Source organism: Cupriavidus sp. OV096 (assembly GCF_900115455.1).
Classification (GTDB): Bacteria; Pseudomonadota; Gammaproteobacteria; order Burkholderiales; family Burkholderiaceae; genus Cupriavidus.
Genome location: NZ_FOWM01000002.1, coordinates 509,205 through 689,373, shown reverse-complemented (window position 1 = coordinate 689,373; position 180,169 = coordinate 509,205). Strand labels below are relative to the sequence as shown.

The 180,169-nt window shown below is 67.6% G+C and carries 169 protein-coding genes, 1 tRNA gene, 1 other RNA gene and 1 pseudogene (1 of these 172 running past the window's edge); 79 read left to right on the top strand and 93 right to left on the bottom strand.

Features of this window, described 5'->3' with window-relative positions:
• Positions 1-27: 27 nt before the first annotated feature.
• From BM115_RS07220 to BM115_RS07190, 7 genes are all read right to left on the bottom strand, one after another.
• Positions 28-1,017 (bottom strand): L-threonylcarbamoyladenylate synthase, encoded by a 990-nt coding sequence (locus BM115_RS07220; RefSeq protein ID WP_092292057.1) that lies wholly within the window; start codon positions 1,015-1,017, stop codon positions 28-30.
• A 9-nt stretch (positions 1,018-1,026) separates the two neighbouring features.
• Positions 1,027-2,271, bottom strand: a complete 1,245-nt coding sequence (locus tag BM115_RS07215; RefSeq protein ID WP_092292055.1) for a 5-(carboxyamino)imidazole ribonucleotide synthase — start codon at positions 2,269-2,271, stop codon at positions 1,027-1,029.
• 49 nt (positions 2,272-2,320) lie between these two features.
• A complete protein-coding gene (purE, locus tag BM115_RS07210; protein WP_092292053.1) occupies positions 2,321-2,818 on the bottom strand; it encodes a 5-(carboxyamino)imidazole ribonucleotide mutase in 498 nt (165 codons plus the stop codon).
• Positions 2,819-2,839: 21 nt separating this feature from the next.
• Complete coding sequence (locus tag BM115_RS07205) at positions 2,840-3,748, bottom strand: phosphoribosylaminoimidazolesuccinocarboxamide synthase (protein ID WP_092292051.1); 909 nt, start codon at positions 3,746-3,748, stop codon at positions 2,840-2,842.
• 79 nt (positions 3,749-3,827) lie between these two features.
• Positions 3,828-4,892 (bottom strand): class II fructose-bisphosphate aldolase, encoded by a 1,065-nt coding sequence (gene fba, locus BM115_RS07200; RefSeq protein ID WP_092292049.1) that lies wholly within the window; start codon positions 4,890-4,892, stop codon positions 3,828-3,830.
• 123 nt (positions 4,893-5,015) lie between these two features.
• Entirely contained in the window at positions 5,016-6,452 is a 1,437-nt protein-coding gene (gene pyk, locus BM115_RS07195; RefSeq protein WP_092292047.1) for a pyruvate kinase, read from the bottom strand.
• Positions 6,453-6,531: 79 nt separating this feature from the next.
• On the bottom strand, positions 6,532-7,728 hold the full coding sequence (locus tag BM115_RS07190) for a phosphoglycerate kinase (RefSeq protein WP_092292045.1): 1,197 nt from the start codon (positions 7,726-7,728) through the stop codon (positions 6,532-6,534).
• A 437-nt stretch (positions 7,729-8,165) separates the two neighbouring features.
• Here BM115_RS07190 and BM115_RS07185 point away from each other — a divergent pair, with 437 nt between their 5' ends.
• Positions 8,166-9,272, top strand: coding sequence for a helix-turn-helix transcriptional regulator (locus BM115_RS07185; protein ID WP_092292043.1), 1,107 nt, complete (start codon positions 8,166-8,168; stop codon positions 9,270-9,272).
• Positions 9,273-9,394: 122 nt separating this feature from the next.
• Positions 9,395-10,540: a helix-turn-helix transcriptional regulator gene (locus tag BM115_RS07180; RefSeq protein ID WP_092292041.1), complete on the top strand. Its 1,146-nt coding sequence runs from the start codon at positions 9,395-9,397 to the stop codon at positions 10,538-10,540.
• A gap of 22 nt (positions 10,541-10,562) precedes the next feature.
• Here BM115_RS07180 and BM115_RS07175 read toward each other — a convergent pair whose 3' ends face one another.
• The 5 genes from BM115_RS07175 to BM115_RS07155 form a co-directional block, all read right to left on the bottom strand.
• On the bottom strand, positions 10,563-10,886 hold the full coding sequence (locus BM115_RS07175) for an AzlD domain-containing protein (RefSeq protein ID WP_092292039.1): 324 nt from the start codon (positions 10,884-10,886) through the stop codon (positions 10,563-10,565).
• Positions 10,883-11,722 carry an AzlC family ABC transporter permease gene (locus BM115_RS07170; protein ID WP_092292037.1) on the bottom strand — a complete coding sequence of 280 codons (840 nt, stop codon included), beginning with the start codon at positions 11,720-11,722 and terminating at the stop codon, positions 10,883-10,885. The genes BM115_RS07175 and BM115_RS07170 overlap by 4 nt, the downstream gene beginning before the upstream one ends.
• 193 nt (positions 11,723-11,915) lie before the next feature.
• The gene (locus BM115_RS07165; protein WP_092292035.1) at positions 11,916-13,253 is read right to left on the bottom strand and encodes an MFS transporter; all 1,338 of its coding nucleotides are present in this window, start codon (positions 13,251-13,253) and stop codon (positions 11,916-11,918) included.
• Positions 13,254-13,279: 26 nt separating this feature from the next.
• Entirely contained in the window at positions 13,280-14,785 is a 1,506-nt protein-coding gene (locus BM115_RS07160) for an amidase (protein ID WP_092292033.1), read from the bottom strand.
• Positions 14,786-15,037: 252 nt separating this feature from the next.
• The gene (locus tag BM115_RS07155; RefSeq protein ID WP_255370719.1) at positions 15,038-17,965 is read right to left on the bottom strand and encodes a DEAD/DEAH box helicase; all 2,928 of its coding nucleotides are present in this window, start codon (positions 17,963-17,965) and stop codon (positions 15,038-15,040) included.
• A gap of 137 nt (positions 17,966-18,102) precedes the next feature.
• On the opposite strand from BM115_RS07155, the gene BM115_RS07150 reads away from it, so the two are divergent.
• The 6 genes from BM115_RS07150 (at position 18,103) to BM115_RS07125 (ending at position 22,550) form a co-directional block, all read left to right on the top strand.
• Positions 18,103-19,023 carry a branched-chain amino acid transaminase gene (locus BM115_RS07150; RefSeq protein ID WP_092292029.1) on the top strand — a complete coding sequence of 307 codons (921 nt, stop codon included), beginning with the start codon at positions 18,103-18,105 and terminating at the stop codon, positions 19,021-19,023.
• Between the two features lie 62 nt (positions 19,024-19,085).
• Positions 19,086-19,280, top strand: a complete 195-nt coding sequence (locus BM115_RS07145; protein WP_092292027.1) for a zinc-finger domain-containing protein — start codon at positions 19,086-19,088, stop codon at positions 19,278-19,280.
• Between the two features lie 112 nt (positions 19,281-19,392).
• On the top strand, positions 19,393-20,415 hold the full coding sequence (waaF, locus tag BM115_RS07140; protein ID WP_092292025.1) for a lipopolysaccharide heptosyltransferase II: 1,023 nt from the start codon (positions 19,393-19,395) through the stop codon (positions 20,413-20,415).
• Between the two features lie 10 nt (positions 20,416-20,425).
• Positions 20,426-20,866 carry a YybH family protein gene (locus BM115_RS07135; RefSeq protein ID WP_092292023.1) on the top strand — a complete coding sequence of 147 codons (441 nt, stop codon included), beginning with the start codon at positions 20,426-20,428 and terminating at the stop codon, positions 20,864-20,866.
• Positions 20,867-20,879: 13 nt separating this feature from the next.
• Entirely contained in the window at positions 20,880-21,932 is a 1,053-nt protein-coding gene (locus BM115_RS07130; RefSeq protein ID WP_092292021.1) for a YheT family hydrolase, read from the top strand.
• 9 nt (positions 21,933-21,941) lie between these two features.
• Positions 21,942-22,550: a DUF2946 family protein gene (locus tag BM115_RS07125; protein WP_092292019.1), complete on the top strand. Its 609-nt coding sequence runs from the start codon at positions 21,942-21,944 to the stop codon at positions 22,548-22,550.
• Positions 22,551-22,559: 9 nt separating this feature from the next.
• Here BM115_RS07125 and BM115_RS07120 read toward each other — a convergent pair whose 3' ends face one another.
• A complete protein-coding gene (locus BM115_RS07120; protein ID WP_092292017.1) occupies positions 22,560-24,344 on the bottom strand; it encodes a beta-barrel assembly-enhancing protease in 1,785 nt (594 codons plus the stop codon).
• Between the two features lie 111 nt (positions 24,345-24,455).
• Here BM115_RS07120 and moaC point away from each other — a divergent pair, with 111 nt between their 5' ends.
• The 3 genes from moaC to BM115_RS07105 all read left to right on the top strand — a co-directional run bounded on the left by moaC (position 24,456) and on the right by BM115_RS07105 (position 26,190).
• Positions 24,456-24,932 carry a cyclic pyranopterin monophosphate synthase MoaC gene (gene moaC, locus BM115_RS07115; protein ID WP_092292015.1) on the top strand — a complete coding sequence of 159 codons (477 nt, stop codon included), beginning with the start codon at positions 24,456-24,458 and terminating at the stop codon, positions 24,930-24,932.
• Positions 24,933-25,183: 251 nt separating this feature from the next.
• Positions 25,184-25,669 carry a hypothetical protein gene (locus BM115_RS07110; protein ID WP_092292013.1) on the top strand — a complete coding sequence of 162 codons (486 nt, stop codon included), beginning with the start codon at positions 25,184-25,186 and terminating at the stop codon, positions 25,667-25,669.
• On the top strand, positions 25,666-26,190 hold the full coding sequence (locus BM115_RS07105) for a hypothetical protein (RefSeq protein ID WP_092292011.1): 525 nt from the start codon (positions 25,666-25,668) through the stop codon (positions 26,188-26,190). Before BM115_RS07110 ends, BM115_RS07105 begins: the two co-directional genes overlap by 4 nt.
• Positions 26,191-26,217: 27 nt before the next feature.
• Here BM115_RS07105 and BM115_RS07100 read toward each other — a convergent pair whose 3' ends face one another.
• From BM115_RS07100 to recA, 11 genes are all read right to left on the bottom strand, one after another.
• Positions 26,218-28,002, bottom strand: coding sequence for a Wzy polymerase domain-containing protein (locus BM115_RS07100; protein WP_092292009.1), 1,785 nt, complete (start codon positions 28,000-28,002; stop codon positions 26,218-26,220).
• A 132-nt stretch (positions 28,003-28,134) separates the two neighbouring features.
• Positions 28,135-28,629, bottom strand: coding sequence for a pilin (locus BM115_RS07095; RefSeq protein ID WP_218158022.1), 495 nt, complete (start codon positions 28,627-28,629; stop codon positions 28,135-28,137).
• Between the two features lie 232 nt (positions 28,630-28,861).
• Positions 28,862-29,386, bottom strand: coding sequence for a pilin (locus tag BM115_RS07090; protein ID WP_092292007.1), 525 nt, complete (start codon positions 29,384-29,386; stop codon positions 28,862-28,864).
• 11 nt (positions 29,387-29,397) lie between these two features.
• The gene (locus tag BM115_RS07085; protein ID WP_092292005.1) at positions 29,398-29,925 is read right to left on the bottom strand and encodes a pilin; all 528 of its coding nucleotides are present in this window, start codon (positions 29,923-29,925) and stop codon (positions 29,398-29,400) included.
• A 210-nt stretch (positions 29,926-30,135) separates the two neighbouring features.
• On the bottom strand, positions 30,136-30,633 hold the full coding sequence (locus BM115_RS07080) for a pilin (RefSeq protein WP_255370718.1): 498 nt from the start codon (positions 30,631-30,633) through the stop codon (positions 30,136-30,138).
• A gap of 260 nt (positions 30,634-30,893) precedes the next feature.
• Positions 30,894-31,589, bottom strand: coding sequence for a TerC family protein (locus tag BM115_RS07075; protein ID WP_092292001.1), 696 nt, complete (start codon positions 31,587-31,589; stop codon positions 30,894-30,896).
• 279 nt (positions 31,590-31,868) lie between these two features.
• Positions 31,869-32,750 carry a succinate--CoA ligase subunit alpha gene (gene sucD / locus BM115_RS07070; RefSeq protein ID WP_092291999.1) on the bottom strand — a complete coding sequence of 294 codons (882 nt, stop codon included), beginning with the start codon at positions 32,748-32,750 and terminating at the stop codon, positions 31,869-31,871.
• Positions 32,751-32,834: 84 nt separating this feature from the next.
• Positions 32,835-34,001, bottom strand: coding sequence for an ADP-forming succinate--CoA ligase subunit beta (gene sucC / locus BM115_RS07065; protein ID WP_092291997.1), 1,167 nt, complete (start codon positions 33,999-34,001; stop codon positions 32,835-32,837).
• A gap of 89 nt (positions 34,002-34,090) precedes the next feature.
• Positions 34,091-34,765, bottom strand: a complete 675-nt coding sequence (locus tag BM115_RS07060) for a DUF2889 domain-containing protein (RefSeq protein ID WP_092291995.1) — start codon at positions 34,763-34,765, stop codon at positions 34,091-34,093.
• A 347-nt stretch (positions 34,766-35,112) separates the two neighbouring features.
• A complete protein-coding gene (gene recX, locus BM115_RS07055; RefSeq protein WP_092291993.1) occupies positions 35,113-35,571 on the bottom strand; it encodes a recombination regulator RecX in 459 nt (152 codons plus the stop codon).
• 85 nt (positions 35,572-35,656) lie between these two features.
• On the bottom strand, positions 35,657-36,721 hold the full coding sequence (gene recA / locus BM115_RS07050) for a recombinase RecA (RefSeq protein ID WP_092291991.1): 1,065 nt from the start codon (positions 36,719-36,721) through the stop codon (positions 35,657-35,659).
• A 235-nt stretch (positions 36,722-36,956) separates the two neighbouring features.
• On the opposite strand from recA, the gene BM115_RS07045 reads away from it, so the two are divergent.
• The 13 genes and pseudogenes from BM115_RS07045 to creC all read left to right on the top strand — a co-directional run bounded on the left by BM115_RS07045 (position 36,957) and on the right by creC (position 49,949).
• Complete coding sequence (locus BM115_RS07045; RefSeq protein ID WP_092291989.1) at positions 36,957-37,646, top strand: response regulator; 690 nt, start codon at positions 36,957-36,959, stop codon at positions 37,644-37,646.
• Positions 37,647-37,658: 12 nt separating this feature from the next.
• Positions 37,659-39,239, top strand: coding sequence for a sensor histidine kinase (locus BM115_RS07040; protein ID WP_092291987.1), 1,581 nt, complete (start codon positions 37,659-37,661; stop codon positions 39,237-39,239).
• Positions 39,236-39,589, top strand: a complete 354-nt coding sequence (locus BM115_RS07035; RefSeq protein ID WP_092291985.1) for a DUF4212 domain-containing protein — start codon at positions 39,236-39,238, stop codon at positions 39,587-39,589. The genes BM115_RS07040 and BM115_RS07035 overlap by 4 nt, the downstream gene beginning before the upstream one ends.
• 251 nt (positions 39,590-39,840) lie before the next feature.
• The gene (locus tag BM115_RS07030) at positions 39,841-41,535 is read left to right on the top strand and encodes an MFS transporter (protein ID WP_092291983.1); all 1,695 of its coding nucleotides are present in this window, start codon (positions 39,841-39,843) and stop codon (positions 41,533-41,535) included.
• A 200-nt stretch (positions 41,536-41,735) separates the two neighbouring features.
• Positions 41,736-41,812 (top strand) — tRNA-Met (locus BM115_RS07025).
• Between the two features lie 180 nt (positions 41,813-41,992).
• The gene (locus BM115_RS07020) at positions 41,993-42,982 is read left to right on the top strand and encodes an MBL fold metallo-hydrolase (protein ID WP_092291981.1); all 990 of its coding nucleotides are present in this window, start codon (positions 41,993-41,995) and stop codon (positions 42,980-42,982) included.
• A gap of 62 nt (positions 42,983-43,044) precedes the next feature.
• On the top strand, positions 43,045-44,055 hold the full coding sequence (locus tag BM115_RS07015) for a LysR family transcriptional regulator (protein WP_092292159.1): 1,011 nt from the start codon (positions 43,045-43,047) through the stop codon (positions 44,053-44,055).
• A 152-nt stretch (positions 44,056-44,207) separates the two neighbouring features.
• Positions 44,208-45,176 carry an isopenicillin N synthase family dioxygenase gene (locus BM115_RS07010; RefSeq protein ID WP_092292157.1) on the top strand — a complete coding sequence of 323 codons (969 nt, stop codon included), beginning with the start codon at positions 44,208-44,210 and terminating at the stop codon, positions 45,174-45,176.
• 7 nt (positions 45,177-45,183) lie between these two features.
• A pseudogene (locus tag BM115_RS07005) lies at positions 45,184-45,900 on the top strand (alpha/beta fold hydrolase); the annotation flags it as partial.
• Between the two features lie 66 nt (positions 45,901-45,966).
• Entirely contained in the window at positions 45,967-46,494 is a 528-nt protein-coding gene (locus tag BM115_RS07000; protein ID WP_092292155.1) for a nucleoside deaminase, read from the top strand.
• 125 nt (positions 46,495-46,619) lie between these two features.
• On the top strand, positions 46,620-47,726 hold the full coding sequence (locus BM115_RS06995) for an NAD(P)/FAD-dependent oxidoreductase (protein ID WP_092291980.1): 1,107 nt from the start codon (positions 46,620-46,622) through the stop codon (positions 47,724-47,726).
• Between the two features lie 50 nt (positions 47,727-47,776).
• A complete protein-coding gene (creB, locus tag BM115_RS06990) occupies positions 47,777-48,463 on the top strand; it encodes a two-component system response regulator CreB (RefSeq protein WP_092291979.1) in 687 nt (228 codons plus the stop codon).
• 13 nt (positions 48,464-48,476) lie between these two features.
• On the top strand, positions 48,477-49,949 hold the full coding sequence (gene creC / locus BM115_RS06985) for a two-component system sensor histidine kinase CreC (RefSeq protein WP_092291978.1): 1,473 nt from the start codon (positions 48,477-48,479) through the stop codon (positions 49,947-49,949).
• Between the two features lie 13 nt (positions 49,950-49,962).
• On the opposite strand, the gene BM115_RS06980 is transcribed toward creC, so the two are convergent.
• From BM115_RS06980 to BM115_RS06960, 5 genes are all read right to left on the bottom strand, one after another.
• Positions 49,963-50,946, bottom strand: a complete 984-nt coding sequence (locus tag BM115_RS06980; RefSeq protein ID WP_092291977.1) for a Csu type fimbrial protein — start codon at positions 50,944-50,946, stop codon at positions 49,963-49,965.
• Positions 50,943-53,429, bottom strand: coding sequence for a fimbria/pilus outer membrane usher protein (locus BM115_RS06975; RefSeq protein WP_143093863.1), 2,487 nt, complete (start codon positions 53,427-53,429; stop codon positions 50,943-50,945). The genes BM115_RS06980 and BM115_RS06975 overlap by 4 nt, the downstream gene beginning before the upstream one ends.
• Positions 53,430-53,447: 18 nt before the next feature.
• A complete protein-coding gene (locus BM115_RS06970) occupies positions 53,448-54,155 on the bottom strand; it encodes a fimbrial biogenesis chaperone (RefSeq protein WP_092291975.1) in 708 nt (235 codons plus the stop codon).
• A gap of 61 nt (positions 54,156-54,216) precedes the next feature.
• Positions 54,217-54,714: a Csu type fimbrial protein gene (locus tag BM115_RS06965; RefSeq protein WP_092291973.1), complete on the bottom strand. Its 498-nt coding sequence runs from the start codon at positions 54,712-54,714 to the stop codon at positions 54,217-54,219.
• A 249-nt stretch (positions 54,715-54,963) separates the two neighbouring features.
• The gene (locus BM115_RS06960; RefSeq protein ID WP_092291971.1) at positions 54,964-55,581 is read right to left on the bottom strand and encodes a response regulator transcription factor; all 618 of its coding nucleotides are present in this window, start codon (positions 55,579-55,581) and stop codon (positions 54,964-54,966) included.
• Positions 55,582-55,890: 309 nt separating this feature from the next.
• Between BM115_RS06960 and BM115_RS06955 the strand changes: the two genes are divergently transcribed.
• Positions 55,891-56,331: a universal stress protein gene (locus tag BM115_RS06955; RefSeq protein ID WP_092291969.1), complete on the top strand. Its 441-nt coding sequence runs from the start codon at positions 55,891-55,893 to the stop codon at positions 56,329-56,331.
• Positions 56,332-56,340: 9 nt separating this feature from the next.
• Here the strand turns inward: BM115_RS06955 and BM115_RS06950 are convergent, their stop codons facing one another.
• Positions 56,341-57,375 carry a serine/threonine protein kinase gene (locus tag BM115_RS06950; RefSeq protein ID WP_092291967.1) on the bottom strand — a complete coding sequence of 345 codons (1,035 nt, stop codon included), beginning with the start codon at positions 57,373-57,375 and terminating at the stop codon, positions 56,341-56,343.
• Between the two features lie 14 nt (positions 57,376-57,389).
• Entirely contained in the window at positions 57,390-58,997 is a 1,608-nt protein-coding gene (locus tag BM115_RS06945; RefSeq protein WP_092292153.1) for a DEAD/DEAH box helicase, read from the bottom strand.
• 391 nt (positions 58,998-59,388) lie between these two features.
• On the opposite strand from BM115_RS06945, the gene BM115_RS06940 reads away from it, so the two are divergent.
• The 14 genes from BM115_RS06940 (at position 59,389) to BM115_RS06875 (ending at position 73,547) form a co-directional block, all read left to right on the top strand.
• On the top strand, positions 59,389-59,775 hold the full coding sequence (locus BM115_RS06940) for a hypothetical protein (RefSeq protein WP_092291965.1): 387 nt from the start codon (positions 59,389-59,391) through the stop codon (positions 59,773-59,775).
• A 99-nt stretch (positions 59,776-59,874) separates the two neighbouring features.
• Positions 59,875-61,227, top strand: coding sequence for a tRNA (N6-isopentenyl adenosine(37)-C2)-methylthiotransferase MiaB (gene miaB, locus BM115_RS06935; protein ID WP_092291963.1), 1,353 nt, complete (start codon positions 59,875-59,877; stop codon positions 61,225-61,227).
• An 8-nt stretch (positions 61,228-61,235) separates the two neighbouring features.
• Complete coding sequence (locus BM115_RS06930) at positions 61,236-62,249, top strand: PhoH family protein (protein WP_092291961.1); 1,014 nt, start codon at positions 61,236-61,238, stop codon at positions 62,247-62,249.
• Positions 62,250-62,251: 2 nt separating this feature from the next.
• A complete protein-coding gene (ybeY, locus tag BM115_RS06925; protein WP_092291959.1) occupies positions 62,252-62,992 on the top strand; it encodes an rRNA maturation RNase YbeY in 741 nt (246 codons plus the stop codon).
• A 120-nt stretch (positions 62,993-63,112) separates the two neighbouring features.
• Positions 63,113-63,997 carry an HlyC/CorC family transporter gene (locus tag BM115_RS06920; protein WP_092291957.1) on the top strand — a complete coding sequence of 295 codons (885 nt, stop codon included), beginning with the start codon at positions 63,113-63,115 and terminating at the stop codon, positions 63,995-63,997.
• Positions 63,994-65,601, top strand: coding sequence for an apolipoprotein N-acyltransferase (gene lnt / locus BM115_RS06915; protein ID WP_092291955.1), 1,608 nt, complete (start codon positions 63,994-63,996; stop codon positions 65,599-65,601). The genes BM115_RS06920 and lnt overlap by 4 nt, the downstream gene beginning before the upstream one ends.
• Before the next feature lie 500 nt (positions 65,602-66,101).
• Positions 66,102-67,067 carry a glycine--tRNA ligase subunit alpha gene (glyQ, locus tag BM115_RS06910; RefSeq protein WP_092291953.1) on the top strand — a complete coding sequence of 322 codons (966 nt, stop codon included), beginning with the start codon at positions 66,102-66,104 and terminating at the stop codon, positions 67,065-67,067.
• Positions 67,064-67,714, top strand: coding sequence for a hypothetical protein (locus BM115_RS06905; RefSeq protein WP_255370717.1), 651 nt, complete (start codon positions 67,064-67,066; stop codon positions 67,712-67,714). Before glyQ ends, BM115_RS06905 begins: the two co-directional genes overlap by 4 nt.
• A gap of 35 nt (positions 67,715-67,749) precedes the next feature.
• Positions 67,750-69,873 (top strand): glycine--tRNA ligase subunit beta, encoded by a 2,124-nt coding sequence (gene glyS, locus BM115_RS06900; RefSeq protein WP_092291951.1) that lies wholly within the window; start codon positions 67,750-67,752, stop codon positions 69,871-69,873.
• A 13-nt stretch (positions 69,874-69,886) separates the two neighbouring features.
• Positions 69,887-70,483: a D-glycero-beta-D-manno-heptose 1,7-bisphosphate 7-phosphatase gene (gene gmhB, locus BM115_RS06895; protein ID WP_092291949.1), complete on the top strand. Its 597-nt coding sequence runs from the start codon at positions 69,887-69,889 to the stop codon at positions 70,481-70,483.
• A gap of 15 nt (positions 70,484-70,498) precedes the next feature.
• Entirely contained in the window at positions 70,499-71,260 is a 762-nt protein-coding gene (locus tag BM115_RS06890; RefSeq protein ID WP_092291947.1) for a lysophospholipid acyltransferase family protein, read from the top strand.
• A complete protein-coding gene (locus BM115_RS06885; RefSeq protein WP_092291945.1) occupies positions 71,257-72,132 on the top strand; it encodes a M48 family metallopeptidase in 876 nt (291 codons plus the stop codon). The genes BM115_RS06890 and BM115_RS06885 overlap by 4 nt, the downstream gene beginning before the upstream one ends.
• 92 nt (positions 72,133-72,224) lie before the next feature.
• A complete protein-coding gene (gloA, locus tag BM115_RS06880; RefSeq protein ID WP_092291943.1) occupies positions 72,225-72,632 on the top strand; it encodes a lactoylglutathione lyase in 408 nt (135 codons plus the stop codon).
• A 9-nt stretch (positions 72,633-72,641) separates the two neighbouring features.
• Positions 72,642-73,547 carry a DMT family transporter gene (locus BM115_RS06875; RefSeq protein ID WP_092291941.1) on the top strand — a complete coding sequence of 302 codons (906 nt, stop codon included), beginning with the start codon at positions 72,642-72,644 and terminating at the stop codon, positions 73,545-73,547.
• A 46-nt stretch (positions 73,548-73,593) separates the two neighbouring features.
• Here BM115_RS06875 and trpS read toward each other — a convergent pair whose 3' ends face one another.
• The 5 genes from trpS to BM115_RS06850 all read right to left on the bottom strand — a co-directional run bounded on the left by trpS (position 73,594) and on the right by BM115_RS06850 (position 80,641).
• Entirely contained in the window at positions 73,594-74,631 is a 1,038-nt protein-coding gene (gene trpS, locus BM115_RS06870; protein ID WP_092291939.1) for a tryptophan--tRNA ligase, read from the bottom strand.
• A 61-nt stretch (positions 74,632-74,692) separates the two neighbouring features.
• Positions 74,693-75,538, bottom strand: a complete 846-nt coding sequence (gene rsmA, locus BM115_RS06865; protein WP_092291937.1) for a 16S rRNA (adenine(1518)-N(6)/adenine(1519)-N(6))-dimethyltransferase RsmA — start codon at positions 75,536-75,538, stop codon at positions 74,693-74,695.
• Positions 75,539-75,556: 18 nt separating this feature from the next.
• Positions 75,557-76,612 carry a 4-hydroxythreonine-4-phosphate dehydrogenase PdxA gene (gene pdxA / locus BM115_RS06860; RefSeq protein ID WP_092291935.1) on the bottom strand — a complete coding sequence of 352 codons (1,056 nt, stop codon included), beginning with the start codon at positions 76,610-76,612 and terminating at the stop codon, positions 75,557-75,559.
• Between the two features lie 30 nt (positions 76,613-76,642).
• Positions 76,643-78,154 (bottom strand): peptidylprolyl isomerase, encoded by a 1,512-nt coding sequence (locus BM115_RS06855; protein WP_092291933.1) that lies wholly within the window; start codon positions 78,152-78,154, stop codon positions 76,643-76,645.
• A gap of 9 nt (positions 78,155-78,163) precedes the next feature.
• Positions 78,164-80,641 carry an LPS-assembly protein LptD gene (locus tag BM115_RS06850; RefSeq protein ID WP_092291931.1) on the bottom strand — a complete coding sequence of 826 codons (2,478 nt, stop codon included), beginning with the start codon at positions 80,639-80,641 and terminating at the stop codon, positions 78,164-78,166.
• A gap of 178 nt (positions 80,642-80,819) precedes the next feature.
• Here BM115_RS06850 and BM115_RS06845 point away from each other — a divergent pair, with 178 nt between their 5' ends.
• The 17 genes from BM115_RS06845 to BM115_RS06765 all read left to right on the top strand — a co-directional run bounded on the left by BM115_RS06845 (position 80,820) and on the right by BM115_RS06765 (position 96,143).
• Complete coding sequence (locus BM115_RS06845) at positions 80,820-81,866, top strand: aminoglycoside phosphotransferase family protein (protein ID WP_092291929.1); 1,047 nt, start codon at positions 80,820-80,822, stop codon at positions 81,864-81,866.
• Between the two features lie 89 nt (positions 81,867-81,955).
• The gene (locus tag BM115_RS06840) at positions 81,956-82,633 is read left to right on the top strand and encodes an AzlC family ABC transporter permease (RefSeq protein WP_255370732.1); all 678 of its coding nucleotides are present in this window, start codon (positions 81,956-81,958) and stop codon (positions 82,631-82,633) included.
• Positions 82,630-82,953, top strand: a complete 324-nt coding sequence (locus tag BM115_RS06835; protein WP_092291925.1) for an AzlD domain-containing protein — start codon at positions 82,630-82,632, stop codon at positions 82,951-82,953. Before BM115_RS06840 ends, BM115_RS06835 begins: the two co-directional genes overlap by 4 nt.
• Before the next feature lie 5 nt (positions 82,954-82,958).
• A complete protein-coding gene (gene murU / locus BM115_RS06830) occupies positions 82,959-83,708 on the top strand; it encodes an N-acetylmuramate alpha-1-phosphate uridylyltransferase MurU (protein ID WP_092292149.1) in 750 nt (249 codons plus the stop codon).
• Positions 83,709-83,808: 100 nt separating this feature from the next.
• Complete coding sequence (locus BM115_RS06825; protein ID WP_092291923.1) at positions 83,809-85,215, top strand: aminopeptidase P N-terminal domain-containing protein; 1,407 nt, start codon at positions 83,809-83,811, stop codon at positions 85,213-85,215.
• On the top strand, positions 85,212-85,751 hold the full coding sequence (locus BM115_RS06820) for a hypothetical protein (RefSeq protein WP_255370716.1): 540 nt from the start codon (positions 85,212-85,214) through the stop codon (positions 85,749-85,751). Before BM115_RS06825 ends, BM115_RS06820 begins: the two co-directional genes overlap by 4 nt.
• Positions 85,687-86,970 carry a UbiH/UbiF/VisC/COQ6 family ubiquinone biosynthesis hydroxylase gene (locus tag BM115_RS06815; RefSeq protein ID WP_092291921.1) on the top strand — a complete coding sequence of 428 codons (1,284 nt, stop codon included), beginning with the start codon at positions 85,687-85,689 and terminating at the stop codon, positions 86,968-86,970. Before BM115_RS06820 ends, BM115_RS06815 begins: the two co-directional genes overlap by 65 nt.
• A 196-nt stretch (positions 86,971-87,166) precedes the next feature.
• Complete coding sequence (gene dusB, locus BM115_RS06810; protein ID WP_092291919.1) at positions 87,167-88,243, top strand: tRNA dihydrouridine synthase DusB; 1,077 nt, start codon at positions 87,167-87,169, stop codon at positions 88,241-88,243.
• Positions 88,240-88,473, top strand: a complete 234-nt coding sequence (locus tag BM115_RS06805) for a Fis family transcriptional regulator (protein WP_092291917.1) — start codon at positions 88,240-88,242, stop codon at positions 88,471-88,473. Before dusB ends, BM115_RS06805 begins: the two co-directional genes overlap by 4 nt.
• Positions 88,474-88,489: 16 nt before the next feature.
• Positions 88,490-90,064, top strand: a complete 1,575-nt coding sequence (gene purH / locus BM115_RS06800) for a bifunctional phosphoribosylaminoimidazolecarboxamide formyltransferase/IMP cyclohydrolase (RefSeq protein ID WP_092291915.1) — start codon at positions 88,490-88,492, stop codon at positions 90,062-90,064.
• 108 nt (positions 90,065-90,172) lie between these two features.
• Positions 90,173-90,718, top strand: a complete 546-nt coding sequence (gene ruvC / locus BM115_RS06795; protein WP_092291913.1) for a crossover junction endodeoxyribonuclease RuvC — start codon at positions 90,173-90,175, stop codon at positions 90,716-90,718.
• A 75-nt stretch (positions 90,719-90,793) separates the two neighbouring features.
• Positions 90,794-91,963: a glycerophosphodiester phosphodiesterase gene (locus tag BM115_RS06790; RefSeq protein ID WP_092291911.1), complete on the top strand. Its 1,170-nt coding sequence runs from the start codon at positions 90,794-90,796 to the stop codon at positions 91,961-91,963.
• A gap of 77 nt (positions 91,964-92,040) precedes the next feature.
• Positions 92,041-92,622, top strand: a complete 582-nt coding sequence (ruvA, locus tag BM115_RS06785; RefSeq protein WP_092291909.1) for a Holliday junction branch migration protein RuvA — start codon at positions 92,041-92,043, stop codon at positions 92,620-92,622.
• A 60-nt stretch (positions 92,623-92,682) separates the two neighbouring features.
• On the top strand, positions 92,683-93,753 hold the full coding sequence (gene ruvB / locus BM115_RS06780; RefSeq protein ID WP_092292147.1) for a Holliday junction branch migration DNA helicase RuvB: 1,071 nt from the start codon (positions 92,683-92,685) through the stop codon (positions 93,751-93,753).
• Between the two features lie 248 nt (positions 93,754-94,001).
• A complete protein-coding gene (locus BM115_RS06775; RefSeq protein ID WP_092291907.1) occupies positions 94,002-94,583 on the top strand; it encodes a hypothetical protein in 582 nt (193 codons plus the stop codon).
• A gap of 62 nt (positions 94,584-94,645) precedes the next feature.
• Positions 94,646-95,230 carry a BPSL1445 family SYLF domain-containing lipoprotein gene (locus tag BM115_RS06770; protein ID WP_092291905.1) on the top strand — a complete coding sequence of 195 codons (585 nt, stop codon included), beginning with the start codon at positions 94,646-94,648 and terminating at the stop codon, positions 95,228-95,230.
• 250 nt (positions 95,231-95,480) lie between these two features.
• Entirely contained in the window at positions 95,481-96,143 is a 663-nt protein-coding gene (locus tag BM115_RS06765; RefSeq protein ID WP_255370731.1) for a queuosine precursor transporter, read from the top strand.
• A 30-nt stretch (positions 96,144-96,173) separates the two neighbouring features.
• Here the strand turns inward: BM115_RS06765 and BM115_RS06760 are convergent, their stop codons facing one another.
• The 4 genes from BM115_RS06760 to tyrS are packed head-to-tail and all read right to left on the bottom strand — an operon-like array spanning position 96,174 to position 99,290.
• Positions 96,174-96,848: a histidine phosphatase family protein gene (locus BM115_RS06760; protein ID WP_092291903.1), complete on the bottom strand. Its 675-nt coding sequence runs from the start codon at positions 96,846-96,848 to the stop codon at positions 96,174-96,176.
• Positions 96,849-96,904: 56 nt separating this feature from the next.
• A complete protein-coding gene (locus BM115_RS06755) occupies positions 96,905-97,552 on the bottom strand; it encodes a YbhB/YbcL family Raf kinase inhibitor-like protein (RefSeq protein ID WP_092291901.1) in 648 nt (215 codons plus the stop codon).
• A 19-nt stretch (positions 97,553-97,571) separates the two neighbouring features.
• The gene (dtd, locus tag BM115_RS06750) at positions 97,572-98,042 is read right to left on the bottom strand and encodes a D-aminoacyl-tRNA deacylase (protein ID WP_092291899.1); all 471 of its coding nucleotides are present in this window, start codon (positions 98,040-98,042) and stop codon (positions 97,572-97,574) included.
• A 6-nt stretch (positions 98,043-98,048) separates the two neighbouring features.
• A complete protein-coding gene (gene tyrS / locus BM115_RS06745) occupies positions 98,049-99,290 on the bottom strand; it encodes a tyrosine--tRNA ligase (RefSeq protein ID WP_092291897.1) in 1,242 nt (413 codons plus the stop codon).
• Between the two features lie 215 nt (positions 99,291-99,505).
• Between tyrS and BM115_RS06740 the strand changes: the two genes are divergently transcribed.
• Both BM115_RS06740 and BM115_RS06735 read left to right on the top strand, forming a co-directional pair.
• Positions 99,506-100,900, top strand: a complete 1,395-nt coding sequence (locus tag BM115_RS06740) for a M23 family metallopeptidase (RefSeq protein WP_092291895.1) — start codon at positions 99,506-99,508, stop codon at positions 100,898-100,900.
• A 2-nt stretch (positions 100,901-100,902) separates the two neighbouring features.
• A complete protein-coding gene (locus tag BM115_RS06735; protein ID WP_092291893.1) occupies positions 100,903-102,045 on the top strand; it encodes an anhydro-N-acetylmuramic acid kinase in 1,143 nt (380 codons plus the stop codon).
• An 80-nt stretch (positions 102,046-102,125) separates the two neighbouring features.
• On the opposite strand, the gene erpA is transcribed toward BM115_RS06735, so the two are convergent.
• The 5 genes from erpA to rplM all read right to left on the bottom strand — a co-directional run bounded on the left by erpA (position 102,126) and on the right by rplM (position 104,915).
• On the bottom strand, positions 102,126-102,494 hold the full coding sequence (gene erpA / locus BM115_RS06730; RefSeq protein WP_092291891.1) for an iron-sulfur cluster insertion protein ErpA: 369 nt from the start codon (positions 102,492-102,494) through the stop codon (positions 102,126-102,128).
• Positions 102,495-102,606: 112 nt separating this feature from the next.
• Positions 102,607-103,101, bottom strand: coding sequence for a bactofilin family protein (locus tag BM115_RS06725; protein WP_092291889.1), 495 nt, complete (start codon positions 103,099-103,101; stop codon positions 102,607-102,609).
• A 22-nt stretch (positions 103,102-103,123) separates the two neighbouring features.
• Positions 103,124-103,879: a DUF6776 family protein gene (locus tag BM115_RS06720; RefSeq protein ID WP_092291887.1), complete on the bottom strand. Its 756-nt coding sequence runs from the start codon at positions 103,877-103,879 to the stop codon at positions 103,124-103,126.
• Between the two features lie 202 nt (positions 103,880-104,081).
• Positions 104,082-104,474, bottom strand: a complete 393-nt coding sequence (gene rpsI, locus BM115_RS06715; protein WP_092291885.1) for a 30S ribosomal protein S9 — start codon at positions 104,472-104,474, stop codon at positions 104,082-104,084.
• Between the two features lie 12 nt (positions 104,475-104,486).
• Positions 104,487-104,915 carry a 50S ribosomal protein L13 gene (gene rplM, locus BM115_RS06710; RefSeq protein ID WP_092291883.1) on the bottom strand — a complete coding sequence of 143 codons (429 nt, stop codon included), beginning with the start codon at positions 104,913-104,915 and terminating at the stop codon, positions 104,487-104,489.
• A 701-nt stretch (positions 104,916-105,616) separates the two neighbouring features.
• Between rplM and BM115_RS06705 the strand changes: the two genes are divergently transcribed.
• Positions 105,617-106,039 (top strand): OsmC family protein, encoded by a 423-nt coding sequence (locus tag BM115_RS06705; protein WP_092291881.1) that lies wholly within the window; start codon positions 105,617-105,619, stop codon positions 106,037-106,039.
• Between the two features lie 22 nt (positions 106,040-106,061).
• On the opposite strand, the gene rnpB is transcribed toward BM115_RS06705, so the two are convergent.
• The 5 genes from rnpB to BM115_RS06680 all read right to left on the bottom strand — a co-directional run bounded on the left by rnpB (position 106,062) and on the right by BM115_RS06680 (position 110,640).
• Positions 106,062-106,402: RNase P RNA component class A (rnpB, locus tag BM115_RS06700), an RNA gene on the bottom strand.
• Between the two features lie 24 nt (positions 106,403-106,426).
• A complete protein-coding gene (locus BM115_RS06695) occupies positions 106,427-107,212 on the bottom strand; it encodes a DUF3025 domain-containing protein (RefSeq protein ID WP_255370715.1) in 786 nt (261 codons plus the stop codon).
• A 5-nt stretch (positions 107,213-107,217) separates the two neighbouring features.
• On the bottom strand, positions 107,218-108,252 hold the full coding sequence (pyrC, locus tag BM115_RS06690; protein WP_092291877.1) for a dihydroorotase: 1,035 nt from the start codon (positions 108,250-108,252) through the stop codon (positions 107,218-107,220).
• A 10-nt stretch (positions 108,253-108,262) separates the two neighbouring features.
• Entirely contained in the window at positions 108,263-109,570 is a 1,308-nt protein-coding gene (locus tag BM115_RS06685) for a glycerate kinase type-2 family protein (protein ID WP_092291875.1), read from the bottom strand.
• The gene (locus tag BM115_RS06680) at positions 109,567-110,640 is read right to left on the bottom strand and encodes a tartrate dehydrogenase (protein WP_092291873.1); all 1,074 of its coding nucleotides are present in this window, start codon (positions 110,638-110,640) and stop codon (positions 109,567-109,569) included. The genes BM115_RS06685 and BM115_RS06680 overlap by 4 nt, the downstream gene beginning before the upstream one ends.
• A 130-nt stretch (positions 110,641-110,770) precedes the next feature.
• On the opposite strand from BM115_RS06680, the gene BM115_RS06675 reads away from it, so the two are divergent.
• Positions 110,771-111,601: a class II glutamine amidotransferase gene (locus BM115_RS06675; RefSeq protein WP_092291871.1), complete on the top strand. Its 831-nt coding sequence runs from the start codon at positions 110,771-110,773 to the stop codon at positions 111,599-111,601.
• A gap of 88 nt (positions 111,602-111,689) precedes the next feature.
• Here the strand turns inward: BM115_RS06675 and BM115_RS06670 are convergent, their stop codons facing one another.
• The 6 genes from BM115_RS06670 to BM115_RS06645 all read right to left on the bottom strand — a co-directional run bounded on the left by BM115_RS06670 (position 111,690) and on the right by BM115_RS06645 (position 117,478).
• Positions 111,690-112,424, bottom strand: coding sequence for an amino acid ABC transporter ATP-binding protein (locus BM115_RS06670; RefSeq protein ID WP_092291869.1), 735 nt, complete (start codon positions 112,422-112,424; stop codon positions 111,690-111,692).
• A complete protein-coding gene (gene gltK, locus BM115_RS06665) occupies positions 112,421-113,104 on the bottom strand; it encodes a glutamate/aspartate ABC transporter permease GltK (protein WP_092291867.1) in 684 nt (227 codons plus the stop codon). Before gltK ends, BM115_RS06670 begins: the two co-directional genes overlap by 4 nt.
• Positions 113,105-113,114: 10 nt before the next feature.
• Positions 113,115-113,843 carry an amino acid ABC transporter permease gene (locus BM115_RS06660; protein WP_092291865.1) on the bottom strand — a complete coding sequence of 243 codons (729 nt, stop codon included), beginning with the start codon at positions 113,841-113,843 and terminating at the stop codon, positions 113,115-113,117.
• Positions 113,844-113,909: 66 nt separating this feature from the next.
• A complete protein-coding gene (locus BM115_RS06655) occupies positions 113,910-114,809 on the bottom strand; it encodes a glutamate/aspartate ABC transporter substrate-binding protein (RefSeq protein ID WP_092291863.1) in 900 nt (299 codons plus the stop codon).
• Positions 114,810-115,097: 288 nt separating this feature from the next.
• Positions 115,098-116,405: a Glu/Leu/Phe/Val family dehydrogenase gene (locus BM115_RS06650; protein WP_092291861.1), complete on the bottom strand. Its 1,308-nt coding sequence runs from the start codon at positions 116,403-116,405 to the stop codon at positions 115,098-115,100.
• 122 nt (positions 116,406-116,527) lie between these two features.
• The gene (locus BM115_RS06645; RefSeq protein ID WP_092292143.1) at positions 116,528-117,478 is read right to left on the bottom strand and encodes a LysR family transcriptional regulator; all 951 of its coding nucleotides are present in this window, start codon (positions 117,476-117,478) and stop codon (positions 116,528-116,530) included.
• Positions 117,479-117,655: 177 nt separating this feature from the next.
• On the opposite strand from BM115_RS06645, the gene BM115_RS06640 reads away from it, so the two are divergent.
• Both BM115_RS06640 and BM115_RS06635 read left to right on the top strand, forming a co-directional pair.
• A complete protein-coding gene (locus tag BM115_RS06640) occupies positions 117,656-118,186 on the top strand; it encodes a cysteine dioxygenase family protein (protein WP_255370714.1) in 531 nt (176 codons plus the stop codon).
• Positions 118,187-118,192: 6 nt separating this feature from the next.
• Positions 118,193-118,651: an Lrp/AsnC family transcriptional regulator gene (locus BM115_RS06635; protein ID WP_092291859.1), complete on the top strand. Its 459-nt coding sequence runs from the start codon at positions 118,193-118,195 to the stop codon at positions 118,649-118,651.
• Between the two features lie 19 nt (positions 118,652-118,670).
• On the opposite strand, the gene BM115_RS06630 is transcribed toward BM115_RS06635, so the two are convergent.
• From BM115_RS06630 to BM115_RS06615, 4 genes are all read right to left on the bottom strand, one after another.
• Positions 118,671-119,444: an ABC transporter permease gene (locus tag BM115_RS06630; RefSeq protein WP_092291857.1), complete on the bottom strand. Its 774-nt coding sequence runs from the start codon at positions 119,442-119,444 to the stop codon at positions 118,671-118,673.
• Between the two features lie 15 nt (positions 119,445-119,459).
• Positions 119,460-120,329 (bottom strand): ABC transporter ATP-binding protein, encoded by an 870-nt coding sequence (locus tag BM115_RS06625; RefSeq protein WP_092291855.1) that lies wholly within the window; start codon positions 120,327-120,329, stop codon positions 119,460-119,462.
• Positions 120,329-121,387, bottom strand: a complete 1,059-nt coding sequence (locus BM115_RS06620; protein WP_092291853.1) for an ABC transporter substrate-binding protein — start codon at positions 121,385-121,387, stop codon at positions 120,329-120,331. The genes BM115_RS06625 and BM115_RS06620 overlap by 1 nt, the downstream gene beginning before the upstream one ends.
• Before the next feature lie 182 nt (positions 121,388-121,569).
• On the bottom strand, positions 121,570-123,471 hold the full coding sequence (locus BM115_RS06615) for an ABCB family ABC transporter ATP-binding protein/permease (protein ID WP_092291851.1): 1,902 nt from the start codon (positions 123,469-123,471) through the stop codon (positions 121,570-121,572).
• Positions 123,472-123,568: 97 nt separating this feature from the next.
• On the opposite strand from BM115_RS06615, the gene BM115_RS06610 reads away from it, so the two are divergent.
• Complete coding sequence (locus tag BM115_RS06610) at positions 123,569-123,973, top strand: acyl-CoA thioesterase (RefSeq protein WP_092291849.1); 405 nt, start codon at positions 123,569-123,571, stop codon at positions 123,971-123,973.
• Between the two features lie 18 nt (positions 123,974-123,991).
• On the opposite strand, the gene BM115_RS06605 is transcribed toward BM115_RS06610, so the two are convergent.
• From BM115_RS06605 to clsB, 7 genes are all read right to left on the bottom strand, one after another.
• Positions 123,992-124,768 (bottom strand): enoyl-CoA hydratase, encoded by a 777-nt coding sequence (locus tag BM115_RS06605; RefSeq protein WP_092291847.1) that lies wholly within the window; start codon positions 124,766-124,768, stop codon positions 123,992-123,994.
• Between the two features lie 41 nt (positions 124,769-124,809).
• Positions 124,810-125,766 (bottom strand): DegV family protein, encoded by a 957-nt coding sequence (locus tag BM115_RS06600; RefSeq protein ID WP_092291845.1) that lies wholly within the window; start codon positions 125,764-125,766, stop codon positions 124,810-124,812.
• Between the two features lie 136 nt (positions 125,767-125,902).
• Positions 125,903-127,102 carry an acetyl-CoA C-acyltransferase gene (locus BM115_RS06595; protein WP_092291843.1) on the bottom strand — a complete coding sequence of 400 codons (1,200 nt, stop codon included), beginning with the start codon at positions 127,100-127,102 and terminating at the stop codon, positions 125,903-125,905.
• Positions 127,103-127,123: 21 nt separating this feature from the next.
• Entirely contained in the window at positions 127,124-129,550 is a 2,427-nt protein-coding gene (locus BM115_RS06590; protein ID WP_092291841.1) for a 3-hydroxyacyl-CoA dehydrogenase/enoyl-CoA hydratase family protein, read from the bottom strand.
• An 85-nt stretch (positions 129,551-129,635) separates the two neighbouring features.
• Positions 129,636-131,423, bottom strand: coding sequence for an acyl-CoA dehydrogenase C-terminal domain-containing protein (locus BM115_RS06585; protein ID WP_092291839.1), 1,788 nt, complete (start codon positions 131,421-131,423; stop codon positions 129,636-129,638).
• An 88-nt stretch (positions 131,424-131,511) separates the two neighbouring features.
• Positions 131,512-132,102: a TetR/AcrR family transcriptional regulator gene (locus BM115_RS06580; RefSeq protein WP_092291837.1), complete on the bottom strand. Its 591-nt coding sequence runs from the start codon at positions 132,100-132,102 to the stop codon at positions 131,512-131,514.
• Between the two features lie 379 nt (positions 132,103-132,481).
• On the bottom strand, positions 132,482-133,810 hold the full coding sequence (gene clsB / locus BM115_RS06575) for a cardiolipin synthase ClsB (RefSeq protein WP_255370713.1): 1,329 nt from the start codon (positions 133,808-133,810) through the stop codon (positions 132,482-132,484).
• A 93-nt stretch (positions 133,811-133,903) separates the two neighbouring features.
• Here clsB and mobB point away from each other — a divergent pair, with 93 nt between their 5' ends.
• Complete coding sequence (gene mobB / locus BM115_RS06570) at positions 133,904-134,416, top strand: molybdopterin-guanine dinucleotide biosynthesis protein B (protein ID WP_092291833.1); 513 nt, start codon at positions 133,904-133,906, stop codon at positions 134,414-134,416.
• Positions 134,417-134,426: 10 nt separating this feature from the next.
• Here mobB and BM115_RS06565 read toward each other — a convergent pair whose 3' ends face one another.
• The 17 genes from BM115_RS06565 to BM115_RS06485 form a co-directional block, all read right to left on the bottom strand.
• Complete coding sequence (locus BM115_RS06565) at positions 134,427-135,185, bottom strand: endonuclease/exonuclease/phosphatase family protein (RefSeq protein WP_177219860.1); 759 nt, start codon at positions 135,183-135,185, stop codon at positions 134,427-134,429.
• Complete coding sequence (gene nudB / locus BM115_RS06560; protein WP_092291829.1) at positions 135,182-135,655, bottom strand: dihydroneopterin triphosphate diphosphatase; 474 nt, start codon at positions 135,653-135,655, stop codon at positions 135,182-135,184. Before nudB ends, BM115_RS06565 begins: the two co-directional genes overlap by 4 nt.
• A 47-nt stretch (positions 135,656-135,702) precedes the next feature.
• On the bottom strand, positions 135,703-136,620 hold the full coding sequence (locus BM115_RS06555) for a hypothetical protein (RefSeq protein ID WP_092291827.1): 918 nt from the start codon (positions 136,618-136,620) through the stop codon (positions 135,703-135,705).
• 252 nt (positions 136,621-136,872) lie between these two features.
• Entirely contained in the window at positions 136,873-138,681 is a 1,809-nt protein-coding gene (gene aspS / locus BM115_RS06550) for an aspartate--tRNA ligase (protein WP_092291825.1), read from the bottom strand.
• Positions 138,682-138,729: 48 nt separating this feature from the next.
• Entirely contained in the window at positions 138,730-139,446 is a 717-nt protein-coding gene (locus tag BM115_RS06545) for a DUF502 domain-containing protein (RefSeq protein ID WP_092292141.1), read from the bottom strand.
• Positions 139,447-139,463: 17 nt separating this feature from the next.
• A complete protein-coding gene (locus BM115_RS06540) occupies positions 139,464-139,826 on the bottom strand; it encodes an FmdB family zinc ribbon protein (protein ID WP_092291823.1) in 363 nt (120 codons plus the stop codon).
• 243 nt (positions 139,827-140,069) lie between these two features.
• Positions 140,070-141,506 carry a high affinity choline transporter 1 gene (locus BM115_RS06535; RefSeq protein ID WP_092291821.1) on the bottom strand — a complete coding sequence of 479 codons (1,437 nt, stop codon included), beginning with the start codon at positions 141,504-141,506 and terminating at the stop codon, positions 140,070-140,072.
• Positions 141,507-141,688: 182 nt separating this feature from the next.
• A complete protein-coding gene (locus BM115_RS06530) occupies positions 141,689-142,303 on the bottom strand; it encodes a methyltransferase domain-containing protein (RefSeq protein WP_092291819.1) in 615 nt (204 codons plus the stop codon).
• 16 nt (positions 142,304-142,319) lie between these two features.
• Entirely contained in the window at positions 142,320-143,897 is a 1,578-nt protein-coding gene (gene ubiB / locus BM115_RS06525; RefSeq protein WP_092291817.1) for a ubiquinone biosynthesis regulatory protein kinase UbiB, read from the bottom strand.
• An 82-nt stretch (positions 143,898-143,979) separates the two neighbouring features.
• The gene (locus BM115_RS06520; RefSeq protein ID WP_092291815.1) at positions 143,980-144,645 is read right to left on the bottom strand and encodes a ubiquinone biosynthesis accessory factor UbiJ; all 666 of its coding nucleotides are present in this window, start codon (positions 144,643-144,645) and stop codon (positions 143,980-143,982) included.
• A 108-nt stretch (positions 144,646-144,753) separates the two neighbouring features.
• On the bottom strand, positions 144,754-145,764 hold the full coding sequence (locus BM115_RS06515) for a Tim44 domain-containing protein (RefSeq protein WP_092291813.1): 1,011 nt from the start codon (positions 145,762-145,764) through the stop codon (positions 144,754-144,756).
• A gap of 50 nt (positions 145,765-145,814) precedes the next feature.
• Positions 145,815-146,546, bottom strand: a complete 732-nt coding sequence (ubiE, locus tag BM115_RS06510) for a bifunctional demethylmenaquinone methyltransferase/2-methoxy-6-polyprenyl-1,4-benzoquinol methylase UbiE (RefSeq protein ID WP_092291810.1) — start codon at positions 146,544-146,546, stop codon at positions 145,815-145,817.
• A 37-nt stretch (positions 146,547-146,583) separates the two neighbouring features.
• A complete protein-coding gene (locus BM115_RS06505; protein WP_092291808.1) occupies positions 146,584-147,000 on the bottom strand; it encodes a gamma-butyrobetaine hydroxylase family protein in 417 nt (138 codons plus the stop codon).
• Positions 147,001-147,007: 7 nt separating this feature from the next.
• The gene (locus BM115_RS06500) at positions 147,008-148,942 is read right to left on the bottom strand and encodes an ABC transporter ATP-binding protein/permease (RefSeq protein WP_092291806.1); all 1,935 of its coding nucleotides are present in this window, start codon (positions 148,940-148,942) and stop codon (positions 147,008-147,010) included.
• Between the two features lie 142 nt (positions 148,943-149,084).
• Positions 149,085-149,519: an HIT family protein gene (locus BM115_RS06495; protein ID WP_092291804.1), complete on the bottom strand. Its 435-nt coding sequence runs from the start codon at positions 149,517-149,519 to the stop codon at positions 149,085-149,087.
• A gap of 27 nt (positions 149,520-149,546) precedes the next feature.
• On the bottom strand, positions 149,547-153,527 hold the full coding sequence (locus tag BM115_RS06490) for a DUF3683 domain-containing protein (protein ID WP_092291802.1): 3,981 nt from the start codon (positions 153,525-153,527) through the stop codon (positions 149,547-149,549).
• Between the two features lie 117 nt (positions 153,528-153,644).
• Positions 153,645-154,223: a YqaA family protein gene (locus BM115_RS06485; protein WP_092291800.1), complete on the bottom strand. Its 579-nt coding sequence runs from the start codon at positions 154,221-154,223 to the stop codon at positions 153,645-153,647.
• 294 nt (positions 154,224-154,517) lie between these two features.
• On the opposite strand from BM115_RS06485, the gene BM115_RS06480 reads away from it, so the two are divergent.
• From BM115_RS06480 to BM115_RS06470, 3 genes are read left to right on the top strand one after another with little or no spacing between them, the layout of a single operon-like run.
• The gene (locus BM115_RS06480) at positions 154,518-155,012 is read left to right on the top strand and encodes a (2Fe-2S)-binding protein (RefSeq protein ID WP_092291798.1); all 495 of its coding nucleotides are present in this window, start codon (positions 154,518-154,520) and stop codon (positions 155,010-155,012) included.
• A 9-nt stretch (positions 155,013-155,021) separates the two neighbouring features.
• Complete coding sequence (locus tag BM115_RS06475; RefSeq protein ID WP_092291796.1) at positions 155,022-157,400, top strand: xanthine dehydrogenase family protein molybdopterin-binding subunit; 2,379 nt, start codon at positions 155,022-155,024, stop codon at positions 157,398-157,400.
• A 17-nt stretch (positions 157,401-157,417) separates the two neighbouring features.
• Entirely contained in the window at positions 157,418-158,209 is a 792-nt protein-coding gene (locus BM115_RS06470; protein WP_092291794.1) for an FAD binding domain-containing protein, read from the top strand.
• Positions 158,210-158,277: 68 nt separating this feature from the next.
• On the opposite strand, the gene BM115_RS06465 is transcribed toward BM115_RS06470, so the two are convergent.
• Together BM115_RS06465 and BM115_RS06460 are read right to left on the bottom strand one after the other, a co-directional pair.
• Positions 158,278-158,781 (bottom strand): type VI secretion system amidase effector protein Tae4, encoded by a 504-nt coding sequence (locus tag BM115_RS06465; RefSeq protein WP_255370712.1) that lies wholly within the window; start codon positions 158,779-158,781, stop codon positions 158,278-158,280.
• Entirely contained in the window at positions 158,778-159,212 is a 435-nt protein-coding gene (locus BM115_RS06460; RefSeq protein ID WP_218158019.1) for a T6SS amidase immunity protein Tai4 family protein, read from the bottom strand. Before BM115_RS06460 ends, BM115_RS06465 begins: the two co-directional genes overlap by 4 nt.
• Before the next feature lie 105 nt (positions 159,213-159,317).
• On the opposite strand from BM115_RS06460, the gene BM115_RS06455 reads away from it, so the two are divergent.
• Genes BM115_RS06455 through BM115_RS06435 form a run of 5 tightly spaced genes read left to right on the top strand, consistent with a single transcriptional unit; the run spans position 159,318 to position 163,644 of the window.
• A complete protein-coding gene (locus tag BM115_RS06455; protein WP_092291789.1) occupies positions 159,318-160,214 on the top strand; it encodes an AAA family ATPase in 897 nt (298 codons plus the stop codon).
• A gap of 4 nt (positions 160,215-160,218) precedes the next feature.
• On the top strand, positions 160,219-161,448 hold the full coding sequence (locus tag BM115_RS06450; protein WP_092291787.1) for a vWA domain-containing protein: 1,230 nt from the start codon (positions 160,219-160,221) through the stop codon (positions 161,446-161,448).
• Positions 161,439-162,002 (top strand): CoxG family protein, encoded by a 564-nt coding sequence (locus BM115_RS06445; protein WP_092291785.1) that lies wholly within the window; start codon positions 161,439-161,441, stop codon positions 162,000-162,002. The genes BM115_RS06450 and BM115_RS06445 overlap by 10 nt, the downstream gene beginning before the upstream one ends.
• A complete protein-coding gene (locus BM115_RS06440) occupies positions 161,975-163,030 on the top strand; it encodes an XdhC family protein (protein ID WP_092291783.1) in 1,056 nt (351 codons plus the stop codon). Before BM115_RS06445 ends, BM115_RS06440 begins: the two co-directional genes overlap by 28 nt.
• Positions 163,027-163,644, top strand: coding sequence for a nucleotidyltransferase family protein (locus BM115_RS06435; protein WP_092291781.1), 618 nt, complete (start codon positions 163,027-163,029; stop codon positions 163,642-163,644). Before BM115_RS06440 ends, BM115_RS06435 begins: the two co-directional genes overlap by 4 nt.
• Positions 163,645-163,776: 132 nt before the next feature.
• On the opposite strand, the gene BM115_RS06430 is transcribed toward BM115_RS06435, so the two are convergent.
• The 3 genes from BM115_RS06430 to otsB all read right to left on the bottom strand — a co-directional run bounded on the left by BM115_RS06430 (position 163,777) and on the right by otsB (position 167,901).
• Positions 163,777-165,171 carry an alpha,alpha-trehalose-phosphate synthase (UDP-forming) gene (locus tag BM115_RS06430; protein WP_092291779.1) on the bottom strand — a complete coding sequence of 465 codons (1,395 nt, stop codon included), beginning with the start codon at positions 165,169-165,171 and terminating at the stop codon, positions 163,777-163,779.
• A 31-nt stretch (positions 165,172-165,202) separates the two neighbouring features.
• A complete protein-coding gene (locus tag BM115_RS06425; RefSeq protein WP_092292137.1) occupies positions 165,203-166,960 on the bottom strand; it encodes a glycoside hydrolase family 15 protein in 1,758 nt (585 codons plus the stop codon).
• A 128-nt stretch (positions 166,961-167,088) separates the two neighbouring features.
• On the bottom strand, positions 167,089-167,901 hold the full coding sequence (gene otsB / locus BM115_RS06420; protein ID WP_092291777.1) for a trehalose-phosphatase: 813 nt from the start codon (positions 167,899-167,901) through the stop codon (positions 167,089-167,091).
• A 251-nt stretch (positions 167,902-168,152) separates the two neighbouring features.
• Between otsB and ilvA the strand changes: the two genes are divergently transcribed.
• Both ilvA and queF read left to right on the top strand, forming a co-directional pair.
• Positions 168,153-169,742: a threonine ammonia-lyase, biosynthetic gene (ilvA, locus tag BM115_RS06415; RefSeq protein WP_092291775.1), complete on the top strand. Its 1,590-nt coding sequence runs from the start codon at positions 168,153-168,155 to the stop codon at positions 169,740-169,742.
• A 10-nt stretch (positions 169,743-169,752) separates the two neighbouring features.
• On the top strand, positions 169,753-170,586 hold the full coding sequence (gene queF / locus BM115_RS06410; RefSeq protein WP_092291773.1) for an NADPH-dependent 7-cyano-7-deazaguanine reductase QueF: 834 nt from the start codon (positions 169,753-169,755) through the stop codon (positions 170,584-170,586).
• A 13-nt stretch (positions 170,587-170,599) separates the two neighbouring features.
• Here queF and BM115_RS06405 read toward each other — a convergent pair whose 3' ends face one another.
• Positions 170,600-171,943 carry a carbohydrate porin gene (locus BM115_RS06405; protein ID WP_255370711.1) on the bottom strand — a complete coding sequence of 448 codons (1,344 nt, stop codon included), beginning with the start codon at positions 171,941-171,943 and terminating at the stop codon, positions 170,600-170,602.
• 200 nt (positions 171,944-172,143) lie between these two features.
• Here BM115_RS06405 and BM115_RS06400 point away from each other — a divergent pair, with 200 nt between their 5' ends.
• The 5 genes from BM115_RS06400 to BM115_RS06380 are packed head-to-tail and all read left to right on the top strand — an operon-like array spanning position 172,144 to position 177,392.
• The gene (locus BM115_RS06400) at positions 172,144-172,848 is read left to right on the top strand and encodes a TetR/AcrR family transcriptional regulator (protein ID WP_092291771.1); all 705 of its coding nucleotides are present in this window, start codon (positions 172,144-172,146) and stop codon (positions 172,846-172,848) included.
• Positions 172,849-172,864: 16 nt separating this feature from the next.
• Entirely contained in the window at positions 172,865-173,836 is a 972-nt protein-coding gene (locus BM115_RS06395; protein WP_255370710.1) for an HlyD family secretion protein, read from the top strand.
• Positions 173,833-174,819 (top strand): ABC transporter ATP-binding protein, encoded by a 987-nt coding sequence (locus tag BM115_RS06390; protein WP_092291767.1) that lies wholly within the window; start codon positions 173,833-173,835, stop codon positions 174,817-174,819. The genes BM115_RS06395 and BM115_RS06390 overlap by 4 nt, the downstream gene beginning before the upstream one ends.
• A complete protein-coding gene (locus tag BM115_RS06385; protein WP_255370709.1) occupies positions 174,816-175,958 on the top strand; it encodes an ABC transporter permease in 1,143 nt (380 codons plus the stop codon). The genes BM115_RS06390 and BM115_RS06385 overlap by 4 nt, the downstream gene beginning before the upstream one ends.
• Positions 175,959-175,967: 9 nt before the next feature.
• A complete protein-coding gene (locus BM115_RS06380; protein ID WP_092291763.1) occupies positions 175,968-177,392 on the top strand; it encodes an efflux transporter outer membrane subunit in 1,425 nt (474 codons plus the stop codon).
• A 132-nt stretch (positions 177,393-177,524) separates the two neighbouring features.
• Here the strand turns inward: BM115_RS06380 and BM115_RS06375 are convergent, their stop codons facing one another.
• The 3 genes in view from BM115_RS06375 to BM115_RS06365 are tightly spaced (at most 59 nt apart) and all read right to left on the bottom strand, a layout consistent with a single transcriptional unit that may run on beyond the window.
• Entirely contained in the window at positions 177,525-178,721 is a 1,197-nt protein-coding gene (locus tag BM115_RS06375; protein WP_092291761.1) for a pyridoxal phosphate-dependent aminotransferase, read from the bottom strand.
• Between the two features lie 59 nt (positions 178,722-178,780).
• Complete coding sequence (locus BM115_RS06370) at positions 178,781-179,629, bottom strand: beta-keto acid cleavage family enzyme (protein WP_218158018.1); 849 nt, start codon at positions 179,627-179,629, stop codon at positions 178,781-178,783.
• Positions 179,630-179,644: 15 nt separating this feature from the next.
• Positions 179,645-180,169, bottom strand: the 3' portion of a protein-coding gene (locus tag BM115_RS06365) for an aspartate aminotransferase family protein (protein WP_092291759.1). 801 nt of this gene lie beyond the right edge of the window; 525 of the gene's 1,326 nt are visible here — the last part of the coding sequence; its start codon lies off the right edge, out of view; it ends in the stop codon at positions 179,645-179,647.

Sequence of the window (180,169 nt, the reverse complement as noted above, 5' to 3'; positions counted from 1 at the left end):
GGGGCCGGGGGAGAGGGTAGGCGCTGGCTATGCCTCGAACGCCGCCGCGGCCCGCCCGAGGCGGTCGCGTACCCCGTCCCAGTCGTGGGCGTCGGGGACTGGCTCGAACACGAGCCGGCTGAAACCTTCCTTGTCGAGCTTGCGCAGCAGGCCGTAGAGCGCCTGGGCATAGGCGTCCGGCGTGGCGGGTGCTGGCACGAACACGCAGCGCGGGTCGTTGCTGACCTGCGTGGCGCCGACCCAGGCGAGCCGGCCATCGCCCGGCAGCGCCGCCAGGTAGCGCGGCAGTTGATCGGGCGAAGCCAGCGTCAGCGGCGTGCGCGGTGCATAGTGAGCCTTGAGCGTGCCCGAGGCGCGCGGCGCGGCGGCGTCGGGGGCCAGCGGCATCGTGCCGAGCACGTCGGCCATCATCGCCGCCGTGATCGCGCCGGGGCGCAGCAGCACCGGCCCGACCTCGTCGATGCGCGACAGATCGACGATCGACGATTCAATGCCGATATCCACCCCATCGCCCTCCAGCACGTAGACCGTGCCTTCGAACTCGTCCCGCACATGCTCGGCTGTGGTCGGGCTGACCTGCCCGAACTTGTTGGCCGAAGGCGCCGCAATGCCGCCCCGGCCGCGCCGGAAGCGCGACAGCAGCGCCTGCGCCACCGGGTGCGAGGGGCAGCGCAGCCCGAGGCTGTCCTGCCCGCCCGCCACCGCCGCCGGAATATGGGCGGCGCGCTTGAGAATGATCGTCAGCGGACCGGGCCAGAAGGCGTCGATCAGCTTTTGTGCCGCTTCCGGCACCTCCGCAGCCCAGTAGCCCACATCGGCGCCATCCACCACGTGGACGATCACCGGATGGTTCGACGGCCGGCCCTTGGCGGCGAAGATGCGCGCCACGGCTTCGGGGTTCTCGGCATCGGCGCCCAGCCCATAGACGGTTTCCGTCGGAAAGGCGACGAGCTGGCCGGCCTCGAGCAGGCGGACGGCCTCATCCAGTTCGGCCGCCGTGGGCATGCGTGAAGACATCGGCAACCCTCAGACCGGGATATGGAGCGCCTGCGCGGCGGCGTTGAACGCCGCCTCGGCGGCAGCGGCCTGCTCGCCCACGCAGTTCACATGGCCCATCTTGCGCGACGGCCGCGCGTCGTTCTTGCCGTACAGGTGCAGCTTGGCGCCCGGCTGGCCGACGACCTCGTCCCAGGCCGGCGTGCGCTCCAGGCCGAACTCGAACCAGACATCGCCCAGCAGATTCAGCATCTTGCCGGCCGAATGCTGGCGCGTGCTGCCCAGCGGCAGGCGGGCCATGGCGCGCACCTGCTGCTCGAACTGGCTGGTCTCGCAGGCGTCCATGGTGATGTGGCCCGAGTTGTGCGGGCGCGGCGCCATCTCGTTGGCGACCAGCGTGCCATCGGTCAGCACGAAGAATTCGATGCAGAGCACGCCGACGTAGCCCATCTCCGTCGTCACGGTGGCGGCGGCGGCGCGGGCGCGGTTGGCGATGTCGTCGGACACGCTCGACGAAGGCATGGTGGTCGAGAACAGGATGCCGTCCCGATGGACGTTCTCGGCCAGCGGCCAGGTGGCGGTGCTGCCGTCGGCGGCGCGGGCGGCCAGCACGGACACCTCGTAGGCCAGCGGCAGCATCTGCTCCAGCACGCACGGCACGTGCTGCATGGCGCGCCACGCGGCGCGCACGTCCTCGCGCGTCTTCACGCGGGCCTGGCCCTTGCCGTCGTAGCCCATGCGCGCGGTCTTGAGGATGCCCGGCAGCACGTTGTCCGGAATCTGGTCGACATCGGCATCGTGCTGGATCACCCAGTGCGGGGCCGGCGGCACGCCGGTGCGCTCGGCGCACGAGGCAAAGAACTTCTTCTCGCCGATGCGGTTCTGGGCAATCGACACGCAATAGCCGCGCGGCGCCACGAACGCGCCCAGTTGCTCCAGGCGGTCCAGCGACAGCGACGGCACGTTCTCGAACTCGGTACTCACGGCCTCGCAGAGCTGGCCCATCTCGGCCAGGGCCGCTTCATCGGTATAGACCGCGCAGATATGCCGGTCCGCCACGGCACCGGCCGGGCTGTCCTGGTCCGGGTCCAGCACGCAGACGCGGTAGCCCATGGACTGCGCCGCATGGGTGAACATGCGGCCGAGCTGGCCGCCGCCGAGCATGCCGAGCCAGGCGCCGGGCAGGATCGGCGCGGTCGGGTTGTCCACGCCGAACTCGGCGCGCGACTCCGGCGTGTGGGCTTCGGACAGGTAGGGATGGATATCGGTCGGCATGCGGATCGGTTCCGGCGGCTTACTTATAGATAGAGAGAGGGACTGGGGCTCAGGCCGGCAGCGTCATGGCGCGCGCGGCCTCGGTCTGCTTCGCGCGGAACGCCTCGAGCGCGCTGGCCAGCGCGTCGTCGGTGGTGGCCAGCGTGGCGATGGCGTGCAGCGCCGCGTTGGCCGCGCCGGCTTCGCCAATGGCGAAGGTGGCCACCGGCACGCCCTTGGGCATCTGCACGATGGAGAGCAGCGAGTCCTCGCCGCGCAGGTACTTCGACGGCACGGGCACGCCGAACACCGGGACGATGGTCTTGGCGGCGATCATGCCCGGCAGGTGGGCGGCACCGCCGGCGCCGGCGATGATCGCCCGGATGCCCCGGCCGCGCGCCGACTCGGCGTAGCGGAACATGTCGTCGGCCATGCGGTGGGCGGAGACCACTTGCGCCTCGAACGCCACGCCGAAATCCTTGAGCATGGCCACCGCGTGCTGCATCACGTCCCAGTCGGAACTGCTGCCCATCACCACGCCGACCACCGGCTTTGCTGCGTTGCTCACGATCTGTCCTTCCTAATGCGGTTAGGCGAGTTCTTCGCCGGTCAGGCGGGTCAACGCCTCACGGTACTTGTCGGCGGTCTTCTGCACCACGTCCTCGGGCAGCTTCGGCGCCGGGGCGGTCTTGGGCCACGGCTTGCCGTCGATGCGCACGGCTTCGAGCCAGTCGCGCACGAACTGCTTGTCGAACGACGGCGGGTTGGTGCCCACCTGGTACGAATCGGCCGGCCAGAAGCGCGACGAATCGGCGGTCAGCACCTCGTCCATCAGGGTCAGCGTGCCGTTGTCGTCCAGGCCGAACTCGAACTTGGTATCGGCGATGATGATGCCGCGCGTGGCGGCGAAGTCGGCCGCTTCCTTGTACAGGCGGATCGAGATGTCGCGCATCTGGGCAGCCAGATCCTTGCCGATCCGCTCCTCGACCTCGGCGAACGAGATGTTCTCGTCGTGCTCGCCCATCTCGGCCTTGGCGGCCGGCGTGAAGATCGGCTCGGGCAGCTTCTGCGCGTTCTGCAGGCCGGCCGGCAGCTCGATGCCGCACACCTTGCCCGTCGCCTGGTAGTCCTTCCAGCCGCTGCCGGCCAGGTAGCCGCGCACCACGGCTTCCACCAGGATCGGCTTCAGCCGCTTGACCACCACGGCCCGGCCCTGCACCTGCGCCACTTCCTCGGGCGCCACCACGCTCTCGGCGCTGATGCCGGTCTCGTGGTTCGGCACGATGTGCGCCAGCTTGCGGAACCAGAAATTGGCCATCTGGTTCAGCACGCGGCCCTTGGCGGGAATCGGCTCGCCCAGGATGACGTCGAACGCCGAGAGGCGGTCGGTCGTGACGATCAGCAGCTTGTCGTCGCCAACGGCGTAGTTGTCACGGACCTTGCCATGGCCGAGCAGCGGCAGGGACTGGATGGAGGACTGATAGAGAGCTTGGGACATGGTGGGTCTGGGCCGGCGGGAGAGCCAAACAAAAAAAGCGTCGCCCCCGTTTGCGGGGGACGACGCCGTTACGACAGGATTACTGCACAACCTGGGCGAGCTTGCCCGTCTTGTACGCCGAGGCGATGTCGATCAGGCCGACCGGCTTGATCTTGCTGGCCTGGCCTTCGCAGCCAAACGCCACGTAGCGGTCCTTGCAGACCAGCTTGGCGGCTTCGCGGGCCGGCTTCAGGTACTCGCGCGGGTCGAACTTGGTCGGGTTCTCGGCAAAGAAGCGACGGATTGCGCCGGTCATGGCCAGGCGGATGTCGGTGTCGATGTTGATCTTGCGCACGCCGAACTTGATCGCTTCCTGGATTTCCTCGACGGGCACGCCGTAGGTTTCCTTCATGTCGCCGCCGAACTTGCGGATCTCTTCCAGCAGTTCCTGGGGTACCGACGACGAACCGTGCATCACCAGGTGGGTGTTGGGGATGCGCGCGTGGATTTCCTTGATGCGGCTGATCGCCAGGATGTCGCCCGTGGGCTTGCGCGTGAACTTGTAGGCGCCGTGCGAGGTGCCGATGGCGATGGCCAGCGCGTCGAGCTGGGTCGCCTTGACGAAGTCGGCCGCCTGCTCGGGGTCCGTCAGCAGCATCGAGTGGTCGAGCACGCCTTCGGCGCCAATGCCGTCTTCCTCGCCCGCTTCGCCGGTTTCCAGCGAGCCCAGGCAGCCCAGTTCGCCTTCCACGGTCACGCCCACGGCGTGGGCCAGCGCCACCACCTTGCGGGTCACGTCGACGTTGTACTCGTACTCGGCGGGGGTCTTGCCGTCTTCACGCAGCGAGCCGTCCATCATCACCGACGAGAACCCGAGGTCGATGGCGCCCTGGCAGATCGCCGGCGACTGGCCGTGATCCTGGTGCATCACCACGGGGATGTGCGGGTAGGCTTCCACGGCCGCTTCGATCAGGTGGCGCAGGAAGTGCTCGCCGGCGTATTTACGCGCGCCGGCCGATGCCTGCATGATCACCGGGGCGTTGACCTCGTCGGCGGCCTGCATGATGGCCTGTACCTGTTCGAGGTTGTTCACGTTGAAGGCCGGCAGGCCGTAGCTGTTCTCGGCGGCGTGGTCCAGCAGCTGGCGCATGGAAACGAGTGGCATGTCTAACTCCTGAATGAAAAATTTTGGGGGGTTCTTATCGGGGATGTCCGGGCCGGCAGGTTCGCACCGCCAGGGTGCCGCGTCTGTCCGGCGCGCCACATCGCGCGCGCTTGTTCCTAAACCTTAACTGCCCACCCTCACGATCTTGAGGGTATTCGTGCCGCCCGGCTGCCCCATGGGCTCGCCGATGGTCAGCACGATGAAATCGCCCCGCTGCACCACGCCCTGGGCCAGCAGCAGCTCCTCGGCCTGCTCCAGCGCCTCGTCGCGGTCCGTGCTCGACTGGAGCGGCAGCGGCACCACGTTGCGGTAGAGCTGCATCTTGCGCTGGGAGGCCAGGTTCGGCGTCATGGCGTAGATCGGCACGTGAATCCGGTGGCGGCTCATCCACAGCGCGGTGGCGCCGGAATCGGTCAGCGCCGCGATGGCCTTCACTCCCAAATGATAGGCGGTGAACAGCGCACCCATGGCAATCGACTGGTCGATGCGCGAGAAGGTCTGGTTCAGGAAGTCGGTATCGAGCTGCACCACTTCGGACTTCTCGGCCTCCAGGCAGATGGCGGCCATGGCCTCGACGGTCTCCACCGGGAAGCGCCCGGCGGCGGTTTCGGCCGACGTCATCACCGCGTCGGTACCGTCCAGCACCGCGTTGGCCACGTCGGACACCTCGGCGCGGGTCGGCACCGGGTTCACGATCATGCTTTCCATCATCTGCGTGGCGGTGATGGTCAGCTTGTTGGCCTCCCGCGCGAGGCGGATCATGCGCTTCTGGAGCGCCGGCACCGCCGCGTTGCCCACTTCCACGGCCAGGTCGCCCCGGGCCACCATGATGCCGTCGGACGCCTGGAGGATTTCCTCCAGCACGCCCGGGCGAATGGCCTCGGCCCGCTCGATCTTGGCGATCATGCGCGCCTTGTGGCCATGCGGCTGGCCGGCCACGGCGGCCAGCTGGCGCGCCATTTCCATGTCGGTGGCGTTCTTGGGGAAGCTCACGGCCACGTAGTCCGCGCCGAGGGCCATGGCGGTCTTGATGTCCTCCATGTCCTTGGCGGTCAGCGCCGGCGCCGAGAGCCCGCCGCCCTGGCGGTTGATGCCCTTGTTGTTCGAGAGATCGCCGCCCACGCGCACCGTGGTGAAGATCTCGCTGCCGATGACGCGGTCCACCACCAGCACGATCAGGCCGTCGTTGAGCAGCAGCACGTCGCCGGGGCCCACGTCGCGCGGCAGGTCCTGGTAGTCCAGCCCCACGCGCTCCTGGTTGCCGAGCGGGCAGGTGGCGTCCAGCACGAACGGATCGCCCGGCTTCAGCGTGACCTTGCCGTTCTCGAACTTGCCCACGCGGATCTTGGGGCCCTGCAGGTCGGCCATGATGGCCACCTCGCGGTGGCAGGCCGCCGCCGCCTCGCGCACCAGCGCGGCGCGGTCGATATGGTCCTGCGCGGTGCCGTGGGAGAAGTTCAGGCGCACCACGTCGACACCGGCGGCAATCATGCGGGTCAGCATGTCCAGCGTGCTGGACGCCGGGCCGATGGTGGCGACGATCTTGGTGGAACGAGTCATGCGGGCGGTTTCCTCAAAGGCTACTGGTACGGACAGGGGCGGCTCGGGAACGATCGGGCAAAAACAGGTGACAGGTAAATCAGGCCGCAGCGCGCTGCTGGAGCACTTCCAGCGCGGGCAGCGTCTTGCCTTCCAGGAACTCCAGGAAGGCGCCGCCGCCGGTGGAGATATAGCCCACGCGGTCGGAGATGTGGTACTTGGCGATGGCGGCCAGCGTGTCACCGCCGCCCGCGATCGAGAAACCCTTGGAATTGGCGATGGCCTCGGCCAGCACCTTGGTGCCGTTGCCGAACTGGTCGAACTCGAACACGCCCACCGGGCCGTTCCAGACGATGGTGCCGGCGGCCTGGAGCTGGTCCGCCAGCTGGGCGGCGGTCTTGGGGCCGATGTCGAGGATCATGTCGTCGTCGGTCACGTCCTTGACGTCCTTGACCGTGGCGGCGGCCGTGGCGCTGAATTCCTTGGCGCAGACCACGTCCACCGGAATCGGCACCGAGGCGCCACGGCGGGCCATGATGTCGATGATGGCCTGGGCGTCGCCAACCAGGTCGTGCTCGGCCAGCGACTTGCCGATCTTCAGGCCGGCGGCCAGCATGAAGGTGTTGGCGATGCCGCCGCCGACGATCAGCTGGTCCACCTTGTCCGCCAGGGACTTGAGGATGGTCAGCTTGGTGGAAACCTTGGAGCCGGCCACGATGGCGACCAGCGGGCGGGCCGGCTGGCCCAGCGCGCGGCCCAGCGCGTCGATCTCGGCCGCCAGCAGCGGGCCGGCGCAGGCCACGGGTGCGTACTTGGCGATGCCGTGCGTGGTGGCCTCGGCGCGGTGCGCGGTGCCGAAGGCGTCGTTGACGTAGACGTCGCACAGCTTGGCCATCTTCTGGGCCAGTTCGTCGCTGTTCTTCTTCTCGCCCTTGTTCACGCGGCAGTTCTCGAGCAGCACCACCTGGCCGGGCGCCACGTCCACGCCATCGACCCAGTTCTGCACCAGCCGCACGGGCTTGCCGAGCAGTTCGGACAGGCGTTCGGCGATCGGGGCCAGCGAGTCCTCGGGCTTGAATTCACCCTCGGTCGGGCGGCCCAGGTGGGACGTCACCATCACGGCCGCGCCGGCCTTCAGGCAGGCCTCGATGGCCGGCACCGACGCACGGATGCGGGTGTCTTCCGTGATCTTGCCGGCATCGTCCTGTGGCACGTTCAGATCGGCGCGGATAAACACGCGCTTGCCGGAGAGATTGCCTTGGGAGATGAGATCGGTGAGACGCAGGACAGAGGTCATGGCGAGTAGAAACGGGACTGGGCGGTACGCCAACAGCACGCGGCCGCGTTGGAAATCGGGGAAACCGGCATTTTACCTGATCGCCGTCACGGTTTTATGCGATTGGCCCTCGAAATGACGCCAACATCACTAATACCCACCCCGTGGGCGAAAGTGCCAGGAGCGCATCGGACTTCACTGCAAACCCCCTCGAAAGAAGGGTACAGGTATCTCTGGCGGGCTGCCCCGGTTGGGGTAATGTACGCCCTAATGTACTAAACGTATGCACCGCCAGACACGCATCGCAAAAGTCGCATATTTGGTACATCGCATCATCAGTTGCAGCCAGCGAGCCGGCATCGACCGGCAATAACAAAAAGCCATCCCACCCGACCCGCCCCGTTTCGAGGGCACCGGCGGCCGGATGGTCCATTGTCGTGAATGCAGGGGTAGATCCGATGGACCAAGCAAGCATGCACGGGGCAATCCGTGGGCTTTACGAAGGCATTCTGGACCCCGGCGCGTGGCACAAGAGCCTGTGCGCGCTGACCGATATGGCGGGTAGCGCACATGCGTCGATGATGGTGTGGGACACCGTGCGCGACCAGGTCACCGTGAACGAGATCGTCAATCCGGTGCCGGAACTGTTCACTGCGTACGAGAACGAGTACCAGGCCATCGATCCAGCCAAGATCTTCGCCCCCCGGCTGGTGCCCGGCGCCTGGTATATCGATGCACGCGACCTCGGCCCGCAGGCCATGGCGCGGCATCCGTTCTACTGCGACTTCTTCAACCGTTTCGACCTGCGCTCCTACGTGGCCTGCCTGGTGGAACGACAGCCCCACTACGAAGTGTATTTCTCGATGCAGCGCGCGTTGAGCCAGGACGCCTTCTCGGGCGAGGACACCCGCGCGCTCGACTGGGTGGTGCCGCATATGCGCAGCGCCATCGCCCTGCGCGAACGCACCATGGGGCTGTCCACGCTGGCGTCGGTGTCCGCGCGGCTGCTGGAGCGGCTCGCCTTCGCCGTGGCCGTCTACACGCCGGACCGCCACCTGCTGCTGGCCAATACCGCCGGCGAGCGCTGGGCGCGCCGGCTCGACCCCACTGGCAAGACCGGCGACTGGCGCCTCTCGCGCGGTTTTGCCGAGATGGTCCAGGCCGCCTGCCATCCCCACCAGCCGCAAGCCGCGCAGGCCGCGCGCGCCACCGACAAGACCGGCGCCATGGCCGAGGTGCTGGTCCTGCCCCTGCCGCCCTCCCACATCCTCGCCGCCTCCTGGCAGCAACCCGCCGCGCTGGTGGTGGTGCACGAGGCCGGCGCCCCATCCGTGCTGCTCGATACCGTGCTGCGCGACCTGTACGCGCTCACGCCGGCCGAGACGCGGCTGGCCACGCGGCTGGCCTGCGGCGAAGGACTACCCGAGGCGAGCCGACAGATGCGCATCCGCCACGAGACCGCGCGCACACAGCTCAAGTCCATCTTCCTGAAGACGGGCTGCGGCAGCCAGGCCCGCCTCACGCAGATGCTGACCCGGCTCGCCACCACGCTCGAGGGCGGCTAGCGCCCTCCCCTGCATCGCCCCTTGCCCCTGTCGCGCCCCCGCGGCAGGCATGCGAAGTCTTGACGCGCGCCCGCCTCACCGGAACCGGGCATACCTTCGCGCGCCACGCCGGACCCCAAGGCATGAACGACGGACAAATGCACGAGACCATTCGAAGTCTCTACCAAGGTGTTTTCGAAACGGGCGCCTGGCAGCGGAGCCTGGTCGCCCTGTGCGGCGCGAGCGGCAGTTCGCAGGCGTCGCTGATCGTACGCAACCGGGCGCTGGACCGCGTGGTGGTGACCCACGCCGTCGACTACAAGCCGGACGCCATGGAGGCCTACACCTCCCACTACTACCAGTTCGACCCGAGCCGGCCGTTCGCCGAGCGCCTTGGCGTGGGCGACCGGTATATCGACCATCGCGACGTGGGCGAGCAGGTCATGCGTGCCAGCCCGTTCTATGGCGAGTTCCTGCGCGACCTCAATATCGCGTCGGTCATGTCGTGCCTCATCGAGCGGCATCCCACCTACGAGATCTACCTGTCGCTGCAACGGCCGCTCGACGCCAATGTCTACGCGGAAGCGGATGCCCTGGCGCTGGACTGGGTGATTCCGCACCTGCGCGATGCCCTCGGCCTGCGCGAGCGCATGCAGGAGCTGGCCACACGGGGGCGATTGTCGGAAGACATGCTGAACCGGCTGCCCTTCGGGGTGGTGGTGTTCGATCTGGCCGGCAAGCCGCTGTTCGCCAACCAGTCCGGCGAGCCGTGGGTGCGGCGCCTGATGCCGGCCGCCTTCTTCGGGCCGCGCGCCAGCGCGCCGACGGACAGCGCCTTCTGGCAGTTCTCGCGCCCGTTTCCCGAGGTGCTTCGCGCCGTGGCCGCGCCGGACACCCTGCAGGCCGCGCAGGCCATCCAGGCCGCCGGGCCGGATGGCCGCACCGCGCAGATCGTGACGCTGGCGCTGGCGCCGATGGCGCAGAGCCTGCCGGGCATGGAGACCCATACCGTGCTGGCCGCCATCCACGAACGCTATGGCACGCCGCGCGCCATGCCGGCCATCCTGCGCGACCTCTTCGGCCTCACGCCGGCGGAAACGCGGCTGGCCGCGCTGCTGACGCAGGGCGTTGGCCTGCCGGACGCGTGCGCGCAGCTCGGCATCAAGCGCGAAACCAGCCGCACGCAGGTCAAGTCGATCTTCAACAAGACCCGCACCAGCACGCAGGCGCAGCTGGCGCATCTGCTGACCCGGCTCAGCACGATGCTGACCGAGCCATCGCGCTATTAGTTAACAGTGGGGATCAGAAGGCTCAGGTGAGCAGCCGCAGCGCGGTGTACACCGCCATGCCGACCACGATCATCCCGACCATGCGGCGCGTGAACAGGTAGAACACCGTGGCGGCGATGCCGGCCATCAGCTTGGCGTTCATCGGCGAGATGGTGAAATGGCCCTGCCAGGTCATGAATTCCGGCACGATGATGGCCGCCAGCGCCGCCGCCGGGGCGTAGCGCAGCGCGCGCTGGAGCCGGTCCGGCACGCTCACGCGCTCGCCGGCCATCAGGAACAGCGCCCGCGTGAGCACCGTCACCACGGCCATGCCGACGATGGCGATCCAGGTTTCGACGTGGCTCATGCCCGGTCTCCGGTCTGGGGTTCCGGCTGCGACTCGGATATCGCACGGGCCTCGGCCTTGGCCTTGTCCTTCCGCGCGCGAATGCCGCGCAGCGTGGCGCGCGCGGCCAGTTCGTCGCTGGCCATGCCGGCCGCCAGCGCGCCCACCACGGCCACCACCAGCGCCAGCCGGTACGGCAGGTCGAAGCACAGCAGCGCCAGCACGGCGGACACCACCACGGCCATCAGCGTGGAGCGCGAGTTGATCGTGGCGATCATCACCGGAATCAGCGCCATCACGCCGGCCAGCCCGAGGCCCCAGGCGTCCGGGAACACGCTGGCCAGCAGGATGCCGAGCAGCGACGAGACCTGCCAGGTGGCGCAGTTGACCAGCGCCATCCCCCAGAAATAGCCCTCCTTGCCCGGCGCGTAGCCCGGCTCGACGTACTTCTGCATGAAATAGACGAAGTGGAGGTCGCCGTTGAAGAAGCCCAGCACGGTGCGCCGGCCCAGCGGCAGGTAGCTGAAGTGCGGCTGGAGCGCCGCGCTGAAAATGACGAAGCGCAGGTTGACCACGGCGGCGGTCAGCCAGATGGTCCAGATCGGCAGGCCGGCCGCGAACAGCGGCAGTACGGCCAGCTGGGCGGAGCCGGCGTAGACCAGCAGCGACATGCCGATGGCCTCGGGCACGGTCAGCGCCGACTTGCTCATGGCCACCCCGGTGACCAGCCCCCACGAGAACACCGCGGGCAGGGAAGGCGCGAAATAGCGTGCGCCGTCGAGAAAACCGTTGCGCTCCACCTCGGCAAATCGATGCCAGAGGCGCAACCACACCGGGGACGACTGTCGGGGTGTCATAGCAGAGGACGAGAAGGGTACGGCCAGCGCGGGGAGCGGGGCCGTCGGGGGCACCGCCGGCATCGCGCCGGCGGCAAAGCAGACATTATAGGCGCGTGCCCGCCGCTGGTAAGCGGCGGCTTAAAAGTGCACGCACCGAGTGTTGTTTCGGGGAGAATCGGGGCCCCGGCGCCCCTCCTTCCTCACCCAGCCGCTATGCCGGGCGGCTCGTGGGCGCCAGCGGCGCGGCTTCGGCGGCAGGCGCGTTGGTCGGATCCATAGCCGGGTCCGTCTCGTCATCCCCGCCGCCGGCCTGTCCCAGATCGATGCCTGACGTCTCCGGCAGCAACGCCGCCGAGACCATCACCACCGCGTAGCCCACCCCGGCCACCATGGCGATGGCCAGCGCCAGCGAGGTCCGCCCGCTGTTGAGCCAGCCCACGGCGAGCGGAAAGAACGAGCCGATCACCCGGCCGAGGTTGTACGACACGCCATACCCCGTGGCGCGCACGGCACTTGGGTACGACTCCGAGATCGTCGCGCCAATCCCCGAGAACACGCCCTGCATCAGCACCCCGAGCGGGAAGCCGAGGAACAGCATCGACGTATTGCTGACCGGAATCACCATATAGATCATCGCCATGACGAAAGCGCCGGCGGCGAACGCCATATAGGTCACGCGGCGGCCCCAGCGGTCCGTGGCGTAGGCGCCGGCCACGTAGCCGACCAGCGAACCGAGGATGGTGACCGCCAGGTAGGAGCTGGTGCCGAACACGGACAGCCCCCGCTCGGTCTTCAGGAAGGTGGGCAGCCAGGTGGCGATGGCGTAGTAGGCGCCCAGCATGCCGCCCGACAGCAGGCTGCACAGCACGGTCTTGCGCAGCAGCGGCGCGCGGAACACGCGCGCGAGATCGGCCCCCGGCGAGACCTTGCCGCGTGCGGCCCGGCTCTTGAGGAAGACTTCCGGCTCCTGCAGGTTGCGGCGCAGGTAGATCACCACCAGCGCCGGCAGGATGCCGAGGAAGAAGCAGACGCGCCACGCCGTTTCCGGCTCGAACAGGTTGAACGTGATGGCGTAGGCGATGGCCGCCCCGCCCCAGCCGAACGAATAGCTGCTGGCGGTGAAGCCCGAGTACTTGCCGCGATGGGCCGGATTGCGGATCAGCTCGGTCACCAGCACCATGCACAGCGACGATTCGCCGCCGAAGCCCAGCCCCTGGAGCATGCGGAACACCAGCAACTGCTCGGGCGAATTCGCCATGCCGCAGAGGAAGCACGACACCGCGAACACGATGATGGTCCAGCGCAGCACGCGCACGCGGCCGAAGCGGTCCGCCAGCAGCCCGGCGCCCACCGCGCCAACCAGCGACGAGACCAGCGTCCAGGTGACGATGGCGCCCGCCATCGACTTGCTCATGCCCCACTGCGCCAGCAGCGTGGAGATGAGGAAGGAATAGATCATGAAGTCGAACACATCGACCGCATGACCGAGAAACGCGCCGTAGAACCCCTTGCGCTCGGCGCGCGACAGCTCCTTGAACCAGTCCATCATGATGGTTTCCTCCCAGTCTTCCGTTGTTATCGATCGATGCCGGCCGATGCCAGCCCGCGCGGCGGTTGGTAGCCGTAGCCGGCGGCCTCCAGCAATTGGGCGAAGCGCAGCGAGGTGAGATCGCCCCAGCGCCGCGCCACGATCTGCACGCCGCACGGCAGGCCGTCCCGCGCCGGGCCGATCGGCGCCACCGTGGACGGCAACCCGCACAGCCCCGAATGGCCGGCCCAGAACAGTTGCGTGGTCAGCGGCATCGGCTGGCCGTTCACCGGCAGCGTGCGCTGCCACGGCTCGCCGGCTTCGTCGAGCGGGAACGCGGTGGTGGCGGCGGCCGGACACAGCAGCACGTCGTAGTCGGCGAAGAAGCGGCGCCAGCTCTCGGCAAAGCGGTCGCGGGCGGCTTGCAGGCGCAGCCAGTCGCGGTGCGTCAGCGTGGCGCCAGCGAATTGCAGCGTGGCGTAATCGTCACCCGAATCCGGGCGGGTGCGCGCCAGCGCGTCGGCGAAGGCGGCGTCATCCGTATAGACGGAGGTGGTGGCGCGCAGCAGCAGCACGTAGCTGCGCCACAGCGCGGCGGCGTCGAAGTCCGGGCGCACGTGCCAGTCCACCTTGGCGCCCTGCCCGGCCAGCCAGTGGCCGAGCGCCTCGATGGGCTGGCTGACGGTGGCATCGACATCGGCCAGCGGATGCGTCGGCAGCACCGCCACGCGGAAGTCGGCCAGACGCTGGTGCGGGCAGACCGGCAGGTCCAGCCGCCAGGCGGGCGCGAGGTCCACGTCCGGGCCGGCGATGGCGCGCAGCACCAGTTCGAGGTCGCGCGCGCTGCGGGCGACCGGGCCGGCCACGTTGATGTCCTGCTCGGCAAACCCGGCCGGCGCGTTGCCGTGGCCGCGCAGCGGCACCAGCCCGTGACTGCTCTTGTGCGAGAACACGCCGCAGTAGTGCGCCGGGTTGCGCAACGACGAGCCGATATCGGAGCCCACATCGAAAAAGCTCATGCCGGCGCAGACCGCCGCCGCGCTGCCGCCCGAGGAACCGCCGGGCGTGCGCGTCGGATCGTGCGGATTGCGCGTGGTGCCGTAGATCGCGTTGTAGCTCTGCCAGTCGCGCAGGCCCAGCGGCACATTGGTCTTGCCGAGCAGGATCGCGCCCTGCGCGCGCAGGCGCTGCACCACCACGGCGTCGCGCTCGGCACGATGATCGGCGCGCGCCGGGCTGCCGCAGGTGGTGGGCCAGCCGGCCACGTCGAACGATTCCTTGATCGAGAACGGCACGCCGTCCAGCGGCCCGAGCGCCGCGCCGGCCTGCCGGCGGCGGTCGCTCTCACGGGCTGCGGTGTGCGCGGCATCGAAGTCGGGCAGGACAAGGGCGTTGATCGTCGCATGATGGGCGACCCACGCGGCGTGGCAGGACGCGACCAGCGCCTGCGCGGTGGTCTCGCCACGGGCAAGCCGGTCGGCGGCTACCCATATCGGCAAAAAGCAGTCGTCCAGCCGGCCAGGGTCGGCCGGTGGCAGGTCAGGCAGGGTCACGTGCGCTCCGTGTGTTGTCTTGGGCCGGCGCGTGGGCGCGGCGGCCTGAGGGGGCTTATCGATACGGCGGCGGATACAGCAATCGGTATACTATATTCACAAATCCAAAATTCACAAGGCAGTATTTGTGCCAAGGTGATTTGCACCGCAACAAGGCAGGATGCGGCTTTTCGGGGGATGGGCGCATGCGGGCGCGTGTGCGCTGCACCATCATCGGGAGCGCTTTGGTATACCGTTTGGTGCGAGAGGAGATTAGCGCCGCAGCAGGCCGACCAGTTCGTCGATGTCGGGCAAGGCGGCGGCGCGGCCCGTGGCTTCGCCTTCGGTGGCGTCGAGCACGCCGTCCGCCAGGGCGCGCTTGCCTTGGTGGAGGTCCACGATCCGTTCCTCGATGGTCCCGGCGGTAATCAGCCGGTAGACCGTGACCGGCCGCTGCTGGCCGATGCGGTGCGCGCGGCCCATCGCCTGATCCTCGGCGGCGGGATTCCACCAGGGGTCGGCAATCACGATGTAGTCGGCCGCCGTCAGGTTCAGGCCGAAGCCGCCGGCCTTCAGGCTGATCAGGAAGACATCGCCCGCCCCACCCTGGAACGCGGCCACGCGGCGCGTGCGTTCGCCGGCCGGCGTGGCGCCGTCCAGGTACTGGTAGGCCAGTCCCGCCTCATCCAGCGCGCGCCGCATCAACTGGAGGAAATCGACGAACTGGCTGAACACCAGCGTCTTGTGGCCGTTGGCGGCCAGCGTGGCGGCCAGTTCGGCGAAGGCGCGCACCTTGGCGCCCGGCGCGGCCACCTCGGGCGTGGCCAGACGCGGGTCGCACGCGGCGCGGCGCATGCGCATCAGTTGGGCCAGCACGTGGATGCGGGCGTCGGGTTCGGCCGGCGCTGCCGGCTGTGCCTTGCGGCCCTTCCTGGCGGGCGGCCGTAGCAGCGCGCGCTCGGCCTCGGACAGCGCCTGACGGCGCAGGGCCTCGTAGTGGGCGGCCTCAGCCGGCTCGGGCTCCACGCGGATCACGAGTTCGGTGCGCGGCGGCAGTTCGTCCAGCACCTGCGCCTTGGTCCGCCGCAGCACGAACGGCGCGATCATGCGCCGCAGCCGCACGCGCGGCTCCCGCGCGCCATTGCGCTCGATCGGGTTGGCAAAGTGTTCGTTGAAGCGGACCAGCGACCCGAGCAGCCCCGGGTTGCAGAACCGCATCACGGCCCAGAGTTCGGACAGCCGGTTCTCGATCGGCGTGCCGGAAAGCGCCACGCGGCAGTCGGCGGCCAGCGCAAACATGGCCTGCGCGCGGCGCGAGGACGGATTCTTGATCGATTGCGCCTCGTCGGCGATCACCGTGTGCCAGCGCCGCGCGCCGAAATCCTTGCGCGCCTGCTGGAGCAGTTGGTACGAGACGATCACGAGGTCATGGGCGCCGGCCTGCTCGACGATGGCCACGCGGTCCCCCTCGGCATAGAGATGGACGTTGAGCGTGGGGGCGAAGCGGCGCGCCTCGGCGGCCCAGTTGCCGCACACCGAGGTCGGCGCCACGACCAGCGCCGCGCCGTCGGCAGCACGCGCCAGCAGCAGCGCGAGCGACTGGAGCGTCTTGCCCAGCCCCATGTCATCGGCCAGACAGGCGCCGAAACCGGCCTCGGCCAGCGCCATCATCCAGCGGTAGCCTTCTTCCTGATAAGGACGCAGTTCGGTCGCCAGCGTGGCGGGCACGGCGGCGTCCGCCTCCCGCGCGGCCCGCAGCCGGCGCACGCGGGTGCGGAAGTGCGCATCCGGGTCCACGCCGGCGCCGGCCAGCACGTCGTCCAGCCACGGCGCGGCCACCAGCGGCACGCGGATGCCATCGCGCATGGCATCCCCCACCCCGGCGAGGTCGCGCAGGCGGGCGCGCAACTGCCCGGTCAGCGCCACGTAGACGCCCTGCCCCATTGGCATGAACCGCCCGGCGTGGCCGTGCGCCCAGGCCACCAGCTTCTCGAGCGACATCACCAGCCCCTCGGCCACGCGCAGATGGCCGACGAGCTTGAACCACTCGCTGCCGGTTTCCACGCTGACGGCCAGTTGCGGGAGGTCGGCCGGCAGCAGGCGGATCTCGCGGCCACGCGGCCATTCGAGGTCGATCACGCCGGCAAGGCCGGGCAGCATCTCCACGGCGGTCAGGGCGTCTTCGGGATCGTCCAGCGTCCAGGTGTATTCGCCGCCGGGCGGCGAGGATTCGACCAGGAACGGCAGCGCGGCGAAGACTTCGGCCACGTGGGCCAGCTCGGCGTCCAGGTCGCGCTCGGTGGCCATCGCTTCGCCGGCGACGGTCGCCATCAGCTGCGCGCGGCCCGCGCCGGGCGCCAGCCGGGGCCCCATCGGGCCCAGCGGCGTGACCACCAGCCGCAGGCCGATGCCGCGCCCCACCGGCGCCACTTCGGCGCGCAGGCGGGTTTCCGGCTCGCGCAGGCGGGCTTCGCCCGAACTGTCGGCATGGATCTGGAAATGGCCGGCCAGCGCGCGCAGCGTGGTGTCCAGCCGGGCGTGGGCGTCGGCGGGCACGGCCAGCCCATCGGCAATCAGGCGGGCGGCCTGCTGCTGCGCGGCGGAGAAACGGATCACGCGGAGGCGACGCGGGCCGTCCTGGAGCACCGTGATCTGGCGCAGCGCCTCGGCTTCCTCGCGCGCGGCGGGGGGCAGCAGGTCTTCCATGGCGGGCGCGGGGCGCAGCGGGGGGGCGATGCGGAGCACGTAGCGGTCGCCACCGTTGCCAACCTCCCGGACCGCTTCCAGCGTGGGCGCGGCCTCGGTGACCTCCATCGGCACGGTCGGCGCGTGGGACAGCACCACCCCGGGGTGCCCCACCAGCGCCATCACGGCGGCGGCGCGGTCCAGCACATGGCGGCGGTTGCGCGAGCGGTCGCGGCGGATGGCCCGGGCCACGCGGGCGTCCCACGGCGCCAGGGTGTCGTCCTCGGCTACCCGGGCCAGCGGGATCGGCCGGGGCTTGCCCCAGCCGCGCGGGCCGTAGGCCTGCTCCAGCGGCTCCACCAGTCCCGGCACCCCATCGGCATCGATGGTCAGCGCCCACAACAGGCGGCGCCGGCCGCCCTCGACAGGGGCTTCCGCGCCGGCCAGCGCGGCCAGTTCGCCCAGCGCTTCCTGCCAGCGGTGATCGTCGTCGGGGGTGGTGGGGAGCGCGGACAAGGGCAAAAGGGGTAAAAAGAGAGGCCGGGAGGATCGGAACGGCGATTGTAGTCCCCCCGCCCGGCCGCGTTGGCACATCAGGGCGCGCGGCTTACAATGGCGGCCTTGTGACATTTCTGGTGCAAAGGGAGACAACCATGTCGATGGCGGATCGCGACGGCAAGATCTGGATGGACGGCAAGCTGATTGAGTGGCGCGATGCCAAGATTCACGTCCTGACGCACACCCTGCACTACGGCATGGGCGTATTCGAGGGCGTGCGCGCCTACAAGACGCCGGCCGGCACCGCGATTTTCCGCCTCAAGGAGCACACGCGCCGCCTGTTCAACTCGGCCAAGATCTTCCAGATGGCCATGCCGTTCGACGAAGCGACGCTCGAGGCCGCCCAGCGCGAGGTGGTGCGGGCCAACAATCTCGAGTCGTGCTACATCCGCCCGCTGGTCTGGATCGGCTCCGAGAAGCTCGGCGTGTCCGCCAAGGGCAACACCATCCACGTGGCCATCGCCGCCTGGCCGTGGGGCGCCTATCTGGGCGAAGAGGGGCTGGAGCGCGGCATCCGCGTCAAGACCTCGTCGTTCACGCGCCACCATGTGAATGTGTCGCTGGTGCGCGCCAAGGCGAGCGGCTACTACATCAACTCGATCCTGGCCAACCAGGAGGCCACCGGCCTCGGCTACGACGAGGCGCTGCTGCTCGACACCGACGGCTACGTGAGCGAGGGCTCGGGCGAGAACGTGTTCATCGTGCGCAATGGCGTGATCTACACCCCGGACCTGGCCTCGTGCCTGGACGGCATCACCCGTGACGCCACGCTGACCATTGCCCGCGACCTCGGCATCGAGGTGCGCGAAAAGCGCATCACGCGCGACGAAATGTACTGCGCCGACGAAGCGTTCTTCACCGGCACCGCCGCCGAAGTCACGCCGATCCGCGAACTGGACGACCGCGTCATCGGCGAAGGCCGTCGCGGCCCGGTTACCCAGCGCATCCAGGAAGCGTTCTTTGCCGCCGTGGGCGGCACGGACGAGAAGTACAAGAAGTGGCTGACGCTGGTCTGAGCACCGGCGCCATCCCGATCATTTAAAACAAGCCAGTCACCCTGCAAGCCAAACGCAACACCATGACGCAAACCGCATCCGTCGTCGAAATCGGCGCTGAAGACATGCCCCTCCACTGCCCCACGGGGAACACCCCGACGTGGAACTACCATCCCCGCGTGTTCCTGGACGTGGCCGACACCGGCGAGGTGAAATGCCCGTACTGCGGCACCGTGTACAAGCTCAAGCCGGGCACCGTGCTGAAGGGCCACCACTGAGATCGCGTCCGAGGCACGCGGCCCACGCCGCGCGCCGCCGCACCCCCCTCCCGCCCCGGGCCGCGTTGCGCCCCGGGGCGTTGGCATGTCCGGGCCACGCATCACCCACAATATGAAAAAAGCCCTCGTCATCGCCCCGAACTGGATCGGCGACGCGCTGATGGCGCAGCCGCTGTTCGCGCTGCTCAAGGCGCGCCATCCCCGCATGGTCATCGACGCCCTCGCCCCGAAATGGGTGGCGCCGGTGCTCGCACGCATGCCCGAGATCGGCACCGTGTTCCCGAGCGATCTCGCGCACGGCAAGCTGCAGCTCTCGGCCCGGCTGATGTTCGCGCAGCAGCTCAAGCATGAGGGCTACGACGTGGCCTATGTGCTGCCGAATTCACTCAAATCGTCGCTGATTCCGTTCCTGGCCGGCATTCCGCTGCGCATCGGCTATCGCGGCGAGGCGCGCTTCGGCATGCTCAACGTGCGCCACGCCAATCCGCCGCGCGACAAGCGCCCGCCGATGGTAGAGCACTACGCACGGCTGGCCCTCAAGCCCGGCGGGCGCCTGCCCGAGCACATTCCCGATCCGCAGCTGCGCGTGAAGCCCGAGCGCATGGCCGCCACGGCCGAGCGCTTCGGCATCGCGCCGCAGACCCGGGTGATCGCCTTCTGCCCCGGCGCGGAGTTCGGCCCGGCCAAGCGCTGGCCGGCCGCGCACTTCGCCGAACTGGCGCAGATGCTGCGCCGCTCGTTCCCGTACGCGCAGATCATCACGCTCGGCTCGGCCAAGGATGCCGAGATCGCGGCGGAGATCGTCGCCGGAGCGCCGTTCGTGCGCAACCTGTGCGGCCAGACCTCGCTGGACGACGCGGTGGACCTGCTCGCCCTGTCCGAAGCCGCCGTCTGCAACGACTCCGGCCTGATGCACGTGACCGCCGCACTGAACCGGCCCCAGGTGGCCGTTTTCGGCTCCAGCGACCCGCGCCACACGCCCCCGCTGTCACAGGCTGCGAGTATCATGTGGCTGCAACTCGAGTGCAGCCCCTGCTTCAAACGCGAGTGCCCGCTGGGCCACCTGCGCTGCCTGAAGGACATCGAACCCGAAATGGTGTTCGTCGAGTTGCGCAAGCTCCTGCATCGACCCTGACCACGCCAACATGCCCCGTTTCGCCCGACTGTTCGATTCCGCCGAAGACATCGTCGATGCCTTCCGCGAAGCCATGAAACTGCGCGATGCCGATGGCGCGCTGCGCCTCTGGCTGGACGAGGATTCGGTCACGTGCGTGATGCCCGACGGCCAGCGCCTGATCGGGCACGACCATCTGCGCCAGGCCTTCATGCTGCTGCTGGAGGAACAGCCGGTGCTGATCGACGCCATCGAGACCAGCAGCCATGCCTCGCTCGGCGTGTCGATCTTCGACGTGACCGAGGCGCTGCGCTTTGGCGCGGACCGCGTGGAAGCGGACCTCTACGTGCACACCACCTACGTGCTGATGCAGAACCACGAGGGCTGGCGCCTGGCCCACATCCACTGCAGCCCGGCCAACGCGGTGCAGGTAGCCGCCGTGGCCGCCGCCCCGGGCCAGGCGCTGCACTGACCACTTCGACGTGATGGGCCTGAAGCTGGGCGCCCCCTTCGGCGAGACCTTCCACACGCCGTGGTGGCTGCGCGGCGGCCATGCCCAGACCATCCTCGCGGCCCGCTTCACGCGGCACCGGCGCGTCACGTTCCGGCGCGAACGCTGGGACACCCCCGATGGCGACTTCATCGACGTCGACTGGACCACGCACCCGGTAGCGCCGGGCGCCCCGCTGGTGGTGATGTTCCACGGCCTCGAGGGCGACTCGAACAGCCACTACGCCCAAACCCTGATGGACGCGCTGCGCGCACGCGGCTGGCAGGGCGCCATTCCACATTTCCGGGGCTGTTCGGGCGAGCTGAACCGCGCGCCGCGCTTTTATCATTCGGGCGATTCCGCCGAGATCCGCTGGGTGCTGGAGCGGCTGCGCCAACGGGTGCAGCCCGGACGGGCGGAAGGACAGCGCATGCTGGCAGTCGGCATCTCGCTCGGCGGCAATGCCCTGCTGCGCTACCTGGGCGAGGAAGGCCACGGCGCGCGCTTCCTCTCGGCGGCGGCGGCCATCTCGGCCCCGCTCGACCTCGCGGCGGGCGGCGCGGCGCTCTCCCAGGGCTTCAACCTGATCTATACCCGGATGTTCCTGCAGACGCTGAAGCGCAAGTCGCTGGCCAAGCTCGACCAGTTTCCGGGCCTCTTCGACCGCGCGACGATGCTGGCGAGCCGCGACCTCTACGCCTTCGACAACGTGGTCACCGCGCCGCTGCACGGCTTCCGCGATACCGACGACTACTGGATGCGCGCCGCCAGCAAGCCGGTGCTGGGCGAGATCCGCATTCCCACGCTGGTGCTGAACGCGCGCAACGACCCCTTCCTGCCCGGCCAGCACCTGCCGAGCCAGGCCGAGGTCAGCCCCGACGTGCTGCTGGAGCAGCCCGCGCACGGCGGCCACGTCGGCTTCATGACGCCCCGCGCCGGCGTGCTGGGCCACCTGCCGCTGTTCCCGGTGGCGGGCCATATCGAATGGCTGCCCACGCGCATCCTCGACTACTTCGACAGCGTGGGTGGAACGCGCCAGACGGCGTAGGAGACAACCATGGATGACATCGTCAAGCAGGCGATGGCCCGCTGGCCCAACGTGCCGAACGCGTACGGATGGCTGGCGCTGGACCGCCGCGGGCAATGGCGCCTGCGCAACGAGTTCGCGCAGGAGCACGGGCTGTCCGGCGACCCGATCCGCCACGAGGCGCTGATCCACTTCATCGAACGCAACTACACCCACGACGCGCGCGGCGCCTGGTTCTTCCAGAACGGACCGCAGCGGGTGTTCGTCTCGCTCGGCTACGCGCCGTGGATCGTGCGGATGCACGACGGCGCGCTGGCCACCACCACCGGGCGGCCGTTCAGTGTGGCGGCCTGCCATGCCGACGAGCACGGCAACGTGGTGCTGGCGGGGACGGTGGAAGGTCTGGGGGATGGGGACGGAGATGGCGCGCCGGTGCAGGCCGCGCTGCTGCACGACCATGACCTCGATGCCTTCAGCAGCGCCTGCACCTGGCATGGCGAGGGGTGCGGTGCGGCGCTGGGGGTGTTCCATCACGCCGGGCGCGATTTCGACATCGAACCGATTGCCGAGGACGAGGTGCCGACGCGCTTCGGCTTCGTGCGAACACCTGCACCCGCACCGGAAGCCGAAGCTGGCTGAGGCCCAGCCTCAGTTCGGCATGCCCTTGTTGTCCTGCTTTTCCTCGCGGAACTGCAGCTGGAGCTGGTGCAGCCGCGCATCGACCTCGGACAGCGAGTAGAAATCGCCATCATTGGCCTTGCGGGCGATCTGCAATTGCTCGATGGCCGCCTGGTAGGACCCGTCCATCGCGTACTTCTCGGCCAGCGCCTGATGCTGCTGCAGCCGCTTGCCCTGCGCCGCGTAGGCGCGCGCGAGCAGCTCCCACCATTCGGCACGCGCCTTTTCCTCGCGCGTGCGGGCGCGCAGGAAGGTCACGGCGTCGCCCAGCTTGCCGGCGGCGACCAGCGAATCGGCATACGTCAGCGCCACGGCATGAGAGAGCGGGAACGCGCGCATCGAGGCGTTGGCCTGCGTCAGCGCTTCCTGCGGACGGCCCTCGGCGCGCGCCAGCTCGATCGCCATGACGTCCAGCATCGGACTGCCCGAGGTGGCGGACGGAATCGTGCCATAGAGCCGGCGCGCCTCGGCCAGCGCCCGTTCGGCATCCGCGTAGCGGCCCAGCCGCTGGTTGGCGAAGGCGATGCCGTAATAGATCGCCGGCTGCCGCACCGGCGAGGCGTTCGCCACTTGCGACTGGAACGTCTCCAGCACGTTGCGCTGGTCGTTGGGGGTGGTGGCCTGGATGACGCGCGCCCGCGCGCGCGCGAACTCGTATTCGGGCGTGTTGCCGACCTTGCGGGCGGTCACGTGGCGCACGCGGTCCTGCATGTCGGCGATCCGCTCGGAGGTCAGCGGGTGGGTGCGCACATAGGCCGGGATCGAGTTGTCCGAGATGCCGGTCACGCGCTGCAGCCGCGAGAAGAAATCGGGCATGCCCTGCGGGTCGAAGCCGGCAGCGGTCATGATCTGGAAGCCGACGCGGTCAGCCTCGCGCTCGGCCCCGCGCGAGAAGGACAGCTGGTTGGCCACGGCCGCGCCCTGCCCGCCCATCGCCAGCGCCGCCGCTGCATCGCCGCTCTTGGTGGCCGCCAGCCCGGCCAGCACCATCGACGCCAGCGCGATCCACATCGACTCATCCTGCTTGGTGATGCCGCGCGCGATATGGCGCTGCATCACGTGGCCGATTTCATGGCCGAGCACGGAGGCAAGTTCCGATTCGGTCTCGGACTGGACCAGCAGCCCGGTATGCACGCCGATATAGCCGCCCGGCAGCGCGAAGGCGTTGATCGAGCGGTCCCGCACGCCAAACAGTTCGAAGCCGGTGGCGAAGGTGCCCGCGCCATTCGAACCGGCCACGTTCTGGCGGCGCGCGGCCTGCACCAGCCGGTAGCCGAGCGCGTTCAGGTAATCGTTGAGCAGCGCGTCCGAGACATAGTCGGTATCGCGGCGGATATCCCGCATGATCCGGTCGCCCAGCCGCCGCTCCATGTCCGGCGACAGCGATGCCGTGGACGGGTCGCCGAGGTCCGGGAGCTGCAGGCTGCCGCCCTCCACCACCGGGTTATTGGTCCGCAATCCGAATTCGGATTTCTGACCCGCCCTGACACTGCGGTTGAGATTGTCGTAGACCTGATCGCTGGCGTCGGGCACCAGCTCCGTAGTGGGCGCCGGCTGCTGCGAGGACGGCGCCAGCCGCGCGGCGGGCACGGTCAAGCCCTGCGGCCAGGCCGGCGCGGCCATGGTCAGCACGAGGGCGGCGGCCACGGCACGGGCAAGTGACGCGCGCATGGCGGGGGCGGCCAAAGCAGCGGGAGCGGTGTCGGCGGCGCGCGCCGGAGCGGGCAGGCGGCGGCGCCAGGAGGTCTTGGGCATATTGCTATGATAGCGGCCTCCGCCGCGCGTTCCCAATCCGGCAGACCCCTTGCCCCGCGTTGTTTCTCCGGATTGCGACGGGCGCTATTTCATCCCTCGAATTCTGACGCCATGAGCCAACTCACCCACTTCGACGCCGCCGGACAAGCCCATATGGTCGATGTCGGCAACAAGGCCAGCACCCATCGCGTGGCGGTGGCCACCGGCACCATCACCATGCAGCCGGATACCCTCGCGCTGGTGCGCGACGGCACCGCCAAGAAGGGCGATGTGCTCGGCATCGCCCGGGTGGCCGCGATCATGGCGACCAAGCGCACCTCCGACCTGATCCCCCTCTGCCATCCCATCGGCCTGACCAAGGTGGCGGTAGATTTCGCGCTGGACGAACCGAGTTCCACCATCGCCTGCGTGGTACGCACCGAAACCCACGGCCAGACCGGGGTGGAGATGGAGGCGCTGACCGGCGTGCAGGTGGCCCTGCTCACCATCTACGACATGTGCAAGGCGGTGGACCGGGGGATGGTGATGGGCAACGTGAAGCTGCTGGAAAAGCATGGCGGGAAGTCGGGGGATTGGGTGGCGGGCTGATTTGTCGCCCCGTGTCTCCCGTTGTCCCCCGTTGTCCCGCCCGTAATAAAGGTAACGCCGCATTTCCAAGCCCCCCGCGCCGGCGCCACTTCCGGAAAATTGGTATTGAATTACCAGCAAGGCCCGGCGCCGCCCGTCCACGGATCGGGCGGGTCGAGCGTTGAGGGTTAGGTAACAGGTCACAACGCCGGAAACGCCGCTTTCGGGATGTCGCCGGCACGCATGCAGCACATTGGGTAGGGGTACACATCATGAACGGGCGCAAGCTTTGCCAGATCGCCCTGGCTTTCGCGGCGGTGGCCTCGGCCGCTGTCAGCACGTCGGCCATGGCCGGCGGCCACTACCACGGGGGGCGCGCGCGCGTCGGCGTGGGCGTCTACGTGGGACCGGGCTGGGGAGGATGGGGACCCGGCTGGGGTCCAGGCTGGGGGCCCGGTTGGGGACCCTATGCCTATGGCCCCTACTACGGGCCCGGCTACTATCCGCCCGCCGTCGTCGCGGTGCCGGCGCCGAATCCGCCGCAGTACATCGAACAGGGCGCGGATGGCAATCCAGTGCCCGCGCCATCGGCCAGCGGCGCGCCGAATGACTCGCCCAACGCCTGGTGGTACCACTGCGATTCGCCCGAGGGCTTCTACCCGTACGTCCGCGAGTGTCCCACCGGCTGGCAGCGGGTGCCGCCGACGCCGTCTTCGTCCACCACGCCGCAGGGCCGTGTTCCGGGAGCGACGTCATGAATCCGCGCATCCTTCCCCTGTTGCTGGCGGGCACGCTGGGCCTTGGCGCCTGCGCGGTCATGCCGTCCGGCCCGAGCGTGATGGCGCTGCCGGGCACCGGCAAGACCTTCGACCAATTCCGTGGGGATGACTACAACTGCCGCCAGTTCGCATTCGGTCAGGTGGGCGGCGTAAGCGCCCAGCAGGCATCGAACACGGCCGCCGTGGGCAGCGCGGCCATCGGCACGGCACTCGGCGCAGCGGCCGGGGCGGCCTTCGACGGCGGTTCGGGCGCGGCCATCGGCGCCGGCGTGGGCCTGCTCACTGGCGCCGCCGTGGGGGCCGGGAACTCGTATAACGCGGGATATGGCTCGCAGCGGCAGTACGACGCCGCCTACGTCCAGTGCATGTACGCCAGCGGCAACCGCGTGCCGGTCTACGGGCAGATGGTGTCCACGCCGCGCGCCACCAGCTACGCGGCGCCGCCGTCGAACTACCAGCCCTACTATCCTCCGCCCCCGCCGCCCGGTTACGTGCGCTGACGGCTTCGGCCCTGGCTGGGTTTCGGCTCAGCCGTGGCCCTGCCGGGCGCGTACGCGAACCCAGGCGCAGAAGTCGCGCGGACGGTGCGCGTCGTCCATTTCCTCGCAAGCCTTGTCCAGCGTGTTGAACTGTGCGGCTTCGTCGCCCTGATAGTAATAGCGCAGGCGATCCATCCACAGCCGCGCGCGCTCTGGCTGGCCGGTCAGCGCCAGTAGCCACGCGGTGCGGCCGATCAGGTTCGGGGTGGGCAGCAGGTGCAGCGCGTCGAGGTGCCCGGGTAGCAATTCGGCGGCATTCTGGGCCGTGATGACGGTCCGCTCGATGGCCTCCGACGCGGCGTGCTGGCGGAACCAGTGGCGCGGCATCGGCAGGCCATCGCGCCGTTCATCGCTCGCATACTCGCGCGCTTCCACGCGACGGTAGTCCTGCCAGAGCGTGGTCAGGATGATGGCCGAGAGCACGACGAAGGCGATGCCGATGACCATCGCCGCCGGCTTGGGGACGCGCAGTTTGCCGAAGCCGGACGGCTCCAGCCATCCCAGCAGGAAGCAGAACGGCAGGAAGAAGTAGAGGTAATGGAGCGGGTATTCGAGCATCGAATGCGCGCCGACCATCGCCAGCCAGAGCAGGATCACCACGGTCTGCGGGCGCTCCGTCGACGTCGCGCGCCACAGGCGGCTACGCACCACGCGCCACAGCCACGCCACCAGCAACACCCCCACGCCCGCCGTGCCCATCAAACCGGTCTTCGCCAGCAAATCCAGCACGGCGTTGTGGGCATGCAGGGACATCTCGGCCGTCACGCGCACCTGCGCCATCTGCTGGAACTGCGCCCAGCCGAACTCCCCGTAACCCACGCCGAGCAGTGGATGCAACCGGAACATCGCGACGGCATGCGCCCAGAGCGCGCCGCGCGCCGAGACCTGATCGCCGGCCTTGAGTTGCGCGACGGTATCGAATAATCGCCAGTCAAACGCCTGCCCGGCGCTCTTGATGACCGGCTGCAGCACCACGATGCCGACGACCAACAGCACGGCGGCGAGCACGAGGCCGGGCGGGCGCGCCATCGGATTCGGACCGCGCCGCTCGCCGCGCGCCATCGCGGCGGCGATCAGGGCATAGATGGCGGCCAGCCCAACGTGGACAAGGCCGGTGCGCGAGCCGGTCAGCGCGATGCCCGACTCGAGCAGCAGCACGGCGGCCAGCCAAGCCGCAAACCCGAGCCGCGCCCGCCGCGCCAGCCAGATGGCGGCGACGAGGCCAAAGCCGTGGATCGTCGCCTGATGGTTGGGCTGGTTCAGGTTGCCCCACAGCCGGCGGTTGGTGTCGTAGAAATATTCCGAAACGAGGCCGAACATCTGGTCTTCCATATGGAAGACCTGGATCCACTGGGCCAACGTGCCGAGCAGCCCGGCGACGAGGAAGGTAATGGCGAGGGCATCGACAATCTCGGCCCGTTCCTCGGTGGAAAACCCCTGCCCGAGACGCCACGCGGCGACCATCATGGCCGCGCCGAGGGCGAGGACGATCTGGGTGGTGAAGCGGCTGCCCGTGATATCGGCCATGCCGGCGGCAGACTGGACGAGCGTCGTGAGGATCAGCCAGAGCGGCAGCAGGACGATCCAGGGGACTTGGGGGGTGTCTGGCGAACGCCGAAAGGCCAGCAGGCAGACCAGCGCGACACCGAGCACGCCGGCCATCCATTCGCCGTAGAAGGTGGCGAGCGGAAGCGTGTGCTTCGAAACCAGCAGCGGGAGGGTAAAGGCGGCGATGATCGCCGACCCCGGAAGCAAAGCCCTGGATGGCGGCATGCGGGCGCGAGGGGAAGGAAAGGCGCCATGATAGCTTGGCGGCTTGGGGAAGCAGGAAAAGAAAAAGCGCCCGAAGGCGCTTTTTCAAGCTTCAGACATCAGGCGAGGGAAAGGCTCGCTGATGGCTTGATATTAAATCGCCTGGCCAATCGGGCAACCCGAAGGAGCGTAGCTGGGTTTCCAACCAGCGTTGTTGCTAGCTGTAACGAAGCAGCGCCACGTACCGGTATCTTGGCGCTGCCAGTTGATGGTGGCACCTGCCACGGAAGGGCTAGCATTCTTGTTGGTGCCTGCGTCCGTGGTCAGCGTCGACGACCAGACAAATGCGCCGGTGTTCACGTTAGCGGGCACATTCGGATCGGCATACAGATTCGACTGAACAAAGCCAATATCGGCCAAGGCGGCAACCGCGGCGCCGTTGCTCAGACGATCTTCAAATGCCGTCTTGTACGCGCCCATTTCGCTGACTGCACGTGCCACCTGCGTACGCGCCGTGTAATCCTGATACTGCGGAATCGCGATAGCAGCCAGGATACCGATGATCGCAACCACGATCATCAGTTCGATCAGCGTGAAACCCTTTTGGGCTTGGCGACCCAGTTTTTTGATTTGTTGTACCCGTTGCATAAGGATTGACCCCTCGATGAGATTTTCGTTACAGAAAGAAACATCTGCTTGCATGTGATGCATTACCCCTAAAGCAGGGAGCGTGCCAGGCCAGCAAATGCCGATAATCTCATGCGGGAGTGACAAAATTTGGCCGATCTACGATTCCAAGGGACGGCCAATCAACAAAATTTGTCACATTTTGTGTCTGCGGGACTGCCAAAGTTTTGCACTTTGAGGCGGGCGGGACGGGCTATGCCTCTGGGGTGTACCCCCACCGATACCGACATGCCTTTGGACGCACATTTTCACGGGTATTCGAATAACAGTCCCAGGACGCCGCGCCGCCGCCAGCGTAGCCTTCAGACGGTTTGCCGGTCCCACTCAACTCAAGCTCCACGAACTTGCCCCGGAGCAGCGGCGACGCGTCCTCGCGGAAGTACGCCCGGAGAAAGCACCCGCCGCCGTCTGAGACCTGGCCCATGCGCTGGGCCACCACGCGCTCCACGTACTTTCCGTTTATGGTTTCAGCGGGCGGCAAAGCGGTATCGTTCTCCCCGGTGTTGTCAGGACATTGAGAGGACAAGACATAGGTCTCCAGCACCGAGACCTTCAACCCACCCAGCAAGTACAGTCCCTCGGCAAACTGGGCCCGCGCCACGTACGCGCGGTACTGCGGCAGGGCGAGGCTGGCCAGGATGCCGATGATCGCCACCACGATCATCAGCTCGATCAGCGAAAAGCCCGCCCGCCGTGGAAGGCGCTTGCGGCGATCCATGGCGCACCGCCTCAGGCCGAGGTGGAACTCGATCCCCGCACGCTGCAGGACTTCGGCATCAGCTTGTGGTCCACGTTGGAGAAGCAATCCCAGGTGAACGAGCCCTCGGAGCCCTTCAGTTCCAACTCCACATGCTTGCCGGCCAGCGCCTGCGAGACGTCACTCCGGAACCGGGCCGTGATCACGCAACCGCCGGAGTCGCCCACCACGCCATTGGCCTTGGTTTCCACCGATGCCACATACCGGCCATTGATCGTCGAACTCAGCGGCAGGCCGGAGTTATTGGCCGTCTTGTTGTCCGGGCACGACCCGGAGCTGACGTACGCCTCCACCAGCGACGTCTTCAGGCCCGACGCCAGCGTCAGCGCCTCGGCAAACTGGGCCCGCGCCACGTAGTCGCGGTACTGCGGAATGGCAAGGCTGGCCAGGATGCCGATGATCGCCACCACGATCATCAGTTCGATCAGCGTGAAGCCGGCGCGCGTGGCCCGGCGAACAAGACGGCCAAGCCGCCGTGGATAAGTGTTGGTGTGTTGCATAGGACCCCCTTTCTGGTTGTCGTCATCGACGCGATGACTGGGGTCGTATGCTGTGGCGGGCTGCGCGCTACAAATTTGATCGCGCGCAAGCCGCCGGACGTTGATTCACTCTGATGGAAATGCACCATAAATGGCGCATTTCGGCCCGATTTTTTCGTTGCTGACCGAGGCTGGGAGCGGTCCCACCCCCGGTCAGCCGCCGTCATCAGATCAGGCCGGCGCCGCAGCCGCCGCCACGTGGCTGCACGCCTTGGGCAGGTACTTCCGTTCAGCGCCCGATTCGCACTGCCACGCCACGGCACCCTGGTCCGCGCCGGTCATGCGCAGCGTCAGGGACTTGCCGACCAGCCCCTTGGCGATGCCAGCGTCCTTGAAGTTGGCGACGATGGTGCAGCCGCCCGCTGCCGTGGGCGTGCCGCCCGTGACCACGCTCTTGATGTACGTCCCGGCAATGCTGGTCGCCAGCGGAATCCCGTCCGCCGCCCCGCTGGCATTGCTGGGGCAGGTGCCGCCGTACGAGAACGTTTCGATCACCGCCGGCTTCTGCCCCGACGCCAGGCTCAGTCCCTCGGCGAACTGCGAGCGCGCCACGTAGTCCTGATACTGTGGAATGGCGACCCCGGCGAGGATGCCGATGATCGCCACCACGATCATCAGTTCGATCAGCGTGAAGCCGCGATGGCGGCGTGCGGAAGGCTTGCGTTGCATATTGACCCTTTTCATGGTGATGGTTGATGTCCGTGCCGCGCGGCATTGCGCACCGGCACGGCACCCATGATCGGGAGGTCAGCCCCCTACTCCGATTGATCTCCGACAATTCCCACAGGCTTGTGGGAATTGCTTGGAAATCCACAGGAATTCGTGGCGCGGGCGCCCACAGCGCCCTGTTGTAGCGGCGCCACCAAAGAAAAACGGGCGGCCAGATCGGCCGCCCGTTTCAGGCATGACGAGACTGCAATGCAGAGGCGTCAGGCCACCTGCGCGCTCCGGCGCTTGAGCAGCTTGCCCACCAGCACCACCAGCACGGCCCCGACCAAGCCAAACACCAGATGGGCGTGCGGCACATGCACCTGGAACCACTCTGCATCCACGGGGTCGCTCACCAGCATCTCGCCGGCCAGGTAGCCCAGCAGCGCGGCGCCCAGCACGATGATGAGCGGGAAGCGCTCCATCACCTTCAGCAGGATGGTGCTGCCGAACACAATCAGCGGAATCGACAGGCCCAGGCCCAGCACCAGCAGCATCAGCTGGCTGCCTTCGGGGCCCTTCTGGGCGGCGGCGGCCACGGCCACCACGTTGTCCAGCGACATCACCAGGTCGGCAATCAGGATCGTGCGGATGGCTTGCCAGATGTTGTCCTTGGCGTCGTGGCCTTCCTCGCCGTCATCACCGGTCAGCAGTTGCACGCCGATGTAGACCAGCAGGATGGCGCCGACGATCTTCAGGTACGGCAGCGTCAGCAGCTTCACGGCGGCCACGGTCAGCACCACGCGCATGATGATGGCGGCGGCGCTGCCCCAGAAAATGGCTTTCTTCTGCTGGGCCGGCGGCAGATTGCGCGAGGCGAGCGCGATCACCACGGCGTTGTCGCCGGACAGCACGATATTGGTCAGGATGATGGATCCCAGCGCAATCCAGAATGCGCTGCTCGACAACAATTCCACGGCAAGACTCCTCGAGTTTCTAGGTTTATTCCACGTTCGCCGACCGCCCGGCAGGCGGCGCCACTGCGAACTTTTGGATGTCTGAACTTACAGACATGGAGATGTATCGCACGAACCTTACGATTCGGTTTCAACCTTCCGGCAGGCGGCTCGGGAAATACCCTAGGTCAGCGTCTCGCCAGAATGACATTGCCCCCGGCGGGCGGGGGCAATGCGATGCAATCACCACACGCCAGGCGCCCGGATCGGCACGCCATGGCGCGGGAAGTGACGCATGATTTACAGCATCGCCTTCAGCAGGCGGGCCATCTCCGACGGGTTCTTGGTCACCGTGATACCGCAGGCTTCCATGATTTCCAGCTTGGCCTGGGCGGTGTCCGCACCACCCGAGATCAGCGCGCCGGCGTGGCCCATGCGCTTGCCCGGGGGCGCCGTCACACCGGCGATGAAGCCAACCACCGGCTTCTTCATGTTGTCCTTGATCCAGTGCGCGGCGTTGGCCTCGTCCGGGCCGCCGATCTCACCGATCATGACCACGGCGTCCGTGTCGGGATCGTCGTTGAACATCTTCATCACGTCGATGTGCTTCAGGCCGTTGATGGGGTCGCCACCAATGCCCACGGCCGACGACTGGCCCAGGCCCAGCGCGGTCAGCTGGCCCACGGCTTCGTACGTCAGCGTGCCCGAGCGCGACACCACGCCGATGCGGCCCTTGCGGTGGATGTGACCCGGCATGATGCCGATCTTGATCTCGTCCGGCGTGATCAGGCCCGGGCAGTTCGGACCCAGCAGCAGGGTCTTCTTGTTCTGCTTACGCATCTTGTCCTTGACTTCCATCATGTCGCGGACGGGAATGCCTTCGGTGATGCAGACCACGAGGTCCAGATCGGCGTCAACGGCTTCCCAGATGGCGGCGGCAGCGCCGGCGGGCGGCACGTAGATCACCGACACGGTCGCGCCGGTCGCCTGCTTGGCGTCCTTCACGCTCGCGTAGATGGGAATGCCCTCGAAGTCCTCACCGGCCTTCTTCGGGTTCACGCCCGCCACATAGGCGTTCTTGCCGTTCGCGTAGTCGCGGCAGCCACGGGTGTGGAACTGGCCGGTCTTGCCGGTAATCCCCTGGGTGATGACCTTGGTATCTTTGTTAATCAGAATCGACATGCTGTAATCCTTTGCTTGGCGTCGCGCGGCGCGGGCAGGGCCTGCGCACCGCGCGCTTGCATTTGTTGGCGTATCGGCTTCGGCTTACTTGCCAGCGGCAGCGGCCACAACCTTCTGGGCGGCTTCTTCCATCGTGTCCGCCGAGATGATCGGCAGGCCCGACTCGGCCAGCATCTTCTTGCCCAGGTCTTCGTTGGTGCCCTTCATGCGGACGACCAGCGGCACGCCCAGCTGCACAGCCTTCGAAGCCGAGATCACGCCTTCGGCGATCACGTCGCAGCGCATGATGCCGCCGAAGATGTTGACCAGGATGGCCTCCACGTTCGGGTTGCTCAGCATCAGCTTGAAGGCTTCGGTCACCTTCTCGGTGGTGGCACCGCCGCCCACGTCCAGGAAGTTGGCCGGCTCGCCGCCGAACAGCTTGATGGTGTCCATGGTGGCCATGGCCAGGCCGGCGCCGTTCACCAGGCAGCCGATGTTGCCGTCCAGCGAGATGTAGGCCAGGTCGAACTTCGAGGCCTCGATTTCGTTGGCGTCTTCTTCGTCCAGGTCACGGTAGGCCACGATTTCCGGGTGACGGAACATCGCGTTGGAGTCGAAGTTGAACTTCGCATCCAGGGCGATCACCTTGCCGTCGCCGGTCAGGATCAGCGGGTTGATTTCGGCCAGCGAAGCGTCGGTTTCCCAGAACGCCTTGTACAGGCCTTGCAGTGCCTGGCGCGCTTGCGGCACGCTGGCGTCCGGCACGCCGATCTTGCGGGCGATGTCGTCGGCTTCGGCGTCCTGCAGGCCCACGGCCGGGTCCACGATCAGCGTGTGGATCTTTTCCGGGCTGTGCGCGGCCACTTCCTCGATGTCCATGCCGCCTTCGCTGGAGGCCATCAGGGCCACCTTTTGCGAGACACGGTCCACCACCAGCGACACGTACAGTTCCTTCTTGATGTCAGCGCCTTCTTCGACCAGCAGGCGGTTGACCTTCTTGCCTTCCGGACCGGTCTGGTGCGTCACCAGTTGCATGCCCAGGATGTTGGTGGCGTAGGTCTTGACGTCCTCGATGCTCTTGGCCACCTTCACGCCGCCGCCCTTGCCGCGGCCGCCTGCGTGGATCTGTGCCTTGACGACCCACACCGGACCGCCGAGCTGCTCAGCCGCCTTCAGGGCTTCTTCAACCGAGAAAGCCGGGATGCCGCGCGGAACCGGCACATTGTATTTGCGCAGGATTTCCTTGCCTTGATACTCATGGATATTCATGCGTGTTTCCTTTCGGGTAGGCGTAAAGGGATGGGAAAAATGGGGGAGACGATTCGTCTCTCGCTGTTCCTGTGGGCGGACCGTGACGGTCAGCCCGAGGTTCCGTTGGGCCGGTGGGCCAGGGTGTCGTCGCCCGATGCCGGAGCATCGACGCGTGACGCGGTCTGGGACGATGACGCCGCAGCGCCGGCCTTCGGTGCCGGCTGGTAGCCATACCAGCGCGGGTAAAACTGGCGAACCACCTCGCCCTCGAAATGGAGCGCGTGGCATCCATGGAGCTGGTAAGGCGGTTCGGGATTCGGATCGTTGACGGTGGCGCCGTCGCGCACATTGAAGACATCGCCGGCAAACGCCTGGATGGCGGCGGTCGGCAGCACGCCGGCCAGCTCCGTCAGGTGGGTGCAGCCGGACACGCCGGACAGCCGCTCGCGCACCGCCTTGCGGAAGCCCTTTGTCAGGTTCAGGCCGATCAGCTTCCGGTAGGCCGGGCCGATCGTGTCGCAATGCGTCGGATACGGCACCCAGTCTGAGCAGGCTTCAGCATCCACCACGTTCATGCGGAGGTCGATCGTCACGCGCAGCCAGAGGTCGTGCAGCGGCTGGCCGATGGGGCGAATGCCGCCGCCGGCGAGTTCGATGTCACGTGGCTTGGTGTCGGTAAGGCGGGCCTCGATGTCCCACAGACCGTCTTCCCGCGCATACGCTTCCGCCGTGATGGCACGGCGATGACGCAAGGTGCGGTTGGCAGGCGGGGAAAGTGGCATGACAGCTGGGGCTGACGCGGGATGTTGAGGTGTGACCGGGGGCAAACGTCACGGCCGGGGCGGGACGGCCGACAGCCGCACGGCCGCCAAGGCCGGAAAACCGGGAGAGTTTAACATGCCGCGCCGCTTTGACCGGGAACATCCTGCGATACGGAATGTCGGGGGCGAATTGTTGCGCCGGTGACAACGCCGAACCACGGCGCGACAAGGGCTGGCGGGCGGCCATCGTATCCGGCGGCACGGTCGGTGGTGCGGCGCCGCAACATTAGGCGCCGGATCACAAAATCCCTGTTGCGCACGCAGGTATACAGTGGTCTACGTGGCGTAATCGACACGTTGTTGCCATCTCACTCGTCATCTTCCGCGCGGCGGATGATCTTGCCGACCACGGCGCGCGAGAAGCCGCGCGCGACCATGAAGCGGATCTGCTTGGCCTTGGCCTCCGGAGAATCCGGGGCGGTGCCGAAGCGCTTGCGCCAGACTTCCCGGGCCCGCTCGACCTCGGTTTCCCGCAGGCGGTCCTGGAGGTCATGCAGTTGTTCATTGCCGAGCTGATGGGTCTTGGCCTCCTGCATCACCCGGGCGGCGCCATAGCGGCTGGCGCGGCGATGGACCAGGCTATCGACGAAGCGGTCGTTGGAGAGCCAGTTCTCGCGCTCGAGCGCGTCGAGCAGGGTATCCACCTCCTCGGGCGTCTCGGCGTGCGGCGCCAGCTTGCGCCGCAGTTCGGCGCGGCTGTGCTCGCGGCGCGACAGGTAGCCAACGGCGCGGGCCTTCAGCGAGAGCGGGGGGCGGGAGCCAGCCATCAGGGGGTCATCGACAGTGCAGTACCAATAAAAAAAGCCGCCGCACGATCTGCGACGGCTTCCGAGGGGCGGAGAAAGCTCCGCCTCAGCCTTCGATTTCGGCCGGCGCGCTGACGACAGCGGCGTTCATCGCCACCACGCCCAGCGCCGCACGGACCTTGTTCTCGATCTCAGCGGCGATGTCAGGGTTCTCGCGCAGGTATTCGCGCGCGTTGTCCTTGCCCTGGCCGATCTTTTCGCCGTTGTAGCTGTACCACGCGCCCGACTTCTCGACGATCTTGGCATCCACGCCGAGGTCAATGATCTCGCCCTGACGGGAAATGCCCTGGCCGTAGAGGATGTCGAAGAATGCCTCGCGGAACGGCGGCGACACCTTGTTCTTCACCACCTTGACCTTGGTCTCGTTGCCGATGACGTCGTCGCCCTTCTTGATCGAGCCGATGCGGCGGATGTCCAGGCGCACCGAGGCGTAGAACTTCAGCGCATTGCCGCCGGTGGTCGTTTCAGGTGAACCAAACATCACACCGATCTTCATACGAATCTGGTTGATGAAGATCACCAGGCAGTTGGTGCGCTTGATCGTACCGGTCAGCTTGCGCAGCGCCTGGCTCATCAGGCGGGCCTGCAGGCCGGGCAGCGAATCGCCCATTTCGCCCTCGATTTCGGCCTTCGGCACCAATGCGGCCACCGAGTCGATCACGATCAGGTCGATCGAGCCCGAGCGCACCAGGGCGTCGGTAATTTCCAGGGCCTGCTCGCCGGTGTCCGGCTGGGAGATCAGCAGTTCACCCACGTTCACGCCCAGCTTGCCGGCGTAGTTCACGTCCAGCGCGTGTTCCGCGTCGATAAAGGCGCAGGTGCCGCCCAGCTTCTGCATCTCGGCCACCACCTGCAGCGTCAGCGTGGTCTTGCCCGACGATTCCGGACCATAGATCTCCACCACGCGGCCGCGCGGCAAGCCGCCGACGCCCAGCGCGATATCGAGCCCCAGCGAGCCGGTCGACACCACTTCGATGTCCTTTTCGATCTCGCCATCGCCCAGACGCATGATCGAGCCCTTGCCGAACTGCTTCTCGATCTGGGAGAGCGCGGCGGCAAGCGCCTTCTGCTTCTCAGCGCTCACGCCGGCGCCGGCCTTCTTGTCGTCCATGGTCGTCCTTCAGTCAATGGTGTATAAATAGGCCGCATGCGGCGCGACGCCTGATTTTTAAGCGATTTCCGACGGAAATCGGCCTGAAAAGTGATCTGGCGTGCGACCCGACCCGGCTGCCCACAAGGCAGCCTGCGGAATGTCGGGTACTGTATAAAAAAACAGTATGCTTGGCAAGCCCCACCGGTTCCGCAACCGCGTGGCGTGCGATGCTGGCAACAGGGTGGAGACAACCATGCGCATTCTGATTGCGGAAGATGACGACGTGCTGGCAGACGGGCTCACGCGCTCGCTGCGGCATTCCGGCTACGCCGTCGACCACGTCGCCAACGGCGTGGAAGCCGATTCGGCCCTGTCGACCCAGCATTTCGACCTGCTGATCCTGGACCTCGGCCTGCCCCGCATGCCCGGCCTGGAGGTGCTCAAGCGCCTGCGCACGCGCGGCGCGATGCTGCCGGTGCTGATCCTGACCGCCGCCGATGGCGTGGACGAGCGGGTCAAGGGCCTGGACCTGGGCGCCGACGACTACATGGCCAAGCCCTTCGCGCTGTCCGAGCTGGAGGCGCGCGTGCGCGCGCTGGTCCGGCGCGGCGCGGGCGGCGGCGCCACGCTGATGCGCCACGGGCCGCTGGCCTTCGACCAGGTCGGCCGCATCGCCTATCTGAACGAGCAGATGCTGGACCTGTCCGCACGCGAGATCGGCCTGCTGGAGATCCTGCTCACGCGCAGCGGGCGGCTGGTTTCCAAGGAACAACTGGTGGACCACCTCTGCGAGTGGGGCGAGGAAGTCAGCAACAACGCCATCGAGGTCTATGTGCACCGGCTGCGCAAGAAGATCGAAGTGGGTGGCATCCGCATCGCCACGGTGCGCGGCCTGGGTTACTGCCTGGAGAAGTTCCAGCCGGTGATGGCGGCGCATGGCTGATCCGGGGGCGGCATGCGCCTGCTGAGACTGCGCTGGGGCCGCCCGCCGGCCCTGCCCCCCCTGCCCAACTCGCCGCCGCCCCTGCCGACCCTGGCCGACGCCGCGGCGGAGGACGCCGCGCTGGCCGACGCCCTGCCGCACCTGGAAGAATCGTCCGCCCATCCCTCCCCGCGCTCGCTGTTCGGCGAGATCCTCGACTGGATGCTCGCCCCGCTGCTGCTGCTCTGGCCGATGAGCATTGCGGTCACCTACCTCGTCGCCAAATCCATCGCCAACGGTCCGTTCGACCGCGCGCTGGAGGCCAGCGCCATCGTGCTGTCCCAGCAGGTGCGCGAGGTGAACGGCCGCGTGACGCTGCAGCTGCCGCTCTCCGCGCGCGAGATCCTGCGGGCCGACGAAACCGACAATATCTATTACCAGGTGGTGGGCAAGCGCGGCGAGTACGTGGCCGGCGACCACGATCTGCCGCTGCCGTCCGAGGAGGACCAGGGCCATGCCGGGCTGGTGTCCCTGCGCGACGACCGCGTGGCCGGCAACGACGTACGCGTGGCCTATACCTATGTCGACCTGAAAAGCGCCGGCTCCCAGCCGGTGCTGGTGCAGGTGGCCGAGACGCTCGACAAGCGCGCGCGGCTGGCCAACGAAATCATCAAGGGCGTGATCCTGCCGCAGTTCGTGATCCTGCCGCTGGCCGTGGTGCTGGTCTGGTTCGGCCTCACGCGCGGGCTGGCGCCGCTGACCGCGATCCAGCAGCGCATCCGGGCGCGCAACCCCGGCGATACGAGCCCCATCGACGAGACCGCCGCGCCGCAGGAGATCACGCCGCTGGTGGCATCGTTCAATGACCTGCTGGCGCGACTGGACCAGTCCGTGCAGACGCAGAAGCGCTTTATCGCCGATGCCGCGCATCAGATGAAGACGCCGCTGGCCGGGCTGCGCATGCAGGCCGAGCTGGCGCAGCGCGAGCAGTCGCCCGAGGAATTGCGCCGCTCGCTGGCGCAGATCGCCGGCAGTTCCGAACGCACCGCGCACCTGGTGACGCAGCTGCTTTCGCTGGCGCGCATGGAGAACCTGGCCGGCGCGGGCGGCATGGCGCCGCTGGACCTCACCGCGCTGGCGCGTGAGGTGGTCAAGGACTGGCTGCCGCAGGCGTGGGCGCGCCGCATCGACCTGGGGCTGGAAGCCGACGACCACCCGGTGACCATCACCGGCAACCGCCTGATGCTGACCGAGATGCTCAACAACCTGCTGGACAACGCGATCCGCTACACGCCGTCCGGCGGCCATGCCACCGTGCGCGTGGCCGCCGACCCGTTCGAGCCGTTCGCCTATCTCGATGTGGAGGACACCGGGCCGGGTATCGCCCCGTCCGAGCGCGAACGGGTGATGGAGCGCTTCTACCGCGTGCTCGGCACCAATACCGAGGGCAGCGGGCTGGGCCTCGCCATCGTGCGCGAGATCGTGCAGCAGCATGGCGGCGAGGTGGCCATCGACGATCACGTTTACCAGCCGTCGCCCCGGCTGGCCGGCACGCGGCTGCGCGTGACGCTGCGCCGCGCCCAGAGCGGCACCGGCACCGGGGAGCCGGCATGAGAAAGCCCCCGCGCGACCGCATGTCGCCGCAGGAGCGCCGCGCGTGGCGCCACAACCGGCGCTGGATCGGCGCGCTGCTGGTAGTGTGGTTCGTGGTGTCGTTCGTGGTGAGCTGGTACGCGCGAGAGCTGCGCTTCGACTTCTTCGGCTGGCCCTTCTCGTTCTGGGTGGGCGCCCAGGGGGCGCTGATCGTCTACGTGGCGATGGCCGCGCTCTACGCCTGGCGCATGAACCGCGCCGACCACGAGTTCGAACCTGACGGCCACCCTGCCCCGCCGGCCGGGGCCGAAGCCGTCCCGCACGTCGCCCCACCTCCCCCGCAAGCCCCTGCCGGGGCCGATGCTGCATAGCAAGATTCCCGCCCCGCCGTACCGCGTGGCCCGCCCGGTGCCGCGCCCAACCGCAGCGCAGCAACCCGGGCGCCTCGGGGGAAGTTCCGCCCGCTAGCGTATACCCCGACGATTTAGGCGCCATTCCCGTCATTTCTGTCAGAACGCAGTAAGTTTCACCTCCCACAATCCTCTTCAACTTCGATGCAGCGGTCCGCACACGCGTGGCCGCTGACAACGGGGAACCTTTCGATGAGACGGAGGAGACAATAATGGCAAACGCGCAAAACGTGGCAGTGCCGGGGGGCGGTGCACAAAACACGCCGATGACGCGCGAAGAGAGGAAGGTCATCCTGGCCTCTTCGCTCGGCACGGTATTCGAGTGGTATGACTTCTACCTGTACGGTTCGCTGGCGGCGGTCATCGCCAAGCAGTTCTTCGCGGGCCTGGACCCGACCTCGGCGTTCATCTTCGCGCTGCTGGCCTTCGCGGCGGGCTTCCTGGTGCGCCCGTTCGGCGCGCTGGTGTTCGGCCGCCTGGGCGACATGATCGGCCGCAAGTACACGTTCCTGGTCACCATCCTGATCATGGGCCTGTCCACCTTCCTGGTGGGCCTGCTGCCCGGCTACGCCACCATCGGCTGGGCGGCCCCGATCATCCTGATCGCGCTGCGCATGCTGCAGGGCCTGGCGCTCGGCGGCGAGTACGGCGGCGCGGCTACGTACGTGGCGGAGCACGCCCCGCACGGCAAGCGCGGCGCGTACACGGCCTGGATCCAGACCACCGCGACGATGGGCCTGTTCCTGTCGCTGATCGTGATCCTGCTGACGCGCGAGCTGACCGGCCCGAACTTCGACGTCTGGGGCTGGCGTATCCCGTTCCTGCTCTCGATCCTGCTGCTCGGCATGTCGGTCTACATCCGCCTGTCGATGAGCGAATCGCCGGCGTTCCAGAAGATGAAGGCCGAGGGCAAGACCTCCAAGGCTCCGCTGACCGAGGCATTCGGCCAGTGGCGCAACATGAAGATCGTGATCCTGGCGCTGCTGGGGCTGACCGCCGGCCAGGCCGTGGTCTGGTACACGGGCCAGTTCTACTCGCTGTTCTTCCTGACGCAGGTGCTGAAGGTTGACGCCAAGACGGCCAATCTGCTGATCGCCGGCGCACTGGTGATCGGTACGCCGTTCTTCATCTTCTTCGGCTCGCTGTCTGACAAGATCGGCCGCAAGTGGATCATCATGATCGGCTGCGCCATCGCCGTGCTGACCTACTTCCCGCTGTTCAAGGCGCTCACGCACTACGCCAACCCGGCGCTGGAGCGTGCCCAGCAGACCGCGCAGATCGTGGTCACGGCCGACCCGAAGACCTGCTCGTTCCAGGGCAGCCCGATCGCCCGCGAAATCGACTTCCGCAGCTCGTGCGACATCGTCAAGCGCACGCTGGCCCAGGCATCGGCCAGCTATGAAGTGATCGACGCCCCGGCCGGCACGCCTGCCTCGGTGAAGATCGGCGACAAGGAGATCAAGGCGTTCGACGCCACCGTCGTGAAGGGCGCGTTCGACGACGAGAGCAAGGGGAGGATCGCCGCGTTCAAGAAGGAAGTGTCCGGCTCGATGGCCTCCCACGGCTACCCGACCAAGGCTGACCCGGCCCAGATGAACACGATCATGGTGCTGGTGATCCTGGTCATCCTGGTGATCTACGTGACGATGGTGTACGGCCCGATCGCTGCGATGCTGGTGGAGATGTTCCCGACGCGGATCCGCTACTCGTCGATGTCGCTGCCGTATCACATCGGCAACGGCTGGTTCGGCGGCCTGCTGCCCACCATCTCGTTCGCGCTGGTGGCCCAGAACGGCAATATCTACTACGGCCTCTGGTACCCGATCATCATCGCCGCCATGACCTTCGTGATCGGCGCGCTGTTCGTCCGCGAAACCAAGGACGTGGATATCTACGCCAACGACTGAGCCAGATTCAGATTCAGGCCAGCGCTGCGCAACCGCGCTCAGGATAGACCGGCACCGCAAAGCTAGTACACGGCCGGTCGCTCCTTCTCAGGCAGATCTTCGGATCTGCCATTTTTTTGGGCAGCTTGCGGAAGCTTGCATAAAACTGTCACGAGGGTGTTGACAGGCTCCAATCCGTGGGTATAATTGCGGTCTTCGTTGGCGAATTAGCTCAGTCGGTTAGAGCGACGGAATCATAATCCGCAGGTCCGGGGTTCGAATCCCTGATTCGCCACCATCTATTAGAAAAGCCGCAGTCCTTCACGGGATTGCGGCTTTTTGCTTTGGGGCCGCCTTCCGGCCACCCCCCTCCTGCGTGACCCTCAGCGCGCATTTTCCGACAGATCATTAGAATGGGCCTCCGGCAACTTGCCTGTCCTATTCGCTTCCACTCCCATCCAGGAAGGATCTGTCCCCGATGAAATCCCTCGCCTTTGCCCCCAAGGCCGCCCGCCGGCTGGTTCGCGCCGCGCTGGCCGGCCTGATGTTTGCCAGTCTTGCCGCCACGGCCGCGCCCGCGCAGGTCAAGGAGCAGGTGCCCGGCTTCTATCGCCAGCAGGTTGGCGACGTGGTCGTCACCGCCCTCTATGACGGTTATGTCGATCTCGGCAGCAAGCTCCTCAAGGGCATGCAGGCCAAGGATCTCCAGTCGCTGATGGCGCGCATGTTCGTGGTCGACAAGAACGGCGTGCAGACTGCCGTCAACGGCTTCCTGGTGCATACGCAGGACAAGCTCGTGCTGGTCGATGCCGGCGCGGCGCAGTGTTTCGGCCCGACCATGGGTGGGCTGGTGAACAACATCCGCGCCGCCGGCTACAAGCCGGAGGACGTGGACGCGGTGCTCCTGACCCACCTGCACCCCGACCACGCTTGCGGCCTGACCCAGGGCACCACGGCGGTCTTCCCCAATGCCACGGTCTGGGCCTCGCAGAAGGATGCCGATTACTGGCTCAGCGACGCCGCCGCGCAGCAGGCCCCCGAGGACAAGAAGCCGTTCTTCAAGATGGCCCAGGACGCCGTGGCGCCCTACAAGGCCAAGGGCGCGCTCCACACCTACGCCGACGGGGCGCAGCCGCTGCCCGGCTTCAGCGTGCTCGGCACGCCGGGCCACACGCCGGGGCACAGTTCCTATCTGGTGACGTCGAAGGGCCAGACGCTGCTGTTGTGGGGCGATATCGTCCACAGCCATTCGGTGCAGATGGCCCACCCCGAGGTGTCGATCGAGTTCGATTCGGACCAGCAGCAGGCCATCAAGACGCGCAAGGCCGTCTTCGCGCAGGCCGCCGCCAAGGGCTGGCTGATTGCCGGCGCGCACATGCCGTTCCCGGGCCTGGGCCACATCCGCAAGGATGCGCGCGGCTACAGCTGGGTGCCGGTGGAGTACGGTCCGGTCCGCGCCGACCGCTGATCGGCAAGGGGGCGAACCGGGTGCCGCCCCCCGCGCTGGCACGGTGCATGCTCGATCCGGGCATGCACATCCACGCCCGCGCCATCAAGTATTTCGACATGATCCGCCGCTGCGGCTCCATCCGCGAAGCCGCGCGGCGGCTGCATGTGGCCTCGTCGGCCATCAACCGCCAGCTGTTGCAGCTCGAGGAAGAGATCGGCAGCCCGCTGTTCGAGCGCCTGGCCACCGGCCTGCGCCTGACCCCGGCCGGCGAGGTGTTCTCGCGCCACGTGATCACCGTGCTGCAGGACGAGCAGCGCCTGGCCACCGAGCTGGAACTGCTGCGCGGCGTGCGACGCGGATCGCTCAGCGTGGCGGCCGTGGAGGGGCTGAATGCCGACCTGATGCCCGCCATGCTGACGCAGATGCACCGGCGCTACCCCACTATCCAGATCGACGTGCGCATCTGCGGCTCCGAACAGGCCGCCCAGGCCGTGATCGATGGCGAGGCGGACCTTGGCATCGGCTTCTCCATCCGCCGCCACGACGGCCTGCGCCAGTGCATGGTGTCGCGTTTCGCGCTCGGCGCCATCGTGCCGCCCGGCCATCCACTGGCCAGCCTGCCGCACGTGGCCTTTGCCGAATGCGCGGCCTACCCGCTGATCCTGCCCCGGCCGGAACTGTCGATGCATGAACTGCTCCAGCCCGTGCTCGCCCATCACAAGCGCGCCTTGCAGGTGCTGCTGGAAACTTCGTCGATCGAACTGGCGAAGGGCCTCGTGGAGCGCGGCGTGGGCATCTTCTTCCAGAGCCGGCTGGGCCTCGAGCGCGAACTGCGCGACGGGCGGCTGGTGCACGTGCCGCTGGACACCCCCGCGCCGATCTGTTCGGAACTCGGCGTCTATGTGCGCGCCGGCCGCACGCCGCCGCCGGCGCTGGACGCCTTCATCCGGATTGCCGCGGAGGCCATCGAGGCGCGCGAGCGCGACGAAGCCCTCGCGCTGCGCAAGCCCACCGCGCCGCACCGCGACCGTGCCCCGGCGCGCCAAAGCGAGGCATCGACGGAGCCACTCGCGCACGCCTTGAGTGCATGAGCCGATAGCCGCCCCGGCAGTGCGCCGGGCGGCCCGCCGGGGTGCTCGCATTTCGGCATCACCCCGCGCAAAAATCGGCGCTATCCAGCGCAGTGGCCCCTCCCTAGACTGGATTGCATCCGTCGCCCAGCCTTCAAGGCCCGCCGCTCACCGTGACTGCCACCGCCCCCGCCTCCCTCAGCCTGCCCCTGATCGACATCGCCGGACTGCGCAGCGCCGACCCCGCAGCGCGCCGCGCCGTGGCCACGCCGCTGCACGATGCCTGCGCGCATCGCGGCTTCTTCTACCTGACGAACCACGGCATCGACCCGGCGCTGATCCGCGATGTGTTCGCGGCCAGCCAGCGCTTCTTCGACCTGAGCATGGCCGACAAGCTCGCCGTGGACAAGCGCCTCTCGCCCTGCAACCGGGGCTATGAGCCGCTGCGCGCCCAGACGCTGGAAGCCGGCGCGCCGCCGGACCTGAAGGAGAGCTTCTATATTGGTGCCGAGATTGCCGCCGATGACCCGCGCGTGCTGGCCGGCCGCTTCAACACCGGCCCGAACCAGTGGCCCGCCACCCTGCCGGCCTTCCGCGACGTGATGGAGGCGTACTACCAGCAGGCGTACGCGCTGGGCGCCACGGTCGTGCGCGGGCTGGCGCTGGCGCTGGACCTCCCCGAGGACCATTTCGATGGCTACCTGCACGACGCCTCCGCCACCCTGCGGCTGCTGCACTACCCGCCCCAACCCGCGCAGCCCCAGCCCGGTGAGAAGGGTTGCGGCGAACATACCGACTTCGGCGGCGTGACCCTGCTGCTCCAGGACGAGACCGGCGGCCTCCAGGTCTGGGACGCCCTCCAGGCCAGCTGGATCGATGCCCCGCCCGTGCCCGGCGCTTTCGTCGTCAATATCGGCGACCTGTTCGCGCGCTGGACCAATGGCCGCTACGTCTCCACGCTGCACCGCGTGATCAACCGTTCGGGCCGCGAGCGCTATTCGGTGCCGTTCTTCTTCACCGGCAACCCGCTGCACGAGGTGGCGTGCCTGCCGACCTGCCGTGCCGAAGGCGAGGCCGCCAAGTACCCGCCCGTGACCGTCGAGCAGCACCTGATGGACTGCTACCGGCGCACCTACGGCTGACCCGATCATGTCGATGCAACGCCCCCACATCGTGCTGATCCATGGCGCCTGGCAAGGCAGCTGGGCCTTCGCCGCCTGGCAGCCGATGCTCGAAGCCGCCGGCTGGCAGGTACACGCCGTGGACCTGCCCGGCAACGACCGCAGCCCCGAAAGGAAAGCCGACGCCACCCTCGCCGGCTACACCGCCCACGTGTGCGCACTGCTGGCCGCGCTGGACGCGCCCGCAGTCGTCCTCGGCCACAGCGGCGGCGGCCTGACCGCCTCGCAGGTGGCCGAAACCCTGCCAGACCGCGTACGCGCGCTGGTCTACCTCGCCGGCATGATGCTGCCCACCGGGGTCAGCTTCGGCGACGTGATCGCCCAATGCCGCGCCGCCGATGCCGATTTCCACTACGCCGGCATCGTGCCGCACCTCGCATGGGATGCCGATGGCACCACCAGCCGCGTGCCGCCCGCCGCCGCGCGCGAGATCTTCCTGCACGACTGCCCGCCCGAGGCCGCGCAGACCGCCGCCGCGCGGCTCTGCCCCCAACCAGACACAGGCCGCGACATGCGCAACACGCTCAGCCCCGCGCGCTTCGGCCGCGTGCCGCGTGTCTATGTCGAATGCCTGCAGGACCGCTCCGTCACGCTGCCGCTCCAGCGGCGCATGCAGGCGCTCACGCCGGGCGCCCACCGGATTTCGCTCGACTGCGGCCACGTGCCGCAACTGGCCTGCCCGCAGGCCCTGACCGACGCCTTGCTGCCCCTCCGAGCCATGCCCTCACGAAGACCTGCGGAGACCATGACCATGTCTATGACCACGCCCGAACCCACTACCCTGCCCGCCCAGGGCCTGCCGCCCACGCCGGAACAGATCCGCCGCCACCTGCGCCGCGCCCAGCAGGTGGCCGAGCGCGCCGTGACGCTGGGCCACCACCCGTTCGGCGCCATCCTGGTCGGTCCGGACCAGGAAACCGTGCTGCTGGAGCAGTGCAACATCGACACGGTGAACCACGCCGAATCCACGCTCGCACGCGTGGCCGCCACCAACTTCCCGGCCGACTACCTGTGGGGCTGCACGCTCTACACCACCGTGGAGCCGTGCTGCATGTGCGCCGGCACGGCCTACTGGGCCAATATCGGCCGGGTGGTGTTCGGCATGACCGAGCATGCGCTGCTGCAGTACACGGGCAGCCACGCGGAGAACCCGACCATGAGCGTGCCGTCGCGCTATGTGTTCGATCATTGCCAGAAGGCCGTGGAGCTGATCGGCCCGGTGCCGGAGATGGAGGCCGAGATCGCCGCGGCGCAGCGTCGCTTCTGGGCCGGCCGGTAGCAAGGCCGTGGCGCCTGCCGGCGCGACGGCCATCGCGGTGGCGCTGCACCACGCCACACATTCGCCTCATACCGGCTTCACCGTCGCTGGCGACACTCGCTCCGTCCAACTTCAGGAGCAGTGACATGACGGCAGCCGGTGCGAATTTCGATGCGGACGTGGTGATCGTGGGGGCCAGCTTCGCGGGCGCGGCCTGTGCGCTGGCGGCGGCGCGGGCCGGCCTGCGCGTGGTGGTGCTGGAGCGCAAGGTCGATCCGGGCGAAAAACTCCACACCACCGGCATCATCGTCAAGGAGGCCGCCGAGCAGACCTGGCTGCGCCACGCGCCGGCAGACTGCCTGCACCGCGTGGAACAGGTGCGGCTCTACGCGCCCAGCCTGCGCAACCTGGCGCTGCGCGCCCCCGGCTACTACTTCCTGACGACCGATACCCCGCGCCTGATGCGCTGGCTGGCCGCTGAACTGGTGAGCCATGGCGTGGACCTGCGCCTCGGCACCGCGTTCACGGGCGCCCAGCCCTGCGAGGGCGGCTGGCGCGTGCCCGGGGTGGGCCGCACGCGCTACCTAGTCGGCGCGGACGGGGTGCGCTCGCGCGTGGCGATCACGGCCGGGCTGGGGCGCGTGCACGACTTCCTCTATGGCGTCGAGTACGAGTTTCCCGGCATGACGCTGCCCGAGCCGGGCGCCCTCCACTGCTTCGTCAGCAAGCGCTTTGCGCCGGGCTATATCGGCTGGGTGACGCAGAACCCGACCGGCGTGCAAGCCGGGCTGGCCCTGCGCCAGACGCCGCGCCGCCCGCGTGCGCCTGACATCGACGGCTTTCTGCAGCGCGTGCGCCATCTGCTGCAAATTCCGGACGACGCCATGCCCGGCGCCACGCGGGCTGGGCTGATTCCGTGCGGCGGGCCGGTCGCGCCCATCGCCGGACCCGGGGTAATGCTGACCGGGGATGCAGCCGGGGTGGTCTCGCCGGTGACGGCAGGCGGAATCCATTCGGCATGGCGCCACGGCGAGACCATCGGCGAGGCCATGGCCGCCCACCTGCTCCACGGCGGGCCGGCGCCGGAGCGGGTGGCGGCGGCCAGCGCGCCACGCTTCCTGACCAAGCGCGCGCTGCGCTGGGTGTTCGACCGCCTGCAATTCGACTGGCCGTTCGAGGTGCTGCTCCATTCCGCGCCGCTGCGGCTGGCCGCCGAGCGGGTCTACTTCCATCGGCGTGGGGTGCACGCCTGATAAGATCGCGCCAATCCCTGCATTCCAGCATCCCAGAGCCCCCGGAACCAATGAACCCGCCGACCGTCGTCGTGGTGGAAGACGAAGCCGCCATCGCCGACACCATCCTCTATGCACTGCGCACCGACGGCATGCAGGCCGAGCACCTCGTGCTGGGCGGCGATGCCCTCCAGCGGCTGCGCGCGGCACCGGCCGACCTTGTGATCCTGGACGTGGGCTTGCCGGACATGAGCGGCTTCGAGGTCTGCCGGACGCTGCGCACGTTCTCTGACGTGCCAGTGATCTTTCTGACGGCGCGGCACGAGGAGATCGACCGCATCGTCGGGCTGGAGATTGGCGCGGACGACTACGTGGTCAAGCCCTTCTCGCCGCGCGAACTGGCGGCCCGGGTGCGGGTGATCCTGCGCCGTGCCGGCGGTCGCGCCGGAGCACCCCCCACGGCGCCCGAACCCGCCCGGTTCACCCACGATGCCGCCGGCGCGCGCATCGCCTTCCACGGCCAGTGGCTGGCCCTCACGCGCTACGAGTACCGGCTGCTGGCGCTGCTGGTGGCGCAGCCGGGGCGCATCTACTCGCGCGCCCAGCTGATGGACATGGTCTGGCACGACGCCGCCGACACCATCGACCGCACCGTCGACACCCATATCAAGACCGTGCGCGCCAAGCTGCGCGCGGTGGATGCCACGTTCGACGCCATCCGCACCCATCGCGGCATGGGCTACTCGCTCGATCCCTGAGCGCCCGGCCGGCATGCATATCGGACTCCGCATCTTCTTCGGCTTCTTCCTGATCGTCGGGCTGGCCGCGTTCCTCACGCTGCGGGTGTTCGTGCAGGAGGTGAAGCCGGGCGCGCGCCAGGCGATGGAGGACACGCTGGCCGACACCGCCCAGGTGCTGGCCCTGTTGGCCGCCGACGACATGCAGCAGGGCCACATCGGCGATGGCGCGTTCGCGCGGCGCGTGGCCACGCTGGCCAGCGTGCCGGTAGACGCGACGATCTGGGGCGTGCACAAGGACACCATCCACTATCGGGTGACCATCACCGACAGCCGGGGCATCGTGCGCTTCGACTCCGCCGGCACCGCCGCGGGCGCCGACCACTCCCGCTGGAACGATGTGGCGCGCACCCTGCAGGGCAAGTACGGCGCCCGCAGCACGCGCACCGACCCGGACGACGAGGACAGTACCGTGATGCACGTCGCGGCGCCGATCCGGGCCGATGACGCGGGCGGTACGCCCCATGGCGGTCCGATCATCGGCGTGCTGACCGTCTCCAAGCCGAATCGCGTGATGGCGCCGTTCATCGACCGCAGCCGACAGAAAATCCTGCTCCACGGGTTGCTGCTGATGGGCTGCGCCTTCGTGATCGGGCTGGCGTGCACGCTGTGGCTGGTGCACGGGCTGCGCCGGCTGCAACGCTACGCCCGCGCGGTGGCCGCCGGCGAGCGCGCGGAGATGCCGCTGCGCGGCGCCGGCGAACTGGCGGAGCTGGGCCGCGCCGTGGAGACGATGCGGCTGCGGCTGGAGGACAAGCAGTACGTCGAGCACTACATCCACACGCTGACCCACGAGATGAAAAGCCCGCTGGCGGCCATCGGCGGGGCGGCGGAACTGTTGCAGGAGGAGATGCCTGCTGACGACCGGCGCCGCTTCGCCGCCAATATCCAGGGCCAGACCCGGCGGCTCGAACTGATGATCGGCAAGCTGCTGATGCTGGCGGCGGTGGAGCAGAAGCAGCAGCTCGATGCCAGCGAGCCGGTGGCGCTGCTGCCGCTGCTGGAGGCGATCGTGGAGGCGTGCGAGCCGCGTGCGCGCCAGCGCGGCGTCACGCTGCACCGCCAGCCGCGGCCGGAAGGATTCGGGGCGCCCGTGGTCAGCGGCGACCCGTTCCTGCTGCATCAGGCGCTGGCCAACCTGCTCGACAATGCGCTCGACTTCTCGCCGGCGCACGGCACGGTGGACATCGCCGTCCTGCCCGGCGCGGCCGGGATGATCGACATCCGCATTACCGACGATGGCCCGGGCATCCCCGCCTATGCGCAGGGGCGGCTGTTCGAGCGCTTCTATTCGCTGCCGCGCCCCAATGGGCGGGACAAGAGCACCGGCCTCGGGCTGTGCCTCGTGCGCGAGGTGGCGGCGCTGCACCATGGCCACATCGCCGTGGAGAACCGCCCCGGCGGTGGCGCCGTCGCGACGCTGTCGCTGCCCGCCTCTGGCATGTGAGCGAGTACGTGAACTAGTACGTAATCGTGACGATGATCGTGTCGCGATAGAGGCCCGGCGCTGCTCCGGCCTGCGGTGGCACCTGGCCGTAGACCGTGTTTTGGTTGGTCAAGCCATTGCCCGTACCCATCAGGACGGTCGCACCACCGGTACCATCTCCCCATGCGATGTTGTGCGTGGCATCGACATACAAGCCATACGTCAGGGTCTCCGTGCCGCCATCGCGTGTCATCTTGCGCGCGGTTGGGGTGGCCCCTGCGCCCGTGCCGTTGTTGAGCGTGAGCGAATAGGCCGTGCCCGCCGTGCACGTCACGCTGATGTTGCCGTTGGCCGACACGGGCCCGCTGATCAGGCCGATCTGCCCAAAATCGATATTGGTCGCCGTGATGTTGCAGTCCGACACCACCGTCGCGCGGACGGTGAAAGTCCAGGACGTGCCTTGCGGCATGCTCGTCGAGCAGGCCGGTGGCGTGGACACATAGCCTTGCACGTTCATGTTCGTGTCCGCGGTGGTGTAGATCGCGGTATAGCTGCCGGCCGGCACCGTCGCCTGCGGCAGCAGCATGTAGCCGTAGTACATCACCGTGGCGGTGGCCATGCCGAATGAATCGGCCTGCAGCGTCACCGACCGGGACTGCGGCGGCGTGAAGTACACGGAGCCCCACGGGGTGGTGTGCGACGCGTTCTGGTAGAGGTTGTACGCCAGCGGCGTCGAGGTCGCGCCGGTCATGGTCCGATTCGCCACCGTACCGCCGCCCGGCGAGCCGAAACTCAGGCAGACACGGGCGAACTTGGTCGTCATGTCGGTGCATTCGACTTTCACCTCGCCGTTGACACTGACCGGCGTGGTGGTCAGCACGTTGACATCGCCAAACTCGATATCGCTCATCGTGACGGTGCAGTCGATGGCGTACGCGCTGCCCGCCCACCCCAGCCAGATGAACAGCCCGCAGGCCAGCAGGTGGCGGACCAGACGGCGAACCAGGCCGGTGTTCATGGGCGCTCCCGGAGGACGCAGGGGAAGGGGCCGATGGTGGTCATCACATCGCGCGGGGCATAGGGCACCTGCGCCGTGCAGGTCCTGTCGCCAAAGGTCACTGTCACCCGGTTGTCCGGCTGCAGCGCGGGGAGGAACACGGCGCCGTCGTAGCCGACCACGGCCGTGGCATCGCTCCCTTCCAGCACGACATGCGCCCCCACCGGCAGCGGCTGGCCCTGACCATCGACCAGCAGCACGGTAGCGCCCTCGTAGCGCGTGACCGGGAAGCGCACTGTCACGCCGGCACGCGTGGGCGGCACCACGACCTGGCGGTCCGTCGTCACGCTGGCCTCGGCCGGCAGTCCAAGGGTGCTGATGGCGATCCGGTTGCCGTCGTACGGCAGCAGGTCGGGCACGAGCAGGCGGCCGCCGGCATTGGTCTTGCCGACCAGCCGGTTCTCGCGCAGGACCGGCACATCGGGCAGGCCGTCGGTCGACACCACGGCGAAGGCGTCGTAGATCGACCGTCCGGCCAGCAGCGCGCCATCCGCCACCACCAGCGACCCCGCCCCGTAGAGCGAGACATGGTTCGACTCGATGCTGCCCGAGTTGATGTGCTCGGCCTGCGCCGTCACGTCGCCATAGCGGCCGCGATAGTCCACCCGGCCCAGGCCACGGCGATAGCTTTCGCTGCCGGCGTCGGCCTGCACGTTCCAGCCGAAACCGCCCTTGTCGTAGTCGACGGGCCGGTTGGCCGACACCGAGACACTCTTGCGGCCATCGTACGAACTGGCATTCGTGCCGACACTCACGCTGTTGCCGAGTGAAATGGTCACGCCGATGAAGGCGCCGACGGTCTGCTGCTGGTCGTAGTCCTTGAACACGTTGGCGAAGATGTTGAAACGCGAGCCGATGGCCGCCGTATAGCCGACCGACACGATGCGCGAGCCGCCGAGGAACGACGCGTCCTGGCGCGAGTAGCTGACCGACAGCGTCTGGCGCGCCGTCAGCGGCACGCTGAGCGTGATGTACAGCTGATTCTCCGGCACGGGCACGCCCTCGAGCGTGCCGAGATCGCGATACTGGTTCGCCGCGTGGATGCCCTGCACCGTGAAGCTGAACGCGCGCGAGATGTACTGGTAGCCGCCGCTGAACTGCATGCCGCTGGCATCGCCTGTACTGCCGGAGATGGCCGCGTTCGCCACACCGAAGTACCCGAGCTGCACCAGCCCGCCGATGCCGGCGTTGCGCAGGCCGCTGGCGGCCTCCGCATGCGCTTCCACGGTCACGGCGTCGGTCACGCCATAGCGTCCCGAGGCCGTGGCGGTGGGCGAGCCGGCGTAGTCGAAGGACAAGCTGCCATAGTTGCGCCGCGCGTAGCCGGCCTGCACCGCGTACTCCGACAACCCCTTCGCGAGCAGCCGCGAATCGACATACAGCGGCCGGTTGACGATCACCTCGCGCCCCAGCTGGTCGCGGTAGACCAGCGTGGCGGTGCCCGCGCCAGTCAGGGCCGGCGGCGTGGCGATCACGAAGGGGCCGCCCGACGACTGCGCCGAGAACTGGCGCAAGCCGTTGAGATAGAGGTCCACCGTGGTCGGGACCACCGCGCTGCCGCCCAGCGACGGCACCGGGTAGGTCACGAGGTCCGGGCGGGTGTTGAAGTTGTGCGCCACGCTGATCCCGCCCATGCGCACCGACCGCGACCACGGCAAGGCGGCGGAGACGAAATCGCCAATCGTGTAGCTCATCAGCCGGCGGGGGTCCTCGTAGGTCCAGTAGGTGTCCTGGCGCAGGTACTCGGTCTGGCCCTCGTGCAGCGTGGTGACGCCCGAGTTCTGGAACACGCCGAACGGCGCGTAGAAGCGCAGCTCGCTCGACAGGGACAAGGTCCGGTTCAGGCGGTCGTAGCTGTCGGCGAAGGCCTGCTCCCCGAGCAGCGGCTGCGGGCCGTGCGTGCCCGAGCCCTGCAGCGGGCTGGGCTTGCGCTGCGCCGCGCGCTGCTCGTCCAGCGAGAGCCGTGTGGTCTGGAGATTGAACGCGTAGTTCACCACCAGGCCGGTGCCGGACTGCACCGGCGGCAGCACGGGCGGCTCGGCGCCGAGCCGCTGGGCCCTGAGCAGCCCCTCGGGCACGCGCAGCGCGATGCGCTGGGCGGCGGCGTCGTAGTCGTAGCCGAGGCCAGGCACGGCGTCCAGGGCGATCTGCTGGTCTGGGCCGAACGGCAGGTCGTCGACGCGGACGCCGAGTTCCTCCAACTCGCCGGCGGCCATGTACAGCACACCGGCCCGCCGGTCGACGCGAACGATCAGCTCCTTTTCGACACCGTTGACAGCCGCCTGCAGGTAGAAGGCGGTGGAGGCACCGTCATCGGCCTCCGGCACCGGTTGCGACCACGCATGCGCGCCGGCCATCAGGTCCATCGCAACGCCGCAGAGCAGCGCGAGCGCCAGCTTGCGGGGTGCGCGGGCGGCGGCACCTCCACGGGGCGGTTTTGACATGGGCGGGCACGGTCGGCATCAGAGGTCGACCAGCATCTCGCGGCCGTTGATCATCATCTTGACGCGCGTGGGCCGGCCCTTGGCCGCGGCATCGGCGGGCAGTGGCAGCCTCCATTCGATCGACTTGCCTGGCAGCACGTAGCCGAGCAGGCCGGGCACCACGGGGCTGGTGCCGCCGCCACGGTATACCAACGAGACGTCGGTGGCCTGCGCGTGGCTTTCGCCACGGTTCACGGCGCCGAGCTTCACCAGATTGCCGTCGGCGGAGGCCGTCACCGTGACCTGCGCGGGCTTGAGCTTCTCGCGCGGCAGCACGAACACCGGCAGCGAGTAGCGCATCTGCAGCGTCACGCCGGTCGGCCGGGGCTGGCTGCTGTCCAGGACCTCGTCCACCAGCACTCGGTACGCCTCGACCTGCGTGGCCGGCGACTTCTCCGTGCGCACGAGCCGGATCGATTGCGTCTGGCGCGGCGCCAGCGTCAGCATCGGCGGGCTGGCGACGAGCCGGTTGGTGGGCGACAGCGCGTCCTCGCCCCCCACCTGGTCCCAGCCGAACAATCGCACCTGCGCGTTGAGCGGCGTATCGCCCTGATTGGTCAGCGTGATGACGGCGGCGGACTGGCCGGGTGGAATCAGCGTCATGGTCGGCTTGACGTGAATCGTCGCCGCGTTCGCAAAGGGCATCGCCAGCAGGAGCGCAAAAGTCGCCAGGAGTGTTCTTGTCATGTTGTGTCTCCGACAGGGGGTCGGGTGGAGATGGCGCGGCAGGTGCCGTTAGGCGCGCGGCTCAATACTGGACAGTGACGGTCACCAGCGACTGGTAGGTGCCCGCCGCCGGCATGGTCTGGGGTGGCATGCGGCCGTAGATCGTCCGCTCCTGGTCATTGCCGTTGCCGGTGGCGCCGACGGTGTCCGTGCCGACCGTCTGGCCCCAGACCGCCGTGCGGGCGGTGTCGCTGTACAACTGGTATTTCAGCGAATTCGTGCCGTTGCTCATGCGCCGGTCCGGCACCGTGGAACCGGTGCCGTCACCGGCGTTCAGCGCGATCGTGTAGGCGGTGCCGGTCGTGCACGCCACGATGATGACGGTGGTCACATCCACCGGCTGGCTGATCGCGCCCACTTCGCCAAAGGCGAGGTTCGGCGTGCTACGGATGTCGCAATCGCTGACCACCACGGCGCTCACGAGGAACGTGCCGGTCTTGGTGGCCGCCCCTGCCAGCTGTGGCACCGGCAGTGACAGCACGGCCGCGATGGCCATGACACGTGAAAGACGAGCAGGCATGACATCTCCTTGTCCGGATCTATCGGGTTCGCATTGCAGGTCGTTGAATTGCGCGGGAATCTCGCCGGATTTACTTGGAAATCGCTGAATCGGCATTCACTGATAAATCGGTTTCCAACGCTCGCGGTGAGAAACAGCAAAAAGATATTTCCGCGCACTGCTGATATAGATGCCGGATAAATCGAAGTCAATCGTGCGTCGCGAGACTCAAGAAAGATTCATCACGGAGCGCCCCCATCACGTCGGGACTTACAGCAAGTGATGTCGTCGCGCAAACTCTGCCAGTTCAATCAGCGATTTGAATTTCAATTTGCTCATGATATTTGCCTTGTGCGAGCTGACGGTTTTATTGCTGATTTCCAGTAATTCGGATATCGCCTTATTGGTATGGCCCGAGGCCAGCATGCGCAATACCGTCAGTTCGCGCCGGCTCAAAATGCGCGCGGGGTCGCCGGCCACGGCCGAGAGGCGCCGCAGCGTGGGCAGCAGGTGCGTGGGAAACACCGCGAAGCCCTGCATGACGGCGCGCAGGGCCGGCGTGAGTGCGTGCAGGCCGTCGCCCTTGTCGACATAGCCATGGGCGCCGCCATGGATGGCGCGCTCGCCGGCGCCGGTCATCGCGGACAGCACCAGCACCCGGGTGGCGGGATGGCGCGACACGAGTTCGGCCAGCAGGGCCTCGCCCGGCACGCCGGGCAGGCTCAGGTCCACGACGATCAGGTCGGCGATGGCGTCGCGCAGCACGCGCAGCGCGTCCGCGCCGTTGGTGACTTCCGTCACGGTGTCGAAATCGAGGTCCTCGGTGAGGCGGCTTCTGACGGCAAGCCGGATCGCGGGGTGATCATCCACGACAAGGGCGGTGGGCATGGGCTCGGGCTCCTACAGTTGAGTGATGCCCGAGCATAGGCCGTCCGTTTCCGTGCAGGATGCGGAAACGTCGGCAATGACACTGCGAAACTTCCGTGTATCGATGCGGAAATTTCAGCTCCTGCGGATTTGTGTCCGCCCGGGGCGCGCGGATGACATCGGCAAATCACATCGCGACGGACATGACAATCGTGAAATCCTGAAAATTTCGTCTGAATTTGACCTAAGTTGAAAGGCGAGCCCCGCACATCTGCCAATCTGATGAGGATGCGTGACACCTGTGTCATGCCACAACCGGAGATCGCCGCCATGCCCCAAATCATCCTTGCCACCGATGGATCGAACTTCAGCGATGCCGCCGCGCACTTCCTGGCCACCGGACGGCTGCTGCAACCGGGCTATACCGTGCACGTGGTGCACGTCTCGCCCGAAGTCACGGGTCAGGTGCGCGCGTTCGTCAACAAGGACACCATCGACGCCTGGCACCACGATGAAAGCGAGAAGGCCATGGCCTCCGTCTGCAAGATCCTTGGCGATGCCGGCGTGCCGTTCGAGCGCCACCCGCTGCGCGGCTTCGCGCCGGACAAGATCCTGGCGCACGCCAGGGCGGTCCATGCCGATGCCATCGTCATGGGCACCCATGGCCGGGGGTCGTTCTTCGATGCGGTGATTGGTTCCGTGGCGGGCCGCGTGCTGGCGCAGGCCGACTGCCCGGTGATGATGGTCAAGGGCGATCGTCGCCCCGCCTGATCGGCTGGCCTACCCCCAGAGCGGGGGTTCGTCCATCAGCGCGATCTGCTCGCGCAATTCGAGGATGCGGTCCTGCCAGTAGCGCGCCGTGCCGAACCACGGGAACGCGGCCGGGAAAGCGGGATCGCGCCAGCGCGCGGCCAGCCAGGCGCTGTAGTGCAGCAGGCGCAGCGTGCGCAGCGCCTCCACCAGCCATAGCTCGCGCGTCTCGAATTCAGCAAAATCCTCGTAGCCGGCCACGATGTCGGCCAGCTGGCCCTGCATCGCCGCGCGGTCGCCTTCGAGCAGCATCCACAGGTCCTGCACCGCCGGCCCCATGCGGCTGTCGTCGAAATCGACGAAATGCGGGCCCGGCGCGCCGCGTCCGCGGGCGTCTTCCGGATCGATCCACAACACATTGCCACGATGGCAGTCGCCATGCAGCCGCAGCAGGCGGATATCGCCGGCGCGGTCGTAGCAGCGACGCACGGCGTCCAGGGCCAGGTCCACGGCGGCGCGCCACGGCGCGAGCAGGTCGGCGGGAATGCAGTCGTGGGCGAGCAGGTAGTCGCGCGGGACCACGCCGAAGGTCTCCACGTCGAGCGTGGGACGGGCCTGGTACGGCGCCGACGCGCCCACCGCGTGGATGCGCCCGATAAAGCGGCCCAGCCACGTGAGCGTCTCGGCGCGATCGAGCGCCGGCTCGCGGCCGCCGCAGCGCGGGAAAACGGAAAATCGGAAATCGTCGTGTACGAGCAGCGTGGCGGGCGGCTGTCCGCCGAGCGAGGCAGACAGCGCCGGCACCGCCGGGATCTCGGCATCGGCCAGTTGCTGGACGAACGCGTGTTCCTCGAGGATGGCGGCGTCAGTCCAGCGGCCCGGCCGGTAGAACTTGGCGATGACCGGCGCGGCATCCTCGATGCCGATCTGCCAGACGCGGTTCTCGTAGCTGTTGAGCGCCAGCAGGCGCCCGTCCGGCTGGAAGCCGGCGGCTTCCAGGGCGTCGAGGATGCACTCCGGCGTCAGGCCGGCATAGGGCACATCCTCGTCGACGGGCGCTGTCATGGGGCGCGTGCCGCTCAGGGCTTGCGGCCGCCGAGCAGCGCTGCCTGCGACGCCGGACGACGGTTGCGCGCGGGCGGCGCGCCGGCAGCGTCCTGCGCCGGGCGCGGGGCGTTGTTGCCGTTGCCGCCGCGGCCATTGCCGCCGCCGTTACCACCGTTACCACCGTTGCCACCACCGTTGCCGGCAGCCTGTCGGCCACCGCGGTTGCCGCCGTTGGCACCGTTGCCGTTGCCATTGCCGTTCCCGTTGGCGCCGCGCGCCGGCTGGGCCGGGCGGTTGCGCGGTGCGTCCTGGCGCTGGCCTTCCGGGCGCGGTGCGGCGGGCTTCGGGGCGCGTTCCTGACGGCGGTCGCCGCCCTCGCCCCGGGGCTTGGCCTGTGCCGGCGGGCGCTGGCCACGGCCTGCGCCCTGGCCACCACCACCGCCGCCACGTTGCTGGCGGCCCTTCTGGATCGGCTCGGCCACGATGCTCGGGTCCACTTCGAAACCCGGCAGGACGGTCTGTTCGATCTGGCGCTTGATCAATCGTTCGATATCGCGCAGCAGGCCGTGCTCATCCACGCAGACCAGGGAGATCGCCTCGCCCTCGGCGCCGGCGCGGCCCGTACGGCCGATACGGTGCACATAGTCCTCGGGCACGTTCGGCAGGTCGAAGTTGACCACGTGGGGCAACTGGTCGATGTCGATGCCACGCGCCGCGATGTCAGTCGCCACCAGCAGCCGCAGCGTGCCGGCCTTGAACTCGGACAGCGCGCGCGTACGCGCCGACTGGCTCTTGTTGCCGTGGATCGCCAGCGCGGACAGGCCGTCCTTGGTCAGCTGCTCGGCCAGCCGGTTGGCGCCGTGCTTGGTACGCGTGAAGACCAGCACCTGGTGCCAGTCCTCCTCGCGCACCAGGTGGGCCAGCAGTTCGCGCTTGCGTTCGCGGTCCACCGGGTAGGCGCGCTGCGCCACGGTTTCAGCCGTGGTGTTGCGGCGAGCCACTTCGATCGAGGCGGGGTTGTTCAGCAGGCGGTCGGCCAGCGCGCGGATATCGTCCGAGAACGTGGCCGAGAACAGCAGGTTCTGGCGCTTGGCCGGCAGGATATTCAGGATCTTGCGAATATCGTGGATGAAGCCCATGTCGAGCATGCGGTCGGCTTCGTCCAGCACCAGCAGTTCTACCTGGGAGAGGTCGATGGTCCGCTGCGACACGTGGTCGAGCAGCCGGCCCGGCGTGGCCACGACGATATCGACGCCGCGCTTGAGGGCCTCGATCTGCGGGTTGATGCCCACGCCGCCGAACATCACCATCGAGCGCAGCTTCAGGTATTTGCCATAGTTGCGGACGCTCTCCTCCACCTGGGCGGCAAGCTCACGCGTGGGGGTCAGCACCAGTGCGCGCACTGGCTGGCGTGCCCCGCGCGGGGCCGGATTGTGGGCGGCGGATTCGCCCAGCAGCTGCAGCATGGGCAGCGTGAAGCCCGCGGTCTTGCCGGTGCCGGTCTGGGCGCCGGCGAGCAGGTCGCCACCTTTGAGAATGGCAGGGATAGCCTGCGCCTGAATCGGGGTCGGCGTGGTGTAGCCCTGTTCGGCCACGGCACGCACCAGCTTGTCGGACAAGCCTAGATCGGAAAAAGACATGAAATGACGCTTCAGCCGCCCGTCACGCAAGGGATTGCGCCAATCGCAGGGCGGCATGGGTAGGAAACCGAACCTGAAGCACCCCGAAGGGGGTCAGGTCCCGGTGGGACGGGCCGATTGCCCCCGCCTCCGGTGGGGAGAAGGGCCGTAGTGTACCAGCCCGGCGCCCTCCCCATACCCTGCCGGCGATGGGGTGGCGCCGGCTCCACCCCCGCCGCCCCCCGCCCCGGGCCGCCGGGGGTGTCCGGATCTCGCCACATCAGGCGCCCGGCACCCTCCCAACGGGGGTACAAGGCGGGCGATGCGGGTAGAATGCCGGGTTGCCCGGCCCGTGCGCATGTCGCGCGGACGGCGCCATTCCCCTCACCAGTCACCCGAAGCCGGAGTCATCATGTCCTTGCGGTTCTCCCTGACGCGTCAGTCCGTGTTCCTGGCGGTGGTTGCCGCCGCCCTGGCCTTGCCCGGCGCGGCCGCGCTGGCCCAGGACGTGCCCGTGGCCGGCACCCCGGTCCGCGTGATTCCGGCCGATGCGCCGATGGCGCGCATGGTGATGGCGATGCCCACGGCCTCCACGCCGCTGACCGCCAAGCTCGACAGCAAGACGGTGGCCACGGCGCCCGGCCTGCGGGTCTTCAGCACGGAAACGCAGCTGCTGAACCCGGTGGTCATCGCCGGCAAGAAGCTCCCGGTGCGCTACAAGCTGGACCTCTACGGCCAGCTCCAGACCGCCTGGGTGCTGACCGATGCCGAGGTGAAGGAATGGAAGGCCTCGCATTAAGTTGAAAAACACGTAGCAGGCGGCCCGCCCCCGGCCGCGTTGTCCCCAGAAGCAGAAGCAAACCCTGATGCCCCCAGGTAAACCACTGAGACCGGCACCATGAAAAAAGTATTCGTGAAGACGTACGGCTGCCAGATGAACGAGTATGACTCGGACAAGATGGTGGACGTACTCAACGCCACGCAGGGCATGGAGCCCTGCGACAACGTCGAAGACGCCGACGTCATCCTCTTCAACACCTGCTCCGTGCGCGAGAAGGCCCAGGAGAAGGTGTTCTCCGAGCTGGGCCGCATGAAGGCGCTCAAGGCCGCCAAGCCGGACCTCGTGATCGGCGTGGGTGGCTGCGTGGCCAGCCAGGAAGGCGCCAGCATCGTCTCCCGCGCGCCCTACGTGGACGTCGTGTTTGGCCCGCAGACGCTGCACCGCCTGCCGGACCTGATCGATCGCCGCCGCCGCACCGGCCAGTCCCAGGTCGACATTTCCTTCCCCGAGATCGAGAAGTTCGACCACCTGCCGCCCGCCAAGGTGGACGGCCCGAGCGCGTTCGTCTCGATCATGGAAGGCTGCTCGAAGTATTGCAGCTACTGCGTGGTGCCCTACACGCGCGGCGAGGAAGTCTCGCGCCCGTTCGAGGACGTGCTGGCCGAAGTGGCCGGCCTGGCCGACCAGGGCGTGCGCGAAGTCACGCTGCTGGGCCAGAACGTCAACGCCTATCGCGGCGCGATGGGCGGTACGACGGAAATCGCCGATTTCGCCCTGCTGATCGAATACGTGGCCGAGATCCCCGGCATCGAGCGCATCCGCTACACCACCAGCCATCCGAAGGAGTTCACCTCGCGGCTGGTGGAGCTGTACGAGCGCTGCGACAAGCTGGTGAACCATCTCCACCTGCCTGTGCAGCACGCCTCGGACCGCATCCTGATGGCGATGAAGCGCGGCTACAGCGCGCTCGAGTACAAGAGCATTATTCGCCGCTTGCGGGCGATCCGGCCGACCATGTCGATGTCGTCCGACTTCATCATCGGCTTCCCCGGCGAGACCGATGCCGACTTCGGGAAGCTGATGTCGATGATCGAGGAAGTCGGCTATGACACCTCGTTCTCGTTCATCTTCAGCCCGCGCCCCGGCACGCCGGCGGCCAACCTGCACGACGACACCCCGCATGACGTGAAGCTGCGCCGCCTCCAGCGGCTGCAGGCCACCATCGAGGAAAACGTGCAGCGCATCAGCCAGGGCATGGTCGGCACGGTCCAGCGCATCCTCGTGGAAGGCCCGGCCCGCAAGGACCCCACCGAGCTGCACGGCCGCACCGAGAACAACCGCGTGGTCAACTTCGCGCTGCCCGGCGTACCGCAGGCGCGGCGCGACCAGATGATCGGCCAGATGGTCGATGTCAGCATCACGCAGGCATTCCCGCACTCGCTGCGCGGCGAGATCGTGGTGCGCCAGTAAGGACCTCCATGAAAATCCAGACGGCGGAATTCGTCGCACCCAAGGACGACAACGCGCGGCTCCAGAACCTGTGCGGGCCGCTCGACGAGAACCTGCGCCAGATCGAGCAGGCGCTCGACGTGACGATCCAGCGCCGCGGCCACCGCATGACGGTGCGCGGCGCGCGCGCCCAGGACGCCGCGCTGGCGCTGGAGCGCTTCTATAACGATTCGCGCGTGTCGCTGTCGATCGACGACATCCAGCTTGGGCTGGTGGAATCGCGCCAGATCTCCGCGCACGGCGCCTACCTGCCCGAGACCACGGCCAGCGGCTACGCCAATGGCGAGGAAGACCCGCGCGGGCTGGATGAATCCCCGGTGCTGCACACGCGCCGCATCGGGCTGCAGGGCCGCACCGCCACGCAGCGCGAGTACCTGCGCCACATCCTCGCGCACGACCTGACGCTGGGCATCGGCCCGGCCGGCACGGGCAAGACCTACCTGGCCGTGGCCTGCGCCGTGGACGCGCTCGAGCGCGATGCCGTCAAGCGCATCGTGCTGACCCGCCCGGCCGTGGAGGCCGGCGAGCGGCTCGGCTTCCTGCCGGGCGACCTCGCCCAGAAGGTGGACCCCTACCTGCGCCCGCTCTACGACGCCCTGTACGACCTGCTCGGTTTCGATCGCACGCAGAAAATGTTCGAGCGCCAGATGATCGAAGTCGCGCCGCTGGCCTACATGCGCGGCCGCACGCTGAACCACGCGTTCATCATCCTCGACGAAGCCCAGAACACCACGCCGGAACAGATGAAGATGTTCCTGACGCGGATCGGCTTCGGCGCCAAGGCCGTGATTACCGGCGACACCACCCAGATCGACCTGCCGCGCGGGCAGAAAAGCGGCCTGGTGGAAGCCCAGCACGTGCTGCGCGATGTACGCGGCGTCGCGTTCACGCGCTTTACCAGCACCGACGTCGTGCGCCATCCCCTGGTGGCGCGCATCGTCGATGCGTATGACGAATTCCACGCCCAGCACAAGGACGCCTGATCTTGACCAAGAAGTCTCCCGCCGCCAGCCTCATCCTGTTCGATGCCGACGGCCGCGCGCGCAAGAGCGCCGCAAACGCGCTGCGCGTGCAACTGCCCGATGGGCGCAGCCTGACCGTGGACCTGTCCCAGGCCGCCGACGGCGTGGTGGCCCTGCTGGCCGAACACACCGATACCCGCCAGCAGGCCGGCCTGCTGGTGCGGCCGGACAACCACGACGCCGTGTCGGTCGCCGTGACGGCTACGCCACTTGTGACCACCACCGGCACCCCGGCCACGCCGCCTGAGGTCGAACTCGACGTCCAGTATGGCGATGGCGTGCGCAAGCGCACCGGCCTGCCCTCCGCCAAGCAGATCGGCAAATGGGTGCGCTCGGCGCTGTTCGCCGATGCCACGCTGACCATCCGTTTCGTCGACGAGGAAGAAGGCCGCACGCTGAACCGCACCTATCGCGGCAAGGACTACGCGACCAATGTGCTGACCTTCGCCTACGCGGAGCACGCCGACGACCCGGTGACCGGCGACATCGTGCTGTGCTGCCCAGTGGTGGAGGCCGAGGCCAAGGCGCAGAAGAAGCCGCTCGACGCCCACTACGCGCACCTGATCGTCCATGGCGCGCTGCACGCCCAGGGCTACGAGCACGAGCATGACGGCGAGGCCGAGGAAATGGAGGCGATCGAGACCGAGACGCTCCAGGCGCTCGGCTACGCCGACCCGTACCTGCCGGTGCGCGAGGATCGCTGAAGCGAAGGATTGTGAAGTGCCGTGTGCGCCACCTGCGTGCGCCACGGCACCCCCTGTCACGGGGCTGGAATCCTTTTAGTGTATGCTTCAGACGATCTCCACCACGCGCTAAGCCGCGACATGAACGACCCCTATCCCAGTTCGAAACCTGCCAATCACAAGCAGGCGGATCGCCCAAGGTCCCTTCTCGAACGCCTCACCGATTTCATTTCCCCTGAGCCGGACACGCGCGCCGAACTACTGGAAGTGCTGCAGGAAGCGCATGAGCGCAACCTGATCGACGCCGATTCGCTCTCGATGATCGAGGGTGTATTCCAGGTCTCCGAGTTGACCGCCCGCGACATCATGGTGCCCCGCGCCCAGATGGACGCCGTCAACATCGCCGACGCGCCCGAGACGTTTATCCCCTATATGCAGCAGACGGCGCACTCGCGCTTTCCGGTCTACGAAGGCAGCCGCGACAACATCATCGGCATCCTCCTGGCCAAGGACCTGCTGCGCTATTACACCGACGACACGTTCGACCTGCGCGAAACGCTGCGCCCGGCCGTGTTCATCCCCGAGTCCAAGCGGCTCAACATCCTGCTGCGCGAGTTCCGGATCAACCGCAACCACATCGCCATCGTCGTGGACGAATACGGCGGCGTGGCGGGGCTGGTGACAATCGAGGACGTGCTCGAACAGATCGTGGGTGACATCGAGGACGAATTCGACCTCGACGAGGACCACGACAACATCCTGCCGACCGCCGATGGCGCCTGGCGCGTGCACGGGTTGACCGAGATCGAGCAGTTCAACGAGGCCTTCGGCACCGCCTTCCCCGATGACGACGTGGACACCGTGGGTGGCCTGCTGACCAATCATCTGGGGCACGTGCCCCATCGTGGCGAAATCATCACTTTGCCGCCGCTCCGCTTCGAAGTGCTGCGCGCCGACGCACGGCAGGTGCACCTGCTCCAGGTGCGCCGCGAGGCGACCGACCACCTGGCCGTGGCCGACGCATGACGCGCGAAGTCCAGGCCGGCGCCGCCAGCACGGCGAGCGCCCGGCAAACCGGCCAGCGCGCCGGGTCCGCTACCGCTGTGTTCCGGCTGCTCATGGCGGCGACGCTCGGCGTCGCCCATACGCAGGCGTTCGCGCCCCATGACTGGTGGTGGCTGCAGATCCTGTCGATGGCCGGGCTGGTCGCCCTGCTCGCCGATGCCCCGCGCCCGCGCGCGGCGGCCGCCACGGGCTACGCGTTCGGGCTGGGCTGGTTCCTGTCCGGCATCTGGTGGCTTTATATCAGCATGCATGTCTACGGCGAGATGCCGGCCTGGATGGCCGGGCTGGCCGTGGTGCTGTTTGCCGGCTATCTGTCGATCTGGCCCGCGCTGGCGGGCGGCGTCTGGCACTGGCTGACCCAGCGCGGACGCCACGGCGTGCTGCCGGCGCTGGCGTTCGGCGCCACCTGGGCGCTGGGCGAATGGCTGCGCGGCGTGGTCTTCACGGGCTTCCCGTGGCTGGGCAGCGGCTATCCCCATACCGACGGGCCACTCGCCGGCTTCGCCCCGCTGATCGGCGTGTACGGCATTACCGCGCTGGCTGCGGTTGTAGCCGCGCTATTGGTGACGGCGGTACGCGCCGCCCTGCGCCGCTCGGCTACGCAGGACACCGCGTCGCGCCGTGGCCTCGTCACCGCGCTGGCCCTCGTCATCGGCCTGCCCGCGCTGGGCTTCGCGCTGACGCCCATCGCCTGGACCACGCCGGTGGGCGAGCCAATCTCGGTGCGGCTGCTGCAGGGCAACGTCGCGCAGGACATCAAGTTCGAGCCGGTGGGCATCCAGCGTTCGCTGGAGCTGTACCGCGACCTGATTACGGCGGAGCCGGCGGACCTCGTGGTCACGCCCGAAACCGCGTTCCCGGTGATCCTCCAGGAACTGCCGGTCGATATCGCCCAGGCAGTGCGCCGGCATATGGAATCCACTGGCACCACGGTGCTGTTCGGCGCGGCCGGGGCCGATTCGCCGGTGGACTTCACCAACAGCGTGTTCGCCATCGGCCCGGAGCAGCCCACGCTCTACCGCTATAACAAGCACCATCTGGTGCCGTTCGGCGAGTTCATCCCGTTCGGGTTCCACTGGTTCGTGGACATGATGAAGATGCCGCTCGGCGACTTCCGGCGCGGCGGGCTGGACCAGCCGGCGGTGCCGGTGCGCGGCATCCATGTCGCGCCCAACATCTGCTACGAGGATCTGTTCGGCGAGGAAATCGCCGCCACCCTGCGCCAGCAGCCGTCACCGGCCAATATGCTGGCAAATGTGACGAATCTGGCATGGTTCGGCGACACCATCGCCCTGGACCAGCATCTCCAGATCTCGCGGATGCGCGCCCTGGAGACGCGCCGCCCGATGCTGCGCGCGACCAATACCGGCATGACGGCGGTGGTGAAGCCAGATGGCACGGTGCAGGCGCGGCTGCCGACCTTCCAGCTCGGCACGCTCGCGGCCACGGTGCAGGGTACGCAGGGGCTCACCCCCTTTGTGCGATGGGGCAATGTGCCGGCGCTGGCGGCCTGCCTGATCGTGCTCGCGCTGGCGTTCGGCGCGCGGCGGCGGGCACGCCCGTAGCGGCGTGACGCTTCGCCAATGAAAAAAACGGGCCTGAGGGCCCGTTTTCTTTACGGCCCGGAGCGGTTAGCCCAGGACCGAGGTCGCCACCGATACCGCGGCTGCGGCGGCCATCACGGCCAGGGCGACAAGATATGGTTTGCGAGAAAGTAGCGTCATGACCAATCCCCAAAAGTTATTGTTGCCCGGACACCTTTTATGAGCGGTTGTCCCCCTGAGGAGGCTGCCCGGGAGCAGCGCGCTGTGAAGCGGCTGCGTAGTTCCACTGTATACAAAAATAGTATCGGCACCTATCGGCGGGTTCTGAATGGCGTGTCAGGATTTACCCGACCCGTTGCGAAAGCCCGACACCGCCGCCGGGGCCCGTTTCGTGACACAACGTACGGGATTGCCCCCTGTTCCGGTCGGCTTGTGGCCAAAACCCGATAGAATTCAGGGTTTGGCAATCCTGGCACGAGACCGCTCGTGCACTTGCCGGCGGCTTTCTTTTTCGTCTTCCTATGCTGACCTTCCAACAAATGATTCTTACCCTGCAGGCCTACTGGGACCGGCAGGGTTGCGCGTTGCTGCAACCGATCGATCTGGAGGTCGGCGCAGGGACGTCGCATGTGCACACGTTCCTGCGCGCGATCGGCCCCGAGCCCTGGCGCGCGGCCTACGTGCAGCCGTCGCGGCGCCCCAAGGATGGCCGCTATGGCGAGAACCCGAACCGCCTGCAGCACTACTACCAGTACCAGGTGGTACTCAAGCCCGCGCCCGAGAACATCCTCGACCTGTACCTGGGCTCGCTGGAAGCGCTGGGGCTGGACCTCAAGCAGAACGACATCCGCTTCGTCGAGGACGACTGGGAGAATCCCACGCTCGGCGCCTGGGGCCTGGGCTGGGAAGTCTGGCTCAACGGCATGGAAGTGACCCAGTTCACCTACTTCCAGCAAGTCGGCGGCATCGACTGCAAGCCGATCACGGGCGAGATCACCTACGGCATCGAACGTCTGGCGATGTATCTCCAGCAGGTGGAGAACGTCTATGACCTGGTCTGGACCGAGTGGGTCGAGAACGGCGAGACGCGCCGCCTGACCTATGGCGACGTCTACCACCAGAACGAGGTGGAGCAGTCCACCTACAACTTCGAACACAGCAACACCGAGATCCTGTTCCGCCATTTCTCCGAGCACGAGGGCGAGGCCCGCCGGCTGATGGGCGAGGTGGGTGACAGTCGCGGCGAGACCACCGAAGACGGCCAGAAGAAGGATTCCGGCGTGCGTCTGGCGCTGCCGGCCTACGAACAAGTGCTCAAGGCGGCACACACGTTCAACCTGCTCGATGCCCGGGGCGCGATCTCCGTGACCGAGCGCGCGGCCTACATCGGCCGTATCCGCAATCTGTCGCGCCAGGTGGCGCAGGCCTACTACGACTCGCGCGAAGCGCTCGGCTTCCCGATGTGCGGCAACGGGGCCCGCGCATGACCTCGCGCGTGCGCGGCGCACGCATGCCGAGGCGCCTGACAGCGCTGGCGACCGTGGTGTCGCTGGCAACGCTGGGCGGCCTGCTGGCGGCGCCCGGCGCGGCGCAGGCGGCTGCCCGCGCGGCCACCACCCCGGTGCCGCAGGCGCTGTACCTGCCGGCCGACCTCGCCAATATCTGCGAGGCCGACCCGCAGGCGCTCCAGCAGGCCATCGCCCGGCACTGGAAGCCGTCGCTGGCCAGCATCGACCAGTGGACGCAGCTGGTGCGCTCGTTCTCGTGCGACCTGTCCGGCTCGCGCGACCTCGGCTGGCACCGCGTGCCGCTGCGCACCTACGAGAGCGCCATCCGCTACCCGCTGCAGTGGGCCACGTGGGAAGAGCGCAACGGCCGCTCGCGCCGCACCGTCCGCAACTATTATTCAGCGGCGCAGTTGCCGCAGAAGATCGATTTCTGGGTGGGCGGACGGATCGACGAGATCCGCTATGACCGCCGCCAGCAGCGCATCGACGCCCGCTTCCCGGCCGCCGGCGCCCGTGGCGCCTCCGGCGTGGTGGCGCAGTGCGCCTACACCACGCTGCAATTCCGCCAGCAGAACGGCCTGTGGCTGCTGTCTGGCGTAGAACCCAATCTCGCGCCGCGCTGCTGACAGCGCGCGCCTTTCATACCCGTTGGATACGATTCATGTCGCAACCCATGACCGATTCGCTGCTGATCGAACTGTTCACCGAAGAGCTGCCGCCCAAGGCGCTCGCCCGCCTGGGCGATGCCTTCGCGCAAGGCCTGACTGACGGCCTGCGCGCGCGCGACCTGCTTGAGGCCGGCGCCAGCGTGACCCCGTTCGCCACGCCGCGCCGCCTGGCCGCACTGGTGACCGGCGTGCGCCGCAGCGCCCCCGACCGCGAGCAGCGCGAGAAGGTCCTGCCCGTCTCCGTGGCGCTGGACGCCAACGGCGCCCCCACCGCCCCGCTCGGCAAGAAACTGGCCGCGCTGGCCAAGTCCGTCGGCGTGGCCGAGATCGACTGGCAGACGCTGGAGCGTGCCTCCGACGGCAAGGCCGAGGCGCTGTTCCATCGCTACACCGCCAAGGGGGCTACGCTGGCCGACGGCCTCCAGGCCGCGCTGGACGAGGCAATCGGCAAGCTGCCGATTCCGAAGCTGATGAGCTACCAGCGCCCGGACGGCACCACGGTGCACTTCGTACGCCCCGCGCACAGCCTGATTGCGCTGTTCGGCGCCGAGATCGTGCCGGTGTCCGTGCTCGGCCTGCCGGCCAGCAATGTCACGCTGGGCCATCGCTTCCTGTCCGAAGGCACCCTCGAGATCCCGCACGCGGCGGAATACGCCACGCTGCTGGAGAACAAGGGCCGCGTGGTGGCGAGCTATGCCGACCGCCGTGAGCGCATCCGCACCGCCCTGCTCAAGGAAGCCGGCGCCGACCAGGTGGTCATGCCGGACGCGCTGCTGGACGAAGTGAACTCGCTGGTCGAGTGGCCGGTGGTCTATCCCTGCCACTTCGAGGAAGTCTTCCTGGCCGTGCCGCAGGAATGCCTGATCCTGACCATGCAGACCAACCAGAAGTATTTCGCGCTGACCGACGCCGCCGGCCACCTGCGCAACCGCTTCCTGATCGTGTCGAACCTGGCCACCGAGACGCCCGAGTCCATCGTCACCGGCAACGAGCGCGTGGTGCGCCCGCGCCTGGCCGACGCCAAGTTCTTCTTCGACCAGGATCGCAAGAAGACGCTGGCCTCGCGCGTGCCGCAGCTCGGCAACGTGGTCTATCACAACAAGATCGGCAGCCAGCTGGACCGTGTGCAGCGCCTGCAGCAGATTGCCGGCCACATCGCCGACGCGATGAATGCCCACGGCGTGACCGTCGACAAGGCCGCCGCCATGCGCGGCGCCGAACTGGCCAAGGCCGACCTGCTGACCGACATGGTCGGCGAGTTTCCCGAACTCCAGGGCACGATGGGCACCTACTACGCGCGCCATGACGGCGAAGCCGACGAGGTGGCGCTGGCGTGCTCGGAACACTATCGCCCGCGCTTTGCCGGCGACGCGCTGCCCGAGGGTGCCGTCAGCACCGCCGTGGCGCTGGCCGACAAGCTCGAGACACTGGTCGGCATCTGGGGTATCGGCCTCCAGCCCACCGGCGAGAAGGATCCGTTCGCGCTGCGCCGCCACGCGCTGGGCATCCTGCGCATGCTGATCGAGCGCCCGCTGGCGGTGCCGCTGGACACCCTGCTGGCGCTGACCGAGCAGGCGTTCGCGGGGATCGTCGCCGTCAAGCCGTCGCGCGAGGCCATCACCGATTTCCTGTTCGACCGCGTGCGCGGCTACCTCAAGGACAAGGGCTACACCACCAACGAGGTGGAAGCCGTGGTGAGCCTGCGCCCGCAGCAACTGCATGACGTGCTGGGCCGCATGGAGGCCGTGCGCACCTTCGCCGCGCTGCCCGAGGCCGAGGCACTGGCCGCCGCCAACAAGCGCATCACGAACATCCTGCGCAAGACCGACGAAGCCATCGGCACGGTCGACACGGCGCTGTTCCAGGAAGACGCCGAGGGCGCGCTGCATGCCGCCATCGAACGCGTGCGTCCGGGTGTGGAAGCGGCCTTCGCCAGCGGCGACTTCACCGGCGCCCTGCGCGACCTGGCCCAGCTCCGCGACGCCGTGGACCGCTTCTTCAACGACGTGATGGTGATGGCCGAGGACGCGCGCCTGCGCGCGAACCGGCTTGCGCTGCTGGCCACGCTGCACACGCTGGCCAACCGCGTGGCGGACATCTCCAAGCTGGCCGCCTGACCGGAGCCCTGCGATGCCACAGTCCCAGCCCCGCTTTGTGATCCTCGACCGCGACGGCGTGGTCAACCTCGACAGCGACCACTTCATCAAGACGCCCGATGAATGGGTGCCGATCGCCGGCAGCCTCGAGGCCATCGCCACGCTGAACCAGGCCGGCTACCGCGTGGTGATCGCGAGCAACCAGTCCGGCATCGGGCGCGGCCTGTTCGAGATGAGCGCGCTGAATGCGATGCACGAGAAGATGTACAAGGGGCTGGCCAACCTCGGCGGGCGCGTGGAGGCGGTGTTCTTCTGCCCGCACACGGCCGCCGACAACTGCGACTGCCGCAAGCCCAAGTCGGGCCTGTTCGAGCAGATCGGCGAGCGCTTCGGCCTGGAGCTGCGCGGCGTGCCCGTGGTGGGCGACTCCCTGCGCGACCTCGAAGCCGGCGTGGCGGTTGGCTGCATCCCCCATCTGGTCCTGACCGGCAAGGGCGTGAAGACGCGTGACAAGGGCACCCTGCCCGCCGGCACGCGCATCCACGACGACCTGGCCGCGTTCGCCCGCTGGCTGATTGCCGGCGATGCCGCCCACAAGGCGTCTTCGTCACCCGCGCCCAGCGCCCCCTGAATTCCGGCCACACTGATGACCTTTATCCGTTCCCTGCTGTTCGCGCTGTACCTGATCGTGCTCACGCCGCCCTACGCGTGCGCCTGCTTCATCGCCTTCCCGTTCATGAACGCCGACCGGCGCTTCCGCTTCGTGCGTGGCTGGCCCCTGCTCGTGATCTGGGCTGGCCGCCTGATCTGCGGCATGCGCTACCGCATCGAAAACGGCGAGCGCATGGACGCGATGCTCGACAAGCCCGTGGTGCTGCTCTCCAAGCACCAGTCCGCCTGGGAAACCGTGGCCTACGTGGCGCTGATGCCCAAGCCGCTGTGCTTCGTGTTCAAGCGCGAGCTGCTGTTCGTGCCGTTCTTCGGCTGGGCGCTGGGCATGCTCAAGATGGTCCATATCAACCGCAAGGAAGGCACGCGCGCGTTCGCCTCGGCCGCGCGCCAGGGCCGCGACCGGCTCGCCGAGGGCGCCTGGATCATCATGTTCCCCGAAGGCACGCGCACGCGCGCCGGCCAGGAGAACCCCCGCTACAAGAGCGGCGGCGCCCGGCTGGCCGTGGAAACCGGCGCCTGGGTGATCCCGATGGCGGTCAACTCCGGACGCGTCTGGCCGCGCAACTCCTTCCTGAAATACCCCGGCCTGATCACGATCTCGATCGGCATGCCGATTTCGTCGGCCAACAAGACCGCCGACGTGCTGAACCAGGAAGTGGAAGCGTGGATCGAGGCCGAGATGCGCCGGATCGATCCCGAAAGCTATCGCCGCAACCCCAGCGAAGCCGCCGCATGAAGCTGCTGCGTCCCACTCCCGACAACCCCGGCGCGCAGCTCGAACTGCCGCTCGCGGAGGCTGCGCCCAGCGCTGCCTCCGCCGCGGATGCCGCGCTGCTGGCGCCCTCGCTGGACACGCCCCCGGCCGACACCTGGCCACCCGCCCTGCCCAACGGCCGCACGCTGCACGTGGGCGAGCGCATGCTCCACTACGCGCTCAAGCGCTCGTCGCGACGCACCATCGGCTTTACGGTGGATGACCGCGGGCTGTCGATCACGGCGCCACGCTGGGTTACGCTGACCGATATCGAGTCGGCCATCCTGGAAAAGCAGCGCTGGATCTTCAACAAGCTGGGCGAGTGGCGCCACCGCGAGGCTCGCCGCATACTGCCGACGGTGCAATGGCGCGAGGGCGCGAGCCTGCCGTTCCTGGGCAAGCCGATCACGCTCCAGCTCGATTCGCCGGCCGGCGCGCTGCTGTTCGACGCCGACACGCGCGTGCTGCACCTGGCGCTGCCGACGCACGCCGACGAGCAGCAGATCAAGGACCGCGTGCAGGGCTGGCTCCAGCACCAGGCGCGCCGCCTGCTGGTGGAGCGGCTCGATATCTACGCCGACAAGCTCGGCGTGCGCCACACCGGCTTCGCGCTGACCTCGGCCGCCACGCGCTGGGGTAGCTGCACCGCCGACGGCAAGATCCGCCTGAACTGGCGGCTCATGCATTTCCCGCTGTCGATGATCGACTACGTGGCCGCGCACGAACTGGCGCACCTCAAGGAAATGAACCACGGCCCGCGCTTCTGGGAAACCGTGGAATCGATCTTTCCCGAGTTCCGCGATGCCCGCGCCCAGCTGCGCGCGCATCCGCCCGAGCTGCTGCCGACGTTCTGACGCCCGGCGAGGCGGGGAGCCGCCGGCGAGGCCCCGCCATCCGGACTAAAATACGGCCTCGCCATCCTACGAATTCCAGAAAAGGGCTCCCCATGCGACTCCTCCACACCATGCTCCGCGTTGGCGACTACCAGCGCTCCATCGACTTCTACACGCGCGTGCTCGGCATGCAGCTGCTGCGCGAGAGCGACAACCCCGAGTACAAGTACCGCCTGGCGTTCGTCGGCTACGGCCCCGAGAGCGAGACGGCCGTGCTCGAGCTGACCTACAACTACGGCGTGGACCAGTACGACCTGGGCACCGCCTACGGCCACATCGCGCTGGAAACCCCGGACGCCGCGGCGGCCTGCGAGCGCATCCGCGCGGCGGGCGGCAAGGTCACGCGCGAGGCCGGTCCGGTCAAGGGCGGCACCACGGTGATCGCCTTCGTCGAGGATCCGGACGGCTACAAGATCGAGCTGATCGAGCGGCATTCGACGCGTGACGCGTCGCGCCCGTAAGCCAGCCCGATGAACACGCAAGCCCTGACGCGGCGCCCGCTGGACGGCACGGCCATCGGCCTGATGGTGTTGCTGTGCGCCGCCTGGGGCCTGCAACAGGTGGTGATCAAGGTGACGGCGCCGCTGATGGGCGCCGTGCTCCAGGCCGGCGTGCGCTCGGCGATTGCGGCGCTGCTGGTGTTCGCCTTCGCGTCCTGGCGCGGCACGCCGCTGTGGCAGCGCGACGGCACGCTGCGCCCCGGGCTGGTGGCCGGGCTGCTGTTCGGCGCCGAGTTTTTCTGCATCTTCGTCGGGCTGGGCCACACCACGGCCTCGCGCATGGCCGTGTTCCTCTACACCGCGCCGATCTTCACGGCGCTGGGCCTGCACCTCTTCGTGCCCGGCGAGCACCTGCGGCGCGGCCAGTGGCTGGGCGTGGTGCTGGCGTTCTGCGGCATGGCGCTGGCCTTTGTCGATGGCATCGCGGCCACCTCGGCGCATGCCAGCACGCTGCTCGGCGACGCGCTGGGCGTGGTCGCCGGCGCGCTCTGGGCGGCCACGACCATCGTCGTGCGCGCCAGCTCGCTCTCAAGCGCCCCGGCCAGCAAGACGCTGCTGTACCAGCTGGCGGTCTCGGCGGTGCTGCTGCTGGCGATGGCGCTAGCGGCGGGTCAGGCCGGGCGGGTGGAAGTCAACGGGATGGTGGTGGCGAGCCTGTTCTACCAGTCGGTGCTGATCGCGTTTGCGAGCTACCTGATCTGGTTCTGGCTGCTCAGGCAGTACCTGGCGTCGCGGCTGTCGGTGTTTTCGTTCCTGACACCGCTGTTCGGCGTAGCCTTCGGGGTGCTGCTGATGCACGACGCCGTCGGCCTGCGCTTCGGCGCGGCGGCGGTGCTGGTGCTGCTGGGGATCGTGCTGGTGAACCGGAAGGGCTGAGGCACAGGCACCGCGATCAAGCTCGCGGCGCCTGTCATCGAACGACTTAGCGCGGGAACGAGAACATTCCGAGCGCGTCGCGTACCTCTTCCAGCGTCTGCTGGGTCAGTTCGCGCGCTTCGGCCGTGCCCTTGCGCAGGATCTCGAACACATAGCCCGGGTCCTTCGCCAGTTCCTCACGGCGCTCGCGGATCGGGCGCAGCATCTCCTGCAGGATGCCTTCCACACGGCGCTTGAGCACCATGTCGCCCAGGCCGCCACGGCGGTAGTGGTCCTTCAGCTCGGTCACTTCCTCCACGTTCGGATCGAACGCATCGAGGTAGGTGAACACGACATTGCCCTCCACCTGGCCCGGATCGGACACCTTCAGGTGGTTCGGGTCGGTGTACATGCGGTGCACCGCTTCCTTGATCTGCTCGGGCGAGGCGCCCAGCGGAATCGCGTTGCCCAACGACTTGCTCATCTTGGCCTTGCCATCGACACCCGGCAGGCGGCCATGCTTGGGGATCAGCGCGGCGGCTTCGGGCAGCACGTCGCGACCCACCTGATGGTTAATCCGGCGCACGATCTCGTTGGTCTGCTCGATCAGCGGCGCCTGGTCCTCGCCCACCGGCACCAGCACGGCCTTGAAGCCGGTGATGTCCGCCGCCTGCGAGGCGGGATAGCACAGGAAGCCCGCCGGGATGTCACGGCCAAACCCGCGCGCCTGGATCTCTTCCTTGATCGTCGGATTGCGTTCGAGGCGCGCCACCGTGACGAAATTCAGGTACATCAGCGTCAGTTCGGCCAGCGCGGGCAGGTGCGACTGCACGGTGATCGTGGTCTTGGCCGGGTCGATGCCGACGGCCAGGTAGTCTAGCGCCACTTCCAGCACGTTGCGCCGCACCTTTTCCGGATCGTGGGCGTTGTCGGTCATGGCCTGCGTGTCCGCCAGCAGCACGTACTGCTTGTGCGAGTCCTGCAGGGCGACGCGGCTCTTGAGCGAGCCGACGAAGTGGCCCAGGTGCAGCGGGCCGGTGGGGCGGTCACCGGTCAGGATGACGGGACGCGGGTCGGTTTTCGCGGTTAGCGTGTTGGCGGTCATAAGCGTCGCTGGAACTTCGGAATATTCGAAAAAATTCGGAAAACGGAAAACTATGCGTGATTCAGGCCACGCCGCGCGCGGGGCGGGGCGCGGCGCTGTCGCCGACGGTGCGCGCCAGCTCGACATACTCGGCCACGGGCACTTCCTCGGCGCGGCGGGTAAGGTCGAAGCCGAGCTTGTCGAAGTCGACCTGATCGCGCAGGAAGGACAGCGTGTTGCGCAGCACCTTGCGGCGCTGCGAGAACGCGGCGGTCACCACGTCGCCCAGCACGCCTGCGTCGCAGGCGGGGTACGGCGAGCGCAGCCGGCCATCCTCGCCGCGCGGCCACGGGATCATGCGCACCACGGCAGAATCGACCTTGGGCGGCGGATTGAACGAGCCAGGTGGCACATCGAGCACATGTTCCATGTGATAGCGCACCTGGAGCATGATCGACAGCCGCCCGAAGGCCTTGCTGCCCGGGTCCGCCACCATGCGCTCCACGACTTCCTTCTGGAGCATGAAGTGCTGGTCGCGCACCTGGTCCGCGAAGTCCATCAGGTGGAACAGCAGCGGGCTGGAAATGTTGTACGGCAGGTTGCCGACGATGCGCAGCGGGCGGCCGGTCTCGTGCAGCTTGCCGAAGTCGAACGCCAGCGCGTCGCCGGCGTGCACGACCAGCCGGTCGTTGTAGCGGCGGCGCAGGCGGTCCACGAGGTCGCGGTCCAGCTCCACCACTTGCATCTGCGGCAGGCGCTCGAGCAGCGGGTCGGTCAGCGCGCCGAGGCCCGGGCCGATCTCGACCACGATGTCATTCGGTTGCGGATCGATCGCGCCGACGATGCCGTGGATGATGCCGTCATCGACCAGGAAGTTCTGTCCGAATCGTTTGCGGGCCACATGGCCCTGGTGCACGTTTGAACGCATGGTGTCTGCGGCTGGCGGTCAGCGGGTAGCGGGCCACACGCCGGCATTGCCGTCGTGATGGCGCCCGTTGGCGTGGCCAGCCATGGTAATGGCACTGCGGATGGCCTCGATCATGCTGCCGTGCTCGGCGCGGCCGCTGCCGGCCAGGTCGAGCGCGGTGCCGTGGTCCACCGAGGTGCGGATAAAGGGCAGGCCCAGCGTGATGTTCACGCCGTGCCCGAAGGTGCCGTACTTGAGCGGCGCCAGTCCCTGGTCATGGTACATCGCCAGCACGCAGTCCGCGTCGCGCAGGTGGCGCGGCTGGAACAGCGTGTCGGCCGGATAGGGGCCGCGGGCGTCGATGCCGGCATCGCAGGCCAGGGACAGGGCGGGGCCGATCACGTCGATCTCCTCGCGCCCCATGTGGCCGCTCTCGCCGGCGTGCGGGTTCAGGCCGGTCACCAGGATGCGCGGCCGGGCGATGCCGAAATGGCGACGCAGGTCGGTATCGATGATGGTCAGCGTCTCCACCAGCATCGGGATGTCGAGTGCGTCGGGCACCGCGCGCAGCGGCAGGTGCGTGGTGGCCAGCGCCACGCGCAGCATGGCGTTGTCGTGGGCCGGCTGCGGGCCGGCCAGCATCATCACCACACGCGGCACGGCGGCGCGCTCGGCCAGGTATTCGGTGTGGCCGGTGAACGGCACGCCCGCGTCGTTGATCGTGCTCTTTTGCACCGGCGCGGTGATCATCGCCGCGTATTTGCCGGCCTGCAGGCCGTCGATGGCGGCGTCCAGCAGCGCCAGCACGTAACGGCCGTTGCGGGCGTCGAGCTTGCCCGGCTCACTCTGCACGCCGAGCGGCACATCCTCCACCACCACCCCGCCTTCGCCGATCTGGCGCGTCCAGGCGTGGCCGACGCCCAGCGCCGCGGCCCGGCTGGCCAGCAGACGGGCATCGCCCAGCACATGGAAGCGGTAGTGCCCGTTGCGGTTGCCATTGCTGCCGGCAAGCTGCAGCAGCGCCCCGATCGTGATGTCGGGGCCGATGCCGGCAGGTTCTCCGGTGGTAATGGCTAGCGCGAGCGGGTCGGGCATGGATGGGGTGGGGTCGGGGGCGCCGGCGGATCAGCGCTGGCGGTTGATGCGGTATTCCACGTACGCCGCGCTGCGGAGCTGGCGCACCCAGTCATCATAGGCGGCGCGCAGCTTCTGCTCCCGGACTTCCGAACGGGCGAAGTCGCGCTGCTTCTCCGCCGACACCTCGGTCTCGCGGCGATTCATCACCTGGATCAGGTGCACGCCGAACTGGGTGACCACCGGGTCGGAGATTTCGCCCGGACGCAGCCGGTTCATGGCCTGCTCGAACTCGGGCACCAGTTCGCCCGACGAGACCCAGCCCAGGTCGCCGCCCTGCTGGGCCGAGCCGTCCTGCGAGAAGCGGCGCGCGAAGTCGGCAAAGTCGCCGCCGTGCGTGATGCGGTCGCGCAGCGTCGTCATCTGGCGGCGTGCCTCGGCCTCGGGCATGTTCGGACCGGTGCGCACGAGGATGTGGCGCACCTGGGTCTGCGTGATGCGCTCGCTGGCCTGCGGCTGGTCGGCGGCCGGCGCAGCGCGCTTGGCCATCAACCGGATCACATGGAAGCCGTTGGCCGACTCCACCACCTCGGGCACCAGTGCGCCGGGCTGGAGGTCCACCACGGCGTTGGCGAACAGCGCCGGCAGGCGGCCGATCTCGCGGAAACCGAGCGCGCCGCCCTGCGCCGCCTCAGGCGCTTCCGAGTTGGCCTTGGCCAGCGCGGCGAAGTCCGCCCCGCCCTGCGCCTGCTTCAGCAGGCCCTCGGCCTTGGTCTTCAGCTCGGCCTTCTGGGCGTCGGACGCGTTTTCGGGCACGCGGATCAGGATCTGGGCGACGTTGTACTCGGTCGGCCCGGCCGGCGCGGCGCCGCCCTTGCGCGCGGCGAGGTAGTTGTCGATCTCGCCGTCGTAGACCTGCACCTTGGAGTCGACCTCGCGCTCGCGCAGGCGAATCACCTGCACCTGCTTGCGGAGTTCGTCACGATACTTGGTCCAGCTCATGCCGCTGGCTTCCACGCGGCTGCGCAGTTCGGTGGCGGTCAGGCGGTTCTGCTGCGCCACGGACTCGATGGCGCGGTCGACTTCCTGGTCGGTCACGCGGATGCCGGCGTCCTGCGCGGCCTGCGTCTGCACGCGCTCCATCACCAGGCGCTCGAGCACTTCGCCGAGCAGGTCGGCGCGCGGCGGCACCTCACGCTGCGCGGCGCGCAGTTGGCTCTCGATCTCGTCGGCGCGGTCCAGCAGCTCGCGCCGCGTGATCACGCTGTTGTTGACCACCGCCACCACTTCATCGACAAGCTGCGAGCGCTTCTGGCCCGGCTGCGGCACGCCCATCTGCGGCTCGCTCGGCGGCACGGCGGTCTGGGCGGGCTGCTGCAGGAAGATGCCCGAGGTGCGGCCGCTGCCGCTGCCGCTACCGGAAAGTGACGGCTTGCCCGAGGGCGCCGACGGGGCCTTGAGCTGCGCCACGGCTGGCGCGGCCAGCGCGGCAAGCACGGCAGCCATCGCCACGTGCCACAGGGGGTTGGATCGGGACAGCGCGTTGGAAGCTCGACGTTTCATCTTGGTCCGTCATTCATAGTGATCGTACTGGGACGTGGGCACCGGACGTGCGGTAACAGGCTCGTAGCCCGGCACGTTCAGACGCAGCATGTCCAGCGGGTTGGAACCGATCTTGGACAACCCGCGGAATTCCACCTGCAGGAAGAACCGGCCGGTATAGCCCTGCGTGGTGTTGCGGAAACGCTGGTATACCACGCGTCCCACCCAGCAGTCGGCGGCGTATTCGATGCCGGCCAGCGCATCGACCAGTTGGTTGGCGGTCTGGTCGAACGCCACCCGGCCAATACCGTAGGTGCGGCGCGTGATCGGCCACTGGCTCGACAGCTCGAACTGGTCGATGGCCGAGTTATCGGTCACCGAGGTCGGCCGGCGATAGCGGTAGCCCACGTTGACCAGCTTGCGCGACTCCGGCCGCCACGCGAACGCCACGTTCGAGTAGTTCACGCGGTTGTCCTCGGGGCTGTACTGGATGCCCGCATCGAGATAGTAGCCGCGGAACAGCTGGATCGTGGTAGCTGCGAGCAAGTCAGAATAGCTCGGCTTGGTATCTGTGGATGTACCGGTCAGCTGCACGCGCTGGCCGGTGAAGTCCACGCGCTGCGCCAGCGTGCCGCGGAAGCGCTCGATGCCGGTCTCGGACTCGATCAGGCGCGTGGTCACGCCCGCCGTGAGCTTGTTGTTGTCGGCGATCCGGTCATTACCGGTGAACGCGTTCTCGCTGAAGATCTGCCCGTAGCCGAAGTCTGACTGGACAGTATCGAACAGCGGAAACTGGCTCTGGTCGCGGAACGGCGTGTAGACGTAGAACAGGCGCGGTTCCAGCGTCTGCGTGTAGTTCACGCCGAACAGCTTGCTCACGCCGGGCGCCGCGCGGTCGAACACCATGCCCGAGTCCAGGCTCACCGTCGGAATGGCGCGGCCGAACGAGGTCTGCGCGCCGGTGGTGTTGGTGCCGGCGTCCATGTTGTACTGCGCGGCGTTGAAAATCAGCTTCGGCGTCACGAACCAGCCGGGGCGGATGATCGGGTAACTGATCACCGGCTGGATAAACGCGCGGTTGCCCTCCGGCTGCTGGATGCCGGTGGACGTTAGCGGAATCCGGAAGCGGGTGTAGTCGGCTTCCACCGCGATATCGAAGCCGCCGAAGTCATAGCGCGTGTAGCGGCCGTTCAACTGCGGCTCGCGCTCGTAGGACGGCTCGCTCGGACGCAACGTCTGGAACTTCTGCACCCGCGCCATGAAAGAAAAGTCCTGCCAGTTGTAGATCACGCCGCCTTCCTGCGTGTACTGGCGCAACGTGGACTGCGATACCGAGCGCGTCAGGTCGTCCGGGTACTGGTCGTCGGACACCTTGCTGACGTTGGCATACGCCGTCAGGCCCTTGGCGATCGTCTGGCTGTGCTGGAACGAATACGCCCAGCGGTCGCGCTCGGCTTTCTTGTCGTCCGGCAGGAATTCGGCCCGCAGGCGGCCAGCGTAGCCGTCACCGATATAGCGGTAGTCGCCGCCCAGCTGCACGCCGCGCGAGCTCAACAGGCGCGGATAGAGTGTCAGGTCGCGGTTCGGCGCCAGGTTGAAGTAGTACGGCACCGTCAGGTCGAGACCCGACTTGGAGCTGTAGCCGAACAGCGGCGCCAGCGCCCCGCTGCGACGCTCGTCGTTCAGCGGGAACGAAAACGCCGGGGCGCCGGCGATCGGCACATTGAAGAAGCGCAGCACGCCGCCATAGGCGGTGCCCACCTGGCGGTCGTTGTCGATGTCGATGCGGTTCGCGCTGAAGTACCAGTCGGCGTTGTCGGGCGAACAGGTCGTGTACGACGCCTTCTTCATCGTGCTGCGATCGGGGTCGATGAAGTCGATGCGCTCCGCGCTGCCCGCGCCGCCAGTCTGCTGGAAATAGTAATCGGGCGAGAGCATGTAGCCCTCATTGGCCTCCACGCGCAGCTTAGCCTCGGGGCCGATGGCCAGCGTGCCGCTCTTGGACAGGCGCACGTTGCCCGTGGCATGGGCCTCGTCGGTGTCCTGGTCATAGGTCACCTTGTCGCCCTTGACCACGGCGCCGTCGCGGCGCAGCTCGGCATTGCCCTCGAGCGCCACGCCCTTTTCGCTGAAGCCGGTCAGGCTGTCGCCCGAGACATAGGCCGGGGCGTTGGGGTTCGACGGGGTCGAGCTCGGCGCGATGTTCATGCTGCTGGCCGTGGCCGCCTTCGGCGGCGCCTCGTCCAGGCGGGGCACCAGCACGCCGGCTTGCGGCGCGGGCGGCGGGGCTTCGGGGGTCTGGGTGACCGCCGGCTCGGCGATGTCGATGTTCGGGATGGCCGAGCCCGCGCCATATTGCGCGTGCACGCTCACCGACAGGCCCGCCATGGCCAGCACGAGCGGACGCAGGGTGCTGGCCGGCAAAGCGGCACGCATGCGCCGCGGCAGGCCGCGCAGCGCGGGCGGTCGGGTGGCCGGATGATGCGGTGATCGTTGTTGTTCGGTCATGCGGACGGTTATCGGTCGGCTCGGCGCCGGGCTGCGGAACGGTCCCGCGAACGGTTCCGTACTTCCCGCCAACCCTTGCCGGAGCAGGCTGCGGGGCAACAAAGGCCCCTCCCGGGGGCCACCCGGCGCCCGGGTCTGGTCGGGTATTATACGGGGCATCGTATCCACCCAATCCGGCATGGCAGCACTTATTCACGACCCAACCTCCGACCCGCGTATCGCCCAGCTCAAGAGTTGGGTCGCCGGGCTCGGCGCCACATGGTCGATCGACCCCGACTCCTGCGCCCCGGCATCCGCCGACGCCAGCTTCCGCCGCTACTTCCGCGTGCGCACCGGCCATGCCGCCCATCCGACGGCCATCGTCATGGACGCCCCGCCCGCGCACGAGGACTGCCGGCCGTTCATCCACGTGGCCGGGCTGTTCGGCGAGGCCGGCGTGACCGTGCCCACCGTGCTGGCCCAGGACCTGGCGCAGGGTTTCCTGCTGCTGGCCGACCTCGGCAGCCAGACCTACCTGTCGAAGCTGGACGCCTCGTCCGCGCGCGGCCTCTATGACGACGCCGCCGCCGCGCTGGTCAGGATCCAGCTGGCCACCCGCCCCGGCACGCTGCCCGCCTACGACCGCGCCCTGCTCCAGCGCGAGCTGGACCTGTTCCCCGAGTGGTACGTGGGCCGCCACCTGGGCGCCACGCTGAACGACGCCCAGCAGGCCGACCTGCGCGAAGTCTTCGACGCCGTGCTGGCCAACAACCTGGCCCAGCCGCGGGTCTACGTGCATCGCGACTATCACTCGCGCAACCTGATGGTCCTGCCCGATGGCGCCAACCCCGGCATCCTGGACTTCCAGGACGCCGTGATCGGCCCGGCCACCTATGACGCGGTCTCGCTCTGGCGCGACGCCTATATAGAGTGGGACGAAGAGCAGCAGCTCGACTGGCTGATCCGCTACTGGGAGCGCGCGCGCAAGGCCGGGCTGCCGCTGAACGCCGATTTCGGCGCCTTCTACCGCGATTTCGAGTGGATGGGCCTGCAGCGCCACCTGAAGGTGCTCGGCATCTTCGCCCGCCTGTACCACCGGGATGGCAAGGACGGCTACCTCGCCAACCTGCCGCTGGTACTCAAGTACACGCGCAACGTGGCCGGCCGCTACACCGAGCTGCGCAAGCTGGTGCGGCTGCTCGATGCCCTGGAAGGCACCGAGCGCCCCGCCGGGTTCACGTTTTGAGCGCCGCCCCCGCTGATCCTGCATCGCCCAGCCCCGCGCCGGTCACCCGTGGCGGGGAATGGTGGGCCGGCGTGCGCGCGCTGGCGCCGATGCTGCTCGGCGTGGTGCCGTTCGGCCTGATCTATGGCGTGCTGGCGGTCAATGCCGGCATGCCCGCCTGGCTGGCCTGCGCGATGAGCGCCATCGTGTTCGGCGGCGCCTCCCAGATGATCCTGACCCAACTCTGGGCGGCCGGCACGCCGGCGCTGGTGATCGCCTTCACCGTGGCGATGGTCAACCTGCGCCACGCGCTCTATTCGGCCACGATCGCCCCGTCGCTGGCACCGCTGCCGCGCCGCTGGAAGGCGCTGGTGGCCTACCTGCTGACCGACGAGGCCTTCGCCGCCATGACGCGCCGCCTGGGCGATACCGGCGAGCGGGCGCGCTACCGCCACTGGTTCTACTTCGGCGCCGGCTTCTCGCTGTGGTCGAGCTGGCAGCTCTCCACGCTGGCCGGCGTGCTGGTCGGCGCGCAGGTGCCGCAGGACTGGCCGCTCGATTTCTTCCTGCCGCTGACCTTCATCGCCATCATCGTGCCGAACCTCAAGCACCGCGCCCACGTGGCCGCCGCGCTGGTGGCCACGGCGCTGGCGGTGGCCTGCTTCGGCCTGCCGCACAAGCTGGGCCTGATGGTGGCCGCGCTGGGCGGCATCGCGGCGGGCATGCTGCTGCTCGGGCGCGGGCACCCCACGCCGGGCCGCAGCCCGCGCAAGGAGCCGGCGGCATGAATCCGATGACCTTGCTGTGGGTGTTTTTGGGCGCCGGGCTGGCCACGTACCTGATCCGGCTGTCGTTCATCGCCGTGGAAGGCCGCGTGCGGCTGCCGTCCTGGTTCCGCACCGCGCTCCAGTTCGTGCCGGCGGCGATGCTCTCGGCGCTGATCGCCCCGGACCTGCTGATGCACGACGGCGCGCTCTACCTGAGCCCCTATAACACCCGGCTCGTGGCCGGGCTGGTGGCCATCGTCATCGCCGCCTACACGCGCAGCGTGGGCTGGACGATTGCCGGCGGCATGGCCACGCTGATCGCCCTGGAGTATTGGTTGTGAACACCCTGAAAGCGATGATCTTCGCGGCGGGACGCGGCGACCGCATGCGTCCGCTGACCGATACCTGCCCCAAGCCGCTGCTGCGCGTGGGCGGCAAGCCGCTGATCGTCTGGAAGATCGAGGCGCTGGCGCGCGCCGGCTTGACCGACATCGTCATCAACCATGCCTGGCTCGGCGAGCAGCTGGAAGCGGCGCTCGGCGACGGCTCGCGCTTCGGCGTGCGCCTGCACTGGTCGGCCGAAGGCAGCGCGCTGGAGACGGCTGGCGGCATCGCCAAGGCCCTGCCGCTACTGACGCCAAACCCTGACGCCGGCGAGATCTTCCTGGCCGTGTCGGGCGACATCTTCTGCGACTTCGACTACGCCGCGCTGCTGCCGCGCGCCCGCGCCATGGCCGGTGCGGAGCGACCGATGATGCACCTGGTGATGGTGCCCAATCCGCCCTTCCACCCGCGCGGGGACTTCGCGCTGGGCGCCGACGGCCTGCTGCGGCTGCCCGATGATGCGGGGGATGCCGTGCCGCTGACCTTCGGCAATATCGGCCTGTACGACACGCGCCTGTTCCGCGAGATCGCGCCGGGTCAGAAAGTGGCGATGACGCCCTATTACCGCGCAGCGATTGCCAGCAGCGATGCCACCGGCGAACGTTTCGACGGCCGTTGGGAGAACGTCGGCACGCCGGCGCAGCTGGCCGCGCTGGATACCGAGTTGCGCGCCGAACTGGGCGTGCCCGCCACCGGCACCGGCGGCGCCTGAGGCGCCCGCGCCACCAGCCAGGCTCCCAGCGGGGCCACCCGCACGCCGACGGGTTTAGAATCGGCATCATTCCCCACCTCGCCACCTCGCCACCCACTCCATGTCCGCACCCGACTCCGCCCTGCTTGGCGCCTGCCGCGACCGCCGCGCCCGCGTGCTGCAACATCTGCGCGCCGGCGGCGGCGGCGTGGCCATCGTGCCCACCGCGCCCGAGGCCATGCGCAACCGTGACAGCGACTATCCCTATCGTCACGACAGCTATTTCTATTACCTGACCGGCTTCACCGAGCCCGAGGCGGTGCTGGTGCTGGTGGCCGGCGCGCCCGGGGAAGGCCCCGGCGCGGACCGCAGCATCCTGTTCTGCCGCCCCAAGCACGAGGAGCGCGAGATCTGGGATGGCTTCCGCCATGGCCCGGAAGGCGCGCGCGCCGCGTTCGGCCTGGACGAGGCGCACTCGGTGGAGGAAATCGACGCCCTGCTCCCGCCGCTGCTGGCCAATCGCGCCCAGGTGGCCTACCCGCTGGCCGCCTCGGCCGAGACGGACCTGAAGGTGCGCGGCTGGCTCGACGCCGTGCGCATGCAGGGCCGCGCCGGCGTGGCCGCACCGTCCGCCGCGCTCGACGTGCGCACTATCCTCGACGAAATGCGGCTGTTCAAGGACGCCGGCGAGGTGGCGATCATGCGCCGCGCGGGCGAGATCTCGGCCCAGGCGCACGTGCGGGCCATGCGCGCCTCGCGGGCCGGGTTGCGCGAATATCACCTCGAAGCCGAACTGCTCTACGAATTCCGTCGCCATGGCGCGCAGAGCGTGGCCTACAACTCGATCGTGGCCACCGGCCCGAACGCCTGCGTGCTGCACTACCGCGCCGGCCCGGCCGAATTGCGCGATGGCGACCTGTGCCTGATCGACGCCGGCTGCGAACTCGACGGCTATGCGTCGGACATCACCCGCACCTTCCCGGTCTCGGGCCGCTTCTCGCCCGCCCAGCGCGAGCTGTACGACCTGGTGGTGGCCGCGCAGGACGCCGCCATCGCCGAGACGCGCGCCGGCGTGCCGTACAACGTGCCCCACGACGCCGCCGTGAAGGTGCTGGCGCAGGGCATGCTCGACACCGGCCTGCTCGATCGCAACAAGGAAGGCACGCTCGACGACGTGCTGGCCAGCGGCAGCTATCGCCGCTTCTATATGCACCGCACCGGCCACTGGCTGGGCATGGACGTGCACGACGTGGGCGAGTACCGCGCGCCGGGCCCGCTGCCCGCCGGCCATGAGGGCGAGCGGCCGTGGCGGCCGCTGGAACCCGGCATGGTGCTGACCATCGAACCTGGTATTTACGTGCGCCCGGCTGAAGACGTGCCGGAGCGCTACTGGCATATCGGCATCCGGATCGAGGACGACGCGGTCGTCACCGCCGGCGACTGCGACCTGCTCACGCGCGGCGTGCCGGTCAAGGCCGATGACATCGAAGCGCTGATGCGCGACAACCTGGGAGACATCGCACGATGAAGACCCTGCTCCGCAAGCTGTTCAGCGGTGGCGGCACGCAACACACGCATTCCAGCAAGCCCGCAGCAGCGCGGCAAGTGGTGCCGGGCGAGCCGTTCGTGATCAATCTGTATGACGACCGCCTGGTCGTGCATCGTCCTGACGGCCAGCGCGAGGAACTCGCCTGGGACGCGCTGGAACGCGTGATCGTGCGGGTTTCCGACCGCGCGCCGTGGACCGGCGCCGCCTGGCTGATCCTGGCCGGCGACGCCGAGAGCAAGCAGGGCTGCGTGGCCCCGCTGGACGCCGCCAACGGCGATGCGCTGGTGGCGCACCTCCAGGCCCTGCCCGGCTTCCACCAGCAGAAGCTCGACAACGCGCTGCGCGATGCCGCCGCCGGCAAGTCGCGCACGGATGCCGTGCTGTGGAAGCGTGCCGCGGCGAATGCGGCGAATGCGGCCGATACGGCCCAATCCGGCGAGGAAGCTCCTGATGACAAGCCCCGTGACCCTCAGCACCACTCCCAGTCCCAGCCACAGTCCGGCGCCCAGCCCTGAGCCGTTCGACATCGCCATCGTCGGCGGCGGGCCCGTCGGCCTGGCGCTGGCGGCGCAGTTGCTGCGCACCACGCCGTGGCGGATCGTGCTGATCGATGCGGCCACGCCGGCCCGCGCCGCGCGGGACCCCCGGGCGATTGCGCTGTCGCACGGCAGCCGCCAGCTACTCGAGCAGATTGGCGCGTGGCCGATGCCGGTGCAACCTATCGAGCACATTCACGTGTCGCAGCGCGGGCGCTTTGGCCACGTGAAACTGCATCACGACGACTACGGCGTGCCGGCGCTCGGCTATGTCGTGCGCTATGGCGACCTGTGCCAGACGCTGGAACGCGCGCTGGCTCGTGCCGCGGACGCCGCGCCGGGCCGCCTGGCGCGCCAGTTCGAGACGCGCATCGACGACATCGCGCAGGACACCAAGGCCGAGCGGCAGGAAGATGCCGCGCTGGTGCGGCTGACCGGCACCTCGCATGCCGATCAGGTCGGGCTGCCCATGGCGGTCACGGCGCGCCTCGCCGTGCAGGCCGAAGGCGGACTGTTCCACCAGCGCACGCAGCGGCTGGCGCGCAGCGCCGAAACCTCCCGGCGGCGCGACTACCAACAGACGGCCATCATCGGCCATGTGACGTGTACGCAACCGCGGCGAGGCTGGGCTTGGGAGCGCTTCACCGAGGAAGGGCCCCTCGCGCTGCTGCCGCATGACGAACACGGCACTGCCGGCTATGCGATGGTCTGGTGCTGCCCGCCCGATACGGCCATGCGGCGGCTCGCGCTGTCCGATGCCGAATTCGCCGCGGAACTGGGCGAGGCGTTCGGCTCGCGCATGGGCCGCTTCACGCTGGTGGGCAAGCGCCACGCGTTCCCGCTGGGGCTGAATGCGGCGCCGGTGACCGTCGATGGCCGCATCGCGGCGGTCGGCAACGCCGCCCAGACGCTGCATCCGGTGGCCGGACAAGGGTTGAACCTTGGCCTGCGCGATGCCTTCGCACTGGCTGACTCGCTGCGCGCCGGCTGCACGCCGCAGGCGTTGCAGGCCTTCGCCGGCCGCCACCGCGTGGACCGGGCGATGACCATCGGCGTGACCGACCTGCTGCCGCGTGTCTTCGGCATCGGCGGGCCGCTGGCGGCCCATGCGCGCGGGGCGTCGCTGGCAGCGCTGGCCTGCGTGGCGCCGCTCAAGGACGCGCTGGCGCGCCACATGATGTACGGCGCGCGCCGCTGATCCCTCGTGGGGGGCGGGCACCGTGCCACGCAGGCACGGCCCGCCCCCTCATCCATGATATTTGCTCATTTCTTGGGCAACCCGGTCCGTTTGGCGGTAAAATCCCGCCCTCGCGCCTTCCCCCAGTACCCGTTTACCGAACGCGCCATGTGACGCAAAACCGTCACGTGCGCCTGTTCCATTCGCTATTCCTATCGTGCAGATCGGTCCGCATCGTCTTCGCAACAACCTGTTCGTCGCCCCCATGGCCGGGGTGACGGACCGGCCGTTCCGCCAGCTGTGCAAGCAGCTGGGCGCGGGCTACGCGGTGTCCGAGATGGTGGCGTCCAACGCCCAGCTCTGGAAGAGCGAGAAGACCATGCGCCGCGCCAACCACGCGGGCGAGGTGGAGCCGATCTCGGTGCAGATTGCCGGCGCCGAGCCGGGGATGATGGCCGAGGCGGCCCGCTACAACGTGGACCGGGGCGCGCAGATCATCGACATCAATATGGGCTGCCCGGCCAAGAAGGTCTGCAACGTGGCGGCCGGGTCGGCGCTGCTGCAGAACGAGCCGCTGGTGGTGCGCATCGTCGAGGCCGTGGTGGGTGCCGTGGGCGACCGCGTGCCCGTGACGCTGAAGATCCGCACCGGCTGGGACCGCGAGCACAAGAATGCGCTGCGCGTGGCGCGCCTGGTGGAAGACGCCGGCATCAGCATGCTGACGATCCACGGGCGCACCCGCGCGGACCTGTACCACGGCGAGGCCGAGTACGAGACGATTGCGGCGGTCAAGCAGTCGATCCGGATTCCCGTGGTGGCCAACGGCGACATCACGTCGCCGCAGAAGGCGCGCGAGGTGCTGGCCGCCACCGGCGCGGACGCGATCATGATCGGCCGCGCGGCGCAGGGCCGGCCGTGGCTGTTCCGCGAGATCGAACACTTCCTGGCGACGGGCGAGATGCTGCCGTCGCCCGAGGTGGCCGAGATCCGCGCGATCATGAACCATCACCTGGCCGACCACTACGCGTTTTACGGCGAGTTCACCGGCGTGCGCACCGCGCGCAAGCACATTGCCTGGTACACGCGCGGCCTCAAGGGCGCGAACCTGTTCCGGCATCGGATGAACACGCTGGAGTCCACCACGGCGCAGCTGGAGGCCGTGAACGCCTTCTTCGACGAGCAGGCGGCGATTTCCGACCGCCTGGTCTATGTGGAAGACGGCGACGCCACGGCCGAAGGCCAAGATAAGAACGCCGACAACAACAACAAGAACAAGGAATTGCTTGCCGCATGAGCCGCAACGCCATCGATCAATGCATCCGGGACAGCCTGGATACCTACTTTCGCGACCTGGACGGCGAAGAGCCGTCCAATATGTACAACATGGTGCTGGAGGCCGTGGAACGGCCCCTGCTGGAAGCCGTGATGGCGCGCGCAGAGCGCAACCAGTCGCTGGCGGCCGCCTATCTCGGCATCAATCGCAACACGCTGCGCAAGAAGCTGCAGCAACACGGTTTACTTTGAAGCGTTCCCCCAAGCCATGATCAAGCAAGCCCTTCTCTCCGTTTCCGACAAGACCGGCATCGTCGATTTCGCGCGCGACCTGAACGCGCTCGGCGTGGTGCTGCTTTCCACCGGCGGCACCGCCAAACTGCTGGCCGACGCCGGCCTGCCCGTGACGGAGGTGGCCGACTACACCGGCTTTCCGGAAATGCTGGACGGCCGCGTGAAGACGCTGCACCCCAAGGTGCACGGCGGCATCCTGGCTCGCCGCGACCTGCCCGAGCACATGGCCGCGCTGGCCGAGCACCAGATTCCCACCATCGACCTGCTGGTGGTGAACCTGTACCCGTTCCAGCAGACCGTGGCCAAGGATGACTGCACGCTGCCGGACGCCATCGAGAACATCGACATCGGCGGCCCGACCATGCTGCGCTCGGCGGCCAAGAACCACCGCGACGTGACCGTGATCGTGGACCCGGCCGACTACGCCGTGGTGCTGGACGAAATGCGCGCCAACGCCAACAGCGTCGGCTACGACACCAACTTCCGCCTGGCCACCAAGGTCTTCGCGCATACCGCCCAATATGACGGTGCAATCACAAACTACCTGACCAGCCTCGGCGCCGACAAGTCGCACCAGGCCCGCAGCGCCTATCCGAAGACGCTGAACCTGGCCTTCGAGAAGGTGCAGGAGATGCGCTACGGCGAGAACCCGCACCAGTCGGCCGCCTTCTACCGCGACCTGAAGGCCGTGGACGGCGCGCTGGCCAACTACGTGCAGCTGCAGGGCAAGGAGCTGTCGTACAACAACATCGCCGACGCGGACGCCGCGTGGGAGTGCGTGAAGTCGTTCGATGCCGCCAACGGCGCCGCCTGCGTGATCATCAAGCACGCCAACCCGTGCGGCGTGGCCGTGGGCGTGAACGCGCTGGAAGCCTACGACAAGGCCTTCAAGACCGACTCGACCTCGGCCTTCGGCGGCATCATCGCCTTCAACGTGGAACTGGACGAAGCCGCCGCGCAGGCCGTGGCGAAGCAGTTCGTGGAAGTGCTGATCGCCCCGTCGTTCAGCACGGCGGCCCGCAACGTGTTCGCGGCCAAGCAGAACGTGCGTCTGCTGGAGATTCCGCTGGGCAAGGGCGTGAACCAATACGACCTCAAGCGCGTGGGCGGCGGCCTGCTGGTGCAGGGCCCCGATGCGCGCAACGTGCAGCCGTCCGAGCTGCGCGTGGTGACGCGCCGCCATCCCACCCCGAAGGAAATGGACGATCTGATGTTCGCCTGGCGCGTGGCCAAGTTCGTGAAGTCGAACGCCATCGTGTTCTGCGGCGGCGGCATGACGCTGGGCGTGGGCGCGGGCCAGATGAGCCGCGTGGATTCCGCCCGCATCGCCAGCATCAAGGCGCAGAACGCCGGCCTGACCCTGGCGGGCTCCGCCGTGGCCAGCGACGCCTTCTTCCCGTTCCGTGACGGCCTGGACGTGGTGGTGGATGCAGGCGCAACCTGCGTGATCCAGCCGGGCGGCTCGATGCGCGACGACGAGGTGATCGCCGCCGCCGACGAGCGCAACATCGCCATGGTGCTGACCGGCACGCGCCACTTCCGGCATTGAGACGCGGCGGCGCATACTGAGGCGCCGGCCCTCTCCCCTCAGTGGGAGAGGGTCGGGGAGAGGGGTGGTCTAGCAAAGCACCACGACGAACGAAGCCCAAACAACACCATGCGCATCCTCGGCATCGATCCCGGCCTCCGCACCACCGGCTTTGGCGTGTTGGAAAAACACGGCAACAAGCTGGCCTACGTGGCCTCCGGCACCATCAAGAGCGACGGGAATTCCAGCCTCCCGGAGCGGCTCAAGACCCTTTACGACGGCATCTCCGAAGTCGCCCGCACCTATGCGCCCGACTGCGCGGCCATCGAGAAGGTCTTCGTCAACGTCAATCCGCAGTCCACGCTGATGCTCGGCCAGGCGCGCGGGGCCGCCATCTGCGGCCTTGTCGGCCATGGCCTGCCCGTGTTCGAGTACACCGCGCTCCAGTTGAAGGTGGCCGTGGTCGGCTATGGCCGGGCCAACAAGGAACAGGTGCAGGAGATGGTGATGCGGCTGCTGGCGCTGTCCGGCAGGCCGAGTTCCGATGCGGCCGATGCGCTCGGCGTGGCCATCTGCCATGCCAACGGCGGCGATACCCTCGGCACGCTGGCCGGCATGGCGCCCGACCTGGCCCGCAAGGGGCTGCGCGTACGGCGCGGGCGCCTGGTCGGGTAGTCCGGCGCCGGACAGGCCAACTCCGGCCTCTGCTCGTACAATCGGCGTTCCGCCCCATCCCATGAACGCCGCGCGATGTCCTTCCTTCCCCGCCTGACCCTTGCCTTTGCCACTGCCACCCTGATTGCGGGCTGCGCCACGCCGCACCACGCACATAAGGACAAGGCGGCGGCCTCCACCGCGGCGGTCCCGGCGCCCGCCCCGGCCGCCCCGCCGGCCCCGAAAGCGCTGGTCATCGCCCATCGCGGCGCCAGCGCGCTGCGCCCGGAGCACACGCTGGCGTCCTACGCCAAGGCCATCGAGGACGGCGCCGACGTGATCGAGCCGGACCTCGTCATGACCCGCGACGGCGTGCTGGTCGCCCGCCACGAGAACGACATCACCGGCACCACCAATGTGGCCGAAGTGGCGGAGTTTGCCGACCGCAAGCGCATCAAGGTCATCGACGGGGAACGCCTGACCGGCTGGTTCACCGAGGACTTCACGCTGGCCGAGCTGAAGACGCTGCGCGCCCGCGAGCGCATTCCCAAGCTGCGCCCGCTCAACGCCAAGCTGAACGACCAGTTCGAGATTCCCACTTTCGACGAAATCCTGCGGCTGGCCTCGCAGGCGGCCATCAAGCGCGGCCGCCCGGTGGGGATCTACCCCGAGCTGAAGCACCCGAGCTACTTCCGGGGTATCGGCCTGCCGCTCGAGGAGAAAGTCGCCGCCGCGCTGCAGGCCAACGCCTACGCCCGCAGCGCGCCGGTCTTCGTCCAGTCGTTCGAAGTGGGCCCGTTGCGCACGATGAAGCGGCTGCTGGGCACCTCGATGCCGAACGTGAAGATCGTACAGCTGATTGGCAGCCCGTCCAGCCGCCCCGCCGACTGGCGCCTGGCCGGCGACACGCGCAACTACGCCGAGATGCTCACGCCACTGGGCCTGCGCGAAGTGGCGACCTACGCCAACGGCATCGGCCCCGAGAAGAGCAACGTGGTGCCACGCGACGCCCAGGGCGGGCTGGCCGCCCCCACGGCGCTGGTGACCAACGCCCACGCGGCCGGGCTGACGGTCCACCCGTACACGTTCCGGCCCGAGAACAGCTTCCTGCCGAAGCCGTTCCGGGTGGCCGGCGATGACGCCACGCGCAGCCCCAACGGCCTGGTGCGCGAAATCCAGGCCTTCCTGGCCGCCGGCGTGGATGGCGTCTTCACCGACGACCCGGCGCTGGGCCGCCGCGCCGTGGACAGCGCACCGGAGCGATAACCCGCAGCGATAACCGCCAGCGCGCCACCCGCACGCGCTACACTTGCCGGCAATTTCGTCACCCCACCCTGCCCACCATGATCGGTCGCATTGCCGGCACCCTGCTTGAGAAGAATCCCCCGCACCTGTTGGTCGACTGCCACGGCGTGGGCTATGAGATCGACGTGCCGATGAGCACGTTCTACAACCTGCCCGCCGTGGGCCAGCCGGTGACGCTGCTGACGCAGCAGATCGTGCGCGAGGATGCCAACCTGCTCTACGGCTTCGGCTCGGCGTCCGAGCGCAACACGTTCCGCGAGTTGATCAAGATCACCGGCATCGGCGCACGCATGGCGCTGGCCGTGCTGTCGGGGCTGTCCGTGAGCGAACTGGCGCAGGTCGTCACACTGCAGGAGGCAGGCCGGCTGACGCGGATTCCAGGCATCGGCAAGAAAACCGCCGAGCGGCTGCTGCTGGAACTCAAGGGCAAGCTGGGGGCCGAACTGGGCCACGCGCCGGGCGCCACGCCCGTCGCCGACAGCGCCGTGGACGTGCTCAACGCCCTGCTGGCGCTGGGCTACTCCGAGAAAGAGGCCGCGCTGGCCATCAAGCAGGTGCCGGCCGGCACGGGTGTGTCCGACGGCATCAAGCTGGCGCTGAAGTCGCTCTCGAAGGGCTAGCGAAGGGCTAGCGCGAGAGGCAGCCGGCGTAGAATGACGGCTGTCCCGCATTCCACCGCCATGATCGAAACCGACAAGCTCACCGGCGCCGAGCGCCAGCCCGAACGGGTTATCTCGGCCACCCCCGCCTCCGCCCGCGAGGAGGCCTTCGAGCGCGCCCTGCGGCCCAAGCTGCTGGACGAGTACGTCGGCCAGGAAAAGATCCGTGGCCAGCTCGACATCTTCATGCACGCGGCCCGCAACCGCCGCGAGGCGCTGGACCACGTGCTGCTGTTCGGCCCGCCGGGCCTCGGCAAGACCACGCTGGCCCACATCATCGCGCGCGAAATGGGCGTGAGCCTGCGCCAGACCTCCGGGCCGGTGCTCGAGCGCCCGGGCGACCTGGCCGCACTGCTGACCAACCTCGAAGCCAACGACGTGCTGTTCATCGACGAAATCCACCGGCTCTCGCCGGTCGTCGAGGAAATCCTGTACCCGGCGCTCGAGGACTACCAGATCGACATCATGATCGGCGAAGGCCCGGCGGCCCGCTCGGTCAAGCTGGACCTGCAGCCGTTCACGCTGGTGGGCGCCACCACGCGCGCCGGCATGCTGACCAACCCGCTGCGCGACCGCTTCGGCATCGTGGCGCGGCTGGAGTTCTATACGGCCGAGGAACTGGCGCGCATCGTCACACGCTCGGCCCAGTTGCTCAACGCGGTGATCGAGCCCCTGGGTGCGCTCGAGATAGCCCGCCGGGCGCGCGGCACGCCCCGTATCGCCAACCGGCTGCTGCGACGCGTGCGCGATTACGCCGAGGTGAAGGGCGACGGCACGATCAGCCGCGAGACGGCCGATGCCGCGCTGGCGATGCTCGACGTGGATCGCGTCGGCTTCGACCTGATGGACCGCAAGCTGCTGGAAGCCGTGCTGCACAAGTTCGGCGGCGGCCCGGTGGGCGTGGACAACCTGGCGGCGGCCATCGGCGAGGAGCGCGACACCATCGAGGACGTGCTGGAGCCCTACCTGATCCAGCAAGGTTACCTGCAGCGCACACCGCGCGGCCGGGTGGCGACGGCGGCGGCGTACCGGCATTTCGGGCTCGCCACGCCGCAGGACGACTCCGGCAGCGATCTGCTTGAGACGCCCTGAGCGTCCCCTAAGCGTCCCCTAAGCGTCCGCTGAGCGTCCCCTAAGCCTCTCCCCAGACAAAATCAGCCGAATCCGGCCTGCTGCAGTGCGCAACGACCGCGCATTGCAGCCCGCCCCCGCCAGTTAAACGTTTTCGCGCACCGCTCCAAATTTTTTCGAAGTGGATTGCCCGCTTATGGCCGGTTGTCCACAATGGCTCCATCAGTTTCCACTTACAGCGCCCATTGCGCCAGAAAGGACTCAGAGCCATGATCCAGCGACCCATCCCGACCCTTGCCTTGCTTGCCAGCCTGCTCCTGGCCGCTGGCGCCGTGCATGCGCAGAAGACGCCTGCGCCGGTCGGCATCGCCGAGGAAGCCGTTATCAGCGGCAAGGTCGTCGATGTCGATGTCAACTCGAAGGCCGTGCTCGTGCAGGGGCCGAAGGGCAATATCGTCGAGATCGTGGGCGGCGACGAGGCCAAGAATATCGGCAACGTGCGCAAGGGTGACATCGTCACGCTGACGCGCGCGGCGGCCGTGGTGGCGGCGCTGGAGCCGCTCGACAGCAAGGACACCCCGCTGGTGGAGCAGGTGGAGCGCACCTCGCGCGCGGCCGAGGGCGGCAAGCCCGGCGTGATGCGCGAGATCACCACCACCATCACGGCGCAGATCACCAAGATCGATACCGCCAATCGCACCGTGACCTTCCGTGGCCCGCGCGAGACGCTGCGCACGGTCAAGGTCCGTGACCCGAACATCGACCTCACCAAGATCAAGCAGGGCCAGATGGCGAAGATCGTCGTGCGTGAGGTGGTCGCCATCACCGTGAAGTCGCCTAACGCCGGCTGAAGTCCGGTCCGAACCACCGGAAAGAGTCGAATGCAGTACTTTTCCCCATCAGGAGGTTGCATATGAATCGACGCCATTTCGTGACGCGGGTGACCGGATCGGGCCTGCTCGTGGCCACGGCCTTTGCCGCGGGCTGCACCACCACGGGTCCCAAGACGCCCGAGGACGCCGCCGCCAAGAAACAGGAAATCGACGCCGGCGTGGACGGCGCGCTGAACCGGCTCTACGCCTCGGTGGACGGCTCGCGCGAGCTGGCTAACCGTTCCCAGGGCATTCTGGTGTTCCCGCGCGTGATCGGCGGCGGGCTGGTCGTGGCCGGCGAGTACGGCGACGGCGCGCTGCGCTCGAAGGGCGCCACGGTGGGCTACTACCGCACGATCTCGGCCTCGTTCGGCTTCACCGCCGGCGGCCAGTCGAAAGCGGTGATCTTGATGTTCATGACGCCCGAGGCCTACAACAAGTTCGTGCAGTCCAGCGGCTGGACGGCCGGCGTGGACGGCAGCGTGGCGCTGGCCAAGATCGGCGCGAACGGCAAGCTGGATACCGTCACGGGCCAGCAGCCGGTGATCGGTTTCGTGCAGACCAACGCGGGGCTGATGTTCGATGCCTCGATCGACGGCTCCAAGATCAGCAAGCTGTCGCTCTGATCGACCTGGTTTTCCCATCCTCCAGGGTGTGTTGGCTCCCGGCTCCGGCCGGGAGTTTTCTTTTGCGGGCCCGGCGGGCCCGGCTTGCCGACACGTGTGGCGCCGCGCTGGCATAATCGCGCGAACCCCCGCACCGGAAGCGCTCCCGCCCATGCCCCCGCCCCTGTCCTCGCCCGAGTCTCACGCCACGCCCCTCCCTGCCGTCGATGCCGCGCACACTGGTCGCGTCTACCGCTACTACGACTTGGTCATGGTGGCCTTCGTCACGGTACTGCTCTGCTCCAACCTGATCGGCGCGGCCAAGGCGGCGCAGGTCACGCTACCCGTGATCGGCCCGGTCACCTTCGGCGCCGGCGTGCTGTTCTTCCCGATTTCGTACATTTTTGGCGACGTGCTGACCGAGGTCTACGGCTATGGCCGCGACCGCCGCGTGGTCTGGGCCGGCTTCACCGCGCTGGCCTTCGCCACGTTCATGAGCCTGGTGGTGCTGAAGATGCCGGTGGCGCCGTTCATGGCGGACTACCAGAAGAGCCTGGAGGATGTGTTCGGCAACACGTGGCGGATCGCGCTGGGGTCGCTGATCGCGTTCTGCTGCGGCAGCTTCACCAACAGCTACGTGCTGGCGAAGATGAAGCTGTGGAGCGGCGGGCGCTGGCTGTGGACGCGCACCATCGGCTCCACGCTGGCCGGGGAACTGGTCGATTCCTCGCTGTTCTACGTGATTGCCTTCTATGGCATCTGGCCGCTGGAGAAGGTCATCCAGGTGGCCGTGGCCCAGTACGTGTTGAAGACGGCCTGGGAAGTGGTCATGACGCCGGTCACCTACAAGGTGGTGGGCTTCCTGAAGCGGGCCGAGAACGAGGACTGGTTCGACCGGCACACCAACTTCACGCCGTTCCGGCTCAAGGTCTGAGCCTTCCGGGGTGGGCCCCCGGACGCGCGGCTAGGGCACGCGCTTGTCGACTTCGTCGAGCGCCAGCGCCTCCAGGTGGCTCACATCGCCCCATTGCAGCAGGGTCAGGTGCGCGCTGTCGCTGCGCAGGCGGTTGACGCTGGCGTTCAGCAGTTCGTGCTGGCGCGGCGCCTCGAGCGTCATGCCGGTGGCCTCGCGATACAGGCAGTCGAGCACGCCGCCGTGCGCCACCAGCGCGATGCGCTCGCCCGGATGCCGGCGCGACAGCGCCAGCGCGGCCTCGACCGCGCGTTCGTGGAATTCCAGCAGCGACTCACCCTCGGGCGGCGCGTAGTCCGGCACGCGGGCCTGCCAGCGCGCGAAGTCCTCGGGGCGCTGCTCGGCCACTTCGGCATAGGTCATGCCTTCCAGGTCGCCGTAGCAGCGCTCGCGCAGGCGGGCGTCGGGCCGCACTTGCAGACCCAGCGTCTCGGCCAGCGGCATGGCGGTTTCCATGGCGCGGCCCAGGTCGCTCGAATAGATGGCGTCGATCGGCTCGCCGGCCAGCGCCTCGGCCAGCGCGGCCGCCTGGGCGCGGCCCACCTCGTTCAGCGGGATATCGAGCTGGCCCTGCAGGCGCCGCGCGCGGTTCCAGGCCGTCTCGCCATGACGGATCACGATCAGGTGGGTGTAGGCCAGCGACTGCGGCCCGGAGCTTTGCGACATGCCGGTTCCTTGGGGGCGACGGTTGCGCGCCGGGTCTGCGCCCGGCGTGCGGATGATTACCGGATCAGTTTCGGATTGAGCGTGTAGGTGCCGGTGAGCGAGGCTTCGGCCAGCACGTGGCCCTGGATGGCCTGGCGCACATCGGCGCCAGTGAAATGGCCTTCCACGGGCAGGCGTTCGATATCGAGCGCGTAGACCGTGAACACGTAGCGGTGCACCAGCGCGTCGTTCCAGGGCGGGCAGGGACCGTCGTAGCCGAAGTAGTGGCCCTTCATGTCCTCGTCGCCGGAAAACCACGCCGTGTAGTCGTTGGTGCCGTGGCGCAGGCCGCCGGCCACGGCCGTGCCGACCAGCGTGTCCGGGCCCGGCTTGCCGCGCGCGATCACGCCGTCGCTGTGCGTGCCGGCCGAGATCGTGTTCAGGCCCGGCGGTATGTCCACCAGCACCCAGTGGAAGAAGTCCGCGCGCGGCAGCGTGGCCGGCACTTCGCGGTCGGCCTGGTTCACGTCGTCGCCCACGCTCGGCACATCGGGATCATGGGCGACCAGCACGAACGAACGCGTCTCGGCGGGGAAACCGTCCCAATGCAGGTCCGGATTGCGATTGCTCGACAGCGCCACATGATTGGCGGCATCGGGCACGCAGAACGCAAACTCGCCCGGAATGGGCGCGTTGTCGGCAAATGCCTTGCTCCAGAGTTTCATGAGGATCTCCTTGGATGTGTCACGCCGTGCCGGCCGGCGGCACGCGCAGCCAGAACGTCACGGGGCCGTCATTGACGAGGCTGACCTGCATCATCGCGCCAAACTCGCCGGTTTCCACCGACGAATGCGCGGCGCGCGCGCGGGCCACGAAATGTTCATACAATCGCCGACCATCCTCGGGCGACGCCGCCGGCGTAAAGCTCGGCCGCGTGCCGCTGTTGGTATCGGCGGCAAGCGTGAACTGCGACACCACCAGCAGCCCGCCCGCCTTGCCCTGCCCGTCCATGTTCTGCACCGGCAGGTTCATCTTCCCCTCGGCGTCTGAAAACACGCGGTAGGCGAGCAGCTTGGCCAGCAGGCGCTCGGCCTGGGCCTCGGTGTCGCCGCGCTCGGCGCAGACCAGCGCCAGCAGCCCGGCGCCGATCTCGCCGGTGGTGCGGCCCGCCACGGTCACGCGGGCCTGCGCCACGCGCTGGATCAGGGCGATCATCGCGCCTTACACCAGGGTCACGCGCGCGAAGCGGCGCTTGCCCACCTGGACCACATAGGTGCCGGCGGCCACCTTTGTGGACTTGTCGCCGACCACGGAGCCGTCGATCTTGACGCCGCCCTGCTCGATATTGCGGTTGGCTTCCGAGGTGGACGGCACCAGGTTGGCCTGCTTCAGCAGTTGGGCGATGCCCAGCGGCGCGCCTTCCAGCGTCACCGCCGGGATGTCGTCCGGCACGCCGCCGCGCGCGCGGTGGTTGAAGTCCTCGAGCGCCTTCTCGGCATCGGCCGCGCTGTGGAAGCGCGTGACGATCTCCTGCGCCAGCGCCACCTTGCATTCGCGCGGGTTGCGGCCCAGCGCGATCTCTTGCTTCATCAGGTCGATCTCGCTCATCGGCCGGAACGACAGCAGCGTGAAGTACTGCCACATCAGGTCGTCCGAGATGCTCATCAGCTTGCCGAACATGTCGTTCGGGGCCTCGGCCACGCCGATGTAGTTGTTTTTCGACTTCGACATCTTCTCGACGCCGTCCAGCCCCACCAGCAGCGGCATGGTCAGGATGCACTGCGGCTCCTGGCCGTATTCCTTCTGCAGCTCACGGCCCACCAGCAGGTTGAACTTCTGGTCGGTGCCGCCCAGCTCGATATCGGCCTTGAGCGCCACGGAATCGTAGCCCTGCATGAGCGGATAAAGGAACTCATGGACCGAAATTGGAATCCCAGACCGGAACCGTTTGGTGAAGTCGTCGCGCTCCATCATCCGGGCGACGGTGTACTTGGCTGCCAGCTGGATCATGCCGCGCGCGCCGAGCGGGTCGCTCCACTCGCTGTTGTAGCGGATTTCGGTCCGGGCGGGGTCGAGCACCAGGCTGGCCTGGCGGTAGTAGGTCTGGGCGTTGGCCTCGATCTGCTCCCGGGTAAGCGGCGGCCGGGTGGCATTGCGGCCGGACGGATCGCCGATCGTGGAGGTGAAATCGCCGATCAGGAAGATCACCTGGTGGCCAAGGTCCTGGAGCTGGCGCAGCTTGTTCAGCACCACGGTGTGACCCAGGTGGATGTCCGGCGCGGTGGGGTCCAGACCCAGCTTGATGCGGAGTGGCACCCCGGTAGCCTCGCTGCGGGCGAGCTTCTGGAGCCACTCGGCTTCGATCAACAGCTCGTCGCAGCCACGCTTGGTGATCTCCAGGGCCTGCATCACCGACGGCGTAAGTGGATATTTGGCCGCGGCGGCCGGGGTCACTTCAGACATGAGATAAGTCGTTGAAATAATTAAGGAATCGCCGACGGACAGCCGGTGTCGTTCTGGTATAATTCGCGCTTTGCGTCTGCCGGGGCAGCCCGGCGGCAACCGCCATTGTAGGCGGCTGACAAACATTGGCCCGCGCCGCAACCTCGGGGGAGGAAGGCAGACGAAGACACATCGTCGCGGCAGCGGAGCCCGGAATCAAGGTTGAATTTTACGTGATGTGGTCCAGTCTCCGCGAAGTTTTCGCGCGCGAGCTGGTGGTGCTTGTCGACCCGACCAACCCCCAGCATGCCCGGCGCCGGAAGCAACTCACCGTTGCTGTCGGCACCGTTTTCACGCTCGGCATGGCTGCCGCGATGGGCGTCGCCCCGCGCAATGCCTATGACGACCCCCAGGCGCCGAAGGTGCAGGAGGCCATTCGCCTGCCCGACCTGCGCACCCAGCTCGAACAGCTCACCGAGAGCGATCCCGAAAGCCGCTATGTGCGCGAGGACCGCATGCAGCGCAGCGACACCCTGGCCACGCTGCTGCGCCGGCTGGGCGTGGAGGATCCCGACGCCCAGGCGTTCATCCTCAAGAACGCCACCGCGCGGGGGCTGCTCAACCTCGACGCCGGCCAGGCCGTGCAGGCCGAGATCGACGACCACAACCTGCTGGTGTCGCTCCAGGCCAACCTGGGCGGCGACGCCGCCGCCTCGCGCGAACTCGTGATCGAGCGCGTGGCGCCGAAGGCCGAGGGCGGCGACTACACCTACAAGGCGCGCGTCCAGTCCGTGGACAACGACGTGCACTACGAGATGGCTTCCGGCGGGATCGAGGCCGGCGGCTTCTTCAAGTCGATGGACAGCGCCAACGTGCCGGACGACATCGTCCAGAAGATGATCTCGATCTTCTCGGGCGTGATCGACTTCCACCACGACATCGCCAAGGGCGACCGCTTCCGCATCGTCTACGAGGCCGGTTTCCGCGACGGCGCCTTCGTGCGCAACGGCCGCGTGGTGGCCGTGGAGCTGATCAATCGCAACACATTGCATCAGGCGCTCTGGTACGCCCCGGAAGAAGGTGAAGCCGGCGCCTACTACACGTTCGACGGTCGCACCATGAAGCGGCCGTTCCTGCGTTCGCCGGTGGAGTTCTCGCGCGTATCGTCGGGCTTCGGCGGGCGTGACCATCCGCTCCACCACCAGTGGGCGCAGCACAAGGGTGTGGACTTCGCCGCGCCGCAGGGCACCAAGGTCATCGCCACCGGCGATGCCACGGTGGACTTCGTCGGCCAGCAGAACGGCTACGGCAACATCGTGGTGCTCCAGCACGCGGGCGGGTACTCGACGTACTACGCCCACCTGTCCGGCTTTGCCGGGCTGCGCCAGGGCCAGCACGTGAGCCAGGGCCAGGTGATCGGCTATGTCGGCGCCACCGGCTGGGCCACCGGGCCGCACCTGCACTACGAATTCCGCTTCAACGACGTGCCGCAGAACCCGCTCACCATCACCCTGATGGAAGCGCCGGCGCTGACCGGCAAGTCGCGCACGCAGTTCCTGACCTATACCAGCGCGATGTTGAGCCGCATCAACATGCTGCGCACCTACAACGTCCTGACCGCCAGCAACTGACCATGCCCGTGCCCCCGGCAAGCAGCGAGCGATTTATCGGCCTGATGTCGGGCACCAGCATGGATGGCGCGGATGGCGTGCTCGTCGATTTTTCCGGCGCGCACCCCGTCGTGCTGGCGGCGGCGCACACCCCCTTTCCCCAGCCGTTGCGCGAGGCGTTCGGCGCCTTGCAGCAGCCGGGCGACGATGAGATCCATCGCGAGGCGCTGGCCGCCAACGCGCTCGCCAGCGTCTATGCCGAGTGCGTGGCGACGCTGCTGCGGCTCGCCGATGCCCGCCCGGCATCGGTCGCGGCCATCGGCGCGCACGGCCAGACCATCCGCCATCGCCCCGGTCTTTATGACGGCACCGGCTACACGCGGCAGAGTCAGCATCCGGCGCTGCTGGCCGAGTTGACCGGCATCGACGTGATCGCCGACTTCCGCAGCCGCGACGTGGCGGCCGGGGGCCAGGGCGCGCCCCTCGTGCCCGCTGTGCACGCGGCGCTGTTCGGCGCGCCGGACGAGACCCGCGTGGTCTGCAACATCGGCGGCATCTCCAATATCAGCATCCTGCCGGAAACGGCCAGCGGTCGCCCGGTCACCGGGTTCGACTGCGGCCCCGGCAACGCGCTGCTCGACGACTGGATTCACCGCCATCGCGGCCTGCCCTACGACGACAATGGCGCCTGGGCCGCGAGCGGCACGGTGGATGCGGCGCTGCTGGCGCAGTGCCTGACCGAGCCCTATTTCAGCGCGCCGCCGCCCAAGAGCACCGGGCGCGATCTGTTCCACCCGGGCTGGCTGCAGGCGCTGCTGGCCACGCGCGGCGACCGGCAGCCGCCCGCCGCCGACGTGCAGGCCACGCTGGCGACGCTGACGGCCACCGCCATCGCGCGCGACGTGCAGACGCATGCCGCCGATGCGCGCCGGCTCATCGTCTGCGGCGGCGGCGCCCGCAATGGCTATGTGATGGCTGAACTCGCGCGGCTGCTTCCGGGCGTGGCCGTGCAGACGACCGATGATTTCGGCGTACCGGTCCTGGAGGTGGAGGCACTCGCCTTCGCCTGGCTGGCGCGGCAATGCGTGCGGCGCGCGCCCGGCAACGTGCCCACGGTTACCGGCGCGGCCGGCCCGCGCGTGCTTGGGGCGATCTATCCGCGTTGAGGTCGCGCGTTGATTGCCAGGAATCGACAGGCAACAAAAAAGCGCACCGAAGTGCGCTTTTTTATCGACCGAAACCGGGATCAGGCCGAGAACGACGAGCCGCAACCGCAAGTGGTCGAGGCATTCGGGTTCTTGATCACGAACTGCGCGCCGTTGATGTCTTCCTTGTAGTCGATCTCGGCGCCCACCAGGTACTGGTAGCTCATCGAGTCGATCAGCAGCATCACGCCGTTCTTGACCATCGTGGTGTCGTCTTCGTTGACGTCTTCGTCAAACGTGAAGCCGTACTGGAAGCCAGAGCAGCCGCCGCCCTGCACGAATACGCGCAGCTTCAGCTCGGCATTGCCCTCTTCCTCGATCAACTGCTTGACCTTGTCGGCGGCGCTGTCGGTAAAGACGAACGGTGCCGGCACGTCCTCGGTTACGGGTGCCTCAGCGACTGCGTTCATGGGGATTCTCCTATTTAGATACGCCGTATTCTAAGCGCTACTTCGAAATCGTGCCGAACCCATTAAATTTCAAGGGCTTCTAGGCGTTCACGTCACATCCATCGACAAACAATCAGGCCGCGGCGCCTGCGTTCTCGGGTGTGGCCTTGGCCGACACCTCTTCGGCCTCGGTTTCGGACGTGTTCGATTCCACTGGCGTCTCTTGATTGACCTCGGCGGCCGGTACATGGTTCGGCAAGGCGCGCACCTCACCCTGCCCGATTGGCACGAGACGGCCTTCGACGATGGCGCCCTGGTGCATTTCCAGCGCTGCATAGTGCACTTCGCCGTAGACGCGCGCATGGGGCTGCAGTTCGAGCAGTTCGCTGGCGCTCACCGGGCCGGTCACAGTGCCGTTGAGGATCAGGTGCCCGACGCGCACTTCGCCCTCGACTGCGCCCTTCTCGCTGATGACGAGCATGCTGCGCTGCGCGTCCGATGCCAGCACGTTGCCGCGCACGCGGCCATCCAGGCGCAGGCCGCCCGCGAACGTGACATCGCCCTCGATGGTGGCGTCCTGGCCGATCAGGGTGTCGATCGACAGGCCTTTCTTCTTCGAAAACAACATGATCCCTCTCCTTGTTCGGGTCCTACGGCGTTGCCGACTGCGCCGCGCGGACCTGTCCGTTCTGCACGATACGGACCGATACGGCACGTACCTCGGCGCCCTTGGGAATCGCCAGGTCGCCCTCGATACGCTGGTAATGCGTGAGGCGCACCGCCGGTAACGGCGCCTCTTTCGGATTCGGCAGTGTCATGGTTAACGGCTGCCCAGCCCGGACTGCTGAAATTGTGAATTGTAGATCACCTTTGAATTCGGGCTGCTCGACAAATGCCTTCGAACCGCCCTGCATCACGAGCAGGCGATAGTGCACGGCCTGGGGCTGTGCTTCGTCGATGACCACGCGGAAACTGCGCACGTGGATGCCAGACGTATCGCCGGTGGCCGGCAGCAGCGCCTCGAAGAACCCAAGGTCTTCCTTGAGCTGGCTTACCTCGGCCTCTGCCGACTTCAGTTGCTGCACCAGACGCTCGCGCTCGGCGCGGGCCATCTCGAGACGGGCCTCCGGGGTGTTCGCGCTGGTAAGCAGTTGGTCGCGCTCGGCGGTCACCTCGGCCAGTTGCACACGCAACGCGGCATTGGCCGCCACGAGTGCCGTATCCGTTGGCGCGGCAGGTTGACGCATGGCATGGCCGGCATCGATGGCCCAGACCACGGCGAGTCCAAGCCCGATCGCCAGCACCAGCGCCCAGATCCACACACGCCACGGCCGATGCACACGAATCACGGCCCGCGAAGCGCGCAATCCCCGGCGCGGTCGCAGTGGCCGGTACTTCAGGCCCATGACACCATCGTTCGTCCTCTCATTCGCAGGCCCGTGATTGTATCTCCGAGCCGCCATTGTGCCGATCAATGTATGACATCTGAGACACCTTCGCCAGAAAAGTGGTGATTTCTGCACCACGCAGACGAAAAAAAACCGCACGACAGAGCGTGCGGTTTTTCCGGATTCGACAGATCCGCCAGAGCGGACCTGCGAAAGCGCATCAGCGCTTCGAGAACTGCTTCCGGCGACGTGCCTTGTGCAGACCGACCTTCTTACGTTCCACTTCACGTGCATCGCGCGTGACGAAACCAGCCTTCGACAGCGTCGGCTTCAGCGTGGCGTCGTAGTCGATCAGGGCGCGGGTGATGCCGTGGCGCACTGCGCCAGCCTGGCCCGTTTCGCCACCGCCGGTCACGTTGACCTTGATGTCGAACGTTTCGGCGTGGGTGGTCAGTTCCAGCGGCTGACGCACGATCATCAGCGAGGTTTCGCGAGCGAAGTACTCGTTGATGGGCTTGCCGTTGACGACGATTTCACCCTTGCCCGACTTGATGAAGACACGAGCCACAGCGCTCTTGCGGCGGCCAGTACCGTAATTCCAGTTACCGATCATGGATTGGCCTCCTTAGATGTCGAGCGTCTTGGGTTGCTGTGCCTCATGCGGATGATCGGCTTCGGCGTAAACCTTCAGCTTCTTGATCATTGCATAGCCCAGCGGACCCTTCGGCAGCATGCCCTTGACAGCTTTTTCCAGGGCGCGGCCCGGGAAACGCTGCTGCATCTTGCCGAACGTCGTTTCGTAGATACCGCCCGGGTAACCCGAATGGCGATAGTACTTCTTGTCCGTTTCCTTGGTACCCGTGACACGCAGCTTGGCTGCGTTGACGATGACGATGTAATCGCCCGTGTCGACGTGCGGAGTGAATTCCGGCTTGTGCTTGCCGCGCAGTCGGCGTGCCACTTCGCTGGCAACACGGCCGAGGACCTTGTCCGTCGCGTCAATCACGTACCAGTCGCGCTTTACCTCATGAGGCTTGGCGGAAAAGGTCTTCATGATTTTTCCTGACTATTGAATACTGCCCGATGTGACGGTCGCCGTTTTAGCGTCCTGTCGTTCGGCCGGCCCTTGGGACCTGACCTTCCTGCTTGTGTTTGCAGGCTCTCCCTGATTCCTTTTCCGGGGGCAATGACCGGAAAAGCCTGCGATTATACTCGGGGAATGCGATGGCGCACAAGCAAAGTCGTGGCTTTTCGTCAAGCCCCCTGCATCACATGGAAGCCGGGGGCGAAATGTGGACGAAAGTGGACGAAAAAAAACCCAAGTCGGTTTGGACTTGGGTGTGAATCCACCAAAGGAGGAGGGTGGAGGAGACACTGGTAGATCGACGGGGCGGCGGGCGGTGCGGAGGGCTTTCGCTTTCGCACTCTGGCGCGCCAGATGCGCCGTCGTTCAATGAACTGAATTATACATAGCGGCCGTCGCAACGCAAGAAAATTTGCAGTGCGAAATCGCATTGCACATTGTGCAATGCTTTAATAGCCTCTTGCAAATGTTTGTCTTTCTTAGAAATCAAAGACTTATCCTCGATGTGATGCTGAGTCATCGGCGCCACAATAGAGGATTCCCTCAGAATCCCAAGGGAAATCCCTCGCCTCGGGCACGATCCGCCGATGCCATATACTGACGAAATGCAAGATTCGTGATTGCGCGGACGTGAGCGCGAAAACACATTCGTAAACCCAGGAACGAACAAAATGGAATGCAAAGTGACATGGATGGGCCCGGAAGGCATGAGCTTCGTGGCCCAGACCGGCAGCGGCCATATCGTGGCGATGGACGGCGCGCCCGATGGCGGTGGCAACAACCTGGCGCCGCGTCCCATGGAGATGGTGCTGCTCGGCACCGGCGGCTGCACGGCCTATGACGTGGTGCTGATCCTCAAGCGTGGCCGCCAGGACGTGCGCGGCTGCACGGTAAAGCTCGAAGCCGAGCGCGCCAACGAGGACCCGAAGGTCTTCACGCGCATCAACTTCCACTTCACGGTGACGGGCCGCAACCTGAACCCGACCACGGTGGAGCGCGCGATCACGCTGTCGCACGACAAGTACTGCTCGGCCTCGATCATGCTGGCCAAGACCGCCGAGATCACGCACACGATGGAAATCGTCGAGGGCTGAACGCCCTGACGTCAGGAAGAGAGAGCAAAGCAGGCCGATAAGCCGGATTCTGTGCGCGCGGCCCGCCTTGCGGCGCGCTGCGCGTGACAACCATTCCTCTAGGCCGACCGTTACCGGCCGGCTCCAGCTCCCTACCCGCAGACTCAGCGGGCCGCCTCATCGTCTGCCTATTTGGGATTGCTCCGGGTGGAGGTTACCGCGTTTCACCCTTCCCGCCAGGCGAACCCGGCGGCAAGACTCGTCTCTGTGGCCCTATTCCGCACGTTACCGTGGATGGCTGTTAGCCAACACCCTGCCCTGTGGAGTCCGGACTTTCCTCCCCTTGCCCCTTGCGAGACAAGCAGCGATTGTCTGGCCTGCTTTGCGGCCCGCAGTCTACCACCGAACTCAGCGGATCTGGCGCCCGGGGCGGAACACGGCCGTGTCGTCGTAGAACGACGGCGCATCGTTCTCATCGCACCAGCCTGGAATGCCCAGCACCGGCAGCGGCGCGAAGCAGCGGCCGCCGCGCAGCGTGCCCTGCCCGGCTGCCTCGGCCAGCGATTCGGCCAGCTTCCGGTCGATGACCGCGCGCGGCGTGCCGGGCGGCATCGGCAGCCACCATGCGTGGGCCGTGATCGACTTGTAGGGCTGCACCAGCTTCTCCAGCAAGGCGTGGCCGAACGGGATGACCGTGCAGGCGCTGCCCCATGCGGCGCGCGCCGCCACGAACAGCGTGTGCCACGCAAACCCTTGCAGCGCCTGGGCCAGCCGGGTGTCCTCGGTCAGGAAGATCACCGCGTTTTCGTCGAATAGCGTCGCGGCATCGCGCAGGCCGCCGCGCACGGGCAGCACGCCATCACGGGCGATGGCCTCGGCCTGGAGCCGGTTCAGCACGGCCTTGGTCGCGGGGAAATGGAGCCAGATCAGCGCGTTGAACGCGTCGTGGAGGTTGTCGCGCGTGGGAACGTGGCCGGTGGCGTGGATATGCGCCTCATAGGCCACCCCATCGGGGAGGTCAGACTGGGGGACGAAGCGCAGTGGCTGGTCGTTGGCGTTCGCCAGCCCGGCGGCTACGGCTTGTTCGTCGAGCGCCGCGCGCAGATCGGCGGCGGAAAGCGCGGCGGCGGAGAGCGCGACCCCGGACGCGGCGAATGGCCGGAACCACGGCCGCGTCCAGTCGATGCCAGGCAAGTCGCTTATTGCGCCTTCCAGCGCAGGGTCTCGCCGGCGCGCAGCGGCACCAGCGTGGTGTCGCCATACGGCAGTTCCGCCGGCAACTCCCAGTCTTCGCGCGACAGCGTGAGCGTGCCGGTGTTACGCGGCAGGCCGTAGAACGCCGGGCCGTGGAAGCTGGCGAAGCCTTCCAGCTTGTCGAGCGCCCCGGCAGTATCGAACGCTTCGGCGTACAGCTCCATCGCATGCAGTGCCGTGTAGCAGCCCGCGCAGCCGCAGGCGTGTTCCTTCAGGCCGCGTGCATGCGGCGCGCTGTCCGTGCCGAGGAAGAACCGCGCGCTGCCGGACGTGGCCGCCTTGACCAGCGCCTCGCGATGGGTCTCGCGCTTGAGTACCGGCAGGCAGTAGTAATGCGGGCGGATGCCGCCGGTGAAGATCGCATTGCGGTTGTACAGCAGGTGGTGCGCGGTGATCGTCGCCCCGACCGGGCCTTCGGCCTCGGCCACGTACTGGGCCGCGTCCTTGGTGGTGATGTGCTCGAAGACCACCTTCAGCTCCGGGAAATCCTTGCGCAGCGGCCGCATCACGCGGTCGATGAACACGGCTTCGCGGTCGAAGATGTCGATGTCGCCATCGGTCACTTCGCCGTGCACCAGCAGCGGCAGGCCGGCGCGCTGCATGGCTTCCAGCGTGGCGGCGCAGCGGCGGATATCAGTCACGCCGGCGTCGCTGTTGGTGGTGGCGCCGGCCGGGTACAGCTTCACCGCGTGGATGAAGCCGCTCGCCTTGGCGGCGACGATTTCCTCGGCGGGCAAGTTGTCGGTCAGGTACAGCGTCATCAGCGGCTCGAACGCCATGCCGGACGGCAGCGCGGCCAGGATGCGCGCGCGGTAGGCGGCAGCCTGCTCCACCGTGGTCACGGGCGGCTTCAGGTTCGGCATGATGATCGCGCGGCCGAACTGGCGCGCGGTGTCCGGCAGCACGGCAGCCAGCGCCGCGCCGTCGCGCAGGTGCAGGTGCCAGTCGTCCGGGCGGGTGATGGTGAGCGTCTGGGTCATAGCTGGAAATTCAAAGAATCAGGATGGCGCGGTAATCGTTCACGTTGGTGCGCGTGGGGCCGGTCTGGACCAGGTCGCCGATGGCATCGAAGAAACCCCAGGCATCGTGCGCATCGAGTTGCTGGCGGGCGGAGACGCCGGCGGCCTCGGCGCGCTTGAGCGAATCGGGGCAGCACACGGCGCCGGCGTTGTCCTCGGAGCCGTCGATGCCGTCCGTATCGGCGGCGATCGCATGGATATTGTCCGCCCCGCCCAGCTCGATCACCAGCGACAGCAGGAACTCCGAGCAACGGCCGCCCCGGGCCCGCTCGGCACCGCTCGCGGGCAGCGTCACCGTGCATTCGCCACCGGAAATCAGCGCCACCGGCGCGGCGAACGGCGCATTGTACGCGCGAATCTCGCGCACCAGCGCGGCATAGACCCGCGCGACTTCCTGGGCTTCGCCGGTCACGGTGTCACCCAGCACCACGGGCTGGATGCCCTGTTTGCGGAACAGCGCGGCGGCGGCTTCCAGGCTGCCGTGCGCGGTGGCGATCATGTGATTCTCGACCCGGGTGAACAACGGATCACCCGGCTTGGGCGTCTCGTCGATCTCGCCCCGCGCGCCGCGTTCCAGGTGGGATTGCACCGGGGCCGGCACCTTCGCGCCGTAGCGTTGCAGGATGGCCAGCGCATCGGCATACGTACTCGGATCGGCCACGGTGGGGCCGGATGCAATCGCGCTGGGATCATCGCCGGCCACATCCGAGACGATCAGCGTGGTCACGGGCGCCTTGCTCGCCTGCGCCAGCCGGCCGCCCTGGATGCGCGACAGGTGCTTGCGCACGATATTCATTTCTGTGATCGGTGCGCCACATCGGAGCAGTTCGCGCGTGGTGGCCTTGAGGTCTGCCATGGCGATGCCTTCGGCCGGCAGCGACAGCAGGCTCGACCCGCCGCCAGACACCAGGACGATCAGCCGGTCTTCCGGCCCGAGCGCCTGCACGCGGGCGAGGATGTCCGCCGCGGCCTGTTCGCCGGCCTCGTCGGGCACGGGATGGCCGGCCTCGATCACGCGGATATGGTCGGTCGGCAGGCCGTGCGCGTAGCGGGTGACAACGATGCCGTCGAGCGTGGCGCGGCCCGCGTAGGCGCGCTCCACGGCCAGCGCCATCGATGCGGCGGCCTTCCCCGCCCCGACCACGAGCGTGCGGCCGCCGGCATGGGGCGGCGGCAGGTGGGCGGCGACGATCTCGAGCGGGTCAGCTGCGGCCACGGCGGCCCGGAAGCTCTCCAGCAGCAGCGTGCGGGGGTCAATATGGGAATTAGCGGTATTCACAGCGCCTCCGCAATCGCACGACCCAGGTCGGCCGTTCCGGCGGTGCCGCCAATATCCCGCGTCAGCGGCGCGTGGCCCGGCCCGGCGGCCAGCACCTTCTCGATGGCGGCCAGCACGGCGGCGCCCGCATCGGCATGGCCGAGGTGCTCCAGCATCATCGCGCCGCACCAGATCTGGCCGATCGGGTTGGCCACGCCGCGCCCGGCGATGTCCGGCGCCGAGCCGTGCACGGGCTCGAACAGGCTCGGATAGGTCTTGTCCGGGTTGATATTGCCCGACGGCGCCACGCCGATCGTGCCCGTGCAGGCCGGGCCGAGGTCGGACAGGATATCGCCGAACAGGTTGCTGGCCACGACCACGTCGAACCAGTCCGGATGCTGCACGAAGTGCGCAGTCAGGATGTCGATGTGGTACTTGTCCACCTTCAGGCCCGGGTAATTGGCCGCCATGGCCTCCACGCGCTCGTCCCAGTACGGCATGGTGATGGAGATGCCGTTCGACTTGGTGGCCGAGGTCAGGTGCTGCTTGGGCCTTTTCTGGGCCAGCTCGAACGCGAATTTCAGGATGCGGTCCACGCCGACGCGGCTCATCACGGTCTCCTGGACCACGATTTCGCGCTCGGTGCCCGGGAACATGCGCCCGCCGATGCTCGAATACTCGCCCTCGGTGTTCTCGCGCACCACGTAGAAGTCGATATCGCCAGGCTGGCGGCCGGCCAGCGGGCTCTTGATGCCGGGCATCAGGCGCACCGGGCGCAGGTTCACGTACTGGTCGAACGAGCGGCGGAACTGGAGCAGCGAGCCCCACAGGGACACGTGGTCCGGGATTTTCTCGGGCCAGCCCACGGCGCCGAAGTAGATGGCGTCGTACTTGACCAGCGTGTCGAACCAGTCGTCCGGCAGCATCTTGCCGTGGCGGGCGTAGTAGTCGTAGCTGGAGAAGTCGAAGTGGTCCCACTGGAAGTCGATGCCGAAGCGGCGCGCGGCGGCGTCCATGGCACGGATGCCTTCGGGCATCACTTCCGTTCCGATTCCGTCTCCGGGAATGACAGCGATCTTGTATTGACTCATGGCTGGGAAGGGGCTGGGGCTGAACAGCAGGGGGGGCGCCCGGGCGCCGCGCTTGGCAGCGTCCCGCACGCGCGGGATAATGTCTGCATTCTATTGCAAAGCGGCAGCCCCTTGCCGCACCGGTGCCCCCATGTGCCAGCTGCTAGGCATGAACTGCGCCACGCCAACCGACGTGACGTTCTCCTTCACGGGCTTTGCCGCCCGTGGCGGCGTAACCGACCACCATGCCGATGGTTTCGGCGTGGCATTCTTCGAGGACAAGGCCTGCCGGCTGTTCATCGACAACCAGTCCGCCGGCACCTCGCCGGTGGCGGAGCTGATCAAGCGTTATCCGATCAAGTCGAAAAACGTCATTTCCCATATCCGCAAGGCGACGCAGGGCACGGTGCTGCTCGAGAACTGCCATCCGTTCATGCGCGAACTCTGGGGCCGGCACTGGATCTTCGCCCATAACGGCGACCTGAAGGGCTTCTCGCCGTTCCTGTCCGGCGTGTACCAGCCGGTGGGCGATACCGACAGCGAACTCGCGTTCTGCACGCTGATGCAGGGGCTGCGCAAGCGGTTCCCGGGCTCCCAGCCGCCGCTGAACGAGCTGGGCCACGCGCTGGCGGACATCACGCGCGACATCACGCTGCATGGCGTTTTCAACTTTCTACTATGCAATGGCCAGGCGCTGTTCGCGCACTGCTCGACGCATCTGTACTACATCGTGCGGCAGTGGCCGTTCTCGAAGGCGCATCTGATCGATGCCGACCTGTCGATCGATTTCGCCCAGGTGACCACACCCGACGACCGCGTGGCCGTGATCGCCACCGCGCCGCTGACCGACAACGAGACGTGGACGCGCTTCATGCCGGGCGAGCTGATCATGTTCGAACATGGCCTGCCGACGATGACGCTGACCGTGCCGATCCCGCCCGAGGTGCAGGCGAAGAACGCGGCCAATACGGCGTGTACTTGAGGCTTCAGGCTTTTGGGGAGGGTAAAGCGGGAGGGATGCTGCGCCCCTCTCCCGACGGGAGAGGGGGTCCGACGACCTGCTACACCAATTAGTGCTGCAGGATCTTCGACAGGAACTGGCGGGCGCGCTCCGAGCGGGCAGCGATGTCGCCGAAGAACTCTTCCTTCGGGCAGTCCTCGACGATCTTGCCGGCGTCCATGAAGATCACGCGGTTGGCCACCTTGCGTGCGAAGCCCATTTCGTGGGTCACGCACATCATGGTCATGCCTTCCTGAGCCAGCTGCACCATCACGTCCAGCACCTCGTTGACCATTTCCGGGTCAAGCGCCGAGGTCGGCTCGTCGAACAGCATGCAGATCGGGTCCATCGACAGTGCGCGGGCAATCGCCACGCGCTGCTGCTGGCCGCCAGACAGCTGACCGGGGAACTTGGCCGCCTGGTTCTTCAGGCCCACGCGCTCCAGGTACTTCAGGCCCTTGGCCATCGCCTCGTCCTTCGAGCGGCCGAGCACCTTCATCTGGGCGATGGTCAGGTTCTCGGTGATCGACAGGTGCGGGAACAGTTCGAAGTTCTGGAACACCATGCCCACGCGCGAGCGCAGCTTCGGCAGGTTGGTCTTGGCGTTACCCACCGAAGTACCGTCGACCAGGATGTCGCCCTTCTGGAACGGCTCCAGCGCGTTCACGGTCTTGATCAGCGTGGACTTGCCCGAACCGGACGGGCCGCACACTACCACCACTTCGCCCTTGGCAACCTTGGTGGTGCAGTCCGTCAGCACCTGGAACGTGCCGTACCACTTGGAAACGTTATTAATTTCGATCATACAGCCACCTTTTTCTGATAACGCTTGACCAGCAGCGAAGCGGAGAAGCAGATAACGAAGTACACGAAGCCCGCGAACAGCAGCATTTCGACGATGCGCCCGTCGCGCTCGCCAATGCCGTAGGCCTGGCCGAAGAAGTCAGCCAGCGCGCTCACGTAGACCAGCGACGTATCCTGGAACAGGATGATGCCCTGCGTCAGCAGCAGCGGCACCATGTTGCGGAACGCCTGCGGCAGGATCACCAGCCGCATGGTCTGGCCGTAGGTCATGCCCAGCGCCTGCGCGGCGAACATCTGTCCGCGCGACACGCTCTGGATACCGGCCCGGATGATTTCGGAGTAGTACGCGGCCTCGAACAGCGCGAACGCGATGAGCGCCGAGGTCATCCGCAAATCGGCCGCGGGCGACAGGTTGAACACCTTCTGCAGCAGCTGCGGGATGATCAGGAAGAACCACAACAGCACCATCACCAGCGGGATGGAGCGGAAGATGGTCACGTACCCCTGCGCAAACCAGTTCAGCGCCTTGAAGGAAGACAGGCGCATCATCGCAAGGATGGTGCCCCAGACAATGCCCACCACCACCGCGGTCACGGTGATCTTGAGCGACACCGTCATGCCTTCCCACAGCACGTCCAGCGTTTCGTGGTTGATGGAACTAAAGTCGAATTCGTATGCCATGTGCGCCCCTTTACTTGCCGCCGATGAAGCCCGGCACCCGGGTCCGGCGTTCCACCCAGCGCATGATCAGCATGACCGTCAGATTGATCAGCATGTACATCACCGTGACCGCAATGAACGATTCATACGGACGCGCCGTGTAATCCACCAGCTGGCGGCCCTGCGCGGCGAGTTCCAGCAGGCCGATCGTGGACGCCACCGCCGAGTTCTTGAAGATGTTCAGGAATTCGGAGGTGAGCGGCGGCACGATGACACGGAAGGACATCGGCAACAGCACGAAGCGGTAAGTCTGCGCGAGCGTGAAGCCCATCGCCAGGCCGGCGTTGCGCTGACCCGGCGGCAGCGAGTTGATACCCGAGCGCACCTGTTCGCAAACCCGGGCGGCGGTAAACGTGCCCAGGCAGAGCATGGCGGCCAGGAACTGCTGGGTGAACGGGTTCATCTGCTTGATCGCGTCGCCGAACGGCAGCAGCTCGGGAATCACGAAATACCAGATGAACAGCTGCACCAGCAGCGGAATGTTCCGGAAAATCTCGACATACGTCGCGGCAATACCCGACAGCAGCTTGTTCGGCACCGTGCGCAGCACGCCGAGCACCGAGCCGATGACGAGGGCGATGGCCCACGAGGTCAGGCCCAGCGCGATCGTCACCTTGAGACCGGAAATCATCCAGTCCAGGTACGTCTCGTTCTGCGCGGCCTGCTCGAGGAACACTCCCCAGTGAAAAATGTAATCCATAGTGCGTCCTTCAAAAAGAAACGGAAGGACTTCTCCTTCCGTTTCGCACTGCTCCGATCACAGGGATCAGTCGAGTGCCTTGTCGTTCGGGTTCTTGAAGAGCGCCTTCATGTCGTCGGACAGCGGGAAGTCCAGGTTCAGGCCCTTCGGCGGTACCGGTTGCATGAACCACTTGGTGTACATCGTGTTGATCGATCCGTCCTTCATCAGGCCGGCGATCACGGTGTCCGTCACCTTCTTGAACGGGGCATCATCCTTGCGGATCATGCAGCCGTACGACTCGCGCGACTGCGGCTTGCCCACGACGATCCAGTCGGCCGGGTTCTTCGCCTTGGCGCGTTCGCCGAAGAGCAGCGCGTCGTCCATCATGAACGCCACGGCACGGCCCGATTCCAGCGTCAGGAACGACTGGCCATGGTCCTTGGTGCTGATGATGTTGGCGCCCAGCTTCTGGTCGTCGTTCATCTTGCGCAGCAGGCGCTCGGACGTCGTGCCAGCGGTGGTGACCACGTTCTTGCCCTTCAGGTCAGACCAGTCCTTGATGCCGCCATCCTTCTTCACCATGATGCGGGTGCCGATGATGAAGATGCTGTTCGAGAACGAGGCCTGCTTCTGGCGTTCCAGGTTATTGGTCGTGGAACCGCACTCGATGTCGATCGTGCCGTTCTGCAGCAGCGTGATCCGGTTCTGCGAGGTGATCGGGATTTCCTTGACCTGCAGGTTCGGCAGCTTCAGCTGGTCCTTCACGGCTTCCACGATCTTCATATTGATATCGTAGGAATAGCCCACCTGGCGCACGCCGCCAAGGTTGTAGTTGAACGGAATCGAGGAATCCCGCACACCCAGCGTAATGACACCCGTGTCCTTGATCTTCTGCAGCGTGCCCGTCAGCGGCTCTGCAGCCTGCGCGGTACCGCACAGAATACCCGCAGCAACCGCCAGGCTAGCCAGCTTGGCTACATTCATAACATCTCCTTGACCATGAAGAGAAAGGCGGGACTCTAGCAAAAAAACGCCCCACCGGCGAAACAGTATTGCTTAGCTCGTGACCCAAGACAACGGGTTTTTCCCCTAACTGGTGCCAGTTCAGGCATGGTTGCGCGGCATTGCGCCAAAATGCGACACAACTGCAATGATTCAGACAACAAAAAACGCGGCAGCCGGAAAACTCCGGCCGCCGCGTCCTTTCATGTCCGGGGAAAGGATGGATGCTGCGTCGCAACATCCATCCGCCCCTTTCATTGCCCGTTTCAATCAGGGATACAGGCCGCGCATCTCGCGCGCCTGCAGGATTCGCGTACAAGCAACGATAAACGCAGCCGTCCGCAGCGTGACCTTATTGTCCTGGGCCACCTGCCAGATCGCCCGGAAGGCCTCTTGCATGATTCGTACCAGGCGCTCGTTGATCTCCTCCTCGGTCCAGAAGAAGCTCGAGAAATCCTGCACCCATTCGAAGTAGGACACGGTCACGCCGCCGGCATTGGCGATGACGTCCGGGCAGACCAGGATGTTGCGCTCGCGCAGGATGTCGTCCGCCTGGGGCGTGGTCGGGCCGTTGGCGCCCTCGATCACCAGCTTGGCCGTAATCTTGGGCGCGTTGGCGGCCGTGATCTGGCCTTCCAGTGCGGCCGGGATCAGGATGTCGCACTCGACTTCCCAGAACCGCTCGGTGGTCAGCACTTCGCCCTGGAAGCCTTCGATCGTGCCGCTGTGCGACGCGTATTCCATCATCGCCGGCACATCGAGCCCGGCCGGGTTGTACAGCGTGGTGCGGTGGTCCTGCACGGCCACCACCTTGGCGCCAGCCTCGTGGAACAGCTTGGCCGCCACGGCGCCTACATTGCCGAAGCCCTGCACGGCCACGCGCGCGCCCTTGATGTCCATGCCGAGGTTGCGGGCGGCTTCCTTGCCGACCACGAACACGCCGCGGCCGGTCGCCTCGTGACGGCCCAGCGAGCCGCCCAGCGAGATCGGCTTGCCGGTCACCACGCCGGTGGCCGTGCTGCCCGAGTTCATCGAGTAGGTATCCATCATCCAGGCCATGACCTGGGCGTTGGTGTTCACGTCCGGCGCCGGAATGTCCTTGGTCGGGCCGATGATCAGGTTGATTTCACTGGTGTAGCGGCGCGTCAGGCGTTCCAGTTCGGCCGTGGAGAGCGTGCGCGGATCCACGCGGATGCCGCCCTTTGCACCACCATAGGGCACGTTGACGGCAGCGTTCTTGACCGACATCCACGCGGACAGGGCCATCACCTCGGACAGCGTCACGTCCTGGTGGAAACGCACGCCACCCTTGCCCGGGCCGCGCGAGAGGTTGTGCTGCACGCGATAGCCCTCGTAGTGGGCGATGGTGCCGTTGTCCAGCTCGATGGGCACGTCCACGATCAGCGCGCGCTTGGGGCGCTTCAGCGTTTCCACCCAGCGGGCCAGCGAACCCAGGTAGGGCGTGACACGGTCAACCTGCTGGAGGTAGATGCCCCAGGGCCCGAGCGCGTCGGCGTTCAGGTACGAAGGCAGGATGTGGGAGGCGATGGACGGCTTGGACGGTGCTGCGGAAGACATCGTTGAGTTCCGAGTGAAGGTGACACGCAGAATATCGGCGCCTCCACATCGGAATCCAATGCCGTTTGCTCATCCCGCCCTGCAGCATTATGCAAGATGCGCATAACCTTGCGCCCGACCCCTCAGGCTTGCGTCGTCAACGCAGCCCAGACCTTGTCCACCAGCTGGCGCTTGCGCCGGCTCTGCCCGCTGCGGCGGTCGTTGCCGACATCGGTGGGCCGTTCGCGGTAGAGCCGGATCTCCATGTCGATGGACTGCGGCAGCCCGCGCGCGGCCTCGGCCCGCACCAGCCGGCCTGCGTGCACGTCGTCCCGCACCGCGCTCTCGGGCAGGAAAGCCATGCCGTGGCCGGCCAGCGCCATGACCTTGAGCGCCTCGGCCATATCGGTCTCGTAGCATTTGTCGAGCTTGAGGATGTCCGGCGACTCGGACAGCAGCATGTCCACCATCCGTCCCAGGAACGCATTGGGCGTGTAGCTGAGGAACGGCACCGGCTTCTTGTCGCTGCCGGGCAGCCGGAACACGGGCCGGCCAGTGCTGTCGGGCACGCTGTAGGGCGACAGCCGCTCGGTGCCGAGCACGAGCATGTCGTAGTGGGCCGGATCCAGCTGGATGGCCTGGCGCGGGTGGTGGTAGACCATGACGAGGTCGCAGCCGCCCTCCACCAGCATCAGCACGGCATCGTGGACGTTCAGCGCGCGCAGCCGGCAGGGCAGCGTGCCGACCTTGCGCTCCACGCCCTTGAGCCATTCCGGGAAGAAGGTCAGCGACAGCGTGTGCGGCACCGCGAATTCCAGCACCTGGGCGTTGGCCGAGCGCTGGCCGCGCATCAGCGCCCGGGTTTCGCTGACCTGGGCCAGCATGGCCAGCGCCTGCTCGTAGAACACCTTTCCGGCGTCGGTCAGAGTGGTCGGGTAGCTCGATCGGTCGATCAGTTCGGTGCCCACCCACGCCTCAAGCGACTGGATACGCCGCGAGAACGCCGGTTGCGTGACATGCCGCAGCTCCGCCGAGCGCGAAAAGCTGTGCGTCTCGGCCAGGCTGACGAAGTCTTCAAGCCATTTGATTTCCATGGCGCGGATTATCGCTTGCCGGCCATCGGGCTGCACGATGAGCAAATCTATTCCAATTTCTTGAATATTTTTGGAACAGGATTACGATTGGAGCGAGATTTGGACGACAAATTGGATATCCTTGCTCAGGGGGGCCGACTAAGATGAATGGGATACCATCCTGCCCCCGCAACCGCCATGCAACCATCTGTCCTCCCTTCGTCCTTTTCCACGCTCGCCACCGGCATGGAAGCCACGCTCGCCCAGAGCGCGCGGATGGTGGCGGCGCACGTGGCGGCCAGCCTGCCGGACGCCGACACGCTGCTCGCCAGCCTGCCGCCGGGCGCGCTCGAAGGCAGTCCGGACCGCTATACGCGGCACCTGGTCCATGCCGATCCCTTCGAACGGTTCTCGGTCATGGTGCTGGTCTGGCGGCCGGGGCAGTTCAGCCCCGTCCACGGCCATCGCACCTGGTGCGCCTACCGCGTGCTGCGCGGCACGCTGGCCGAGCGCCACTACCGCTGGAACCCGGAGGACCGCACCGCATCTCAGGTCAACGCGGTCACCCGCGAGGCCGGCGACACTTTCAGCGTGCCGGCCGGCCTGCGGCACATCCACGCGCTGGGCAATGCCAGCGACGCCGTGGCGGTGTCGCTCCATATCTACGGCGTGGACCAGGACCGCATCGCCACCGGCGTGAACCTGCTGGTGGATACCATCGTCAGTTGAGGATTCATGGACCGCTATGACCGCCAGATCCTGGAGATCCTCCAGGAAGACGCCACCGTGCCCGTCGCCGATATCGGCGAGCAGGTCGGCCTCACGTCCACGCCGTGCTGGCGGCGGGTGCAGAAGCTCGAGGAATCGGGCGTGATCCGCAAGCGCGTGGCGCTGCTGGATGCCGGCAAGCTCAATGTGGGCGTGACCGTCTTCGTGTCGATCCGGACCAACCAGCACAACGTGAAATGGCTCAAGGCCTTCCACGGGCTGGTGGCGTCGATCCCCGAAGTGACCGAGTTCTACCGCATGGCCGGCGACACGGACTACCTGCTGCGCGTGGTGGTGCCCGATATCGCCGCCTACGACGCCGTGTACAAGAAGCTGATCCAGGGCGCGGAACTGGCCGATGTCAGCTCCAGCTTCGCGATGGAACAAATCAAGTACACGACGGCGCTACCGCTGGACTACGCCTGAGCGGCGCCTGCGCGGCGCATCAGCCCCGGTGCGCCCAGCCCGTCATGCGCTTTTCCAGTACCGCGAACAGCTCGTACATCCCCATCGCCATCACGGCGATGACGACCAGCCCCGCAAACGCCAGCGGCATCTTCATCGCCGAGCCGGCCGACACCAGCAGGTAGCCGATGCCCTCGTTCGCGGCGCTCATCTCGGACACCGTCGTGCCGACGAAGGCCAGCGTGATGGCCACCTTCAGCGAGGCGAAGAAGAACGGCATCGCGCGCGGCAGGCCCACCTTGAGCAGCACGTCGCGCCGCTTGGCGCCCAGCACGCGCAGCACATCCTCAAGCTCCGGCTCCAGCGTGGCCAGCCCGGTGGCGATGTTGACCATGATCGGGAAGAACGAGATCAGGAACGCCGTCAGGATGGCCGGCCCGGCGCCCAGCCCGAACCAGACCACGAGGATCGGCACGAAGGCGGCCTTGGGCAGCGCGTTGAAGGCGGTCATCAGCGGGTAGGTGGCCGCGTAGGCCAGCTTCGACGAGCCCATCAGCAGGCCCAGCACCACACCGACGCCAATTGCCAGCCCAAAACCAACCATCGTGGTCCAGAACGTGCGCCAGGCATGGCCGGCGATCACGCCGCTGTACTCGGTCAGCGAGGCGACGATGGCCGACGGGCTCGGCAGGATGAAATCGGAGATCTGGAAAGCGAGGCACGCGCCCTGCCAGACCATCAGGAAAGCCCCCAGCAGGAGCCACGGCGCCACGCGCTGCACGCGCTTTGCCTGGGTGGAAGTCATGGTTGCCATGGTGTGGATCGCTTCTTATTGCTGGCGGACGTGGCCGATCTTCTCGCGCAACTCGTGCACGCGTTCGGCGAACGGTTCGGAATAGGTGACGTCGAGCGCGCGCGGACGCGGCAGGTCGATCTCCTTGCGCAACAGGATGCGGCCCGGGCGGGCGCTCATCACGTAGACCGTGTCGGCCAGGAACACGGCCTCGCGCAGGTCGTGCGTGACGAGGATGACGTTGAAGCGCTGGGCCTGCCAGAGGTCGCGCAGCACGCACCAGAGTTCCTCGCGCGTGAAGGCGTCGAGCGCGCCGAACGGCTCGTCCAGCAGCAGCATGCGCGGCTGGTGGATCAGCGCGCGGCAGATCGACGCGCGCTGCTGCATCCCGCCGGACAGCTGCCACGGGAACTTGTCCTCGTAGCCCGCCAGGCCGACGGTCTTGAGCAGGTCGCGCGCCCGGGCCTCGTACTCCTTGCGCTTGGCGCGCATGGTGGAGCGGTACGGCTCGACGATCTCCAGCGGCAGCATCACGTTGTCGAGCGTGGTGCGCCACGGCAGCAGCGTCGGCGCCTGGAAGGCCATGCCGACCTGCTTGAGCGGGCCGTTCACCTTCTCGCCCGCGATGCTGACCACGCCGCGCGTGGCCGGCCGCAGCCCGGTGGCCAGCTTCATGAAGGTGGACTTGCCGCAGCCGGACGGCCCGACGATGGCGATGAACTCGCCCTGCGCCGCCTGCAGCGAGATGTCCTCCACGGCGAACTCGCCACGCCGCGCCAGCTCGTCGTCATAGGCGAGCCAGACACGGTTGAAATCGACGAACGGCTTCGGGGGAGCCAGGGTGGCCTCCGTGACCCCGCTGGCCGCCCCGCCCGAGGCGGGGGACAGGCTTTCTCGCGCCATCATCATCGCAGGACGTCCAGTTCGGCGGCAGAAGGCAGGTAGGCGTCGGTCCAGAGCGTGTCCGGGTTGATCCGGCCCTTGGTGCCGAAGGCATCGGCCACCTGCGACGCCATCAGCGAGAGGCGCGGCTTGCTCACGCGGCCGAAGCCCTCGGCCTTGGCATCGGGCGACTTCACCACGCTGTCCAGCGCCAGCTTCAGGCGGCGCACCTCCAGCTTCTCGTCGATGATGCCGTCACGGGCCTTCACGGCCTTGATGCCTTCCTCGGGATGCGCGATCACGTCGCGCGCGGACTTGGAGAACGCGCGCAGGAACGCCTTGACCGTCTCCGGGTTGCTCTTCAGGAACTGCTCGGAGGCGATGATGGCGTTGCCGTACAGCTTCACGCCGAACTGCGGGTACGGCAGGACGACGATGTCCTCATCCTTCACACCACGCGCGTTCAGGTTCAGGATCGACGTGAACGAGAAGCCGGTGATGGCGTCCAGGTCGCCGCGCGTGAGCATGGTCTCGCGCAGCGTGGGGTCCATCGCCTGCCAGTTGAACGACTGTGCCTGGAGGCCATTGGCCTTGGCGAAGATCGGGAAGGCGCGGCGGCCGGCATCGAACACCGGGGCGCCGAGCTTCTTGCCGGCCAGGTCCTTGGGCGCGCGGATGCCGGACTTCTTCAGCGCCAGCACGGCGGCCGGCGTGTTGTTGTAGACCATCATCACGGCCACCGGCTTGTTCTTGGCGTCCGGGTTATTGCCGTAGAACTCCATCACCGAGGCCAGGTCGGCGAAGCCCATGTCGTAGGTGCCGGAGGCCACGCGGTTGACCACGTTGCCCGAGCCGTTGCCAGCGTCGATGGACACGTCGAGCTTCTCCGCCTTGTAGTAGCCCTTCTGCTCGCCCAGCAGGAACAGCGCGGACGGGCCCTCGAAACGCCAGTCGAGCTGGAAGCGGACCTTGGTGGCGGCTTGCGCCTGAGCGGTGCCTGCACAGAGTGTCGACAGCACCATGGTGGTGCCCAATGCGGTACACAGCTTCAGCAGATGACGGCGCGCGGCGAATTGCGGCATGAACCTTCTCCAGTTGTTGATCTCTCCTGGGAAGGCTTTTCGCAAGGCGCGTGCCAGCTTTTCACATGGGTGTCATGCCCCGATCCGGGGCACGCGCGCCGTGCATTGACGAACCATGATTGTGCGCGGCGCTCTGTGGGACGGGGTTGCCGACAGCGATTGTCGACAATCCCAAGCCAATCTCAGGCGTCCTGCGTGGCGTCGCCGACGTCGATGGCGAGCACGTCGGACGGCGACGCCGCCTCCACCGCCCCCTCCGCCGCGCTGCGCGCCTGGATCAGCCACATCTCCGCGTAGCGGCCGTTGGCGCGCATCAGCTCGGCATGCGTGCCGCGCTCGACGATGCGGCCGTGATCCATCACCAGGATCTGGTCGGCGTGGACCACGGTGGAGAGCCGGTGGGCGATCAGCAGCGTGGTGCGGTTTTGCGCCAGCCGCATCAGTTCGGCCTGGATGGCCTGCTCGGTGCGCGAATCAAGCGCCGAGGTGGCTTCGTCGAACACCAGGATCGGCGGATTCTTGAGCAGCGTGCGGGCGATGGCCACGCGCTGCTTCTCGCCGCCGGACAGCTTCAGGCCCCGCTCGCCCACCGGGGTGTCGTAGCCCTGCGGCAGTTCGCGGATGAAGGTGTCGATCTGGGCCGCGCGCGCGGCTTCGATGACCTCGTCGCGCGTGGCCTCCGGCCGGCCGTAGGCGATGTTGTAGTAGATGCTGTCGTTGAACAGCACGGTGTCCTGCGGCACGATGCCGATCGAAGCCCGCAGGCTCGACTGGCGCACGTTGCGGATGTCCTGGCCATCGACCTCGATCCCGCCGCGGGACACGTCGTAGAAGCGGAACAGCAGCCGCGCCAGCGTGGACTTGCCCGAGCCGCTGTGGCCGACCACGGCGGTGGTCGTCCCGGCGGCGATGGTGAAATCGACGTCGTCCAGGATCACCCGGTTGCTCTCGTAGCCGAATCCCACATGGCGGAAGCGCACCTCGGCGCCGCGCACCTGGAGCGGGAGCGCCCCGGGCGTGTCGGCCACCTCCTGGTTCGTGCCGAGCAGGACGAACATGCGGTCCATGTCGGTCGTCGACTGCTTGATCTCGCGGTAGATCACGCCGAGGAAGTTCAGCGGGATATAGAGCTGGATCATCAGCGTGTTCACCAGCACGAGGTCGCCCAGCGTCAGCGTGCCGGCCGCCACGCCCACCGTGGCGCGCCACAGGATCAGGATCAGCCCCAGGGCGATGATGGTCTGCTGGCCGAAGTTCAGGAACGACAGCGAGTTCTGCGAGCGGATCGCGGCGGTGCGGTAGGTGCGCAGGTTCTCGTCGTAGCGGTGGGCCTCGTATTCCTCGTTGCCGAAGTACTTCACGGTCTCGAAGTTCAGCAGCGAGTCGATCGCCTTCTGGTTGGCGCGCGAGTCCAGCTCGTTCATCTTGCGCCGGAAGTGCGTGCGCCACTCGGTCACGACGATGGTGAACACGATGTAGCCGACCAGCGCGCAGGTGGTGATCGCCGCGAACCAGATGTCGTAGCGGACCACGAAGAAGCCGATCACCAGCGACATCTCCACCAGCGTGGGCAGGATGCTGTACAGCGAGTACGAGATCAGGGACTGGATGCCGCGCGTGCCGCGCTCGATGTCGCGGCTCATGCCGCCGGTCTGCCGGTCCAGGTGGAAGCGCAGCGACAGCGCGTGCAGATGGCGGAAGACCTGCAGCGCGATCTCGCGCACCGCGCTCTGCGTCACCTTCGAAAAGAGGATCTCCCGCAACTCGGTGAACAGCGTGCCCGAGAGCCGCAGCACCCCGTAGGCGACGATCAGGCCGACCGGCACCACGAGCAGCGCGGCGGTATCGCCGGGGGCGATGTTCATGCTGTCGATCAGCTTCTTCATCAGCACCGGCACGCCGAGGTTGGCCACCTTGGCCGCCACCAGGCAGGTCAGCGCCAGCATCACGCGCCACTTGTAGTGCCAGACGTAGGGCAGCAGGTTACGGACGGTCTGCCAGTCGCTGCGGGGCTTGCCGCCGGCGGGGAACAGCGATTTGGCCGATTCGGGGGGGGAATCGGCGGACGTGGAGTAGCGGCGCATACGTTAGAATTCTTGCCAATGCCGCGATTGTCGCAGAGATCGCACATCCCGGCAGGCCATGACATTCCCCCGCACCCCGCCTTACCTTCCTGCCGATATGAACCATCCTGCCCCGCTCTCCGAACTGCCCGCCGGCAAGAACCCCGCCCTCCGCGTGGTGCCGATGCCCGCCGACGCCAATGTGCATGGCGATGTGTTCGGCGGCTGGATCATGTCCCAGGTGGACATCGCCGGTTCGATCCCGGCGGTGGAGCGCGCCCAGGGCCGCGTCGCCACGGTGGCCGTGAACTCGTTCCTGTTCAAGCACCCGGTGATGGTGGGCGATCTGGTGAGCTTCTATGCCGATATCGTCAAGACCGGCCGGACCTCGATCACCGTGTCGGTGGAGGTCTACGCGCAACGCATGCGCCACAGCCACGAATGCGTGAAGGTGACGGAGGCCACGCTGACCTACGTGGCCACCGACGATACGCGGCAGCCGAGAACCCTCCCGACCGCCTGAAGCGCCAACGCTCGCGTCTTAGCTGAACTTCGAGAAATCGGGCTTGCGCTTCTCGAAGAACGCCGAGAACGCCTCTTTCGCTTCCGGCGCCACCAGCATGCGCCGGAACACCTCGCCCTCCTCGCCCATCTTCTGCTCGACGGCTGCCACGTCGTCGCCCTTCATGAGCCGCTTGGTCTCGCGCAGCGACGACGCCGGCAGCGCGGCCAGCTTGGCCGCCTGCTGGCGCACGTAGTCCTGCAATTCGGCCACCGGCAGCACCTTGGTCACCAGACCCATCGCCAGCGCCTCCTGCGCGCTGAACGCCTCGCCCAGCATCAGCTTCTCGGCAGCGCGCTGATAGCCGACCAGACGCGGGAGCAGCAGGCTCGACGCCGCCTCCGGGCACAGGCCGAGCTGCGCGAACGGCAGGGACAGCTTCGCCGTGTCCGAGGCGTAGACGAGATCGCAATGCAGTAGCAGCGTCGTGCCAATGCCCACCGCCGCGCCACTGACCGCCGCCACCACGGGCTTGCTCGCGTGGCTGATCGCATGCAGGAACTGGAACACCGGCGCCGGCGTGCCATCCGCGCCGTGCGACGGCGGGCGCTTCATGAAGTCCTCGAGGTCGTTGCCGGCGGTGAAGATCTCCGGCTTGCCCTCGATCACGATCACACGCACGGCGGCGTCAGTCTCCGCCGCGCGCAGCGCATCGGCCATGGTCTGGTACATCGCGGCCGTGATCGCATTCTTCTTGTCGATGCGGTCGAAGCCGATGGTCAGGATGCCCTGGTCGATTCGTGTGGCAATGCTCATGTCAAACCTCGTCTGTCTCGTCTAGCTCATTGGGATGCCGCTCATACGAACGGTGGCGGCACTTCGGAAAGGTAACCGATGCTGAACGCGCCGGCGCCGATGTTCAGCGCCACGGTCAGGCTCATCGGGGCCAGCATCAGCTCCACGCCGGCGCGCTCGGCCGTGGCGGCCAGCGACTGCCACGCGGGCCACGCGCGCACTTCGTCGATATTGCCGGCATAGGCCACCGAGATGTCCGGCGTCAGCAGGCAGCCGGCCCGCACGCAGCTCTCGGCATGAGCCAGCAGCCGGCGGATGCCGTCCTCCTGTCCGCGCGCCTTGGCAATCGCCTCGGTCTCGCCCTGGTGCATGCGGATGATCGGGCGGATGTTGAACGCATTGCCCAGCATGTAGCGGCCCCAGGTGATGCTGTTCTCGCCCTTCTGCTTGGCGCGCGTATACATATAGAGCAGCTCGTTCGGCACCATGATCATGTGGGCGGCGTCGCGCAGGCGGGTCTCCACGGCATGGGAGATCGCCGCGGCGTCACCGCCGTGGCCCAGCATGCGGGCCACCTCGCGCACGATCAGCGCCTGGCCCGGGCCGATGGCGCCGGTGTCGATCACGGTCAGGTCGAACAGGCCGCTGCGCCCGGCGTCCTTGCGCAGCTTGAAGCTGCGCGCCACGGTGCCGACCACGGCGCCGGTGGCGTTCGCGTAGAACTTGCTGCGCGTGCTGGCAATCGTCAGCAGGATGGCACGGTCGCAGCCGGCCACCACATGCTTGAGCAGATGGTCTTCCAGCTCGCGTTCGAGCAGGGGGATCGATTCGGCGTAGTGGTCCTGCTTGCCGACCAGGTACTGCTGGTACAGGTCGGGCAGCGCGGCTTCGTCGCGGGTGTCGACCACGAAGCGGTCGCCAGCGCGAATCCGGAAAGGGATGGTATGGACGCCCAGCGCGTCCATCATTGCGCGCGGCATGTCGCATGCCGCGTCGGCCAGAATAGCTGTCTCCTGCATATTATTGTGTTCCTCCGTATCAAGCGTTTCAGTGTGTGGCTTCTCCGTTCCATCGCACTACGTTCTTCACCTGATCAGAGGGTTCGGGACAGCCCACCCGCCGGGCTGTCCCGGTGGCGCGCTGCCCCTGGCGCGTTTAAACGCGCTCGAAGATACCGGCGGCGCCCATGCCCGTGCCGACGCACATGGTCACCATGCCGTATTTGAGGTTGTGGCGACGCAGCGCGTGCACCACGGTGGCCGAGCGGATCGCGCCCGTGGCACCGAGCGGGTGGCCCAGCGCAATCGCGCCGCCCATCCGGTTGACCTTGGCCGGGTCCAGCGCCAGGTCACGCATCACCGCCAGCGACTGCGCGGCGAAGGCCTCGTTCAGTTCGATCCAGTCGATCTGGTCCTGCGTCAGCCCCGCAGCCTTCAGCGCGGCCGGAATCGCTTCCTTCGGACCAATCCCCATGATCTCGGGCGGCACGCCGCGCACCGCGAACGACACGAAGCGGGCCAGCGGCACGAGATTGAACTGCTTGAGGATCTTTTCCGAGACAAGGATCAGCGCGCCGGCGCCATCCGACGTCTGCGAACTATTGCCGGCCGTCACGCTGCCCTTGTTGGCGAACACCGGGCGCAGCTTGGCCAGGCCTTCCAGCGACGTGTCGGGGCGCGGACCCTCGTCCAGCGAGATAGTACGCGTCTTGACGCCGACCTGACCAGTGGCGAGGTCCGGGAACTTCTCGGTTACCTCGATTGGGGTAATTTCGTCGGCGAACTCCCCGGCCTGCTGCGCGGCCATCGCCTTCTGGTGCGACGCCAGCGAGAACGCGTCCTGATCCTCGCGGCTGACCTGCCACTGGGTCGCCACCTTCTCGGCGGTCAGGCCCATGCCGTAGGCGATGCCGACGTTCTCATCGCGCGTGAAGATCGACGGCGACATCGACGGCGTGTTGCCCATCATCGGCACCATGCTCATCGATTCCACGCCGGCGGCGATCATCACGTCCGACTCGCCCACGCGGATGCGGTCCGCGGCCATCGCCACGGCCGACACGCCCGAGGCGCAGAAGCGGTTCACGGTGATGCCGCCCACGGTGTTTGGCAGGCCCGAGAGCAGCGCGCCGATGCGCGCCACGTTCAGGCCCTGCTGGGCTTCGGGGATGGCGCAGCCCACGATGGCGTCTTCGATCAGCGCCGGATCGAGATTGGGCACCTGCGCCACGGCAGCGCGCAGGATCATGGCGAGCAGGTCGTCAGGCCGGGTGTTCCGGAACGCGCCCTTGGGGGCCTTGCCGATGGGCGAACGGGTGGCCGCGACGATGTAGGCGTCTTGCAGTTGTTTCATGATGTCGGTTCCTATTCTGGCCTGTTAGTTGCGCACCGGCTTGCCGGTCTGCAGCATGCCCATGATGCGCTCCTGCGTCTTGCCCGTGCCGAGCAGCTCGATGAACGCGCGGCGCTCCAGCGCCAGCAGCCAGTCCTCGCTGACCAGCGAGCCGGCTTCCACGTCGCCGCCGCACACGGCCTCGGCGATACGCGTGGCGATCAGGAAATCGTGGGCCGAGATAAAGTTGCCGTCGCGCATGTTGACCAGCGACGCCTGGATGGTGGCGATGCCCGAGCGGCCCGCCACCGGCACCAGCGCGCCGGGCACCGGGGCGCGGTAGCCGGCGTTGGCCAGCGCGCGCACTTCGCTCTGCGCCACGTACAGCAGTTCGTGGACGTTGAAGACGATGGTGTCAGTCGGTTGCAGATAGCCAATCTGCTGCGCATCGAGCGCCGAGGTGGACACCTTCGCCATCGCCGCCGCCTGGAAGCGGTTGGTCAGGAATTGCAGGTAGTTGGTGCTGCCCGCCGCCTGCGCCGCGCGCGCGGCAGCCAGTGCCGCCTCCTTGAGGCCGCCACCGGCCGGGACCAGGCCCACGCCCACTTCGACGAGGCCGATGTAGGTTTCGAGCGCGGCCACACGCTTGGCCGAATGGAGCATCAGCTCGCAGCCACCGCCGAGCGCGATGCCCGACGCCGCCGCCACCACCGGCACGGCCGAATACTTCACGCGCATCATGCCGTCCTGGAACTTCTTGACGAACGGCTCGATGCCCTTGGCGCCGCCCATCATGAACGCGGGCATGGCAGCTTCGAGGTTGGCGCCGGCCGAGAACGGACCGCCGGGCGCGCCCAGTTGCAGCGAGGTCGGCTGCCACACCACCAGACCCTTGTAGCCGGCTTCGGCCAGGTCGATGGCGCGCGTCAGGCCGTCGATGACATCCGGCCCGATCGTGTTCATCTTGCTCTTGAAGGACACCACCAGCACGTCGTCGGCGCCGGCGCTGGTCCAGATGCGCACGGCATCGTTCTCTTCGACAGTCTTGCCAGCCGTGCGCGGATCGGCCGCGTCGGTGCCGCGCAGCGCTGCGCGGAACACCTGGCGCTGGTACACCGGCAGTTCGGCGCGCTGGACGAACGAACTGGTCGCCGGCGACCACGAACCCTTGGCGCTATGCACGCCCTGGTTCTCGGCCACGGCACCGCTGAACACCCAGGCGGGCAACGCGGCGTTCGACAGCGCCTTGCCTGCATCGACATCTTCCTTGACCCACTCGGCCACCTGCTTCCAGCCGGCGGCCTGCCAGTCTTCGAACGGGCCCGAGTTCCAGCCGAAGCCCCAGCGGATGGCGAGGTCCACGTCCGCCGCCGAACCGGCGATCTGTTCGAGGTAGACGGCGATGTAGTGGAACACGTCGCGGAAGACGCTCCACAGGAACTGCGCCTGCGGGTTGGTCGATTCGCGCAGCAGCTTGATGCGCTCCGCCGGCTCCTTCTTGAGCATGCGGACCACGATCTCGTCGGCCTTCTTGCCCGACTCCACGTACTGGCCGGTCTTGGCGTCCAGCACCTTGATCGCCTTGCCTTCCTTCTTGTAGAAGCCGGCGCCGGTCTTCTGGCCCAGCGCGCCCGCATCGACCAGCCCCTTCAGCACGGTCGGCGTCTGGTAGACCGGTGCGAACGGGTCGTTGGTCAGGTTGTCCTGCATCGTCTTGATCACGTGCGCCATGGTGTCCAGGCCCACCACATCGGCGGTGCGGAACGTGGCGGACTTGGCGCGGCCCAGCTTGGAACCGGTCAGGTCATCGACGACATCGAACGGAATGCCGAACTTCTCGGCCTCGGCGAACACGGCCAGGATCGAGAAAATGCCGACGCGGTTGGCGATGAAGTTCGGCGTGTCCTTGGCGCGCACCACGCCCTTGCCGAGCGTGGTGGTCAGGAAGGCTTCCAGGCGGTCGAGGATCTCGGGCTGCGTGGTGGCCGTCGGAATCAGCTCCACCAGGTGCATGTAGCGCGGCGGGTTGAAGAAGTGCACGCCACAGAAGCGGGCCTTCAGGCCAGCGTCGAAGCCATCCGACAGCGCGGTGATCGACAGCCCCGAGGTATTGGTCGCGAAGATCGCATGCGGGGCGAGGTGCGGGGCCACCTTCTTGTAGAGGTCGTGCTTCCAGTCCATGCGCTCGGCGATGGCCTCGATCACCACGTCGCACTCGCCCAGCAGGGCGATGTCGTCCTCGTAGTTGGCGGCGCGGATCAGGCCGGCCTCGTCCTTGATGCCGAGCGGCGCGGGCGAGAGCTTCTTCAGGTTCTCGATGGCGCGCAGGGCGATGCCGTTCTTGGGGCCTTCCTTGGCGGGCAGGTCGAACAGCACCACGGGCACGCGGGCGTTGACCAGGTGGGCGGCAATCTGCGCCCCCATGACGCCGGCACCCAGCACGGCGACTTTCTTGACGATGAAATTGGACATGCGCGCTCCTCAGTCTGTGAGCGTTGAGAGGATGTGAGGTACGGGCAGGCGCGGCGGCGGATGGCCGCGCGCGCCTGCCGGCAAATCAGAACAGGTCGGCGTCCAGCGCCATCAGCGTGGCCGAGCCGGCGCGCGCCTTGCGGATCTCCGCGGCGGTTTCCGGCAGCAGCTTGGCGAAGTAGAACCGCGCCGTGGCCAGCTTGCTGGTGTAGAACTTGTCGCCGCTGCCCTCCTTCTCGAGCGCGAGCTTGGCCATGCGGGCCCAGAAGTACGAGAACACCAGGTGCCCCACCACGCGCAGGTACGGCACGGCGGCCGCGCCCACTTCGTCCGGGTTGCCCATGGCCTTCATGCCGATTTCCATGGTCAGCTTCTGCACCTTGTCGCCGATGTCGGCCAGCGGGTTGACGAACTCCTGCATCGCCTCGTTGGTGCCCTCTTCCTCGACGAAGTCCTGCACGATCTTGCCGAACGCCTTCAGCTTGGCGCCCATGTCGCCCAGGATCTTGCGGCCCAGCAGGTCCAGCGCCTGGATCGTGTTGGTGCCTTCGTAGATCATGTTGATGCGGGCGTCGCGCACGTACTGCTCCATGCCCCATTCGGCGATGTAGCCGTGGCCGCCGAACACCTGCATGCCCTCGTTGGTCGAGGTGAACGCGTTGTCGGTCAGGAAGGCCTTGATCACCGGCGTCAGCAGCGCCACGAGGTCGCCGGCTTCCTTGCGCACGGCGGCGTCGGGGTGCGACAGCTCGCGGTCGATCTGCAGCGCGGTCCAGTAGCTGAACGCGCGGCCGCCTTCGACGTAGGCCTTCTGCGTCAGCAGCATGCGGCGCACGTCCGGGTGCACGATGATCGGATCGGCCGGCTTCTCCGGCGCCTTCGGGCCGGTCAGCGCGCGCATCTGCAGACGGTCCTTGGCGTAGGCCAGCGAGTTCTGGTACGCCACCTCGGTCAGGCCCAGGCCCTGGGCGCCCACGCCCAGGCGCGCGGCGTTCATCATCACGAACATCGCGTTCAGGCCCTTGTTCGCCTCGCCCACGAGCCAGCCCCGCGCGCCGTCCAGGTTCATCACGCAGGTGGCGTTGCCGTGGATGCCCATCTTGTGTTCGATGGAGCCGCACTTGATGCCGTTGCGCTCGCCCGGGTTGCCGCTGGCATCGGGGATGAACTTCGGTACCACGAACAGCGAGATGCCCTTGGTGCCTTGCGGGGCGTCCGGCAGGCGGGCCAGCACCAGGTGAATGATGTTCTCGGCCAGGTCGTGCTCGCCGGCCGAGATGAAGATCTTCGTGCCCGAGATCAGGTAGGAGCCATCGGCCTGCGGCTCGGCCTTGCTGCGCAGCATGCCGAGGTCGGTGCCGCAATGCGGCTCGGTCAGGCACATCGTGCCGGTCCACACGCCGGACACCAGCTTGGGCACGTAGGTCTGCTTCAGCTCCGGCGTGCCGTGGGCATGCAGCGCCTCATAGGCGCCGTGCGAGAGGCCCGGGTACATCGTCCACGCCTGGCCGGCCGAGTTCAGCATCTCGTACAGCGCGTTGTTGATGATGATGGGCAGGCCCTGGCCGCCGAACTCGGGGTCGCAGGCCAGCGCCGGCCAGCCGGCTTCGACGTACTGCTGGTAGGCCTCCTTGAAGCCCTTGGGCGCGCGGACCACGCCGTCGCCCTCGTAGGTGCAGCCCTCGCGGTCGCCGGGCTGGTTCAGCGGGAAGACCACGTCGGCGCAGAACTTGCCGGCTTCCTCGATAACCTGGTTGATGGTGTCCGCGTCGATGTCGGCGTGCGTCGGCATCGCCTTGAGTTCGGCTTCTGCGCCGAGCAGTTCATGGAGCACGAACTGCATGTCGCGCAACGGTGCGGTGTACTGGCCCATCAAAAACTCCTTGGAGGTTTGCGATGCCGCCACACGCACGCGCCGCGCCGCCTGCAGGGAGGGGGCGAGACCGTTGCCGGGGGCGGCGTCAGGTTCGGTAAGACTGAATCAGTTTGTTGAGCGCGACCATGGCAAGTTCGGCGCTGTCCGGCAGGCGCAGGAAACGGGCGTCGTGATGCAAGCCTAGTTCAAGGCTGTACATCTCGAACAGCATCGTGCGCGGATCGCAGTCCGCGCGCAGGTGCCCCTCTTCCTTGGCCTGGTCGATCGCGCGCATCAGCGCGGCCCGCCAGATCGTGACGCTCTTGACCAGCTCGTCACGCACCGGGCTTTCCGCGCGATCGTCGTACTCGACCGCCCCGCTGATGTAGATGCAGCCCGTGGTCACTTCCTGGATGCGCTTTTCCATCCAGCGCCGCACCATCGACCACAGGCGCGGCAGACCGCGTGGCTCGTGCAGCGAGGGGTAGAACACCTCCTGCTCGAACCGGCGGTGATACTCGCGCACCACTTCCACCTGCAGGTCCTCGCGCGAACCGAAATGCGCGAATACGCCGCTCTTGCTCATCTGCATGCGTTCCGCGAGGAGGCCGATGGTCAGCCCTTCCAGCCCGTCGCGGGACGACAATTCCAGTGCGGCATCGAGAATCGCCACGCGCGTCATCTCACCCTTGCGCAAGGGCGCGGGTGCGGCGGCGGATTCAAGACGGACTGACTGGTGTCGCATGGTGTTCTCTCCGTTCTCGCAGCGCACTTCCCGGGCGCTGCCTATGACCTGACTTTGCTTTGAACCTGGCATTGCGGCTGCCGTAAAGCCGTGGCAAGTCGCGAATGCACGCAGTCTAAGCCAAAAAAGAACGGTCGTTCAGATTATTCTGGCGAGGCCGTTTGGCATCAAGCAATTAATTAGACCGGGGTTTCTAAACAGACGGTGCGGGCCCTGCGTTGACCACGCATTGCAGCAACGGCTTAAAACCGCACGGCACCAGCGCGCGCGGGATGGCGCGTGCGGCAGGGCAGCATGGTAACGCCACGCGCGCGGCCATGCGTCGAGGCATTCAGTACCGCCCCGTCACCCCGGCGATGACGACGCCGACGCGCAACACATAGTAGGCCGCCCAGTTGGCAAACCGCCGCAGGCGCGGCAGGCCCGCGTGCGCCTCCGGCACCACGCGCGCGCTGCGCTGCGCCATGGCCCGTTCCAGGTGCCCGCGCAGGTCGTTCGCGAAGTGGGTGTCGTAGACGGCCACGTTGGCCTCGCGCGCCAGCAGCAGGCTGAACGGGTCCATATTGCTCGAGCCGACCGTCGCCCAGGTATCGTCGACCACGGCGACCTTCGCGTGCAGGAAGCTCGCCTCGTATTCGTAGATCTCCACGCCCGCCTCGAGCAGCGTGGCGTAGAGCGCGTGCGTGGCGAAATGCTGGAGCCGGTACTCGACCACCCCCTGGAGCAGCAGCCGCACTCGCACGCCGCGCTCGCGGCAGGCCAGCAGCGCGCGGCGCATCTTGTGGCCCGGCAGGAAGTAGGCGTTGGCGAGGATCACATCGTGCCGTGCTGCGCCCAGCGCGTAGAGGTACTCGCGCTCGATCGTGCGGCGGTTGCGCAGGTTGTCGCGCAGCAGCAACGCGGCCGGCACGCCGCCCGGCTGCACGTTGCGCCGCGCCTGGCGGGCGGCCGTGGTCAGCGTCTCCACCTCGGCGAAGGCCTCGGCGGTCTCGCGCAGGCCGCGGCGCTGGGCGATGCGGAACCAGAGCCGGGCCGACGCCAGCGCAATCTGCGCGACCAGCGGCCCGGACACCCGCACGGCGAAGTCGTAGCGCGGGCCGAGTTCGGGCAGGTCGAGCGGGCCGTGGTTGTGGTCGTCGATGATATTGATGCCGCCGACGAACGCCACGCTGTCGTCGATCACGGCCATCTTGCGGTGGAGCCGGCGCAGGTGCCGGCGCGCCAGCTTGAACCCGCGCAGCGGCCGGTAGATCTCGAGCTTCACCCCGCCGGCCTGGAGGCGCTGTTGCAGGGCTTCGGGCATGTCGCCGGCGCCGAAGCCATCGACCACGAGCCGCACATCCACGCCACGCTGCGCCGCAGCGACCAGCGCCTCGGTCACGCGTTGGCCGACCGCATCATCGGCATAGATATAGGTCTCCAGCACGACGTGGCGCGTGGCCGTGCCGATGGCGGCGATCAGGGCGGGGAAGAAGGTTTCGCCATTGCGCAGCAGGTCCACCGCGTTGCCGGGCACCGGGCTGCCGCGCCGGCGGCCCCAGCGCAGCAGGGGCGCGCGGAGGTGGACGTCCGCGGGCGCCGCCTGGGGGATGGGCGGTGCCGGGGACTGGGGCGTCGAGGCGGGTGCGGGGCGGTCGACCCGGTCGTAGATCCGTGACATGGCTTGATTATCGGATAACGGGCGGCTCCTGCACATCGCCCGGGCCAACTCTGCTATTGTCGGGCCATTGTGTGGCGGAAAACGGAAAGTATTGTGAAGGTATTCGGCATCGCCGGTGCGTCGGGCAGCGGCAAGACCACGCTGCTGGACCAGCTGATTCCCCGCTTCGTGGCCGACGGCCTGCGGGTCGCCGGCATCAAGCACACCCACCACGGCTTTGACCCCGACACCCCCGGCAAGGACTCCTGGCGCATGCGCGCCGGCGGCTGCGAGAACGTCGTGCTGGTCGGCGCGCGGCACCTGACGCTGATGCGCCACTACCCGGAGTCGAAGCCATCGCCCGAAATCAGCGAGGCCCTGGCCGTGCTGCCGCCCGAGACCGACCTGGTGCTGGTCGAAGGCTATAAATGGAGCGATTTCCCGAAACTCGAGGTCTATCGGCCCGCCCACGGCAAGCCGCCGCTCTGGCGCGACGTACCCGGCGTGGTCGCCGTGGCGACCGACGCGCCGGCCGAAGTTGCCACGCAAACGGCGCTGCCGGTACTCGACCTCGCCGATCCAGACGCCATCTACCACTGGATCCGCACCGCCCTCATCAGCCTGTAACCCCGGGGCACTACGCCTCGGGAATCGCCACCCGGCGGGCCAGCTCCGCCACCAGCGGCACATGGTCCGAACGCTCGGCCCATTCGCGGCCGGTCAGCGCCTGGGTGCGCTCGATCTCGAATCCCCGTACGTAGATCCGATCCAGCTGCCACCACGGCATATGGCTCGGAAACGTGTGGATACGCCCGCTCTTGGCGTGCGCCGACTCCACCGCGTTGAGCGTGTTGCAGATCTGGGCGTCCAGCCGATGGTTCCAGTCGTTGAAATCGCCGGCGATGACCAGCGGCGCATCGGCCGGCACCACGGCGCGCACACGCTCCACCAGCGCGCTCGCCTGCCGCGCCCGGCTGCGCGCGAACAAGCCGAAATGCACGCAGATCAGGTGCGCCTCCACGCCGTTGATGTCCGCCACCGCGTGCAACAGGCCGCGCTGCTCGAAGCGGTGATCGGAGATATCGAGATTTTCCGACATCAGGATCGGATGCCGGGACAGGATCGCGTTGCCGTGATGGCCGTGATCGTAGACCGCGTTGCGGCCGTAGACCGAATGCGGATAGGCGTCGGTGGCCAGATAGTTGAGCTGGGTGTGGTCAGGGTCGAACAACTCGGCGGCGACCAGCCGGTCGTTGCGGTCCTGGACTTCCTGCAGGAAGACGATGTCCGCGTTCATGGTCTGCAGGCCGGTGCGTACATTCTGGATGCGCGGCTTCCCGCTGAACCCCTTCACGCCCTTGTGGATGTTGTACGTGACCACGCGCAGCTTCATCATGCCGCTCCCGAGGTGACGTCGAGCCCCGCCGCCGCCCGCCAGGCCAGCTGGCGCACCGCTTCCGCATTGCTGCTGGAAAAGCAGCGCTCGGCGGCTTCCTGCCAGGGCAGCCACGCGTAGCGCAGGTGTTCACGCGGCGCCAGCGTCACATTAAGAGGTGCGGGCACGCACAGCCCGAACCAGTGCTCGGTGTTGCGTGCCACCCCGGGCGCGTAGCGGTGGCGCCACTGGGGGTAGATGTCGTACGTGATGGTGTGTTGCCAGTCGGTCAGGCTATGCGCGCTGGCGATGATGCCGGTTTCCTCGGCCACCTCGCGGGCGGCGGTCACTGGCAGCGGTTCGTCCTCGGCGTCCAGGCTGCCGGTGACCGACTGCCAGAAGCCGGGCCGGTCGGCGCGCTCGATCAGCAGGACTTGCAGGTCTGGCGTGTAGATGACAACCAGCACCGATTCGGGAATCTTGTAGGGCATGGGGCGCGTTGGAAGGACAAACCCAAGGATAGCGCAAACCCCTCCGCTCAGGCCGCCGAGCGATCGGCGGCAGGTGCCGGCATCCCGTCTTCCGGCTTGGCGTGGCGCAGCCAGGTCTCGAAGACGTCCGGCGAATCGCCATGGCCCCACGCAGAACGCAGTTGCTGCATCAGCGGCGCCAGCGCCTGCGTGTAGCGCTGCGAGGCCACGTGGGCATGTTCGGCCAACGCATCGGTGCTCTCGCGCAGTTGCGCGGCCAGCTCGGCACGTTCCTGCCCAATGTCCTTCTCGCGCTGGCCCAGCTGGTTGTACTTCTGGATCAGGAAGCGCTGGTAATCGCCCGCTTCCACGCCTTGCGCGGCCTGGGCGTTGACCTGCTCGAAGCGCATCACGATGCTGGCGGTTTCCTGTTCGACATGGGCGGCTTCCGCCACCAGCGCCTGGAGCGCCTCCTGAAGCGTCAGCGCCTCGCGGCGATGGGTCTGGAGCCGGGCGGCTTCATCCTCGAACGTACGCTGAGCGGTCAGGTAGGCCTGCACGACCGGTTGCGGGGCGACGACCAGCAGCGGGTCCGCGCCACCGGCACGCCGGCCGGTCAGTAGCGCGTCCTCGGCCAGACGCAGGTTGCCGACATCCTCAAGCCATCGCCCACGAGCCATGACGGTCGCCACGGTATCGAGCGACAGGCGACGCAGCGCATCTGCGCGCTGGGCAGTGACAGGCTCGGCGCCATCGGGATCCACAGCCACGGGATGCGCCGTTTGCGCCGCATGGGCGATGTCGGGCACGCACGCGGCCACCGTGGTCGCCACTGACTCGGACATCGCCTGTGCCGACTTGCGCACCGCGCGGCGCAGCTCGAATTTCGCCAGCAACATCATCACCAGGCCGGCCACCAGCCACGTCAGGATGGTCTCCGCATGCGCCTGCAGGAACTGGCGGATTTGTTCGATATCGAGGTTCACAGATTCGTCCTCCCAGACGGCGCGGTTGATTATGGGTTTTTCAACCTAGGGAGACATTGTTGCGGGAGGCTTCGTTCCTATTCGTAACAAATGGAAACGAGATTGTTGGGGGATTTGGTGCTAATGGGTTCGTTCGGCCGCGGTTGTTTCTGTTGTTGCGATGGTGGCTGTTGCCCACAACCACCACCCCAAAAAACAAAAGGGGCACCACCCCAAGGCTGGCACCCCTCATCAACACCCCGGTCAAAAAACTCAAACCGTAGTCTTGGCCTCCTGCGCCCGCAGCCGAATATGCAGTTCCCGCAGTTGCTTCTCGTCCACCGCCGACGGGGCCTGCGTCAGCAGATCCTGTGCACGCTGGGTCTTCGGGAAGGCGATCACGTCGCGGATCGAATCGGCGCCGGCCATCATCGTCACGATACGGTCGAGGCCGAATGCCAGTCCGCCGTGCGGCGGCGCGCCGTATTGCAGCGCATCCAGCAGGTAGCCGAACTTGGCCCGTGCCTCTTCCTCGCCGATCTTCAGTGCGCGGAACACCTTGCTTTGCACGTCCTCGCGGTAGATACGGACCGAACCGCCGCCCATTTCCCAGCCGTTCAGCACCATGTCGTACGCCTTGGCGATGCACTTGCCCGGATCGGTTTCCAGGTACTGCAGGTGCTCGTCCTTCGGGCTCGTGAACGGGTGGTGCATGGCCACCCAGCGCGCGTCTTCCTCGTCGTACTCGAACATCGGGAAGTCGATCACCCACAGCGGCTTCCACACGTCCTCGAACAGGCCGCTGGACTTGCCGAATTCGGAATGGCCGATCTTCAGGCGCAGGCCGCCGATGGCGTCGTTCACGACCTTGGCCTTGTCGGCGCCGAAGAAGATGATGTCGCCGTCCTGGGCGCCGGTGCGCTTCAGGATCTCGGCAATCGCGGCGTCATGCAGGTTCTTGACGATCGGCGATTGCAGGCCGTCGCGGCCCTTGGCCACTTCGTTGACCTTGATCCAGGCCAGGCCCTTGGCGCCGTAGATGCCGACGAACTGGGTGTAGGCGTCGATTTCGCCACGCGAGATCGAACCGCCGCCCGGCACGCGCAGACCCACCACGCGACCGTTGTCGCTGTTGGCCGGGCCCGAGAACACCTTGAAGTCGACGTCCTTCATCACGTCGGTCAGCTCGGTGAATTCGAGCTTCACGCGCAGGTCCGGCTTGTCCGAGCCGAAGCGGGCCATGGCCTCGCGGTACTCCATCACCGGGAACGCGGCGTCCAGGTCCACGTTGATGGCGTTCTTGAACACGGTGCGCATCATGTCCTCGAACAGGTCGCGGATCTCCTGCTCGGTCAGGAACGACGTCTCGCAGTCGATCTGCGTGAATTCGGGCTGGCGATCAGCGCGCAGGTCCTCGTCGCGGAAGCACTTGGTGATCTGGTAGTAGCGGTCGAAGCCCGAGACCATCAGCATCTGCTTGAAGATCTGTGGCGATTGCGGCAGCGCGAAGAAATGGCCCGGGTTCGTGCGCGACGGCACCAGGTAGTCGCGCGCGCCTTCCGGCGTGCTCTTGCCCAGCATCGGCGTTTCGATGTCGATGAAGCCCTGGGCGTCCAGGTACTTGCGCACTTCCATGGCCACCTTGTAGCGCAGGCGCAGGTTGTACTGCATCTGCGGGCGGCGCAGGTCCAGCACGCGGTGCGTCAGGCGGGTGGTTTCCGACAGGTTGTCGTCGTCCAGCTGGAACGGGGGCGTGACCGACGGGTTCAGCACGCTCAGCTCATGGCACAGCACCTCGATCTTGCCCGAGGTCAGGTTGGCGTTCTCCGTGCCGGCCGGGCGCGGACGCACCTTGCCAGTGATGCGGATGCAGAACTCGTTGCGGATCTCTTCGGCGGCCTTGAACATCTCCGGGCGATCCGGATCGCAAACCACCTGCACCAGGCCCTCGCGGTCTCGCAGATCGACGAAGATCACGCCGCCGTGGTCACGCCGGCGCTGTACCCAGCCGGTCAGGGCCACTTCCTGGCCGATCAGTTGTTCGGTCACCAGACCGCAGTAGTGAGTACGCATGGAGGACATAGGAGAAATTCCCGGTAATGCGCGGCCGCGAGGCGGCCCGCGCGCAATTCAATGAGTAGAGTTCGAGTCGGCGACCGCAACCGCCTCTTCAGCGGTGTCCGCGGCCTCGGCCGCATCCGCCGGACGGCCCGACGTGCCGGACTTGCGGGGCAGCTCCGTCGGCGCCACGACGCCCATCGAGACGATGTACTTGAGCGCGGCGTCGACGGTCATGTCGAGTTCGATGGTGTCGGCCTTGGGCATCATCAGGAAGAAGCCCGAGGTCGGATTCGGCGTGGTCGGCACGTAGACGCTGACGTATTCGCCCTGGAGGTGATTCTGCACGTCTCCGCCGGGCCGGCCGGTCAGAAACGCGATGGTCCACGACCCCTCGCGCGGATACTGCACCAGCAGCGCCTTGCGGAATGCGTTGCCGGACGACGACAGCAGCGTGTCCGAGACCTGCTTCACGCTGGTGTAGATGGGGCCCACCACGGGAATGCGGCCGAGCAGCATTTCCCACCAGCGCACCAGCCGTTGGCCGATGAAGTTGTGCGCGAGCACGCCCACCAGCAGGATGAACAGCAGCGTCAGGATGGCGCCAAGACCTGGAATGCGGCGCCCGAACAGGTTCTCGGGCTGCCACGCCACCGGCAGCAAGGCCATGCTCTGGTCCATCGTGCCGATGATCAAATTGAGCACCCACAGCGTGATGCCGAGCGGCACCAGCACGAGCAGCCCGGTCAGGAACCAGGTCTTGAGGGCGGAGGTTTTCTTGGCAACCACGGTTTTGGCCATGAGGGTCAGGCGCTGGCGCTGCCGCCCGCCGGGGCGGAAGGCGTCGAAGACGTGGACGTGGACGTGGACGTGGACGACGACGAAGCCGACGAACCAGACGCGTCACCGCCCGAGGCCGCCGGGGCCGATGCCGCCGCACCGCCCGTAGCCGCTGGCGCGCTGGCGCCCTTGTTGCCGCTGTTGCCGCCACGGAAGTCCGTGACGTACCAGCCCGAGCCCTTGAGCTGGAAGCCGGCGGCGGTCAGTTGTTTCTTGAAGGACCCGGCAGCGCCGCAGGATGGGCAGTCCGTGAGCGGGGCATCGCTCATTTTCTGCAGCACATCGCGCCCGTGGCCGCAGGCGTCGCAACGGTAGGCATAGATCGGCATGATGGTTCTTTTCGCGGAAATCTGGATTGGGAACAACAGGTGGCAGCGCCGGAGGCCATTTGCAATGGCAATTCGCGGAAAAACACCCGCACGGCGATGCAAAGCCTCGGATTATAAACTGTCGGCGGCCCGTCCACCGCCGGGAAAAGAGGCCATTCCGGGCGCCTCAGGTCGCCCATGAGGCGCCTGGGGCCCGTTTTACCGGCGCCGCCGGGGTGCCGGACCCAGTTTCAGGCTTGAAAGTTACGCAATATGCACTTCCTTGACGCCCGGTCGCTCGCTGATCCATTGCGGCAGCAGCGAGCCGAACACCATGCCGCTGATCGAGAACATCAGCCCCACCATCTGCGGCGGCACGGCGGCGTCGGCGAAGGCCACCTCGCAGGTCAGCCAGGATGCCAGCCCCATCAGGATGGCGGCCAGCCCGCCCTGTCGCGTGGCCGGCTTCCAGAACAGCCCGAACGCCAGCGGCACGAAGGACGACACCAGCGTCACCTTGTATGCGTTTTCCACCATGTGGAAGATCGACAGGTGCGAATTCAGCGCGAACAGCGTCACCAGCGTCGTGAAGACCAGCACCACGGCCTGCATCACGCGCAGGAACTGCTTGTCGGTCAGATGGCGGAAGTACGGCCGCATGATGTTCTCCGCGAACGTCACGGACGGCGCCAGCAGCGTGGCCGACGCGCAGCTCTTGATGGCCGACAGCAGCGCACCGAAGAACATCACCTGCGCGAACATCGGCGCATGGGTCAGGATCAACTGCGGCAGGATCAGCTGCGAATCCGAGTTGATGTACTTCTCGACCATGCCGGGATCGATCATCGTGGCCGAATAGGCCAGGAACATCGGGATGAAGGCGAAGAAGAAGTACAGCACGCCGCCCAGCACCGAGGCGCGCCCGGCAATCTTCTCGGTACGCGACGAGGTCACGCGCTGGAACACGTCCTGCTGCGGAATCGAGCCCAGCATCATCGTGAACAGCGCCGCCGCGAAGCCAATGATCTGGATCAGGTCCAGCGACGGCCAGAACTCGAACTTCCCGGCCGCCGCCGCGTGCGACACCACCGCCGCCACGCCGCCGGCCTGCCCGCTGACCTCGTAGCCGATATAGAGCATGCCGATCACGATGATGATCATCTGGATGAAATCGGTCACCGCCACCGACCACATGCCGCCGAACAGCGTGTAGACCAGCACGCTGGCCGCGCCGATCATCATGCCGGCGTCCTGCGACAGCGCGCCGTCGGACACCGTATAGAACACCAGCCCCAGCGCCTTGATCTGCGCCGCCACCCAGCCGAGGTAGGACGCCACGATACATAGCGTGGTCAGCACTTCGGCCACGCGCCCGTAGCGGTTGTGATAGTAGTCGCCGATGGTCAGCAGGTTCATCCGGTACAGCGGCCGGGCGAAGAACAGGCCCACCAGGATCAGGCAGAGCGAGGAGCCGAACGGGTCGGACACCACGCCGGAGAGCCCCTCCTTGAGGAACACGGCCGGGATGCCGAGCACGGTTTCGGAGCCGAACCAGGTGGCGAACACCGTGGCGGTGACGATGTAGAACGGCAGGCTGCGGCCGGCCACGGCGAAGTCGGCGGTGCCCTTGACGCGCAGCGCCGCCCACAGCCCAATGCCGACCGAGATAACCCAATAGATGATGACGAACCAGATCAGCATGCCGCTGCCCTATCCCAGATTTCCGAAGTTGCGGAGAAATGCCGGCGGATTATAGCGATGCAGACCCGACGGGTCGAAAAAAAATCCCCGGGCGCGGCGAATTCCCCACGCCGGTGCGGGAAGCGCCGCATGGACGACTTGGAAACGGCTCGGGGTCGAATCTGGATCGGATCAGGTTCGCTTCAGGCGCGCCGGCGCCAGACCTGCCAGCGCTCCTGGCCGGCCGCGAAGACCGGCAGCGGCGCGGCGGACGGACGGTCCTCCACCAGATCGAAGGCCGGCGCCAGCAGCCCGTCCAGCTCGGTGCGGGGCATGGTGAACGGGGGCCCGCCGCGCGTCTCACCTATATAGAAGTACCCGGCCAACAATCCGCCCGGTGGCAACAGTGCCGCTACGCGGTCGGCATAGGGCTGGCGCAGCGCCGGCGGCAGCGCGCACAGGAAGGCGCGCTCGTAGATCAGTTGGCAGGGCGGCTCGGGCGTGAAGGCGAAGAAATCGGCCTCCCGCACCACCACGGCGGCGGCGCCGAGCGCCCGCCGCGCCGACGCCACCGCCTCGGCGGAGAAGTCGATCGCCGTCACCGGCCAGCCGCGCGCGTGGAGCCAGCCGGCCTCCCAGCCGTTGCCACAGCCCGGCACCAGGGTCGGGCACGGCGTCAATCCGGCAGCGAACGCCTCGAACTCGGCCGGCACGCCCTGAGCGTCCCAAGGCGTGAATTGCCGCGCAAAGCGCTCGTCCCAGAACGCCGCGTCGGCGGCGTTGCGGCTCTCGAATTCGCGTTTCGGGGGATTCGGCATGGCGTGCGTCCGAGGCTTACCAGTAGCCCGCCCAGGCCAGCGCCTGCACCAGCACGATGCCGGCCAGGAAGCCGCCGATCAGCATCAGCGCCGTGGACAGCCGACGGTTGGTGCGCCGCTGCTCCACCACGAGCTGCGCCAGCAACCGCTCCTGCTCGCCATTGTTCTGCAGCGCGCGGCGTTCCAGGAACTGGTGCGCCAGGCGCGGGAAGTCAGGCAGCATCTTGGCCCACTGCGGCGCCTCCACCTTTACCCGCTCCCAGGCGCCCTGCCAGCCCACCTGCTCGTACATCCACTTTTCGAGGAACGGCTTGGCGGTCTTCCAGAGGTCGAGTTCCGGGTCGAGCTGCCGGCCCAGCCCCTCGATATTGAGCAGCGTCTTCTGCAGCAGCACCAGCTGCGGCTGGATCTCGACGTTGAACCGCCGCGAGGTCTGGAACAGCCGCATCAGCACCATGCCGAGCGAGATCTCGCGCAGCGGTTTGTCGAAGTACGGCTCGCAGCAGGCGCGCACGGCGGACTCCAGCTCCTCCACGCGCGTCTCGGCCGGCACCCAGCCCGATTCCACGTGCAGCAGCGCCACACGGTGGTAGTCGCGTCGGAAAAATGCGATGAAGTTCTGCGCGAGGTAGTTCTTGTCGAACTCGGACAGCGCGCCGACGATGCCGAAGTCCAGCGCGATATAGCGCCCGAACGTCTCCGGCTGCACCGAGACGAGGATGTTGCCGGGGTGCATGTCGGCGTGGAAGAAGCCGTCGCGGAACACCTGCGTGAAGAAGATCTCCACGCCCTCCTCGGCCAGCTGGTGCATGTCCACGCCAGCCGCCTTCAGCGACTCCATGCGCGAGATCGGGATGCCGTGCATCCGCTCCATCACGAACACGTTGCTGGTGCACCAGTCCCAGAACACTTCCGGCACCAGCAGCAGCCCGCTCTCGATGAAGTTGCGGCGCAACTGGCTGGCGTTGGCGGCCTCGATCATCAGGTCGAGTTCGTCGTGCAGGTACTTGTCGAACTCGGCCACCACCTCGCGCGGCTTGAGCCGGCGGCCATCCACCCAGACGCGCTCGAGCCAGGTCGCCATGTCGCGCATCAGGGCCAGGTCGCTGTCGATCACGGGCAGCATGCCGGGCCGCAGCACCTTCACCGCCACCTCACGCCCATGGTTCGGGCCGCCGCGCAGCGTGGCGAAGTGCACCTGCGCGATGGACGCGCTGGCCACCGGCGTGTGCTCGAAATTCTCGAACAAGTCCGAAAGCGGCCGGCCGAGCGACTTCTCGATGATCTTGACGGCCAACACCGGGTCGAACGGCGGCACCTGGTCCTGGAGCATCGCCAGTTCGTCGGCGATGTCGGGCGGCATCAGGTCGCGGCGGGTGGACAACACCTGGCCGAACTTGACGAAGATCGGCCCGAGCGTGGTCAGCGCCATCCGCAGGCGCACGCCGCGCGGCTGCTCGAGCTTGCGGCCGATGGTGATGACCTTCACCAGCAGCTTGATGCGCCGGCTCTTGAAGCCGGACAGCACGAGTTCATCGAGCCCGTAATACAGGATGACAAAGACGATCTTGCAGAGACGCAGAAGGCGGGTCATGCGGGTTCTTTACGGTGCGGAGGCACGCCGCGCGCGCAGGCGGCGGCGCAGGCAAAAGGGAGGGAGGACGACGGCCGGGCCATCAACGGTGGGCGGACGGCAGCTTGCCCGGCGCGGCCGGCTGGCGTTCCAGCCGTTCCAGCCGCTTTTCCAGCCGTTCGAGGTCGTCGCGCAGCCGCGCCACGTCATCGGCAAAGCCGTCCAGCGCCGCGTGGCGTACGAGGGTCGGTTGTTCGTCGAGTAGGTATTCCGTCACATTGTCGAGCAGGGCGCGGCCCACGCGGGTGGCGTTGTCGTGGACCTGGCGTGCGCCATCGACCACGCGCTGCGCCACGCTGTCACTGACCGGGCCGCCCATCACGCCGCGCAGCGCGCGCGACAAGTCTTCGGCGGCGTCCCAGCGCAGGCTGCGGGCCAGCGTGGACACGGCGTTGGCCAGTTCCGCGTCGCCTTCGATCCGCACATGGCGCATCGCGGCGGCCTGCCCGCCCTCGGCCACGTCGGCCACCACCAGCGGCCATTGCTGCAACGGCACCAGCAAGGTCACGGCCGGCGCCTCGGCCACCGTGGCCTGCTCGATGCAGCCGTGTTCGGTCACCTTCAGCGCTAGCGCAAAGGCGGCGGCATCGAAGCGGATCACGCGGCCGGCAAAGGGCGACAGCAGCGCGCAGGCCCACGGCTCCTGTTCGATCAGGTGATTGAGGGCGGCAACGATCGGCGCGGCCAGCGGGGAAGGCAAGGCGTTCATGGCGAGCGGTTTGCGGTAGTCGGGCAACAAAAAAGGCCCACGCACGCGTGGGCCTCCATTCTAAGCTACTCGCCCGCCGCATCCGTGGAAGCGGCGGGGAGATTACGCTCAGGACTCCTGCTGAATGCCGGCCAGCAGCCAGCCACCGTTGCCGGCGGTGGCCTTGGCCAGGTTCCAGACCTCGGCGAACGGCTGGGCCGGCTCGCCCGCGCGCTCGCGGATCATGCCGGCGAAACGCACGCTGGCAACGTGCTGCGTCGGGGTGTCCTCGATGCCCAGCAGTTGGGCATCCAGCGTCACGACGTCGGTCTTGTTGACCTCGGCGCCGCGCTCGGCCAGATCCATCTTGATCTCGGCGAACATTTCCGGCGTGGTGAACTCGCGGATGTCGTCGAGATTGCCGGCGTCCCACGCGGCCTGCAGGCGCACATAGTGAACCTTGGCATTGCGCAGGAAGGCTTCGGTGTCGAAGTCGGCCGGCACGCCCCACGGTTGCTGCGGTGCAGCAGCCACGGCGCCGGCGGCAGCGCCACCCATCACCGGGTTGGCCGCCGCGCCGCCGTAGGCGGCAGGTTGCGCGGGTTGCTCGGCCTGACGGAAGGTCGGCTCGGCAGTGCGCGACAGGTCGTTGCCACCGAAACCACCCTGGTTGCCCTGATTGCCCATGCCGGCGTAGGCCGGTTGCTGGCGGCGCGCTGCGCCTCCGCGGAACTTGCGGATCAGCCAGAAGGCCAGCAGCGCGATACCGCCGATCAGGATCAGATTCGACAGGAAGCTGGCAGCCGCACCGCCCAGACCGAAGTGCGAGAGCAGGTAGCCAAGACCCAGACCAGCCGCCAGGCCGCCGAGCATGCCGCCCCAGTTACGCTTGGGTGCAGCAGCCGCCGCACCGCCGGCCGTGCCAGCCGTGGCCGGTGCCGCCTGGTTGGGCTGTTGGGCCGGTTGCTGCGTCGGCGATTGCTGGGCCGGCGCCTGCTGGCGTTGCTGCGTCACGGAGGACGACTGCTTGCCAACACTGCGTGAGCCGCCCAGCCGCTTGGCATTGGCGTCCAGCGCGACCCCCAGCGCCAGCGTCGCGATCAGCGACGCGGCGAGGAATTTTCCACGAAAAGAAGACATTTTCTGCGATCCCCTGTCAGTTTCGGCCATCCAAGGCCGAACATGGCGAATTAGTACTTACGCCCGACGTGGAGCGCCACCACTCCGCCCGTCAGATTGTAGTATTCGACCTTCTCGAGCCCCGCATGTTCCATCAAGCGTACAAGTGAACCCTGGTCTGGATGCATTCTGATCGATTCTGCGAGATAGCGATAGCTCGGGGCATCCCCAGCCACCCGCTCGCCCAGCCACGGCAATACCTTGAACGAGTAAACATCGTAGGCCTTTTCCAGCGGCTTCCAGACTTTGGAGAATTCCAGGACCATGACCTTGCCGCCCGGCTTCACCACGCGGCGCATCTCGGCCAGCGCGCGGTCCTTGTGGGTCATGTTACGCAGCCCGAACGCCACCGTGACGAGGTCGAAGTAGTTGTCCGGAAAGGGAATCCGCTCGGCGTCGCACAGCGCCACCGGGGTCACCACGCCCTTGTCGAGCAGGCGGTCGCGGCCCACGCGCAGCATGGATTCGTTGATGTCTGTCAGCCAGACCTCGCCGGTCGGGCCGGCCCGCTTCGCGAAAGCCTTGGCCAGGTCGCCCGTGCCGCCGGCGATGTCGAGCACCTTCTGGCCCGGGCGCACATTGGCCTGGGCGATGGTGAACATCTTCCAAAGCCGGTGCATGCCGCCGGACATCAGGTCGTTCATCACGTCGTACTTGCTCGCGACCGAATGGAACACGCCAGCTACCTTGCCGGCCTTATCCGTTTCGTCGACTTTCTCGAACCCGAAGTGGGTCTCGCTCATGTCTGGTACTCCAGGTGCGGATATATATAGACGGGGATCAGTGGTGGTGGCCGCAGGCATGGCCGCCGCCGGCCACCATCGGCGCATCGCGGTCGACGCCGGCGGCTTCGAGCCGCTTCAGGTAGTCGTTCCACAGCGCTTCCTGCTGGTCGCCCAGGCGATACAGCAGCTCCCACGAGTAGATGCCGGTGTCGTGGCCGTCGTCGAAGCGGATCAGGATCGCGTAGTTGCCCACGGGCTCCACCGCCGCGATGCCCACCTCGCGCTTGCCGGTCTGGAGCGTTTCCTGGCCCGGGCCATGGCCCTGGACCTCGGCGGACGGCGAATAGACGCGCAGCAGCTCGAACGGCAGGCGCCACGCGCGGCCATTGTCGAAGCCGATTTCCAGCACGCGCGACTGCGTATGCACGGTCAGCGCGGTGGGATGGGGGGTGTCTTTCTCTAGGCCAGCCATAGTAGGGTCACGCGGGGAGCGCGTCCGATGTGTCTTGTACGACCCGATAGCTTACTCCACCCCCCATGCCTTGCCCATCCTGGGGTCCGGCACCGCTTTCGTCGCGCGCGCCGGTCGGCGCCACGGGGAGGTAGCGCAGCCGCCGGTCATGGAAGGCGGCCACGGTGCTGCGGTGGGCGATGCTGACGATGGTGGCGTCCGGCAGGCTATCGACCATCAGCTGGTACATGGCAGCCTCGGTTTCCTCGTCGAGCGCCGCCGTGGCCTCGTCCAGGAACAGGAAATCGGGCTTCTGGAGCAGCGCGCGGGCGAAGGCCAGCCGTTGCTGCTCGCCCGGCGACAGGCGCAGCGACCAGTTGTCGAACACATCGAGCTGGTTCGCCAGCATGGCCAGCCGGGCCTGGCGCAGCACCTGTTGCAGCGTCTCGCACGAGTGCGCCGTGCCGGCGTCCGGGTAGGCCAGCGCATCGGCCAGCGTGCCGATCGGCAGGTAGCTGCGCTGCGGCAGGAACAGCATGCGCTTGCCCGGCACCGCGATGCGGCCGTGGCCGTAAGGCCAGATCCCGGCCAGCGCGCGGAACAGCACGCTCTTGCCGCAGCCGGACGGCCCGCTGACCAGCCACCGCTCGCCCTGCCCGATGGACAGCGAGAACGGCGCCACCAGCGGCCGCTGGCGCGGGTGGGCCGGATGTTGCGGATCCACGCCCTCCTCGTCCGGGCTCTTGCCGCCGCGCACCGGCAGCGCCAGCGCGAGGCCGGTCAGGTCGATGCCGTCCTGGCCCTCTGCCACCACCACCTCGATGTCGCCCGGGCCCTCGTGCGTCAGGTCCTGGCGCTCGGCCACGCGGATGGCGTCCTGGAAGTCGATCAGACGGTTGGCGGCGGCCTTCCAGCCGACCAGCGTGGCGTAGCTGTCCACGAACCAGGACAGCGCGCCCTGCACCTGCCCGAAGGCGGAATTGATCTGCATCAGCCCGCCCAGCGTGAGCTTGCCGGAGAAATAGCGCGGCGCGGCCACCAGCAGCGGGAAGATGATCGCGAACTGGCCGTAGCCCGAGTTCACGAAGGTCAGCCGCCGGGTGTAGCGCATCAGCTGGTTCCAGTTCGCCCGGATCCGTTCGAAGCGGGCCCGCAGGCCGGCCTGCTCGGTCGGTTCGCCGCGGTACAGCGCCACCGGCTCGCTATTCTCGCGCAGGCGCACCAGCATGAAACGGAAGTTAGCTTCGTACTGCTCCTGCTGGAAGGACAGGCCGATCAGCGGCCGGCCCACGAAGTGGGCAATCAGCGAGCCGATCACCGCGTAGCCGGCGGCGAACCAGACCATGTAGCCGGGAATCGTCAGTTCGGTGCCGCCCAGCACGAAGCTGATCGGCCCCGACACCACCCAGAGGATGCCGATGAACGACACCAGCGTGACCACCGAGTTCAGCAGCCCCATGGAGAGCGTCAGCGCCCCGTCGGTGAACTGGCGCAGGTCGTCGGCCAGACGCTGGTCGGGGTTGTCGGTTGAATGGGTCTGTTCGATGCGGTAGTACGCCTGATGGCCGAGCCAGCGCTGCATGAAGACGCCGGTCATCCACGTCCGCCAGCGCATCTGCAACATCATCTGGTAGTACTGGCGCGAGATCGCCAGCACGATGAAACAGGCCGCGATCCACGAGAATCGCAGCAGCAGTTCCTTGAACGAGACGAAGTCGCGCTGTTCCAGGGCGTTGTAGAACACCCGGTTCCACTCGGTCAGCAGCACGTTGATATAGACGATGCCGAGATTGAGCGCGACGACCAGGAGCAGCAGCCCCAGCCCCGCCTTGCGGTCTTCGGATTTCCAGTAGGGCTTGATCAGGTCCCAGGTGGCCGCCAGGCGCAGCCGGCTCTGGATCTTGAGAGCCTCGGCCGGGACGGCCGGGCCGGGCACGGTGACGGACGACGGAGTGGAGGACATGGTGGCGCAGGTGTGGCCCGCCGCCGTTCCGGCCAGCGGGCGTGTTGTTGTTCGACGGAGGTCAGACGTCGCCGCCGCGTGGCGGGTTCCGTGCCGCCCTCCGGTCAGTCAGCCATGCTCGGTTGTTATCGCAGTCAGACAATCAGTCAGCGGACGGCATCACGGCCAGCGCGGTGCGCAGCGTCGGCAGCCGCAGGGCCAGCTCGCCGATGCGCGCCGGCTCCGCCGCGCGCTGGGGCGCCGCCCAGATCGCCTCCGGGAAATGCGTGTCCCAGCGGTAGCGCGGAATGATATGCCAGTGCAGGTGCGGCACCATGTTGCCGAACGCGGCCAGGTTGACCTTGTCCGGCGTCATCACCTCGCGCACGGTGCGCTCCACCCGGGCCACCAGCCGCATCAGCCAGGCCTGGTCGGCATCGTCCAGATCGGTCAGCTCGGCGGCGTGGTCGTTCCAGACGATGCGGCAGAAGCCGGGATGCCGGTCATGCTCGACGAGGATCACGCGCGCGCGATCCCCCATCCAGACCAGTTCGCCGCCATCGGCTTCGCACAGGGGGCAGTTGGGGAGTCGCGTCATGGTATCCGCCGGAGTCCGCTGGCTGCCTTACACCAGCACGCGCTCGATGCCGCCGGCGTTGGCGCGGGCCACGTACTCGGGCAGCCAGTTCTCGCCCAGCAGGTGCTTGGCCATCTCGATCACGATGTAGTCGGCCGTCACCGAGGCGTCCTCGTTGTAGCGCGACAGCCCCTGCAGGCACGACGGGCAGCTGGTCAGGATCTTCACGTCGCCGGTGAAGCCGTCCGTGCGCAGCTTGTCGGCGCCCTTGCGCATTTCCTCTTCCTTGCGGAAGCGGACCTGCGTGGAGATGTCCGGGCGCGTCACGGCCAAAGTGCCGGATTCGCCACAGCAACGCTCGTTCTTCTCGATCTTGCCCGCACCGCTGCCGCCGTTCCCGCCCATCAGGTCATTGACCAGCTTGGTCGGGTCCATTGTCTTGATCGGGGTGTGGCAGGGGTCGTGGTACATGTAGCGCGTACCGGTCACGCCTTCCAGCTTCACGCCCTTCTCAAGCAGGTACTCGTGGATGTCGATGATGCGGCACCCCGGGAAGATCTTGTCGAATTCATACCCGGCGAGCTGGTCGTAACACGTGCCGCAGCTGACCACCACGGTCTTGATGTCGAGGTAGTTCAGCGTGTTGGCCACGCGGTGGAACAGCACGCGGTTGTCGCTGACCATCTTCTCGGCCTTGTCGTACTGGCCGTTGCCGCGCTGCGGATAGCCGCAGCACAGGTAGCCCGGCGGCAGCACGGTCTGCACGCCCACGTGCCACAGCATGGCCTGCGTGGCCAGCCCCACCTGCGAGAACAGCCGTTCCGAGCCGCAGCCCGGGAAGTAGAACACCGCCTCGCTCTCGGCCGTGGTCAGCTTCGGGTCGCGGATGATCGGCACGATCTCGTTGTCCTCGATGTCCAGCAGCGCGCGGGCCGTCTTCTTGGGCAGGTTGCCCGGCATCTTCTTGTTGATGAAGTGGATCACCTGCTGCTGCACCGGCGGCTTGCCGACCGTGGCCGGCGGGTGCTGGGTCTGCTTGCGGGCGAACTTCTTCAGCACCTCGTTGCCGAGCCGCTGGGCCTTGTAGCCGAGCCCGATCATTGCCGAGCGGGTCAGGTTGATGGTCTGCGGGTTGGTCGCGTTCAGGAAGAACATCGACGCCGCGGTACCCGGGTTGAACTTCTTCTGGCCCATCTTGCGCAGCAGGTTGCGCATGTTCATCGACACATCGCCGAAGTCGATCTTCACCGGGCACGGCGTCACGCACTTGTGGCAGACCGTGCAGTGGTCGGCCACGTCCGAGAACTCGTCCCAGTGCTTGATGGACACGCCCCGGCGCGTCTGTTCCTCGTACAGGAAGGCTTCGATCAGCAGCGAGGTCGCCAGGATCTTGTTGCGCGGGCTGTACAGCAGGTTGGCGCGCGGCACGTGGGTGGCGCACACCGGCTTGCACTTGCCGCAGCGCAGGCAGTCCTTCACGCTTTCGGCAATCGCGCCGATGTCGCTCTGCTGCATGATGATGGACTCGTGCCCCATCAGGCCGAACGACGGCGTGTACGCGTTGCGCAGGTCGGCGCCCGGCAGCAGCTTGCCCTTGTTGAAGCGGCCCTGCGGGTCCACGCGCTGCTTGTAGGCGCGGAACTCGCCGATCTCGTCCTCGGTCAGGAACTCCAGCTTGGTGATGCCGATGCCGTGCTCGCCCGAGATCACGCCGTCCAGCGAGCGCGCCAGCGCCATGATGCGGGCCACCGCGCGGTGGGCGTCCTGCAGCATGGCGTAGTCGTCCGAGTTCACCGGGAGGTTGGTGTGGACGTTGCCGTCGCCGGCGTGCATGTGCAGCGCCACGAACACGCGGCCGCGCAGCACCTGCTTGTGGATCTTCTGCGCCTCGTCCAGGATCGGCTTGAATTCGCCGCCGTTGAAGATCTTGCGCAGCTCGGCGCGGACCTCGCTCTTCCAGCTCACGCGGATGGTGCGGTCCTGCAGCAGGTGGAACACGTTCGCGTCCGGCTGCTGGTGCAGGCGCTCCTCGAACGCCGGGCCGAGCAGGCCCAGGCCGTGGCCGATCAGCGCGGCACGCGCGGTGGCCAGCGGCACGTCCAGGTGGTCCTGCAGGTAGCGCCAGCGCGCGCGCACCTCGCGCAGCAGCGTCAGCGCGTGTGCAACCCGGTCTTCCAGCAGTTCGGCGCTCGGAATCTCGTTCGCGTCGTCGCTGCGGCCCAGTGGCAGGTTGCCGCGCGCGAAGAACGCTTCCAGCTCGTCGGCCAGCTTGAGCTTGTTCTTGATCGACAGTTCGATGTTGATGCGCTCGATGCCGTCGGTGTACTCGCCCATCCGCGGCAGCGGAATCACCACGTCCTCGTTGATCTTGAAGGCGTTGGTGTGGCGGGCGATGGCGGCCGTGCGCGAGCGGTCGAGCCAGAACTTCTTGCGGGCCTCCGGGCTCACCGCGACGAAGCCTTCGCCGCTCTTGCCGTTGGCCATGCGGATCACTTCCGAGGTGGCGCGCGCCACGGCGTCCTCGTCGTCGCCGACGATGTCACCGATCAGCACCATCTTCGGGAAGGCGTTGCGGCGGCTCTTGGTGGCGTAGCCCACGGCGCGCAGGTAGCGCTCGTCCAGGTGCTCCAGGCCGGCCAGGATGGCGCCGCCTTCGCGCTTGGACTCGCCGTCCAGGTAATCCTTGATCTCGACGATGCTCGGAATCGCGTCGCGCGGCTGGCCGAAGAACTCCAGGCAGACCGTGCGCACGTGCTTGGGCATGCGGTGCAGGATCCAGCGCGCGCTGGTGATGATGCCGTCGCAGCCTTCCTTCTGCACGCCGGGCAGGCCGGCCAGGAACTTGTCCGTGACGTCCTTGCCCAGCCCTTCCTTGCGGAACTTGCGGCCCTCGATGGCCAGCGTCTCGGTGCGCAGCACCTTGTCGCCCGGCGCGCGGTTGCCGTCCGACCACTTCAGTTCGAAGGTGGCCACGGGCACGTCGTGAATCTTGCCGAGGTTGTGGTCCAGGCGCGTGATCTCGAGCCAGTTGCCCTCGGGATCGACCATGCGCCACCAGGCCAGGTTGTCGAGCGCGGTACCCCACAGCACGGCCTTCTTGCCGCCGGCGTTCATCGCCACATTGCCGCCGATGCACGAGGCATCGATCGAGGTCGGGTCCACCGCGAAGACGAGGCCGGCCTTGTCGGCCGCGTCCGCCACGCGGCGCGTGACCACGCCGGCGCCGGAGAAGATCGTCGCCACCTTGTGGTCCACGCCGGGCAGGTCGGTCTGCTCGACCAGGCCCAGCTCCTCGAGCTTCTCGGTGTTGATGACGGCCGAGAACGGCGTCAGCGGCACGGCGCCGCCGGTGTAGCCGGTGCCGCCCCCACGCGGGATGATGGTCAGGCCGAGTTCGAAGCAGCCCTTCACCAGGCCGGCGATCTCTTCCTCGCTGTCCGGAGTCAGCACGACGAACGGGTATTCCACGCGCCAGTCGGTGGCGTCGGTCACGTGCGAGACGCGCGACAGCCCGTCGAACTTGATGTTGTCTTTCTGCGTGACCTTGCCCAGCACGCGCTGCGCGCGCTTGCGCAGGTCGTAGGCGTCGGCGAATTCCTGCTTGAACGACTCGATGGCCTGCTTGGCGAAGGCCACCAGCTGCTCCACCCGGTGCGAGCGATCCTCGGCGGCCGGCTCGGCGTGCTCGGCACGGTCGGCGGCGCGGCGCTTCTCGATCTCGCTCAGGCGGTGATGCAGCGCGCTGACCAGCATCTGGCGGCGCTTGGGGTTCTCGAGCAGGTCGTCCTGGAGGTACGGGTTGCGCCGTACGACCCAGATGTCGCCGAGCACTTCGTACAGCATTCGCGCGGAGCGGCCAGTGCGGCGCTCACCACGCAGTTCATCCAGAATGCGCCAGGCTTCCTCGCCCAGCAGGCGGATAACGATCTCGCGGTCCGAAAAGGACGTGTAGTTATAGGGAATCTCGCGCAGGCGCGCGGGGGCGTCCTGTGCGGCGAGCTTGGCATCGAGCACGAGTGGGGCGTTCATGGCGGGACCGCTTCCTGCTGCGCACGGGGACAGTGCGCGATTGTCGTTCATTGAAGCGCGATTGTACTGCAACGGCCCGCTTCGCTGCACCGCAACAAGGCATAAGAGACGGTTCTGTCAGAACCATTGACGAATCGCTTCCCCCACGCCGTGCCAGAACGAGTCTGGAATCCACATCAGGCTGGCCGTCATCACAAGGTAGCGGAAGAACTTGCCGATCGCCATATAGCCGAGACTGGGCCAGAACGACAGGCGCAACCATCCCGCTAAAGTGCACAATGGATCACCTATAGCGGGCAGCCAGGACAGCAGCAACGTGGGCGGGCCCAGCCGGCGCATCCAGCGGAAGTATTTGGCGTCCAGCTTGGGCTTGTGTTTCTTCACCGGATGGCCGCGATGCTCGGCGTGCTCCCGCTCGTGCTGGATATGCTGGCGCCGCTGGCGGTAGCGCACCAGCGCCAGCTTGGCGGCGTAGCCGAGCCACCAGTCGATGGCCCCGCCGACCGTATTCCCAACCGTGGCCACGAGGATGGCCGGCCAGAACATGTCCGGGTTGAGCTTGATATAGCCGAACACGGCCGGCTCCGAGCCCAGCGGCAGCAGCGTGGCCGAGACCAGGCTGACCACGAAGATGGCCGGCAGGCCCACGCTGGGCAGGGCGACGGTTCCAAACAGCCAGTCGATGAACGCTTGCATGGTCCGGGGCAGATCGATGTGCGCCGGGCCGCCCCATGGTGGGGAACCCGCATGGCAGCACCGGGGGTTTTGTGATTAACTGTTAGAGCCGGTTCTGGCCGATCGTTCACGGCCGCGTCGCGGAATTCGCCACGCCAGGCATCTCCGGCAAGGCCGGGCCCCAGGCCCGGCAGCACCAATATCACGAAATAGCCGTAACAACCAAGCGGCAGTACCGCGTCGTGGCCCGTCCCGCGCAGTCGTTCGGGATTCTTGCGGCAGGCCATGCGCGTCCACCCCATATTGGAGACAAGCATGGCGATTCCGATCCGCCTGACGGTCAATGGCAAGCCCATTGACGCGCAGGTAGAACCCCACACCCTTCTGGTCCAGTTCCTGCGCGAAACCCTGCGCCTCACCGGCACGCATGTCGGCTGCGACACCGCCCAGTGCGGCGCCTGCACCGTCCACCTCGACGGCCGGGCGGTGAAGTCGTGCAACGTGCTGGCGCTCCAGGCGGACGGCGCCAAGGTCACCACCATCGAGGGCCTGGCGCCGGACGGACAACTCCATCCGATGCAGGAAGCGTTCCGCGAGTGCCACGGCCTGCAATGCGGCTTCTGCACGCCCGGCATGGTGATGGCCGCCACCGCGCTGCTGCGCGAGCGTCCCAACGCCGATGCCCAGACCATCCGCGAGCAGCTGGAAGGCAATATGTGCCGCTGCACCGGCTACCAGAACATCGTCCGCGCCGTGCAGCAGGGCCAATCGAGCATGCGCAGCGGCCAGGCCGTCGCCAGTGCGGAATAGGAGCCGACCATGAACGCACCCGAGAAGTTGATCGGCGCGCCGGTCCGCCGCAAGGAGGACTACCGCTTCCTGACCGGCAACGGCCAGTACACCGACGACGTGACCCTGCCGCGCCAGAGCTACGCCTGTTTCGTCCGCTCGCCGCACGCGCACGCGCGCATCCGCTCCATCGACAAGACCGAGGCCCTGGCCTCGCCCGGCGTGATTGCCGTGCTGACCGGCGAGGAGATGGCCGCCGACAAGGTGGGCGGCCTGCCCTGCGGCTGGCTGATCCACAGCATCGACGGCACGCCGATGAAAGAGCCACCCCACCCCGCGCTGGCGCACGGCAAGGCCCGCCACGTGGGCGACCAGGTGGCGCTGGTCATCGCCGAAACGCTCCAGCAGGCGCGTGACGCCGCCGAGATGGTCGATGTCGACTACGAGGAGTTGCCCGCCGTGGTCAGCCCGGCGGACGCCGCCGCAGCCGCCACGATGGTCCACGACGACGTGCCGGCCAACACCTGCTACACCTGGGGCCATGGCGACAAGGCCGCCACGGACGCCGCCTTCGGCAAGGCCGCGCACGTGACCACGCTCGATATCGTCAACAACCGGCTGATCCCGAACGCGATCGAGCCGCGCGCGGTCAACGCCAGCTACACGCGCCAGGACGACAGCTACACGGTCTACGTCTCGAACCAGAACCCGCACGTGGAGCGCCTGCTGATGGGCGCCTTCGTGCTCGGGCTGCCGGAGTCCCGCCTGCGCATCATCGCGCCGGACGTGGGCGGCGGCTTCGGCTCGAAGATCTTCCTCTATCCCGAGGACGTGGCGCTGACCTGGGCGTCGAAGAAGATCGGCCGGCCGGTGAAGTGGACCGCCGAGCGGTCCGAGTCCTTCCTGACTGACGCGCACGGCCGCGACCACGTGACCAAGGCCGAGCTGGCGCTCGACGCCGACGGCAAGTTCCTGGCCATGCGCGTGCACACGGTGGCGAACATGGGCGCCTACCTGTCCACCTTCGCCAGCAGCGTGCCGACCATCCTCTACGCCACGCTGCTGGCCGGCCAGTACGCCACGCCGGCGATCTACGCCGAGGTCAAGGCGGTGTTCACCAACACCTCGCCCGTCGATGCCTACCGGGGCGCCGGCCGCCCGGAGGCCACCTACGTCGTCGAGCGGCTGGTGGAAACCGCCGCGCGCGAGATGAACATCGCCCCCGCCACGCTGCGGCGCAAGAACTTCATCCACGACTTCCCCTACGCCACGCCGGTGGGCCTGACCTACGACACGGGCGACTACGAGCCCTGCCTGGCGCGTGCCGAGGAACTGGCCGACGTGGCCGGCTTCCCGGCCCGGCGCGAGGCCGCCAAGCAGCGCGGCAAGCTGCGCGGGCTGGGCTACTCCTGCTACATCGAGGCGTGCGGACTGGCGCCATCGAACATCGCCGGGGCACTCGGCGCGCGGGCGGGCCTGTTCGAAGTGGGCGAGATCCGCGTCCACCCCACCGGCACGGTCACCGTGTTCACCGGCTCCCACAGCCATGGGCAGGGCCACGAGACCACCTTCGCGCAGATCGTGGCGGACCGGCTCGGCATCGGGCTGGAGGCGGTGGAGATCGTCCATGGCGACACCGGCCGGGTGCCGTTCGGCATGGGCACCTACGGCTCGCGCTCGCTGGCGGTGGGCGGCTCGGCCATCATGAAGGCGCTGGACAAGATCGAGGCGAAAGCCAAGAAGATCGCCGCGCATCTGCTGGAGGCATCCGACGCCGACATCGAGTTCCAGGACGGCGTGTTCCGCGTGGCCGGCACCGATCGCACCAAGACCTTCGGCGAGGTGGCGCTGACCGCCTACGTGCCGCACAACTACCCGCTCGACAAGCTCGAACCGGGCCTGAACGAGAACGCGTTCTACGATCCGACCAACTTCACCTACCCGTCCGGCGCCTACGTCTGCGAGGTGGAGGTGGACCCCGACACCGGCGAGTCGCAGGTGGTCAAGTTCACCGCCGTGGATGACTTCGGCAACATCATCAATCCGATGATCGTGGAAGGCCAGGTGCATGGCGGCATCGGCCAGGGCCTGGGCCAGGCCATGCTGGAGCAGTGCGTGTACGACCCCGACAGCGGCCAGTTGCTGACCGGCTCCTACATGGACTACGCCATGCCGCGCGCGGCCGACCTGCCCGACTTCACCGTGGAGACCGCCAAGGGCACGCCATGCACGCACAACCCGCTCGGCGTGAAGGGCTGCGGGGAGGCCGGCGCCATCGGCTCGCCCCCGGCGTTCATCAACGCGCTGGTCGATGCGCTGGCACCGCTCGGCGTGCGCGACGTACAGATGCCAGCCACGCCGCACCGCGTGTGGCAGGCCATCCAGTCCGCACAATCCACATCGGCCTGAATCGGGAGAAAGACATCATGTACGCATTCCAGTTCGAACGCGCCACGGATGCCAAGGCCGCCGTGGCCAAGCTCCAGGCCGACGCCGACGCCAAGTTCCTGGGCGGCGGCCAGAGCCTGCTCGCGGCGATGAAGCTGCGGCTCGCGGCGCCCAGCATGCTGGTGGACGTGTCGCGCATCCCGGGCATGGCGGACATCCGCGTGGAGGGCGACGAGTTGGTGATCGGCGCCGCCGCGCGCCATGCCGACGTGGCCGCCCATGCGGAAGTCATGCGCCGCATCCCGGCGCTGGCGGCCATGGCCAATGGCATCGGCGACCGTCAGGTACGGGCGATGGGCACCATCGGCGGCTCGCTGGCCAACGACGACCCCGGCGCCGACTACCCCGCCGCCGTGCTCGGCCTCAACGCCACCGTGGTCACCGACCGGCGCAACATCGCCGCCGACAGCTTCTTCAAGGGGCTCTATGAAACGGCGCTCGCCCCCGACGAGCTGATCACGGCGGTCCGCTTCCCCACCCCGGACCAGGCCGCCTACATCAAGTTCCGCAACCCGGCCTCGCGCTTCGCGCTGGTCGGCGTGATGGTGGCGCGCACCGGCAAACTGGTGCGCGTGGCCATCACCGGCGCGGCAGACAGCGTTTACCGCGCCCCCGACCTGGAACAGGCCCTGACCGCCAGCTTCACTCCCGCCGCCGCCCGCGCGGTAAAGGTGGACGCCGCCCGGCTCAACACGGACCTGCACGCGTCAGCGGCATACCGCGCGCATCTGATTCCGGTGCTGACAGCAAGGGCGGTGGAGCAGGCGTAGAAGGGGTGATGCTAGGCTGTGGCCCCCCATCCATCCGGGATGGGGAGCCAACAGCCTGCCCTATCCGGCTATGGCAGGCGCCAGAAGTTGGCGCGGTCGGTCCGATAGGTCGCGGCGGCGCTGTTGAAGTAACACTTGTCGTAGCAGTGGGTGCCGTCCCATAAGGTGGCGTGTCCCTTGGCGTCCGTCCAGCCCGATATTTCGAACACCAGTAACCCTTGTTGTCCGGCCAACGCGCCGCCGTGGGAAGGCGGATGCGCAACCACTTCCGGCCGGCCCCATCGCACCTTGAGGTAGTCGAGCACCCTCTCGATGCGATAGAAGTACCAGCTGCCATCGGCGCCGGAGACGGTTTCCTTCTTGACAAATGGGATTCGTGCGCCAGTTTGGTTTAGGACATAACTGATGCGCACGGCGCAGGTGTTCTCCCAACGTTGCTTCGGATCCGGGTGAAGGATGTTGCGCTTCACCATACCGCCAATGACGTTCGCCACGCGCACAGAGGAATTGGAGGGATCGTAGATGCGATTGGCCGCAGCCCATGCCGCATGAAAGGAAGGTCTCGTCATCATGGCTCCTGTCGGTGGGTCTGGTTCGGCCTCGGGACGTGGCGCTTGACCTGATCCTGAAGCGCCCTGCTGTGATAGAGGTCCAGGCACTTCAACAGACGAAATTGCTGGCCCATGGAATGGGCCTTCAGCCGTGGATTGCGGTAGTCGCGTGCCAGGAACTGGTCGACGAGGGGCGGGATCGCATCAATACTTGATGCCATGTCGTAGTAGAGGGATGCGCTCAGTTCATCCGCCGTCTGGCCGGCGTCTGCCGATGCGGCTGCGTCGCCCTCGTATGCCCTGGCGATGCAGCGCGCCAGCACCATGTCCTTGTAATTCTGGCCGTACGTTCGACCCTGCGCGTCGGACGCGTGCGTGTCGGGCGCCTTGGCATTCGCGGTTAGGGCCCAGGCCGCGCACGAAGCCAGCATGAGCCAACGGATTCGAAGCATGAGTGTCTCCAGGAAGAGCGGTTGCAGTGCATGACATCACGCACCAGAGGCGCTTCTACCGCCTTCTTCTGCCCATGAAAATCGTAAATCGACTAAATTGAACCCATGCTCCCCGCCTCCATCGACGACACCGCCGCCCTGCTGCACCGCCAGCAGTATTTCGCCGACCGCGAGACGGCGACCGTGCTTTATCTCGCCCTGCGCATGCAGCGCCCGCTGTTCCTGGAGGGCGAGCCCGGCGTGGGCAAGACCGCGCTCGCGCAGGCCATGGCGGCGGCGCTCGGGACGCGGCTGCTGCGGCTGCAGTGCTACGAAGGGCTCGATGCCGCCAGCGCGCTTTACGAATGGGATTACCCGCGCCAGATCATGGCGCTGCGGCTGGCGGAGGCGCGTGGCGAGCGGCCCGAGCAGCAGTCGCTCTATCACGACGATTTCCTGCTCAAGCGCCCGCTGCTCGAAGCTTTGCTGCCCGACCCCGCTGCGCCGGGCGTGCCGCGCGTGCTGCTGATCGACGAGATCGACCGGGCCGACGAGCCGTTCGAAGCCTTCCTGCTCGAAGTGCTGTCCGAATACCAGGTGTCGATTCCGGAGATCGGCGTCGTGCGGGCCGAGCGGCCGCCGCTGATCGTGGTCACTTCCAACCGCACGCGCGAGGTGCACGACGCGCTCAAGCGGCGCTGCCTCTACCAGTGGATGGGCTACCCGGACCGCCAGCGCGAGCTGGAGATCGTGGCCGCCCGCGCGCCCGAGGCGGCCGCGGCGCTGCAGCATCAGGCGATCGACTTCGTCCATCGGTTGCGCGGCATCGACCTGTTCAAGGCGCCCGGCATCGCCGAGGCCATCGACTGGTGCCGCGCGCTGGCCGCGCTGGGCGTGACCGAACTGGACCCGCAGTCGGTACGCGACACGCTGGGCGTGCTGCTGAAATACCAGGACGACCTCGCCCGCGCCGATGGCCCCACGGTGGCCGAACTGCTCGCTGGCGCCCCGCCGGAGCGCTAGCGCCATGCTGCACCCCATGCCGCACCCCACCCCGGCCCTCCCCATGCTCGCGCGCAACGTCACGCATTTCATGCGGCTGCTGCGCGATGCCGGCTTCGGGCTGTCGCCGGCCCACGCCGTGGATGCACTCGACGCCCTGCGCCATATCGACATTGGCGCGCGCGGCGAGGTGCGTGCCGCGCTGGCCGCGCTGGTGCTGTCCGGCCCCGACCAGCGTCCACTGTTCGATGCCGCCTTCGACCTGTTCTGGCGCGACCCGGACTGGGAAGGCAAGATGCGCGCGATGTTGCTGCCGCGCGTCGATGCCGGCGCGCCGCCGCCCAAGCGCAGCAACCGGCTCGCCGATGCGCTTGCCGCGCGCCAGCCGCCGCCTCCGTCCCCCGGCCAGCCCGCCCGCGAGGAGCGCTTCACCGCCCCGCTGACGTTTTCCGATCAGGAGCGGCTGGCTCAGCGCGATTTCGAGACGCTGACCGCCGAGGAATGGCGCGCGCTCCAGCACCTCGTGCGTACGCGGCGTGCCCACCTGGCGCTCCAGCGTACGCGCCGGCTGCGCGCGGCGGCCTGCGGCACCCACGCCGACCTGCGCGCCAGCGCGCGGCTGGCCGTGCGCCAGCATGGCGAATGGCTGCGCTGGAAATACCGCAAGCACGCCGAGCGCAAGCCGCCTGTGGTGCTGCTGCTCGACATCTCGGGATCGATGAGCCAGTACTCGCGCGCGGTGCTGTACTTCTGCCACGCGCTGATGCAGTCGCGCGAGCGCATGCACGTGTTCCTGTTCGGCACCCGGCTGACCAACGTCACGCGGGCGCTGCACGAGCGCGATCCCGACGAAGCCGTCGACCTGATCACCGGCCAGGTGCGCGACTGGGCCGGCGGCACGCGCATCGGCGCGGCGCTGGCGCAGTTCAACCGCCAGTGGGCACGCCGCACGCTGTCCGGCCGCGCCACGGTGCTGCTGGTCAGCGACGGCATCGACCTCGAACACATCGACCTGCTCGACGCCGAGATGGCGCGCCTGCGCCGTTTTGCGCACCGCATCATCTGGCTCAATCCGCTGCTGCGCTACGCCGGCTTCTCGCCGCAGGCGCGCGGCATGCAGGCCATCCTGCCGCACGTGGACGCCCTGCGCCCCGCGCACAACCTCGACAGCCTGTTCGCGCTCGAATCCCTGCTCGCGGACGACGCGCGCCGGCCCTTCATCGCAACCCCCAAAGGAAGCCCCCCATGGAGATGACCCAGACCCAGCGCCTGCCCGTGCCCCGCGACGTGGCATGGGGGGCCTTGAACGACACGGACGTCCTCAAGCAATGTATTCCGGGATGTGAGAGCATCGAGCCCGATGGCGAAAACGCCTACCTGCTGGCGATGACCGCCGCGGTGGGGCCGGTCAAGGCGCGCTTCAAGGGCCGCATGGCGCTGACGGACATCCAGGCGCCGGAAAGCTATACGATCCAGTTCGACGGGCAAGGCGGCGCGGCCGGCTTCGGCAAGGGCACCGCCCGTGTTTCACTGGTGGATCAAGGCGACGAGACCGACCTGACCTATGTGGTGCACGCCCAGGTGGGCGGCAAGATCGCGCAGATCGGCTCGCGGCTGGTGGATGGCGCCGCGCGCAAGCTGGCCGAGGCCTTCTTTACGCGCTTCACCGAGGCGGTGAGCGGCGGCAAGGAAGCCGAAGGCCAGGACGTCAACGAGGAAGCCGACGCCGCGCAAGCGGACGGCGGCGATGAGCAACAAGGTAGCGAGAAGCGGAAACGATCATGGACAGCGTGGATCTCGAAGTCCTGAAGAGCAGCGTGCGGTGGCAACAGGAAGGCCACGGGGTATTGCTGGTGACGGTGGTGAGAACCTGGGGCTCGTCGCCCCGCCCCGAAGGCGCGATGCTGGCCGTGCGCGATGACGGCCTTGTGGTCGGTTCGGTCTCGGGCGGGTGCATCGAGGACGACATCATCGACCGCGTCCGGCGCGAGGGGATCCACGCCAGCCGCCCGGAGGCGATCAAGTACGGCATCAGCGCCGAGGAAGCCCACCGCTTCGGCCTGCCCTGCGGCGGCACCATCGAACTGGTGGCGGAGCCGCTCAAGGCCGCCAGCGGCATCGCCGACCTGCTCGATGCCGTGGAGAGCGGCCGGCTGGTCGCGCGGACACTCGACCTGGCCACCGGCGCCGCCACGCTCGGCCCCGCCCAGGCCACGGACGGCCTGGCGTTCGACGGTGACAAGCTGCTGACCATCCACGGGCCGCGCTACCGCATGCTGGTGATCGGCGCCGGGCAGTTGTCGAAATACCTGTGCCAGATCGCCGTGGGGCTGGGCTTCCATGTCACCGTCTGCGACCCGCGCGAGGAATACACCGAGACGTGGGACATCCCCGGCGTGGCGATGGTACGCACGATGCCCGACGACACCGTCATGGACATGAAGCTCGACGAGCGCAGCGCGGTAATCGCGCTCACGCACGATCCCAAGCTCGACGACCTGGCGCTGATGGAGGCGCTGCGCACGCCGGCCTTCTACGTGGGCGCGCTCGGCTCGCGCCGCAACAACCATGCGCGCCGCGAGCGCCTCAAGGAGTTCGACCTGACCGAACTCCAGTTGGCGCGGCTGCACGGCCCGGTCGGCATCTATATCGGCAGCCGCACGCCGCCCGAGATTGCCATCTCGATCCTGGCCGAGGTCATCGCCGCCAAGAACCACGTCTCGCTGCCGGACATCCTCCAGGTGGAAGGTGCCAAGGCCGCACGCGAGATCGCGGCGGGCGAGGCGGAATGTCCTGTGCTGCCCGCCACGGCCACGGCGACGGCCACGCAATCATGAAGAAGCCCGCACGCGCCCCGCTCACGCCGACCGACCTGCCGGTCGGCATCCTGCTCGCCGCTGGTTTCGGCAAGCGTTTCGATGCCACCGGCACGCGCAACAAGCTGCTGGAGGTACTGCCCGATGGCCGCACCGTGGCGTGGCGCAGCGCGCGCACGCTGGCGGCAGCCCTGCCGAACTCGATTGCGGTGGTGCGGCCCGGCAACGCGGCCCTGGCCGAGGAACTGCGGCGCGGCGGCTGCCGCGTGGTGGAAGCGCCCGATGCCGAGGCTGGCATGGGCGTGGCGCTGCGCGCCGGTGTGGCGGCGACTGCCGAGGCACGCGGCTGGGTGGTGGCGCTGGCGGACATGCCGTGGCTGCCAATGGAGTTGGTCCGCGCCGTGGCGCTGACCATCACCACGCCGGAAACCATCGCCGCACCGTGGCGCGACGGCAAGCGCGGCCACCCGGTCGGCTTCGGCGCCGCCTGGCGCGATGCCCTGCTGAAGCTGGACGGCGACGAAGGCGCCCGCGCCTTGCTGACCGACCAGCCGGTCACCCGCATCCTGACCGAGGACGACGGCCCGTTCCGGGACATCGACACACCGGGCGACCTGGCCCCGCGTTCGCGGTAGTAGCTACGCCTGCCCTCTCCCCCGCCCCTCTCCCAGAGGGAGAGGGGAGAACACCGTTGGTTTGCTCCCCTCGCCCGCTTGCGGGAGAGGGGCCGGGGGAGAGGGCCAGCGCCATGACGCAGCCCCGACCGTTCAACCGCCCTCGGTCTCCATCAGCGTCCGCAGATACTCCCGGCTCCACCAGTGCACGTCCTGCTGGCGGATGCGCTCAAGCAGCTTCTCGTGCCGCGCCCGCCGTTCGGCCAGCGGCATGTGCAGCGCCTGCTGCACCGCCTGCGCCGTGGCGCGCGTGTCGTAAGGGTTCACCAGCAGCGCTTCCTTGAGCTGCTCCGCCGCGCCGGCAAAGCGGGACAGCACCAGCACGCCCGGATCCTCCGGGTCCTGCGCGGCGATGTACTCCTTCGCCACAAGGTTCATCCCGTCGCGCAGCGGCGTGACCAGCGCCACGCTGCTGGCGCGGCACAGCCCCGGCAGCCGGCGGCGCGAGGTGGAGCGGTGGATGTAGCGCACCGGCATCCAGTCCAGCTCGCCATATTCACTATTGATCGCCCCGGTGATGCCCTCCATGTCGCGCCGCAGGTCGGCGTAGGCATCGACCGATTCGCGCGAGGGCGCCGCGATCTGGATCAGCGTGGCGCTGGAGCGGTTCTCGGGGTACTCCGCCAGCAAGACCTGGAACGCCTTGAGCCGCTGCGGCAGCCCCTTCGAATAGTCGAGCCGGTCGATGCCGAGCAGCAGCCGGCGCCGCGCGTACTGGTGGCGCATCATCTCGTAGGTCTCGCGCGCCTCATCGCCACGGCCCAGGTCGATGAACTCGTCCACGTCGATGCCGATCGGGAACGCCTGCGCGCGCACCGTGCGGTGGAAGGCGCGGAAGCGGTACTCGCCCATCGGCTCGGCGCTGGCCTCGCCCTGCACGTAGCGGGAGAAGTGGTCAAGATCGGCCTGGCTCTGGAAGCCCAGCAGGTCGTAGGCGAACAGCGCCCGCATCAGCCACTCGTGCTGCGGGATGGCCGCGAGAATCAGCGGCGGCGGCAGCGGAATATGGAGGAAGAAGCCGATGCGCTGGCTGCAGCCGATGGCGCGCAGCTCCGCCGCGAGCGGGATCAGGTGGTAGTCGTGGATCCAGATCACGTCGTCCGGCTTGAGCAGCGGCGCCAGCTTGCGCGCGAACAGCTGGTTCACGCGCCGGTAGGCGTTCAGGTTGCCGCCCGCGTCGAAGTCGGCCAGATCGAGCCGGTAGTGGAACACCGGCCAGAGCACGCCGTTGCTGTAGCCCAGGTAGTAGGCGTCGTAGTCTTCCCGGCTCAGGTCCACCGTGGCCAGCGTCACGTTGCCGGCCTGCGAGATGTGCAGCTCGCCCTCGCCCGGTGTGCCGCCGTGGCTGGGTTCCACCGCGCGACCGCTCCAGCCGAACCACAGGCCGCCGGTCTTGCTCAGCGCCTCCGAGAGCGCCACGGCCAGGCCGCCCGCCGCGTGGTTGCGCGGATCGGCGACCCGGTTCGATACCGCTACAAGTCTTCCCATAGATCGCTTCTTGTTGTTGCCAATCCTGTCGTCAGATCACCGAATCCCACGGGGCAGATAGCCGCATGGCGCCGTTGATCAGGCCGACCATCGAATAGGTCTGGGGGAAATTGCCCCACATCTCTCCGGTGACCGGGTGTGTGTCTTCCGAGAGCAGCCCCAGCGGGTTGCGCGAGGCCAGCATGGCCTCGAAGATCTCGCGCGCCTCGTCGCGGCGGCCGATGCGGGCCAGCGCGTCGATGCGCCAGAACGTGCAGATATTGAACGCGGTCTCGGGCTTGCCGAAGTCGTCGGGCGCCTCGTAGCGGCGCATGTACGGGCCGTCGCAGAGCGAGGCTTCCAGCGCCTTGACCGTGGAGACGAAGCGCGGGTCCTTCGGGTCGATGAAGTTGACCTCGGCCATCAGCAGCACGCTGGCGTCGAGTTCCTTCCCGCCGAAGCTCTCCGCGAAGGCCTGGCGCGACTCGTTCCAGGACTCGTCCAGGATCTGCTTCTTCATGCGGTTGGCGTGGTCGTGCCAGTAGGCGGCGCGCGCCGGCTGCCCGAGCGCCTCGCCCACCTTGGCCAGCCGGTCGCAGGCGGCCCAGCTCATCAGCGCCGACGAGGTGTGCACGCGCGCCCGGGTGCGCAGCTCCCACATACCTGCGTCCGGCGTGCCGAACACGCGCACGGCCTGCTCGCCGACTTCCTCCAGCCGCGCATACTCGGCCGGCCCGCCCCGGTGCAGCAGGCGATGGTCGTGGAAGGCCTGCGCGGCGCCGAGCACCACGTTGCCGTAGACATCGTGCTGGAAGTGCTCCTGCGCCTGGTTGCCCACGCGCACCGGCCCCATGCCGCGATAACCGGGCAGGTGATCGAGAATGCTCTCGGGCAGTTCACGCTCCAGCCCGATGCCGTACAGCGGCTGGATATGGCCGTCCTGCGACTGCATCACGACGTTGGAGAGCCAGCGCAGGTAGTCCTCCATCGTGCCGACTTCGGACAGGCTGTTCAGCGCGCGCACCACGAAGAAGGCGTCGCGCAGCCAGCAGAAGCGGTAATCCCAGTTGCGGCCACTGCCGGGCGCCTCCGGCATGCTGGTGGTCATGGCGGCGACGATGGCGCCGGTTTCCTCGTACAGAGACAGCTTGAGCGTGATGGCGGCGCGGATCACCGCCTCCTGCCACTCGCGCGGGACCGCCAGGCGGCGCGTCCAGAGCCGCCAGTAGGAGGTGGTTTCCTGCTCGAAGTCCCGCGCAGTTTCCTCCACGCCCTGCGCCAGCGTCTCGTCCGGGCCGAGGATGAAGTTGTAGCCGCGCGTGACCAGAAACGGCGTGTTCGAGAGCACGTAGGCCAGCGGCGCGTCCGTGGTCATGCGCAGCGTCATGTCCTCGCCGATAAAGCGCGCATGACTGCTCCCGCGCGTCATCTGCGGCTTGTTGCGGCCCCAGTTGAAGCGCGGCGCCACGGTCACGCGCACGCGCGGCGCGCCGCGCACCGGGCGGATGCGCCGCACCAGCGTCAGCGGCCGGAAATAGCGGCCAAGGCGGAAGAAGCGCGGGCAGAAATCGGTGATTTCGAGGCAGTTGTCGTGCTTGTCGATCAGCTGCGTGCGCAGGATGGCCGTGTTCGGCTCATACCACTGCTTGGCTTCGAGGAAGTCCTCGATCTCGATGGCCCAGTGGCCGGCGTTCTCGCTCGGGTCCAGCAGGGCGTTGAAGACCGGGTCGCCGTCGAAGCGCGGCATGCAGCACCAGACGATGCGGCCCCGGCCGTCGACCAGCGCCGAGAAGCCGCAATTGCCGATCATGCCGAGCGAGAGCGACGGGTCGGCGTAGCGGCACGAGGTGTCCGAGTCGGTGTTGATTGCCGGCGCCTCGGGCTGTCGCCCGACGTTGGCGGCATCGGCGGCATCGGTGTGATCAGTGGCAGGCTGGTTCACAACGAATCCTCCCTTAGCGTCGGTGTGATGATGGGTTCCTTGGGCGCCGCTTCCGGGGCATCGCCCCGGGTGGCCATCCAGTGCGTCAGGGCGTGGGCCGATTCGTGCAGCCAGGCCCGCAGGGCGTCGGGGTTGGGCAGCACCGCCGTGGCGGCGGTGGCGCGCTGGCCCACCAGCAGGCCCACGCCGCCCAACTCACGCACGACGACGAATCCGGCCTCGTCGGTCACGTCATCGCCGGCAAACAGCGGCATGCGGCCCGCAAACGGCGGCGAGCGCATGAAGGCCGCGATGGCATCGCCCTTGTCCACGCCAGCCGGCTTGATCTCGACGACCATCTTGCCGGGCAGCGCCTCCAGGCCGGCGGCGTCGCGCAGCACGTCCGCCACGGCGGCCCGCACCAGCGGCTCCAGTTCCGGCACCTGCCGGTAGTGGATGGCCACGGCGACCGATTTTCGTTCGAGTTGCAGCCCGGGATGCCGGGCCACCAGCGCTTCCAGCTTCGGCAGCAAGGCGCCGATGCCAGGCGCGGGCGGCGTGACGACCCGTTCGCCGCCATGGCGGAATTCCGCCCCGTGGATCCCGGCGGAAGGCAAGCGCAACGGTTGCAGGAAATGGTCGAGCTCGGCAACAGGCCGGCCCGAGACGATGGCCAGCGCGCCGTCCAGGCAGGTATGCAACGCACGCAGCGTGCCAACCAGTTGGGGCTCTACCTGCACCAGGTCGGGGCGCGGCGCAAGGTCGGCCAGCGTGCCGTCGAAGTCCAGGAACAGCGCGATATGGGGTTCGATTAGGGGTAGCGGGGGCATCGCGTTAAACCGTAACACGTGTGTTTGACGAGCGTCCACCCGATGCTGTCCTACATCGCGGCCCGGCGCGGCTGTGGCGCATTCGGCACCCGCGCCGACACACCACGCGCCAGCACGGCGCTGCCGGGCACGTTCCGCCCGCGTCACGCCAGCGCCGCCCGGATGGGCGCCATCCATTATCATTGGCGGTTTCCGCCGAATTTTCCGGCTTTTTTTGCCCGCGCCCCTGCCGCGCCCCTGCCCTGCCCATCATGACCGCCAAGACCGCCAAGACTGCAAAACCCGCCAAGCCAGCCCGCGCCGCCAAGGCCCCCCGCGCCGCCACGCCCGACTACCTGCGCAAGATCCTCACCGCCAAGGTGTACGACGTCGCCCAGGAAACCGAGCTGACCTACGCGCACGCGCTGTCGGCCCGCACCGGCAACGCGGTCTGGTTCAAGCGCGAGGACACCCAGCCGGTGTTCTCGTTCAAGCTGCGCGGCGCATACAACAAGATGGCGTCGCTGACGCCCGACGAGCTGAAGCGTGGCGTGATCGCCGCTTCCGCCGGCAACCACGCGCAGGGCGTGGCGTTGTCGGCAGCGCGGCTCCAGTGCAAGGCGATTATTGCGATGCCGACGACCACCCCCCAGGTGAAGATCGATGCGGTGCGCGAACGCGGCGGCGACTGGGTCAAGATCGTGCTGCACGGCGAGTCCTACAGCGACGCCTACCAGCACGCGGCGGCACTGGGGCTGAAGCAAAAGCTGACCTTCATCCACCCGTTCGACGATCCCGAAGTCATCGCCGGCCAGGGCACCATCGCCATGGAGATCCTGCGCCAGCACCCGGGCCCGATCCACGCCATCTTCGTGGCGATTGGCGGCGGCGGGCTGATCTCGGGCGTGGCGGCCTACGTCAAGGCCGTGCGGCCGGAGATCAAGGTGATTGGCGTGCAGACCTTCGACTCGGACGCGATGAAGCGCTCGGTGGAAGCCGGCAAGCGCATCGAACTGAAGGATGTGGGCCTGTTCGCGGACGGCACCGCCGTGAAGCTGGTGGGCAAGGAAACCTTCCGCATCACGCGCGAACTGGTGGACGAGATCATCCTGGTGGACACCGACGAGATCTGCGCCGGCCTGAAGGACGTGTTCCAGGACACCCGCAGCATCCTCGAGCCGTCCGGCGCGCTGGCCGTGGCCGGCCTGAAGCGCTACGCCGAGCGCGAGAAGCTCAAGGGCGAGCAGCTCGTGGCGATTGCCTGCGGCGCCAACATGAACTTTGACCGCCTGCGTTTCGTGGCCGAGCGCGCCGAGGTGGGCGAGGCCCGCGAGGCCGTGTTCGCCGTGACGATTCCCGAGGAGCGCGGCAGCTTCAAGCGCTTCTGCGAGCAGGTGGGCACGCGCAGCGTGACCGAGTTCAACTACCGCATCGCCGACCAGGGCGTGGCGCACATCTTCGTGGGCGTGCAGATCGCCGACCGCGCCGAGAGCGACAAGATCGCCGCCAACTTCCGCCGCCATGGCTTCGATACGCTCGACCTCTCCAACAACGAGCTGGCCAAGCAGCATATCCGCTACATGGTGGGCGGCCGCTCGCCGCTGGCGCACGACGAACTGCTGTTCCGCTTCGAATTCCCCGAGCGCCCGGGCGCGCTGATGAAGTTCCTGTCGAGCATGAGCCCGAACTGGAACATCAGCCTGTTCCACTACCGGAACCAGGGCGCCGACGCCTCCAACATCCTGGTGGGTATCCAGGTGCCGAAGAACGAGAAGCGCGCCTTCCGCGACTTCCTTTCCACGCTGGGTTACGTACACTGGGACGAGACCGACAACCCGGTCTACAAGCTGTTCCTGTCCTGAGATCGCGATCATGACGCTCCCCGAACACTCGCCGCTGGGCAAGCCCTCGGCCTACAAGACCGAATACGACCCGACGCTGCTGTTCCCGATTCCCCGGCAGCCCAAGCGCACCGAGATCGGCCTGGCCGAAGGGCGCGCGCTGCCGTTCTTCGGCGTGGATATCTGGAATGCCTACGAGGTGTCCTGGCTGAACCTGAAGGGCAAGCCGCAGGTGGCGCTGGCGACCTTCATCATTCCGGCCGATACGCCGAATATCGTCGAGTCGAAGTCGTTCAAGCTGTACCTGAACTCGTTCAACCAGAGCAAGGTCGCCTCGGCCGAGGCGCTCCAGCAACTGCTGCACCACGACCTCTCCGAGGCCACCGGCGGCACGGTGCAGGTGCGACTGGTCACCGAGGCGGACCTCGGCACGCAGAAGATGGGCGAGCTGGATGGGCTGCTGCTGGACCGCCTGGACATCGAGACCGACATCTACGAGCCGGACCCGACCCTGCTGTCGGCGGATCAGGATGAGACGCCGGTGGAGGAATCGCTGGTCTCGCACCTGCTGAAGTCGAACTGCCTGGTCACCGGGCAGCCGGACTGGGGCAGCGTGCAAATCCGCTACGTGGGTGCGCCGATCGACCAGGAAGGGCTGCTCAAGTACCTGATCTCGTTCCGCAACCACAACGAGTTCCACGAGCAGTGCGTGGAGCGGATCTTCGCGGACGTGCTGCGCATGTGCAAACCGGTGAAGCTGGCCGTCTATGCGCGCTACACCCGGCGCGGCGGGCTGGACATCAACCCGTTCCGCACCAACTTCAACACGCCGTGGCCGGACAACCGGCGCAACGCGCGCCAGTAAGGCCAGCCGCCAGTCAGAACTCCGCGTGCGCGCGGATGCCGTAGAACTTGGCGGGTCCGCGGTCCCGGTTGTAGCCGGGATTGCGGATGTACTGGAAGTCCGGGCTCAGGCTCAGGGTCTTCCAGACCGCGAAACTGTAATAAATCTCGAACACTTGCTCCGGGCCGTAGCGCAGCGCGCCATCGCCCAGGAACGCGCCCAGGCCGCCTGCCGCCAGGTAGTTGCGGTGCGATGAGCCGAGCATGTTCGCCGCCACCGCCACGCCCACCTCGTCATTGGGCCGCCCCCAGGCCTTGCCTTTCAGCGTGCCGCCGCCGGCCACCTGCCGGCCGATCTCGGTGAAGGCGTAGGTCTCGGTCTTGTCGTCCGACATATTGGCGCGGAAGAACACCCCCAGCGCATCGGTCACCTCCTGCACCATCGCCACGCCGATGCCGAGCTTGCTGTGCTCGCGCCGCACAGCGGCGAGGTCCGGCGTCACGCCATTGGCCTGCCCGTAGGCGATGGCGTCGTTGAACGACCCCATACTGGCCTTGTTCCGCCACAGCAGCAGCCGCGCCTGCCCCGGGCGGCCGGCCAGCGTGTAGCGCTTTTCCAGCTCGAGGACGTCGCCGTAGTGCTCGAACAGCCGCGTGTCCAGCTCGCGCCCGTTCGACTCCAGCGGCAGCAGGAAATGGCCGAAGCGCGCCGACCAGCCGTCGCCGATGTACTCCAGCGCCGCGCCCCAGTTATAGCCGCGCGAATCGGCCGGGTAGTCGAACGAGCCGTGCGTCATGAACGACCAGTTCATGAACTGCGTGCGCGGGTCCGAGCCGTAGGGGTTCTGGTCGAATACGTCGATCACGCCGAAGTTGCCGGCGGTCAGCACCACGCGGCGCTTGTCCACGGTGCGGGCGAACTGGTTGAAATCCGATTCGAGTTTTTCGTCCCCGCCGCCCAGGCCCCAGGTCTGGCGGATAAAGGCGCGCGCGCGATAGAACTTCGGGCTGGTGCTGGCCGTCTTGGCCAGCTCCCCGTTGGACAGCCCACCCAGGCCATGCAGGTCCGAGAACGGCACGCCCTGCGCCACTTCCGGGTTGAAATGGAACTCGGCGCCCTGCCACAGCCGCAGGCCAAGGTCGAGCGTGCCCGTGAAGGAGTAGCTCTTGGCACGCTCGGTGGTCAGGCTGTTCTCGCCCGAGTAGGCGGCGCCGAAGGACGGCTTGCGCTGCCAGATATAGGTGGTCTGCCCGTGGATGGCGAACGGGCTTTCGGTGTCGGGCTCGGCGGGGGCGGCGTCCTGGGCGAACGCGGCCGGCGCAGTGGCCAGCGTCGCCCAGGCAAGGCCGGCGCAGGCCATCAGTCGGAAACGCGGCATCGGGAAATTCGGCTGGGACGGATGCGCCACAGCGGCCATCCGAGACTGGCGCGAAGCATAGCCAACCGCTTCTGACGTGTCTACCGCGATTGCTGCAACGCAACAAGAAAGGCACGGTTCCCCCATCCGCCGACTTTGTAACGCGCCTTGAATTAATTAATTCGAAAATTAATATTCAGCCGATACGAAGTGCCACGCCCATGCCGACCAAGCCACCATCCCCAAACTCCACACCCAGCCCTGACGCCCGGCGCCCGGGACGCCCCGTCGCCCGCGCCGATGCCGGCCAGCGCGACCGCCTGATCGAGGCGGCCGTAACCCTGTTCGCCCGGCATGGCGTAGCCGCCACATCGACCAAGGCGATTGCCGCCGAAGCCGGCGTGACCCCGGCGCTGGTCCACTACTACTTCCGCGAGCGCGAGCAACTGCTGGAAGCCGTGTTCGAGGAACGGCTGCTGCCGCTGGTCGATCAGGTCTTCAGCGGCGCCCCGCCCGCCGGCGAGGGGTCGCCACCCGATGTCGGCACGCTGATCCAGGGTCTCGCGGGGCGGCTGATCCGGGTGGCGTCGGCCACGCCGTGGTTCCCGGGGCTGTGGATCCGCGAGATCGTCGGCGTCGAGGGCCAGTTGCGCGAACGGCTGGTGCAGCGGGTGGCCATGCAGCGGGCCACGCTGATCACCGGCCCGCTGATGGCGGCGCAGGCGCGCGGCCAGCTCAATCCTGGCCTGGAGCCGGCGCTGGTCATGGTCTCGCTGATCGGCCTCACGCTGCTGCCGCTGGCCACCACCCATATCTGGCAGCGCCTGCCCGGCGCGGAAGCCATCGACACCGACACGCTGGTGCGCCACGTGACCGCCCTGCTGGCCCACGGGCTGTCCGCACCTGCATCCCCCTCGTCGACCTAACGCCATGGAGCCGCGCATGCCCTCCCGCCTTCCGCAGTGCCTCCTGCAGTGCCTCCTCCTGCTCGCCGCCTGCGCCGCGCTGGCCGCCTGCAGCAAAGACAAGCCCGTCACCTGGCAAGGCTATGTCGAGGGCGAATTCGTCGCCGTGGCGTCGCCCTTCGCGGGGCGGCTGGAAAAGCTGACCGTCGATCGCGGCCAGCAGGTCGCCGACGGCGCGCCGTTGTTCGTGCTCGAATCCGACGACGAACGCGCCGCGCGCCAGCAGGCCGCCGAGCAGGTGCGCGTGGCCGAGGCGCAACTGGCCGATATCCAGATCGGCAAGCGGCCCGTGGAAGTGGCCGTGAACCAGGCCCAGCTGGCGCAGGCTCGCGCCCAGGCCACGCGCAGTGCGGCCCAGCGCAAGCGCGACGAGGCGCAGTTCGAGATCGGCGGCATCTCCCGCGCGCAGCTGGATGAGACCCGCGCCACCGCCGATGCGGACGCGGCGCGCGTGCGCGAACTGCAACGGGACATCGACGTGGCCCGCCTGCCCGGCCGCAAGGACCAGCTCGCCGCCCAGCAGGCCCAGGTAGAGGCCGCGCGTGCCGCGCTGGTGCAGGCCGAATGGAAGCTCTCGCGCAAGTCGGTCAACGCCACGGCCGCCGGGCTGGTCTACGACGTGCCCTACCGCCCCGGCGAATGGGTGCCTGCCGGCAGCCCCGTGGTGCGCATGCTGCCGCCCGGCAACGTCAAGGTGCGCTTCTACGTGCCCGAGGCGGCGGTGGGCGCGCTGAAGAACGGCCAGTCGGTGCAGATCCGCTGCGACGGCTGCGCGGCGCCTGTCGCAGCGAAGATCACCTATGTATCGAACGAGGCCGAGTTCACGCCGCCCGTCATCTACAGCAACGAAACGCGCCGCAAGCTGGTCTTCCTGATCGAGGCCCGCCCCACGCCCGAGGACGCCCCCAAGCTGCGCCCCGGCCAGCCCGTGGAGGTGGCGCAGTCATGAACGGCACCGAGGATCGCGCCAACGGCGCGCTGGCGATCGACGTCAAGGGGCTGAACAAGCGCTTCGGCGACAAGCACGTGGTCAACGACCTGACCATGCAGGTGGCGCGCGGCGAGATCTTCGGCTTCCTCGGCCCGAACGGCAGCGGCAAGACCACCTCCATCCGCATGATGTGCGGGCTGCTGACGCCGGACTCGGGCTCGGGCACCTGCCTGGGCTTCGACATCCTGAAGCAGGCCGCCGAGATCAAGCGCAACGTCGGCTATATGACGCAGCGCTTTTCCTACTGGGAAGACCTGTCGATCCGCGAGAACCTCGACTTCGTCGCCCGCGTCTACGCCATGCCCAATCGCCGCGAGGCCGTGGACCGCGCGCTGGAAGACCTCGGCCTGCAATCGCGCGCCGCGCAGCTCGCCGGCTCGCTGTCGGGCGGATGGAAGCAGCGGCTGGCGCTGGCGGCGTGCCTGCTGCACGAACCCAAGCTGCTGCTGCTCGACGAACCCACCGCTGGCGTCGATCCCAAGGCCCGGCGCGACTTCTGGGAGCAGCTCCACCAGCTCGCCGCGCGCGGCATCTCGGTGCTGGTCAGCACGCACTATATGGATGAGGCCGAGCGCTGCCACAAGCTCGCCTATATCGCCTATGGCCGGCTGCTGGCGCAGGGCACGTCGGCGGAGGTGGTGGCCAGCCAGGACCTGGCCACGTGGAGCGTGGAGGGCGATGACCTCGCCGCGCTCTCCGCCCAGCTGCAGGGCCAGCCCGGCGTGGACCAGACCGTGGCCTTCGGCACGGCGCTGCACGTCACCGGCAAGGACGCCGGCCAGCTCGAGCAGACGCTGAAGCGCTACGCCGGCGCGCATCACCGCATCCACCTGACCGAAACCAGCCTGGAGGACGTGTTCATCCACATGATGAGCGGCGCGCAGGACAACATGGCCGCGCAGCCGGGCAAGTCCGCCAAGCCAGCGAAGGGGCAATCGTGAGCGCCAACGCCCGCTTCTCCGTCCAGCGCTGGTGGAGCATCGTGCTGAAGGAATTCCTGCAGCTGCGGCGCGACCGCATCACCTTCGGCATGATCGTCGGCCTGCCGATCATGCAGCTGCTGCTGTTCGGCTTCGCCATCAACAGCGACCCGCGCCATATGCCGACTGCGGTGATCGTCGCCGAACATAGCGACTTCTCGCGCACCTTCGTCCACGCGCTGGAGAACACCACCTATTTCCGCGTGGTGCGCACCCTGCCGGACGAGGCCGCCGGGCGCGAGGCGCTGCTGCGCGGCGACGTGCAGTTCGTGGTCAGCATCCCCACCGATTTCTCGCGCAAGCTGCTGCGCGGCGAGCGCCCCGAGATCCTGGTCGAGGCCGACGCCACCGACCCCTCGGCCACCGGCCCGGCGATCGGCGCACTGGCGCAGCTGCCGGTCAGCGTGGCGCGCATCGACCTCAAGGGCGCGCTGGCCGCGCTGGCCGGCGGCAAACCCGCCTTCGACGTCAACGTGCAGCGCCTCTACAACCCCGAGGGCATCACCCAGTACAACATCGTCCCGGGCCTGATGGGCGTGATCCTGACCATGACGATGGTGATGATGACCGGCCTGGCGATGACCCGCGAACGCGAGCGCGGCACGATGGAAAACCTGCTCGCCACGCCGGTGCAGCCGCTGGAGGTCATCTCCGGCAAGATCGTGCCGTACATCTTCATCGGCCTGATCCAGGCCACCATCATCCTGCTGGCGGCGCGTTATGTGTTCCAGGTGCCCTTTCTCGGCTCGGTGGTGGGCGTGTACCTGGCGGCGCTGCTGTTCATCGCGGCCAACCTGACGGTGGGCATCACGCTGTCCTCGCTGGCCAAGAACCAGCTCCAGGCGGTGCAGCTCACGTTCTTCTACTTCCTGCCCAACATCCTGCTGTCCGGCTTCATGTTCCCGTTCGCCGGGATGCCGACGTGGGCGCAGTGGATCGGCAACGTGCTGCCGATGACCTACTTCAACCGGATGATCCGCAGCATCCTGCTCAAGGGCAGCGGCTGGCTGGAGTTGTGGCCGAACGTCTGGCCGGTGGCGCTGTTCACGGCCATCGTCATGACCATCGCGGTGCGCTTCTACAAGCGCACGCTCGACTGAGGGGATGCCATGCGAGTCTTCTCGCTTGTCCTGTTGCTCTCGCTGGCCGGCTGCGCGGTCGGCCCCGATTTCAAGTCCCCCGATGCCGTGCCCGACGCGCGCTACACGCCGGGGCCCCAGCCGGTGGCGACCGTGCCGGCCCTGGGCAAGTCCCAGTCCTTCGTGCCGGGGGACCTGCCCCAGCAATGGTGGTCCCTGTTCGGCAGCGACAAGCTCGACGCCACCGTGCGCGCCGCGCTGGAAGCCAGCCCCACGCTCACGCAGGCCCGCGCGCGGCTGCGGGAGGCGCAGGAGAACCTCAACGCGCGCACCGGCGCCACGCGGTTTCCCACTGTCGATGCCTCGCTCAACGCCACGCGCCAGCAGGTGGACCTGACCTCGGTCGGCATCACCCAGTTTCCCAGCCCCGGCCCGTTCACGCTCTACAACGCGAGCGTGCAGGTCTCCTACGCGCTCGATCTCTTCGGCGGACAGCGGCGCGAACTCGAAGGCCTGCAGGCGGCTGTCGATTACCAGCGCTACGAACTCGAGGCCGCGCGGCTCTCGCTGGCCGCCAATGTGGTGACCGCCGCCATCCGCGAAGCCGGGCTGCGCGCCCAGCTGGCCGATACCGTGGCGATGGCCGACGCGCAGCGCCGCCAGCTCGGCATCATGACCGAGCGCCTCAAGGTGGGCGGCGTGGCGCGCGTGGACGTACAGCGCCAGCAGGCCGAACTGGCGCAGACGCAGGCGCTGATTCCGGGCCTCTCCCAGAAGATCGATGTCACGCGCCACCAGTTGGCCGTCTACCTCGGCCAGACCCCGGCCAGCGCGCAGTTGCCCGAATTCGGGCTCGCCGACCTGACCCTGCCGGAGACGCTGCCAGTCAGCCTGCCCGCCGAACTGGCCCGCCGCCGCCCCGACATCCGCGCGGCGGAGGCGCTGCTGCATCAGGCATCGGCCGATATCGGCGTGGCCACGGCCAACCTCTATCCGCAGATCACGCTGACGGCCAGCGGCGGCACGCAGGAGATGCGCGCGCGCGACCTGTTCAGCAGCATGAATGTGTGGAGCTTGGCGGCCGGCGTGGTCCAGCCCGTGTTCCATGGCGGCGAGCTGCGCGCCCGCAAGCGGGCCAAGGAGGCGGCCTACGAGCAGTCGCTCGGCGCCTACCAGCAGGCGGTGCTGCAAGGCCTGCAGAACGTGGCCGATACCCTGCGCGCGCTCGACGCCGACGCCGCCACGCTCCAGGCCCGCGAGGACAACGCCCGCCAGACGCGCGGCACGCTGGCCATCGTCACGGAGCAATACCGGCTCGGCGGCGTCAGCCAGTTCACCCTGCTGGACGCCGAGCGCCAATCCCGCCAGGCCGCCCTCGACCTCTCCCAGGCCACCGCCGCCCGGCTGGCAGACTCCGCGGCGCTGATGCAGGCGCTGGGCGGGGGGTGGGAGTGACTGACACGCCTGCCCTCTCCCCCGGCCCCTCTCCCGCAAGCGGGCGAGGGGAGACCCCAGACAGCCTTTGATAGGCCCTCGGTTAGCTCCCCTCTCCCTCTGGGAGAGGGGCCAGGGGAGAGGGCCAGCGCTTCAGCGAAGTCCAGCCGCCAAAAACCCCCTCAACCGCCGAACCCCCTCATCCAGCCGCTCCACGTCGCACGCATAGCACCAGCGCACGAAGCCCTCGCCCTCATCCCCGAACGCGCTGCCGGGGGCCAGCCCGAGGTGGGCTTCCCGCACCAGTTGCTTGCAGAGCGCGAGGCTGTCCGTGGTGCCGGCCAGCTTGAAGAAGACGTACATCGCGCCTTCCGGCGCGTGGGCATCCACGCCGGGCAGCGCCGACAGCGCACCGACGAGGTGATCGCGGGCGCCGCGCAGGCGCTGCACCAGATCCTGCGTGAACGCCTCGCCTTCGGTCACCGCCACCACGCCGGCTTCCTGCACGAACGACGGCGCGCAGGAGGTGTTGTATTCCACCAGCTTGCCGAGGTCGTCCATCAGCGCCGCCGGCAGCACCATCCAGCCGAGGCGCCAGCCGGTCATCAGCCATGCCTTGGAGAACGAATTGACGGCGATCACGCGAGCCTCGCGCGGGGCGATGTCGAGGAAGGACGGCGCGATGGTCCCTTCCGGGCCGTAGTAGAGCCGTTCGTAGACCTCGTCGGCGATGATCCAGATGCCGTGCCGCTGGCAGTGGTCGAACACGGCCTGCTGGGCGGCGCGCGGCATGACCCAGCCGGTGGGATTGTTCGGCGAATTGATCATCACCGCGCGCGTGCCCGGCGTCAGCGCGGCGAGCAGCTTGTCCAGGTCGAGCGCCCAGCCGTGTGGGCCGTAGTCCAGCGTCACCGTCTCCACCGTGGCGCCGAGGATGCGCGGGATCTCGACGAGGTTGGGCCAGAGCGGCGTCACGGCCACCACGCGGTCGCCGGGGCCGGTGACGAGTTGGGCGGCCAGCATCAGCGCGTTGACGCCGGCGCTGGTCACGGCCACGTTGCCGACCGGCGTGTCGCCATGCAGGCGGCTCACATAGCCGGCCAGCGCGGCGCGCAGCGGCGGAATGCCGAGGTTGTGGGTGTAGAACGTGGCGCCGGACGCCAGCGCCTGGCTGGCGGCATCCCGGATAAATGCCGGCGTGACCTGATCCGACTCGCCGAACCAGAACGGCAGTACATCGGGCAGGCCGATGCCCGCGTTGGCCACCTCGCGGATGCGCGACGCGCGCAGGCTGCGCACGGTGTCTCGCGCCAGCGGCGCAGTGGCAGGGGAAACAGGCGGCTGGGACATCTGTGCTCCGGGGGTGAGGGACGATGAAGCCGCCAGCGTAGCGGAAACGGCGAAAGTCGTCAGTCTGCGAACCGCTCGCGCAGTTGCGCGGCCGTCATCGCCCCATAGCCCAGCCCGCCCAGCGGCGACGCCACGGCGCGCAGCAGCGCCGCATTGTCCGGCGCCGTAGCGCCATCCGGCAGGGCCATGTTGTTTTCGAAGCCGATGCGCGCGTGGCCGCCGAGCATCACGGCGGTGGCCGCGCAGTCGGCTTCCTGCTTGCCGAACGCGCAGACGGCCCATTCCACGCCGGTGCCTTCCAGGCCGGTCTCGCGCCAGGCGGCGAGGAACGGCAGCAGGTCCGCCGGCGTCGACTTCTGTCCCGCCGAATAGCGGCCCAGCACGAACAGCACCCAGTGGCGCCCGGCCGGGATCGCCCCGCTTTCGCGCAGCGCGGCGTAGCGGTGCACGTCGGCGGCGTCGTAGAGGATGTACTGGGCCACCACGTGCTCGCGGTGCATCCAGCCGAAGAACTCGGCGGCGACCGGCAGCGCGGCGGGGTCCGGCACCAGTTCGCGCACGGCCACGGACGCCGCCTCGGGGCGCAGCGCCCGGACGGTGGCGATCTGCTGGGCCGGCTGGTAAATGCCGACGGCCTCGGTGGTCAGTTGCAGGACCAGCGCGTCGCCCACGGCCTGCCGCACCGCCGCGATGGCCGGCGCGTAGTCGGCCACCTCCAGGCTGTGCGTGCCATCGGCGCGACGCACGTGCAGGTGGATCATGGCGGCGCCGGCCTCCACGCATTCGCGGGCGCATTGCGCCAGCTCGTCCGGGGTCATGGGCAGCCGCGCGTGATCCGCGTGGGTCTTGCGGGCGCCGTTGGGCGCCACGGCCAGCGCGAAGGGACGGCGCAGGATGTCTTCAGTCATGGGGGTATCTCAATCTCAAGCGGGCAGGACCACGCGCACGGCCTGTGCGAAACGGTCCACGATATTGTCGATGTCCGCGGCCGTGCAGATGAAAGGCGGTGCAAACAGCACATGATCGCCGTGCACGCCATCGACGGTGCCGCCCATCGGATAGACCAGCACGCCGTGCGCCATGCACGTGCGCTTGAGCGCCGCGTGGGTCTTGCGGGCCGGGTCGAGCGTGGCCTGGGTGGCGCGGTCGGCCACGAACTCCACGCCGACGAACAGCCCGCGCCCACGCACATCGCCCAGATTCGGATGATCGCCCAGCGCCTCGCGCAGCCGCGCGCGCAACTGCTCGCCACGCGCCAGCACGTTATCGAGCAGATTGTCCTCGGCGATGGTCTGCTGCACGGCGAGCGCCGCCGCGCAGGCCGTGGCGTGGCCGATATAGGTATGGCCGTGCTGGAAGAAACCGCTGCCGCCGACGATGGCTTCGTAGATGCGGCGCGTGGACATCATCGCGCCAATCGGCTGGTAGCCGGCGCCGAGGCCCTTGGC

What these genes read in the sequence shown, in the direction of transcription:
- BM115_RS07220 (WP_092292057.1), bottom strand. Translation starts at nt 1,017, where the DNA reads ATGTCTTCACGCATGCCCACGGCGGCCGAACTGGATGAGGCCGTCCGC.
- BM115_RS07215 (WP_092292055.1), bottom strand. Translation starts at nt 2,271, where the DNA reads ATGCCGACCGATATCCATCCCTACCTGTCCGAAGCCCACACGCCGGAG.
- BM115_RS07205 (WP_092292051.1), bottom strand. Translation starts at nt 3,748, where the DNA reads ATGTCCCAAGCTCTCTATCAGTCCTCCATCCAGTCCCTGCCGCTGCTC.
- fba (WP_092292049.1), bottom strand. Translation starts at nt 4,892, where the DNA reads ATGCCACTCGTTTCCATGCGCCAGCTGCTGGACCACGCCGCCGAGAAC.
- pyk (WP_092292047.1), bottom strand. Translation starts at nt 6,452, where the DNA reads ATGACTCGTTCCACCAAGATCGTCGCCACCATCGGCCCGGCGTCCAGC.
- BM115_RS07190 (WP_092292045.1), bottom strand. Translation starts at nt 7,728, where the DNA reads ATGACCTCTGTCCTGCGTCTCACCGATCTCATCTCCCAAGGCAATCTC.
- BM115_RS07185 (WP_092292043.1), top strand. Translation starts at nt 8,166, where the DNA reads ATGGACCAAGCAAGCATGCACGGGGCAATCCGTGGGCTTTACGAAGGC.
- BM115_RS07180 (WP_092292041.1), top strand. Translation starts at nt 9,395, where the DNA reads ATGAACGACGGACAAATGCACGAGACCATTCGAAGTCTCTACCAAGGT.
- BM115_RS07175 (WP_092292039.1), bottom strand. Translation starts at nt 10,886, where the DNA reads ATGAGCCACGTCGAAACCTGGATCGCCATCGTCGGCATGGCCGTGGTG.
- BM115_RS07170 (WP_092292037.1), bottom strand. Translation starts at nt 11,722, where the DNA reads ATGACACCCCGACAGTCGTCCCCGGTGTGGTTGCGCCTCTGGCATCGA.
- BM115_RS07165 (WP_092292035.1), bottom strand. Translation starts at nt 13,253, where the DNA reads ATGATGGACTGGTTCAAGGAGCTGTCGCGCGCCGAGCGCAAGGGGTTC.
- BM115_RS07150 (WP_092292029.1), top strand. Translation starts at nt 18,103, where the DNA reads ATGTCGATGGCGGATCGCGACGGCAAGATCTGGATGGACGGCAAGCTG.
- BM115_RS07145 (WP_092292027.1), top strand. Translation starts at nt 19,086, where the DNA reads ATGACGCAAACCGCATCCGTCGTCGAAATCGGCGCTGAAGACATGCCC.
- waaF (WP_092292025.1), top strand. Translation starts at nt 19,393, where the DNA reads ATGAAAAAAGCCCTCGTCATCGCCCCGAACTGGATCGGCGACGCGCTG.
- BM115_RS07135 (WP_092292023.1), top strand. Translation starts at nt 20,426, where the DNA reads ATGCCCCGTTTCGCCCGACTGTTCGATTCCGCCGAAGACATCGTCGAT.
- BM115_RS07130 (WP_092292021.1), top strand. Translation starts at nt 20,880, where the DNA reads ATGGGCCTGAAGCTGGGCGCCCCCTTCGGCGAGACCTTCCACACGCCG.
- BM115_RS07125 (WP_092292019.1), top strand. Translation starts at nt 21,942, where the DNA reads ATGGATGACATCGTCAAGCAGGCGATGGCCCGCTGGCCCAACGTGCCG.
- BM115_RS07120 (WP_092292017.1), bottom strand. Translation starts at nt 24,344, where the DNA reads ATGCCCAAGACCTCCTGGCGCCGCCGCCTGCCCGCTCCGGCGCGCGCC.
- moaC (WP_092292015.1), top strand. Translation starts at nt 24,456, where the DNA reads ATGAGCCAACTCACCCACTTCGACGCCGCCGGACAAGCCCATATGGTC.
- BM115_RS07110 (WP_092292013.1), top strand. Translation starts at nt 25,184, where the DNA reads ATGAACGGGCGCAAGCTTTGCCAGATCGCCCTGGCTTTCGCGGCGGTG.
- BM115_RS07105 (WP_092292011.1), top strand. Translation starts at nt 25,666, where the DNA reads ATGAATCCGCGCATCCTTCCCCTGTTGCTGGCGGGCACGCTGGGCCTT.
- BM115_RS07100 (WP_092292009.1), bottom strand. Translation starts at nt 28,002, where the DNA reads ATGCCGCCATCCAGGGCTTTGCTTCCGGGGTCGGCGATCATCGCCGCC.
- BM115_RS07095 (WP_218158022.1), bottom strand. Translation starts at nt 28,629, where the DNA reads ATGCAACGGGTACAACAAATCAAAAAACTGGGTCGCCAAGCCCAAAAG.
- BM115_RS07090 (WP_092292007.1), bottom strand. Translation starts at nt 29,386, where the DNA reads ATGGATCGCCGCAAGCGCCTTCCACGGCGGGCGGGCTTTTCGCTGATC.
- BM115_RS07085 (WP_092292005.1), bottom strand. Translation starts at nt 29,925, where the DNA reads ATGCAACACACCAACACTTATCCACGGCGGCTTGGCCGTCTTGTTCGC.
- BM115_RS07080 (WP_255370718.1), bottom strand. Translation starts at nt 30,633, where the DNA reads ATGCAACGCAAGCCTTCCGCACGCCGCCATCGCGGCTTCACGCTGATC.
- sucD (WP_092291999.1), bottom strand. Translation starts at nt 32,750, where the DNA reads ATGTCGATTCTGATTAACAAAGATACCAAGGTCATCACCCAGGGGATT.
- sucC (WP_092291997.1), bottom strand. Translation starts at nt 34,001, where the DNA reads ATGAATATCCATGAGTATCAAGGCAAGGAAATCCTGCGCAAATACAAT.
- BM115_RS07060 (WP_092291995.1), bottom strand. Translation starts at nt 34,765, where the DNA reads ATGCCACTTTCCCCGCCTGCCAACCGCACCTTGCGTCATCGCCGTGCC.
- recX (WP_092291993.1), bottom strand. Translation starts at nt 35,571, where the DNA reads ATGGCTGGCTCCCGCCCCCCGCTCTCGCTGAAGGCCCGCGCCGTTGGC.
- recA (WP_092291991.1), bottom strand. Translation starts at nt 36,721, where the DNA reads ATGGACGACAAGAAGGCCGGCGCCGGCGTGAGCGCTGAGAAGCAGAAG.
- BM115_RS07045 (WP_092291989.1), top strand. Translation starts at nt 36,957, where the DNA reads ATGCGCATTCTGATTGCGGAAGATGACGACGTGCTGGCAGACGGGCTC.
- BM115_RS07040 (WP_092291987.1), top strand. Translation starts at nt 37,659, where the DNA reads ATGCGCCTGCTGAGACTGCGCTGGGGCCGCCCGCCGGCCCTGCCCCCC.
- BM115_RS07035 (WP_092291985.1), top strand. Translation starts at nt 39,236, where the DNA reads ATGAGAAAGCCCCCGCGCGACCGCATGTCGCCGCAGGAGCGCCGCGCG.
- BM115_RS07030 (WP_092291983.1), top strand. Translation starts at nt 39,841, where the DNA reads ATGGCAAACGCGCAAAACGTGGCAGTGCCGGGGGGCGGTGCACAAAAC.
- BM115_RS07020 (WP_092291981.1), top strand. Translation starts at nt 41,993, where the DNA reads ATGAAATCCCTCGCCTTTGCCCCCAAGGCCGCCCGCCGGCTGGTTCGC.
- BM115_RS07015 (WP_092292159.1), top strand. Translation starts at nt 43,045, where the DNA reads ATGCACATCCACGCCCGCGCCATCAAGTATTTCGACATGATCCGCCGC.
- BM115_RS07000 (WP_092292155.1), top strand. Translation starts at nt 45,967, where the DNA reads ATGTCTATGACCACGCCCGAACCCACTACCCTGCCCGCCCAGGGCCTG.
- BM115_RS06995 (WP_092291980.1), top strand. Translation starts at nt 46,620, where the DNA reads ATGACGGCAGCCGGTGCGAATTTCGATGCGGACGTGGTGATCGTGGGG.
- creB (WP_092291979.1), top strand. Translation starts at nt 47,777, where the DNA reads ATGAACCCGCCGACCGTCGTCGTGGTGGAAGACGAAGCCGCCATCGCC.
- creC (WP_092291978.1), top strand. Translation starts at nt 48,477, where the DNA reads ATGCATATCGGACTCCGCATCTTCTTCGGCTTCTTCCTGATCGTCGGG.
- BM115_RS06980 (WP_092291977.1), bottom strand. Translation starts at nt 50,946, where the DNA reads ATGAACACCGGCCTGGTTCGCCGTCTGGTCCGCCACCTGCTGGCCTGC.
- BM115_RS06975 (WP_143093863.1), bottom strand. Translation starts at nt 53,429, where the DNA reads ATGTCAAAACCGCCCCGTGGAGGTGCCGCCGCCCGCGCACCCCGCAAG.
- BM115_RS06970 (WP_092291975.1), bottom strand. Translation starts at nt 54,155, where the DNA reads ATGACAAGAACACTCCTGGCGACTTTTGCGCTCCTGCTGGCGATGCCC.
- BM115_RS06965 (WP_092291973.1), bottom strand. Translation starts at nt 54,714, where the DNA reads ATGCCTGCTCGTCTTTCACGTGTCATGGCCATCGCGGCCGTGCTGTCA.
- BM115_RS06960 (WP_092291971.1), bottom strand. Translation starts at nt 55,581, where the DNA reads ATGCCCACCGCCCTTGTCGTGGATGATCACCCCGCGATCCGGCTTGCC.
- BM115_RS06955 (WP_092291969.1), top strand. Translation starts at nt 55,891, where the DNA reads ATGCCCCAAATCATCCTTGCCACCGATGGATCGAACTTCAGCGATGCC.
- BM115_RS06950 (WP_092291967.1), bottom strand. Translation starts at nt 57,375, where the DNA reads ATGACAGCGCCCGTCGACGAGGATGTGCCCTATGCCGGCCTGACGCCG.
- BM115_RS06945 (WP_092292153.1), bottom strand. Translation starts at nt 58,997, where the DNA reads ATGTCTTTTTCCGATCTAGGCTTGTCCGACAAGCTGGTGCGTGCCGTG.
- BM115_RS06940 (WP_092291965.1), top strand. Translation starts at nt 59,389, where the DNA reads ATGTCCTTGCGGTTCTCCCTGACGCGTCAGTCCGTGTTCCTGGCGGTG.
- miaB (WP_092291963.1), top strand. Translation starts at nt 59,875, where the DNA reads ATGAAAAAAGTATTCGTGAAGACGTACGGCTGCCAGATGAACGAGTAT.
- BM115_RS06930 (WP_092291961.1), top strand. Translation starts at nt 61,236, where the DNA reads ATGAAAATCCAGACGGCGGAATTCGTCGCACCCAAGGACGACAACGCG.
- BM115_RS06920 (WP_092291957.1), top strand. Translation starts at nt 63,113, where the DNA reads ATGAACGACCCCTATCCCAGTTCGAAACCTGCCAATCACAAGCAGGCG.
- lnt (WP_092291955.1), top strand. Translation starts at nt 63,994, where the DNA reads ATGACGCGCGAAGTCCAGGCCGGCGCCGCCAGCACGGCGAGCGCCCGG.
- glyQ (WP_092291953.1), top strand. Translation starts at nt 66,102, where the DNA reads ATGCTGACCTTCCAACAAATGATTCTTACCCTGCAGGCCTACTGGGAC.
- BM115_RS06905 (WP_255370717.1), top strand. Translation starts at nt 67,064, where the DNA reads ATGACCTCGCGCGTGCGCGGCGCACGCATGCCGAGGCGCCTGACAGCG.
- glyS (WP_092291951.1), top strand. Translation starts at nt 67,750, where the DNA reads ATGTCGCAACCCATGACCGATTCGCTGCTGATCGAACTGTTCACCGAA.
- gmhB (WP_092291949.1), top strand. Translation starts at nt 69,887, where the DNA reads ATGCCACAGTCCCAGCCCCGCTTTGTGATCCTCGACCGCGACGGCGTG.
- BM115_RS06890 (WP_092291947.1), top strand. Translation starts at nt 70,499, where the DNA reads ATGACCTTTATCCGTTCCCTGCTGTTCGCGCTGTACCTGATCGTGCTC.
- BM115_RS06885 (WP_092291945.1), top strand. Translation starts at nt 71,257, where the DNA reads ATGAAGCTGCTGCGTCCCACTCCCGACAACCCCGGCGCGCAGCTCGAA.
- gloA (WP_092291943.1), top strand. Translation starts at nt 72,225, where the DNA reads ATGCGACTCCTCCACACCATGCTCCGCGTTGGCGACTACCAGCGCTCC.
- BM115_RS06875 (WP_092291941.1), top strand. Translation starts at nt 72,642, where the DNA reads ATGAACACGCAAGCCCTGACGCGGCGCCCGCTGGACGGCACGGCCATC.
- trpS (WP_092291939.1), bottom strand. Translation starts at nt 74,631, where the DNA reads ATGACCGCCAACACGCTAACCGCGAAAACCGACCCGCGTCCCGTCATC.
- rsmA (WP_092291937.1), bottom strand. Translation starts at nt 75,538, where the DNA reads ATGCGTTCAAACGTGCACCAGGGCCATGTGGCCCGCAAACGATTCGGA.
- pdxA (WP_092291935.1), bottom strand. Translation starts at nt 76,612, where the DNA reads ATGCCCGACCCGCTCGCGCTAGCCATTACCACCGGAGAACCTGCCGGC.
- BM115_RS06855 (WP_092291933.1), bottom strand. Translation starts at nt 78,154, where the DNA reads ATGAAACGTCGAGCTTCCAACGCGCTGTCCCGATCCAACCCCCTGTGG.
- BM115_RS06850 (WP_092291931.1), bottom strand. Translation starts at nt 80,641, where the DNA reads ATGACCGAACAACAACGATCACCGCATCATCCGGCCACCCGACCGCCC.
- BM115_RS06845 (WP_092291929.1), top strand. Translation starts at nt 80,820, where the DNA reads ATGGCAGCACTTATTCACGACCCAACCTCCGACCCGCGTATCGCCCAG.
- BM115_RS06840 (WP_255370732.1), top strand. Translation starts at nt 81,956, where the DNA reads ATGCTGCTCGGCGTGGTGCCGTTCGGCCTGATCTATGGCGTGCTGGCG.
- BM115_RS06835 (WP_092291925.1), top strand. Translation starts at nt 82,630, where the DNA reads ATGAATCCGATGACCTTGCTGTGGGTGTTTTTGGGCGCCGGGCTGGCC.
- BM115_RS06825 (WP_092291923.1), top strand. Translation starts at nt 83,809, where the DNA reads ATGTCCGCACCCGACTCCGCCCTGCTTGGCGCCTGCCGCGACCGCCGC.
- BM115_RS06820 (WP_255370716.1), top strand. Translation starts at nt 85,212, where the DNA reads ATGAAGACCCTGCTCCGCAAGCTGTTCAGCGGTGGCGGCACGCAACAC.
- BM115_RS06815 (WP_092291921.1), top strand. Translation starts at nt 85,687, where the DNA reads ATGACAAGCCCCGTGACCCTCAGCACCACTCCCAGTCCCAGCCACAGT.
- BM115_RS06805 (WP_092291917.1), top strand. Translation starts at nt 88,240, where the DNA reads ATGAGCCGCAACGCCATCGATCAATGCATCCGGGACAGCCTGGATACC.
- purH (WP_092291915.1), top strand. Translation starts at nt 88,490, where the DNA reads ATGATCAAGCAAGCCCTTCTCTCCGTTTCCGACAAGACCGGCATCGTC.
- ruvC (WP_092291913.1), top strand. Translation starts at nt 90,173, where the DNA reads ATGCGCATCCTCGGCATCGATCCCGGCCTCCGCACCACCGGCTTTGGC.
- BM115_RS06790 (WP_092291911.1), top strand. Translation starts at nt 90,794, where the DNA reads ATGTCCTTCCTTCCCCGCCTGACCCTTGCCTTTGCCACTGCCACCCTG.
- ruvA (WP_092291909.1), top strand. Translation starts at nt 92,041, where the DNA reads ATGATCGGTCGCATTGCCGGCACCCTGCTTGAGAAGAATCCCCCGCAC.
- ruvB (WP_092292147.1), top strand. Translation starts at nt 92,683, where the DNA reads ATGATCGAAACCGACAAGCTCACCGGCGCCGAGCGCCAGCCCGAACGG.
- BM115_RS06775 (WP_092291907.1), top strand. Translation starts at nt 94,002, where the DNA reads ATGATCCAGCGACCCATCCCGACCCTTGCCTTGCTTGCCAGCCTGCTC.
- BM115_RS06770 (WP_092291905.1), top strand. Translation starts at nt 94,646, where the DNA reads ATGAATCGACGCCATTTCGTGACGCGGGTGACCGGATCGGGCCTGCTC.
- BM115_RS06765 (WP_255370731.1), top strand. Translation starts at nt 95,481, where the DNA reads ATGGTGGCCTTCGTCACGGTACTGCTCTGCTCCAACCTGATCGGCGCG.
- BM115_RS06760 (WP_092291903.1), bottom strand. Translation starts at nt 96,848, where the DNA reads ATGTCGCAAAGCTCCGGGCCGCAGTCGCTGGCCTACACCCACCTGATC.
- BM115_RS06755 (WP_092291901.1), bottom strand. Translation starts at nt 97,552, where the DNA reads ATGAAACTCTGGAGCAAGGCATTTGCCGACAACGCGCCCATTCCGGGC.
- dtd (WP_092291899.1), bottom strand. Translation starts at nt 98,042, where the DNA reads ATGATCGCCCTGATCCAGCGCGTGGCGCAGGCCCGCGTGACCGTGGCG.
- tyrS (WP_092291897.1), bottom strand. Translation starts at nt 99,290, where the DNA reads ATGTCTGAAGTGACCCCGGCCGCCGCGGCCAAATATCCACTTACGCCG.
- BM115_RS06740 (WP_092291895.1), top strand. Translation starts at nt 99,506, where the DNA reads ATGTGGTCCAGTCTCCGCGAAGTTTTCGCGCGCGAGCTGGTGGTGCTT.
- BM115_RS06735 (WP_092291893.1), top strand. Translation starts at nt 100,903, where the DNA reads ATGCCCGTGCCCCCGGCAAGCAGCGAGCGATTTATCGGCCTGATGTCG.
- erpA (WP_092291891.1), bottom strand. Translation starts at nt 102,494, where the DNA reads ATGAACGCAGTCGCTGAGGCACCCGTAACCGAGGACGTGCCGGCACCG.
- BM115_RS06725 (WP_092291889.1), bottom strand. Translation starts at nt 103,101, where the DNA reads ATGTTGTTTTCGAAGAAGAAAGGCCTGTCGATCGACACCCTGATCGGC.
- BM115_RS06720 (WP_092291887.1), bottom strand. Translation starts at nt 103,879, where the DNA reads ATGGGCCTGAAGTACCGGCCACTGCGACCGCGCCGGGGATTGCGCGCT.
- rpsI (WP_092291885.1), bottom strand. Translation starts at nt 104,474, where the DNA reads ATGATCGGTAACTGGAATTACGGTACTGGCCGCCGCAAGAGCGCTGTG.
- rplM (WP_092291883.1), bottom strand. Translation starts at nt 104,915, where the DNA reads ATGAAGACCTTTTCCGCCAAGCCTCATGAGGTAAAGCGCGACTGGTAC.
- BM115_RS06705 (WP_092291881.1), top strand. Translation starts at nt 105,617, where the DNA reads ATGGAATGCAAAGTGACATGGATGGGCCCGGAAGGCATGAGCTTCGTG.
- pyrC (WP_092291877.1), bottom strand. Translation starts at nt 108,252, where the DNA reads ATGACCCAGACGCTCACCATCACCCGCCCGGACGACTGGCACCTGCAC.
- BM115_RS06680 (WP_092291873.1), bottom strand. Translation starts at nt 110,640, where the DNA reads ATGAGTCAATACAAGATCGCTGTCATTCCCGGAGACGGAATCGGAACG.
- BM115_RS06675 (WP_092291871.1), top strand. Translation starts at nt 110,771, where the DNA reads ATGTGCCAGCTGCTAGGCATGAACTGCGCCACGCCAACCGACGTGACG.
- BM115_RS06670 (WP_092291869.1), bottom strand. Translation starts at nt 112,424, where the DNA reads ATGATCGAAATTAATAACGTTTCCAAGTGGTACGGCACGTTCCAGGTG.
- gltK (WP_092291867.1), bottom strand. Translation starts at nt 113,104, where the DNA reads ATGGCATACGAATTCGACTTTAGTTCCATCAACCACGAAACGCTGGAC.
- BM115_RS06660 (WP_092291865.1), bottom strand. Translation starts at nt 113,843, where the DNA reads ATGGATTACATTTTTCACTGGGGAGTGTTCCTCGAGCAGGCCGCGCAG.
- BM115_RS06655 (WP_092291863.1), bottom strand. Translation starts at nt 114,809, where the DNA reads ATGAATGTAGCCAAGCTGGCTAGCCTGGCGGTTGCTGCGGGTATTCTG.
- BM115_RS06650 (WP_092291861.1), bottom strand. Translation starts at nt 116,405, where the DNA reads ATGTCTTCCGCAGCACCGTCCAAGCCGTCCATCGCCTCCCACATCCTG.
- BM115_RS06645 (WP_092292143.1), bottom strand. Translation starts at nt 117,478, where the DNA reads ATGGAAATCAAATGGCTTGAAGACTTCGTCAGCCTGGCCGAGACGCAC.
- BM115_RS06640 (WP_255370714.1), top strand. Translation starts at nt 117,656, where the DNA reads ATGCAACCATCTGTCCTCCCTTCGTCCTTTTCCACGCTCGCCACCGGC.
- BM115_RS06635 (WP_092291859.1), top strand. Translation starts at nt 118,193, where the DNA reads ATGGACCGCTATGACCGCCAGATCCTGGAGATCCTCCAGGAAGACGCC.
- BM115_RS06630 (WP_092291857.1), bottom strand. Translation starts at nt 119,444, where the DNA reads ATGGCAACCATGACTTCCACCCAGGCAAAGCGCGTGCAGCGCGTGGCG.
- BM115_RS06625 (WP_092291855.1), bottom strand. Translation starts at nt 120,329, where the DNA reads ATGATGGCGCGAGAAAGCCTGTCCCCCGCCTCGGGCGGGGCGGCCAGC.
- BM115_RS06620 (WP_092291853.1), bottom strand. Translation starts at nt 121,387, where the DNA reads ATGCCGCAATTCGCCGCGCGCCGTCATCTGCTGAAGCTGTGTACCGCA.
- BM115_RS06615 (WP_092291851.1), bottom strand. Translation starts at nt 123,471, where the DNA reads ATGCGCCGCTACTCCACGTCCGCCGATTCCCCCCCCGAATCGGCCAAA.
- BM115_RS06610 (WP_092291849.1), top strand. Translation starts at nt 123,569, where the DNA reads ATGAACCATCCTGCCCCGCTCTCCGAACTGCCCGCCGGCAAGAACCCC.
- BM115_RS06605 (WP_092291847.1), bottom strand. Translation starts at nt 124,768, where the DNA reads ATGAGCATTGCCACACGAATCGACCAGGGCATCCTGACCATCGGCTTC.
- BM115_RS06600 (WP_092291845.1), bottom strand. Translation starts at nt 125,766, where the DNA reads ATGCAGGAGACAGCTATTCTGGCCGACGCGGCATGCGACATGCCGCGC.
- BM115_RS06590 (WP_092291841.1), bottom strand. Translation starts at nt 129,550, where the DNA reads ATGTCCAATTTCATCGTCAAGAAAGTCGCCGTGCTGGGTGCCGGCGTC.
- BM115_RS06585 (WP_092291839.1), bottom strand. Translation starts at nt 131,423, where the DNA reads ATGGGCCAGTACACCGCACCGTTGCGCGACATGCAGTTCGTGCTCCAT.
- clsB (WP_255370713.1), bottom strand. Translation starts at nt 133,810, where the DNA reads ATGTCACGGATCTACGACCGGGTCGACCGCCCCGCACCCGCCTCGACG.
- BM115_RS06565 (WP_177219860.1), bottom strand. Translation starts at nt 135,185, where the DNA reads ATGATGAAGCTGCGCGTGGTCACGTACAACATCCACAAGGGCGTGAAG.
- nudB (WP_092291829.1), bottom strand. Translation starts at nt 135,655, where the DNA reads ATGCCCTACAAGATTCCCGAATCGGTGCTGGTTGTCATCTACACGCCA.
- aspS (WP_092291825.1), bottom strand. Translation starts at nt 138,681, where the DNA reads ATGTCCTCCATGCGTACTCACTACTGCGGTCTGGTGACCGAACAACTG.
- BM115_RS06540 (WP_092291823.1), bottom strand. Translation starts at nt 139,826, where the DNA reads ATGCCGATCTATGCCTACCGTTGCGACGCCTGCGGCCACGGGCGCGAT.
- BM115_RS06535 (WP_092291821.1), bottom strand. Translation starts at nt 141,506, where the DNA reads ATGCTGATCTGGTTCGTCATCATCTATTGGGTTATCTCGGTCGGCATT.
- BM115_RS06530 (WP_092291819.1), bottom strand. Translation starts at nt 142,303, where the DNA reads ATGCCGAATCCCCCGAAACGCGAATTCGAGAGCCGCAACGCCGCCGAC.
- ubiB (WP_092291817.1), bottom strand. Translation starts at nt 143,897, where the DNA reads ATGACCCGCCTTCTGCGTCTCTGCAAGATCGTCTTTGTCATCCTGTAT.
- BM115_RS06520 (WP_092291815.1), bottom strand. Translation starts at nt 144,645, where the DNA reads ATGAACGCCTTGCCTTCCCCGCTGGCCGCGCCGATCGTTGCCGCCCTC.
- BM115_RS06515 (WP_092291813.1), bottom strand. Translation starts at nt 145,764, where the DNA reads ATGTCTTCTTTTCGTGGAAAATTCCTCGCCGCGTCGCTGATCGCGACG.
- ubiE (WP_092291810.1), bottom strand. Translation starts at nt 146,546, where the DNA reads ATGAGCGAGACCCACTTCGGGTTCGAGAAAGTCGACGAAACGGATAAG.
- BM115_RS06505 (WP_092291808.1), bottom strand. Translation starts at nt 147,000, where the DNA reads ATGGCTGGCCTAGAGAAAGACACCCCCCATCCCACCGCGCTGACCGTG.
- BM115_RS06500 (WP_092291806.1), bottom strand. Translation starts at nt 148,942, where the DNA reads ATGTCCTCCACTCCGTCGTCCGTCACCGTGCCCGGCCCGGCCGTCCCG.
- BM115_RS06495 (WP_092291804.1), bottom strand. Translation starts at nt 149,519, where the DNA reads ATGACGCGACTCCCCAACTGCCCCCTGTGCGAAGCCGATGGCGGCGAA.
- BM115_RS06490 (WP_092291802.1), bottom strand. Translation starts at nt 153,527, where the DNA reads ATGAACGCCCCACTCGTGCTCGATGCCAAGCTCGCCGCACAGGACGCC.
- BM115_RS06485 (WP_092291800.1), bottom strand. Translation starts at nt 154,223, where the DNA reads ATGCAAGCGTTCATCGACTGGCTGTTTGGAACCGTCGCCCTGCCCAGC.
- BM115_RS06480 (WP_092291798.1), top strand. Translation starts at nt 154,518, where the DNA reads ATGGCGATTCCGATCCGCCTGACGGTCAATGGCAAGCCCATTGACGCG.
- BM115_RS06475 (WP_092291796.1), top strand. Translation starts at nt 155,022, where the DNA reads ATGAACGCACCCGAGAAGTTGATCGGCGCGCCGGTCCGCCGCAAGGAG.
- BM115_RS06470 (WP_092291794.1), top strand. Translation starts at nt 157,418, where the DNA reads ATGTACGCATTCCAGTTCGAACGCGCCACGGATGCCAAGGCCGCCGTG.
- BM115_RS06465 (WP_255370712.1), bottom strand. Translation starts at nt 158,781, where the DNA reads ATGATGACGAGACCTTCCTTTCATGCGGCATGGGCTGCGGCCAATCGC.
- BM115_RS06460 (WP_218158019.1), bottom strand. Translation starts at nt 159,212, where the DNA reads ATGCTTCGAATCCGTTGGCTCATGCTGGCTTCGTGCGCGGCCTGGGCC.
- BM115_RS06455 (WP_092291789.1), top strand. Translation starts at nt 159,318, where the DNA reads ATGCTCCCCGCCTCCATCGACGACACCGCCGCCCTGCTGCACCGCCAG.
- BM115_RS06450 (WP_092291787.1), top strand. Translation starts at nt 160,219, where the DNA reads ATGCTGCACCCCATGCCGCACCCCACCCCGGCCCTCCCCATGCTCGCG.
- BM115_RS06445 (WP_092291785.1), top strand. Translation starts at nt 161,439, where the DNA reads ATGGAGATGACCCAGACCCAGCGCCTGCCCGTGCCCCGCGACGTGGCA.
- BM115_RS06440 (WP_092291783.1), top strand. Translation starts at nt 161,975, where the DNA reads ATGGACAGCGTGGATCTCGAAGTCCTGAAGAGCAGCGTGCGGTGGCAA.
- BM115_RS06435 (WP_092291781.1), top strand. Translation starts at nt 163,027, where the DNA reads ATGAAGAAGCCCGCACGCGCCCCGCTCACGCCGACCGACCTGCCGGTC.
- BM115_RS06430 (WP_092291779.1), bottom strand. Translation starts at nt 165,171, where the DNA reads ATGGGAAGACTTGTAGCGGTATCGAACCGGGTCGCCGATCCGCGCAAC.
- BM115_RS06425 (WP_092292137.1), bottom strand. Translation starts at nt 166,960, where the DNA reads ATGATCGGCAATTGCGGCTTCTCGGCGCTGGTCGACGGCCGGGGCCGC.
- otsB (WP_092291777.1), bottom strand. Translation starts at nt 167,901, where the DNA reads ATGCCCCCGCTACCCCTAATCGAACCCCATATCGCGCTGTTCCTGGAC.
- ilvA (WP_092291775.1), top strand. Translation starts at nt 168,153, where the DNA reads ATGACCGCCAAGACCGCCAAGACTGCAAAACCCGCCAAGCCAGCCCGC.
- queF (WP_092291773.1), top strand. Translation starts at nt 169,753, where the DNA reads ATGACGCTCCCCGAACACTCGCCGCTGGGCAAGCCCTCGGCCTACAAG.
- BM115_RS06405 (WP_255370711.1), bottom strand. Translation starts at nt 171,943, where the DNA reads ATGCCGCGTTTCCGACTGATGGCCTGCGCCGGCCTTGCCTGGGCGACG.
- BM115_RS06400 (WP_092291771.1), top strand. Translation starts at nt 172,144, where the DNA reads ATGCCGACCAAGCCACCATCCCCAAACTCCACACCCAGCCCTGACGCC.
- BM115_RS06395 (WP_255370710.1), top strand. Translation starts at nt 172,865, where the DNA reads ATGCCCTCCCGCCTTCCGCAGTGCCTCCTGCAGTGCCTCCTCCTGCTC.
- BM115_RS06390 (WP_092291767.1), top strand. Translation starts at nt 173,833, where the DNA reads ATGAACGGCACCGAGGATCGCGCCAACGGCGCGCTGGCGATCGACGTC.
- BM115_RS06380 (WP_092291763.1), top strand. Translation starts at nt 175,968, where the DNA reads ATGCGAGTCTTCTCGCTTGTCCTGTTGCTCTCGCTGGCCGGCTGCGCG.
- BM115_RS06375 (WP_092291761.1), bottom strand. Translation starts at nt 178,721, where the DNA reads ATGTCCCAGCCGCCTGTTTCCCCTGCCACTGCGCCGCTGGCGCGAGAC.
- BM115_RS06370 (WP_218158018.1), bottom strand. Translation starts at nt 179,629, where the DNA reads ATGACTGAAGACATCCTGCGCCGTCCCTTCGCGCTGGCCGTGGCGCCC.